The sequence below is a fragment of the Clostridium magnum DSM 2767 genome, assembly GCF_001623875.1.
Taxonomy (GTDB): Bacteria; Bacillota; Clostridia; order Clostridiales; family Clostridiaceae; genus Clostridium_AM; species Clostridium_AM magnum.
The window spans coordinates 863723-1094408 of the sequence record NZ_LWAE01000002.1; the positions used below are offsets into that span (position 1 = coordinate 863723).

223 protein-coding genes, 8 pseudogenes and 3 riboswitches (2 of these 234 cut by a window edge) are annotated in these 230686 nt (G+C 31.8%); of the genes and pseudogenes, 172 read left to right on the forward strand and 59 right to left on the reverse strand.

Annotation, left to right across the window (positions count from 1 at the left end; all coding sequences use genetic code 11):
- Nucleotides 1-818: the 5' portion of a BMP family lipoprotein gene (locus CLMAG_RS11410; RefSeq protein ID WP_066622137.1), read on the reverse strand. 247 nt of this gene lie to the left of the window's left edge; only the first 818 of its 1065 coding nucleotides appear in the window; it begins with the start codon at nt 816-818; its stop codon lies beyond the left edge, outside the window.
- 371 nt (nt 819-1189) lie between these two features.
- Here CLMAG_RS11410 and CLMAG_RS11415 point away from each other — a divergent pair, with 371 nt between their 5' ends.
- A complete protein-coding gene (locus CLMAG_RS11415) occupies nt 1190-2194 on the forward strand; it encodes a sporulation peptidase YabG (protein WP_066622139.1) in 1005 nt (334 codons plus the stop codon).
- Between the two features lie 58 nt (nt 2195-2252).
- Here CLMAG_RS11415 and CLMAG_RS11420 read toward each other — a convergent pair whose 3' ends face one another.
- A complete protein-coding gene (locus CLMAG_RS11420) occupies nt 2253-3296 on the reverse strand; it encodes a glutamate cyclase domain-containing protein (protein WP_066622141.1) in 1044 nt (347 codons plus the stop codon).
- A 286-nt stretch (nt 3297-3582) separates the two neighbouring features.
- On the opposite strand from CLMAG_RS11420, the gene CLMAG_RS11425 reads away from it, so the two are divergent.
- Nucleotides 3583-4557, forward strand: a complete 975-nt coding sequence (locus CLMAG_RS11425; protein WP_066622143.1) for a YbgA family protein — start codon at nt 3583-3585, stop codon at nt 4555-4557.
- A gap of 184 nt (nt 4558-4741) precedes the next feature.
- On the opposite strand, the gene CLMAG_RS11430 is transcribed toward CLMAG_RS11425, so the two are convergent.
- Nucleotides 4742-6127: an ATP-binding protein gene (locus CLMAG_RS11430; RefSeq protein ID WP_066622145.1), complete on the reverse strand. Its 1386-nt coding sequence runs from the start codon at nt 6125-6127 to the stop codon at nt 4742-4744.
- A 1-nt stretch (nt 6128) separates the two neighbouring features.
- On the reverse strand, nt 6129-6827 hold the full coding sequence (locus CLMAG_RS11435) for a response regulator transcription factor (RefSeq protein ID WP_066622147.1): 699 nt from the start codon (nt 6825-6827) through the stop codon (nt 6129-6131).
- 220 nt (nt 6828-7047) lie between these two features.
- Between CLMAG_RS11435 and CLMAG_RS11440 the strand changes: the two genes are divergently transcribed.
- Entirely contained in the window at nt 7048-8376 is a 1329-nt protein-coding gene (locus CLMAG_RS11440) for an IS701 family transposase (protein ID WP_082831782.1), read from the forward strand.
- A gap of 105 nt (nt 8377-8481) precedes the next feature.
- On the opposite strand, the gene CLMAG_RS33685 is transcribed toward CLMAG_RS11440, so the two are convergent.
- Nucleotides 8482-9492 carry an FAD:protein FMN transferase gene (locus CLMAG_RS33685; RefSeq protein ID WP_066622149.1) on the reverse strand — a complete coding sequence of 337 codons (1011 nt, stop codon included), beginning with the start codon at nt 9490-9492 and terminating at the stop codon, nt 8482-8484.
- A 207-nt stretch (nt 9493-9699) separates the two neighbouring features.
- Here CLMAG_RS33685 and CLMAG_RS11450 point away from each other — a divergent pair, with 207 nt between their 5' ends.
- The 3 genes from CLMAG_RS11450 to CLMAG_RS11460 all read left to right on the forward strand — a co-directional run bounded on the left by CLMAG_RS11450 (nt 9700) and on the right by CLMAG_RS11460 (nt 13163).
- On the forward strand, nt 9700-10770 hold the full coding sequence (locus CLMAG_RS11450; protein ID WP_066622152.1) for a Fe(3+) ABC transporter substrate-binding protein: 1071 nt from the start codon (nt 9700-9702) through the stop codon (nt 10768-10770).
- A gap of 75 nt (nt 10771-10845) precedes the next feature.
- Nucleotides 10846-12486, forward strand: coding sequence for an ABC transporter permease (locus CLMAG_RS11455; protein WP_139264290.1), 1641 nt, complete (start codon nt 10846-10848; stop codon nt 12484-12486).
- The gene (locus CLMAG_RS11460; RefSeq protein WP_066622154.1) at nt 12486-13163 is read left to right on the forward strand and encodes an ABC transporter ATP-binding protein; all 678 of its coding nucleotides are present in this window, start codon (nt 12486-12488) and stop codon (nt 13161-13163) included. The genes CLMAG_RS11455 and CLMAG_RS11460 overlap by 1 nt, the downstream gene beginning before the upstream one ends.
- Nucleotides 13164-13336: 173 nt before the next feature.
- Here CLMAG_RS11460 and CLMAG_RS11465 read toward each other — a convergent pair whose 3' ends face one another.
- The gene (locus CLMAG_RS11465) at nt 13337-14230 is read right to left on the reverse strand and encodes a metallophosphoesterase (RefSeq protein ID WP_066622156.1); all 894 of its coding nucleotides are present in this window, start codon (nt 14228-14230) and stop codon (nt 13337-13339) included.
- Nucleotides 14231-14355: 125 nt separating this feature from the next.
- The gene (locus CLMAG_RS11470) at nt 14356-15237 is read right to left on the reverse strand and encodes a DUF4474 domain-containing protein (RefSeq protein WP_066622159.1); all 882 of its coding nucleotides are present in this window, start codon (nt 15235-15237) and stop codon (nt 14356-14358) included.
- Between the two features lie 241 nt (nt 15238-15478).
- On the opposite strand from CLMAG_RS11470, the pseudogene CLMAG_RS11475 reads away from it, so the two are divergent.
- Together CLMAG_RS11475 and CLMAG_RS11480 are read left to right on the forward strand one after the other, a co-directional pair.
- Nucleotides 15479-16002, forward strand: a pseudogene (locus CLMAG_RS11475) (nitroreductase family protein).
- A 57-nt stretch (nt 16003-16059) separates the two neighbouring features.
- Nucleotides 16060-16422: a VOC family protein gene (locus tag CLMAG_RS11480; RefSeq protein WP_066622160.1), complete on the forward strand. Its 363-nt coding sequence runs from the start codon at nt 16060-16062 to the stop codon at nt 16420-16422.
- A 101-nt stretch (nt 16423-16523) separates the two neighbouring features.
- On the opposite strand, the gene CLMAG_RS11485 is transcribed toward CLMAG_RS11480, so the two are convergent.
- Nucleotides 16524-16922, reverse strand: coding sequence for a (deoxy)nucleoside triphosphate pyrophosphohydrolase (locus tag CLMAG_RS11485; RefSeq protein WP_066622161.1), 399 nt, complete (start codon nt 16920-16922; stop codon nt 16524-16526).
- A 264-nt stretch (nt 16923-17186) separates the two neighbouring features.
- On the opposite strand from CLMAG_RS11485, the gene CLMAG_RS11490 reads away from it, so the two are divergent.
- The 3 genes from CLMAG_RS11490 (at nt 17187) to CLMAG_RS11500 (ending at nt 21751) form a co-directional block, all read left to right on the forward strand.
- Nucleotides 17187-18401 carry an LL-diaminopimelate aminotransferase gene (locus tag CLMAG_RS11490; protein WP_066622162.1) on the forward strand — a complete coding sequence of 405 codons (1215 nt, stop codon included), beginning with the start codon at nt 17187-17189 and terminating at the stop codon, nt 18399-18401.
- A gap of 145 nt (nt 18402-18546) precedes the next feature.
- A riboswitch (FMN riboswitch) is annotated at nt 18547-18660 on the forward strand.
- Nucleotides 18661-18867: 207 nt separating this feature from the next.
- On the forward strand, nt 18868-20385 hold the full coding sequence (locus tag CLMAG_RS11495) for an FGGY-family carbohydrate kinase (RefSeq protein ID WP_175562219.1): 1518 nt from the start codon (nt 18868-18870) through the stop codon (nt 20383-20385).
- 139 nt (nt 20386-20524) lie between these two features.
- A complete protein-coding gene (locus tag CLMAG_RS11500) occupies nt 20525-21751 on the forward strand; it encodes an SGNH/GDSL hydrolase family protein (RefSeq protein ID WP_066622164.1) in 1227 nt (408 codons plus the stop codon).
- Nucleotides 21752-21864: 113 nt separating this feature from the next.
- On the opposite strand, the gene CLMAG_RS11505 is transcribed toward CLMAG_RS11500, so the two are convergent.
- Entirely contained in the window at nt 21865-22410 is a 546-nt protein-coding gene (locus tag CLMAG_RS11505) for an MORN repeat-containing protein (protein ID WP_066622166.1), read from the reverse strand.
- Nucleotides 22411-22630: 220 nt separating this feature from the next.
- On the opposite strand from CLMAG_RS11505, the gene CLMAG_RS11510 reads away from it, so the two are divergent.
- From CLMAG_RS11510 to CLMAG_RS11520, 3 genes are all read left to right on the forward strand, one after another.
- On the forward strand, nt 22631-23236 hold the full coding sequence (locus CLMAG_RS11510; RefSeq protein ID WP_066622167.1) for an FMN-dependent NADH-azoreductase: 606 nt from the start codon (nt 22631-22633) through the stop codon (nt 23234-23236).
- Between the two features lie 244 nt (nt 23237-23480).
- The gene (locus CLMAG_RS11515; RefSeq protein ID WP_066622168.1) at nt 23481-24095 is read left to right on the forward strand and encodes a LysE family transporter; all 615 of its coding nucleotides are present in this window, start codon (nt 23481-23483) and stop codon (nt 24093-24095) included.
- Between the two features lie 31 nt (nt 24096-24126).
- A complete protein-coding gene (locus CLMAG_RS11520; RefSeq protein ID WP_066622169.1) occupies nt 24127-25119 on the forward strand; it encodes a D-cysteine desulfhydrase family protein in 993 nt (330 codons plus the stop codon).
- A gap of 155 nt (nt 25120-25274) precedes the next feature.
- Here CLMAG_RS11520 and CLMAG_RS11525 read toward each other — a convergent pair whose 3' ends face one another.
- The 3 genes from CLMAG_RS11525 to CLMAG_RS11535 form a co-directional block, all read right to left on the reverse strand.
- Nucleotides 25275-26303 carry a 3-deoxy-7-phosphoheptulonate synthase gene (locus CLMAG_RS11525; RefSeq protein WP_066622171.1) on the reverse strand — a complete coding sequence of 343 codons (1029 nt, stop codon included), beginning with the start codon at nt 26301-26303 and terminating at the stop codon, nt 25275-25277.
- 426 nt (nt 26304-26729) lie between these two features.
- On the reverse strand, nt 26730-26972 hold the full coding sequence (locus CLMAG_RS11530) for a hypothetical protein (RefSeq protein ID WP_066622173.1): 243 nt from the start codon (nt 26970-26972) through the stop codon (nt 26730-26732).
- 191 nt (nt 26973-27163) lie between these two features.
- On the reverse strand, nt 27164-28777 hold the full coding sequence (locus tag CLMAG_RS11535) for an NHL repeat-containing protein (RefSeq protein ID WP_066622174.1): 1614 nt from the start codon (nt 28775-28777) through the stop codon (nt 27164-27166).
- 471 nt (nt 28778-29248) lie between these two features.
- On the opposite strand from CLMAG_RS11535, the gene CLMAG_RS11540 reads away from it, so the two are divergent.
- The 3 genes from CLMAG_RS11540 to sstT all read left to right on the forward strand — a co-directional run bounded on the left by CLMAG_RS11540 (nt 29249) and on the right by sstT (nt 35044).
- Nucleotides 29249-30619 (forward strand): hypothetical protein, encoded by a 1371-nt coding sequence (locus CLMAG_RS11540; protein ID WP_066622178.1) that lies wholly within the window; start codon nt 29249-29251, stop codon nt 30617-30619.
- Between the two features lie 100 nt (nt 30620-30719).
- The gene (locus CLMAG_RS11545) at nt 30720-33275 is read left to right on the forward strand and encodes a SpoIID/LytB domain-containing protein (protein ID WP_066622180.1); all 2556 of its coding nucleotides are present in this window, start codon (nt 30720-30722) and stop codon (nt 33273-33275) included.
- Between the two features lie 536 nt (nt 33276-33811).
- Nucleotides 33812-35044 (forward strand): serine/threonine transporter SstT, encoded by a 1233-nt coding sequence (sstT, locus tag CLMAG_RS11550; protein WP_066622182.1) that lies wholly within the window; start codon nt 33812-33814, stop codon nt 35042-35044.
- Between the two features lie 99 nt (nt 35045-35143).
- Here the strand turns inward: sstT and CLMAG_RS11555 are convergent, their stop codons facing one another.
- From CLMAG_RS11555 to CLMAG_RS11565, 3 genes are all read right to left on the reverse strand, one after another.
- On the reverse strand, nt 35144-36181 hold the full coding sequence (locus CLMAG_RS11555; protein WP_278330531.1) for a 3-deoxy-7-phosphoheptulonate synthase: 1038 nt from the start codon (nt 36179-36181) through the stop codon (nt 35144-35146).
- Between the two features lie 129 nt (nt 36182-36310).
- Nucleotides 36311-36814: a shikimate kinase gene (locus CLMAG_RS11560; RefSeq protein WP_066622187.1), complete on the reverse strand. Its 504-nt coding sequence runs from the start codon at nt 36812-36814 to the stop codon at nt 36311-36313.
- A 616-nt stretch (nt 36815-37430) separates the two neighbouring features.
- Nucleotides 37431-38162 (reverse strand): phosphatase, encoded by a 732-nt coding sequence (locus tag CLMAG_RS11565; protein ID WP_066622188.1) that lies wholly within the window; start codon nt 38160-38162, stop codon nt 37431-37433.
- 398 nt (nt 38163-38560) lie between these two features.
- Here CLMAG_RS11565 and CLMAG_RS11570 point away from each other — a divergent pair, with 398 nt between their 5' ends.
- The 11 genes from CLMAG_RS11570 (at nt 38561) to CLMAG_RS11620 (ending at nt 49508) form a co-directional block, all read left to right on the forward strand.
- Complete coding sequence (locus CLMAG_RS11570) at nt 38561-39220, forward strand: serine/threonine-protein kinase (protein WP_066622189.1); 660 nt, start codon at nt 38561-38563, stop codon at nt 39218-39220.
- Between the two features lie 22 nt (nt 39221-39242).
- The gene (locus CLMAG_RS11575) at nt 39243-40169 is read left to right on the forward strand and encodes an AEC family transporter (protein WP_066622190.1); all 927 of its coding nucleotides are present in this window, start codon (nt 39243-39245) and stop codon (nt 40167-40169) included.
- A 146-nt stretch (nt 40170-40315) separates the two neighbouring features.
- Nucleotides 40316-40693 carry an HIT family protein gene (locus CLMAG_RS11580; protein WP_066622191.1) on the forward strand — a complete coding sequence of 126 codons (378 nt, stop codon included), beginning with the start codon at nt 40316-40318 and terminating at the stop codon, nt 40691-40693.
- Nucleotides 40694-41432: 739 nt separating this feature from the next.
- A complete protein-coding gene (locus CLMAG_RS11585; protein ID WP_242873005.1) occupies nt 41433-42212 on the forward strand; it encodes an SIMPL domain-containing protein in 780 nt (259 codons plus the stop codon).
- 627 nt (nt 42213-42839) lie between these two features.
- Nucleotides 42840-43532: a GGDEF domain-containing protein gene (locus CLMAG_RS11590; RefSeq protein ID WP_066622194.1), complete on the forward strand. Its 693-nt coding sequence runs from the start codon at nt 42840-42842 to the stop codon at nt 43530-43532.
- Between the two features lie 235 nt (nt 43533-43767).
- Nucleotides 43768-44715 (forward strand): AEC family transporter, encoded by a 948-nt coding sequence (locus CLMAG_RS11595; RefSeq protein WP_066622196.1) that lies wholly within the window; start codon nt 43768-43770, stop codon nt 44713-44715.
- A 237-nt stretch (nt 44716-44952) separates the two neighbouring features.
- On the forward strand, nt 44953-45429 hold the full coding sequence (locus CLMAG_RS11600) for a MarR family winged helix-turn-helix transcriptional regulator (RefSeq protein WP_066622198.1): 477 nt from the start codon (nt 44953-44955) through the stop codon (nt 45427-45429).
- The gene (locus CLMAG_RS11605) at nt 45410-46882 is read left to right on the forward strand and encodes an MFS transporter (RefSeq protein WP_066622200.1); all 1473 of its coding nucleotides are present in this window, start codon (nt 45410-45412) and stop codon (nt 46880-46882) included. The genes CLMAG_RS11600 and CLMAG_RS11605 overlap by 20 nt, the downstream gene beginning before the upstream one ends.
- Before the next feature lie 331 nt (nt 46883-47213).
- Nucleotides 47214-47999, forward strand: a complete 786-nt coding sequence (locus CLMAG_RS11610) for a transporter substrate-binding domain-containing protein (protein WP_066622202.1) — start codon at nt 47214-47216, stop codon at nt 47997-47999.
- Nucleotides 48000-48138: 139 nt separating this feature from the next.
- Nucleotides 48139-48789 carry an amino acid ABC transporter permease gene (locus CLMAG_RS11615; RefSeq protein WP_242873006.1) on the forward strand — a complete coding sequence of 217 codons (651 nt, stop codon included), beginning with the start codon at nt 48139-48141 and terminating at the stop codon, nt 48787-48789.
- A complete protein-coding gene (locus tag CLMAG_RS11620) occupies nt 48786-49508 on the forward strand; it encodes an amino acid ABC transporter ATP-binding protein (protein ID WP_066622204.1) in 723 nt (240 codons plus the stop codon). Before CLMAG_RS11615 ends, CLMAG_RS11620 begins: the two co-directional genes overlap by 4 nt.
- A gap of 56 nt (nt 49509-49564) precedes the next feature.
- Here CLMAG_RS11620 and CLMAG_RS11625 read toward each other — a convergent pair whose 3' ends face one another.
- A complete protein-coding gene (locus CLMAG_RS11625) occupies nt 49565-50488 on the reverse strand; it encodes a DMT family transporter (RefSeq protein WP_066622206.1) in 924 nt (307 codons plus the stop codon).
- A gap of 107 nt (nt 50489-50595) precedes the next feature.
- Nucleotides 50596-52596: a methyl-accepting chemotaxis protein gene (locus CLMAG_RS11630; protein WP_066622210.1), complete on the reverse strand. Its 2001-nt coding sequence runs from the start codon at nt 52594-52596 to the stop codon at nt 50596-50598.
- A gap of 279 nt (nt 52597-52875) precedes the next feature.
- Here CLMAG_RS11630 and CLMAG_RS11635 point away from each other — a divergent pair, with 279 nt between their 5' ends.
- Nucleotides 52876-53934 (forward strand): glycosyl hydrolase family 18 protein, encoded by a 1059-nt coding sequence (locus CLMAG_RS11635; RefSeq protein WP_066622211.1) that lies wholly within the window; start codon nt 52876-52878, stop codon nt 53932-53934.
- Nucleotides 53935-53991: 57 nt separating this feature from the next.
- Here CLMAG_RS11635 and CLMAG_RS11640 read toward each other — a convergent pair whose 3' ends face one another.
- From CLMAG_RS11640 to CLMAG_RS11660, 5 genes are read right to left on the reverse strand one after another with little or no spacing between them, the layout of a single operon-like run.
- On the reverse strand, nt 53992-54807 hold the full coding sequence (locus CLMAG_RS11640) for an energy-coupling factor ABC transporter ATP-binding protein (RefSeq protein WP_066622213.1): 816 nt from the start codon (nt 54805-54807) through the stop codon (nt 53992-53994).
- Complete coding sequence (locus tag CLMAG_RS11645) at nt 54800-55645, reverse strand: energy-coupling factor ABC transporter ATP-binding protein (RefSeq protein ID WP_066622214.1); 846 nt, start codon at nt 55643-55645, stop codon at nt 54800-54802. The genes CLMAG_RS11640 and CLMAG_RS11645 overlap by 8 nt, the downstream gene beginning before the upstream one ends.
- A complete protein-coding gene (locus CLMAG_RS11650) occupies nt 55642-56409 on the reverse strand; it encodes an energy-coupling factor transporter transmembrane component T family protein (protein ID WP_066622215.1) in 768 nt (255 codons plus the stop codon). The genes CLMAG_RS11645 and CLMAG_RS11650 overlap by 4 nt, the downstream gene beginning before the upstream one ends.
- 51 nt (nt 56410-56460) lie before the next feature.
- Nucleotides 56461-57063 (reverse strand): ECF transporter S component, encoded by a 603-nt coding sequence (locus CLMAG_RS11655; RefSeq protein WP_066622216.1) that lies wholly within the window; start codon nt 57061-57063, stop codon nt 56461-56463.
- A 24-nt stretch (nt 57064-57087) separates the two neighbouring features.
- Complete coding sequence (locus tag CLMAG_RS11660) at nt 57088-57882, reverse strand: nucleoside phosphorylase (RefSeq protein WP_341420318.1); 795 nt, start codon at nt 57880-57882, stop codon at nt 57088-57090.
- Nucleotides 57883-58058: 176 nt separating this feature from the next.
- Between CLMAG_RS11660 and CLMAG_RS11665 the strand changes: the two genes are divergently transcribed.
- Entirely contained in the window at nt 58059-58553 is a 495-nt protein-coding gene (locus CLMAG_RS11665) for a cysteine hydrolase family protein (RefSeq protein ID WP_066622220.1), read from the forward strand.
- Nucleotides 58554-58821: 268 nt separating this feature from the next.
- On the opposite strand, the gene CLMAG_RS11670 is transcribed toward CLMAG_RS11665, so the two are convergent.
- Nucleotides 58822-60096, reverse strand: a complete 1275-nt coding sequence (locus CLMAG_RS11670; RefSeq protein WP_066616512.1) for an IS110 family RNA-guided transposase — start codon at nt 60094-60096, stop codon at nt 58822-58824.
- Between the two features lie 451 nt (nt 60097-60547).
- On the opposite strand from CLMAG_RS11670, the gene CLMAG_RS11675 reads away from it, so the two are divergent.
- The 13 genes and pseudogenes from CLMAG_RS11675 to CLMAG_RS11725 all read left to right on the forward strand — a co-directional run bounded on the left by CLMAG_RS11675 (nt 60548) and on the right by CLMAG_RS11725 (nt 69778).
- Complete coding sequence (locus CLMAG_RS11675) at nt 60548-61285, forward strand: ABC transporter permease (RefSeq protein WP_066622221.1); 738 nt, start codon at nt 60548-60550, stop codon at nt 61283-61285.
- A 128-nt stretch (nt 61286-61413) separates the two neighbouring features.
- Nucleotides 61414-62037 carry a phosphatase PAP2 family protein gene (locus CLMAG_RS11680; RefSeq protein WP_139264229.1) on the forward strand — a complete coding sequence of 208 codons (624 nt, stop codon included), beginning with the start codon at nt 61414-61416 and terminating at the stop codon, nt 62035-62037.
- A 62-nt stretch (nt 62038-62099) separates the two neighbouring features.
- Nucleotides 62100-62573, forward strand: coding sequence for an MGDG synthase family glycosyltransferase (locus CLMAG_RS11685; protein ID WP_242873007.1), 474 nt, complete (start codon nt 62100-62102; stop codon nt 62571-62573).
- Between the two features lie 319 nt (nt 62574-62892).
- Entirely contained in the window at nt 62893-64089 is a 1197-nt protein-coding gene (locus CLMAG_RS11690; RefSeq protein WP_242873008.1) for an MFS transporter, read from the forward strand.
- Between the two features lie 855 nt (nt 64090-64944).
- Nucleotides 64945-65238 carry an ArsR/SmtB family transcription factor gene (locus CLMAG_RS11695; protein WP_066622224.1) on the forward strand — a complete coding sequence of 98 codons (294 nt, stop codon included), beginning with the start codon at nt 64945-64947 and terminating at the stop codon, nt 65236-65238.
- Nucleotides 65239-65271: 33 nt separating this feature from the next.
- Entirely contained in the window at nt 65272-65511 is a 240-nt protein-coding gene (locus tag CLMAG_RS11700; RefSeq protein WP_066622225.1) for a thioredoxin family protein, read from the forward strand.
- A 115-nt stretch (nt 65512-65626) separates the two neighbouring features.
- A complete protein-coding gene (locus CLMAG_RS11705; RefSeq protein ID WP_066622227.1) occupies nt 65627-66595 on the forward strand; it encodes a permease in 969 nt (322 codons plus the stop codon).
- Between the two features lie 424 nt (nt 66596-67019).
- Nucleotides 67020-67157, forward strand: a complete 138-nt coding sequence (locus CLMAG_RS33690; protein ID WP_242873009.1) for a hypothetical protein — start codon at nt 67020-67022, stop codon at nt 67155-67157.
- A 152-nt stretch (nt 67158-67309) separates the two neighbouring features.
- Nucleotides 67310-67378 (forward strand): annotated as a pseudogene (locus tag CLMAG_RS34715) (class I SAM-dependent methyltransferase); the annotation flags it as partial.
- Nucleotides 67379-67393: 15 nt separating this feature from the next.
- Nucleotides 67394-67645, forward strand: coding sequence for a hypothetical protein (locus tag CLMAG_RS33700; RefSeq protein ID WP_242873010.1), 252 nt, complete (start codon nt 67394-67396; stop codon nt 67643-67645).
- Between the two features lie 22 nt (nt 67646-67667).
- Nucleotides 67668-68150 carry a flavodoxin family protein gene (locus tag CLMAG_RS11715; RefSeq protein ID WP_066622229.1) on the forward strand — a complete coding sequence of 161 codons (483 nt, stop codon included), beginning with the start codon at nt 67668-67670 and terminating at the stop codon, nt 68148-68150.
- Nucleotides 68151-68237: 87 nt separating this feature from the next.
- Complete coding sequence (locus tag CLMAG_RS11720; protein WP_066622231.1) at nt 68238-68789, forward strand: CD3072 family TudS-related putative desulfidase; 552 nt, start codon at nt 68238-68240, stop codon at nt 68787-68789.
- A gap of 176 nt (nt 68790-68965) precedes the next feature.
- Nucleotides 68966-69778 (forward strand): EFR1 family ferrodoxin, encoded by an 813-nt coding sequence (locus tag CLMAG_RS11725; RefSeq protein ID WP_066622233.1) that lies wholly within the window; start codon nt 68966-68968, stop codon nt 69776-69778.
- 153 nt (nt 69779-69931) lie between these two features.
- On the opposite strand, the gene CLMAG_RS11730 is transcribed toward CLMAG_RS11725, so the two are convergent.
- Nucleotides 69932-70270 carry a rhodanese-like domain-containing protein gene (locus CLMAG_RS11730; protein WP_066622235.1) on the reverse strand — a complete coding sequence of 113 codons (339 nt, stop codon included), beginning with the start codon at nt 70268-70270 and terminating at the stop codon, nt 69932-69934.
- Between the two features lie 49 nt (nt 70271-70319).
- Nucleotides 70320-72050: a CoA-disulfide reductase gene (locus CLMAG_RS11735; RefSeq protein WP_066622238.1), complete on the reverse strand. Its 1731-nt coding sequence runs from the start codon at nt 72048-72050 to the stop codon at nt 70320-70322.
- A 139-nt stretch (nt 72051-72189) separates the two neighbouring features.
- Between CLMAG_RS11735 and CLMAG_RS11740 the strand changes: the two genes are divergently transcribed.
- The 4 genes from CLMAG_RS11740 to CLMAG_RS11755 all read left to right on the forward strand — a co-directional run bounded on the left by CLMAG_RS11740 (nt 72190) and on the right by CLMAG_RS11755 (nt 75014).
- Nucleotides 72190-73368 (forward strand): ROK family transcriptional regulator, encoded by a 1179-nt coding sequence (locus tag CLMAG_RS11740; RefSeq protein WP_066622239.1) that lies wholly within the window; start codon nt 72190-72192, stop codon nt 73366-73368.
- Between the two features lie 13 nt (nt 73369-73381).
- Nucleotides 73382-73744: a sulfite exporter TauE/SafE family protein gene (locus tag CLMAG_RS11745; protein WP_066622241.1), complete on the forward strand. Its 363-nt coding sequence runs from the start codon at nt 73382-73384 to the stop codon at nt 73742-73744.
- Between the two features lie 25 nt (nt 73745-73769).
- Nucleotides 73770-74546 carry a prolipoprotein diacylglyceryl transferase gene (locus CLMAG_RS11750; RefSeq protein ID WP_066622243.1) on the forward strand — a complete coding sequence of 259 codons (777 nt, stop codon included), beginning with the start codon at nt 73770-73772 and terminating at the stop codon, nt 74544-74546.
- A gap of 150 nt (nt 74547-74696) precedes the next feature.
- Complete coding sequence (locus tag CLMAG_RS11755; protein WP_066622244.1) at nt 74697-75014, forward strand: thioredoxin family protein; 318 nt, start codon at nt 74697-74699, stop codon at nt 75012-75014.
- Nucleotides 75015-75391: 377 nt separating this feature from the next.
- Here CLMAG_RS11755 and CLMAG_RS11760 read toward each other — a convergent pair whose 3' ends face one another.
- The gene (locus CLMAG_RS11760) at nt 75392-75790 is read right to left on the reverse strand and encodes a hypothetical protein (RefSeq protein ID WP_066622246.1); all 399 of its coding nucleotides are present in this window, start codon (nt 75788-75790) and stop codon (nt 75392-75394) included.
- Nucleotides 75791-76267: 477 nt separating this feature from the next.
- Between CLMAG_RS11760 and CLMAG_RS11765 the strand changes: the two genes are divergently transcribed.
- The 4 genes and pseudogenes from CLMAG_RS11765 to CLMAG_RS11780 all read left to right on the forward strand — a co-directional run bounded on the left by CLMAG_RS11765 (nt 76268) and on the right by CLMAG_RS11780 (nt 79712).
- On the forward strand, nt 76268-76561 hold the full coding sequence (locus CLMAG_RS11765) for an ArsR/SmtB family transcription factor (protein ID WP_066622248.1): 294 nt from the start codon (nt 76268-76270) through the stop codon (nt 76559-76561).
- Between the two features lie 34 nt (nt 76562-76595).
- The gene (locus CLMAG_RS11770) at nt 76596-76835 is read left to right on the forward strand and encodes a thioredoxin family protein (RefSeq protein WP_066622250.1); all 240 of its coding nucleotides are present in this window, start codon (nt 76596-76598) and stop codon (nt 76833-76835) included.
- A gap of 115 nt (nt 76836-76950) precedes the next feature.
- Nucleotides 76951-77918: pseudogene (locus CLMAG_RS11775) on the forward strand (permease).
- 444 nt (nt 77919-78362) lie between these two features.
- Nucleotides 78363-79712: an amino acid permease gene (locus CLMAG_RS11780; protein ID WP_082831895.1), complete on the forward strand. Its 1350-nt coding sequence runs from the start codon at nt 78363-78365 to the stop codon at nt 79710-79712.
- 254 nt (nt 79713-79966) lie between these two features.
- Here CLMAG_RS11780 and CLMAG_RS11785 read toward each other — a convergent pair whose 3' ends face one another.
- The gene (locus tag CLMAG_RS11785; protein WP_066622252.1) at nt 79967-80596 is read right to left on the reverse strand and encodes a 4Fe-4S binding protein; all 630 of its coding nucleotides are present in this window, start codon (nt 80594-80596) and stop codon (nt 79967-79969) included.
- Between the two features lie 422 nt (nt 80597-81018).
- Here CLMAG_RS11785 and CLMAG_RS34310 point away from each other — a divergent pair.
- The 14 genes and pseudogenes from CLMAG_RS34310 to CLMAG_RS11845 all read left to right on the forward strand — a co-directional run.
- A pseudogene (locus CLMAG_RS34310) lies at nt 81019-81129 on the forward strand (helix-turn-helix transcriptional regulator); the annotation flags it as partial.
- A 36-nt stretch (nt 81130-81165) separates the two neighbouring features.
- A pseudogene (locus CLMAG_RS11790) lies at nt 81166-81474 on the forward strand (MFS transporter); the annotation flags it as partial.
- Between the two features lie 306 nt (nt 81475-81780).
- A complete protein-coding gene (locus CLMAG_RS32400; RefSeq protein WP_161486958.1) occupies nt 81781-81939 on the forward strand; it encodes a hypothetical protein in 159 nt (52 codons plus the stop codon).
- A gap of 340 nt (nt 81940-82279) precedes the next feature.
- Complete coding sequence (locus CLMAG_RS11795) at nt 82280-82978, forward strand: L,D-transpeptidase family protein (RefSeq protein WP_066622254.1); 699 nt, start codon at nt 82280-82282, stop codon at nt 82976-82978.
- A gap of 133 nt (nt 82979-83111) precedes the next feature.
- Nucleotides 83112-83771 (forward strand): N-acetylmuramoyl-L-alanine amidase CwlD, encoded by a 660-nt coding sequence (gene cwlD, locus CLMAG_RS11800; RefSeq protein WP_139264236.1) that lies wholly within the window; start codon nt 83112-83114, stop codon nt 83769-83771.
- A gap of 316 nt (nt 83772-84087) precedes the next feature.
- Nucleotides 84088-84582 carry a hypothetical protein gene (locus CLMAG_RS11805; RefSeq protein ID WP_066622257.1) on the forward strand — a complete coding sequence of 165 codons (495 nt, stop codon included), beginning with the start codon at nt 84088-84090 and terminating at the stop codon, nt 84580-84582.
- Nucleotides 84583-84673: 91 nt separating this feature from the next.
- Entirely contained in the window at nt 84674-84940 is a 267-nt protein-coding gene (locus CLMAG_RS11810; protein WP_082831896.1) for an SHOCT domain-containing protein, read from the forward strand.
- Between the two features lie 196 nt (nt 84941-85136).
- Nucleotides 85137-85826: a DUF421 domain-containing protein gene (locus CLMAG_RS11815; RefSeq protein WP_066622259.1), complete on the forward strand. Its 690-nt coding sequence runs from the start codon at nt 85137-85139 to the stop codon at nt 85824-85826.
- Nucleotides 85827-86231: 405 nt separating this feature from the next.
- On the forward strand, nt 86232-86888 hold the full coding sequence (locus CLMAG_RS11820) for a 4Fe-4S binding protein (protein ID WP_066622261.1): 657 nt from the start codon (nt 86232-86234) through the stop codon (nt 86886-86888).
- A 34-nt stretch (nt 86889-86922) separates the two neighbouring features.
- Nucleotides 86923-87237, forward strand: coding sequence for a thioredoxin (gene trxA, locus CLMAG_RS11825; RefSeq protein ID WP_066622267.1), 315 nt, complete (start codon nt 86923-86925; stop codon nt 87235-87237).
- Between the two features lie 22 nt (nt 87238-87259).
- Entirely contained in the window at nt 87260-88147 is an 888-nt protein-coding gene (locus CLMAG_RS11830) for an NAD(P)/FAD-dependent oxidoreductase (RefSeq protein WP_066622269.1), read from the forward strand.
- 18 nt (nt 88148-88165) lie between these two features.
- Nucleotides 88166-89686: a hypothetical protein gene (locus CLMAG_RS11835; protein WP_066622274.1), complete on the forward strand. Its 1521-nt coding sequence runs from the start codon at nt 88166-88168 to the stop codon at nt 89684-89686.
- Nucleotides 89687-90106: 420 nt separating this feature from the next.
- The gene (locus tag CLMAG_RS11840) at nt 90107-92902 is read left to right on the forward strand and encodes an APC family permease (protein WP_066622277.1); all 2796 of its coding nucleotides are present in this window, start codon (nt 90107-90109) and stop codon (nt 92900-92902) included.
- An 85-nt stretch (nt 92903-92987) separates the two neighbouring features.
- Nucleotides 92988-93302, forward strand: coding sequence for a cupin domain-containing protein (locus CLMAG_RS11845; protein WP_066622279.1), 315 nt, complete (start codon nt 92988-92990; stop codon nt 93300-93302).
- A gap of 85 nt (nt 93303-93387) precedes the next feature.
- Here CLMAG_RS11845 and CLMAG_RS11850 read toward each other — a convergent pair whose 3' ends face one another.
- The gene (locus CLMAG_RS11850; RefSeq protein ID WP_066622281.1) at nt 93388-93576 is read right to left on the reverse strand and encodes a hypothetical protein; all 189 of its coding nucleotides are present in this window, start codon (nt 93574-93576) and stop codon (nt 93388-93390) included.
- A gap of 88 nt (nt 93577-93664) precedes the next feature.
- On the reverse strand, nt 93665-93946 hold the full coding sequence (locus tag CLMAG_RS11855) for a cytochrome b5 domain-containing protein (RefSeq protein ID WP_066622285.1): 282 nt from the start codon (nt 93944-93946) through the stop codon (nt 93665-93667).
- Between the two features lie 143 nt (nt 93947-94089).
- Between CLMAG_RS11855 and CLMAG_RS11860 the strand changes: the two genes are divergently transcribed.
- Nucleotides 94090-94824 carry a ferritin-like domain-containing protein gene (locus CLMAG_RS11860; protein ID WP_242873011.1) on the forward strand — a complete coding sequence of 245 codons (735 nt, stop codon included), beginning with the start codon at nt 94090-94092 and terminating at the stop codon, nt 94822-94824.
- 1435 nt (nt 94825-96259) lie between these two features.
- Here the strand turns inward: CLMAG_RS11860 and CLMAG_RS11865 are convergent.
- On the reverse strand, nt 96260-96739 hold the full coding sequence (locus CLMAG_RS11865) for a hypothetical protein (RefSeq protein WP_066622286.1): 480 nt from the start codon (nt 96737-96739) through the stop codon (nt 96260-96262).
- 211 nt (nt 96740-96950) lie between these two features.
- On the opposite strand from CLMAG_RS11865, the gene CLMAG_RS11870 reads away from it, so the two are divergent.
- From CLMAG_RS11870 to CLMAG_RS11885, 4 genes are all read left to right on the forward strand, one after another.
- Nucleotides 96951-99296, forward strand: a complete 2346-nt coding sequence (locus CLMAG_RS11870) for a xanthine dehydrogenase family protein molybdopterin-binding subunit (protein ID WP_066622289.1) — start codon at nt 96951-96953, stop codon at nt 99294-99296.
- The gene (locus CLMAG_RS11875) at nt 99283-100113 is read left to right on the forward strand and encodes an FAD binding domain-containing protein (RefSeq protein ID WP_066622292.1); all 831 of its coding nucleotides are present in this window, start codon (nt 99283-99285) and stop codon (nt 100111-100113) included. Before CLMAG_RS11870 ends, CLMAG_RS11875 begins: the two co-directional genes overlap by 14 nt.
- A 4-nt stretch (nt 100114-100117) precedes the next feature.
- Complete coding sequence (locus CLMAG_RS11880) at nt 100118-100585, forward strand: (2Fe-2S)-binding protein (RefSeq protein ID WP_066622297.1); 468 nt, start codon at nt 100118-100120, stop codon at nt 100583-100585.
- A 92-nt stretch (nt 100586-100677) separates the two neighbouring features.
- Entirely contained in the window at nt 100678-101103 is a 426-nt protein-coding gene (locus tag CLMAG_RS11885; RefSeq protein WP_139264231.1) for a CBO0543 family protein, read from the forward strand.
- A gap of 67 nt (nt 101104-101170) precedes the next feature.
- Here the strand turns inward: CLMAG_RS11885 and CLMAG_RS11890 are convergent, their stop codons facing one another.
- Nucleotides 101171-102400: a LysM peptidoglycan-binding domain-containing protein gene (locus CLMAG_RS11890; protein WP_066622301.1), complete on the reverse strand. Its 1230-nt coding sequence runs from the start codon at nt 102398-102400 to the stop codon at nt 101171-101173.
- A 254-nt stretch (nt 102401-102654) separates the two neighbouring features.
- A riboswitch (cobalamin riboswitch) is annotated at nt 102655-102834 on the forward strand.
- Between the two features lie 142 nt (nt 102835-102976).
- Nucleotides 102977-103172, forward strand: a riboswitch (cobalamin riboswitch).
- 149 nt (nt 103173-103321) lie between these two features.
- Here CLMAG_RS11890 and cobK point away from each other — a divergent pair.
- The 14 genes from cobK to CLMAG_RS11960 all read left to right on the forward strand — a co-directional run bounded on the left by cobK (nt 103322) and on the right by CLMAG_RS11960 (nt 115588).
- Nucleotides 103322-104101, forward strand: a complete 780-nt coding sequence (cobK, locus tag CLMAG_RS11895) for a precorrin-6A reductase (RefSeq protein WP_066622303.1) — start codon at nt 103322-103324, stop codon at nt 104099-104101.
- Nucleotides 104088-104897 (forward strand): cobalt ECF transporter T component CbiQ, encoded by an 810-nt coding sequence (gene cbiQ, locus CLMAG_RS11900; RefSeq protein WP_066622305.1) that lies wholly within the window; start codon nt 104088-104090, stop codon nt 104895-104897. The genes cobK and cbiQ (CLMAG_RS11900) overlap by 14 nt, the downstream gene beginning before the upstream one ends.
- A 12-nt stretch (nt 104898-104909) precedes the next feature.
- Complete coding sequence (locus tag CLMAG_RS11905) at nt 104910-105764, forward strand: energy-coupling factor ABC transporter ATP-binding protein (protein ID WP_066622307.1); 855 nt, start codon at nt 104910-104912, stop codon at nt 105762-105764.
- A 50-nt stretch (nt 105765-105814) separates the two neighbouring features.
- Complete coding sequence (locus CLMAG_RS11910; protein ID WP_066622309.1) at nt 105815-106567, forward strand: energy-coupling factor ABC transporter permease; 753 nt, start codon at nt 105815-105817, stop codon at nt 106565-106567.
- Nucleotides 106567-106890 carry an energy-coupling factor ABC transporter substrate-binding protein gene (locus tag CLMAG_RS11915; RefSeq protein WP_066622311.1) on the forward strand — a complete coding sequence of 108 codons (324 nt, stop codon included), beginning with the start codon at nt 106567-106569 and terminating at the stop codon, nt 106888-106890. Before CLMAG_RS11910 ends, CLMAG_RS11915 begins: the two co-directional genes overlap by 1 nt.
- A gap of 622 nt (nt 106891-107512) precedes the next feature.
- Nucleotides 107513-108580 (forward strand): energy-coupling factor ABC transporter permease, encoded by a 1068-nt coding sequence (locus CLMAG_RS11920; RefSeq protein ID WP_066622313.1) that lies wholly within the window; start codon nt 107513-107515, stop codon nt 108578-108580.
- Nucleotides 108581-108640: 60 nt separating this feature from the next.
- Nucleotides 108641-109450: a cobalt ECF transporter T component CbiQ gene (cbiQ, locus tag CLMAG_RS11925; protein WP_066622315.1), complete on the forward strand. Its 810-nt coding sequence runs from the start codon at nt 108641-108643 to the stop codon at nt 109448-109450.
- Nucleotides 109451-110209 (forward strand): energy-coupling factor ABC transporter ATP-binding protein, encoded by a 759-nt coding sequence (locus CLMAG_RS11930; protein ID WP_066622316.1) that lies wholly within the window; start codon nt 109451-109453, stop codon nt 110207-110209.
- Between the two features lie 545 nt (nt 110210-110754).
- On the forward strand, nt 110755-111114 hold the full coding sequence (locus CLMAG_RS11935) for a DUF8180 domain-containing protein (RefSeq protein ID WP_066622317.1): 360 nt from the start codon (nt 110755-110757) through the stop codon (nt 111112-111114).
- Between the two features lie 26 nt (nt 111115-111140).
- Nucleotides 111141-111665 (forward strand): FmdE family protein, encoded by a 525-nt coding sequence (locus CLMAG_RS11940; RefSeq protein WP_066622318.1) that lies wholly within the window; start codon nt 111141-111143, stop codon nt 111663-111665.
- A 2-nt stretch (nt 111666-111667) separates the two neighbouring features.
- Complete coding sequence (locus tag CLMAG_RS11945; RefSeq protein ID WP_066622319.1) at nt 111668-112486, forward strand: class I SAM-dependent methyltransferase; 819 nt, start codon at nt 111668-111670, stop codon at nt 112484-112486.
- A gap of 104 nt (nt 112487-112590) precedes the next feature.
- Nucleotides 112591-113652: a FecCD family ABC transporter permease gene (locus CLMAG_RS11950; protein ID WP_066622320.1), complete on the forward strand. Its 1062-nt coding sequence runs from the start codon at nt 112591-112593 to the stop codon at nt 113650-113652.
- On the forward strand, nt 113649-114401 hold the full coding sequence (locus CLMAG_RS11955; protein WP_066622323.1) for an ABC transporter ATP-binding protein: 753 nt from the start codon (nt 113649-113651) through the stop codon (nt 114399-114401). The genes CLMAG_RS11950 and CLMAG_RS11955 overlap by 4 nt, the downstream gene beginning before the upstream one ends.
- 77 nt (nt 114402-114478) lie before the next feature.
- A complete protein-coding gene (locus tag CLMAG_RS11960; protein WP_066622329.1) occupies nt 114479-115588 on the forward strand; it encodes an iron ABC transporter substrate-binding protein in 1110 nt (369 codons plus the stop codon).
- A 274-nt stretch (nt 115589-115862) separates the two neighbouring features.
- Here CLMAG_RS11960 and CLMAG_RS11965 read toward each other — a convergent pair whose 3' ends face one another.
- Complete coding sequence (locus tag CLMAG_RS11965) at nt 115863-116510, reverse strand: 4Fe-4S binding protein (protein WP_066622331.1); 648 nt, start codon at nt 116508-116510, stop codon at nt 115863-115865.
- 299 nt (nt 116511-116809) lie between these two features.
- On the opposite strand from CLMAG_RS11965, the gene CLMAG_RS11970 reads away from it, so the two are divergent.
- Both CLMAG_RS11970 and CLMAG_RS11975 read left to right on the forward strand, forming a co-directional pair.
- Entirely contained in the window at nt 116810-117154 is a 345-nt protein-coding gene (locus CLMAG_RS11970; protein ID WP_066622333.1) for a PadR family transcriptional regulator, read from the forward strand.
- Between the two features lie 15 nt (nt 117155-117169).
- The gene (locus tag CLMAG_RS11975) at nt 117170-118360 is read left to right on the forward strand and encodes an MFS transporter (protein WP_066622339.1); all 1191 of its coding nucleotides are present in this window, start codon (nt 117170-117172) and stop codon (nt 118358-118360) included.
- Nucleotides 118361-118405: 45 nt separating this feature from the next.
- Here the strand turns inward: CLMAG_RS11975 and CLMAG_RS11980 are convergent, their stop codons facing one another.
- From CLMAG_RS11980 to CLMAG_RS12005, 6 genes are all read right to left on the reverse strand, one after another.
- Complete coding sequence (locus tag CLMAG_RS11980; protein WP_066622341.1) at nt 118406-118627, reverse strand: hypothetical protein; 222 nt, start codon at nt 118625-118627, stop codon at nt 118406-118408.
- A gap of 196 nt (nt 118628-118823) precedes the next feature.
- Nucleotides 118824-119948 (reverse strand): 4Fe-4S binding protein, encoded by a 1125-nt coding sequence (locus tag CLMAG_RS11985; protein WP_066622343.1) that lies wholly within the window; start codon nt 119946-119948, stop codon nt 118824-118826.
- A 26-nt stretch (nt 119949-119974) separates the two neighbouring features.
- Complete coding sequence (locus CLMAG_RS11990; RefSeq protein ID WP_066622344.1) at nt 119975-121345, reverse strand: 4Fe-4S binding protein; 1371 nt, start codon at nt 121343-121345, stop codon at nt 119975-119977.
- Between the two features lie 2 nt (nt 121346-121347).
- Nucleotides 121348-121722 (reverse strand): SHOCT domain-containing protein, encoded by a 375-nt coding sequence (locus tag CLMAG_RS11995; RefSeq protein WP_066622345.1) that lies wholly within the window; start codon nt 121720-121722, stop codon nt 121348-121350.
- A 125-nt stretch (nt 121723-121847) separates the two neighbouring features.
- A complete protein-coding gene (locus tag CLMAG_RS12000) occupies nt 121848-123635 on the reverse strand; it encodes an ATP-binding protein (protein WP_066622347.1) in 1788 nt (595 codons plus the stop codon).
- Nucleotides 123628-124320 (reverse strand): response regulator transcription factor, encoded by a 693-nt coding sequence (locus CLMAG_RS12005; protein WP_066622350.1) that lies wholly within the window; start codon nt 124318-124320, stop codon nt 123628-123630. Before CLMAG_RS12005 ends, CLMAG_RS12000 begins: the two co-directional genes overlap by 8 nt.
- Nucleotides 124321-124563: 243 nt before the next feature.
- Here CLMAG_RS12005 and CLMAG_RS12010 point away from each other — a divergent pair, with 243 nt between their 5' ends.
- The 7 genes from CLMAG_RS12010 to CLMAG_RS12035 all read left to right on the forward strand — a co-directional run bounded on the left by CLMAG_RS12010 (nt 124564) and on the right by CLMAG_RS12035 (nt 129841).
- Nucleotides 124564-125076, forward strand: a complete 513-nt coding sequence (locus CLMAG_RS12010) for a hypothetical protein (protein ID WP_066622352.1) — start codon at nt 124564-124566, stop codon at nt 125074-125076.
- Nucleotides 125077-125333: 257 nt separating this feature from the next.
- Entirely contained in the window at nt 125334-125654 is a 321-nt protein-coding gene (trxA, locus tag CLMAG_RS12015; RefSeq protein WP_066622354.1) for a thioredoxin, read from the forward strand.
- 11 nt (nt 125655-125665) lie between these two features.
- Nucleotides 125666-125965, forward strand: coding sequence for an iron-sulfur cluster assembly accessory protein (locus CLMAG_RS34720; RefSeq protein ID WP_341420319.1), 300 nt, complete (start codon nt 125666-125668; stop codon nt 125963-125965).
- Nucleotides 125966-126188: 223 nt separating this feature from the next.
- Nucleotides 126189-126509 (forward strand): rhodanese-like domain-containing protein, encoded by a 321-nt coding sequence (locus CLMAG_RS12020; RefSeq protein ID WP_066622356.1) that lies wholly within the window; start codon nt 126189-126191, stop codon nt 126507-126509.
- A 52-nt stretch (nt 126510-126561) separates the two neighbouring features.
- On the forward strand, nt 126562-126918 hold the full coding sequence (locus tag CLMAG_RS12025; protein WP_066622358.1) for a C-GCAxxG-C-C family (seleno)protein: 357 nt from the start codon (nt 126562-126564) through the stop codon (nt 126916-126918).
- Nucleotides 126919-126999: 81 nt separating this feature from the next.
- The gene (locus CLMAG_RS12030) at nt 127000-127287 is read left to right on the forward strand and encodes an ArsR/SmtB family transcription factor (RefSeq protein ID WP_066622360.1); all 288 of its coding nucleotides are present in this window, start codon (nt 127000-127002) and stop codon (nt 127285-127287) included.
- 34 nt (nt 127288-127321) lie between these two features.
- The gene (locus CLMAG_RS12035; RefSeq protein ID WP_066622366.1) at nt 127322-129841 is read left to right on the forward strand and encodes an FAD-dependent oxidoreductase; all 2520 of its coding nucleotides are present in this window, start codon (nt 127322-127324) and stop codon (nt 129839-129841) included.
- A gap of 226 nt (nt 129842-130067) precedes the next feature.
- Here the strand turns inward: CLMAG_RS12035 and CLMAG_RS12040 are convergent, their stop codons facing one another.
- Nucleotides 130068-130994: a tyrosine-type recombinase/integrase gene (locus tag CLMAG_RS12040; protein ID WP_066622367.1), complete on the reverse strand. Its 927-nt coding sequence runs from the start codon at nt 130992-130994 to the stop codon at nt 130068-130070.
- A gap of 5 nt (nt 130995-130999) precedes the next feature.
- Entirely contained in the window at nt 131000-131461 is a 462-nt protein-coding gene (locus tag CLMAG_RS12045) for a DUF488 family protein, N3 subclade (protein ID WP_066622368.1), read from the reverse strand.
- Nucleotides 131462-131858: 397 nt separating this feature from the next.
- On the opposite strand from CLMAG_RS12045, the gene CLMAG_RS12050 reads away from it, so the two are divergent.
- The 3 genes from CLMAG_RS12050 to CLMAG_RS12060 all read left to right on the forward strand — a co-directional run bounded on the left by CLMAG_RS12050 (nt 131859) and on the right by CLMAG_RS12060 (nt 133956).
- Entirely contained in the window at nt 131859-133082 is a 1224-nt protein-coding gene (locus CLMAG_RS12050) for an acetate and sugar kinases/Hsc70/actin family protein (RefSeq protein WP_066622372.1), read from the forward strand.
- Nucleotides 133083-133084: 2 nt separating this feature from the next.
- Nucleotides 133085-133276, forward strand: a complete 192-nt coding sequence (locus tag CLMAG_RS12055; protein WP_066622374.1) for a hypothetical protein — start codon at nt 133085-133087, stop codon at nt 133274-133276.
- A 68-nt stretch (nt 133277-133344) separates the two neighbouring features.
- A complete protein-coding gene (locus tag CLMAG_RS12060; protein ID WP_139264232.1) occupies nt 133345-133956 on the forward strand; it encodes a hypothetical protein in 612 nt (203 codons plus the stop codon).
- Nucleotides 133957-134454: 498 nt separating this feature from the next.
- Here CLMAG_RS12060 and CLMAG_RS12065 read toward each other — a convergent pair whose 3' ends face one another.
- The 6 genes from CLMAG_RS12065 to CLMAG_RS12090 all read right to left on the reverse strand — a co-directional run bounded on the left by CLMAG_RS12065 (nt 134455) and on the right by CLMAG_RS12090 (nt 139496).
- The gene (locus tag CLMAG_RS12065) at nt 134455-135201 is read right to left on the reverse strand and encodes a DUF169 domain-containing protein (RefSeq protein WP_066622378.1); all 747 of its coding nucleotides are present in this window, start codon (nt 135199-135201) and stop codon (nt 134455-134457) included.
- 128 nt (nt 135202-135329) lie between these two features.
- A complete protein-coding gene (locus CLMAG_RS12070) occupies nt 135330-135698 on the reverse strand; it encodes a VOC family protein (RefSeq protein WP_066622380.1) in 369 nt (122 codons plus the stop codon).
- Between the two features lie 76 nt (nt 135699-135774).
- Nucleotides 135775-136272 (reverse strand): flavodoxin family protein, encoded by a 498-nt coding sequence (locus tag CLMAG_RS12075; RefSeq protein WP_082831898.1) that lies wholly within the window; start codon nt 136270-136272, stop codon nt 135775-135777.
- A 168-nt stretch (nt 136273-136440) separates the two neighbouring features.
- Nucleotides 136441-137307: an SDR family oxidoreductase gene (locus CLMAG_RS12080; protein WP_066622381.1), complete on the reverse strand. Its 867-nt coding sequence runs from the start codon at nt 137305-137307 to the stop codon at nt 136441-136443.
- Between the two features lie 22 nt (nt 137308-137329).
- On the reverse strand, nt 137330-137836 hold the full coding sequence (locus CLMAG_RS12085) for a MarR family winged helix-turn-helix transcriptional regulator (RefSeq protein ID WP_066622382.1): 507 nt from the start codon (nt 137834-137836) through the stop codon (nt 137330-137332).
- 331 nt (nt 137837-138167) lie between these two features.
- Nucleotides 138168-139496 carry an IS701 family transposase gene (locus tag CLMAG_RS12090; protein WP_082831899.1) on the reverse strand — a complete coding sequence of 443 codons (1329 nt, stop codon included), beginning with the start codon at nt 139494-139496 and terminating at the stop codon, nt 138168-138170.
- A gap of 628 nt (nt 139497-140124) precedes the next feature.
- Here CLMAG_RS12090 and CLMAG_RS12095 point away from each other — a divergent pair.
- The 4 genes from CLMAG_RS12095 to CLMAG_RS12110 all read left to right on the forward strand — a co-directional run bounded on the left by CLMAG_RS12095 (nt 140125) and on the right by CLMAG_RS12110 (nt 142726).
- Nucleotides 140125-140703, forward strand: coding sequence for a hypothetical protein (locus CLMAG_RS12095; RefSeq protein ID WP_066622383.1), 579 nt, complete (start codon nt 140125-140127; stop codon nt 140701-140703).
- Nucleotides 140704-140726: 23 nt separating this feature from the next.
- Entirely contained in the window at nt 140727-141128 is a 402-nt protein-coding gene (locus tag CLMAG_RS12100) for a hypothetical protein (RefSeq protein WP_066622385.1), read from the forward strand.
- 128 nt (nt 141129-141256) lie between these two features.
- Nucleotides 141257-141580 carry a hypothetical protein gene (locus tag CLMAG_RS12105; protein ID WP_066622387.1) on the forward strand — a complete coding sequence of 108 codons (324 nt, stop codon included), beginning with the start codon at nt 141257-141259 and terminating at the stop codon, nt 141578-141580.
- Nucleotides 141581-142726: a TraC-like domain-containing protein gene (locus CLMAG_RS12110; RefSeq protein ID WP_066622388.1), complete on the forward strand. Its 1146-nt coding sequence runs from the start codon at nt 141581-141583 to the stop codon at nt 142724-142726.
- 25 nt (nt 142727-142751) lie between these two features.
- On the opposite strand, the gene tnpB is transcribed toward CLMAG_RS12110, so the two are convergent.
- Complete coding sequence (gene tnpB, locus CLMAG_RS12115) at nt 142752-143846, reverse strand: IS200/IS605 family element RNA-guided endonuclease TnpB (RefSeq protein ID WP_066622391.1); 1095 nt, start codon at nt 143844-143846, stop codon at nt 142752-142754.
- A gap of 157 nt (nt 143847-144003) precedes the next feature.
- Here tnpB and CLMAG_RS12120 point away from each other — a divergent pair, with 157 nt between their 5' ends.
- The 5 genes from CLMAG_RS12120 to CLMAG_RS12140 all read left to right on the forward strand — a co-directional run bounded on the left by CLMAG_RS12120 (nt 144004) and on the right by CLMAG_RS12140 (nt 151744).
- Entirely contained in the window at nt 144004-145416 is a 1413-nt protein-coding gene (locus CLMAG_RS12120; RefSeq protein ID WP_066622393.1) for a VirB4 family type IV secretion system protein, read from the forward strand.
- Entirely contained in the window at nt 145362-146039 is a 678-nt protein-coding gene (locus CLMAG_RS12125) for a TraG/VirB4 family ATPase (RefSeq protein WP_066622395.1), read from the forward strand. Before CLMAG_RS12120 ends, CLMAG_RS12125 begins: the two co-directional genes overlap by 55 nt.
- A 1-nt stretch (nt 146040) precedes the next feature.
- Entirely contained in the window at nt 146041-148491 is a 2451-nt protein-coding gene (locus CLMAG_RS12130; protein ID WP_066622396.1) for a hypothetical protein, read from the forward strand.
- 76 nt (nt 148492-148567) lie between these two features.
- On the forward strand, nt 148568-151048 hold the full coding sequence (locus CLMAG_RS33220; protein ID WP_066622397.1) for a C39 family peptidase: 2481 nt from the start codon (nt 148568-148570) through the stop codon (nt 151046-151048).
- Between the two features lie 75 nt (nt 151049-151123).
- Nucleotides 151124-151744, forward strand: a complete 621-nt coding sequence (locus CLMAG_RS12140; protein WP_066622398.1) for a hypothetical protein — start codon at nt 151124-151126, stop codon at nt 151742-151744.
- 50 nt (nt 151745-151794) lie between these two features.
- Here CLMAG_RS12140 and CLMAG_RS30750 read toward each other — a convergent pair whose 3' ends face one another.
- On the reverse strand, nt 151795-151953 hold the full coding sequence (locus tag CLMAG_RS30750) for a ribbon-helix-helix domain-containing protein (RefSeq protein ID WP_073393264.1): 159 nt from the start codon (nt 151951-151953) through the stop codon (nt 151795-151797).
- A 90-nt stretch (nt 151954-152043) separates the two neighbouring features.
- Here CLMAG_RS30750 and CLMAG_RS12145 point away from each other — a divergent pair, with 90 nt between their 5' ends.
- Both CLMAG_RS12145 and CLMAG_RS12150 read left to right on the forward strand, forming a co-directional pair.
- Complete coding sequence (locus tag CLMAG_RS12145) at nt 152044-153180, forward strand: RNA-guided endonuclease InsQ/TnpB family protein (RefSeq protein ID WP_066622399.1); 1137 nt, start codon at nt 152044-152046, stop codon at nt 153178-153180.
- A gap of 182 nt (nt 153181-153362) precedes the next feature.
- Nucleotides 153363-154235, forward strand: a complete 873-nt coding sequence (locus tag CLMAG_RS12150) for a hypothetical protein (RefSeq protein ID WP_066622400.1) — start codon at nt 153363-153365, stop codon at nt 154233-154235.
- Nucleotides 154236-154954: 719 nt separating this feature from the next.
- Here the strand turns inward: CLMAG_RS12150 and CLMAG_RS12155 are convergent.
- On the reverse strand, nt 154955-155668 hold the full coding sequence (locus tag CLMAG_RS12155) for a Crp/Fnr family transcriptional regulator (RefSeq protein ID WP_066622401.1): 714 nt from the start codon (nt 155666-155668) through the stop codon (nt 154955-154957).
- A 237-nt stretch (nt 155669-155905) separates the two neighbouring features.
- On the opposite strand from CLMAG_RS12155, the gene CLMAG_RS33710 reads away from it, so the two are divergent.
- The 15 genes from CLMAG_RS33710 to CLMAG_RS12230 all read left to right on the forward strand — a co-directional run bounded on the left by CLMAG_RS33710 (nt 155906) and on the right by CLMAG_RS12230 (nt 166880).
- Nucleotides 155906-156235 (forward strand): hemerythrin domain-containing protein, encoded by a 330-nt coding sequence (locus CLMAG_RS33710; protein ID WP_341420328.1) that lies wholly within the window; start codon nt 155906-155908, stop codon nt 156233-156235.
- Between the two features lie 78 nt (nt 156236-156313).
- Complete coding sequence (gene ric, locus CLMAG_RS12165; RefSeq protein WP_066622403.1) at nt 156314-157009, forward strand: iron-sulfur cluster repair di-iron protein; 696 nt, start codon at nt 156314-156316, stop codon at nt 157007-157009.
- Between the two features lie 17 nt (nt 157010-157026).
- The gene (locus CLMAG_RS12170) at nt 157027-158214 is read left to right on the forward strand and encodes an anaerobic nitric oxide reductase flavorubredoxin (RefSeq protein ID WP_066622405.1); all 1188 of its coding nucleotides are present in this window, start codon (nt 157027-157029) and stop codon (nt 158212-158214) included.
- A gap of 21 nt (nt 158215-158235) precedes the next feature.
- Nucleotides 158236-158397 (forward strand): rubredoxin, encoded by a 162-nt coding sequence (gene rd / locus CLMAG_RS12175; protein WP_066622407.1) that lies wholly within the window; start codon nt 158236-158238, stop codon nt 158395-158397.
- Nucleotides 158398-158610: 213 nt separating this feature from the next.
- Nucleotides 158611-159237 carry a hypothetical protein gene (locus tag CLMAG_RS12180; RefSeq protein ID WP_066622408.1) on the forward strand — a complete coding sequence of 209 codons (627 nt, stop codon included), beginning with the start codon at nt 158611-158613 and terminating at the stop codon, nt 159235-159237.
- 4 nt (nt 159238-159241) lie between these two features.
- A complete protein-coding gene (locus CLMAG_RS12185) occupies nt 159242-159796 on the forward strand; it encodes a hemerythrin domain-containing protein (protein WP_066622409.1) in 555 nt (184 codons plus the stop codon).
- Nucleotides 159797-159885: 89 nt separating this feature from the next.
- Nucleotides 159886-160587, forward strand: coding sequence for a SagB/ThcOx family dehydrogenase (locus tag CLMAG_RS12190; protein WP_242873034.1), 702 nt, complete (start codon nt 159886-159888; stop codon nt 160585-160587).
- Nucleotides 160588-160701: 114 nt separating this feature from the next.
- A complete protein-coding gene (locus CLMAG_RS12195; RefSeq protein WP_066622410.1) occupies nt 160702-161406 on the forward strand; it encodes a response regulator transcription factor in 705 nt (234 codons plus the stop codon).
- Nucleotides 161387-162862: an ATP-binding protein gene (locus CLMAG_RS12200; RefSeq protein ID WP_066622412.1), complete on the forward strand. Its 1476-nt coding sequence runs from the start codon at nt 161387-161389 to the stop codon at nt 162860-162862. The genes CLMAG_RS12195 and CLMAG_RS12200 overlap by 20 nt, the downstream gene beginning before the upstream one ends.
- Before the next feature lie 109 nt (nt 162863-162971).
- The gene (locus CLMAG_RS12205) at nt 162972-163751 is read left to right on the forward strand and encodes a DUF6448 family protein (protein WP_066622418.1); all 780 of its coding nucleotides are present in this window, start codon (nt 162972-162974) and stop codon (nt 163749-163751) included.
- A 131-nt stretch (nt 163752-163882) separates the two neighbouring features.
- A complete protein-coding gene (gene srtB / locus CLMAG_RS12210) occupies nt 163883-164626 on the forward strand; it encodes a class B sortase (protein WP_066622420.1) in 744 nt (247 codons plus the stop codon).
- Nucleotides 164627-164725: 99 nt separating this feature from the next.
- The gene (locus CLMAG_RS12215; RefSeq protein ID WP_242873035.1) at nt 164726-164974 is read left to right on the forward strand and encodes a hypothetical protein; all 249 of its coding nucleotides are present in this window, start codon (nt 164726-164728) and stop codon (nt 164972-164974) included.
- 356 nt (nt 164975-165330) lie between these two features.
- Entirely contained in the window at nt 165331-165831 is a 501-nt protein-coding gene (locus CLMAG_RS12220) for a methyltransferase family protein (RefSeq protein ID WP_066622422.1), read from the forward strand.
- Nucleotides 165832-166004: 173 nt separating this feature from the next.
- Nucleotides 166005-166340: a cupin domain-containing protein gene (locus tag CLMAG_RS12225; protein ID WP_066622424.1), complete on the forward strand. Its 336-nt coding sequence runs from the start codon at nt 166005-166007 to the stop codon at nt 166338-166340.
- A gap of 240 nt (nt 166341-166580) precedes the next feature.
- A complete protein-coding gene (locus tag CLMAG_RS12230) occupies nt 166581-166880 on the forward strand; it encodes a nitrous oxide-stimulated promoter family protein (protein ID WP_066622425.1) in 300 nt (99 codons plus the stop codon).
- Between the two features lie 260 nt (nt 166881-167140).
- Here the strand turns inward: CLMAG_RS12230 and CLMAG_RS34315 are convergent, their stop codons facing one another.
- Nucleotides 167141-167269, reverse strand: coding sequence for a hypothetical protein (locus tag CLMAG_RS34315; RefSeq protein ID WP_278330372.1), 129 nt, complete (start codon nt 167267-167269; stop codon nt 167141-167143).
- Nucleotides 167270-167306: 37 nt separating this feature from the next.
- Between CLMAG_RS34315 and CLMAG_RS12235 the strand changes: the two genes are divergently transcribed.
- Entirely contained in the window at nt 167307-167528 is a 222-nt protein-coding gene (locus tag CLMAG_RS12235) for a histidine kinase dimerization/phospho-acceptor domain-containing protein (RefSeq protein ID WP_066622428.1), read from the forward strand.
- Between the two features lie 192 nt (nt 167529-167720).
- Nucleotides 167721-168428 carry a Crp/Fnr family transcriptional regulator gene (locus tag CLMAG_RS12240; protein ID WP_066622430.1) on the forward strand — a complete coding sequence of 236 codons (708 nt, stop codon included), beginning with the start codon at nt 167721-167723 and terminating at the stop codon, nt 168426-168428.
- 157 nt (nt 168429-168585) lie between these two features.
- On the opposite strand, the gene CLMAG_RS33225 is transcribed toward CLMAG_RS12240, so the two are convergent.
- Nucleotides 168586-170010, reverse strand: coding sequence for a hypothetical protein (locus CLMAG_RS33225; protein WP_242873013.1), 1425 nt, complete (start codon nt 170008-170010; stop codon nt 168586-168588).
- Nucleotides 170011-170432: 422 nt separating this feature from the next.
- On the opposite strand from CLMAG_RS33225, the gene CLMAG_RS12250 reads away from it, so the two are divergent.
- A complete protein-coding gene (locus CLMAG_RS12250) occupies nt 170433-174725 on the forward strand; it encodes a 2-hydroxyacyl-CoA dehydratase (protein WP_066622432.1) in 4293 nt (1430 codons plus the stop codon).
- A 252-nt stretch (nt 174726-174977) separates the two neighbouring features.
- On the opposite strand, the gene CLMAG_RS12255 is transcribed toward CLMAG_RS12250, so the two are convergent.
- The 3 genes from CLMAG_RS12255 to CLMAG_RS12265 all read right to left on the reverse strand — a co-directional run bounded on the left by CLMAG_RS12255 (nt 174978) and on the right by CLMAG_RS12265 (nt 177135).
- Nucleotides 174978-176135, reverse strand: a complete 1158-nt coding sequence (locus tag CLMAG_RS12255; protein ID WP_066622434.1) for a TDT family transporter — start codon at nt 176133-176135, stop codon at nt 174978-174980.
- A gap of 95 nt (nt 176136-176230) precedes the next feature.
- Nucleotides 176231-176800, reverse strand: coding sequence for a TetR/AcrR family transcriptional regulator (locus CLMAG_RS12260; RefSeq protein ID WP_066622436.1), 570 nt, complete (start codon nt 176798-176800; stop codon nt 176231-176233).
- A gap of 5 nt (nt 176801-176805) precedes the next feature.
- Nucleotides 176806-177135 carry a cupin domain-containing protein gene (locus CLMAG_RS12265; protein ID WP_066622438.1) on the reverse strand — a complete coding sequence of 110 codons (330 nt, stop codon included), beginning with the start codon at nt 177133-177135 and terminating at the stop codon, nt 176806-176808.
- 451 nt (nt 177136-177586) lie between these two features.
- Here CLMAG_RS12265 and CLMAG_RS12270 point away from each other — a divergent pair, with 451 nt between their 5' ends.
- From CLMAG_RS12270 to CLMAG_RS30755, 9 genes are all read left to right on the forward strand, one after another.
- A complete protein-coding gene (locus CLMAG_RS12270) occupies nt 177587-178861 on the forward strand; it encodes an IS110 family RNA-guided transposase (protein WP_066616512.1) in 1275 nt (424 codons plus the stop codon).
- Between the two features lie 782 nt (nt 178862-179643).
- Nucleotides 179644-181293, forward strand: a complete 1650-nt coding sequence (gene hcp, locus CLMAG_RS12275) for a hydroxylamine reductase (RefSeq protein ID WP_066622440.1) — start codon at nt 179644-179646, stop codon at nt 181291-181293.
- Between the two features lie 363 nt (nt 181294-181656).
- Nucleotides 181657-182118, forward strand: a complete 462-nt coding sequence (locus tag CLMAG_RS12280; protein ID WP_066622446.1) for an MFS transporter — start codon at nt 181657-181659, stop codon at nt 182116-182118.
- A 215-nt stretch (nt 182119-182333) separates the two neighbouring features.
- Nucleotides 182334-183137 carry a formate/nitrite transporter family protein gene (locus CLMAG_RS12285; RefSeq protein ID WP_278330539.1) on the forward strand — a complete coding sequence of 268 codons (804 nt, stop codon included), beginning with the start codon at nt 182334-182336 and terminating at the stop codon, nt 183135-183137.
- A 43-nt stretch (nt 183138-183180) separates the two neighbouring features.
- Nucleotides 183181-184182, forward strand: coding sequence for an anaerobic sulfite reductase subunit AsrA (gene asrA, locus CLMAG_RS12290; protein ID WP_066622450.1), 1002 nt, complete (start codon nt 183181-183183; stop codon nt 184180-184182).
- Nucleotides 184183-184974: an anaerobic sulfite reductase subunit AsrB gene (asrB, locus tag CLMAG_RS12295; protein WP_066622452.1), complete on the forward strand. Its 792-nt coding sequence runs from the start codon at nt 184183-184185 to the stop codon at nt 184972-184974.
- 21 nt (nt 184975-184995) lie between these two features.
- Nucleotides 184996-185943 carry a sulfite reductase subunit C gene (gene asrC / locus CLMAG_RS12300; RefSeq protein WP_201787650.1) on the forward strand — a complete coding sequence of 316 codons (948 nt, stop codon included), beginning with the start codon at nt 184996-184998 and terminating at the stop codon, nt 185941-185943.
- A gap of 85 nt (nt 185944-186028) precedes the next feature.
- On the forward strand, nt 186029-186241 hold the full coding sequence (locus tag CLMAG_RS12305) for a 5-formyltetrahydrofolate cyclo-ligase (RefSeq protein ID WP_139264325.1): 213 nt from the start codon (nt 186029-186031) through the stop codon (nt 186239-186241).
- Nucleotides 186210-186425, forward strand: coding sequence for a 5-formyltetrahydrofolate cyclo-ligase (locus CLMAG_RS30755; RefSeq protein WP_082831902.1), 216 nt, complete (start codon nt 186210-186212; stop codon nt 186423-186425). Before CLMAG_RS12305 ends, CLMAG_RS30755 begins: the two co-directional genes overlap by 32 nt.
- 58 nt (nt 186426-186483) lie before the next feature.
- Here CLMAG_RS30755 and CLMAG_RS12310 read toward each other — a convergent pair whose 3' ends face one another.
- Both CLMAG_RS12310 and CLMAG_RS12315 read right to left on the reverse strand, forming a co-directional pair.
- The gene (locus CLMAG_RS12310) at nt 186484-186717 is read right to left on the reverse strand and encodes a DUF2249 domain-containing protein (protein WP_066622462.1); all 234 of its coding nucleotides are present in this window, start codon (nt 186715-186717) and stop codon (nt 186484-186486) included.
- A gap of 44 nt (nt 186718-186761) precedes the next feature.
- A complete protein-coding gene (locus CLMAG_RS12315; protein ID WP_066622464.1) occupies nt 186762-187523 on the reverse strand; it encodes a DUF438 domain-containing protein in 762 nt (253 codons plus the stop codon).
- Between the two features lie 179 nt (nt 187524-187702).
- Here CLMAG_RS12315 and CLMAG_RS12320 point away from each other — a divergent pair, with 179 nt between their 5' ends.
- From CLMAG_RS12320 to CLMAG_RS12390, 16 genes and pseudogenes are all read left to right on the forward strand, one after another.
- Nucleotides 187703-188308 carry an FMN-dependent NADH-azoreductase gene (locus tag CLMAG_RS12320; RefSeq protein ID WP_066622466.1) on the forward strand — a complete coding sequence of 202 codons (606 nt, stop codon included), beginning with the start codon at nt 187703-187705 and terminating at the stop codon, nt 188306-188308.
- 302 nt (nt 188309-188610) lie between these two features.
- On the forward strand, nt 188611-189831 hold the full coding sequence (locus CLMAG_RS12325) for an NAD(P)/FAD-dependent oxidoreductase (RefSeq protein WP_423231074.1): 1221 nt from the start codon (nt 188611-188613) through the stop codon (nt 189829-189831).
- Between the two features lie 24 nt (nt 189832-189855).
- Complete coding sequence (locus CLMAG_RS12330; RefSeq protein WP_066622470.1) at nt 189856-190071, forward strand: YuzB family protein; 216 nt, start codon at nt 189856-189858, stop codon at nt 190069-190071.
- Nucleotides 190072-190148: 77 nt separating this feature from the next.
- Nucleotides 190149-191801: a hydroxylamine reductase gene (hcp, locus tag CLMAG_RS12335; protein ID WP_066622472.1), complete on the forward strand. Its 1653-nt coding sequence runs from the start codon at nt 190149-190151 to the stop codon at nt 191799-191801.
- 601 nt (nt 191802-192402) lie between these two features.
- The gene (locus CLMAG_RS12340) at nt 192403-193890 is read left to right on the forward strand and encodes a spore germination protein (RefSeq protein ID WP_242873014.1); all 1488 of its coding nucleotides are present in this window, start codon (nt 192403-192405) and stop codon (nt 193888-193890) included.
- Between the two features lie 43 nt (nt 193891-193933).
- The gene (locus CLMAG_RS12345; protein ID WP_066622473.1) at nt 193934-195028 is read left to right on the forward strand and encodes a GerAB/ArcD/ProY family transporter; all 1095 of its coding nucleotides are present in this window, start codon (nt 193934-193936) and stop codon (nt 195026-195028) included.
- Entirely contained in the window at nt 195015-196124 is a 1110-nt protein-coding gene (locus CLMAG_RS12350) for a Ger(x)C family spore germination C-terminal domain-containing protein (protein WP_066622475.1), read from the forward strand. The genes CLMAG_RS12345 and CLMAG_RS12350 overlap by 14 nt, the downstream gene beginning before the upstream one ends.
- Nucleotides 196125-196504: 380 nt before the next feature.
- The gene (locus CLMAG_RS12355; RefSeq protein WP_066622477.1) at nt 196505-196702 is read left to right on the forward strand and encodes a hypothetical protein; all 198 of its coding nucleotides are present in this window, start codon (nt 196505-196507) and stop codon (nt 196700-196702) included.
- A gap of 592 nt (nt 196703-197294) precedes the next feature.
- On the forward strand, nt 197295-197447 hold the full coding sequence (locus tag CLMAG_RS34320; protein ID WP_423231075.1) for a hypothetical protein: 153 nt from the start codon (nt 197295-197297) through the stop codon (nt 197445-197447).
- A pseudogene (locus CLMAG_RS12360) lies at nt 197448-198035 on the forward strand (anaerobic carbon-monoxide dehydrogenase catalytic subunit); the annotation flags it as partial.
- 791 nt (nt 198036-198826) lie between these two features.
- Nucleotides 198827-200122, forward strand: a complete 1296-nt coding sequence (gene hcp, locus CLMAG_RS12365; protein WP_082831921.1) for a hydroxylamine reductase — start codon at nt 198827-198829, stop codon at nt 200120-200122.
- A 127-nt stretch (nt 200123-200249) separates the two neighbouring features.
- A complete protein-coding gene (gene asrA / locus CLMAG_RS12370; RefSeq protein WP_066622485.1) occupies nt 200250-201251 on the forward strand; it encodes an anaerobic sulfite reductase subunit AsrA in 1002 nt (333 codons plus the stop codon).
- A complete protein-coding gene (gene asrB / locus CLMAG_RS12375) occupies nt 201252-202043 on the forward strand; it encodes an anaerobic sulfite reductase subunit AsrB (RefSeq protein WP_066622487.1) in 792 nt (263 codons plus the stop codon). It abuts the gene before it with no gap.
- A gap of 19 nt (nt 202044-202062) precedes the next feature.
- Nucleotides 202063-203010 carry a sulfite reductase subunit C gene (gene asrC, locus CLMAG_RS12380; RefSeq protein WP_201787651.1) on the forward strand — a complete coding sequence of 316 codons (948 nt, stop codon included), beginning with the start codon at nt 202063-202065 and terminating at the stop codon, nt 203008-203010.
- Between the two features lie 593 nt (nt 203011-203603).
- On the forward strand, nt 203604-203810 hold the full coding sequence (locus tag CLMAG_RS12385; RefSeq protein WP_066622491.1) for a hypothetical protein: 207 nt from the start codon (nt 203604-203606) through the stop codon (nt 203808-203810).
- A 245-nt stretch (nt 203811-204055) separates the two neighbouring features.
- Complete coding sequence (locus CLMAG_RS12390; RefSeq protein WP_278330415.1) at nt 204056-205603, forward strand: ASKHA domain-containing protein; 1548 nt, start codon at nt 204056-204058, stop codon at nt 205601-205603.
- 207 nt (nt 205604-205810) lie between these two features.
- On the opposite strand, the gene CLMAG_RS12395 is transcribed toward CLMAG_RS12390, so the two are convergent.
- Nucleotides 205811-206404: a flavin reductase family protein gene (locus CLMAG_RS12395; RefSeq protein ID WP_242873015.1), complete on the reverse strand. Its 594-nt coding sequence runs from the start codon at nt 206402-206404 to the stop codon at nt 205811-205813.
- A gap of 30 nt (nt 206405-206434) precedes the next feature.
- Nucleotides 206435-207634 carry an aminotransferase class V-fold PLP-dependent enzyme gene (locus CLMAG_RS12400; RefSeq protein WP_066622495.1) on the reverse strand — a complete coding sequence of 400 codons (1200 nt, stop codon included), beginning with the start codon at nt 207632-207634 and terminating at the stop codon, nt 206435-206437.
- A 152-nt stretch (nt 207635-207786) separates the two neighbouring features.
- Between CLMAG_RS12400 and CLMAG_RS12405 the strand changes: the two genes are divergently transcribed.
- The 14 genes and pseudogenes from CLMAG_RS12405 (at nt 207787) to CLMAG_RS31720 (ending at nt 223393) form a co-directional block, all read left to right on the forward strand.
- Nucleotides 207787-208662, forward strand: a complete 876-nt coding sequence (locus tag CLMAG_RS12405; protein ID WP_066622497.1) for a LysR family transcriptional regulator — start codon at nt 207787-207789, stop codon at nt 208660-208662.
- Between the two features lie 258 nt (nt 208663-208920).
- Nucleotides 208921-209880 (forward strand): methyl-accepting chemotaxis protein, encoded by a 960-nt coding sequence (locus CLMAG_RS12410; RefSeq protein WP_066622498.1) that lies wholly within the window; start codon nt 208921-208923, stop codon nt 209878-209880.
- A gap of 65 nt (nt 209881-209945) precedes the next feature.
- Nucleotides 209946-212507: a RyR domain-containing protein gene (locus CLMAG_RS12415; protein ID WP_066622501.1), complete on the forward strand. Its 2562-nt coding sequence runs from the start codon at nt 209946-209948 to the stop codon at nt 212505-212507.
- A 98-nt stretch (nt 212508-212605) separates the two neighbouring features.
- The gene (locus CLMAG_RS12420; RefSeq protein WP_066622503.1) at nt 212606-212833 is read left to right on the forward strand and encodes a DUF1858 domain-containing protein; all 228 of its coding nucleotides are present in this window, start codon (nt 212606-212608) and stop codon (nt 212831-212833) included.
- A 139-nt stretch (nt 212834-212972) separates the two neighbouring features.
- A complete protein-coding gene (locus CLMAG_RS12425) occupies nt 212973-213548 on the forward strand; it encodes a 5-formyltetrahydrofolate cyclo-ligase (RefSeq protein WP_066622504.1) in 576 nt (191 codons plus the stop codon).
- Between the two features lie 194 nt (nt 213549-213742).
- Nucleotides 213743-215347 (forward strand): nitrite/sulfite reductase, encoded by a 1605-nt coding sequence (locus tag CLMAG_RS12430; RefSeq protein WP_066622506.1) that lies wholly within the window; start codon nt 213743-213745, stop codon nt 215345-215347.
- A 17-nt stretch (nt 215348-215364) separates the two neighbouring features.
- Nucleotides 215365-215502, forward strand: a pseudogene (locus tag CLMAG_RS12435) (FMN-binding protein); the annotation flags it as partial.
- Between the two features lie 325 nt (nt 215503-215827).
- Nucleotides 215828-217399 carry a sensor histidine kinase gene (locus tag CLMAG_RS12440; protein WP_278330543.1) on the forward strand — a complete coding sequence of 524 codons (1572 nt, stop codon included), beginning with the start codon at nt 215828-215830 and terminating at the stop codon, nt 217397-217399.
- A gap of 4 nt (nt 217400-217403) precedes the next feature.
- Complete coding sequence (locus CLMAG_RS12445) at nt 217404-218126, forward strand: LytR/AlgR family response regulator transcription factor (protein ID WP_066622510.1); 723 nt, start codon at nt 217404-217406, stop codon at nt 218124-218126.
- 376 nt (nt 218127-218502) lie between these two features.
- A complete protein-coding gene (locus CLMAG_RS12450) occupies nt 218503-219732 on the forward strand; it encodes an L-lactate MFS transporter (protein ID WP_066622511.1) in 1230 nt (409 codons plus the stop codon).
- A gap of 152 nt (nt 219733-219884) precedes the next feature.
- A complete protein-coding gene (pflB, locus tag CLMAG_RS12455) occupies nt 219885-222128 on the forward strand; it encodes a formate C-acetyltransferase (protein ID WP_066622513.1) in 2244 nt (747 codons plus the stop codon).
- A 214-nt stretch (nt 222129-222342) separates the two neighbouring features.
- Nucleotides 222343-222744 carry a helix-turn-helix domain-containing protein gene (locus CLMAG_RS31715; RefSeq protein WP_066622515.1) on the forward strand — a complete coding sequence of 134 codons (402 nt, stop codon included), beginning with the start codon at nt 222343-222345 and terminating at the stop codon, nt 222742-222744.
- Between the two features lie 25 nt (nt 222745-222769).
- On the forward strand, nt 222770-222943 hold the full coding sequence (locus tag CLMAG_RS32410; RefSeq protein WP_207647054.1) for a hypothetical protein: 174 nt from the start codon (nt 222770-222772) through the stop codon (nt 222941-222943).
- Nucleotides 222944-223171: 228 nt separating this feature from the next.
- Complete coding sequence (locus CLMAG_RS31720) at nt 223172-223393, forward strand: hypothetical protein (RefSeq protein WP_153040990.1); 222 nt, start codon at nt 223172-223174, stop codon at nt 223391-223393.
- Between the two features lie 124 nt (nt 223394-223517).
- Here the strand turns inward: CLMAG_RS31720 and CLMAG_RS12465 are convergent, their stop codons facing one another.
- A complete protein-coding gene (locus CLMAG_RS12465; RefSeq protein ID WP_066622516.1) occupies nt 223518-224327 on the reverse strand; it encodes a tetratricopeptide repeat-containing protein in 810 nt (269 codons plus the stop codon).
- Nucleotides 224328-224596: 269 nt separating this feature from the next.
- Here CLMAG_RS12465 and CLMAG_RS12470 point away from each other — a divergent pair, with 269 nt between their 5' ends.
- From CLMAG_RS12470 to CLMAG_RS12495, 8 genes and pseudogenes are all read left to right on the forward strand, one after another.
- Complete coding sequence (locus CLMAG_RS12470) at nt 224597-225025, forward strand: hypothetical protein (RefSeq protein WP_066622517.1); 429 nt, start codon at nt 224597-224599, stop codon at nt 225023-225025.
- Nucleotides 225026-225030: 5 nt separating this feature from the next.
- A complete protein-coding gene (locus CLMAG_RS12475; RefSeq protein ID WP_066622519.1) occupies nt 225031-225738 on the forward strand; it encodes a hypothetical protein in 708 nt (235 codons plus the stop codon).
- A gap of 27 nt (nt 225739-225765) precedes the next feature.
- Complete coding sequence (locus tag CLMAG_RS31725) at nt 225766-227625, forward strand: P-loop NTPase family protein (protein ID WP_066622521.1); 1860 nt, start codon at nt 225766-225768, stop codon at nt 227623-227625.
- Nucleotides 227626-227647: 22 nt separating this feature from the next.
- Nucleotides 227648-227800, forward strand: coding sequence for a hypothetical protein (locus CLMAG_RS32415; protein ID WP_161486961.1), 153 nt, complete (start codon nt 227648-227650; stop codon nt 227798-227800).
- Nucleotides 227801-227826: 26 nt separating this feature from the next.
- Nucleotides 227827-227877: pseudogene (locus CLMAG_RS34945) on the forward strand (hypothetical protein); the annotation flags it as partial.
- Between the two features lie 90 nt (nt 227878-227967).
- Nucleotides 227968-228408 (forward strand): hypothetical protein, encoded by a 441-nt coding sequence (locus tag CLMAG_RS12485; RefSeq protein WP_066622523.1) that lies wholly within the window; start codon nt 227968-227970, stop codon nt 228406-228408.
- An 8-nt stretch (nt 228409-228416) separates the two neighbouring features.
- Entirely contained in the window at nt 228417-229367 is a 951-nt protein-coding gene (locus CLMAG_RS12490) for a CpaE/TadZ family protein (RefSeq protein ID WP_066622525.1), read from the forward strand.
- Nucleotides 229368-229390: 23 nt separating this feature from the next.
- Nucleotides 229391-230686: the 5' portion of an ATPase, T2SS/T4P/T4SS family gene (locus CLMAG_RS12495; protein ID WP_066622527.1), read on the forward strand. The gene runs 201 nt beyond the window's last position; only the first 1296 of its 1497 coding nucleotides appear in the window; the start codon lies at nt 229391-229393; its stop codon lies off the right edge, out of view.

Genomic DNA, 230686 nt, shown 5'->3' on the forward strand with positions numbered 1-230686 from the left:
ACCATACTAGTAAGAATAACATCTGCATATTTTGGAACAGTAACTGCTTGGTCTTGGTCAACGCCTATAGCCCAAAGTTTCTTATCTGCTTTAGTCATAGCTTTTGCTACTTTAAATAAACCAAGTCCAGTACCGCCTGCTGCATGATATATTACATCACAACCACCGTTGTACATGCTAGTAGCAAGCTCTTCTCCCTTAGTTGGATTAGCAAAGTCAGCAGCATATCTTATATCAAATTGAACGTTTGGATTAACAGTTTTAGCTCCAGCAATATATCCTGCTGCAAATCTATTTATTAATTCAAAGTCTTTTCCACCAATAAATCCAATTTTATTGCTTTTAGTCATTTTGCCAGCTATAACTCCAGTTAAAAACGAGCCTTCTTGTTCTTTAAAGTTAAGTGAAACTACATTTTTCTCCTTAACTTCTGAGTCTATTATGGCAAATTTTTTATCAGGATATTTTTTTGCTATAGCTGTCATAGCATCTCCCATTTGGAATCCAACACCAAATACGATATCGGAACCATTATCAACTAAGGCCTGAAGATTTGGTTGATATTCATCCTTCTTTTTTGATTCAATTGGTTTATAGTCTATGTTCTTTAATTCTTCCATAGCTTTCTTTATGCCTTGGTCTGCTGCCTGATTAAAGGATTTATCATTTAAACCACCTTCATCCGTTGCAAGACCTACTTTTATTTTTTTAGTCTGATTCGTGTCACCTGTTTCTTGTTTCTGACCTCCGCATCCTGCAAATAATGATACTGTCATTATAGCTGCGGCAGCTAATGCTAATAGTCTTTTTTTGTTCATTAGAAACTCCCTCCTAAAAAAGATATTATTATAGTATTTATATTTACTTAATAGATTATTCTACAACACCTTCGTCATTCCTTCCTGTTTTTTAATAGTTTTACATTTAATTGTAGTGTTGTTTTAACTTGGTATAGTGAGTAGTTTCTCATAAAGCTAGCCATCTCTGGGTTTATGATACACACTAATGCTTTATAATTTCTATTAGTAGTATATGTAGCAAATACTTTAATTAGAAGATTTGCTATTAAAGAATAATATATACAGAATTTACAGTAAAACTTAGACTTTTTTGGTCTGAATAGCATAGTAACAGTTTTTTATCTTTTCCATAATATAATATGTATTATCAAATGGAAGGAAGGAATATAATGAAGCTCCAGTTAGGTGATACTGTTATTGTAAATAAGGATAAAAAAGGAGACCTTTGGAAAATTGAAAAATTCTATCGAACTAATCCAAGGATTGTTAGGTTAAAAGGAATGACTAACCGTTCCATTATAGATATTTATGAAGACCAAATAATAAAGATTGATGAAGGAACTATTGGAAAACTTTCAGAAAGGAATAACCGTCACTGTATAGGTTTTCTTTCTGATATGAGAGAAATGCTAAGAAATGGAGATACTGCTGCTGAACCTAACAAAAATGTTGAGTCTATAAAGAATGATGAGGAAGATAAAAAAAACTGGATTTTTAACATGCCTGGTACTATACTTCATCTAGATAGCTATAAGCCTTTTATGGAAAAGTGTATTAAGCTATATAGGCAGCTTGGAATTCCTGCTGTTGGATATTATATGGATGCTTCTGAGTTTCCTAATAAAATTACAGAATTGTTAGAGAAAGAGCGGCCTGATGTTTTAGTTATTACCGGTCATGATAGTTTAAGGGATAATAAAAAACCCTTTTTAATGGAATCTTATCTAAACTCAAAATACTTTGTGGAAGCAGTTACAGAAGCTAGAAAATTTGATAGAAATAAGAATAGTCTTGTTATCATTGCTGGGGCTTGTAGATCCTTCTTTGAAGCTATAATGGAGGCAGGAGCAAACTTTGCAAGCTCTCCAATGAGGGTAAGAGTTTCTGATGTTGACCCAGCAATAATTGCAATGATAGCGTCTCTAACTCCAACTTTAAACTCCATAGACATTTTAAAGGCAATAAATCGTACCAGGGCAGGTACTGATGGCATTGGAGGTATTGAGACAGAAGGAACGCTAAGAAAGGCAATTCCAAATAAGAAATATGTCCCACCTGCCGATGAAGAGCCTCCTAAAAATGAAGCTATAGATACTCCTACTAATATTAGTAGAGGCCATCTTGATTTATACTGTCCTTTTAACAGTTGCCCATATAATTTTAAAAGCTTCTAAATTAAATAGAAAAGCTGTAACTTATATTATACTAAGCTACAGCTTTTCTATTTAATATCTACTCCCAGGCTGACGTAGATTCTTTAACTATAAATTGCATTAAGGAAAATTCAGCTTGTGATAAATTCATAGGCACTCTATCTTCTGAATACTCTGGACGATTAGTGTTACCATCTAATCCACCTGTATCTACACAACTTCGTATTATTCGTTCGATATCTAATTTTTGCAATACCTCTGGCTTTTTTTCAAGGGCTGTGATAGCTGCAGAAGTTCCATAAGCACCCCAATTTGATACAGAAGCCACTAAGGTAATATCTGCTGGAACTACGCAGGCTATAAGACTTCCTTTTGATATGGTTTTAGCTGTTATAGAAGCTAAGCTTCCCATTCCAAGTTCGTTTCCACCATCACCAAAGCCTACAGTAAGTATTCCTTTTGATTTTGCAGCAGCAAATAGTGCTTCACCATGAATAAATAGGTGAGAAGGAATTTCCCTTCCTTTAAAGGTATAGCTCTTACCATCCTTTGCTGGCCCTGGAAGCTCTATGGAGATGACAGCAGAAGGATTAATTTTTGATATTAGATCTTTTGCGGCCTCAGCTGCTATTTTTATATCTGTGGTGAAAGGATATATTCCAGCAACAGGAGCGTTATCATCACTAGTTTTTGAATGAAGTGCTGTGGTAATATCTGTTGGTACTAAACCAGCAGCATTTATGCATGCGCTTGCATAAGGTATATACTGTTTTGCAGTTATTATAATAGGGATTGCACCAAAAACCTCTTCTAATACTCTTGCAAGTACAGCAGCTCCCACTGGTCCATCAGTTTCACTTAGGCCTTCTGTAAGCCAGGTCAGTGAAGGAAATCCCGTTAAAATTAGGACAGGACTTCTTAGCTTAATAACTTTCTTTAACGCAATAGCACAATAGGTTGTAAGGGGATAGTGTTGCAACTTTCTAGCTGCATCATATAAGTATAAAATATTTCCTCTTCCGCTTAAATCATAACTAATCATCCTGTCCAGGCTTTCACCAAGCTTGTGTAATTGAAAATGATTAATGGTAGTTAATTTATTTAACGATATATCTCTACCCATTGCAAATTACCAGATGCCAAGCATCCAGTCCTCCTATCTGAAACAACATATTTATACCAGTGTATTCAGTTAGCAATTAAGTGTTACATTTAGTAGTTTACTAGAAATTATTGTAGTTATTAACGAAAAAAGGATTGAATAAAGATAAGCTATGGGTGAGCAAAATAACAGTAGAGTATCTTTTTTTATTAGAAATATAATCGTTAAGGAGTGGAAATCCTTAGGATCTAATATGAGATTTGTGTCAGTAGTTGATATTAATTATTTAAATTGAGGGGGAGGTAACATGGGCAATTTTGAAAGACCAAATGTGTTTTTTAGCAGATGTCTAGGTTTTGAGGGCTGTAGATATAACGGTCAAATGATAACTAATTCCTTTATTGAAAGTTTAAAACCTTATGTAAATGCTATCGATGCTTGTCCGGAAACTTCTATAGGACTAAGTACTCCAAGAGATTCCATAAGAATAGTATATGACAAAGATCAACTAAAATTATATCAGCCAAAGACCGGGAAAGAATTTACGAGGGAAATGAGTGATTTTGCAAAGAGTTACTTGGAGAATTTGAAGAATATAGATGGTTTTGTCTTAAAGAGCGCTTCTCCCTCCTGTAGCCATAAAAATGTAAAAATCTATAATGGAACTTCTGGAGTAACAAGGAATTCTAGAGGCTCAGGTTTCTTTGGTGGTAAGGTAGTTGAATTGTTTCCTCATGCTGCTATAGAGGATGAAGGAAGATTACATAATTATAGAATAAGAGATCATTTTCTAGGAAAACTTTTTGTAAATGCGGATTTTAGAAGGGTAAAGGAATCTAATTCATTGTCTGAGCTTGTAAGATTTCATAATAAAAATAAACTATTGATTATGGCAAATAGCCAAAAATACTTAAAAATATTAGGCAAACTTATACTAAATAATGAAGATAAGCCTATTGAAGTAATACTAGAAGAGTATGAAAAAAACTTAAAATTGGCCTTTAAAAAAGTTTCCAGATATACAAATAATATAAATGTTTTAATGTATGCATTAGGTTACTTTTCAGATAACATAACGAAAGGGGAAACAGAACTAATACTAGATTCTTTAGAAAAGTATAGAGAAGGAAAGCTTACAGTAAATACACCTATGCTGCTCATAAAATCTTATGCAGTGAGATTTAATATCAATTATCTTTTAGAACAAACTTACTTTAATCCATATCCTGAGGAGTTAATTTCTCTAGAGGATTCGGGAAAGGTAAATGACTTACACCTATAAAAATGTATTAAAGTTAAAAAAAGTTTATTTTTGCTACAAAAATTAGGCCATACTATATATACCAAAACTCAAAAGGAGATATAGTATGGCTTATTTATGTAGCAAGAAATAACTACTCTTTAACTTTATTAGAGAAATAAATTAACAGTTGTATTAGATGAAAATAGATAAGAGTAATATCATATTATTTGGGTATTTTTACTGTAAAGTTAGTACCCTCATTAATTTTACTTTCTACAGTTATAATTCCTTTATGGGCTTTAATAATGGATTTTGCTATTGCAAGTCCTATGCCAGAACCACCGGTTTGTTTATTCCTTGATTCATCTGCCCTATAAAATCTTTCAAATACATGAGGGATATTTTCATTTGATATGCCTATACCTGTATCTTTTACATTTACTATTGCAAACTGACCTTCTTCCCATAGGTTGACTTCTACTTTACCGCCTTTTTCAGTATATTTTAATGCGTTGGATACTAGATTCACTATTACTTGAGTTATCTTATCCTTATCTGCATTTACAAAAATACTATCTTCTTTAAAAGCTAAAGCTACTTTCTTATTTAAGAATTGTTTTTCAAAATTTAGGGCTATGTTATTAATTACTTCTCCTAAATTAAACTTAGTGATGACTAAGGATAGATTTTCACCCTCATACCTAGCAAGCTTTTCTAGATCTCCTACTAGGCGTTTTAGTCTTAATATTTCTTCATGGCAGCTTTTTAATCTGTCACTTGTTGGTTCCCATACTCCATCAATTAAAGCCTCCATATGGCTTTGAAGTGTTGAAAGGGGAGTCCTCAGTTCATGTGAGATATCCTTTGTAAGTCTTTTTCTTAGCTTTTCCTGTCCATTAAGAGAGGTTCCAAGGTTATTAATGGTAGTAGTAAGGTTATGTATTTCTTCTATATCGGTTTTAGTTTCTATTTTTTCATCATAGTTTCCTCTTGAAATCATTTCTGCTGCATCTATAACCTTTAATATTGGTCGGCTTAATCTTTCAGCCATAAGAAATCCGAATATAAAAGCGATAAGTAAAGAAAAGACACCAACTAGTAGCAACATTTTATTTAGTGTTTTTATATATGAAATATCATTGCTGCCATAGAAAAAAGGACCATAGTAGCCTATTTCAATAGTTCCTATCTTACTAGAGTTGTTTATTAAAGGATACTGATTTTTAGTATATACTCCTTCCCAGCTTGGAAAGTATTTTTCCATTGAATTAGTAACCTTATTTTTTACCTCTTCGCATTTTTTTATATTATAGGTTTCTGCATCCCATATTATTTTGCCAGATATGTCTTTAACACTAATAAATAGTCCATTTTCTATTGAAATTTCACCAATGTTTTTAATACCATCAATGTTCCAATTTCCGTTAAATAAATATTGTTCACCTATAGTTTTAACAATAAGATTATTCCTTGTCTTATGCTGCTCAATAACATAATTTCTAAATAATCTTTGAAGAAAAAAGTTTGAAAGCAAACTAATGATTAGTACGCAGATTACTATTATAAACATATATGAAAATGAAAGTTTCTTCCTAAGTTTTTTTCTCATATTATTCTCCTTCAAATCTGTATCCTGTTCCATGTACAGTAACTATATACTGGGGTTCCTTAGGATTAGTCTCTATTTTTTGTCTTAAGTTTTTTATATGAGTGTCTATTACGCGGTCATAGCCATCATAGTCTTCGCCAAGAACTGCACTTATAAGTTCTTCTCTTGTAAAAGTTTTTTGAGGGTAGGTTAAAAATGTTAATAATACCTTATATTCTGTTATAGTTAAGTCTATAATTTCTCCTTTTTTTCTTACTTCCTGTTTAAGAATATTAATCATTAGATCATCATTATTTAGTGAGACTACATTTGATAAGGGGATAGCTTCCTCACTCACTCTCCTTAGTAATGCAGAAATTCTTGCCATAAGTTCTCTTGGGCTAAAGGGTTTAGTAACATAGTCATCTGCACCCATATGAAGTCCAGAAATTACATCAGTCTCTTCAATTTTGGCAGTAAGCATTATTATTGGAACCCTAGATCTTTTTCTTATGCACTTACATATGTCCTCGCCGGTTATATCCGGAAGCATAAGATCTAACACCACTAAATCAGGGTTAACCTTTTCGAACAGGTCTAAAGCATCTTTTCCACGAAGAGCTTCAAATACTTCACAGCCTTCTCGTTCTAAGTAGGATTTTATTACTTCAACAATTTTATCTTCATCGTCTACTATAAGAATTTTTTTCGTATTCAACATAATTTTACTCCTATCTAGTTATAAAATATAATTAAAACTAACTATATTAACTTTAGAAAAAATTTAGTAAGGATCTAATTGTAGAGTATTAATTGTTATATTTATCTTACACCACTTTACAAGTAATTTAAGTTACCAAAAAATACAACGTACCAAATACCTCTTAATTATCAATACTAATATTGAGCAAACCAGCACTGATTAGGAGGTATCTAGTACTATGATTAGTATTGACGAAAAATCAACAATTAAAACAATAGAAAATTATTTAAGTAAATATCGCTCCATCTTCAATAAGCGGAGCTTTCATATATTTATTTTACTTGTTACTGCTATGCTTTCAACTCAAGAAGTTCGTTCTATAAAATTTTTATATGACAATTTTATCAAAAAGTATTGGAATAAAGTTCTTAATAGCTTTTATTATTTTTTATCCTATACAAACTTCTCGATAGAGAGCTTAATGTTTGCAACAGTAAAAATAGCAATCTCACTTATTCCCGAAGAGCTTAAGTCTACTATAACTATATTCTTAATTATAGATGACACACTTCAAGCTAAATTTGGAGATAAGTTTGATTGTTACGGTAAGCTTTTTGACCATACAAAGCATGATGGCACCTCTTTCTTAAATGGACATTGCTTTGTATCATTGGTTATAAGCATCCCTATACTCTTTTGTGGTAAAATCAAATACCTTACATTGCCAGTTGGATATAAACTCTATGATAAGAGTGAAACCAAACTTGAAATAGCTGGTAAGATGATACAAAACATTATGCTGTTACTATTAGATTACCAAGTTATAGTGTTATGCGATAGTTGGTACACTAAAAGACCTTTTCTAAATATGTTCAGAAATTATACCAATCTTTCTATCATAGGGGCAGTCCGTTCTGATACCAGCATATATGATTTATGTCCAGAACCTACTGGAAAAAGAGGACGCCCAAGAAAGAAAGGTTTAAAACTTAATATTAGAGATTTTGACTACACTAAAGAGGATGACTACTATATTGCAACTAAAAAGGTTTTAACAAATTTGTTTAATGAACCTGTTATAGTAACAGTAACAACTACAGATGTAGATAAATTCTCATCTGTAAGAGTTTATATTTGCTCCATAGAGCCATCAGATATACAAATTTTTAAAAACTATACTGTAGATGAATGTAAAGCTGATAAAGAAAGACCAACTCTTATTCCATTTTTTGCATATAAATTCAGATGGAATATAGAAGTGTTTTTCTATCAACATAAATTCTTTTGGTCTTTTGGTAACTACATGGTACGAAATAAAAAGGCAATAGAAAATTATACTAATTTACTGGCTATCGCCTATAGCTTTGTAGTAATATTGCCTTTTATTCATAAGTCTTTTTCTAAATATAAATTTCAAAGTCCTCAAGAAATTAAAAATGCTATCTCTTACCAAATATCAAAAGAATTAATATTAAGCACTTTCGTGCAAAAGATACAAAAGAGCAATATTAATCAAGAAGCTTTAGAGGCAATTAATTCCTTAATATATTTAGATGAGGTTAGTTAATTTTCTTGTAAAGTGGTGTTTATCTTATATAAATATGCTGAAAAGTTAGGAGGTTTAGTTTTAAACTTCCTAACTCATGCTAATAGCAGCATTGCTATAATGTTATTATTTTTTGGACTCGTTTAGTGCATTATTTACAGCTTCCATAACTCCCTTGCTTGATAGAGTAGCTCCTGAAACAGCATCTACCTTAGTTGACTGGTTGTCAATAATTTCTTTAGGAACTACATCAAAAACTTGCTTTCCCTTTGATTCATTGGCAGATAAAATTTCTATGTTAGATATTTTACCACCCTTTACTGTAACAGAAACTTTTATATCAGAATTTTTTCCATGTGCGCTTCCAGTGTAGGTACCATCTTTATATTCATTTTGTTGAGGTTTATTATTATTTACAGAAATGGCACTACTATTTTGCACAGATCCGTCTGTATTATTTCTGCTTATAGTGCTGCCTATAGAGTTTAATCCCGTGAAGGCAGCTATTGCTACTGCGCTTAGAAGTAGAGGATTGACCTTCTCATTAAATATAGTTGCCTGCGTGTTCTTTCTAGGGCAAGTGTCTATACACTTAAAACAATTTATACATTTATCAATTTTTTGGCCCTTACTTTTTAGTTTTACTGTATAATCTTTTTCATTAAGGATTATGTCTTTATAGTTAACTAGTTTTAGTGCAGAATTAATTAGAGTTTTATCTGGAATTTTAACATTAGCCGTTCCAATTGCCCACAGTGATGTTATTGGTCCAATAGTTGGATCAAAGGTTCCTTCTGAAAGCTTGCTGTATTTTACAGCCTTTTTTATAACAAAATAAGTATCTTTACTAACTTTACAGCTAGAAATTCCTGCATTTTCATTTATATTAGATACTTCACTGTTCTTTTTAAATAGGGACATCTTATCATCTATCATATTTAACCTATGTGTTGCTTCTTCGATAGCCTTATTACTTTTACTTCCATAAGCTTTTAGCTGTATAACAGTACCAAGTGCATAAAATTGCCTTAGAGTAGGGGGCTTATTATTATAAGTTTTAAAGTACAATGTTAAAACGAATATAAAAACTAGTATAAAGGGAACTACAAATTCCGGTTGCTGCAAGAGTCTAATCAATTTTTATCACCTCCATAGAGTGGGCTTTTATTATGGACATATTGTAACACTTATTTGTGTGGATTTTATGTGGTTAATAATTTAAGTGTATTTTTAAATTAAATTTAATAGTTGACAAAAATGTTATAATTGGATAACATAATGTTATAATTGATAATGAGAATCATTAATAAATGATAAAATATCAATAAAGGAGAGATTATACTAATGAAAAAAAGATCTTTAATTCTATCAATAACAACATCACTTTTAACAGTATCAATGTTAGCAGGTTGTGAAAGTAAGCCAGCTACTACCAGTACTGCTAAAGAGGCGACTAAGACATCTGGTGTAGTTAATGTCTATACTGAAAGAAATTATGATGTAGACAAGCAACTTTATGCAGATTTTGAAAAGAAGACAGGTATTAAGGTTAATTTAATAGAGGGAAAAGGTGATGAATTACTGGAGAGACTTGTAAGAGAAGGTAAGGATTCAGAGGCAGACATGTTTATTACAGCAGATGCAGGAAAATTACATGTAGCTAAAGAAAAAGGAGTTCTTCAGCCATCCTTATCTGATACTATAGCTAAAAATGTTCCTGAGAACTTAAGAGATAAGGATAGTAACTGGATTGGATTAACAATGAGAGCTAGAGTTATTGTCTATGCTAAAGACAGAGTGGAGCCAGAGCAGTTATCTACATATGAAGACTTAACAAGTGATAAGTGGAAAGGAAAAGTATTAGTTAGATCCTCAAGTGTTATTTATAATCAATCATTACTTGCTTCATTTATAGATATAAACGGAGAACAAAAAACAACTGAGTGGGCAAAAGGTATCGTAGCAAATCTTGCAAGAGAACCTAAAGGAAATGATAGAGATCAAGCTAAGGCAGTTGTAGCAGGTGTAGGTGATGTTGCAATCATGAATACATATTATGTTGGACTACTAGCTAATTCTTCTGACCCTGAAGAAGTTAAGGTTGCAGAAAAGATAGGAGTATTTTTCCCTAACCAATCAACTAGTGGAACTCATATTAATGTAAGTGGGGCTGGAGTTACTAAGAGTTCTAAGAATAAAGAAAATGCTATTAAGTTAATTGAATTCTTATCAAGTACAGAGGCTCAAAAGTCTTATGCTTCAGTTAACTATGAGTACCCTGTAAACAAAGCTGTAGAGCCTTCAGAGCTTCTTAAGTCTTGGGGAGAGTTTAAAACTCAAAATATAAACTTAACTAAGCTTGGAGAGAACAATAAGAAAGCTGTTGAAATAATGAATGCAGTAGGTTGGAAATAATTTAAAGGCAGTCTTTGTAGACTGTCTTTTCTCTCTAGATAAGACATCATGAAGAAAAGGATGTGAAAATCATTAATGAAATATGAAATCATAAAACAGAAGGTAAATTCTTGGGAGGGCTTAAGCTTTATATTTGTACTCTTTGTAACTTTACCTTGCATGTATATATTACTTCATTTATTAGATAAGCCTAATGAGAACTGGTACCATATAAAGACTTTTCTCTTGAAAGATTATATTATAAACACTTTGAAAATAGCAGTTTTTACTGGAATCTTTACTATGATAACTGGAACTACGCTGGCATGGTTAATTGCCGCTTATGACTTTCCTTTTAGGAAATTTTTTAAATGGTCATTAATTTTACCACTGACAGTGCCACCATATATAGCTGCCTACACATATAGTGGAATATTTAATTATACTGGCGTAGTTCAAAGGTTTCTTAGAGATACTATGAAAATGACTCTAGATCCTAATGCTTTTGACATAATGTCTATAAAGGGAACTATATTTATATTTACAGTTTTTTTATTTCCTTATGTATATATGATAACTAGATCATTTCTTGAAAAACAATCTGCTGCTCTTATTGAAAATGCACGACTTCTTGGGAAAAGTTCTATTAGTATTTTTATTCATGTAATTTTACCTATATCTCGTGGAGCTATTGTCGGTGGAACTTCGCTAGCAATACTTGAGGTACTTAATGATTTTGGTGTTGTATCTTATTTTGGAGTTCAAACTTTTAGTACAGCAATATTTAAAACTTGGTTTTCTATGGGAGATACGAGCACTGCAGTAAAACTGGCTTCTATGTTGATGTTTACAGTGCTTATAGTATTAGTTATAGAAAAGTGGCTTCGAGGAAGAAAGAGATATAGCTATACTACAGCTAAAGTGAGGTCCATTGTTCTAGTAGAATTAAAGGGTATAAAAGCTATAGGGGCATTTCTCTATTGTTTTATTATTTTAAGCTTAGGATTTATTATACCTTTGCTGCAGCTAAGTTCTTGGGGCTTTTTAACTTATAAAAAAGTACTTAATCTTAAGTTTATAGAAATGATGTTTAACTCAATATGGCTAGCAGTTGTTGCAGCGATTTTTATAATAGTCATGTCTGTAGTTATAGCTAATTTTTCTAGAATGAATAGTCATTGGATTTCTAAAGCCTTTTCTAAAATATCTATTTTTGGATATTCTATTCCCGGTGCGGTTATTGCAATCGGAGTAATACTTTTAATGGTAAGCATAGATCGCAGCATGGTGGGGCTTTATAAAGCTATTAATCCTAATTCAAAGACTCTTATTTTAAGTACAAGCGTCTTTATGCTGATATTTGCTTATATTATAAGATTCCTGGCTATAGGTTATCAGGCTGTTGAAGCTGGATTTGATAAAATAGGAATGAAATTTTTTGAAGCTTCAAGGACACTAGGATATACTGTTACTAAAACTTTTTTCAAAGTAGATTTACCTATGATAAGACCAGCACTAATTAGCGGCTTGGCTTTAGTATTTGTTGATATAATTAAGGAATTGCCACTAACACTAATACTTCGACCTTTTAATTTTAATACTCTAGCTACCAAGACCTATGAATATGCTGGTGATGAAAAGATACATGAAGCAGCAATTCCAGCACTTATAATAATTCTAGTTAGTATTGTTTCAGTTTATTTAATAAATAAAATAGGGAATAAGGAGAAGAAATAATGTTTATAGAGATAGAAAATCTGAACTTTAAGTATAAAAATTCCAAAATAGACACGCTTAAAAATATTAGTTTTAGCATGGAGAAGGGCGAAATACTATCTATCTTGGGAGAAAGCGGGGGTGGAAAGAGTACAGTTCTTAGATTAATAGCAGGACTTGAGACACCTTCAGCTGGAAGACTTGTTATAGATAACAAAACTATATTTGACAGTAATACCTTCATCTTACCTGAAAAGAGAGGTGTAGGAATGATATTTCAAGACTATGCACTTTTTCCCCATATGACAGTGGCTGAGAATATTAATTTTGGGCTTAATAATTTTAGCAAGAAGGAAAAGGAGGAAAGGGTTGTAGAAATGCTTGAACTTGTTAACCTTCAGGGTTTGGGGAAAAGATATCCTCATGAATTAAGTGGCGGACAGCAGCAAAGGATTGCTATTGCAAGAGCCTTGGCGCCAAAACTAACCGTACTGCTTCTCGATGAACCCTTTAGTAATTTAGATGCTCATTTAAAGGCGAAAATCAGGGAAGAGCTTAAAGTAATACTTAATAAAACCAGTATAACAGCTATCTTTGTAACCCATGATAGGGAGGATGTGAAAAGTATAGCTGATAAGGTAGTGGTTTTGAAGGAAGGGGTAGTTGTTAAATCAGGAAAAGTAGAAAATGTAATTTAGAGGACATCCTATATTTTATCTTATAATCATTTCTGAGTCATCCTTTGTGATATTTTTATGTTTTCAGTAAAAACATTGTACCACAAAGTGATGACCAGTTTGTTTTAATCCAGGACTATCCGCTCTAATACTAGTATCTGAATTCACATTTCACTTATATAAGTCAAATGTGTCTATCTCTTAAAGTAATTTTTTAACGGTCTAGGTCCTGCTATTATATCTCTGCCAATGAACAGTGTGCCATCAGCCTTGGTTTTAGTATTCCATTCCACAAGTACTATATTACCATCTGCAATTTCAATTGCCGTTATGCAACGGGGATGGATACAGCTTCCAGTATTGAAATAAGGAGGTTTACCATCTTCAGGAAACATAGGTCTGTGGGTATGTCCAGCAATAAGCATATGTTTTTCTTTTCTTACCCATTGGGTGAGGCTTTTTTCTATGAGATCCTTTTTTTCATAATTTTTGGCTGTACTTGTTGGGTCATTTACTCCAAATAATTCAAGTGGTCTCCACAGGTATCTAACCAAAAATCTACTTAATATCCACATTTGATCATTTAAACAATCTACCTGATGTCCGTGTAAGAGCAAAATTTTGTTATTTGTGGCTTTATACTTCAACACTAATCCTTCATGGATCTTTATATTTTCAAATAAAGAAACATATTTTTTCTCACGTTCATCAAAATACTGATATAAATAGTTTTTTATGAATTTATCATTTTTCTTTACCATGTCGTGGTTTCCAAAAATCATATAAAGCCTATTTTCTTTGAAAAACTTTCTCAGAAGCTTAAAAAGATCCTTATGGGTTTGAATTATATTAGAAAATTTATTATTTTCCCAAAGTTCGTCTCCATCGCCAATTTCGATATAAGTATAATTTTTATTATAATAATGGGTTAAGGCGGCAAAGTAAGGGTTCTGGTTTTTAGAAAAATTATCTGCCCAACTTCCATCGCCTCTGTGGCAATCGCTCATTAGAACAATCCTTGAAAAATCATCGAAAGAGATTTGCTCTGCTGACTGGAAAACTTGAGATACACGCTTTAATTTATTCATCTTCCCTCCATACTAAAGCAATAAATTCATTATCATATAAAATATACTTTACAATTTATTAATAAAGAACTGTTATGGACTGGTGATCAAGTGGAAACAGTATTTTCTATAGAAATATTATTAATTTAAATATTTTTTAAACTTTTACGTTTTGCAAATAATTTTTTGGTTTTACCTATATTTAAGATACTTTCATATAGCTTAGGGTCTTCTTTCTTAATTGCTTTTATTTTATCTGACATGTTATCATATGGGCCTGTGATTTTCTGATACCTATAACATAATAGTTGATTTTGCATCTGTATAATCCAATCTGTTTTTGCTGTTCGTGTAGTAGGTTGTGGTGTAAATGGTCTATTAAACTCTAATCCCACTGTATTTTCATTTATAGTAATTTCTTTATCAGAATATCCTACCTTATTTAGCTCTTTTGCAAATGCATTAAGCATCCTTTTATCTTTTAATGTTAAGGTCAAGCTTACTACTAACTCTGAAGGCTCCGAAAATTCACCAAGTTTAAAACATGCTAGCCACCAGTGTTTATACTCTCTTGTTAAAAGTACTTTATTATTCTTTTTTAAAGAATAAGACATCTGTAGATAATCTTTACTAGATACACAGTTATAAAAAGGTCCCTTAAAAACACCTGGAATATCCAGATCAGGTTCATCTGTTACATATACTCCTATCTCACAACCAGTAGCTAAACCATATTGACCCTTCCAAAATTCAATAAGCCATCTTTTTCCATTGTATATAAAATAAATAGGCTCGCAATCTATAATCATCCCTAGAGGTGCTGCAGCCTCATCATATAACCGACAATACCCCATATTTTTCTGCCATGCATCTATATTAGAATAAAATATATCGTCTATTGAATCATAAGAATAGCCAGCAGCTTTTACTGCTTCATCAAATTCATCATCACCAGTCCCATTTCTTGTTCTAACAATATTAGACATTGATCTTAAAATAGCCAGCCTTTTAGAGATAAATGAAAACATAATAACTCACTCACATATATTATTCTTTATAAAATATTATTCTTTATAGAATATCATTATGTTATAAATATTACACTTTAAACTTTATATTTTGAAGATATTAGGCTAAATTTGGAATTTGGCATAAAGAAAATAATAGTAATTTTATCTAAATAAGTGAAGTATTAAAATAAATTTAATGATAGTATAGATAGTATATAAGTTGTTTATAACCATTAACAAATTAGGAGGTAAGTCAATTATGAATGAAACAATGAAAACCTTATTAAACAGAAGAAGTATACGAAAGTATAAATCTGAACAGATCAAAGATGAGGAATTAAATGCTGTTTTAGAGGCAGGTAAATATGCTCCAAGTGGAGCAAACCAGCAGTCTGCATTGTTTATAGTGGTTCAAAACAAGAATGTTATTGAAAAATTATCAAAAATGAATGCGGCTGTTATGGGAAAAGAGAACATAGACCCATATTATGGGCACCTACAATAATTCTTGTACTTGCAGATGAAAGTAAAGCAACACCTATTGAAGATGCAAGTCTTGCTTTAGGCAATATGTACAGTGCTGCATATTCACTTGGAATTGGTTCCTGCTGGATTCATCGAACAAAAGAGATGTTTGAAAGTGAAGAGGGCAAAGCCTTACTGAAAGAATGGGGAATCAAAGGCGATTATATAGGCGTAGGGTCATGCATTTTAGGATATCCAGATTGTGACCATCCTAAGGCTGCCCCAAGAAAAGATAATTTTGTTGTAATGGTAAAATAAGAAAATACCTTCTATAGTATAGGGTATAAATCTCTCAAAAATAAGGAGGGACAAATTATGAAATTTAACTGGTGTACATTAATGGTTAAAAATATGGAAGAATCCTTAAAATTCTATAAGGATATAGTTGGCCTTCAGGTAGATAGAAGATTCAATGCAGGACCAGGAAAGGAAATTACATTTTTAGGAGATGGAGAAACAAAGATTGAACTGGTATGTGATGAATCCCTAAAAGAAGTAAACCTTGGACATGATATTTCCCTAGGATTTGAAGTGAATTCAGTAGAAGAAATGATGACTTTTGTTAAAGAAAGAGGCATAGCTATTCATAGCGGACCATTTCAGCCAAATCCTCATATAAGATTTTTCTACGTATTAGATCCAAACGGATTAAAAATTCAGTTCTCGGAAAACATTTAATATGGAGACCACTTTCTTCCTCAGGTAACTAAACATTGACGAAGAATGTGGTTTTTCTAACTATGTAGCCCAGTATAAGTTAACTATAGCAGTTTTTTATGCTATACTTTTTCCAATGATAACTGCTCAGCAGCAGGGATATCTGCAGGAGCCCATTTTAAAGAAAGCAAATCCTTTCTTTTCAGCCATATCAGTTTAGAATGTTCAGTAGCTGTAGGAGTACCAGATATCAATTTACAATTTACAGTAATTAAGTTTACTATAAAAGAATCATATTCATGAGTATTGTCATTAAATACATGGTCATATTCAACAGTACACCCCAGTTCCTCTTGTATTTCTCTTTCTATAGCTTCTTTCAAGTTTTCATCTTTTTCAACTTTTCCACCTGGGAATTCCCACATATTTGGTAAAGACATCCTTGGAGAGCGAAGAGCGCATAGTATTTCTTTATTCTCATTTTCTATAATAGCTCCAACCACTTTTATTAGTTTTTTCATTTATAATAACACCTCTCTTCTAGACAACTTTATCATAGATACATATTGAAATGCAATTTTATGCTTAATGGATAGAAAATGAAATACAGGATATTAATGTGTAATCTTTAGAGGGTTTTACATACAATAATTATTATAACTATTAAAATCATTGCATAATCCATACAGTCAATAATATTAGTTAAATACCTGATACTTAAAATGTTTAGTGTACCCCTAGAGCATTCCTTTGAATAAGAAGAAATAGATAATAAGGAGGCTATTATGTACAAAATTAATGATAATTATTTGAAGCTCCAAGGAAGCTATTTATTTTCAACTATAGCTAAGAAGGTGAATAACTTTAAGAAGAATAATCCTGATAACAAAATTATTTCTTTAGGAATTGGTGATGTAACTCAACCATTAGTACCAACTATTATTAATAAATTACACCACGCAGTGGATGAAATGGGACAGGTGGATACTTTCAAAGGGTATGCACCAGATTTGGGTTACGAATTTTTAAGGAATGCCATTGCAGAAGGTGATTATAGAACACGTGGTATTGATATTTCAATAGATGAAATATTCGTAAGTGATGGTGTAAAATGTGATGCAGGTAATATCCAGGAACTATTTAGCGTAGATAATAAAATTGCAGTCTGTGACCCTGTATATCCTGTATATATAGATACAAATGTAATGGCTGGAAGAACAGGAGCTTATAATACTATCAATCAAAGGTGGAGTGATGTTATCTATATGCCATGTACTACAGATAATAATTTTGCACCAGAGCTTCCAAAGAAAACACCAGATATTATTTATCTATGTTTCCCTAATAATCCAACTGGGACAGCAATTACAAAAGATCAACTTCAGGGCTGGGTTGATTATGCAAATAGGGTAAAAGCAGTTATTATATATGATGGAGCATATGAGGCCTACATTTCAGAGGATGAGGTACCTCATACAATCTATGAATGTGAAGGTGCAAAAAACTGTGCCATTGAGCTAAAGAGCTTTTCAAAGAATGCTGGTTTTACAGGAGTAAGACTTGGATATACAGTTGTTCCAAAGGAATTAAAATGTGATAATGTTTCATTGAATACACTTTGGGCTAGGCGTCACGGAACAAAATATAATGGTGCACCTTATATAATTCAAAGGGCAGGGGAAGCTGTTTACTCTGAAACTGGAAGAGAACAGCTAAAAAGACAAGTGGATTATTATATGAATAATGCAAAGGCAATCCTTGAAGGACTAAGATCAGCAGGTTATTCTGTGTATGGTGGTATAAATGCACCATATATTTGGTGTAAAACACCAAATAATATAACTTCATGGGAGTTTTTTGATTATTTATTGGAAGAAGCAAATGTTGTAGGTACACCAGGAATCGGATTTGGTCCTCAGGGAGAAGGATATTTTCGACTGACAGCATTTAGTACTTATGAAAATACCATAGAGGCCATTGAGAGAATTAAGAAGCTATAGGAGTAAGAAAGTTCAACTTTAACAGGAACGTATTTATATTTATTAACGATAAAATCTAATATGGTAGGATATAAAATGGATATATATTCATATTAAGGTTGACAAAGGCAAATGACAGTGCTATATTAGTAATAAAGTTATATAAAGTATCCTTCGGGGTTGGGTGAAATTCCCTATCGGCGGTACAGCCCGCAAGCCATAAGGCAGATTCGGTTAGATTCCGAAGCCGACAGTATAGTCTGGATGAAAGAAGGTGAATAAACAATGTGGATATCTTTAGATTTGTCAATATGTTTATTCTGTTTACAATCCCCTGGGAAAACCTAGGGGTTATTTTATTTTCTGGAAAAGTATTTATATTAAATTATAGTAGTAAAGTACAAGGGATTAAATATGATATAGAAAAGAGGTGAATTTTAGTGAGGGGGGTGACACTAATTATATACACTCTCACTAAATGTAGATTATGGAGCATTATTATCTTGGTTTTGATGCAGGAACTCAAAGCGTGAAAGTAGCCATATACGATAAAAATATGAAATGTATAGCAAAATCATCTAATCAGACAATCTTGAAATATCCTCATATCGGATGGGTTGAGATGGATGCTGATGAATATCTTTCGCTTACAAAGCTTGGTATGAAACAGTGTATAGAGCAGTTAAGAAAACAGGGATTCGACCCTAGTTTAATTAGATCAATTATGGGTGATGGAATTATTTGCGGAATAGTTGGTATAGACGACAACGGTAAGGCAATCACACCCTATATAAACTATTTAGATTCAAGAACACACAGTGATGCTGAAATACTTAAAAATTTGGATCTTGATATTTGGGGAAAAGAGACAGGTAATGCTGACCCAAGCTGTATCTTTCCAGCATTACATGCAAGATGGCTCTTAGCGAATAATAAAGATTTTCAGGAAAGAGGTAAAAAATTTGTTCACAATGCCCCATATATTTTAATGAATCTTGCAGGTTTAAAGAGCAGAGATGCTTTTATTGATTGGGGAGCAATGTCTGGCTGGGGCCTTGGATATCGCATATATGAAAAAGAGTGGTCTGATGAACAGCTGGACATACTAGGGATAGATAGAAGCTATATGCCTAAAATTGTAAAGCCCTGGGATATTATTGGTACTTTATCAGAAGAAGTGGCAAAGGAAACAGGATGTCCCGTTGGTATTCCAATTTGTGCTGGTGCAGGTGATACAATGCAGTCCATGCTTGGAAGCGGGATCCTTGAAGCAAATAAAGCTGTAGATGTTGCCGGCACATGCGCCATGTTCTGTGTTTCTACAAATGGAATTATTCCGGAGCTGAGCAAAAAAGGAAGTGGATTGATTTTTAACAGTGGTACTTTGGAAAATACATATTTTTATTGGGGATTTGTTAGGACTGGAGGTTTAGCACTTCGTTGGTTTAAGGATAGCATTTGTAAGAAATCTGATGATGATACCTATTATCAGTTGTTAAGCAAAGAAGCAGAAAAAGTTCCAACCGGATGCAATGGTGTAATGTTCCTACCTTACTTAACTGGTGGGTATGGTGAATTTTCCAAAGTTAAAGGCGCATTTTTAAACATGACTTTGGATACAGATCAGTTTGTTTTATGGAGAGCTGTTCTGGAAGCAATTGCTTATGATTACATGGAAATCACAGATGCTTATCGAAATGCTGGTATCGAAATAAATAGAATTACCATCACTGAAGGTGGAAGTAGAGATGATCTATGGAATCAAATTAAAGCAGATGTTATGGAGAGTGAAGCAATTACATTAGAAACTTCAGGTGGTGCTGTATTGACAAATTGTATTATTGCAGCATATGCAGCTAGTGATATAGAGGATTTAAAAACCGCACTTATTAGCAATTTGAAAGTTACTAATACATATAGTCCAAATAGTAATAATTCAAAAATATATAAAGATCAATATAAACTTCAAAAAGATATGTTGAAAAAATTGGCTGCTAGCACCTAACTAAATAAACCATTTTTTGCAATGTATCTAATGTAAACTTTTACGCATATTAAACTGTATGGAGACTAGGGAATACAATTTAATATTGGAGACTTATTTTGAGTTAGTAAGGTAAAAAAATCTACAGAGGGGTATGAATATGCGAGAGAAATTATTAGGTGTTATTTCTGCTGTAGCTGTATCTTGCGCGATGATTTTGGTAGGTTGCTCGTCAAGAAAAATTAATTCATCAAATAATGTTAAACCACCAGTAAAAACGAAGCAAGAGGAATCACCCTATAAAGAGTATGGATATAATATAGAGGCGAGTTTATCAAAGTATAAAAATGCATTGCAAAATTCAGATACCAAAAAAGTAAAAATATATTGCATAGGTGAGTCTAATACAAGAGGAGAGTATTCCAGTGACGAAGTAAATAAATCTTGGGTTGGCATAATGAAATCATACCTACAAAATAAATATGGTAATGGAGGGGAAGGTTTTATTAGTATCTATGAAGGCGCCTTACCGGCCGGTACTAAAGGTAGATGGACACTAGGGAAGGGATGGAGTGTCTCTGGTGCTTCTAGAGAGTTCATTTCCAATGTTGGTGGCTTTGGTGGTTGTTTCGGAATTTCTAATAAAAATACCTCATCAGCAACTCTAATCTTTACTGGAACAAATTTGGATTTATTGTATGCTAAGGCAAAAGATGGTGGTACAGCCACGGTAACAATAGATGGCAAGGAAGTAGGTACTATAAATTGTTTGGATGAATCACTAAGTTTCTCAAATAAAGTTTCTTATTCAGGTTTAGATAGCATTACTCATACACTAGTAATAACTCCTAATAGAGCTGCAAATATTTTTATAGAAGGAGCAATTGCTTCCTCTAGTAAGGCAGGAATTGAGGTAGATAAAATAGCAATTTCTAGTAAAGTGGCAAGTTATTTTAATACACCTTTAACAAAAAAAATATGGGATGTCTTACCAGAACCGGATTTAGTGCTTATATCTTTTGGTATTAACGAATCAGGACGGGGGAATTCTGTTGAAGACTATAAATCAAATATGATAGGTTTAGTAACCTATTGGCAGGGGAGAGGCAGTAATGTATGTTTAGTGGCAAATCAAAAACCTGCGGATTCATGGACAACAAATTGGCCGGCATATGTAGCATCAATGTATGAAATAGCAGATACTTATAATACTGGGATTATAGATATTTATAAAGCTTTTTATAAGGATTATACTGCAGCACAAAAAGCAGGATTCTTTGGAATGACAGCTAATGATTATTCGGGAGGCAGTGGAACAAATACTGCTCATCCTAGTGATAAAGGATATAAATATATCGGAGAAGTTATTTATGGCAATTTACAATGAACTGAGATATACTTGTATATCTAGTAGAATTCTCTTCTATTAAGTTGAAGAACCCTTATTTGATAAATGCACCAAATAAGGGATCTATTTGCTTTTGTTGTAATTTTTCTTGTTTACTCTACAAATTCATCATCCTTAAACTCGCCTGTAAGAACTCGTCCATCAGCATATACATACATGCCCTTTCCAGATCTTCTATCATCTTTCCACTGACCAATGTATTTTTCACCATCTGGATGTGTATGGACGCCTTCACCATGTCTTGAATCATTTTTCCATTCACCAGTGTAAATATCTCCGTCTGACCAAATATAAACGCCATGGCCGCACTTCTCTCCGTTTTCCCAATGGCCTATGTACTTTTCTCCATCTGGCCAAGTATATACGCCATAGCCGTACTTTTCATCATTCTTCCATTCACCAATATATTTTTCACCATCTGGCCAGGTATGTGTACCTTGACCGCTCATTTGATCATTTTTCCACTGACCTATATATTTACTACCATCTTTGTAGAGATAAGTTCCCTCTCCATCCATCTTATCATCTTTTCGCTCTCCTATATAAGTTCCTCCGTGGATATGGCCAGTTGAAGGGCTTTTTATAGTATCTATTTTTATCTTATCTAAGTTAGCATTACTTAATTTTAAGTTTTTCATATTCGACTATCTCCTATCTCTTTATATTTTAATTGGTTAATAAGGTTATAATGATAGTATTATATCATAGAAAGTATTTTAGTAATATAAATACAGGGATTGATAGCATGTATTAGTACTGTTTAAATAATTAATGGTAAGTTTATTTATGTGAATAAAAAAAATAAATATCACGAAAGATATTAAGTGTAAAATTAAATTTAAAGTGAGGTAAAATAATATGAGCAAGGTATTGTATATTAAAGCAAATGCAAAACCAGAAGGAGCATCAAGAACTTTTAAAATTTCAGATAACTTTGTTGAACAGTATAGAAAACAAAATCCTAATGATGAAATAGTAACTTTAGATCTATACAAGGAAGGAATAAGCTTTTTAAAAGAAGAAGATATCAATAGTGTTTTTGGACCAAAAACTGATGACAGTAGAAATCACCCAATCTTAAAATATGCATATCAGTTTGCTGAAGCTGATAAGTATATAATTGCAGCACCAATGTGGAACTTGAGTTTTCCAGCAGTACTAAAAGCATATATTGACTATATATGTGTCACAGGAATTACATTCAAGTATACTGAAGAGGGACCAGTTGGTCTATGTCAAGGGAAGAAAGTAGTCCATATTGTTTCAAGGGGTGGAGGATACTCAGAGGAACCATTTGCAACCTATGAAATGGGAGATAGATATTTAAGAACAATCCTTGGATTCCTTGGGATAACTGACTTTACTACAATAGTAGCAGACAATCTAGATGTTATTGGTCAAGATATAGAAGCAATTGTAAAAAATACAATTGAAAAAGCCGTAGAAAAGGCAAAAGATTTTTAGTTCATATCATGGTGTTTAATTATAAAAAAGAATGGATGGTTAAATCTGAGCTATTTATTCTTAGATAAGTATTTACACAAAAGATAAATATGAAAAATATTGTCATGGAAAAGATTATTTTAATGAATAATATTCCATATAATTTAATATTTACTTGAAAATAGAAATACACATATTGTACAATATATATTATACAATATGTGTATTTTGTATTTTTAATTTTTTATAATAAGGGGGAAAGCTAATGTTTAGCATTACTGCATTTTTATCTTATGTATTTGTTTCAACTTTTACACCAGGACCCAATAACATTATGTCTATGTCTTTTGGCAGTTATTTTGGCTACAAAAAAACTTTTAATTTTATTTTAGGGATTACTGCTGGTTTTGAAGTAATTATGCTAGTGGCCAGTTATCTTAATATGTTTCTGCTTAATTTCATCCCAAAAATTAGAGTCTTTATGGACATACTTGTATTTATATATATGATCTACTTAGCTATCAGAATTCTAAGAAGCAAGCCAAAGACAGGAGAAGATGGAACTGACAATTTTAACAATTTTTTTGCAGGTATGACTTTACAATTTATTAATCCCAAAGTACTACTTTTTGGAATAACTGTAACCTCAAGTTTTGTAGTACCATACTACAACTCAAATACAGCACTAATTTTATTTTCTGTGATTCTTGCCTTTTCGGGATTTTTATCAAATTCTTGTTGGGCACTTTTCGGTGCTTTATTTCAAAAGTTTTTAAATAAATACAGAAAACCTGTCAATATATTTATGGCAATGCTTCTAGTATATTGTGCAGTATCTATTCCTGAATTAAGATCTTACTTCAATGGAATTCATATGTGAATACTCAATAAATGGAGGGGGAATATAGAAAATGATTAAGATTCCAGAGAAAATAAATATTGCAAATTTGCCAACCAGAATAGAAAAACTGGAGAAGCTATCAGAAAAATTAGGAGGACCAAATATATATATTAAAAGAGATGACCAGACTGGGATGGAAACATCTGGAAACAAAGTAAGAAAGTTAGAATTCTCTGTAAAAGAAGCTATTGATAGGGGTTGTGATACTTTAATTACATGTGGAGGAATTCAATCAAATCATTGTAGAGCTACAGCAGCAATCGCTGCAAAACTTTCACTTAAATCATGTCTGGTTCTAAAAGGAAGTAGTGACGAGGAAGTTGATGGGAATTTATTTTTAGATAAGCTTCTCGGAGCTGAAATTCACTTTATAACTCCAGAAGAATATAAAAATAGAAGAATGGAAATCATGAAAGAAATTAAGAGCTCTATGGAAGAGAAGGGATTTAAACCATATATTATTCCAGAGGGTGCCTCAAATGGAATTGGTGGTTTTGGATATTATAAAACAATGGAAGAAATTATAGATCAAGAGAAAGAACTTGGAGTGCATTTTGATGGAATTGTTGTTGCAACAGGATCTGGAGGAACTTACTCTGGACTCTTGCTAGCTAGTAAAATATTGAATCACTCTGGAAGGATTTATGGAGTTAATGTATGCGATGATGAAGAATATTTTAAGAGTAAAATCCATGAAATATTAAATGAGAGTATTAACTATCTTAATATAGATTTAAGTTTTTCAAAGGATGAAATTCACATTATGGATGGATACGTTGGAAAAGGATATGCATTAAGCAGAAAAGAAGAATTGGAGTTCATTTCTGATTTTGCAAAAATGGAGGGTATAGTAGTAGATCCTGTTTATACAGGAAAAGCCATGTATGGATTAACTGAAGAAATTAAAAAAGGAAGCTTTAGTGAATGCAAAAACCTATTATTCATTCATACAGGTGGGATATTTGGAATTTTTCCGGGAAAGAAATTATTTGAAAACCTTTAGGTTATAGATTCGTTATAATTAGTCAGATACTGATAATTGAATAGATTCTAATAAAAGAAATTGAAAATCATTAAATTTGGGAAAAGAAGCAGAAGTCTTAAGGAAATTTATAATAATACTTCTGCTTTCTTTTCGGCTGCTTGTCTGTTGTAATTTTATAAATTCTCAGCAATATGATAAATTAGTTTTTCTGTATCCTCCCAGCCAAGACATGGATCTGTTATTGATTTTCCATAAGTACCATCCTCTACCTCTTGTCTGCCTTCTACAAGATAGCTTTCAATCATAAGTCCTTTAATCATTTTCTTCAGTGTAGAATTGTATTTCCTACTCATCAACACTTCTCTTGCAATTCTCGGCTGTTCTTTATAAAGCTTCATTGAGTTTGCATGATTTGTATCTACAATAATAGAAGGATTTAGCAGCTGTTGTTTTTCATATTCCTTAGCTAGGTAAGTTAAATCTTCATAATGATAATTTGGAATATTTTTTCCGGAAGCGTCTACTGCTCCTCTTAGAACAGCATGTGCAAGAGGGTTTCCACCTGTTTTAATCTCCCAACCACTATATATAAAAGAATGTGCAAGCTGTGCTGACTTAATAGAATTTAACATTACATTAATATCTCCGCTGGTAGGATTCTTCATTCCTACAGGCATATCAAGGCCACTTGCAGTAAATCTATGATGTTGATTTTCTACTGAGCGAGCTCCAACTGCATGATAGCTCAGCATATCTGCAAGATATGCATAATTTTCAGGATATAGCATTTCATCAGCAGCAGGCATATGATATTCACTTAAAGCTTTCAGATGCATCCTTCTAATTGCTTTTATTCCTTCAACTAAATCTGGATCTTTATTTAAATCTGGTTGATGAGCCATTCCTTTGTATCCCTCTCCAGTGGTTCTTGGTTTATTTGTATATATTCTAGGTATAATGATAATTGAATCTTTTACTTTTTCTTGAACTTTTGCAAGGTTTCCAATATATTCACAAACAGAATCCTCATTATCAGCAGAACAAGGTCCTATTATAAGAACAAATTTATCATCTTCATTCTGAAAAACTTTTCTTATTTCAATATCTCTTTCTTCTTTAATTTCTCTAATATGGTTTGGTAGAGGCATTTCGCCTATAATCTCCTGTGCAGTAGGTATTTTTTTTACAAATTCCATATTCATATTCTTAATTCCTTTCTCTAATAAATTTATTATTTTAATTTTCACTTTTAGACTATTTACTGGATAAAAATAAATAAAAAAATAAGGCCCTAATGAGCCTTATTGCATAAACCAAATTTATAATGTTATACCTGTAGAATCTTCCTACAGGAGATAAAATTCGATTTGTTAAACTCATTGAAAATTGGAATAAATATTTTTTTGCAGAAAAAGTAACCAGCGCTATAATAAAAGTAGCCCCAGCTAAAATAAAGATAAAGTTTTCCGCTTATTCCCTTTCCAATGATATTTTTCATGATTTTATCCTCCACATCCTTTCAATCATAGATAATTTTTATCGATTGAAAAGATAAATTTTATATATGTAATTATACCAGTTAGGTTTTATATGTCAATATAGAATTCTCTATAAATTACTTAGATAGATTAGCTATCCAAGTAATTTATATACTTCCACGTAATAAAGTCTCTTAAAGATTTTTTCTTACTTTTCACTTCTTCAAGTTCTAAAAGGACAGTGTTATTTAATATATATTCTTCAAATGCAGTAGCCTCCTTTTCTTCTGAATTATTTGTTAGAAGCCATTGATAACCCTTATTTGCCAACACCACTAGTAAGGGATCCATTGATTTTTCTTTAAAGTCTTTCTTAATATCATTAATATGCATGCTGTCACAATCCTTTCTATAAAAGAGAAACTTGAATTAGATAGGGGCTTTGATCAGTGAACATTGCCCCTTAAATGCTATTTAGGAATTTAACACCAATCTGATTCTTAGCTGAACGAATTAATTAATTTTTTTATTCAATTATAACATATAAGAAATCACAGCAATGCTAAATTAAAATAAAAGAGGACTTATTCCATATCCTCATTAATATTCAAGCGTCTTATTAAATGATAGTTATCCTCAATATAAGATATAGCACGAGCAGAATGATATACTCCATCGTATTCATTTAATAATGTTGATTCATATAAAATATAGTTCCCGTAGCCATCTCTATCTTGATATATCATTATGTGGCCTGCACTATTCCATGCATCGCCGAATTTAGCTTGTAGTACAGGTATTCTATAGGATATTCTTGGATCATCTAACATAATAGTATTGCGTTTAGAGTCATTTAGCCCCCAACATCTTTGTACATATCCAGAACAATCCACCCCGGCTATTACAGAATATACTTTCTTTGTATTAATATTTCCAGCAGTTTTACCTTGTGAAATTTTAACCCCAAAGCTATCAAGTGAATCCCAACCTCCCCAGTTGTAAGGAACACGTTGATAGTATAAGTTAGAAGCATAAATATATCTTGGACGGACTGATTTTCTATAAGTTGAATAATTATTTAATGAACAATGCCAGCTACAGGTATAGTAATCATCAGCCATCTGCTGAATAAATGAACGATTAATTGAATTAAGTGACAATAGCAGTAAGTTATTTGGTATTGATGTGTCGTAAGGGTCTAAAGATTCTAAGCTTTGTTTTTCTAATGAAGACTTAAAAATATTAGGAGATGAGAACTCTAATTTTTCCATTCCCCAATGGGTTTTCTGGCAATTTAAATGATATATAGAAGTGCCTTTTATTTTTACATCATTTTGAATATATTTGTGTTTCTTTGGTAATGTTAAAATGCCAACAACATTATTATTTATATCTATCTTTTTTATTAATTCTGCAAAGACAAGATTATTGTTTTTATCAACTTCAATTTCATGGGTTTTCACAATGAAGTACCCATCTATTTCACTAAGGTAAACTGCGCCTTCAATCCAGTGATTTGATTCTAGTGTTAATTCTCTCTCAACACCACCTAGCTGATCAAAAATAGTAATAACGCAGGAATGTCCTAAATCCAAACCTTTATCTTTTACTAAAGTGGTCCTATAGTTCTTTCCATCCTCAGAAAAACGTCCATTTTTAACGGAAATAAACTCAGCCTTATTTTTTGATAATTTTACTTCATAGGTTTTACCACCATTCTCATCTGCTACAACAATAAATGGATTACCATTATTGCTTACACCAAAATCAATTAAAGTATCAATATTAAGCTCATCGATAAAATATTTTTCTATATTATTTAAGCTATCTATTTTGCCAATAATTCCGTTTGCAGTATCTATAACAAACAATATATCATTTTTATTTGATGTTATTTTTGATACCGAAAGGTCTCCATAAGTAAAGAAATGATTTTTCTTCCCACTAGCATCAAATGATAAAATTGTTTTTTTGGCAGTATCGAGCAAATAATAACCTCCATCATCCTTTAAACTAAAGCACTCAGGACCTGTTAAATAACCAGTGCCTAAATCCTGTAAATATATTAAATATTCATTATTGGAAGTTGCATTAGTGGCATCTATTTCGATATTTTCTTTATTAGGATTGGCATAGTCTATTAACTCTAAAATTGGTGCAAAGACATTTTTCTTTATTTTGTCTAAAAACTTTAACATAGAAAGTCTCCTCCTTAATAAAGTTTATCCGATGACTACCTGCTCTAATACTCCCATCTTCTTCAAAGTGGGAGTAAAGAGCGGCTACATCCCTGGATTCGTTCAACTAAGAATCAGGTGGAGTTGAAACTCCATCTGATTCAAGTTTCACTTCATGATTAAATTACTTATTGATTTGCTTTTACTTATGTGTATGTTTCTTTCGTCAGAGACTCCTCATAGTAGTCTTATCACTGAGATGGCGAGTTATCTAATACAGTTTATGCGAATTTCATCAATATGTGTATTTAAGGAGTAGGACTGAATTAAAGTGAAGAATCAATTAAGCATTAATTTACAGTTAATCCTTGGAGTAGTGAAATTAATAGAATTAAAAGGAGGAAATTGAAAAGAATTGAAGAATATGGAATTATATAAATGGAAATTATACTGATATTAATGTTTATATCTATGAATTGGGGGAGATTTGATATGTTAGGAGATGAACAAATTAAATTTGTTAGCGTAACAGATGGTTATTTATTATCCTTTATTAAAGATGCAAAAGAAAGGATAATTATTGCTAAACCAGCATATAAACAGGAAGAAGTTAAAACTATACTTAATATAGTAAAAAATAAGGATGTAAAATGTAGGCTATACTTGGAGTCCGGTGAAGAATCTATAAGAAAGGGGCTAGGTGATGTAGAATCCTTAAATTTAATTCTGAAGAACTATGATATTTTAAAAGTTCAATTAATTGACAAAATTAGAATAGGGATTATCATTGTAGATAACAATTGCTTGATATACACCACTAATATTTCATTGCTTGAAGAAAATTATATTGAGGAAATGGTTCCTAATGGATTACTGGGAAACTCAGCTATAACTAAACAAATTGATGTAGAGTTGTTTAACAATGAAAAACAACTATTAATAAATAGAGAAATGATAAGTAGAGAAAAGTTATTTTCATCATTGAATTCAGAGTTAGGTAGAGATAGATACATTAATATTCAACAAAATATAGGTAAAACAATTAAAAATTTAAGCTTTAATCCTCCAATTGGTCTTAACAGACTGAGAAAGGTAAATTACTATAGAAGTAATTATAAAATAGTTAAGATACAATCTATTGGCATTAAAATTAAGAATAAGAAGATTAGTTTACGACCATTTACACTAATGTTAGATAACCGTGATGAGAGAGAGGCTAGGAGTTGGAATATATTTTCTGCAGAGGATTTAAAAAAACTTGGAGATACCAAGCTATTTTATTCAGAGCTTAAGAAAATCATTGAACATTATCTCTTAGATGCTGGAAGATTTGGGTATATTGTAAATACATATAAAAAGCAAGAGTTTGATAAGGAGATTAAAGAGCTAAAAAATGAATTTGTTGAATTCATAAAAGGAGAAAATAGAGAAAATAAAAATAATAGATTTTATAAGTTGATCCAATTTGGCAGTAGCAAAACAGAAGATAATCTTCAGTCAATTCTAGATAACAGCAGAGAGCTTCTAATTGAATATTTACTTAAGGTTTCAGAAAATGATAGAAAACTCTTAACTGAAATTTATAAGAAAGATAGATTGCTCCTGTTAGACAGTAATCAAAACGGGCTATCTGAAGAAGAGGCTAGAAGACTATTTATAAAAAGATATATAGTAACCACTCTTAAATTCCCAACACCTAAGGATATTATTGATAGAATAGACGTAAAAGTGGATTATTTTGATATATCTGATGAACTTATAAATGATAATATTGATTTTAAGAAAGTAATATATAAATACAATATTCACCATATTAAGCAGCTGGAAATAATAGAAACTTCCGAAATTCGTAAAGTGGAGTAAATACAATATATTCCTGAACTTCCTCTAGATTTCATTGGATTTAGTGAATATTCTACCGATATTTTACTAAAGGACCAATTATCTAGAGGAGGGGTGGTTTATGTTTAAACGATATGTTGCAAGTTTTACAATGTTTATTTTCTTGGTTGCAATTCTTCCAATTACCTTTGTACAAAAGACTTATGCTTATCAAAACAATGGTTACTTTAATAATGTAAAGGTAGGACTTCTAAGTATGTCTTCTACTAATATAACAGTTACATTAAATGGAGACTATACTTTAAATGGACAAGTGTATCCGTCGGGATCTATTTTAAATATTGGGGTGAGTGGAACAAGTGTTACCTTAAATGGAACAGTACAAAGTCAGATTATTTTAATACCCAACAATAGTTCTAATTTAGTAACACTTACCTCTGGTTTAGTAACCAATAAGTATTTAGGTTCTTTTCTTATAAAGTATTATAATGGAAAATTATTACCTATTAATGCCATTGATATTGAAAGCTACCTAAAGGGTGTGGTTGGCTATGAAATGGCTAATAATTATCCAATGGAAGCCTTGAAGGCACAAGCAGTAGGGGCAAGAAATTATGCCATATCAAGAATTGGCTATGGTGCAGCTAATGGCTATGATTTTGATGATACTCCAGCTTACCAAACCTATAAAGGTTATGATGCAAGTCTTATCAATGTGATCAGTGCTGTAGAGCAGACTAAGGGACAAGTACTTCTGTACAATGACAAACTTGTTGAGACGTTGTACTCTGCTTGGCATGGGGGAGTTTCAGAAAATAGTGAAAATGTATGGGGGAATAATGTGCCATATTTAAGATCAGTACAAGACTCCTTCGAAAATTTAGCTTGGCCTAAGGGCAATGTAGTATTGACTAATGCACAGATACAAGCAACTTTAGTAAGTAAAAAATATTTAGCTTCTACAGATACCTTTGTAAGCTTAGATTTAAATTCTATAACTAAATTTACAAGTGGTAGAGTGTCAAAGATTAATATTATTTATAAGGATTCAACAGGAGCCCAGCAAACAAAATCTGTGATAAATGATTATACAAGGAGTTTCCTTGGCTTACCAAGCAATCTTTATACTGTAACCTATGATGGAGTAAGTGGAACTTATACTTTTTCAGGAAAAGGAAATGGACATGGCCTTGGAATGAGCCAGATTGGAGCTAAAAATCGAGCTGGTGCAGGACAGACTTATGATCAGATTTTAAAATTTTATTATCAAAATGTATATTTACAGAATCTTATTTTAACCCCTATATTAACTAACTTTACTCAGAGTACAAATAGTCAACTTATTGGAAATACTATTTCTTTTAATGCAACTTCAACATCTGGCAGTGGAGCTTATTTATATAAGTATGTGATAAAGAATGGAGCTAATGTTGTATACACTAGAGATTATAGCAGTATTTCATCTTTAGATTATGTACCAAGCTCTGAGGGTGATTATACTATACAAGTTTATGTAAAAGATGAAAATTCAATAGCAGAGTATGGGGATACAAAAATCTCTTTCTTTAAAGTATACCAAGGACCTAGTATAAATAGTTTTACTACTAATAAAACTCAGTATTTAGTTGGACAAACTGTTAACCTAAACTCAACAGCTACTTTAGGTTCTGGCAGCTATCTTTATAAGTATGTAATTTCTTTAGGTGGAGTAACTCTGTTAACTACAGATTACAGTAGTAAATCAAATTTACTTTATACAGTTAACAATGGTGGAACTTATAATATAACAGTATATATGAAGGATTCACTGTCTACAAAGGATTATGACGATATAAAAACCCTGACTATTACAGCGTATAATCAACCTACTATGACCTATACTAGTACAAAAAATTCTATTCTGCTTGGAAACACTGTGAATTATAATATAAATGAAGTAAATGGGTCCGGTAATGCTCAATATAGGTTTGTGATGATGAATGGAAGTAGCATAGTAGTGGACAGTGGGTATTCAAACTTAAACACATTTAGTTTTAAGCCTACAACAGCGGGATACTATCAAGTAGTTGGATATCTAAAGGATTCGCTATCGGAAAAAGCTTATGATGTTAAAAGTGCCTTAAACTTAAATGTATATAAACCTCAAATTAAAACTGTAAATGTCAGTGGGTACTTATTTGAAGGAACTGCAATAAGTTTTTATGCTAGCAGCGTAGGGGCAAGTCCTTCTGGATTAAGCTATAGACATGAGGTATATAGCAATGGAAAGATGGTGGCATCTAATACTTTTAGCAACTCAAGCAGTTTCTCCTTTACACCAGCTACAGCAGGGACTTACACAGTTAAAGTCTATGGAAAAGATGGGTTAAGCACAAATGCCTACGACAGCATGAAGCAGTTTAATGTCACTGTGAATAGTAAACCACTATATCTTGCTACATTACCATTAAGTACTGGCATGACAGGTAATGATGTATTGGCTTTACAGAATGCTCTAATAAAGCTAGGATATAGTCTTAGCGCTACAGGCTATTTTGGAAGTCAAACTACTAGTGCAGTAAGTACATTTCAAACAAATGCTGGCATCCCGGTATCTGGTATTGTAGGAAGTTGGACTTATAGTTCACTAAATACAGCCCTTATAACAAAATCAGGAGTTAAAAACTTAAGCTTTTAGTAAAAAACAGAAGCTTTGATATTTTTCAAAGTTTCTGTTTTTTGATTTTAGGTATATATGAGCTAAAGATGAGGGATGAACTTTTAAAGTCAGATAAAGATTAGGAATTTGTAGTACACCTTGCTGTCATTAAAAAAATAGGAATAATAAGATTCGATAAATGAAAATTCTTGCAAGAGACTTAAGAAGTAAAGGAGGGTATGTGGTACTAAATACTTTGAGAAATGGAGCTACTAAATATGAAATAGTCTAATTGTACAAAAATATAAGAGATAAGTGTAATTGAAATGCTATTAAATGCAAGAATATAATATTTTTATTAGATGAGTTAACTGTTATAAAAAATAAAAACTGCAATAAACTTTTCTTTTAAAATGAGTATATTTGAAGAAAAAATCAATTTTTCCTTCAAATATACTGGGATTTGTGATAAAATTACTATTGTGTCACAGCTGTTAGGGATAGATAGGTCGATATGTCTCTAAATTAGTAGTGTGGTATTTTGTTTTTATTATAATTAGGGGGGAAAAAAGATTATGAAAAATCTAATGAACAAGTGGAATCAAATGAGCTTGGTAAAACGAATAATTGTAGGTTTGATTATTGGTATTATCTTAGCTATAACGATTCCAGAGCAAGCAAAATCAGTCATTATTTTAGGTTCTTTATTTGTTGGTGCTTTGAAGGCAGTTGCACCTATATTGGTCTTTTTCTTGGTTATGTCCGCTATTTCTCAACACAAGAGTGGTCATGAAACCAATATGAAATCCATTATTGTCCTTTATCTTGTAGGAACATTTTTAGCTGGACTTATAGCAGTTGTTGCAAGCTTTATGTTCCCGGTAAGCTTAAAACTTGCAGCAGGTGCTGAGAATGTAACACCTCCTGGAGGTGTAGTAGAAGTTCTCAAAGCATTATTAATGAACATTGTTGATAATCCAGTAAAAGCACTTTATAATGCTAACTATATTGGAATATTGTCTTGGGCAGTACTTCTTGGTTTTGCATTAAGAAATGCAGCTGATTCTACAAAAACAATGATTTCTAATTTTTCAGATGCAGTGTCTAAAGTAGTTAGATGGGTTATAAACTTTGCACCATTAGGAATAATGGGACTAGTATTTGAATCTATTGCTACAAACGGAATCAAAACATTATTAAGTTATGGACAATTACTTGTGGTTCTGATTGGATGTATGTTCTTTGTGGCACTTGTTATAAATCCAATTATTGTGTTCTTAAATATTCGTAAAAATCCATTTCCTCTTGTGCTTAAGTGCTTAAAGGAAAGTGGTATTACAGCATTCTTTACACGTAGCTCTGCTGCAAATATTCCTGTAAATATGAGTTTATGTGAAAAACTTGGTTTAGATAAGGATACTTATTCTGTATCTATTCCATTAGGGGCTACAATAAATATGGCTGGGGCAGCTGTTACTATTTCTGTATTGACCCTTGCAGCGGTTAATACTCTTGGAATTCAAGTAGATATAGCTACTGCATTAATCCTTAGCGTACTTTCTGCTGTATGTGCTTGTGGTGCATCAGGTGTAGCAGGTGGTTCTTTATTACTAATACCTCTAGCTTGTAGCTTATTCGGAATTCCAAATGACGTTGCTATGAAGGTAGTTGGTGTAGGCTTTATTGTAGGGGTTTTACAAGATTCTTGCGAAACAGCACTTAACTCATCAACAGACGTACTTTTCACTGCAGCAGCTGAATTTGCTAAGTGGCGTAAAGAAGGAAAAGAAATTACTATAAATGAATAGTAATTAAATTATTTTATACCTATTAAAGCCCTCTATTGGCAGTTTATTCTCTGCTATAGAGGGCTCTCTTTACCTAAAGTTTCTTTTTATATTTTAGATTTACAGATTTTCAGCAATATAGTAAATTAAATTTTCAGTATCTTCCCAACCTAAACATGGATCTGTTATGGATTTTCCATAAACACCATCTTCTACGTCTTGTCTACCTTCTACAAGATAGCTTTCAATCATAAGTCCCTTAATCATTTTCTTCAGTGTAGAATTATATTTTCTACTGGCTAATACTTCTCTTGCAATTCTTGGTTGTTCTTTATAGAGTTTCATTGAGTTTGCATGATTTGTATCTACAATAATAGAAGGATTTAATAACTGGTGCTTCTCATATTCTTTAACTAGGCAAGTCAAATTTTCATAATGATAATTTGGAATATTTCTTCCATAAGAGTCTACAGCGCCTCTTAAAACAGCATGTGAAAGAGGGTTTCCACTTGTTTTAATCTCCCAACCGCCATATATAAAAGAATGCTCGAGCTGCGCTGCTTTGATGGAGTTTAACATTACATTGATATCTCCGCTGGTAGGGTTCTTCATTCCTACTGGCATATCAACACCGCTCACAGTAAACCTATGGTGTTGATTTTCAACTGAGCGGGCTCCAACAGCAATATAACCTAACATATCTGCAAGGTAGTCAAAGTTTTCAGGATATAGCATTTCATCAGCTGCAGGCATATGATACTCACTTAATGCCTTCAAATGCAGTCTTCTAATTGCTTTTATTCCTTCAACTAAATCTGGATCTTTATGTAGATCAGGTTGATGTGCCATTCCTTTATATCCCTCACCAGTGGTTCTTGGCTTATTAGTATATATTCTAGGTATAATAATAATAGAATCTTTTACTTTTTCTTGAACTTTTGCAAGCCTTCCGATATACTCGCAGACAGAATCTTCATTATCGGCAGAACATGGTCCTATTATAAGAACAAATTTATCACTTTCATTTTGAAAAACCTTTCTTATCTCCATATCTTTCTGTTCTTTAATTTCCTTAATATGGTCTGACAAAGGCATTTCTCCTATAATCTCCTGTGCTGTAGGTATTTTTTTTATGAATTTCATACTCATATTATTAATTCCTTTCGTTAATACATTTAATTAGTTAAGCTACTGATTGAACTTATTAATATTTTTATCTGATGACTACTTGTTCTAATACTTAGTCTTATATGAAGCTCCTTCTCTAGAGTTTAAATATACTAGAAATTAGGAGTAAATAGAAGAAATGTAGTATACAATATCATCAATGTTATTGTCGTTAACTAAATGCAAATCACAGCATTTTCTATAAATTTCATATTTTTCACTAAGATGTTCATGAACTTTAAGTGCTTTATCTTTTAAGAGATTTGTATTACTAGTCAATTTCTGATTTTCAGTGATTCCTTCTGAAGGTTTATCTATAAAAATTATAATACCATTTTCTCTTAACTCTTTTATATTTGAATCATTCTTTAGCACTTCTATTTCAGTAGAAATTATTGTGTGTTTTAATCTGCTTAGTTTATCAACTACGTTTCTTTCTGTATTATCCAAATGGTCTTCTCCATCATTGAGTAGGTCTGGCATAGACTTTCCACAGTTTTCTTCTATATATTGACTTGCATTAACAAATTTTAATCCTAACTTTTCAGATAAAAGTTTACCTATAGTAGTTTTTCCGGAGTCGGGCATACCTATTAAAATTATATTTTTACTCATTTCTCCCATTATTCCATCTCCTTAATTTTTAAATAAATTTAATTTATTTTATTAGCTTTATGCAATACTTAAGGGTCTCCAATACTGTAAGTTGTATATGAGCCACATCTGATTTAAGTTTAATTTTATGTAATTAATAACTCTTTTGCGCGCTATAAGGGTTTTAATACAAATGTAATCATCAGGATATACCTCGTAAAATTAAATAAAAAAATAAGGCCCTAATGAGCCTTATTGTGTAAACCAAATTTATAGTGTTATACGTATAGAATTTTTCTACACGAGATAAAATTCGATTTATTAAACTCATTGAAAATTGGAATAAATATTTTTTTGCAGAAAAAGTAACTAGCGCTAAAATAAAAATAGCCCCAGCTAAAATAAAAATAGAATTTTTCGCTTATTCCCTTTCCAATGATATTTTTCATAATTTTATCCTCCAAACACCTTTCATTATAGAAAATTTTTATTAATTTATAAGATAAATTTTATATATGTAATTATATCACCTAGTTTTTTTATGTCAATAGAGAATTTTCTTTTTAACGTAAATTTTCAATATATTCTATGCAAATGAGCTAAATAGGAAATATAAAATTAAAATAGATGGAGTGGGAATCTCCATCTATTTTAATTTTATATTCTTCCCTTTAGTTTTTAGAAAATCTAAAAAATCTTCCTTACTTCTATTTATAATTAGTTCTTCAGGCATATCGATCTCCTTAAGCATACTTAAGGCAGCATGAAAATTACCTATGTTTAGATAAAAATGTGCATCACTATTTAATATTATTTTTACACCATATTCTTTACATAGATGAGCTATTCTAGCACAGTTTTTTTCACTTCCAATTCTTGAACTTACAAAGGAACTATTATTTATTTCGATAAGTATATTTTTTTCTTTTGCTTTTTTTACTAGCTCCTCTTCATGGATTGGGAATCTAGGGTTGCCTGAATGACCTATAATGTGTACATTAGGATTATCCATAACCTTTAAAAAAGCAGAGGTATTTAGATCAGCATCTTCATTTGATTCCATTACTGGTTCATGCATACTTGCTATTAATATATCCATTTTTTCTTGAAGAAACATTGGTAAGTCTAAGTTTCCTTCATAATCTATTATATTGGCTTCACAGCCATAAAGCATAGTAACACCAAAAAGTTCCCTCGGAAGTACCTTGAGATTAGCAAAATACCATTCATGAGGAGCGCCAGGCATGGAAGATCCGTGATCTGTTGTGCCTAAAAGTTGAATTCCTTTCTCACTGGCATGTTTTGCATTTTCTGATAAAGTTGAGTAAGCATGACCACTGACTATAGTATGAGTGTGCATATCAAGAAAACATTTCATATATATTAACTCCTTTCAAGTTGTAATTAAAATTAATGTCATTATTTATTATATATTATAATTTATCCGATGACTACCCGATCTAATACTCCATCTTCTCAAAGAGTACGTTGCGAGCGGCTATATCCCTCGTTCAACTAAGAATCAGGTGGGGGTTAAATGCCTAAATGCCATTTAACGGGCAAAGCCCCGGGTCGTAGACGAAACCCCATCTGATTCAAGTTTCCACTTCATATTTATGTCAGTTAATTGATTGTTTTTTAATAAGCTCATTAGAAGAGAAAGGGTAAAAATCAAATAAATACAAAATTATATTCATTATTTAGGTTATTTTTGATAAAATGTTAAATAAGTGATATATTTTAACATTTTATCATTAAAGGAGAAAAGAATCTTAAATGAATGAGGTTGAAAAATTTATATCTATAATTGATAAAAAGCTTAGGACTAATATAGTTATTGAAAGTATAGATTCAGGAGATCCAGTAGTAGTAAAGCACATACCAGATTCTTGGATCTTATTAGGATGTGGCAACTATGCTGCAGTATTTACTCATCAAGATTTTCAAGATTATGTAGTAAAAATATATGCTGCAGGAAGAATAGGGTTAAAAGAAGAAATAGAGGTATATAAAGCCATTGGAAGACATCCGGCTTATTCATATTTAGTCTATTATACAGAGGAATATCTAATACTTAACAGAATTAGGGGGATTACACTATACAACTGTTTTAGGCGTGGAATAAAGATTCCTCCAAAAATAATACAGGATATTGAAGAAGCTCTTAAATATGCAAGAAAAAGGGGACTTTATCCTCATGATGTCCATGTGAAAAACATAATGATGATGGGAAATAGGGGAGTTGTAGTTGATATTTCAGATTTTAAACATAAGGAATATTGTTCTTTATGGGATGATTTTAAAAAAGCTTATTATAGATATTATGTGCCTTTTTTATATAGATTTACAATACCTATTCCAGAATTTTTGCTTAATTTAATAAGAAAAAGTTATAGATATTATAAAAAACTTAAGAAGATAACTAAAGAAATATAAATACTAGAGAGGATTTTTTTATATGATAGAGACAGTTTTATCTACTTTATTTCAAGTTATTATGCCCCTTTCTATACCTGTAATTGCTGGAGCGCTTCTTGTGAGATTTAAAGACCTTGAAACAAAACCTTTGTTAACGCTAGTTTTATACTATTTAACGCCAGGAATGATTTTTCAGACATTGACTACAGCTCAAATTTCTTTGGGAGAAGTGTACAGTACCCTGGCATTTTGTATAGTTAATCTTGTGTTTTTATGGGCTACTGCTAATATACTAGGGAAAACCTTAAAGTTATCTCCCCCAGAAACTGCAGGTCTTACTTTAATATCTACATTAACAAACAGTGTTAACTACGGCCTTCCACTTGTTTTGCTGTCTTTTGGAAAGTTGGGATTGGACAAAGCTTCTGTTTATGTGGTTGCTCAAATGATTATAGTAAATACAATTGGTGTTTATTTTGCAGCACGTTCTAGATTTTCTGGAAAAGATGCAGTGAAATCAGTGTTTACATTGCCTGCTATTTATGCAACAATATTGGCTATTTTAATGAGAACTTTTAATCTTCACTTTCCTGGCGGTATTGAAAAGGGCATTTCTATGATTAGTGAAGCATATTCACCTGTAGTTTTGACTATATTAGGAGCTCAAATGGCAAGGGTGAAAAATTCAGAGTTGGAGCAGGGAGTTCAGAGAGCTTTTTCCTCAGGCATGACAATACGTTTACTTTTATCACCGCTTATAGCATATTTTGTGTTATATATATTAGGAATAACAGGAACACTGCACTCCGTTCTATTTATTTTGGCATCCATGCCAGTAGCAGTAAATTCAGTTATACTAGCGGAAAAATTCGATGCATCTCCTAAAATTGTTTCTAAATGTATTTTATGGACAACACTTGCTTCTTTTATAATTTTACCTATTCTTATTGTTATGGTAAAATTATAATCTCAATTAACTATAAAAGATAGATATAAGATTATGAAGTGAAAACTTGAATCAGATGGGAGTATTAGAGCAGGTAGTCATCGGATAAATTCATAAGTAAGTTCTAAAGATCATTAAAAATGAAATTACAGTAGGAGGATATAAGAATGGATGAATGTATATTTTGTAACTGCAATTCATCGGAAATAATTGCGGAAAATAAATTAGCTTTTGCTATAATGGATAAGTTTCCAGTGAATGAAGGTCATGTATTAATAATACCAAAAAGACATTTTCCTTTTTTCTTTGAAGCTACAGAAGAAGAAATAAAATCTATATATAGTTTACTTCATGAAGTAAAGGAAATGTTAGATATTCAGTATGAACCAGCAGGATATAATATTGGAGTTAACGTAGGTTACTATGCTGGACAGACAATAAAGCATTTACATGTACACCTTATTCCAAGATATAAAGGGGATGTTGAAAACCCTAGAGGTGGAATCAGAAATCTAAAAGAGCCTCTAGTTGAATATGATGGGTAGGAAAGATAATTAAATAAAAAAAGGAAACGGAATCATTGTAATAAATTACTAAAATGATTCCGTTTCCTTCCCTTAGAATGAAACCTATTCCTAGATTCCAAGTTCAAGTAAAAGAATATAACGATCTATGTTGCACAATTATAGATAGCTTATCATCCCATTATAATCTTTCGACTATAATAAAACAAATCACAACCTATAATCATGGTTCCTTCAACCATTCAACATATCTACTCAACCCTATACAACCTTTTGGCTGTATAGAATCAACAGGAATTAATCCATCAACACCCTGAACGATCTTAACTCGACCTTAAAGAATAAGTTGGAATCTTATTATAATCAATATAACATCGACTACAATAAAACTTTTCCCCACCCTATAAAATCTTACCTCTGACTATAAAATAGCCACTTTTAATGACCACTTTATAATCGTTGGTCGAACTATATATACCACATTTAATAGCATATATAGCTCTTTGCTCAACCGTCATGTTCCTTATGATATTAATATGTGTAGTTTTATAAATAACATGCAGAATATTAGTATGTTATTTTTGGAAAAGTGTAATAAATATATTGGTATTAAAAAAAATTAATTTTTTGAAGCGAAAGAGAAGGTTTACTCGTCTAAATATATGATCGAGGAAGTTAAATTTAGGGTATCCAAGTATAAAGAGGAAAAGGAGGTATTAAATAATATACTTATTATTAAGAAAATATAAGAATAAAAGGAGTGGTAAATTTGAAAAAAATTAATTTATTAAAAGTAAAAGGGACATTTGTACTTATGACTGCGGCTATATCTCTTTTTCTAATGGGAGTAGCTCCAACTGTAAATCATAAGGTGTTGGCAGCAGAAGTTCAAACTAGTGTATCTACAGCAAGAGAACTAAATGTTAATGGGGATGGAGAGATAAGTGTAACACCGGATATGGCATATGTATCCTTTGGAGTAACTACAGAAAAGAGTAGTGTAAGCGAAGCTCAAAAAATTAATTTAACTACGATGAATAGTATTATTGCAGCAATTAAAAAATCAGGAGTAGCAAGCGAGGACATTAAGACTACTAACTATTCTATTAGTCCAAAATACAATTATGAAGAAAAAACAGGAAATAGCCCAATTGTTGGCTATACGGTTACAAGTACTTTAAGTGTTACAGCTAAAAATATAAATTCTCTTGGAAATATAATTGATACAGCTATAATAAATGGAGCAAATAACTCAAATGGCATAACTTTTGGTGTTAGTGATTATGAAAAGTACTATAATTTAGCTTTAAAAAATGCTATAGCCAATGCAAAAAACAAGGCGCAAGTAATGGCTAATTGTATAGATGTAAAACTAACAACTCCTTCAAAAATAACAGAAAACTCCAATGGCATTCCTATCCAATATCCAGTTTTCTATAATGCTTCAGAAAAAGCTAGTTCCGTTATGGATCAAGGTATGATCGTTGAACCAGGGGTTTATAAAATAAAGGCAAATGTTAGCTTAGTTTATGAGTATTAATGGAATTTTTTATAATGGGTAAAAATTAGACAAGCTTAATTTTGGGTATAAAAGGGTTTTAATATAAAAACACCAATAATCTTTAGTAGAGATATTGGTGTTTTTTGTTAAAACATTAAGAATATTAAAAAAATTAACGAAAAATTTATTGACAGAAATCAATAATGGGTATAAAGTATATGGTATACTCAAATGAAAGAAGGTGAAATTATGGATAAGGAACTAGTAATAATAACTGCTGATATTATCGAAGAATGTCTATGTGAATCACTTGATTGATAATTTTGAAAAGAGCAATTCTGTTCCTAAAGAGAATATTACATGTCATAAAAAATGAAAAGACCCTAGAGGTTGTAGCCTCTCGGAGGTCCTTTTTATTTTTTGATAAAGTTATTGGTTGTTAAGTGAGAAGAGCAGAGAATAAATTTTGAAGTTAAATATAATATTATGGTATAAATATGAGTTTTATCTGATGACTACCCGCTCTAATACTCCCATCTGATTCAAGTTGCCACTTCATACTGTTTTTTATAGAGTAATAAAAATTATGAAAAAGTTTGTAAAAATTACTTCTATATCCCCTCATATTTTGTAGATTCTTCGTACATATTATTGGAGGTGGTACTAATGAATAGACTTTTTATTAATCTTTTTCCAATTATAGCATCAGTGGTTATACTTTTTTTACATATATTGGGATACGCAGCTACGTTATATTTATCAAATTATTTAGTCTTTCTAATCTGGTTATTATCAGCATGTATTCATATTATCCTTATACTTAAGCTTGGAAAGGTAACACGCTTTTTTCACAAATCTATGTACATAGATACCTTAACTCAATTAAACAACAGAAACTTTTTTAATATGAATATAACTAATGCGATGGAAAGTTTGCAAAAAAAACAGACATATGTTTCTCTGCTGATAATAGATTTAGATAACTTCAAGGACATTAATGATACATATGGTCATATTGCAGGTGATGAAATTCTAAAACAGCTATCTCATATTTTAAAGAATAATATCAGAACCACTGATATAGCTGCTAGATGGGGTGGTGATGAATTTGTAATAACTCTTCATGGAGTTAATGGGAAAGATGCATTCAATGTTGCAGATAGAATTAGAAGAATAATACATAATCATTATTTTTATTATAATGGTACTAGTTTTAAAGTTACGGCTAGTATAGGAATTGCCTCAATTGGAGACAAAATGGATATAAATACTTTCATAGATTTAGCTGATAAAGCATTATATAAGGCAAAAATCAATAAGAATTCAGTGGCTTTTTTAGATGTCTGCTTTGATTTATAGTTTAAGTAAAAAGGAATTGTTAGTTCTTATTACCGTGATAAGAACTAACAATTCCTTTTTTATAATAGGTTATGTTTAAAAACAAATAAGAAGCTTATAGAATAACTTTATAGAAGCAGCTAGTACATTTAATAAAAATATATGTTATAATTATTCTACTGTCAAGGACAAGTTTAGACAAAAAATTAACTAATGAAAAAATGGCTATAGGTTGCAGAAGGGTGAGGACTAGAGAATGGAAAGTTTAATATACAGTGTAAATGCCACATTTCCGGTATTTTCTGTTATTGTGATAGGTTATATTCTAAAACAGATAGGAATGTTAAATGATAACTTTATAGATGTAGCTAATAAATTTAATTTTAAGGTAACTTTACCTATACTATTATTTATGGATATAGGATCAACTAATATAATTAAGGATTTTGATGGTAAGTTTGTATTGTTTTGTGCAGTGGTTACAACTATTTGTTTTTGGACAATCTGGTATGTTACTAAAAAAATTATGAAAGACAGCTCAATGACAGGAGCTTTTGTTCAGGCAGCTTTTCGTGGAAGTGCAGCAGTTCTGGGAATTGCTTTTGTCCAAAATATATATGGAGATGCGGGAATGGCACCACTAATGATTATAGGAGCAGTTCCTCTTTATAACATATACTCTGTTATTGTACTTACATTTGAAGGTGAGAATAAGGAAAAAGGAAGAAACAATATAAAAAAGGCATGCATTAATATTATAAAGAACCCTATTATTATTGGGATTTTACTGGGGATATTAGAGTCCTTATTAAATATTAAACTCCCAAAAATGATTGATAAGACACTGGAGAATTTTGCGGTTATGGCTTCTCCACTAGCATTAGTAGCAATTGGAGCTGGTTTTGAAGGAAGAAAAGCCTTGGCAAAAATAAAACCGACTTTAACAGCTAGCTTGGTTAAATTAGTAGCTCAAGCAGCTCTATTTTTACCTCTGGCAGCATATTTTGGGTTTAGAGATCAAAAGCTTATTGCTTTGATTGTTATGCTGGGATCTCCAACTACAGCAAGTTGTTACATTATGGCAAAAAATATGAATAATGATGGAGTTTTGACTTCAAGTATTGTTGTAGCAACTACTTTATTATCAGCGGTTACATTAACTATGTGGATTTTTATCTTAAAAAGATTGGGATTCGTGGTGTAAGAATTGTTCTTTTCGAATTGGAAGATTAACTATACTGCACTTTAAATAAAGTAAAACTTGAATCAGATGGTAGTATTAGAGTGGGTAGTCATGAGATAAATAATTTTTATAAAACCGACACAATATAGTTGACTAATCAACGATATTGTGTTATTTTAGTTTTAGCTAGATGTTTTGATGTTTTATGGGATACTAACTAAGAAAACAGAAAAATAAAAATATAGAATAGGAGAACTTATGGATAATAACGTGAGAATTTTACTTAAATTAACTAATGGTATATATAGATGCACACAGGTTTATATCGATAAAAAGCTTGGAAAATTTGATCTCAGCATAGGAACATACCCTTATTTACTTGTGTTGAATAAAAATCAAGGCATAAGTCAAAATGAAATAAGCAGAGAACTTAGCGTAGACAAAGCAATGTCTGCAAGAACTATTAAAAAGTTAATAGAGCTTGGATATATAAGAAAAGAAGAAAATGAAGAGGATATACGAGCTTATAAACTTTATATAACCGATAAAGCAAAGAGTATAATGCCGGAACTTATTGAGATTCTTAATGAATGGACTGATATTTTAGTACAGGGCAATGATAAAGAAAGAATAGAAAGTTCCTTGGAGTTTTTAGAAAATGTTTTAGAAAATGGAAAGAAATATAAAAGAGAATGTTGTGAAAGGATGAAGAGTATTGAACAAGAAAGAAAATGAAATATATGAAAAAAGATGGATAATTTTGTTTACAGTTTTATCTGCAACATTCATGGCTACTTTAGATGGTAGTATTGTTAATGTGGCACTGCCAGATATGTCAGATAAATTAAATGTTAGTATGGCAGCTATTGAATGGGTAGTTACTAGTTTCTTAATAACTATTGCAGCTACAATTTTAATATTTGGAAGACTTGGAGATATAAAAGGAAAGACGAAGATATTTAGATTCGGTGTAGTTTTATTTACGTTAGGTTCCTTATTGTGTGGATTTACAAATTCACTGCCAGTACTTGTGGCAGCAAGAGTTATACAGGCAGTAGGTGCAGCTGCTACTATGGCTACTAATCAAGGAATTATAACTCAGGTTTTTCCTCAAAACGAGAGGGGAAGAGCCCTTGGAGTTCTTGGAACCTTTGTTGCATTAGGTGCTATGGCAGGCCCTCCACTTGGCGGCATAATAGTTTCAGCTATAAGCTGGAAGTATATATTCTTAATAAATGTACCGATAGGAATAATTGTTTTTATACTTACTATTAAGGTATTTCCAGAATCTAATACAGTTTTAAATGAAAAACTTGATATAAAAGGAGCTTGTTTATTCACAATTGCTGTTGTGCTGTTATTTGGAGCATTAGTTCAGGGGCAAAGTATTGGATACGATAATCCGATTATGGTTTCTGCTTTTGCTATTGCGATTATTGCTTTTATAGTGTTCATTATGGTGGAAAGAAAAATGGAGGTACCTCTACTCCAATTAAAAATCTTCAACAATAGTTTATTTTCCATAAGTATAATATGTGCCTTTATTTCCTTTGTTGCAATTAGTGCATCAAATATAATATTACCTTTTTACTTTCAAGATGTATTAAAACTTTCTCCAGCGACAACCGGATTCTTTATGATGGTATCTCCAATTGTTTTAGCTGTGGTAGCCCCTTTTAGCGGTTACTTATCAGATAAGATTGGATCAGAGATTCTTACACTGATTGGTCTTATATTGACAAGCATGGGATTACTATTGGTATCTACCTTAAATGAAAAATCAACGGTTACAATGCTAATGTTATATATAGTAATTATGACCATAGGAAATGGAGCATTCCAATCACCTAACAATTCTTTAATAATGTCTACAGTTCCAAAAGACAAGCTTGGTATTGCAGGTAGCGTGAATGCACTTATTAGAAATCTTGGGTTCGTTGTTGGTACCTCTCTAGCCACCCTTTTACTATACAACAGAATGAGCTACAAGGCTGGATATAGAGTAATTGACTATATAAATGGCAGGGATGATGTGTTTATTTATGGGATGAAGTGTGTATATTTATCTGCAGGAATCCTGTGTACAATTGGAGTTGTAATTACTGCATTGAGATTGTATAATATCAAAAAAATAAAGAAGGCTAAAGTTGAAACATCACAGTTAGAAGAAAAAACAGTTTTAAATTAATTTTTACAAGGGATATTTTCTGTTAAGGAGAATATCCTTATTGCTTTACATTGCCAATTTCGGAAAGTTAATTATTTGGGAAAAGTATTTGTAAGAAAATTAAGAATATTGGATTGAAGTAAAGAAAACTTATAATAATTTATAAAAGTGCTATGAATTATACAGATATATGACATATCATTAATAAAAGTGAAATATATTTGAAAAATTGATTTAAGCTTTGAAGAATTTTTATTGACACTTAAAAAATATTTTGATATTATTTATTCGTAAAATGAATAATTGTAAATACTAATTTGCAATATAGATATAATTGAGGGGGAAACACAAAATGAAGAAAATTATAGTAAAAGCTTTAGCAATGATGATGGTTGCTGCAAGTTTAGTTGGTTGTGGAACTACTAAAACAGAGACAAGCACTAGCTCAAGTAAGAAATTCACTAAAAAATATGTAATAGCAACGGATGCAACTTATGCTCCATTTGAGTTCCAAAAAGACGGAAAATATGTAGGTATAGATATAGATTTGCTTGAAGCTATTGCAAAAATAGAAGGATTCGAATATGAATTGAAGCCAATGGATTTTAAAGGTATAATTCCAGCATTACAATCTAATCAAATTGATGGGGCTATAGCTGGTATGGGTATAACAGATGAAAGAAAAAAAGTTTTAGATATATCAGAGGGATATTATGAGTCTGGCCTTTCAGCTGTAGTAAAAAAGGACAATGATAAGATAAACTCTCCAGAGGACTTTAAAGGAAAAACACTTGCAGTTAAAAAGGGAACTATGGGAGCAAAATATGCAGAAGAAAATAAAGACAAGCTAAATTTAACAATCAAATATTTCAATGATACTCCATCAATGATGCAGGAAGTAAAAAATGGAAATGCAGATATTACTTTTGAAGATTATCCTGTAATTGCTTATATGATTTCCGTAGATCCTAATTCAGGTTTAAAAATTGCTGGAGATAAACTAAGCAAACAGATGTATGGATTTGCAGTTAAAAAAGGAAGTAACAAAGAATTATTAGATGCATTTAATGACGGATTTAAGAAGCTAAAAGAAAATGGAGAATACGATAAAATAGTTGCAAAATATATTAAAAAGTAATATAGAGTAAACATAATCTAAAAGTAAAATGGTGGTATACAAATTCATAATGCTTAGAATTTGTATACCACCATTAAAGGTTAAAGAAAAAGTTTAGAAATTTGTTATTATAGTAAAAATATAGAAGGAGCTGAATTACTTGGAGATGATGTCTTTATTTAAAGAAAGTTTACCTGATCTTTTATCAGGTTTATCAATGACTTTGCAAATTACTGTAGTTGCCTTAATTCTTGCAAGTTTATTAGGATTAGTTTTTGGATTGATGTCTATAAGTACAAATAAAATATTAAAAGCTTTAGCAAGAATATATGTAGATGTAATAAGAGGTACGCCACTTATAGTACAAGCATTTTTTATTTATTTTGGTATTCCAGGAGCTTTAAGCATAAAAATACCTGCGTTTACTGCTGGAGTAATTGCCATAAGTTTAAATGCAGGAGCCTATATGGTAGAAATATTTAGAGCCGGAATAATGGCTGTGGATAAAGGACAGATGGAAGCGGCAAGGAGTTTAGGTCTTCCTTATGGAAAGACAATGAGACTTGTTATTTTGCCACAGGCTGTAAGAAAAATGATACCCGCATTTATTAATCAATTCATTATATCACTTAAAGATACTTCATTATTATCTGTAATTGGTATTAGAGAACTGACACAAAGCGGTGAAATTATAATGGCATCAAATTATAGAGCTTTTGAAACTTGGACTTTTGTAGCAATATTTTATTTTGTATTGATTATGGCGTTAACTTATATATCTCGTTGTATAGAAAGGAAATTTAAAGTATGATAGAAGTTAAAGGACTTAAAAAGGTATTTAATAAAAATACAGTTTTGAAAGACATAAGTTTTAAAGTAAATGAAAGTGAAGTTGTTTGTTTAATCGGACCTTCAGGTTCAGGAAAGAGTACAGTACTTAGATGTTTAAATAAACTTGAAGAAATAGATGGTGGACATGTTTATATTGATGAACAGGATATTGCACTAAAGGAAACAGATGTAAATAAACTTAGAGAAAAACTAGGAATGGTTTTTCAAGCTTTTAATTTATTTCCTCATCTTACAGTGCTTCAAAACATAACATTAGCACCTGTTCAATTAAACAAGATGAATAAAAGTGATGCAGAAGCAAAGGCATTCAAGTTATTAGAAAAAGTTGGCTTGAGAGATAAAGCTAACGAATATCCAGATAAGTTATCAGGAGGCCAAAAGCAAAGAGTTGCTATTGCTAGAGCTTTAGCAATGGAACCTGAAATTATGCTATTTGATGAACCAACCTCAGCACTAGACCCTGAAATGGTAGGGGAAGTACTTCAGGTTATGAAAGATTTAGCTAAGGAAGGTATGACTATGATAGTTGTAACTCATGAAATGGGCTTTGCTCGAGAAGTAGCGGACAGAGTTATTTTTATGGCTGATGGATATATTGTAGAAGAGGATACTCCAGAGAATATTTTTACTAATCCTAAAAATGATAGAACAAAAGATTTCTTAGGAAAAGTATTATAATAAAAGTATGAGTTTAGGCTCATACTTTTATTTTTGACACAAATTATCTAATTATGTTATTTGCATGCTAGTGTGTCATCTTCTGTTTCTATGGTAGTATTCTCTTTTGAACTTTTTAGTTGAGCTAGGAGCATTCCAGCAAGCATAAGTAAACAGCCTAAAATTCCTTTAATTCCAAAGCTTTCTCCCAAAATTAAGATGCCACCAATAGTTCCAAATACTGATTCCATACTCATTATAATAGCTGCTTGAGAGGGCTCAGCATTTTTTTGCCCTACAATCTGCAAGGTGTAAGCTACCCCTGAAGAAAGAATACCTCCATAAAGAATAGGTACAGCTGCTTGATAAATAGAATCTAGAGTTGTCTTCTCGAATAGCAATGCGGCTATAAAACTAAGTATTGAGCATGTGAGAAACTGAAAAAAAGCTAATTTCACCGTATCAACTTTTCCGGAAAAACGATCTATTAATAGGATATGAGCTGCAAAGAAGAAAGCGCAAATAAGTTCAAGAAAGTCTCCATGGGATATGGAAAATTTATCTGTTACGCACAAAAAGTATAGCCCTATAACAGCAATTATAGCGCCTAACCAGGAATTAATACTAATATATTGTTTTAGGAATATACCTAAGATAGGCACAATTACAATATAGAGTCCTGTTATAAATGCAGCCTTTCCAGCACCAGTATACACTAATCCCATCTGTTGAAATGAGGAACCTAAAAATATAATAATTCCAGCAATAGACCCAATGGTAATAATTTTTCCTAAACCTTCGATTTCGCTACCTTCTTTGTTAGATTTATTTTGAAAAAGAATAATTGGAAGTAGTGACATACTTCCAAGAGCGAATCTCACAGCATTAAAGGTAAATGCCCCTATATATTGGCCACCAACTCTTTGTGCGACGAATGCAAAGCCCCATATAGCGGCAGTAAGTAATAATATTAAGTTAGATCTAACTGTCTGTTTGTTCATGTATCTTCTCCTTGTTTGATTTTTATTAAAGATATAGGTGTAAAAGTTCACTTGCCTTTACATCTATATCTTCTCATTTATATGCTTTTTTTTCAATGATATTCTTACTATTCTACTTTAAATTTGGTAATAGTAGATGAAAGGTTTTCCGTACTTTCTCTATTTTCATTAACTTTACTGGATATACTCATATTCTTTTCATTTACTATAATTATAGCTCGTGCGATACCTTCTGAGGATTTATTAACTTCTGAAACCATAGCAGAAACATTTTCTATTCCATTAGTTATATTATTCATATCTTCAGATATTTTAATTAGAGTATCAGTATATCTCTTAACGATGTTTTCAAAGATATCTTGATTTTTCTTATGTTCATCACTTAAGGAGGTAACTCTATCAAAAACTTCCTCTACTTTTTGGCCCATCCCGTGCATAACTTCATCAGCAGATTCTGAAAGTTCATCAACAGACAAAAGCACCTTTTGTACTATCATCTGTATATCTTCAACTTTACGTGAAGATTCCTCTGCAAGTCTTCTTACCTCATCTGCTACAACAGCAAACCCTTTTCCTTGCTCACCTGCTCTAGCAGCTTCTATTGCAGCATTTAGAGCTAAAAGATTTGTCTGTTTAGAAATATCTGATATTTTTTGAGTCATATCAGAGATTGTTTTTACATTCTTAGATTTCTCAATTGCAGCTTGAAGTTTTTTATTTGAATTTGTATACTCCTCAATGCTCTTGTCCTTATATTTTTCGTTTTCCATTTTTACTTCATCAGCTTTATTTTTCATTTGTTTTACAGTTTCTAATGTTTTAATAGATTCACTTGTAAGACTATCTGATTCTTTTCTTATATCTCTACTCTTTTCAGTAATTTCTTTTAGTGAAGTTGATGATTGGTCCATGCTTGCTGATATTTCTTCACTAGATGCAGTTATTTCCTGCAGCCTTTCGTTTACATCATTAAACATTTCCTCTGTAGACTTAGTGGATGTAGCTACCGTTTCTACTTCAGTTCTTACCTTTGAAACAACATCCCTTAAATGCTCTGATGCACTATTTATTGATCTAATTACTTGTGCAAATTCATCTTGTCCCATAATTTCTATTCTGTGACTCAAGTCCTTTTCTTCAAGTCTTTTAGCATATTTATTTATCTTTTTCAGAGGCATCTTTATTTTAGTACTTATCATATACCCAACTATTATACCGATAATCACAAAAAGGCCTGTAATCATTATAATTTTCTTTTCCAGTTCTCTTACAGAGCTTAAAACCTTATCTTTACTTTCCACCATAGCAAAACTCCATCTTTGAGATGATATTGGTGCATATGCAATAAAGTTAGCTTCACCTTTATACACATAAGTTGAACAGTCATTCTTGCCAGCAATCATATTTTTTTCTATGTCAACAAGTTCTTTAAGATTAGAATCTTTAGATAAATTTTTTATATCATTATCTGCATTTTTAACAAGATCATAATTCTTATGAGCCATTTTTGTACCATCACTGCTTATTATAAATGTATAGCCATCGTTATTAACTTTTATATCTTCTAATATTTTATTCATTTTTGTAGCATCAGAAACTCCCGAAAGTACACCGATAACGTTACCATCGTTATCCTTTATTGGTGCAGATATTACGATAACCATTTTCTTATCTATTCTTGCAAACAAGACATCTGCAGCATTTGATTTACCTTGAAGAGCTTGTTTATAAAATTCTCTATCTTTAGCATTAGCTTTATCACCAGTAGTACTTACAACATCTCCATTTAAATCTCCAACTTGAAATCTTTCAAAACCTAATCTTTTCGCTTCTTTAATAAGTATTTCCCTCTGTATATCCCAATTCATAGTTTTTATATCTGGTCTTTCTGCTACATCTTCCACTCTATAAATGTAATTATTAATTTCTTTATTTATCAACTTAGCTCCATCATTAGCTCCGTTTATTAATTTGTCATTTATAGAATTAGTTAACATTGTTGATGCATAAAAGAAGGAACTTGTCCCTATAACTGCAGAGACTAGTAGTATAAGTATTGTGATTTGAATCATAATCTTAGTGCTTATACTATTAATTTCTTTTAACATAGTACTATCTCCCCTTTTTTTCTTGTTTATTTTTGTAGATATGACTAATTTTTACACATGTACATTATACAACATTTTATATACATTTTATACATAATTTTCGTTATTATCTATATTATTAATATATTAGTGAAAAAGAGGGCGTAATATGGTATATGAAATGACAGTAGATAAAATCTTATTTAACCAACTATGTTAAAAGTTACATTTGAAATTACTCATAATATTATACATAATGGTTATATCCTTTTAAGTCTAAAATTCTAGGAGGACAACCTTATGTTCACTAAAAAAAGATTATTGGCAACTACTTTAGTTGGAGTTATTATAATTGCTATTACATCTATGGTTTTTATTAAATCAAGTAAGGAAAATGTAGTAGTAACAACAGCTTCTAATAAAACTGTCTTAGCATTTACAACCTACTATTACCCAGAAGATAAATCTTCTTATAATCAAATGGTAGAGAACACTAGCTCAATAAATAATATAGCAACAGATACTTATACCATAGATACTAAAGGTAACTTATCAGGTAATGTTCCGAAAGAACAAATAGAGTACGCTAATGACAACAAAATTAAGCCCTTGGCTATGATAACTAATAAGTTTAATGCGGATTTAGCAAAAGCATTGCTTGAAAGCCCTAATAATAGAAAACTATTAATACAAAATATCTTAAATACATTAAAAACAAATAACTATAAAGGTGTAAATATAGATTTTGAAAATATCTACTATTATGACAGGGATTCCTATACAAGCTTTTTAAAGGAGCTTTATGGGGAACTTAATCCTGAAGGTTTTACCGTTACAGCTTCCGTACCGGCAAAAACCAGTGAAAATCTTAAAGATTCTTGGAGTGGCGCCTATGACTATAAAGAAATCGCAAAGTATGCAGATCAAGTTGTAATAATGACCTATGATGAACATTCTCCAAGTGGTACGTCCGGTGCTATTGCTTCTATTAATTGGGTAAAAACTGTTGTTAAATATGCTTCGTCTGTTGTACCTGCCTCTAAAATAGTTTTAGGGGTGGGGAGCTATGGATATGATTGGTCTTCAAAGGGTGTAAAGGCTTATGGTATTGATGCAATATATAAATTAGCAGAGACCAATAATGCAGAAATTCAATGGGATGATCTTTCTAAAAGTCCATTTTTTAAGTATAAGGATGATTCAGGGATTAACCATACTGTATGGTTTGAAAATAGTACAAGTCTTTCTTACAAATTAGATATTGTTAATGACAATAATTTAGCTGGTATAGCTATATGGAGGCTCGGTCTTGAAAATGCAGATTATTGGTCAACTATTAAAGCAAAATTAAGCAAGTAATAAAAAGTCATGAAGTATTGATTAAGCACTTCATGACCTTTCTATTCCTAAATATATTTACTTACAATTTTTGTTGTGAGAATTTTTATATTTAATAAATTCCTCAACTGTAAAGAAAATTTCTTTAAAACCAAGTTTTTGACAGAGTTGAGTTACGTGAGGTAGTTCGAGGAAAGCTTTTTCTAATATTTCAGAGTGGGAGAAGACTTGTCTTGTATTTCCATCTAAAAGAACATTTCCATTATTAAATACTATAGTCCTTTCAAAGGTTTCTGCCACAAAATCCATGTCGTGTAGGATTGCTATAACCAATTTTCCTTTTGATCTTAGATTTTTAATTATACCTTTAATTCTTTCCTTTCCTGAATAGTCTTGGGCAATTGTTGGTTCATCAAATATTATTATATCTGTATCCATAGCTAAAATGGAGGCTATACTTATAAGTTTTCTATCAGACAGGCTTAAATCATAAGGGTTTTCATTGATTTTTTCATAAAGTCCTACTGCCCTTAAAGCTTCTTCAGAATTTGATCTTGCGTTATCCGTATTCATGCCGATATTAATAGGGCCAAACATTACTTCATCAATGACTTTGTTTTTAAATATTTGATCGTTAGGATTCTGAAAAACTAGACCTATGTCCTTTGATAACTTTGCAGCGGTTGTATTCTTTGTGTTAGTTGAATTTACAAGAATGTATCCGGATATAGGTTTTAAAAGTCCCTTTAAAAGCTTAACAAAAGTAGTCTTACCTGCGCCATTTTGACCTATTATAGCAGTACTCCTTTTATCAAATTCTAAAGTTATGCCCTTAAGGATTTTTTCGCTTTCTTCGTATGAAAAATGCAGATCCTTAACCGTTATTCTACTCATTTTGATTCACCACCAAATCATAAGCTTCATCTATTGTTATTGGATAAAGTCCTGTATCTCTATTTTTAATTTGGAGTCCTCTACATATTAATGTAAAGGCAGGGGCTGTCACACCGTACTCCTTCAAGTCATCTCTTGAAAATATCTTGCTTGGAACATCAAAATCCATGAGCTGCCCATTATTTAACAGCATGACTCTATCTGAGTATTTTGCGATTTTTTCCATTTTATGTTCTACCATGACTATTGTTATTTTTTCACTACATAAATTTTGAATTGCTTTAAATACTTCTTCTGAGCCTTGAGGGTCAAGTTGGGAGGTAGGCTCATCAAGGACAATAATCTCAGGCTTCATTGCAATAACACTAGCTAAGGCCATCCTCTGCATCTGGCCTCCAGATAAGTCAAAGGGATTTCTGTCCTTAAATTTATATATATCTAAAAGCTTTAAGGCGTAATCTATTCTATTTCTCATTTCATCTTGAGGAAGACCAAAGTTTTCAAGTCCAAAGGCTATTTCCTCATAAACGGTAAGCTTGGAGCCAGTAACCTGAGTAAAGGGATTTTGAAAAACTATCCCCACCTTTTTAGAGAGGATAGTTACATCACTTTTATAAACTTCAATGTTGTCTACTAGTATCTTTCCGCCGTAAGCACCTTTATAGAAATGGGGGACAAGTCCTACTAAAGCTTGACAAAGGGTAGACTTTCCAGCACCATTTTCACCAATTACTCCAATAAATTCACCTTCCTCTATTTGGAAGGATATATCTTTAAGAGCTAGGTCTTTAGTAAGAGGGTATTTATACTTTAAGTTTTCAACGACTATCTTTTTCATGCTATAATCCTCCAAATTACCGCTAAAGCTAATAGAAATATAATAGTTATTTTAATAGCTGTGCTGTATTTATAACTAAACGCTTTATTTAAAAAACTCTTTTTAGTTTTTGAATTAAAGCCTCTAACCTCAAGGGCCATGGCTCTTTCTCTAGTAGAAATGAGAGAATTCATAACAACGGGCCCGATTAGAGGAATAAAGGCTTTGATTCTCACTAATAGGCTGCCATCTGTTTCCATACCTCTTGATCTTTGAGCATCCTTTATAGTATCCATAGTAGATACCATCTGTGGAATAATCTGAAGCACTGAGCTTAGTACATATCCGATTCTAGGGGAGAGACCATTTCTAACTAATATTTCTATAATATCAGATGGTTTTGAAGTAAGAACCAGAATTGAGAAGGCACAAATAATATTTATAACTCTCATACATATTTTAAATGCATAGATAAGACCTTCCTTATAAAAAGTTAGTGAACCTATACTTATAAAGATTGTATTATTTGTTTTGTTAAATAACCCCTGAATGATAATTATAGATAAAAGAACAATGAAGCTAAAGCTTACAAGGGGTATTACTTTTTTGAAAACTTTACCTACTATAAGAAGAATAATACTTGCTAACATACAAGTAAATGCAATATTTACTGTAGGTAAAATAATAGGGATGACAACAGCAGCACCTATATAATAGAGCTTGCTTATAGGATCAATCTTATGTATTATAGAATCTCTATGTTGGTAAAGGCTAAGTGCTTTCATATTTTTTCCTCCTATAACAAAGCTCAGGATTATTAGCCCTGAGCTTGAAATTTACAGTTTTTCTATTTCGCTATTATTGTTATATAGAAGGGTGAGCTTCTTAGGAAGTCCCTTAAATATTAAGAAGGCTATTACAATAGTTGCTACTTTGTCAGGAAGATCAACAACTAACTCGTCCAAGAAGGATGCTAAAGCTAGTGGAGAACCGCTTTTAGTTAGATAAGCAAAAAGTGCATCTCCCCATAGGTTTCCTGTCTGTCCTCCCCAAAAACCAATATTTATAGGAGTAGATACTATTGCTGATACGAGAGCAACTAGTAATCCTGTAATGATGGCTTTACCGATACTGTCCATCCAACCTTTATAGGCCATAATTCCAACAGTAATACCTATAGCAATACTTGAAACGGCATAAACAAAGGATACAGGGTCTGCGGTAAGACCATAAATAATGTTATTAACAGCTCCTGAAATTGCACCAATTATTGGCCCTGCTAATATGCTAGCAAGGGTTGTACCGATTGCATCCAGCCAAAGGGGAAGCTTTAAGGATGCTGCAATAAGCTTTCCGATATAGTTAATACCAACAGCTGCAGGGATAAGTACCAGAGAAGCTGTAGTGAATTTGAATGACCACATATTTTTCTTTTCCATAGAATTACTCCTTTCAAAATTTTATTATTTGTTTTTTAGAGAATCCAGTTTAACTATAGACTCTAAGGCTAAAATAATTTCCTTTTCCTCTCCTTTAGAAGTTTCATCTTCTCCGTCAACGTAGCTATTAATACCATCCTCTAAAGCATAGTTGTTTTCTACCACAACATTTAATATAGAGGCTGTTTTGAGTCCTCTAAGGCTTCCAATTACCATGAGAGAAGCGGACTCCATATCAGAGGCTAAGACTCCATTATTAGTCCAAAAGCTGTCAATAGCTTGTTCATTATCGGTATAGAAGCTGTCGTGGCTTCTTATGATTCCACAGTGATATTGGTACCTTAATTCAGAAGCGGTATTTATTATACTGGTTAAAACATTTATGTTAGGTACTGCAGGGTAACTACTTTCTATGTAGCTTTTGGAAGATCCATCATTTCGTACTGCACCTGTAGCTAAAATTAAATCACCTAGCTTAATGTTGCTTTGAAGAGCACCACAGCTTCCTATTCTTATAAGGGTATTAACACCTATGTTTTTTAATTCCTCAACTGCAATTGCTGTAGAAGGGCCTCCTATTCCTGTAGAGGTTACTAAAATCTTAATACCTTTATAAAAGCCCAGTATACTTTTAAATTCCCTATTAAAAGCAACTTCTACGGGCTTTTCAAGAAAAGTTTTTACTCTATCCACCCTTTGAAGATCTCCAGGAAGTAGGGCATATGAGGCAGAGTGTTCTTCACCTAGTCTTATATGAGGTTGTAGAGTCAAATTCATCATATCCCTTCTTATATCTATTTTATGAGTTGTAATTATCATATTATAAGTAGTAAAATAAAACTATGTATATACACATGTATATATTATATAGTGCATTATAAATATTGACAAGTATATGATTATTTGTATAACGCTCAATAAAATGTAATTGCTGTTATAATGTAGTTATATGTAACCAATTTATTAAATATAACTTGTGAAGGGAAGAATATTCTATGAAAGAAATAGTTAAAGAAGAGTTTATTAAAAAAAGTTCAGAAACTCTATCTAATATATTAGATAGTTTTAAAAATCTAGAGAGCTTGAAGGTTGACGATTTAGCAGGCGAAGCAGCTCTCATCATTGTAGATATGAATAATGGTTTTGCTAGAAAAGGGGCACTGTATAGCCCAAGAATTGAAGCTTTAATCCCAGAGGTATCAAGAATTGCCCATATCTTCGCTAATGAAAAAAGCATACCGCTTATTATTGTAAATGAAGATCACCCAGAAGATTGTAGAGAGTTTGGTTCCTATCCTCCTCACTGTGTAAGGGGTACTGAGGAAGCGCAAATTATTTCAGAACTAGATGATATAGAAAATAAAATAATTATAGGCAAGAATTGTACTAACGCCTTTGCAGTAGATGAATTTAAGGAAACCTTCATGGATCTATACGAGAGAGATATTAAAAAGTTTGTAGTTGTAGGGGATTGTACTGACATTATATAATGGATTATGTAATTAATTACTTGTTCAATCTATTATTATGATAGAATATAGTAAAATAAAGGTATACAATTTATTACAAAGTGAATAATATTGTAATAAATTAATTTAAGAGGAACTTTTATAAGTTAGAGAATAAATGATTATTTAAAGCAATTTGGTAATATGTCAAGAACAAAATGAAAAGAAAATCAAATGATTTCTTTAAAAATGGGTAACCTTAATAAACATACAGTCCAATGAGAAAGTATGTTCGTATAATTTATATAGATTAATCTACTCTATTTGAAGAGTAGAGCTGATTTTTAGCCAGCAATCCAAAAATCATACGAATAAGTTTACGAGATGTTAGCGCGAGTGCTCGTTTGTGCTGATGTGTAGTTACTTCAGCAAATTTCTTCTGATAGAACTCTTGATATTCAGGAATATGGCAAACAACACTTCCTGCAGCTTCTATGAGATAATAGCGTAAATAACGGTTACCAGCTTTGTTCATAGGTGTATTTTCAGCTTTAAAACCTCCAGATTGATTTTCTTTCCACACGATGCCAGCGTATTTAGCAATAGCATCATTACTAGGAAATGCATGCACACTTCCTAATTCAGCAAGAATGCCACTGGAGTAAACAGGGCCAAAACCAGGAATAGACATTAATATTTTGTATTCCACAGGATTCATTCCCATAACAGCTTTTTCAATGGCTTTGTTAATACCTTTAAGTTCTTTATCAAAAGCCTGAATACAGTTGAAAGAACAAGCAATAGAGGTTGTTAATGGCTCATACAAACATTTATCAAGACGGTATGAATTACGTGCAGCTTGCTGCAAAATTTCAGCAGTCATCTGAGGATTAGAAATCCTTTTCCGACTTTTTCTATTGACGAAGTCAACAAGTTCTTCAATTGATGTATTTGCAATATCTTCGGAAGATAGAAATTCAGTAAGTATTGAAGATGCGGTAGCACCGTATTTATTAGAAAAAGGATGATCTTCTCCCTGTAATAATGCAAATTCGCTGAACTTAAGAAATACATTGGATAACATGTAAGTTTTTTCTCTAGTTAAGCATTCAACAATATGAAGTCTGTGCCTTGTAAGTCTTTGCAGAGCAAGATATTGAGAACCACGCCAAGGTTCAATATGAATTCTGCCAACTCTTGCAAAGTCAGCAATAACAAAAGAGTCAATGCCATCATTTTTATCAAGAGAATTAAAGGATTCTTTGTAGTTAGCAACTTCCTTAGGATTCAAGCAGTAAACATAAGGTTTGTAAGTCATAAGTTTTTCACTAGCAGATAAAAAATTGGCTATATGTACTCCATAAAAGGAAGTAGATTCTAAGCCGATTATAACAGCTTTAAAAGTATTGTTTTCTAAAACCTTAACAAGCATGGATTCAAGTTGCTCTGCACCAAATTGCGTATTAGGAACAGGTTTCATCTTAATCAAGAATTCCTGTTCAAAATTAATAGCAGAGACAACATTTTGTCTCGCACCAATATCGATACCAACAAATAGAGTTGATAAGTAATCTAATTTCTTCATGAAATCACCACCTTTCAAAAATAATGAGGAAATTAGAAAGGATTATCCTAATCCAAAGTACTAACTGCAACCTCGCGTAATTAGCATTCATCCAGACGCAAAACCTTGCTGGTGGCTGCGAAAGGAGATGCAACATTTGTGTAAGCAGAATATGATACTTTGGTCAGGCTGCAAGCTTTACAGGCAATAACACAATGTGTTTTGCAGGAGGAATACAGCAGTAACCTTCGCTAAAGTTCCGTTATGACTATTTTAGCATTAGAAAATCCTTTAATAAATAGTAGGTTAAAACAGTATAGATCGGAAAGTATAAGAATCAGCAATACTGAATTGGGAGAATCCCCACTAGAAAAATTGAGATGCTTTCTTAATCTATACAAAATATAAAAAATAAATAAGTTTATAGGCAGTAAATAACTGCTATAAACTTATTATACGAGGAGGAATCTCTGTGGAAATAATCAAAGCAGGTGCTCGAAACGAAATAGTTAAACTATTAAGTCTAAAAAAATATCAAGTTTTACTTGTATTAACAGGTCTTATCGGTATTTCAACCGCTCTGTTAGGAAGAGCAGCAAAAGGATTGATTGGACTTTTATCTAGCAATATGCCAAATACAGTTCTATCTATTTCTACTGGATTTATACTTCCACTTATGATTGCTATGGCAGCAGCAGATTTGTTTACAGCAGAACAGGAAAATGGGACCATTAAGGCAATCATTACAAGACCCATAAGCCGAATCAGTATTTTTACTACGAAAATATTGGCAATCATTCTATATATTATTTTAGCCTTGCTGGTTTGCTTAATGACAAGTATGATTTCTAGTATACTTTTTAGTGGCATAGGGTCATTAAATATCATAGAAACCTTTTTAGCCTATGTAGTATCCATTGTTCCGATGCTGCCGATTATTCTTTTTGCTGCTACTGTTTCACAACTCTGTAAGAGCAGCTCAAGTACGGTTATGCTGTCTGTATTTGGATATATTATTGTTGTTGCAGTTAGCACTGTTTTTCCAAGTATTAATCCAATGGTATTTACTTCTTATACAGGCTGGTACAAATTGTTTATAGGAGCAACAATGCCTATTACTAACATTTTAAATGTTTTGGTCTTACTGGTGGCATATACATTGATTCTATTTGGGGTAGGTTCGTGGGCTTTTGAGAAAAAAGAATATTAAAGGTTTAATATGTAGTAAAATTTTAATATGTATTTTTAATAAAATTAGGTTGTCATAATTGCAACCTAACTTTTTTTGTTGCGTGTAATATACGTAAGAAATGAAACAGAAATCATAGGAGGAAATATATGAATATTAATGAACTATTATTTAAATCAATAAACGGGTTAGCACATCAAAGTGTTTTATTAGATAATATAATGATTATTTTATCTAAATATGTTCCAGGTATTTTTATGGCATCACTTGCTATATTTTACACTTTAGGAGTACTTAACAAAAATAAAAAGATTCGAGGGATTACTGTAGACACTTTTGTTATTACAGTTATTAATTTAGCTTTAAGCTTTATTATAGGCATAATTTATTATGTTCCTAGACCATTTGTACAGCAAAAGGTAAATTTATTATTTCCACATGTAATAGATGCATCTTTTCCAAGTGACCATGCAATAGGAACAATGAGTATAGCAATAGGAATTAATAAGTATCAAAAGCTTTCAGGAAGGATTTTAATTATTTTATCTGTGTTAGTAGGTATATCAAGAGTTTATGTAGGACATCATTTTCCAATAGATGTTATAGGTGGGTATGTAATTGTATTAGCAACAAACTACCTATATCATCAATTAATTAAAGACAGAGTTCAAAATATATATTTTAAGGTTGAAGAAATGTTAGTAGGATATATACCAACTAAAGTTAAGGAGAAATTGAGTAAGCAAAGTAATTCAATTGAACAAAGAGAATAATTATAGATCTATAAATGGTATAAATGCTGTTTAAAAGATCAAAATTAACATGATTTTAATGAATGAAGTTTATAATATTAATTAAAGTAATGGAAGAGATGAATATTATGACTAAAAATATACTTACTATTTCCGCTGAGTTTACTGGACATGGACATAAAAGTATAACGGAGTCTTTATGTGAAAAACTTCAAGATCATGATGGTGTTAAAATTCATATTATAGATGGATTTTCACTTGGAGGAAAGCTTTTGCAGAGTATTGGTAAATCATATAGCCCAACTACTAGAAATGCTGAAGACTTATGGGGAATAATATGGCATTTATCAGCTATTAAACCATCATTGGTTGATAAATTATTTGAACTAAAAATAAAATATAATTTCATACAGTTATTAAAAAAAGTAAATCCTGATTTAATTTTATCTGTACATCCTAATTTTAATGGATTTATTATAAATATATTAGAAGAATATAAAATGAAAATACCGTTTATAACGCTAATTGCAGATTTAGTAAGTATATATCCACTATAGGCAGACCCAAGAGCTGATTATATTATAAGTCCAACACAGGAAGCAAAAGATAAGTGTATTGAATTTGGTGTCCAAGAAGAAAATGTACAAGTATTAGGATTTCCAGTCCGTTCAAGATTTTATGAGCATATAGAAAATTCGCTGGTAGGTAAGTATTATCATGCTGATAAGCCTCTATAAATGAGGGGATATATTTAATTCTTCTCAAAGAAATTATGCAGAAGAAAAGTTAGAAGAGATTAAGAAAGCTTTTGGGAACTATAGTGATATGGTTTATAGCCCTGATAATAAAAAATAGAATAGTGAGGACGTGACGAGAGTGTACATCAATGATGAAAAAGAGAAAAAAGTTTTAGGCATTGAAAGGAATATATTTTTTACTGGAATAACTAGCCTTTTAACTGATACAACTACAAAAATGATATATGCCATTATGCCGTTATTTTTAATGTCTATAGGTGCATCGAAGACAGAGGTATCACTTATTGAAGGAATTGCAGAGAGTACAGCATCAGTTCTCAAAGCTTTATCAGGGTGGTGGAGCGATAAAATTGGCAAAAATAAACCTTTCATGGTTATAGGCTACGGGTTTACAGCCATTTTATCCCCATTATTCTCAATGGTAACATCACCCTTGCAGGTACTAGTTATTAGATTTAGTGAAAGAATTGGAAAGGGAATAAGAACTGCCCCAAGAGATAGTCTTGTAGCTGGTTCATCAAGTGATAGTGAGAAAGGAAAAAGTTTTGGGTTTCATAAAGCTATGGACAATAGTGGAGCAGTATTAGGACCATTACTTGCTTTTACAATTTTATCAGTATTCCCTGGTGATTATCGTAAAGTATTTATGTTTTCAATTTTACCTGGGTTACTTGGACTGCTTACTATAATTTTCTTTGTGAAAGAGGCTAAAAAGAGTAAAGCTGCCATTCCTAAGACAATTGCTTTTAAGGACTTTTCCACTAAGTATTATATATTTTTATGGATTGCTTTCATTTTTACTTTGGGCAATTCAACTGATGCTTTGTTATTAATAAAGGCTAATGACATTGGTATAAAATCTTTGTTTATACCGCTAGTATACTTGATATTTAACTCCGTGTCTGTGGTATTTGCTGTTCCTATGGGAGTTTTATCTGATAAGTTTGGTAGAGAAAGGCTTATTATCTTTGGATATATGCTTTATTCTATAATATATCTTGGTTTTGGAAGAACAAATAATAAAATACTAGTAATTTTGCTATTTGTCTTATATGGACTTTACAGTGCAGCAACAGATGGGATACAAAAGGCATTAGTCTCTGATCTTATAGATAAAAATAAGAGGGGGACAGGATTAGGAATATATAATTCATTAATAGGGATAACCTTACTTCCAGCAAGTCTTATAGCTGGCATATTATATGATAAGGTTAATAATAGTGCTCCGTTTTACTTTGGTTCAGTAATGGCGTTAATTGCTGCAATACTAATGTGTGTATTTTATAAGAAATGGGGTAAAATGAGTGAAATATAGTTTGATGAGTAAATTAATTAGAAGATAATTTTATTTTTAAATTAGAGTAGTGTACTAAAAAAGGATCAGTGAGAGTTATAGAAGAGAACAGAGCAGCTTGAGTTAAAAGCTGCTCATAGCAATATTATGAGTATTAGGAAATTGGTATGGTTATTATTCTGTAGAAAAGTGAGGCTAATTGTTATTCACTATTATTATATTGAACAAAGGAATAATAGTGTGTAAAAAGTTTTCTTTTACCATAACATAAGAATAGCCTGCATCAATTCAGATACAGGCTTTAGGGAATAAATTTAATAATTATAATGTATAAGGTAATTATAGTTTATGCAACTTCAAAACAGCTATACTATATAAATTTATTTATAGTAACACTATAGCCAGTTAGAAATATAATAAAATTATACAGGAGTTGTACTAGTGATATTCCCTTGTTAGCTAAGTACTGGTCGAAGTATCGGTTCTTATTTCCTTGTAAAATTTAAGCTTATTTTATAAGATTATTCTTACATTATCACCTACCTTATATGATTTTAATACTAGCACAACATTCCTTGTACCCACTTTCTACCGTAACTATGGCATTTTATGCTGCAGTTTAATTTTTATAATACTTCACTACATCTAAGATACTAGAATATTCAATAAAAACTTATCTTAAATTGATCATATTTGTGATTAACTAAAGGTTAAAAAGTATAAATAGATTTATTCAGTTATTGTTTGAATAATAAATACAAAGAAAAGATTTTTATATTTAGATTTTTTATTAATATTGACAAAATAAAGTATTAAGGAATATACTAATTATATAAGAATTTAATTATATAGTTATATTTCTACGGAGGATAATTTATGAGTCAACAAGAAATAAGTGTTAGAATTTTTAAAGCATTAGGACATCCTATAAGGTATAAAATAGTTAAGTTTTTATATGATGGACCAAAGTGTGTATGTAAATTAAATGAAGATATAGAGTTTAGTCAAGCTAATTTATCTCAGCATTTAAAAATACTTAAGGAAGCTGGTATATTATCATCCGAAAAGATGGGTATGAACATTCATTATAGAATTAGTAGTGAAGAAATAAAAAAAATTATTGATAGTGTAGATAAATTTGTTATGAGTTACTCTGATAACTCTAAATAAAATATATTATGAATAAATTAGGAGGGTTAAGTTATGGAAATAAAAATCTTAGGAACAGGATGTGCAAATTGCAAGAAGCTTGAAGTAAATGCAAAGGAAGCCGTTAAAGAGCTTAATGTAGAAGCTAAAATTACAAAAGTAGAGGACATTAAAGATATTATGAAATATGGAGTTATGAGAACACCTGCTATAGTTATTAATGAAAAAGTTAAGATGTTCGGGAAAGTTTCCAGTGTTGATGAAATTAAGAAATATATTAATGATGAAAAATAAGAGTAATCTATATTAAAAGAGGACTTAATCTTATATTAATAGGATTAAAGTCCATTATTTTAGAATAGTATATAAGTATTTAATTATAAGGTTATAATTTGAATGGAGGGGTAGTATGTTTACACCTGTACAGATTTTTGCTGACTGGCTTATTTATAATGTTTTTGGGATTGCTAAAGAAAGTAGACTTGGAAGTGCTGTTAACTTCTTTGTATTTGATACTATAAAGATATTTATTTTATTACTAATTATAATCTATGTAATCACTTTTATAAGGAGTTTCTTTCCACCTGAAAAGACAAGAAAAATTCTTGCAAAGAGTAAAGGAAGCACATTCATAGGGCATATTCTCGCAGCCTTACTTGGTATTGTTACTCCATTTTGTTCATGCTCAGCAGTTCCACTCTTTATTGGTTTTGTTGAAGCAGGAGTACCACTTGGAGTTACATTTTCTTTCTTAGTGGCCGCACCAATGGTAAATGAAGTTGCATTAGGACTTCTTTATGGTTTGTTTGGAATAAAAATAGCCTTGATTTATGTAGTTTCTGGTGAAGTAATTGCAATAGTAAGTGGTATTATAATTGGAAAATTAAAAATGGAAAAGCACGTAGAAGAGTACGTTTATGAAATGCAAATGAATTCGGATGTAGAATTACCTGACCCTAATACAAAGGAAAGATTAATAGATTCTTGGAACTTTACAAAAGATTTAATAAAGAAAATATGGATATATGTAATAATTGGTATTGCTATAGGCGGTTTTATACACGGATGGATTCCAGCAGGAGCATTAGCAAAATATGCTGGAAAGAGTAATCCGTTTGCAGTATTTGTAGCTGTACTAATTGGAGTTCCATTATATTCTAATGCCGCTGGGGTAATACCATTAGTTAGTGAACTTACGAGAGCTGGAGTTGCAATGGGAACATCTTTAGCATTTATGATGGCTGTTACAGCACTTAGTTTACCAGAAGCAATTCTTTTAAGAAGAGTTTTAAAGCCTAAACTATTAGCAGTATTCTTTGGGGTAGCAGCATTGGGTATAGTATTTATTGGTTACTTATTTAATTTTATAATAGGGTAAAGTTTTACACTTGGTAAAGGTTATTTTGCTTTCTTTCAAGTGAAGGAAGTTTTATAGTAAGTAGTTATTTTAGGAGGTTGTGTTGAAGGTTGTAGAGGTTGTCAGAATTTATGCCCTTCTGGAGCAATACAGGATGTTGGAGATGCTGAACAAAAGGGTGATTGTAATTGTGGATGCTGAAGTTAAAGTATAGTATTTATAAAAATTATTGAGTATATAGTTATATAATAAAATGAATTATTAAAAAACCTTTTTTAGTTATAAATTTTGCTTAACTAAGGAGGTTTTTTTGAATTTGTAAATTCAAAAGTACTAAAATGATTATTAATCTATTATTAATGGAAGCTTTATGTAATTGAGTGTATAATAATGGATATGATATTTAAATTAAACTCAATAATAACAATTAGGCTAGGTGAATACGATGGATAAAACACAAAGAAGAATTAGTGCATATAATAAGTATTCACAGCAATATGCAAATAAATTTATGGATTTAGAACTATATTCAGAAAGAGTTACGGATTTTTTTGAATTACTTAATGAAAAGATAGCATTTTAGATTTCGGTTATCGTCCTGGAAATGTTTCAAAACAACTTTTATCTTATGGTAAAGAGTTTAAAATTAAAGGAATAGACTTAACAGCAGAAATGGTAAGGTTACCGTAACAAAATGTTCCTAATGATGATTTCAATTGTAATGATATAAAAAATATTACTTTTAGGGAAGAATCATTTGATGCAATAACAATGTCCTTTTGTATAGTACACCTTACAGGTGCCGAAATGATACTACTGTTGAAAAAAGTATCCAAGTATTTAAAGAAAAACGGGAAGATATTTTTAAGCTTTATGGAAGATGATAAGGAGATTTTTGAAACAACAAGTTTTTCAAAAAAAGAAATATATTTTAATTTTTACATATCAAGTGAGATCGAAAAAATATTAAAAAGTAATGGGATAAGTCCTTTAAAAACAGTAAAACAAGATTATCCAGAGCCAGATGGAACTTTAACAACTGATGTATTTATTTTTGGGGAGAAACAATAAAAATATTTGTGGAGGTAATGTGATGAAGGTTGCGGTTATATATCATAGTAAATCGGGAAACACTCAAAAAGTTGCTGAAATAATTGGAGAAGGACTAAAAGAAGTAGAAAATATAGAAGTAAAATTAATGAGAATTGATGAAATTGACTATGAATTTGTAAAAGAATCAAAAGCAGTTATTTTTGGAACATCTACTTATTATGCTAATATTTCTTGGCAAATAAAAAAATGGTTTGATGAATCTTGGGGATGTAATCTTGAAGGGAAAATAGGTGCAGTATTTGCCACAGAAGATTATTTAGGCGGAGGAGCTGATACAGCACTAATAACTTTAATAGGTCATATGATGGTAAAAGGTATGTTATTGTATTCTGGTGGTTCTGCATTAGGACAACCATATATACATATGGGTATCGTAACAATAAAAGATGGGGATGAAAATCAAAAAGAAAGAGCCAAGATATTTGGAGAAAGAATAGGCAAAAAGGTATCAGAGCTTTTTTGACATATGCTGTAATTGGGAGATATGATTTATCAGCAAGTTATTTTGTATTAAAGTTTAACCAATAGTCTGGGATGGAGGAGAAATTTTATGTTTTCTGATGTTAGGAGTAAAAAAATCGTATTAGTCTCACATTGTATTCTAAACCAAAACTCAATTTCAGATGGTACTGCCGACTATCCTGGAACAAACGAAAGCATTTTAAATCTACTTATTGAATCTAAAGTAGGTATAATACAAATGCCGTGCCCTGAGATCTTATGTTTAGGATTAGATCGAGGAGATACTCATGGTGGAGAAAGAGAAGTTGTCGTAGAGAATACAAGAATCAGACATAGTTTAGAGAAACCGGCTTCAATTGAAGTAATTAGCAACTTTGTAAATCAAATTGTATTTCAAATAGAAGAATATATTAGAAATGGATTTACTATATTAGGGATTATAGGAATAAATCGTTCTCCAAGCTGTGGAGTTAATACAACTTCAAAAAATAATCAAGAGGTTGAGGGGGAAGGGGTTTTTATTGAAACACTTAGAAAAGCCTTAGAAGAGAAAAGTATTAGTATAGATATGATTGGTATAAAAGCATTAGAAACAGAGAAAGCATTAATAGACATAAAAAGATTGTTGAATATGAAATAATTTATGTTGGATGAATGGAGAAATAGGAATAGCTGATAAGGCGCTAGAAGTAGGTTTTGATGATTAAAGATATATGATTAAACATTTTTAAAAATAGTGTAGGAATAGCACCAAGTCAGTATTTTAAGAAAATGAAAAAATAATAATAGTTTTAGGACTTTGGAGGACAAGGGGATATGGATTATAAGGGATTAACACTCATTTATTTTTCGCCGACTAATACAACAAAAACAATCATTGAAGAAATTGCTAGTGGAATAGGAGAAAGCATAGTTGAAGTAATAGATTTAACTAAAATTAAAAATCGTAATAAAATCAAAGAAGTATCAGGAGATATCGTACTTATTGGAGTTCCAGTATATGAGGAAAAGGTTCCAGTAATAGTATTTCAGTGTTTAGAGAATATAAATGGAAAAGGTAAAGTAGCAATTATCGTTGCAGTATACGGGCTTATCGGAGAAGGAATAACATTAAATCAACTTAAAGAATTGTGTGAAAAGCAAGGGTTTACTGTTATCGCAGGGGCATCATTTATAGGGGAACATTCATTTTCTACAAAAGAAATACCTATTGCACAAGGTAGACCTGATAAAAAAGATATTAGTATAGCAAAAGATTTTGGAGGAAAAGTTTCTAAAAAACTTAAAGATATAAGTAATTATGAGAATAAACAATTGATTATTCCAAAAGGTAAGCTGCCAATGATGGCAAAGGTATTGCCAGAAAATAGTGCAAGAATGTTTACAAAAACTCCAGAAATAATTAAGGATTTATGTATAAATTGTAATATCTGTCTTAACCAATGTCCAAATGAAGCAATTGAAGCTATTTCCTATAAAATTGATGAAAGTAAGTGTATTAGGTGTTTTTCTTGCGTAAGAAAATGTCCAAGAAAAGCAAGAAAAATTGAGTTTAAGAAAAGTTTTATTACTACTAAGTTTTTAAAAATGAAAAGTAGAAAACAAGCAAACCCCAAACTATACATATAGGTATTAAGTTATTAGAGTAATTGCATGAAAAAGTATCCTTTTATAAAGACGACATCTAGACATAAAACTGACAAATTTAAAATGGAGACAAATAGGAGTAAATTTAAAATTTAAGTAGCCTCTTTAGTGAGACTACTTTTAATATAAGAGAGATCAACGTTTTAATCCATAACTCCAATTACCAATTCCACCAAGATTATAAGTTTCTTTAAAACCTAACTTATTAAGTATTTTAGTAGCCTCAGAAGCTCTCATACCACTTTGACAGTATACTACGACAGGAGAGTCTAATTCTAATCCCATTTTTTTAATAGAAACTTCAAAATTTTGAACAGGAATGTTTTTGCTTTTTGGTATATGTCCTCCAGAATATTCTTGTGGTGTTCTAACGTCAATTAAAAGTGGAGGATTTGAACTTTCCAGCATTTCTTTTAATTGTTTATCAGAAATTTTACTAGAAGATTTTCGTATAAATAAATCTAAAAAACTCATTTGCTACCTCCATATACATTTGATAAGATAATGTCTTTATTTAGTTATCTTAATCTACTTCTCGTTTTACAACCTGTGTATCTTGGTCCACAATTACCTTTTCAGAATTATGATTATTTTCTTCAGATTTTTTAGGTACAAAGTTTAAGTTTGATGTGCTTTTGTAGCCACCAGTTATATTTTTAACCTTAAATCCATTTTGTGAAAGTATTCTTGATGCAACATATCCTCTTAGGCCAACTTGGCAGTATTCGATTATTTCTTTATTTTTATCTAATTCTTCAAGTCTTTCTCTTAAATTATCTACTGGAATATTTAAAGCGCCTTTGATATGGCCATTACTAAATTCTATATCTGAACGAACATCTAAAAGGATAGTATCGCCTTTATTATAATTCAAATATTCTTCCGGAGTGATAACTTCAGTTTTTCCAGTAAGAACATTTTCAGCTACAAAACCTGCCATATTTACTGGATCTTTTGCTGAAGAAAATGGTGGTGCATAACACAATTCAAGTTCTGTTAAATCTGATACTGAGCCGCCAAATCTTATTGCTGCAGCAATGACATCAACTCGTTTATCCACACCATCATAACCTATAGCTTGAGCACCTAAAATTTTACCTTCATCATTAAAGATAAGTTTTAATGTTAAGGGAAGTGCACCAGGATAATAGGATGCATGAGAAACAGGATGAATAGTTATAACCTTATAAGGTATATTGAGTCTTTTTAGAGTTCTTTCATTATTTCCTGTACTTGCAGCGGTCAAATCAAAAATTTTGATTATTGAAGTTCCTTGAGTACCTTTATAAATTGAATTTAATCCTGATATATTATCTGCAGCTATTCTCCCTTGTTTATTTGCTGGACCAGCTAAAGGTATTGCAGTATTTTGTTTGTTAACAAAATCAACTACTTCAATTGCATCTCCAACAGCATAAATATTTTCTATATTTGTTTCCATCTTGTTGTTAACTAGTATATGTCCTCTAGCCCCAAGTTTTATTCCGCTATCTTTTATGAAATTAGTATCTGGTGTTACGCCAATAGCTAATATAACTAAGTCAGCATTTATTTTAGTATTGCTGTTTAAAAAAACTTCAATGTTATGATCAGTATCCTTAAAAGATTTTACTCCATCACCTAGTATTAAATCTATGCCATTTTTTATTAATTCTTTTTCAGCTGTAATTACAATGTCTGTATCAAAGGGTGCAAGAATATGAGGTGCAGCCTCAACCAAAGTAACCTTTAGTCCTCTTTCTTTTAGATTTTCAGCCATTTCAACACCCACATAGCCACCTCCGATGACAACGGCACTATTTACATCTTCCTTATCAACCAATGATTTTATACTATCTGTATCGGGTATATTTCTTAAAGTAAAAATTCTATTACTGTTTATGCCTTCGATATTCGGTTTAATAGCTTTTGCACCAGGAGATAATACTAAATAGTCATAATTTTCTTCGTAATTTCCTTTGTCTTTACTTTTTACTTTAACTATTTTTTTGCTAACATCAATACTTATAACTTCACTATTAATTCTTACATCTATGTTGAATCTATGATGCATACTTTCTGGCGTTTGAACAAGAAGATTCTCTCTTTCTTTAATTGTTTCACCTATGTAATAGGGTAGACCACAATTTGCAAAAGATATATATTCATCTCTTTCAAATAGTATAATTTCAGAATTTTCATCTAATCTTCTGAGTCTTGCAACTGTGGATGCTCCGCCAGCAACTCCACCAACAACTAATATTTTTTTACCCATTAAAATACCTCCCTTTCTTTATATAATGATATTATTAGTTAATCCTTGAAAAATTATTTTCTAATCAAAGGATAACTTATTGCCAAAATGGTTAAAAGTTATATAATGATACTATAGATAATTTAGAAAGGAGTTTTATATGCGAGAAACCTTAAGACAATTATCAGAGAGAGAGTTAGAAATATTAAATATAATTCATAAAAAGGGTATGATTACAAAAAAAAATCTACAAGCAATAACAGGTATGACATTGACTACTTTAAATAGGGTAATGAAAAGTCTTGAAGATAAGAAATTAATAATAGAAGTAGGTATATCAGAATCAACTGGAGGTAGAAAGGCGATAGAATATGGTGTAGCACAAACAGGAGCATATGTTATAGGAGTTGATATATCAAGAACATATGTAAAGCTTATTATAGTAAACTTGAGGATGGCCATTCTAAAGAAAGAAGAGTTTTATATGAATGATAGCTTTTCACCAAAAAAAACTATTGATAAAATTACTGATTTAATAGAGCAAAAGCTATTAGAGTTATCAATAGATAAAAGTGAAGTATTAGGCATAGGGGTAGGTACTGTAGGACCTTTGGATAGAGAGAAAGGTATTATGATAAATCCTAAAAATTTCTTTAATGAGAACTGGAGCAACGTTCCTTTAAAGGAGATGATTGAGCGAAAAACTTCGATTCCATGCGTTATAGATAATGGAGCTAATACTGCTGTTTTGGCTGAATATCTATTTGGTAAAGGTAAAGATTTAAAGAGTATTGTATACATACATTGTGGAATCGGAATAAGATCAGCAGTTATAACAGATGGAATTATTATTAGAGCAATGAATGATTCAGAAGATGCTTTTGCACATATGATTATTGATTCAAATGGTGAAAGGTGTATATGTGGTAACAAAGGATGCATAGAAAGTTATTCATCCATTGAAGCAATGATAAAAAGGTTTAATTTAAAAGTAAAAGAGACTAATAATAATGAAGAAATAAAAGAGGAAGACTATAAGAAAATATTAGATTTAGCAATGCAGAATAATGAGTCTGCTGCAGAAATTATTAATAAGGGTGCTGAGATTTTAGGTATTGGACTTGCTAATCTTGTGAGAATAATAAATCCCCAATTAGTAATTTTATGTGGACCATTAATTAAAAATTATAAGCTTTACTATGATATGTGTATTGACACATTTGAAAAAATTAATTATTTAAATAATGGAGTTATATTTAGTAAAGGTGGGAAATTTAAAGAAGATGCTATTGCAATAGGTGCAGCTGCAATGGTAGTAGAACAGTATATAGCAAAATAAGGAGGCAAACATAATGAGTAATATTATTTTATTTATTGTTATAGGTTGTATTGCAGGTATTTTGAGTGGATTATTTGGTATAGGTGGTGGAGTTATAATAGTACCCGCACTAATTTATCTATGCGGATTTAGTCAGTTAAAAGCCCAAGGTACATCACTTGCTATTTTATTACCACCAGTAGGTATACTTGCTTTTATAGATTACTATAAAAAAGGTCATGTTGATGTCTTAGCTGGAATATTAATATGTATTTTTTTAGTGATAGGATCAGTTTTCGGAGCTAAGTTATCTCATGTTATACCGATAGATATGATGAGAAAATTATTTGGAATTTTAATGGCATTAATATCTATTAAATTAATTTTTGGTAAATAAAGATTATTATAAAGGAGAAATTAAGATGCATCCAATATTATTTAAATTCGGTTTAATTACTTTATATAGCTATGGTTTTATGATAGCAATAGGAATAATATCAGCATTAGCCTTATCATTACATAGGGCAAAAAGATTAAATTTTGATACAGACGCAATTACAGATCTAGGCATATATGGAGTGGTAGGAGGTTTCATTGGAGCTAAACTTCTATTTTGGATAGTAGAGTTCCCAAGTATAATTCATAATCCTAATTTCATTGTTGAAACATTAAGTAATGGCTTTGTAGTGTACGGAGGCATTATGGGAGGCGTTGTAACTGGTTATGTTTACTGCAAAATAAAGGGCTTAGATTTTTTAGCTTATTTAGATTTAATTGTACCAGCAATTGCACTTGCTCAAGGTTTTGGAAGAATTGGCTGCTTTGAAACAGGATGCTGCTATGGAAGGGAAACAGATAGTGTTTTAGGTATAGCATTTCAAAACTCGTTGTATGCTCCAAATGGAGTTTCATTGATACCTACACAGCTTTTTTCAAGTGCTGGAGATTTTATAATAGCAGGAATACTCTTGTACTATTCATCAAAATCACAAAGAAAAGGACAAGTAGCAGGGCTTTATATGATTTTGTATAGTGCAGGTAGATTCATTATTGAAATATTCAGAGGGGATCCAAGAGGAAGTGTAGGCATTTTATCAACCTCCCAATTTATTTGTATTTTCATGTTTTTTGTAGGAATTTATGTTTTTGGTTTTCTTAACAAAAAGCGAAGCCATTCCAAGTATGTAGAAAGAATGTAGATGTTTTAGTATATTTCATTGGTATGTGAATAAGATTCATATTAATCTAAAGTATACTAAGCGATTCAAATAAATGATAACTTTATTAGGATAAAAATAGAGTTATTATAAATAATAGATGTATAGTTTAAAAGGGAGGTGTAATAATCAATGAAGGAAATAAATGATAACATATTTGATAAGGAAGTCATTGAAAATGAAAAGCCAGTAGTAGTGGATTTTTGGTCTACATCATGGTCTAGTCCTAGTGAAATTATTGATCCTGTTATAGAAGAGTTAGATAAAGAATATTCAGGGAAAGTAGAATTTGCTAAAATAAATGTGGAAGAAAACCCAATAGCGTCAAAGCATCTTAGGGTATCAAGTATTCCAACTATAATGATATTTAAAGATGGTAAAGCTGTAGAAAGTATTGTTGATTTTAGGCCTAAATCTGATTATGAACAGGTATTAAATAGATATATTTAATGAAAAGTAACACTAAAAAAAGTTAAGAATATGTTAGTATAAAGGCATTGTACTAGCACTCCTTTAGTTAAGCACTGGTAGGGATACTGGTGCTTAATTATTTGTGAAATTGGAGACTATTCTATAGTATTATTGCTAATACAATGACATTGTTTATATAGCGGTCAAGGTATAGATATCTTATTAAGCGCCATATTAGTAAGTTTAATTCTTAAGAAGTTCGAATGTGTAAGGATTCTTTTGGAAGCTGTAAATGAAAGGAACCTGAAAGGTTCCTTTTAACAATGTCATAAATTCAATACTATTTAAAGCATATATTAGGACTAAAAGCAATTTGAAAAAGAATAATACTTTTTAGATTTCAAGCATATTTCAGTCTATTCGGTAGGCTCATAACAGGCAACACCTTGAATATTTTCGATGTCCATTGTAAGAGGAACCCAATTAGTAGCATTCCATCTCCAACCGTAAACATTATTTCCAACAATATTATTTACCCAAGACCAGAATTCTAAACCATTATTTAGATACATATAAACATATTGAAATATACATGTAGGAAGAATATCTGATACATCAAAAAATGTACTAGGAGAACCGTCGATTGATCCATATAAAGCCTCTTCCTTATTTGGAACAAAATGTGGAGGAGGTCCAGGTGGTACAGTAGATGCTTGAGATGTTGAAGGCGTTCCAATAGGCATACGCATTAATGGTAGTGGATAAAATTGATTAGAATAAAAACAAAAATTACATCCAAAGTTGCAAAAACACATTATTATACTCCTTAAAAATAGTACGTTATATTATATGCAGCAAGAAAACAAAAGGTTACGCAGTATTTCTGCTCTTTTTGCTCTTAATCTTAAGTATAGTATTAGGAAAAATAGTATATAATGTATTACAAATGACACCTTTTGAATAAACAAAAATAGACACTTGTTACAATAAATCTATCATGTTTAAAACTACAACAATATTGCATTTATGAAGAAAACTGATATCAAGGATAACATTTTTTGATTTTATAATTGAAATTACCTAAAATGCACTAATCATGATGAGCAATGGGTTAAGGAACAACTTACGAGTTATAATATTAGCGGTGTAAAAGATGTCTTTTATGCTAGTTTAAATTCTATAGGAATTTTATATTTAAATTTTTTATTAATATTGACAAAATAAAGTATTAAGGAATATACTAACTATATAAGAATTTAATTATATAGTTATATTTCTACGGAGGATAATTTATGAGTCAACAAGAAATAAGTGTTAGAATTTTTAAAGCATTAGGACACCCTATAAGGTATAAAATAGTTAAGTTTTTATATGATGGACCAAAGTGTGTATGTAAATTAAATGAAGATATAGAGTTAAGTCAAGCTAATTTATCTCAGCATTTAAAAATACTTAAGGAAGCTGGTATATTATCATCCGAAAAGATGGGTATGAACATTCATTATAGAATTAGTAGTGAAGAAATAAAAAAAATTATTGATAGTGTAGATAAATTTGTTATGAGTTACTCTGATAACTCTAAATAAAATATATTATAAATAAATTTAGGAGGGTTAAATTATGGAAATAAAAATATTAGGAACAGGATGTGCAAATTGCAAGAAGCTTGAAGCAAATGCAAAGGAAGCCGTTAAAGAGCTTAATGTAGAAGCTAAAATTACAAAAGTAGAGGACATTAAAGATATTATGAAATATGGAGTTATGAGAACACCTGCTATAGTTATTAATGAAAAAGTTAAGATGTTCGGGAAAGTTTCCAGTGTTGATGAAATTAAGAAATATATTAATGATGAAAAATAAGAGTAATCTATATTAAAAGAGGACTTAATCTTATATTAATAGGATTAAAGTCCATTATTTTAGAATAGTATATAAGTATTTAATTATAAGGTTATAATTTGAATGGAGGGGTAGTATGTTTACACCTGTACAGATTTTTGCTGACTGGCTTATTTATAATGTTTTTGGGATTGCTAAAGAAAGTAGACTTGGAAGTGCTGTTAACTTCTTTGTATTTGATACTATAAAGATATTTATTTTATTACTAATTATAATCTATGTAATCACTTTTATAAGGAGTTTCTTTCCACCTGAAAAGACAAGAAAAATTCTTGCAAAGAGTAAAGGAAGCACATTCATAGGGCATATTCTCGCAGCCTTACTTGGTATTGTTACTCCATTTTGTTCATGCTCAGCAGTTCCACTCTTTATTGGTTTTGTTGAAGCAGGAGTACCACTTGGAGTTACATTTTCTTTCTTAGTGGCCGCACCAATGGTAAATGAAGTTGCATTAGGGCTTCTTTATGGTTTGTTTGGAATAAAAATAGCCTTGATTTATGTAGTTTCTGGTGAAGTAATTGCAATAGTAAGTGGTATTATAATTGGAAAATTAAAAATGGAAAAGCACGTAGAAGAGTACGTTTATGAAATGCAAATGAATTCGGATGTAGAATTACCTGACCCTAATACAAAGGAAAGATTAATAGATTCTTGGAACTTTACAAAAGATTTAATAAAGAAAATATGGATATATGTAATAATTGGTATTGCTATAGGGGGGTTATACATGGATGGATTCCAGCAGGAGCATTAGCAAAATATGCTGGAAAGAGTAATCCGTTTGCAGTATTTGTGGCTGTACTAATTGGGGTTCCATTATATTCAAATGCCGCTGGGGTAATACCATTAGTTAGTGAACTTACAAGAGCTGGAGTTGCAATGGGAACATCTTTAGCATTTATGATGGCTGTTACAGCACTTAGTTTACCAGAAGCAATTCTTTTAAGAAGGGTTTTAAAGCCTAAACTATTAGCAGTATTCTTTGGGGTAGCAGCATTGGGTATAGTATTTATTGGCTATTTATTTAATTTCATAATAGGGTAAGGTCATACACCTGGTAAAAATTATTTTACTTTTTTCAGGATTCTTCTATTTTAGATAGTAGAGTTTCCAAGTATTATTCATAATCCAAATTTCATTGTTGAAACATTAAATAATGGATTTGTAGTGTATGGAGGTATTATAGCAGGCTTTATAACTAGTTATGTTTATTGCAAAATAAAGGGGTTAGAGAAAAGTAACATTATAAAAAGTTAAGAATATTTTAGTATAAAGGCATTGTATTAGCACTCTTTTAGTTTAGCACTGGTAGGAATACCAGTGCTTACTTATTTTGAAAAAAAGTTTGTATATTGTTTGGAGTATTTTAAATAAAAGAATGCAGATATGTTTATGAGAAATAGATCAAAAGTTAAATGATAGAATAGGGTGTTTGATATAGCTTAAAAGTGGAATAATAAATGCAGATTATATTTAGGAGTGGTAGATTTGAAACAAAAAGATTGTATAAATGATAATAATAATACATCAGAAAATGAATTAAACGCATATAGTTTAGCAGGTATAGGTATAGGTGGAATAATCGGAGCTGGATTTTTCCTTGGTTCAAGTTTGGCAATAAATCAAGCAGGGCCTTCGGTTATATTAGCATTTCTATTTGGTGGAGTAATTATGTCCCAGGTACTTGGAGCGATGACAAGTATAAGCATAAATAGACCTGTCCAAGGCTCTTTTAGGGTATACACAGAGGAGTTTTTAGGTAGATTTACGGGCTTCCTATTAGGATGGATAATATTTATTTCAGGCATCTTATCGTTAGGTTCTGAAGCAATTGCAACAGGTGTATTTTTAAAATACTGGATACCAAATGTTTCAGCATCTGTATTTGCTGTTATTGCATTAATTGTAGTAATAGGAATAAATAGGCTTGGAACTAAGTATTTCGGATATATAGAATCTATAATGGCTATTGTAAAAATTGCTATTTTAATTATTTTTATCTTTTTAGGAGTTTCTATAATTATTAAAAATGGCATTGATATAAAGCAGAATCCATTTAGTACTTTCAATTCATTTTTTCCAAATAGGATATCAGGATTTTTGAAGTCAATGTTAATAGTGGTATTTACATATAGTGGTATTAGCACAGTTGCTATGGCAACTTCTGAAGTAAGAAAGCCGTGTATTGAGATACCTAAAGCAACAGTAATTTTAACCTTAGGAATTGTATTACTATATGTCATTTCTATGTTTGTTATTGTCTCCACAGTTGAATGGGGTGCAATCAATACAGATATATCACCCTTTGTACAGAGTTTTAACAATATGGGGTATAGATGGGCATCAACTTTGATAAACGGAGTTATACTAATAGCAACATTTTCTGTAATGATAGGAACATATTATGGATGTGTGCAAATACTTGTTTCATTGTCAGGAGCTAAAGAAGCACCTGAAATTTTAAAAACTTCGTCAGAAAAAGGAATTTATAAATATTCATGGATTACAACAGGTTTTATTTCAGTATTAGTTGTGCTCACTGCATTTGTCTTGGGAACAAAACTTTTTAATTATTTGATATCCTCATCATCCTATTTTTCTTTCTTTAATTGGATTATTAATTTGATAACTTATATTATATGGCTAAGGAAAAGAAAAGAAAATGAGATATATGATTCTCCATTAATTAAGGGGAGTTTGGGAGCAATTATAACAATTATTGTTATATTAATTCTACTTGTTATTAGTTTAGGTGTAAGTGATTTCAGAATTGGGTTTTATGTGGCTCTTAGTATAGCAATTATAATCTCTATTTTATATAAACTAATAAAATTTTGACAGTTAATCACGTTAACTACGAGAAAGAAGCACTTAAAAATTTGCTTTGAAAGAGTAAAAGGACGCCTGATGTTAAATAAGGCATCCTTTTAAATATTGGGGAATCCTCTGACTCAACTGTAGGATTTGTTGCTTCATCCACTTCACTATCAAGTCCTAGATAAAGCATGGCAGGTATCACCTATTCTATTGGTATCATTCTGCCAAATGAAGTGATATATGAAACGATAACCTTATCTAAGTCAAATTTCAATTCATTTTTTATGTCCATAGGACATTGTATTAATAGGGCATGTTGTTTTACACTGAAAACATAGTAAACAATGGGTTGCAGTAACCGTCGCACTTTTCTTCTTTTCAAAAGTAATAGCATCAGCAGGGCAATTTTTTGCACAAGTGCTGCAGCTTGAGCACTTAGAAGGGCTTATACCAAACTTAGAAAATCGTGCTGTTAAGCTAAATAATACTCCCCATGGACATAAATATCTATGCCATGCATTTTCGCTTATAAAAAAAGTTGTAAATAGACCCAGAGGTATTATAATTAAGGGTAATGGAAATTTCCTTCCTTGGGTTATGGTGTAAATAGTATATCCAAGTCCTATTAAAAAGAATATGAAAGCTGCCCATCTTGGTTTTTCAGATTTTAAAATACCAGGTACAGGTTTATTCTTTATTTTTAATTTCTTTTTTATCCAGTTTACAGATCTTATCAGGGTATTTATAGGGCATGCCCATCCACAATAAATTCTACCAAAGAAAAAATCAAGTATGACAGAAACAAATATAAATCCCATCCACAATTGTGCCTTGTTTATAAACATAAGCAAAATAAAAATTCCAAAAAAAAGTATTTGTACTAATAGTCTGATCTTTTGAATCATTTAGAACCCCCCTCATTTGTATTTAATTATTCTAATACTTAATAGGTTTTTTAGGACATTTATAAAAACACATCGGCTGCATTGGATACAGTCATGGTGGGTTATTCTATAAATTGCAAGGCCCATACCATAAAGGTTACCCCAGTTTTTCACCATATTAGTTGTAAACATAATAAGAATTAAACCAATAATTAAAAAAAATTTCATAAAAAAACTACATAATATAATTGATACGTATGCCCCATGGGGGTATGTTATTATTATATTATAGTACTTTTTATGTGTCAATTTGAAAGAGTTCATATATTGCTATTTATAAGGGGTTTTCTCAATATAGATTCACATATCTCACTATAAATCCTTATATTTCAATATTACGATGTAAGGATCTGTAAAAGTACCCTTGACTATTGGAACATGCAATGATTTATCGCAGTTTAAAAGATATGGAAAGCGATGGATTGGTAGAAACAACTTGGGAAATAAAAGAAACCGGTAAGCCTCCCAAGTGGAATAACATTACAAAAAAAGGTTTAGAAAAGGTGGATGAGTTTGCGGAGGATATCCGAAAGCGTTGGTTGGCTTATATTGGTACTCTGTGGATGGCAACCATGTTAAGTTTAACAGGACTTGTACACAATTATTCATTACTTGTTGTACTTGCGTCTTTAGCTGGGCTTGGTACCGCAGTCTTTCATCCTCAAGCCTCTACAATGGTAAATGTTTTAAGCAGGGATCGTAAAGCAGTATTGCTTTCTGTTTTTGTTGCTTTCGGAAATTTTGGCTTTGCATTAAGTCCCCTTTTATTAGTTCCTTTGTTGCAAGCTTACGGATTAAAAGTGACTGTTGTTATGGTTATTCCAGGCATAATTGTATCATGATTATTCATATTGCCAATAATAGCTGGTTTAACCGGTATTTTTATGAAAAGTCGACCGGCTGCGCGATTGCAACGACAAGCACAACAAATTTAGTAAGTATATAATATTTTACATTAATTTTCTCATCATAATGAACAAAAAAGGATGAAGTAATACTTCCAGTGGAGTAATTATGTCACAGGTACTCGGAGCGGTGACAAGTATAATTACATAAAAATATATAAAAAATAAAAAGATAAATAGACCTACATATGTTTTTAGAGATAGTGTAGTGATATTTACAATAAGGAGGGATGATTTAATATGCCTAATAAAAATAAGCATAAAACAAGGCGTGATGATGGTTGTAAGAATTCTGCAGTAAACCAAATTGATAATAGTTTGGGAGGTGGTTTTGCTGAGCATAACGATGTAGTAGTTGGTAAAGCAACATGTTTTAAATCTGATTATGATTCTAAATAAAACGAACTTTTGTAGTCCGCGTCCCTAGGTTGACCACTTAGATGATTAACCTGAATAAATAATTAAGTAAGTTTCTTATGTTTCTTTTGTATAAAACAAAGAAGAGCAGTATTTCTGCTCTTTTTGCTCTTAATCTTAAGTATAGTATTAGGAAAAATATTATACTTAAGAAATAATAAGCACTGGATTTTAGCCATCAGGGGATTATTAAAGGGCAACACCCTTATAATTCTATTATATTTTTAGATTCTTAATAATGTTACTGATAATACTTAAAATTCGTTTACAATTCTTTTTGAAAATACATTTAAGACTATTGTTAAAGAAAAGGAGTACTAGTATGAAAGTACATAGAGATTTTTTTGGAGCAATATTCCTTGCATTCATATTGTTTTTTAGTAATGGAACAAAGGTGTATGCAATAAGCAGTGAAAAAAAAGTAGAAATCAAACATAAATATAATATTTTAGTAGATGTCTCTGAATTTGATCTATATTTAATAGATAAGAACACTAATAAAGTTGTAAAAGTTTATCCTATAGCAGGGGGCAAACCATCAACTCCCTCACCATATGGAACATGGAAAATTATTTCTAAGGCTGCAAATTGGGGAACGGGATTTGGAACAAGATGGATGCAGCTAGGCATTCCATGGGGCAAATATGGCATCCATGGTACTAATAAACCGTTAACTATTAATAATCCTGATTCACTTGGATGTATTAGGATGTTTAATTCTGATATAGAAGAATTATATGGACTCGTTGATTGTGGTACAGAAGTAGTAGTTTATGGAGGTCCCTATGGGCTCAGTAGCAACGTTTTTAGAATGTTGTTACCAGGAGATAGAGGGGCTGATGTATTTGAAGTTCAGAGAAGATTGAAGGGTAGGGGATATTATTCTGGAACACTTGATGGAATTTATGAAAATGAGCTAAAACAAGCAGTAATTAAATTTAGAATAGATAATAAGTTGAAATTTACACATAACATTGACAAAGAATTTTATAATGCATTAGAAATGATACCTTTTGAATAAATAAAATATAGATATTTGTTATCTAAATAGTATTTCTAAAGCATAAAATATAATAAAGTTTATTTTGGAGAGGGTATAATTGTGTTATAAAAATAGAAAACTAGTAGTAATTACATTAGTTATAATTATTGGAATGGCTTCTGTGCTTTATGCTAATATAAAGTTTTCAATAACTGCAGCTAAGAATAAATTTCGTATTAACGATAGTAAATATAAAATTATACTTATAGATCCAGGACATGGTGGAATTGATGGGGGAGCCACATCTAAAAGTGGTATTTTGGAAAAGGATATTAACTTAAAAATCAGTTTAAAACTAAGGGACAAGTTAATAAAAGAAGGATATAAAGTAATAATGACTAGGGAAGAGGACAAGGGCTTATATGAGGATGAAGGAAGAATAAGAAAGAAGAAAATAGAAGACTTAAATAATAGATGCAGAATGAAAGAACAATCTAATTGTGATATGTTTATTAGTATACACCTAAATGCATTTCCTGAATCTAAGTATTATGGAGCACAAGTTTGGTATTCTAGGAATAGAGATAGCCAAAAACTAGCTAAAATAATTCAGGAAAATTTGAAAAGTGATTTAGAGCCCAGCAATAATAGGCAAGAGAAGGCAGCGCTTGATTCATATAAGGTATTACGAAATAATGATAATATGCCTAGTGTGTTAGTTGAATGTGGTTTTTTATCCAATCTAATTGAAGCTGAAAAATTAAATGGTGATGAATATCAGGACAAGATAACTGAGTCTATAACAAAATCTATAAAATCATATTATAATTAATCTTAATCTATCCTGTTTAAAACTATAAGAATAATGCATTTATGAAGAAGTGGATAATATTAAAATATTTTATCATGTTAAAAATCGAGAGAAATCGCTAAACTCTCGGTTTTACTATTTTTAAATGCTTCAAGGATATAGATCTAAGGTGTGAAATAATTGTGGAGTATATTTGTCATGATTGTGATTTAATTGTAAACATACATAAGTGAATTTTAATAAATATAACACAATTAGGACACTTTTTTATATTAAAATTCATTTATTATCATAGTATAGCAAATAGATGAGAAAGTAATTTGAGGAGGAATAAAAAATGAAAGCAAAAAAATTATTGGTGGCATTAGCATTGACGTTTGTAGTAGGGGCAAGTGCAACAGTTTACGCAGAAACAACAACTAATTATACAAATCAGGGATTAGGGCTTGGAAGAATAACATCCATGAGAGGTTATGATTATGTTTCATCCGTATTAAAGAGTAAACTTGGAATGACGGATAAGGAGATAAATGATGGTTTAAACTCAGGAAAGACAATGTATCAATTAGCAGAAGATAAAGGGATGACTAATGATGAGTTTAAAGCAGCATTAACTGAAGAAAAATCAAAATCAATTGATACTGCAGTTTCAAATGGAACAATTACAAAAGAGCAGGGTGATTCTTTAAAAGAAGACATAAAAAATAATATAAACAACTGTACTGGTAATATTGGTCATATGCAGGGAAATGGTATGAGAGGAAACGGTAAAGTGGTAGGCAATAGGCAAAATAGTAGGGTAAATTGTTATGTTAACACCAATTCTAATTAAAAAAAATTTCAAATAACCTGGGTAGTTTGGTCTTCATAATTTCTACACAATCTAGTAATAAAATAAAAGAAAAAGTATGGAGGTGTTTTGAATGTATTGTAATAGATTTGGAATTGGGGGTTATGGCTTTGGAGGCTCATATGCATATGGAGGATTTAACTTTTTTATCATGATTCCAACGCTTATAATATTATTTTTGATAGCATATTTTATATATAAAGCAATTAATAGTAAAAACTTAAATTTTACTGTTGATACAACTTCATCAAAAGCTATGTCTATATTGAATGAGAGATTTGCTACAGGTGAAATCAATGATGAAGAGTACGAAACTAAAAAGAACCAGTTACTTAAATAGTTTAAATTAATAATTAAGGTTTACTTATAATATCTAGTAGAAGTTCGTAGGAAAATATATTTCTACGAATTTTTTACATATGTCATGTATAGCAATTTTAAAATCTAGATTTAGAGAATGTTCAAAGAAATAATGAATATTTTTTTAGTCAAAAGTTAATATATAAATATAAAAATATTTATATAAGGAGTACACTATGACAGGAAAAGTTATACAAACAGTCTTTAGAAGCATTTCTACTTATATTATTTTATTAATCTTAGGAAGAATAATTGGAAGAAAACTGATATCTAGGATAACATTTTTTGATTTTATAGTTGGAATTACACTGGGGTCTATTGCAGTAAGAATAGCATTGGGTTCGCAAGAATCACCACTATTAGCTTCAATTTCAGCAATTGTTATTACTACAATGGTTGTGATTTCAGATAATTTGGATATTAAAAGTATTAAGTTTAGAAAATTAGTAGATGGTGAGCCAATTATACTAATAAGTAATGGTAAACTTTTAGATTATAATTTGAAAAAAGTAAAGATTACTATAAATAAGTTAATGATGCAATTAAGAGAGAAAGATATATTTAATGTAGATGATGTAGCACTTGCAGTCATAGAGAGTGATGGAGAATTGACTGTACTACCAAAAGAGAATAAACAACCAATAACAACTGGTGACTTAAATATTTCAAAAAATTATACTGGATTGATGAGTGACATAATTATTGATGGGAAGATAATGTATAATAATTTGAATTACACTAATTATGATGAGCAATGGGTTAGGGAACAACTTAGGACTTATAATATTCGTGATATAGAAGATGTCTTTTATGCTGGTTTAAATGCTGCAGGAATTTTATATATTTCTGCAAAAACAAAGAAATAGAAAAGAAATATTATTATCAGCAACAATTTCATATTAGTAATTTATAAAATGTTTTGAGCCAAGCTATAAATTTATTTGTATAGCTTGGCTTAATATTTTTAGTTTATCTGTAAACTCCATTTGCTACCTCGATATACATTTGATAAGATGATATCTTTATTTAATTATCTTAATCTACTTCTCGCTTTGTAACCTGTGTATCTTGGGCTACAATTAGTTTTTTAGGATGATGATTACTTTACTCAGCCTTTTTAGGAGCAAAATCTAAATTCGATATACTTTTATATTGCTTTAAATTATTGGCATATACCTAAAATTCATATTAACCTTAAGTAATATTACAATATATTGACATAATAATACTAATTGATTCAAATGTTAAATAATTAATTTGGAGGGAGTTCATTGGATAGGTTTTTAAATTGGTGGAAAAAGTATTCTTTTATACTACTAATAGCTTTTGTATTAATAGGCTTGATTGATTTAAGATTTGCAGTAGTAGCAGTGGTTTGTATGGTAGCTCCTATAATTGTATCTGTGTTTAGGGGGAGATTTTGGTGTGGAAATCTATGTCCAAGAGGAAACTTTTATGATAATGTAGTTTCAAAGTTTAGTAGAAAAAGAAAAGTGCCTAAATTACTAAAATCTAATTACTTTAGAATCGCACTAATAATATTTATGTTATCAATGTTTACATTGGGAGTTAAGCAAAATTGGGGAAATCTTTATGGTATTGGTATGGTCTTTTATAGGATGATTGTTGTTACTACTATAATCGGAATAGTACTATCTCTATTTTATAATGAAAGAACCTGGTGTAATTTTTGCCCTATAGGAAGCATAGCAGTCTTTATATCAAAGTTTAGAAAAAATAAAAAAGTATTACAGGTTTCATCTAACTGTGTATCATGTAAATTATGTGAGAAAAAGTGTTCATTGGGAATAGTTCCTTATGAATATAAAGGTGATTTACTAAGTCATCCTGATTGTATACAGTGTGGCAAATGTGTTGTGGCATGTCCTAAAAAATCAATAGGATATGATAAAACAAATAAGGAATAATAAATTTATAGTTTAAAAAGGGAGGTAATAATTCATGAAGGAAATAAGCGATAACACATTTAATAAGGAAATTACTGAAAATAATGTACCAGTAGTAGTTGATTTTTGGGCTCCATGGTGCGGTCCATGTAAAATGATTACTCCTGTTATGGAAGAGTTAGATAAACAATATTCAGGAAAAGCGAAATTTGTTAAAGTGAACGTAGATGAAAACCCAACAACTTCACAGCAATTTAGGATATCAAGTATACCTACTATAATGGTATTCAAAGATGGTAAGCCTGTAGAGAATATGGTGGGTTTTAGACCTAAATCCGATATCGAGCAGATATTAAATAGACATATTTAATATTGAGAAAGGAAATTTGTTTATGAGCGAAAGATATGATATTGCTATAGTAGGCAGTGGGCCAGCAGGCTTATCTGCCTCTATAAATGCAAAGATAAGAAATAAAAATATTATAATTTTTGGCAGCAAAGACTTAAGTAATAAGGTAACTAAAGCACCTAAGATTAATAATTATTTAGGTTTACCTAATATTACTGGGGAACAACTTAAAGAAAGCTTTGTCAAGCATATTCAAGCAATGGATATAGACATAACTGTGGAAAGAATTAATAATATTTATGCCATGGGAGAGTATTTTGCATTAATGGCAAATGAAAAAACTTATGAAGCAACATCTGTTATATTAGCAACAGGAGTAGAATTCACAAGACCTTTACCAGGAGAATTAGAGTATTTAGGTAGAGGTGTAGGATATTGTGCAACCTGTGATGCACCATTATATAAGGGAAAGGTTGTAACTGTAATAGGTTATAATAAAGAGTCCGTTGAGGAGACAAATTTTATAAGTGAGCTTGTAGGTAAGGTTTATTTTATTCCTATGTATAAAGGCGAATATAAACTAAACCCTAGCATAGAAATAATAAAGGCAGTGCCAAAAGAGATTAAGGGAACAGATAAAGTTGATAGGCTTATTCTTAATAATAGTGAAATTTCTACAGATGCAATTTTTATTTTGAAAGATAGTATTAGTCCAGGACAACTTGTCCCGGGTTTGGAAATGGAAGAAATGCATATTAAGGTTAATAGAAAAATGGAGACAAATTTACCGGGGCTTTATGCTTGTGGGGATATTACAGGAAAGCCTTATCAGTATATAAAAGCTGCTGGGGAAGGTCTGGTGTCAGCACTTAATGCAGTTAGCTTTATTGATAACAAGGTAAATAAAGAGCTTAGTGATTGTAAATTATAATAAAAAGAGGATAAGTATATGGCTTTCATTAATGAAGAAATAGTTTTAAATTATTATATTGAACAACTAGATAAAGATAATATTGTATTTCTTAAAAATAGAGTACATTATAAGGAAAAAATAAAAAAGCAAATTGAAGAAATGAAGAAGGCAGAAGGAATTCATGACAAGATTGAGTCAGCAAAAGTATTGTGGAAAAGTCTTTTTGATGCTTCAATGAGTTTTATAGATTCTGATAAAAGAGGCTATGATACCATATTTAAGTATTTCGATAAATATGTTAATTTTGAAGAGTTAATTTTTGCTTCTGATTCTTTCTATAGAGACCATACTCTTCACTCACTTTGGGTGTATTTTTTAGGGGAATATATATATAGAAAGCAGGAATTTAGCAATTTATTTGATCACAAGGATTTAATGCTAAAGGAATTTTTAAACATAAGAAATGATATTAAAGAAATAAACAGCTGGGGCTTTTTTGATGATATAGAAAAGAAATATGATGACATAATGGAGTATATTGAAAATGAAGAGGCAGTTAGATGTGTTTCGGCACTTTGTCATGATCTAGGATATCCTATTAAGAAGATTGAAAAGATAAGTGAGTCAATTATGGATATGCTGCCTTACTTTTCAATTAAAAGAGCTGAGGAATTTTCTTTTAGTTATTCTGTATTAGAGCAAATTCATATACAAAGTTTTATTGAATTTTTAAGTTTCTCTATAAGTTTTTCTAATTTAGATGAATATGATGAAAAAATATTTGAATTAATTGAAACAAAATGTGACGGAATGAATATTTGCGGAATTAAAAAAGATAGGGTTAAAGCTTTAAATGAAGAAAATCTATATAGGTTAAAGAAGGCTTTAACTTTAGGAGTAAGTGTTGAAAAGAATTTGAGCAAGTATTGGTCTTATGCAAGAAATTTTGAAGAATATGCCCATGGAATAATGAGCGCATTTCTACTTTCTAAAAATATAAGAGCATTTGAGAATATAAATGTCTGGGTAGATAAAGATAAGGATTATTTAAAGGATATAAAATTTTCAGATATAGTATCAAAACAGGAAATTCTTAAAGCTATAACAGAACATACTAATGACAGCTTTAGAATAACAAAAATTTCTTCATATGTAGAGATGCTAGTACTTATAGATGAAATTGAAGAGTTTTCTAGAATTTCAAGGGCAAACAAAAATAGAGAATTTGTAGATGATTATTGTAAAACTCAAATCAGCTCTGATGGAGAATGGTTTAACATAGATTTTACCTTTAACAATACAGCCAATTTTATTAATCCAGAAATAAGTTTTATTCATAGAAGTAAAAGGTTTTTAATGCTATTTGATATTAAAAATCTTGATAAAAATATAAAAATTCGAATGAGGTGTATTGTAAAAAGGAAGGATGAATCTATATATACATTAGAAATAGGTAAAAACTATGCGAAAATTATGGTGAATGATAAGAAGGTTAATATACCAGAATACCTAAAATCTGAACAGTTTTACACTTCAGAAGAATATAGTTTTATATAATTTAACTGAGATCTCTAATTTTACAGTAACGCTGTAAAAAGTTAAGAATATATTAGAATTATAAGGGATTTGTTCTGATATCGGTTTTTTCTTACTCTAAGCACTGGTAGATATACTGGTGCTTACTATTTTGTCAAGTAGTACGCTGTTTTATAACATTATTTTTATATCATTTATTAACTAGGGTGAAATACCTTAGTTTTTTTGTAAGCACTTATATTTAGAATACAAAATATCCGGTTGTACTTTCATTACAATGGTTATACTAAGTTAAAAAAGAATTGGAGGAATCTTTGTAGATGATAAGTAAAATTGTTACTGGAATAACACTCGGTTTATTTTTTATAGTAATTGCTTATGTTTTTTATAATTTTTATAAACGTAGAAAGAGTAAATAGGCTTGAAAGGAGTGTATATGATATGGCAATTTCAAAAAATGATCCCTTATTGCCCGGATCTAGCAAAGGAAGTAAGGGGAACATTGGAAAAATGACTGCATTACTCCTTACATCAGCAATGATGGTTGGTACTGGCATATTCACAACATTGGGTGCAGCAACAGAAAAGGCTCACAGTGGCATTTTGATTGCAATGATCATTGGTGCAGTAATAGCATTATTAACTGGTATCAATGCAGCACAGCTAGGGATAAATTACCCGCAGGAAGGTGGAGCATTCATCTGGATGCGTATTTTTGGTTATCCTACAATTAGTTTTATTGCGGGAATTTCATATTTTATGAAGGGAATTGTAACAATTGGAATTGAATCTCTTGGCTTTGCTAAATATTCAGAACAAGTTTTTCATGGAGTGCCTATAACTATTGTGGCCAGTATTGCTCTATTGGTAGTTGCTACAATAAATTTTTTCGGCATAGCACCAACTTCAAAAGTATTGATAAGTATATTTTTCACTAATCTAATTTTACTAGGGTTATATGTTGGGTTTACTATTCCAAAGGTAAAAATGAGTAATTTTACACCAGTATTTGGACCTGGAATTGCAGCTGTTCTAGGCGGAGCAGGAACTTTCTTCTGGGCGTGGGATGGTTTTCAACGTGTAGCAATTATGGCTAATGAAATTAAAAATCCACGGAAGACAATTCCCTTTGCAATTATCGGAGGAATTTCAATAGCTGCTGTTATTTATCTAATTGTTGCAGGTACTACATTAGGAGTTCTTGGTGCAAGTGCTATAGGAAAAAGTGATGAACCTCTTTTTCTTGGTGGTAAGAAGGCAATTGGAGGGTTTATTCCCATAGTTATCTTATCATCTGCTTGGATATTAGCCTTCAGCGATTTGCTTGGTGATTTGATGACCACCTCAAAACTAGGCCATTCAATGGCTAATGAACATGAATTGCCTTATTTGCTGGGTATTGTACATAAACGTTTAAAAACTCCACAATACATGGTTTTACTGTTGACTGTGGTAATTATTGTACTGGTGAATTTAGTTCCATTGAGAAAACTTTTGCCTGTAGCAAGTACTTGTACACTCATATGGTATGTAATAACTAACATTGCTACCTTAAAGATAAACAAAGAAAAACGGTTTGCTTGGCCAGTCACTGCATGGTTTGGTATTATTGCATGTTTAGCTCTGCTCTTTTCTTTGCCCTTATGGAGTACCCTTGGAGCTGTAGGTTTTGTTATTATTCTCACTGGAATTCGTTGGTTGATAATTCGAGTGGTTGAAAAATCAGTTGTAGATGCTGGTGGGAATTGGACAGTATCTGGTTTAACGCTAGCTCAGGGAGATATCATTTCTGTAACTGCCCAGTATGCTGGTGAAAAAGAGAGTACTGCAGTAATAACAATAGTAGCTGCGGCTGCAATACAAACAACAGCACCAGTAATCCCTGGAACGGTAACAGCAGTAGATACAACTATATCAGGGAAAGCACCTACTGGTGCAAATGTAGTGTTAAGTGTTAATGGAGTAGCTCAATCAGCAGTTACAGCTAATGGAGGAAACTGGATAGTACCTTGTTTAGTTTTAACAGAAGGCGATATTGTTTCCGTAACTGCACAATCTGTTGGTGAAAGAATAAGTATGGCGGCAACAACTATAGTAACTCCAGCACCATCCCATATTCGAGAATCAGTAATTAGAAAAATAGAAATACCACAATCTGTTGATGAAACAGTAAAAGTGCCATCAAAGTCTACAGTAAATCCAGAACCATTTCAAACTGAAAAACCAGTAATTGAGGAAGTGGAGATAGCACAACCTGATTGTGATATAATAAGTACAGTAGTAATGACATTGGGCCCCTCAGTACCACTTAAAACTGTAGTTCCAGAGATTAATGGAACAGTGACAGCAGCAGATACAATCGTGTCCGGAAAAGCTCCATCAGGTGCAAATGTGGTGCTTAGTGTTAATGGAAAAGCTCAACCAGTAGTTGAAGCTACTGGCGGAAAATGGGCAGTAATGGGTTTAGTCTTAACAGAAGGTGATGTTATCTCTATAACTGCAAAATACGGTGTCAAAACATTGGGGACAGCATCAACAATAGTGGCTTCGGCACCATCGCAGACAATAATACCATCAATCTTTGGAATAGTTACAGAGGCAGATAAAACTATATCTGGAAAAGCACCATCAGGTACAAATGTAGTGCTTAATATTAACGGAGAAGCTCAGCCAGCAGTCATAGCCAATGGTGGAATATGGACAGTTTCTGGATTGAATCTTGCCCAAGGCGATTCTATTTCAGTAACTGCACAATTTGGAGATGAAACAGTAAATACTTCATCGATAATGACAGTAGCGCCTGCACCACTTCAAACTGGGGAACCAGTAATTTCTGGAATAATAACAGCTGCAGATTCAACAGTGTCAGGTACAGCTCCTTCCGGTGCAAATGTAGTGCTTAGCATTAACGGAAAGTCCAAAGCAGCAGTTGTAGCTACCAGTGGCAAAATAATAAGTACGGGCGTAACCACTAAGGTAGCTCCAGCACCAGTTCAAACTGCAGAACCAGTGATTTCTGGAATAGTAAAAACAGCAGATACGACTGTATCAGGAACTGCCCCATGTGGAGCAAATGTAATGCTTAGCGTTAACGAAGTGCCTCAATCGGAAGTTGCAGCAATCGGTGGAAACTGGATCGTATCTAGTTTAATCCTAAAACAAGGAGATGTTATATCCGTAACGGCACAGTCCGCTGGAGAAACAGTAAGTAATAAAGCAACAACTGTTGTGATATAAATTCATACTCGTAACATAGGTTACAGAAATTAAATATTTTATGTGATATTATAATACAAAATAAGTCAATTAAGGAGATTAAAAAATGGTTGAAAAAGTTTATAATATGACATATGGTAATACTAAAATAGTTGAGATGTTGATTTCAGATGAAAATGTGAATTTTATACACATGATTTTTAATAAAGGGGAAGGTCTTCCAGAGCATCTTTCAAATTCTAACGTGTATATGACTGTAATTAGGGGAACATTATCTATAGGATTAGATGAGCAGGAAATTCATGAGTATAAACAGGGAAGTGTATTAAAAATTCCATTTAAAACTAAGATGAATGTTGGTAATAAGCATGATGAAATTTTAGAATTAATTGTTGTAAAAGCACCAGCTCCAGTTAAATAAATATGTATTCAAAAGGTTGAAATATTAAAAAATATCCTCTTTAACTTAGTATTGAATTAAGGAGGATATTTTTTAATATTTCAATCTACTTTTTTAAATCTTCTTTTAGTCTTTCTTCTGAATAATTTTCTTCATTTACATTGTTTAATCCTAAATTAACAGAACCATAAGCTAACATGTTATTTATCTGCTTAGCTATTTCGGCTTGCTGCTCATTAGGTTGTCTTATGGGTTTCCCCAACTCTCTATTTAACTCTGTCTCTTTATCCACCATAAGTAATACCTCACATAAAGTTGTTGTATTTAAATTTTACATATAATTTACCCTATTAGATGCTTAAAGATGCATATAGATTTTAATACTATGATTTTAAAATACCAACTTTAGGGAGACTATCTAAAATAGATTTTTTGTCATGGCAGGTTTTAAATTGTTCAGTTAAATCTTTTCCAGCACTAAGTCCGTAATGTGTCCCGCCTAGCCACATAGGGTTTGAACTTACATCATACACAATACCATCAATGGCTACATAAGCAGGTTTTCCATTAACTCCAGTATAATTGGCAAGTTCTTGTAAGGTAAATTCTTTTTGCTGTCTATAAATACAATTAGCACATATAAAAGGACAATATACCATACACATTATGCTTACTCCTTAAAAATTTTAATCGTATTTATATAGTATTACTTCAACGTTATTATTGTGAATAAATAAGGAAGTAACTCTTTAATCATTTATGAATAGTATAGTATCGAGTGACAAATTTAATAGGAGGAAATGATACTGTGCCATATATAAATTATTCAATGATGTATAACAATGCCTTGCAAAACTCCTTAAATTTAGTTAAAGAAGCAGTGTCTGGAGAAAGAGAAGATGAATTATTTTATGATTACTTAATTAGTGTAGCACCATCTAAAGAAGAGAAGGATATTATAGCAAGTATTAGGGATGATGAACGTAAGCACAATGTAATGTTTAGAAGGATATACAAAGCATTTACTGGTATGGATATTCCATCTGGGGGAGAGGAGACATTTCAAAAGCCAAGCTCATACTTAGATGGTATAAAAAGAGCTTTATTTGGAGAATTAAAAGCAGTAGAAAAATACAGGGAAATAAGAAAAGGACTTCCAATGGGACCATATAGAGATGTATTATTTGAGATAATAACAGATGAATTAAAACATGCTTCCAAATATAATTATTTATATACTAACAATGCTATGACTATGAATATTATGACTATGAATATGGTAAGACAAACAGCTGCATTACAACCTGATTTAAGTAAATATTCTCCTGATGAATTAGTAAAATATATTACTCCTTTAGTAAATCGTGCTTTAGCCGAATCAAAAGCAGGTATTAATTTAGAACATTTGCTTCAAGAATTTATTTTATCAGGTGTATTAGTTGGATTGGGTAAAAAACCAATGGATGCTATAGATGAGGTTGAAAAATGGGAAAAGACAGGAGAATCTAAGATTCTAGAAGCTAGTAAAAAGAATAGATTTTAAAGATAATGTGTTTACTTACATTAATGCTATAAGAAGTTAAGAATATAATAGAATTACAAACGAGTTGTACTGGTGACTATTGTCCTGTAGAGATTTAGGCTATTCTATAGGATTATTCCTAAATTATGACATAACCTTTGTATATATTAGCCTTTTACTGGTACAACTCAATATTATATTATTTATTAACTAGAGTTAAATACCTTAGCTTTTTTCTTGAAAGCAACAGCAGTTAGAATACAGAATAATACGATTATGCTGCAGCTACATTGGTTATAATAAGTAAAAAAGGATTAGAGAATTAATGTGGACTACATATAGAATTTTTACTGGAATAACTATAGGTGTATTTCTTATAGTCATGTTTATCTTTTGCTACAAAGGGCTTAAGGAGAAATAGTGTAAAATCTTCTTAATTTGCATATACATATTTATAAAGTGAAAAAAGCTTACGGATTCTTACAAAGCTAAGAGTTACGAAATAATACAATTAAAATAGTAATATAGAAATACGCCATTAGCAAGAATAGAAATACTAGTGTTTATTATTTTACAAGTTATTAATAAAGATGCAATAATAGTTTAACAGTTATGTAATAATGTTGTAACAATTGCTATTTATAATAATAATTGTCCTAAGGAATTAAACCTTAGAGGAAAATAGAATTAAAAATATAATTAAGTTCCCCTCTTAATTATATATAGAAAATAAGCATTGGTAGAAACTGATGTTTATTTTGTTTTAAAAAGTGTTTCATAAATATCAATGATAGTCTAAAGGATGTACAAATTATGAAGAAACTTCTCTATATAAACAAGTGGGATACTTCTTGAATTAGTGTGATACACTAAGTGAGAAATAGTGAGGGCTATAGAAAAGCCAAGAGCAGATTGAAGATGAAACTGCCCTTGGTAGTGTAAGGAAATTTGTACAGTTATTATTATATAGAAGAGTGAGGCTAACTATAATGCTATCTTCTCTTATTATATTTAAGGAAAGAAAGTAATGTGTAAGATTTAGAAGATAAAATAATTAATTTTTTTGATAGATACATAAAAATTTGGCAATTTTGCTATACTACAAATGTAGTTTAAAATAAAGATGAAAGTTAAAGTTCTCCTCTTTAAGAAAAAAGCTCTTACAACCATAGTAGGGGCTTTTTTCTTGGAGGGGATAGAGTATATCATTATAAGAAAGGTTACAGATAAATTCTAAAGATATTGCAGTAACCTTAAAAGAAGTTAAGAATATAATAGAATTAGAAATGATTTTCTAACAATATCCCTTGTTTTATAAGCACTGGTAGATGTACTAGTGCTTATTGTTTTTAAAATTATATTTTACTTGATAACTATCTACTGCTAAGTTTTAAACCTGTTTAACTATAAATCAGATACCAGTAAATTGTTAGACTCCAATTGAAGTTTTACTTCATTAATAGCATATAAAACTATCTATTTCTGTTAAGTCAATTCCAAAGTATACCCAGTTACGTCCTGTCCATCGAAAACCGGAAGCAGATCTCATTCCAATATAAGTCAGCCAAGCCCAGAATGGGTTTCCTCTTCTTGGCCAGATATAAACATATCTTAAGAGGCATGGTTTTAAAGAATTAGGATCTACTGCATATACATCATGGGCAGAATGTACCATAGGACTTTGTTTAGATGGAGTAATAGATGGTGGTGGTCCAGCAGGTGGAATAGATTGCTCACTTGATTGTTGTCCAGGTGGTGGACTAAAAGGTGGACCTCCGCCTGGCTGTCTATTCATAAAGTCCATAGATGAGGTGAAGAAAAATTGCCGATAATATGGACAACAGAATGGAAAGTCTATTGGTTTAGTCTCATACATGCTGTTTAAGTTATCAAATCCTTGAAGATCTTCAGATCTAAAGTAGTCGCAATAGTACATGTAAACACTCCTGTTTTTTTGATTGCATTATATTCTATGCAAAATGCGGAAATATAGTTACTATGAAAAATAAGAAGTCCTTTGGAGATTCTTTGTATAAGTTTTTAGTATAAACACTGAATAGTCTAGAAAGAGTAGGAAAAAATAAATTTATCTTTGAAATTACGGGGAATATTTTGTGGATATATTTTCCTAGAAGGAGGTAGAGTACTTGAGCAATATAAATGGAATTGGCGTAAGTATACCAAGAAAAGAAGCTTTTGACAAGGTTACAGGAGCAGCAAAATATACTGATGATACCCTTCTTCCAGGTACTTTACACGCTAAAATGCTCACAAGCCGTTACGCACATGCAAGGATTAAATCCATTGATGTGTCTGAAGCTGAGAAATCACTAGGTGTTCAAGCGGTAATAATAGGAGATTATTTTCCTACACTCTCTGGATCAGTAATACAGGATAGATCTCCAATAGCAAGGGATAAAGTTCGTTACTATGGTGAACCTGTTGCAGTGGTTGTCGCAAATAGCGAGCAGGAAGCAATGAAGGCTTTAAAGCTAATAAAAATAGAGTATGAGCCTCTATCCGTTGTTAACTCAATAGCTGATGCTTTGAAACAAAATGCAGTTCTTGTACATGAGAATTTGAGACAGTACGAACATACAGTACATGATGTGTATCCTGAAGAAAATACCAATATTTCAGACCGAATTCAAATAAGAAAAGGTGATGTGGTAAAGGGGTGGGCAGAAAGCGAAGTTATAGTATCAGGAAGTTTTTCACTTCCGCAGTCAGATCATATTGCTATGGAAACTCGAAATGTAAGAGCTCAAATTATGCCTGACGGCAGGGTAATAATTTATACTTCTTCGCAAGCTCCCTATTCTGTTAAAAGGCGTCTAAGTAAGGTTTATAATATACCAGAAGGAAATATAATTGTTAGATCACCTTTTGTAGGAGGAGGATTTGGCGGAAAGGCAGCTGTGCAGCTGGAATTTATCGCATACCTTGCTTCGAAGGCTGTTAATGGTAGATTGGTCAGAATAGCCAACTCAAGAGAAGAGGATATTAAAACCTCACCGTGCAGAATTGGGGTTGAAGCAAATTTAAAAATTGGTGCCACCAAGGATGGAATTATTAAGGTTCTTGAAGCTAGATATATGGTTGACAATGGGGCTTATGCAGATACTGGTCCGCGTATGGCTAAGGCTATAGCAGTAGATTGCTCGGGACCATATAATATTGAAAATATATGGTGTGACTCAATAAGCGTTTACACTAATCATACTTATGTTACTTCCTATCGTGGATTTGGTCATACTGAATATACCTTCTGTATGGAGAGAATGATGGATAAATTGGCAGCAAAGCTTGGTATTGATGTCTTGGAATTAAGAATTAAAAATGCTATAAAACCTGGTCAGTATACGCCAACACAAGTAAAAACAACTATTAGCAATATAGGAAAACTACCAGGTTGTCTCTCCAAGTTAAAAGAACTAATAAAATGGGATGAAGGTCAAGTAATAAAAACAGAGGAAGGTATGATAAGGGCAAAAGGAATAGGATGCCTTTGGAAAACCTCTGATTCACCTACTGATGCTGTTTCAGGAGTTTTTCTTACTTTTAATTCAGATGGAAGCATAAACATCAATTCTGGTGCAGTTGAAATTGGACCGAGTACAAAAACCACTTTAGCTCAGATACTTGCTGAAAAATTAAAAATGGATGTAGGCAGAATTCATGTATTAATGGGAGTTGACACGCAGGTTTCACCGGAACACTGGAAAACCGTTGCAAGCATGACTACCTTTATGGCTGGAAGAGCAATTCTTAGAGCTTCCGAGGATCTTATAAAGCAGATTAAAAGTTCAGCTGCTGATATGATGAAATCTCCACCAGAAGAATTAGAAATTGCAGAAGAAAAAGTTTACTTAAAACAAGATCCAGAAATATATGTTTCATTTAAGGATTTAGTTAGAGGTCATAAAGAGCCAAATGGTCTTGCAGTTGAAGGACCAATACTTGGTCGCGGAAGCTTCATAATGAGTCATATTACAGATATTGATGAAGCAACGGGAAAAGGCAAACCAGGGCCAGCATGGACTGTAGGCGCTCAAGGAGTTGAAATTGAATACGACCCAGCAAATTTTACATATAGGTTTTTAAAAGCTGTTACTGTTATAGATGCAGGTAAAGTAATTAATCCAAAGACTTCGAGAGGCTTGGTAATGGGAGGAATAAATATGGGTTTTGGAATAGCTACAAGAGAAGCTCTTGAATACGATAATGATGCTAGGCTGCAATCTACTACACTGCGAACCTACAAACCCATGAGATTTGGAGAGAATCCAGAATATGTAGTTGAATTTATTGAAACGCCTCAGATTGATGCACCCTTTGGGGCACGGGCTCTTGCAGAACACGGCATAATAGCTATTCCTGCTGCCTTTGCAAATGCTATATCCCATGCCGCGGATTGTGAATTTGATAAGCTTCCTATTACACCTGAGGTAATTTGGAAGGCTAAGACTGGAGGAAAATATGATACCCTTTGATTTTGAATACTATAAACCTGAAAATGTTGAAGAGGCTGCCCAGCTATATTTTGATTTAAATAACAAAGGGAGAAAGCCTCTGTATTACGGCGGTGGAACTGAGATCATAAGTATGGCAAGAGCTTATAATGTATATACTGAAGCGGTAATTGATATAAAGGGAATTCCTGAATGTAATGCTCAGGAACTGAGAGATAACAAACTCATCATCGGTTCTGCTGTTACACTTACACAAATCGCTGAAGAAAATTTATTTCCTTTACTTGGCTTAACAGTACAGAGAATTGCAGATCATACTATACAAGATAAAATCACGCTTGGAGGAAACCTTTGCGGAACAATTATATATCGGGAAGCTGTGCTGCCTCTTCTAATATCAAACAGTGAAGTGGTTATAGCAAGTTCAAAGGGGAGAAAACAAGTTTTATTGAAGGATATATTCAATGAAAGAATAAAGCTTAGCGATGGAGAATTTATAGTAAATGTAACAGTAGACAGTCCCTTTCTATCTTTACCATATTTACATGTAAAAAGGACTAAAAGTGATAAGATAGATTATCCCTTAATTACTCTTGCGGCACTTAGGTGTAATGATAGAATAAATATAGCTTTTAGTGGAGTTTGCAGCTATCCTTTTAGGTCTTCTTTAATTGAAGATTATTTAAATGATAGCAGCTTGCAAAATAATATAAAAATTAACAATATAATAAATAACATACCAGGCTTAATATTAAGCGATTTAGCTGGATCAGCTGACTATAGAAAATTTGTACTGCAAAAAATGCTTGCAGAAGTTTTAGAGAAATTGGAGGGGTAGGTAAATGCTCAAGATCTCTGGAAAAACAATAATAACCTTAGATGTTAATGGAGAAAATAGAGAAGTTGTGGTAAAACCATCAGACATTTTATTGAATACCCTTCGAAATGAACTAGGACTTACAGGAGCTAAACCAGGTTGTGAAAATGGAGACTGTGGGTCATGTACCATTCTTATAGATGGATGGCCAGTAAAATCTTGCTTAATGCTAACCGTTGAAGCAATAGGGAAGAAAATAGTTACTGTTGAAGGCTTGCAAAATGCGCCAATACAAAAGGCTTTTGTGGATAATTGGAGCTTTCAATGCGGATACTGTACTTCGGGATTTTTGATGGTTTGTCATGCTTTAGCGAATATTCATCCTGATGCAAATGATCATGTAATAGAACAATGGCTGCAGTCTAACATTTGCCGATGTACAGGATATGAGGAAATAAAAGATGCAATTAAGTCAGTTTTATCAGGTAATTAAAATATAAAACTAAAAAGTTTCTTAGTGAAAAGAATAATGAAAAAAGGAAGTTTGTTATGGGAGTTGTTTCATTTTGGGTTTTGTTTATTATTATGCTGATAGTTGATATAGTGTTTATTTTTAATAAAAAGTTAGGAGTCCCAGATTTTATAGTAGTATTGACTCTAATGGCATTAGTAGGTATAGTACATTCATTATTGGTAAGTCAGCTTCATCTTTATTATTATGTTTCTAAAGAGGCTACTCATGTATATTTTATATTTTATGATATAGTTGTATATCCTGCACTTGCAATATTATTTATACGATTTCTATTTATAAAAAGGACAGTAAGATATATGATTATATACAATATATTTTGGATATGTTTTATGACTTTGTTTGAACTATTAGTTGTAAAACCTGCAGGTATTATTGTTTATACTGGTTGGAGGATAATTCCACAATCTATTTATTTCTATAGCCTAGCATATCCATTATTTGCGGTATATTACATAAAGTTAAAAAAGTTATGCTGATTTTCAAAAATTCTATTATAATAACAAAGTGTCGACAAAGTCGACACTCGGACAGATATAAATCTGCTTATTTATTTTGTCCAGAAGATATAAGAATATTGTTATAGTGCTGCTGAACATAAGCTTGTGATGTACTAGTATCATGAGGTATACTGTTTTTCAAATATAAATCAAAGTGCCCTACAACACTATTATTAGGAGTGCTATCAAAGCTGTGAGGCATTCCTGACAGGGAACCTGCTATATTCATACCGTCTTTAAATATTATTACTGGTCTTGGTGTCCAATTCCAGCTGCCGAATATGCTTTTCATAACAGAAGTATCAGAAGTTGTAAGAGGTTCTATATCACAATGATTATATCCGCCTAGTACCTTCACTGTAAACTGTTTTCTTGTTGCAAAATCAACAATTGTAAAAACATCATTTCTTTTTAATAAATATTGTCCATCTTTGAACCAATCTACTAAATGACCATATTGAGTAGGAGCTTTATCCATTCCAGGAGTTACAGCGTAATCCCTTGGAGCATAGCCGTTTATAGCAATCTTTTGGCCTTCGCTAAACCAATCATTATTAGTCATATAGTTATATTTTAAAATATCAGAAGCAGATACATTAAATTTTTTGGCTATTGATTCTGCGGTGTCACCTGCTTGTACAATATAGGTTACTGAAGGAAAAGCTTTTACTGGTTGTGGTGTAGAGACAATCACCGAACCTGAAGCTGTAGCTGTCGCAGGATTAGATACTGCTGCTGAAATATTCTCTTTTATCTGTTGAGACTTATATGGTATTAGTAACTTTTGGTTTAATATTAAGTTGGATGATGCTAAATGATTAACATATTTAATATCATCAACTGTAGTTCCATAGTTTCTAGCTAGTAGATACAGTGTATCGCCCTGTTGTACAGTATGTGTTATTGTGTCAGGCAATAATTTAATCACCTGTCCAACATATAAATTCTCTGTATTTAAATTATTTAATGTTTTAAGGTAGCTAATTGTTGTGCTATTGTTAGTAGCTACTTTCCATAAGCTATCACCGCTCTTTACAGTATAGTTATGCTTATCTGGTATTAGCTTTAAAACTTGACCTTGCATAAGAGTGTCTTTATTTAAATCGTTTACGGTTTTTAAATAATCTATGGATACTCCTAATTTTGAAGATATATTCCATAGACTATCCCCCTTCTGAACTGTATACATTGAGCTATCTAAGGCAAATACCTTTGTTGGCATAAGCAGCATAGGAACAATCATAGCTGATAATAGAATTTTGGTTATGTTTTTCATTTACATCGACCTTTCTTTTAAAAGTTGTAATGTTACTCTTTAATTATCGAATAATTTTAAAAGATATTGTTAGTGTTTTCATGGATCTGTTGTAAATAAAAGGATGTATATTTAAATTCTAAAATATAAGGGGGTTCCTTTTACTAATCAAATCTTGATGTAAAATAATGTAATAGTTTCGGAAAATATCCAAGAAGAATATTGACAAATATACATTTAGTATATAGAATGTAAGTATAACAAAAAACGTTAATTTAATATCAATGTTTTAAGGTGCTTCTAAATGAAGAGAATAGGGAAAAAGGTTTAAAACCTTTACAGCCACCGCTACTGTGAGTAGGGATGAAATCTAGTGAACACTGGCGTATTGCTGGGAAGTTTAGAGAGTAAGTTAATCTATTAGTCAGGAGACCTGCCTTAAAATAATTAACAACAACTTCGGTGGGAAGTGAGTGGTTATATATGTTTACATAAAAGTCAATTTTGTATAAATTGTACTAGTTAACTTTGTGTAAGCTCATTATGTACTATCTTAACCTGCAGTTGCTGCAGGTTTTTATTTGTATAGTTATAAAAAATTTAATAGTTCAGATAGGTGTCGGTTGTAATCAAAGGTATTATAAACCGGTGAAAAGGAAAGATGGGTGAAAATCCCACACGGTCCCGCCGCTGTAAGAGAGGAGTCCCTCTGAGAATGCCACTGAATAATCGGGAAGGCAAGAGGTGATTATGATGCTTGAGTCAGAAGACCTGCCTGTTTTAATACCAGTTACTCTACGAGAGATAGAGGAGGTTTAATACAGTGCGCCTATTTTTAGTATTAACTCATTATCTTTTTAGAGATAATGAGTTTTTTTAAATTCATGTGATTTATTTTTATATTCATTTATATAATATTTTTAATATTCTTGGAGGTAAGTAATGTCAAATGTATTAGTTATTGCGGGAACAATGGATGCTAAACAAATAATAGACAAGCTTTATAAAATGGATGAAAAGGTTACCGTAATGGTCACCACAAAGTTAGGTAGTGAGCTTATAGATCACGATGATAGTATTGATATTTATCAGGGAAAGATTAATAAGGTCAGCATCGTTGATATTATAGATAAAGTACAGCCAAAATGTATTATTGATGCGTCTAATCCTTTTGCGGTAGACATATCTCGAAATGTAATAAGTGCTTGTAAATCGATTGAAATACCCTATATTAGGTTTTTAAGAGAAAAAGTAACGTATGAGGGCCCTGATATTGTAAGGGTAAAAAATTATGAAGAAGCATTTAAATGCATTCAGGAATATGAAGGTAATATCATACTAACAGTGGGAAGTAAAAAAATTGAAACCTTCACTAAGATACCTGACTATCGAAACAGAGTATACCTTAGAGTGCTTCCAGATTCGATGGTTTTACAGAAGTGTGAAAAGCTGGGATTCAATTCGAGAAACATAATAGCAATGAAAGGCCCCTTCAATGAAGAGTTAAATGTGGAGATATTTAAATATTGTAATGCTTCTGTTTTAGTGACAAAAGATAGTGGTAATACCGGAGGCGTTATAGAAAAAATAAATGCAGCCAGAAAATTAGGAATTAAAATAATTATGATTGAAAGGTCTGATGAAAATTATGAAAACAAAACGACTTCAATTGAAGAAATAATTGATTTTGTAAAGGAGATAAGTATCTATGGATCATCATAAACATAGAATCGGACATAGACACGGCGAAGGGTTTTCAATTGATTTTTATGCTTATACTTCTAAAATAAGACATTGGAATCCTACTTTTAAAGTATCTCTTTCTGTTTTAATACTGATGCTTTGCATTGTATTGAACAACCCATATGTATCTATTGTAGTCATTATTGCAATGGCATATCTGACCATTGTAAAAGGAGGGCTTCCAATACATGAATACCTGTCAATACTAATGATTCCAATTGCCTTTATACTCCTTGGTACTTTTACCATTGCTATTGATTTTTCAAGGGAGCCTATAGGACAGTATAACCTGTACCTTGGTTTCTGCTATGTGTTTACTTCAGGGGAAAAGATTAAGGAAGCAATCTTTTTAATTTTGAAGGTTTTTGCAGCTATCAGTGCTCTACAGATGATGATACTATCCACTCCATCTTCTGAGATTATCTGTGTACTTCGAAAAGCACATGTGCCAAAGCTTATTATAGAACTTATGAATATGATTTACCGTTATATTTTTATTCTAATGGATGTCTATACTAAAATGAAAAACTCCGCAGAATCCCGTCAGGGCTACTGTGATTTAAAAACTTCATGCTATACCTTTGGAAGTATTGCAAGTAACATGTTGGTTGTTTCATTGAAAAAGGCAAACTCTTATTATGATGCTATGGAAGCCAGGTGCTATGATGGAGATCTTATATTTTGGGAGGAAGATAAAAAGATAGAAAAAATACAAATCGTGACAGCAGCAGCATTCATAATTTTCTTGATTCTGCTCTGGAGCTTTACAAGATAGAAAGGAGATATTATGAGAAAACCAATATTAAAGGTTGAAGATTTGTACTATGTATATGGAAATGGAAATCCTGCATTGAAGGGAGTAAGTGTGGATATCTATGAAGGGGAGAAAATCGCTGTTATTGGTTCCAATGGATCTGGAAAGTCCACGTTTTTCTTGAATATCAATGGGGTATTTACACCGGAACAGGGAAAAATCATTTACCGTGATACAGTCATTAATAAAAAGAATTTAAAAGAACTTAGAAAAAATATTGGAATTGTATTTCAAGATGCGGATAATCAAATTATCGCATCCACAGTTATGGCAGAGGTTGCATTTGGACCGATGAATTTAAAACTTCCAAAAGAGGAAGTAAAGGAAAGGGTTGAGGAGGCACTGGCATACATGAATATATCCGATTTCAAGGATCGTCCGCCCCACTATTTGAGCGGCGGTGAAAAGAAACGTGTCAGTATTGCGGATATCATTGCTATGAAGTCAGAAATCGTTGTCTTTGATGAACCGACAGCAGCACTGGATCCTTTAAATGCACAGATGTTAGAAGAAGTTTTGGATAAGCTAAGTTCAGAGGGCAAGACAATGCTTATTTCTACCCATGATGTGGATTTTGTATATAGATGGGCTGAAAGAGCCATTGTATTCTGTCAGGGTAAAATTATTGCAGATGGAACACCACTGGAAATTTTTAAGAACAGTGAGATTTTAAAACAGGCAAATTTGAAACAGCCGACTATGCTTCAGGTCTACGAATCTCTTGTAGAAAAGCATCTTTTGCAAGATACAAAGACTTATCCAAGAAGCGCTGAGGAGTTGAAGGAGTTGCTTGAAAAACAAGAGGTTTTTCTAGGTGCTTTAGCTTAAATTAATATAAATAAAAATTAGTAATAATATTACATAAGGAGGAAAATAAAATGAATCAAAAGGAAAAGAAAATTGTTGCAATGGCGGCAGCTTTTGCATTAGCTTTCGGAGTAACCCCGGTAGTAAATGCAATGCACATCATGGAAGGATATCTTCCACCAAAATTCTGTATTATGTGGGGAGTTATCTGCCTACCATTCTTAGTGGCTGGTTATTTATCAATTAAGAAAACACTGGAAGAGAACCGTAAAGCCATCACCATTCTTGCTATGACAGGAGCATTCGTTTTTGTACTTTCATCTTTAAAAATCCCATCAGTAACAGGAAGTTGTTCCCATATGACTGGTACTGGACTTGGTGCAATTTTATTTGGACCAGCCGCAGTTAGTATTTTAGGTATCATTGTGCTGATTTTTCAGGCAATTCTTCTTGCTCATGGCGGATTGACATCTCTTGGTGCTAATACCTTTTCTATGTCTATTGCAGGTCCTATAGTTTCTTATGGAATCTATAAATTATGCCAGAAGATGAATGTAAATAGAAGTGTAGGTGTTTTTTTAGCAGCAGCAATTGGTGACTTATTTACCTATTGTGTAACTAGTATTCAGCTTGCACTTGCATATCCCTCTGCAAATGGTGGTGTTGCAGCATCTGCAGCTAAGTTCCTTGCAGTATTTGCACCTACACAGCTTCCACTTGCAATTATAGAAGGTATTTTAACTGTTGTTATCGTTATAGGTCTTGAAACTTATGCGAAATCCGAATTAGCTGGTATTGGATTTTTAAAGAGAGGTGAAAATTAATGACAAAGACAAAAAAGAAAGTTACTACTTTATTAATCATTGCTGCATTAATTGCTATTATTCCAATATTCACATTAAAGGGTGCTGAATTTGGCGGATCCGATGATGCAGGAAGTAAAGTAGTTGCCGAGATAACAGGTACTGATTATCAGCCTTGGGCCACACCTATTATGGAAAAATGGATTGGTGGAGAATTACCAGGGGAAATCGAGACGTTGATCTTCTGTGTACAAACAGGTATTGGAGTAGGTGTACTAGCATTCTTCATGGGAAGATTTGTAGAAAGAAACAAGAAAGAAAATCAGCAGAATAAAATTGCGTAATGTTTTTCATATTTATAAAACTATAAGTGTTTGTTAAATTAATAAACATAAATGTTTCGTTTTTTAGGGAACCTCCAATGGTTCTCTTTTTGCGTACTCCTCAATATTGCTAATTAATAATATCTCTTATGTCGTAGAAATTATTTTTATAAATATTGAAAAAGGCGTCCTTCAAAATTTTAAAAATATAAGATGAAAATATGTATATAGAAAAAGAAAAGTTTCATAAAGATACTAAAAATATAAAACAAGAAACAATTGTATCAAAATGATAAATAAAGAAAATAATTTATCAAAATGAGATGAAAGTATTTTCATTTTGAAACTAAATTGATTATTAGCAGCATTTTTTTCAATGTTATTAATTGGCATGATAATTGCTATATTATAGATATGAGTGTAGTAATGTGGAAATAAATAATGCATTTAACAACACTAGAAGGCTAATAAAAAAATAATGGACGATGTTGTAGAAAAAACAATAAAAAGTTTGATGGGGGGTGCATTAAAGAATTTACATAGAATATATTGTAGTGTTTATTCTTCACAATAATTTAATGTAAATTATAAATATAACAACTTAATGTTTTTAGTTATTTTATTTTGTAAAGGAGACGATATTATGCATATGGCTGACGCTTTGATTTCACCGGTAGTGGGTGGAACTATGCTGGCTGCTACTGCTGGAGTTGCAGCTTATTCAATTAAAAAAATTCAGGATGATATGGATGAAAAGAAAATTCCGCTAATGGGGGTAATGGGAGCATTTGTTTTTACAGCACAGATGATTAATTTTACAATACCAGGTACAGGCTCCAGTGGACACCTTGGCGGAGGAATGCTTCTTGCGATATTACTAGGTCCTTATGCAGGATTCTTAACAATGGCTTCTATATTGTTGATTCAGGCATTGTTCTTTGGAGATGGAGGTTTGCTTGCTTATGGCTGTAACGTATTCAATATGGGCTTTTATACTTGTTTTGTAGCATACCCTTTAATTTATAAATGGTTTACACGCAAAGGCATTAATTCCAAGAGTATTCTTGGAGGTTCAATGATTTCAGCAGTTATTGGTCTTCAGATGGGAGCTTTTAGCGTTGTTCTAGAGACTCTTTTATCAGGAAAGACTGAACTGCCTTTTGAAACCTTTGTATTACTGATGCAGCCAATACACTTAGCAATAGGAGTGGTTGAAGGCTTTGTAGTAACAGCAATTGTTGCTTTTATATGGAGAACCAGACCAGAAATTATAGAAAAGGCAGCTATAGGAGAAGCTCTTGGAAGTATATCCATCAGGAAAGTAATGACAAGTCTTTTAATTGCAGTAGCTGTAGTCGGTGGTGGTCTTTCATGGTTTGCCTCTGCAAATCCTGATGGTTTAGAGTGGTCTATGGAAAGAACTGCAGGGACAACAGAATTGGAAGCTTCAGATGGAATTCATAAAACATTAGCCCAAATACAGAGTAAGACAGTATTTTTACCTGATTACAGCTTTAAGGTAAATGAAAGTGAAAATAAAGAACAACCAGCTGCAGAAGCTGAAGCTGCATGGCCTGCGGTTAGTGCAGGGACAAGCGTTTCAGGTATAGTAGGGGGAGCAATGACACTTGCATTGGCAGCAGTCACAGGATTTGCTATCAGTGCAGCTAAAAAGAAGAAAAGAAAAGTTACAAATAAAATTACAACTTAAGTAATTCAGGGTGGGGCAGAAAACCCTGCCCTAAATTTTATTATAAGGATTTGATTTTACATGACAAACGTAATAAATTCCATATTTAATATGAGGCTTCTAGATGACCTGGCACAGAAAGAAACCTCAATACATAGTATTCATCCTCTTGTAAAACTACTAACTACAATCGTATATTTAATTGTAGTTATATCATTTGGAAAATATGAAATTGGCAGTCTTTTGCCTTTTGTTTTTTATCCTGTGCTTATTTTTGCCTTAGCAGAACTGCCAGTAGCTCCAATTCTCAAAAGAATATTGATAGTTGAACCTCTTATTATTGGAATTGGGATATTAAATCCATTGTTTGATCATCATACAATGGTTCTTGGTGGAATTGTTATTTCAAGAGGATGGGTTACATTTTTATCTATTTTTATAAAATGCGGCTTAACGGTGACAGTGAGTATTTTACTAATTGCAACCACAGGAATGGATAGGCTAGGTGCAGCACTGCGTATGTTAAAAGTACCTAAAATTTTTGTTTTACAATTATTGTTAACGTACCGTTATATCGCCGTGCTTATGGAAGAGGTTGCTAGGATGCAAAGATCTTACTTGCTAAGGGCACCAGGACAAAAGGGAGTACACTGGAGAGTTTGGGGACCTTTTGCAGGACAGTTGCTGCTAAGGACATTTGACAGAGCGCAGCGAGTGTATCAAGCAATGAACCTGAGAGGTTTTACAGGTGAGTATAATACGGGAAATGTTGCAAAAGTAAGAGGTAAAGATTTTGCCTATTTGGCAGTATGGAGTTTTGTTTTTATTATTTTCAGAATTTATAATATACCTATGCTAATAGGTTCATTGTTAACAGGAGTGATTAAATAAATGAGTCATCATAAACTTGAAGTAAGGAATTTACATTTTTCTTATCCAGATGGGCATGAAGCAGTAAAAGATATGTCTTTTACAATCCACCATGGTGAAGCTGTAGGGATTATCGGTGCGAATGGTGCTGGAAAGTCTACTCTGCTTATGCTGTTAATGGGGGTGATTTTTCCAGATCGTGGAGAAGTCCTCATAGGAGATGTACATGTAACAAAAAAGACATTGCCGGTAATACGTCAGAGGTTAGGAATGGTTTTTCAGGATACTGATGATCAGTTGTTCATGACAACTGTTTATGATGACGTAGCCTTTGGACCGCGAAATTACAAGCTTGATGAAAAAGAAGTTGAAAGCCGAGTAACAAAGGCTTTGGAATTAGTGGGAATACCCCACTTGAAAGACAGAGCACCATTTAAACTATCCGGTGGAGAAAAGCGTGCTGCTGCAATTGCATCTGTTTTATCAATGGAACCGGATGTGTTGATAATGGACGAACCGACATCTGCTTTGGATACTAAATCAAGACGGAGATTAATAGGTTTATTAAAAAGCTTTGAACATACAAAGATAGTCACTAGTCACGATTTAGATATGGTGCTTGAAACCTGTAAAAGGATTATTGTGATTAAAGGCGGTGAAATTGTCGCAGATGGAATAACAGAGGAGATTTTATCCAATGCGGAATTGTTAGATAGTTGTGGATTGGAAATACCTCTTTCGCTTCAGAATTGTCCAGTCTGTGGAGCTTCAAAAGTTTAATAGTACCTTAAATTTAAAAAATTACTTAAGTGTAGTTCATTCTTCACTTAAGTAATTTTTTTCGATTTTTGGTGTGACATAGAAGTTGATTGATTAATCGTTAGTGATATTATTTGTATCAAAATGAGTTGAGTTAGAATGTGTTTATCACTTTGAAACTGATTCGGTTTTCAAATTGATAAAGTTTATCGTTCTTATCATGCAATATCAACGCTTCTGATGCTGGCACGAAAGTTGCTGTATATAATTATAGTTTGAGATAAATTTAAAAACCTAAACCCTAAAATGAAAATTACTTAAGCGCAGCCCTCCTGTACTTAAGTGATTTTTATTTTTTATATAGAGAGCTTAAAGTTATAAGATGATATAGTTTCATAATGATAATATAATTCATTAATTATCATTATGAAACTATATGAATTATCATTGTGATACAAGAGTGCAAAATAACAAGTATTTTTCAAGTTTTTGTAATTGGCATGAAAAATGCTTATATCTAAATTAAGAGATTTTATTATAACAAAGAAAAAAACGGAGGAGTTTTTATGATTTACAATGAAAAAAATGAATACAAATATTATCACGGACATGATCATAATCATGATGGCTGCGAACATTCGCATGAACATAGTGGACATAATCATGTTCATCGTGGTCATAGTCATGCACATGAAGTATCAGCAGATTGTGATTGCAAATCAGATCTAAGTAAAGATGAGGAAACTTTAAGAATTCTATTAGATCATTGGGTTGAACATAATGAGTCTCATGAGGATGGATTTAAAGAATGGGTTAAAAAAGCAATATCAATGGGAAAATTAGAAACTGCAGAATTTATACAAAAAGCTGTAGAATTTATGCAAGAAGCAGATAAAATGCTTATGGAAGCAAAGGAAAATATGTAACATAAAAAGCTTGAGGAGGAAATATTATGAATAAAGAATTATGGAAAAAATGTGTGGAGTTTCACGGACATGAATGTCCAGGGTTAGCAATAGGCTTTAAGGCTAGTGAGGCAGCTAGAGAAAAGATGGGATTATCTTTTTCTAAAGATGAAGAAGTTGCTTGTGTAACTGAAAACGATGCTTGTGGTGTTGATGCAGTACAGGTTATAACAGGTTGTTCTATGGGTAAAGGTAATTTGATATATAAAGATGCTGGTAAGATGGCTTTTACATTTTTTAGTAGAAAAAGCGGTGAAGCTTTAAGAATAGTTTTAAAGCCATGGAATAGAAGTGGTGATAGACAAAAGGATATGGAATATATGCTTGATGCACCCTATGAAGAATTATTTGATTTTAAAAAGCCAAACTTTACTGTGCCGGAGAATGCTAGATTGTTTAATAGTATAGCTTGCGAATCTTGTGGAGAAAGTACTGCTGAGTGCAAGATAAGAATAATGGATGGCAAAAATGTATGTGGAGATTGTTTTAAGGAATATTCAAGGGGTTTCTAATTATGGATATGAAATATTTTTCTGATTTATGGAGAAATTCAACAAAGTATTATAGTGTAGAAGAGAAATTTTGGAATGAAAGAGCTGAGGAGTTTAATAGAAGGGATATAGAAGAAAAAGAAAACAGGGATTTTTTCTCTATATTAGATTTTATTGAAGTAGAACAAGATGCAAAATTTAAGAATGTATTAGATATAGGATGCGGCACAGGCTTCTATTCTATACAATTTTCAGGAATAGCTGATTATGTTGCCGGTACAGATATTTCTAAAAACATGCTGGAATATGCAGAAAAAAACGCAGAAGCTAAAAATAGAGGTAATATAACTTTTGTAAAAAAACCTTGGTCAGAATTAAATTTAAAAGAATTTCAATGGAAAGAAAAGTTTGATTTAGTTTTTGCATCTATGACACCAGCTGTAGATAGCTATGAAGATCTTATGAAAATGATAGCTTGTGGAACAAACTTATATTTTCTAAGTGGGTTTGTAGAAAGAAAGGACAGTTTAAAGGATGAACTTTCAGAAATAATTTTAGATTCCCATAGTAATAATCCTCATGGAAACAAAATATATAATGCTTTTAATATATTATGGAACATGGGTTACTATCCAAAGATAAGCTATAAAGATTCTAACTGGGAGAGATATAAGTCTGTAGATAAATTTTATCAAGAATTTGTAATTCATTTTGAAAGAAAAAAACTTTTAACAAGAGAAGATAAAGCTGCTATTAAAAATTACTTAGAAAATAAAGCGGTAAATGGTATGGTACAGGAAAAAATAACTTCTAAAGTAGCATGGCTTTTCTGGAAAAAATAGCATATATATGGAGCGATACTTAAATCTAATGGAGTTCTTATTCCTAGATTTAAGTATTAGTACCAGTAGTTATTGTATAAAACAAGTAAAGGAATTGATGAAAATTGAACTTAGAGATAAATCAAAGTTATAAGGAATATACAGGGAGAAAAAAGATTGTAATTTCTTTGGTTATATTGTTAATTATAGTTTTTTCTATATTTTCAATATGTGCTGGCTCTTCAAATATAAAACCTTATCAAGTAATAATGGCTATTTTGGGGAAAGGAACTGAGCTATCAAATTTAGTAATATGGAATATACGTCTTCCGAGAGTTATGGCTGCGATTATAGCAGGGGCAGGTTTATCTGTTGCGGGTTGTGTAATGCAAAGCAATTTAAGAAATCCTCTGGCATCACCATCAACCTTGGGAATATCCAGTGCGGCGGCTTTTGGTGCAAATCTTGCTATTATAGTGTTTGGAGCAGGAAGTATAAAAAGCAGTAGTGCAGATGCAGTTCTTATAAATAATCCATATATAGTTACTATTTGTGCCTTTGGCTTTTCAATGGTAGCAACTTTTATTATTTTAATGATTGCAACGCTTAGATCCCTTTCATCAGAGGCTGTGCTTCTTGCCGGTGTAGCTATAGGATCCCTTTTTTCAGCAGGTAGTACACTTGTTCAATACTTTGCTCAAGACGTGCAGGTAGCTGCCGTTGTTTTCTGGGCCTTTGGAGATCTTGGACGTGCTTCCTGGAGAGAAGTAACTATAATGGCAATTCTGATTATAGCTTCAACTGTTTATTTCATAATAAGACAGTGGGATTACAATGCTATGGACAGTGGAGAAGAAGCAGCAAAAAGTCTTGGTGTAAATGTACAGCAAGTAAGGTTTGGGGGATTATTTGTTTCTTCTTTAATTACTGCGGCTGCAGTTTCATTTCTTGGTATTATTGGATTTATAGGATTGATAGGTCCTCAGATAATGAGAAGAATTATTGGTGGTGATCATCGTTTCTTAATTCCGTCCTCTGCACTTATGGGATCATTGCTGCTTCTTATTTCTGATACCTTTGCAAGAACTGTAATATCACCTGTAATACTTCCAGTAGGAGCTATTACATCATTCCTTGGTGCACCGATGTTTTTATATTTGCTGATGAGGGGGTATAAGAGAAAATGATTTTATCAGTAAAGGGATTAAGCTTTAAATATCCAAGCAGATCTATTCTAAGAGATATTAATTTTTCCATAGAAAAGGGAGAATGCGTTGCAATTTTAGGTACAAATGGAGCGGGAAAATCTACTCTTCTTAAATGTATAAATAAAATATTAAAAGTACAAGCTGGTACTGTGGTAGTTGGAAAGGATGAAGTTTTCAAGCTTAATCCTGTAAAGCTTGCTCAAAGGATAGGTTATGTTGCACAACAACAGATGAGTATAAGAACTACTGTTTTTGATTCGGTGCTTCTGGGAAGAAAACCTTATATTAAATGGAATATTACAGAAGAGGATATTGAAATAGCTAATAATGCTATTAAAATGCTTGAACTTGAAAAGTACTCTCTAAGATATTTAGACGAGTTAAGTGGAGGAGAATTACAGAAGGTTGTAATCGCAAGAGCTCTTGCACAGGAACCAGATGTACTTCTTTTAGATGAGCCTACAAGTAATTTAGACTTAAAAAATCAACTTGAAGTAATAAGAATTATAAGGGAGATAGTTAAGAAGCAGCAAATTGCTGCTGTAATGATAGTGCACGATTTGAACCTTGCTATAAGATTTGCTGATAAGTTTGTTCTTTTGAAGGATGAAAATATTTTTGCCGTTGGCGGACAAGAGGTTATGACTTCTGAAAATATTGAAAGTGTTTATTCTGTTCCTGTAGCAATTGAGAGATGTAGGGATAACCTAGTGGTTGTACCACTATAGATATAAATTATAGAAAGTAATAGTATATAGAATCTAATGCGTTGAAAGAAAATTTATTAAATTAGGGGGAAATAATTGTGCGTAGAAAGTTTTCAAGCTTATTGCTTGTAATAATGTTTACAATGACATTTTTATTTGGAGGTTGTTCCTCTAAAACTACTGAAACGACCGCTTCAAAATCTGAAAAGATAACTGTAAAAGACTTAGTGGGAAGGGAAGTTACCTTAAATTCAAAGGCAAGTAAAGTAGTAGCAATTGGACCTGGAGCATTGAGACTTTATTGCTATGTAAATGGCTCAAAATATTTAGCAGGTGTAGAGCAGACGGAAAAAGGTAGTCTTATAGGTAAACCATATATGATGACAAATCCAGATATTGCAAAGCTTACAGCTATTGGTCCTGGAGGTCCTAATAATGCACCTGACCCTGAAAAAATACTTTCTGTTAAGCCAGATGTAATTTTTACTACTTATTCTACAGATAAGGCTTCTGCTGATGAGTTACAATCAAAAACTAATATACCGGTTGTAGTATTAAGTTATGGAAAAGAATCTACCTTTGACCCTAATGTAGATAATTCTCTGGAAATGATAGGTGAAGTAACCGGCAGCGAAAGCAGGGTGCAGGAAGTAGTTAATTATATAAAAAGTTGTAAAAATGATCTAGATAAGAGAACTAAAGATATTGCTGAAAATGAAAAACCAAGTACATATGCTGGAGCACTCAGTGCGAAAGGCTCCCATGGTATTGAAAGTACTCAGGGGAATTATTCTCTGTTTAAGGCTGTACATGGAAAGAATGTAGTGGATGAGACAGGAAAGACAGGTTCTATTATGATAGATAAGGAAAAGTTACTTAAATGGAATCCAGATAAGATTTTTATAGATGAGGGAGGCTTACAGGTAGTACAGGAGGATTATAAAAAGAATCCAAATTATTATAATAATCTTTCTGCAGTTAAAAATGGAGAGTTATATTCACAAATGCCATATAATTTTTATACTACCAACATTGAGACTGCTATAGCAGATGCTTACTATCTTGGAAAGGTTCTTTATCCTGAAAAGTTTAAGGATATTGAGCCAGAGAAAAAGGCTGATGAGATTTATAAAGCTTTTCTTGGAAAGGATCTTTACTCAGAAATGGCAAAGAACTTTGGGGGATTTAAAAAGATAACACTGAGGTAATTTTAAAATGTATTCTATATGACAGAAAAAAAGCATGTCATATAGGGTGTTTAACTAATTTGGATGTGGAAAATGAAAATATATCAGAATATTAAGAAATATAAAAAGTGTTTGATGAGTAATGATTATTATATAACAGTAAATATAAAGGTGGTGGCGATTAAATGTAAAAACCTATGATAAATTATAATCACAACTGCACCTAGTCTACTTGGTAGGATGCAGTTTTAAATTATAATCATCATAGGTTTTTGTTATATTAAAATACTATATTCTAATACTTTATAGATTTCTTAGGACACTTATAAACACATCTGCTGCACTGGATACAGTCGTGGTGATTTATTGAATCATCCTTATATTCATAAGGAGTAATGCCCATTGGACAGCTCTTTTCGCATATCTTACAGGATACACAACTTGTATTAACCTTTAATAATGAATCACCATTTTTCTTATTGTTAAATCGTGAAATAAAAGCGGCTATACTTCCCATAGGACAGAAATTACACCAAGTTCTTTCGTTGTAAAATAAGGATAATGTTATTCCAATTATAGTAGTTACAACTATTAATCTATAAATTATAAAGCCCATTGCATAAAGGTTACCCCAGTTTTTCACCATACCAGTTGTAAACATAGTAAGCATTAGAATTACAATAAAAACTCTAAAATAAGATGATTTAAGGAATTTAGGTACTTTTTTCTTTTTGCTAAATTTAGATACTATATTATCATAAAAGCTCCCTCTTGGACATAGATTTCCACACCAGAATCTTCCCTTAAAGAATGAAACAACAATGGGAGCAAACATACACAGTGTTGCAATTAATCCAATCCTAAAATCAAAAAGCCCTATGATGATAAAAGTAATTAAAAGTATATAAGAATATTTCTTCCAATAATTCAAAATAGATTTCATAAAAAAACCTCCATAATATAATTAACATGTACCCCGTGGGGGTATGTCATTATTATATTATAGTACTTTTTATGTGTCAATTTGAAAGAGGACCTTTATTGCTATTTATAAGGGTTTTTCTTAATATAGATTCTTATATCTCACTATAAATCCTTATATCGCAATATTACGATATAAGGATTTTAAAAAATACCTTTGACTATTGAAACATGTAAGATATAATGGAATTATAATACTGTTATAAACAGTATAGTGTATATAACAGTATTGGTAAACTAAAAAGAAAGAAGGTATTTCTAATGGCTAAGCGATATGGTCGTCACACACCTGCTTTTTTACTGCTTCAATTAGCATATGCTCCCGCCTACGGTGGAATGCTTATGAAAAGATTAGAAAATGAGCTCCCTTATTGTTTTTCTGACAGTGCAATGATTTATCGTAGTTTAAAAGATATGGAAAGCGATGGATTGCTAGAAACAACTTGGGAAACAAAAGAAACCGGTAAGCCTGTCAAGTGGTATAACATTACGAAAAAAGGTTTAGAAATGCTGGATGAGTTTGCGGAAGATATCCGAAAGCGTCATGCTAATTTTGAATATTTTCTCTCAAAGTATCATTCGGCAAAACTTGATTCCAATAAGTAAAAAAGGAGATTTCATATGGAAAGTAAACCTAAAATACAATATTCTAAAATAGCTGTAATCTCTCTGGCACATTTACTGAATGACCTCTATAGTAATTATTTGCCTCAAATGCTACCATTTTTAGTCGTTTTATATCCCGGTTTCACTGCGACAAGAGGGGCGATTATTGTTTCAGCTTTTTCAATTACATCCTCACTTACTCAACCATTGTTTGGATATTTTATGGATAGGCAAGGAAAGCGTTGGTTGGCTTATATTGGTACTCTGTGGATGGCAACCATGTTAAGCTTAACAGGACTTGTACACAATTATTTACTACTTGTTGTACTTGCGGCTTTAGCTGGGCTTGGTACTGCAGTCTTCCATCCTCAAGCCTCCACAATGGTCAATGTTTTAAGCAGGGATCGTAAAGCAGTATTGCTTTCTGTTTTTGTTGCTTTCGGAAATTTTGGCTTTGCATTAAGTCCACTTTTATTAGTTCCTTTGTTCCAAGCTTACGGATTAAAAGCGACTGTTGTTACCATTATTCCAGGCATAATTGTATCATTTTTATTATTCCTTTTTTCACCAAGAGATCAAGTATTAAAGGGTGCCCCTCCAACACTCAGTGCTGTTTTTAAAAGCCTTAAAGAATCTGCAAAAGAACTTATTGCCATTGTTAGTGTAATTGCTATTCGTTCCTTAGCATATACTGGGTTGTTGACGATACTTCCTCTCTATTTTAAATATAAAAATTTGTCAAACATTCAAGCAAGTTATCTCGTTACTATTATGCTTGCAGCTGGTGCGTTTGGCGGTATCATCGGTGGGTTTATATCAGATTACTTTGGGCGAAAGCAACTTATTATTGGTTCACTTGTGTTTTCAACACCACTATTTTTTGCTTTTCTACTAACAAAGGGCATACTGAGTACAATATTTTTGGCACTAGCCGGGTCAGCACTCTTAGCAAGTTTTTCTGTAACTGTCGTAGCAGCACAAGAAGCCATACCAGAAAATAAAGCATTAGCCGCAGGATTAACAATGGGGTTTGCTAACGGATTAGGAGGACTAGCTGTCATTGTAATAGGCCATATTGGAGATGTTTTCGGACTGACTGCTGCAGTAAGGATATTATTCATATTGCCAATAATCGCTGGTTTAACCGGTATTTTCATGAAAAGTCGACCGGCTGCTCGATTGCAACGACAATCACAACAAATGTAATAATTATAAAGGAGAATGGATTAAGTAGTCCATTCTCCTTTATAATTATATAGTACGTTTTTTTTGCAACAATTCTTCTAACTCATTGATAGATTCGGTTATTTCACCTATTTCAATTTCGAATTTTTTTACTGTAACACCAGGAAGATGAATGCCTGTTTGGCTTAGTACAATTGATCTTTCCTGCTCTATATCTTCAAGGGAGTCCTTAAGTTTTACAAGTCTTTTTTCTAACTCTTCAATACTCATTTTCTCAAAATCAATCATTGATAACGCACGCTCCTCTTAGGTTTAGTATTACTAAACTATTAATTTTCAAAAGTTAAATTAATAACAGAGTTTGTTTAAAGTAAGTCGTATTCATTTGTTGCAATATTTTATACTTGAATTATACTATAAGCATGAAAAATCTACAATAATTCGAGTTTGGTAGTGAGTACTCCCTGATCTTCTTTAATATCTATCATTTATCAAAAGTGATGGATTTTGTAGGACAGGCATTAATGCAGGTTCCACAGGAGAAGCAATCTGGTTTAATTTTATCTTTACTTAATATACTTTTCATAGCATTAGTAGGACATGCTACTGTACATTCTTTGCAGTTTATACATGTGGTAGAGTCCACTTTAATTCTAAACTTGCTAAATTTTTCAACAATCCATCCTAAAAGACCAAAAGGACAGAACAGGTGGCACCAAGGTCTGTAAATGAAAAGACTGCTTATTAGAAGGATAGATATAAAAACAATACCTATTGCTGTTAACGCTGCTGGTTTAAATATAGTAAAAGGATTAATTACTTCAATAATGTCAAAGGACCATATGAAAGCAACTAAAGTAAACAGAATGAAAAATACAATTCGAATTGTGTTAGAAATATAAAATGGAATTTTATATTGTTTAAATATTCCTTCTCTGTCTTTTGAATCTCTATTTAGGCGAAAAATGAAATCCTGAAGAGTACCAAGCTGACATGCCCATCCGCAAATAAACTTGTTTGCAGCAACTACAATTCCTAAAAAAACAAGAAGAGCAATGATTCTAGGTGGAAATAAAATTCCCTTTATTGCAAAATTACTTACCATATCTTTAACTGTTGACATTGAATTTGGTTCAGGTCCCAGTATTACTCCAAATATTAAGGTGGAAGATAGAAGTATGTATTTACTTAAAGAAGGTGACATCTTGTTTTTTCTCAATAAAAGAAAAGCAACTGTCATAAATACTGCCCATAGGATAAACTTTGCTACAATTAATACTACATTTTTGGAAGCTTCCTCTGCCTTAAAGTTTAAAGCCTTTTGTATCTTTGAACTTGCGTCCGTTTCACTGATACCAAGTTCCTTCAAGGTTTTTTCGTTACTACTGCTGTCCTTTATTTTTAAAGCATTTTGAATTAGTTCCTCTTGCTGACTGTTTTTACTAGCGATAGTGGCTATTGTCATATCTTCACTTACTATGATTTGTTTTGGGACATACAGTTTTTCTGTATGTCCTCCAAAACGTTGTGAAATAAAGAAGGAAAGAGCAACAATTATTGTAATGGTACTAAAAAATAATAGAATGACACTTAATTTTGAATTCTTCATAGCACATAATTCCTTTCAAAAATCTTCTACTTCTTTAAACTTTCTCTAGCTGTTTCAACTTCAAAATCTGGTACAAAGTTTTTAACATCTTTTAATTTGGTATCCTTTGGTACTGTAGTAGGTATATTTAACTTTTTATATAATTCACTTATATCTATTTTTAAAGCTGTGGAAACCTCTTGGATGGTCATAGAACCTTTGATTTCCTCTGAATTAAGAGTTGTGGAGGAAGTAACTGGTGCTGGAGTTGTTTGAGGTACATTAGTTGTTTGAGGTACATTAGTAGTCTCTAAATTTTCTTTTGCGTCTTCAAATTCAAAGTCTGGTACAAAGTTTTTAACCTCTTTTAATTTAGTATCCTTTGGTACTGTGGTAGGTATATTTAACTTTTTATATAATTCATTTATATCCATTTTTAAAGCTGTAGCAGCATCTTGGATAGTCATATAACCTTTAATTTCTTCTGGAGTAAGAGTTGTAGAAGAAGTTATAGGTGCTGGAGTTGTCTGATATACATTGGTTATCTTAGTAATTGCAATGCCACCAAAGAATATTGAAACTACAATAATTATAACCGCTAAAGGTGTTATTCCTTTACCAAAGAATTTAAATTTAAGTGTATCCTTCATTGGACAAGATAGTATACAGCTTTGGCAATTTAGGCATTCAGCAGATTTAATTGTTTTGCTTTCAGAAACCTTAATGTTAGCAGGACAATTTTTGTTACATAATCCACAGTTTACACAGGTATTTTCATCTCTAGTAATTTTACCAGGACTTACTTTTGATAATATTCCATAAAAGGCACCCATAGGACAAAGATATTTACAGAAGAATCTATCATATAATATTGAACCAATAATAGTAACTATTAATAATATAGAGCCAATTGGGAATTCTTCTATAAGGGAAGTTATGCCTTCACCTGCATGTCCATAAGCAGCCCATGGATCATAAGGAGACATCCATAATCCTGCAGTTTTCCATCCATAGTATACAGTTACAAAGAGAATAACATACTTTAAATATCTTAGAGGGTTGTCTATTTTTTTAGGTAACTCAAATCTTTTCTTAAAAAGCTTTTTACCAAGCGTGCCAAAAATTTCTTGAATAGTTCCAAAGGGACAAATTAGACCGCAGAAACTTCTTCTAAATATAAGAGCAAGGATTAATGTTAGTCCGAGCAGAATGAAGGTACCAGAGAAAATCTTTTTAATAAAGGTACCGCTGAAGATTAGACTATACAAGGATTCTAGTGCACCGTAGGGACATAATGCATGGATTGAGGCGTAGTCTTTGCCGCCAATAGTAGCATGTAAGTAGGATTGTATAGTAACAAAAATAAGAACAGCAGCTAATATAACATAACGAAGGTTTTTAACTAATTTATTTTTCATAATTACTTATTCACTCCTTTTGATAAATTTTCACGAGTTTGAGCATCAGTATTTTCATCTTCAATAATTTCTTTAATATTGAATAATTCGGTAGTATCTATTTCACATTTTGCATATCTTTCAAGAAGAATTAAGGAATATGGAGATTGAAAGTCGCATTCTTCAATAATAACTTTACGTTTAACATATTCATCATAAGTAATAAGTCCTTCAGCATACTTTCCCTTTAGGATATCTAAAAGTTTAATAAAATATTTGGTAGGGGGAACTGGTTTGTGTTTTGATGCTAAATAAACAATTAAGGCAATTAGAATAACTGTTATAGTCATAATATAGGGACTATAAAGACCTAATCCTAAATGGTAACCGTATCTCATAATTTCACTCCTTTATATTTTTGTAATTTGAATCATACTGCATATTAACTTCTTCCTCGTTTACAAGTTCATTATAGCAACTCTATTATCCGAAGTTGTGAAATAATTGTGGACTTTTATATTTTTTAATTTTCCATAATTGGTAGATGAATTTTTATAGTTGTGCCTTTGCTTAATTCACTATCAATAGAAAAATCACCCTGCAAAAGTTCAATTAGCTTTTTAGCGATGGAAATCCCAAGACCAGTACCGTTGTTTGCTGAACTCCTTGAACTATCAGCTTTATAAAACCTTTCACCTAAATGTTCAATATTGCAGGAATCTATACCGACACCTTTATCACTGATAAGGAGGAGGATAGAGTCATTATCTAAAGTGGATTTAATTTTGATTTCACTGTTAAAAGCTGAAAATTTAATAGCATTATCTAAAAATATGAGAAATAGCTGCTTTAATTTATCGTAGTCACTAAGTAAGGGCGGTAAGTTACTGCCTAAATCAAGAATTAATTCTATATTTTTATTCATAATTAGAGGTTTTACAGTTCTAGACATATCTTTAATAAAGGAGTTTATATCAACTTTATCAAAATTGGCCTGAACTTTACCAGATTCTAATTTACTAAGCTCTAGTAAATCTCTAACCATTCTTTCCAATCTATTTGTTTCTTTGAGCAGCGTTGAGCAGCTTTCAGGAACATCCGAAGGCGAAATCATACCATCAACTATAGACTCTAGATTGCCTTTCATTATAGTAAGCGGTGTTCTAAATTCATGAGATACATTTGACACAAAATCTTTTCGCATCTGTTCTAGAGCTTCTTTTTCACTTATATCTTGTATGAGGATTACCATACCAATAGCCTTATCTGAATCTAGGCTAATTGGCGATAAGGAAAAGTTAAGTGTTTTATTAAGAAATTTCCTTGAAATAGCTTCCTTCCTATTATTAGTCATGGAGTCTTCTATAAAGCTTTCTAGATCTAAATCTCTTAGTGCTGTTTTAATATCAATATCTAATTTGCTTACGTTACAGTATAAAAGTCTTGCAGCGGAAGCATTAATATTTATTACCTCAAGATTAGTATCTAAGGCAATGATACCATCACTCATGCTGGTTATAATGTTACTAAGCTTTGTTTTTTCTTCAGTCACCTTACTAATTGTATGCTTTAGCTTTAGTGACATTAAATCAAAGGTAGAGGCTAGCTCACCAACTTCATCATCTGAATAAACTTCTGTTTTAATTCCATAGTTGCCTCTTGCCATTTCAAGTGCAGTGGAGTTTATCTTTTTAATTGGTTTTGATATACTTTTAGAAAAATAGTAACCCATAAAACCAGCAATAAATACTTCACCGATAAGAGCTAAAATTAAATATAAAAAGAAGCTATCCATAGAACTTGAAAGATCAGCAATAGAGGAATGTAAAAGTACAACTCCAATTACATTGCCAGTGCTGTCCTTAATAGGTACCGATATTGTCATCATTTCTTCTTGATAATATGGATTTAACAATTCATCGGAGCTTTCAATGCCTTTTAGTCCACTTATTATAAGTGAATTGTAGGCAGCTTTTACAGCTGAAGTATCGATAGAAGTAAAGATATTATTTTCATTTTTAGATATAACTAAGAAATTTTTTTCAGTGTTAACTATCCATGTCTTTGTATTTGGAAAGGATCCTACAATGTTTGCAATGTTTTTGGTATCATCTGAAGCAACATTTTTTTGAAGTAGGGGAGATACAATCTCGGAAATCTCATGAGCATGTTTTTTCATATTATTTCTCTTAACTTCATATATGTTATTTTTAAATATGCTCAAAGCAATAATCCCAATTAAAAGTGTAGAGATCACAACTATAGTTAAAAAACCAAAAGTGAGTTTTAAAGTAATACTTTTCTTAAACATCTTTCACCTCAAATTTATAGCCCAATCCCCAAATGGTTTTAATATCCCAATAGTATTGACCATCTAATTTAAGTTTTGACCTTATTCTTTTAATGTGGGTATCAACGGTTCTGGGATCTCCAAAATAGTCTACTCCCCAAATGCTGTCTAATAGAGAATCCCTTGAAAAAACTGTATTTGGAGAGCTTGCAAGGAGCCATAGTACTTCTATTTCTTTTTTAGTTAAATTAATAAATTGGTTTTCCAGCTTAACGGAGTAATTATTTATATCTATTTCAATAGGAGGATATTTAATTATAGTAGGTAAAGCTTTTTCTGAAGGCTGTATTCTGCGAAGAACTGCTTTTATTCTTGCAACCACTTCGCCAGGGCTAAAAGGCTTTACAATATAGTCATCAGCCCCGTTATCCAGAGATAATATTTTATCAGCATCCTCACTCTTAGCGGTAATCATTATTATTGGAGTATTGGATTGATTTCTAATTAATTTACATACTTCCATCCCATTTAGTATTGGCATCATAATATCTAATAAAACAAGTTGAGGTTTATAGAATTCAAATTTATCAATTGCATCTTTTCCATTTAATGCTGTAATGATGCTAAAACCTTCTTTTTCAATATAGGGTTTAAGAATTTTTATAATTTCAATATTGTCATCTGCTATCAAAATATTTTTATTCACAGTATCACCTTCCTTTTGACAAGATCATTATAGCATTCTTAACCTTTGTAAATGTGAAATAATTGTGGACTCCATATAGTTTTTAAATAAAGCAAATCAAAATAAATTGTGATAAAAGTGTGATTGAATTATAAACATCATTTTTACAAACATGACACAATTAGGACACTTTTTTATTCTAAATTTATTTTATTATTGTATTGTACCCAACAGGTACAAATTAAATATATCGGAGGAATTAAAATGAAAAACAAAAATTTAATCATAGCTTTAACAATGACTATCGCAGTAGGTATAGGAGCAACAGCATATGCAAGTACAGGATCAACTAATGGAACTAACAACACTATTAGCACTCACCAAAGGGTTGGACTTGCAAGGGTTACAGGTACAAGAGGATATGATTACGTACAGTCAATTTTGAAAAATAATCTTGGAATGACAGATAAAGAAATAACAGATGGACTTAACTCAGGAAAGACCATGTATGATTTAGCAAAGGAAAAAGGCATGACAGAAGAACAATTTAAAGCAGCATTGCTTGAGGAAAGAAATAAAGCTGTAGATAAGGCTGTTGCAGATGGAAAAGTAACTAAAGAAGAAGGAGTCGCAATGAAAGAAACATTGAAGAATAATCTAGAAAGTTGCACTGGAATTCCAGGTGAAAGAATGGGTAATGGAGGAAGAGGAAAAGGCCAAATGGGTCATGGAGCTAGGGGAACAGGAAACTGCTATACAAATAATAATGTAGAGTAATAAGAATAAAGGAGAATGGAATTTAGTAGTCCATTCTTCTTTGCTTGGCGTAATAATTTGGTAATTAAAAAGCTTGACATTTACAATTGAATTGATATAATTATATCAAAGATATACCCATGGGGGGTAGGGGTAAAATATTCCTACTGTAGTTATCTTAAAATTTTTATATTAGTTAGGTAGTAAAATATTATCATTTTAATTTAAAAACAATAATGAAATAAATATACAATTAAATATAAAAATAGGAGGGAATTATGAGTAAAGTAATAAATAGTAATGAATTTCAAGAGAATGTCTTAAATAGTGGTGAACCAGTGTTAGTAGATTTCTTTGCACAGTGGTGTGGCCCATGTAAAATGGTTGCTCCAGTTTTGGAGGAATTAAGCATTGAAATGGAGGGAAAAACTAAAGTATTTAAGGTTGATATAGATACAAGCAGCGATTTATCTCAAAAATATGGCGTTATGGCTGTACCAACATTAATGATTTTTAAAAATGGTGAAGCCGTTGACAAAATGGTAGGTTTTCAACCTAAAGAAGTATTAAAGTCAAAATTAGATCAATATTCAAGGTAGGTGAAATTTAAATGATCAATATCACTAAGAAGGCAACTGAAAAATTAAATGAAGCTGTACAAAAAGCTAATAGTCCTGAAAAAATAATGTTAAGGGTAACCTTTGCAGGTTATGGCTGAGGAGGCCCTAAATTAGGAGTAACTCTGGATGAGTTAAAGAATGATGACGATGTAGTTGTACAAGTAGGAGATATAAAAGTTGTTTATGATTCCATGCTTGAACCATATGTAAATGGTATAGTTATTGATTATTCAAATAACTTCTTTAATCGAGGATTTTCTGTAAGTGGAGGAAGTTCTTCATCTTGTTAATAGATGAAAAAGTAAAGTGCAACATCAATAAACAGTGAAGAATGTAGATTGATTATCTATTTGTTTTGGTAATAATGCTAAGCATAGAGGTTTTAATATTTTAATGGTAAATACAAAAAACTATTGACTTGAATATCTATATATCGTAATATATAGATATAGTGATTAAGAGTTATATTGTAACTAATTCTAAAGATTATAAATAAAAAGGATGATGATTTATATGTTTTCATTTTTCACTAGAAGTAAAGTAAATTCAATAAATGTTAATGAGTTAAAGGATTTATTAGGGAGAATAAATTTAATAGATATAAGGGAAACTTATGAATATAAGAATGGTCATTTACCAAAAGCTAAGAATATTCCTATGAGTAAAATACTATCAGAACCAGATAAGTATTTAAATAAGGATAAGGAATATTATATAATTTGCCAGTCTGGTGGAAGAAGCACAAGTACCTCTAGAAAGTTAAAAGCCATGGGTTTTAATATAGTAAATGTATCTGGAGGAACTGGCAGTTATACAGGAGCACTAGCAAGATAATAATTATAAAGATATTTAATAAATTTAAAATGTAATTTGAGGAGTTGTTAATATGACAAAAGCATCAGAATATCATAAACAAGGATATACATGTGGTGAGGCTATAATAAAAAGCTACAATGAAGAGCATAATACTAATATACCAGTAGGTCTCGGAAGCAGTATGGGGACTGGGTATACGGTAGGAAGTTTATGCGGAGCGGTAGGAGCAGCAGCAGTAATAGTAGGCTCATTAAAGGGAAGAGAAAGCAATGATGAAACAAATGAGGCTAGAAAGTATACAAAAGAGTTAATGATGAACATAAAAGAAAAATATGGAACAGAACTTTGCAGGGATTTAAAGAAAAATGGTGTTAGTTGTGCTGAAATTATAGATTACACATATGAAACTTTAAATAAGATACTTTAAAGGATAGTTTTCTTTTAGTTATTATATCGCTATATATAGATATTACGATTATACAAAGCTTCTAAAGAGGAGGAAAAAACTATGGATAAGGATATTAGTAAATATATTCAAACGGCAGAAACACTTAAAGTACTAGCACATCCAGTAAGAATCTGTATAGTAAAGGGTTTGTTAGATAATGGAGAATGTAATGTTAGTCATATGCAAAACTGTTTAAATGCTCCTCAGTCAACTATTTCTCAGAATCTACAAAAACTTAGAACTGCGGGAATAATTGAAGGTAGAAGAAGTGGTCTTGAGATATATTATAGAGTTTGTAATGAAAAAGCAGCTGAACTAATCAATATGCTTTTAAGCGGAGAAGAATAGATTATTATAATATTTAGATTTGGAGGGAATGTATATGAAAAAAGTATTAATTGTTGGTGGAGTAGCCGGAGGGGCATCTGCTGCAGCAAGACTTAGAAGACTTGATGAAAATGCAGAGATAGTGTTGTTTGAAAAAGGTGAATATATATCCTTTGCTAACTGTGGATTACCTTACTATATAGGAGAAACTATAAAGGAAAGAGAAAAACTATTAGTACAAACTCCTGAGGCTATGAATGCAAGCTTTAATATTGATGTTAGAGTGAATAGTGAAGTTGTAGCAGTAGATACTAAAAATAAAAAAGTAAAGGTTAATAGCAAAGATAAGGGTGAGTATGAAGAGAGCTATGACTATTTAATTTTATCACCAGGGGCATCTCCTGTTAAGCCTCCTATACCAGGAATACAAAGTGACAAGATATTTACACTAAGAAATGTACCTGATACTGATAGAATAAAAGCTTATGTAGATAAGGAAAATATAAAAAATGCTGTTGTTATTGGTGGAGGATTCATCGGAGTTGAAATGGCAGAAAACCTTAAAGAGAGAGGTTTAAATGTTGCTCTAGTTGAAGGAGCGCCGCATATATTAGCACCTTTTGATTCAGAGATGGTAACTTTTGCAGAGAAGGAATTAGAAGACAACGGTGTTGGAATTGTACTAAATGATGGAGTTAAGGAATTTAAGGAAGAAGGAACTGGCTTAAATGTAGTTCTAAACAGTGGCAAAGCTTTATATGCAGATATAGTTATACTTGCTATAGGAGTAAAACCAGATACAGCATTCTTAAAAGAGACAGGAATAGAATTTGGTCCTAGAGGTCATATAATAGTAAATAATAAAATGGAGACTGGTGTAGAAGGTGTATATGCTGTAGGAGATGCTATTGAAGTAGTGGATTTTGTAAATGGAAGTAAAACTGCCATTGCACTTGCCGGACCAGCAAATAAACAGGGAAGAATTGCAGCAGATAATGTATCAGGTCTAAATTCAGTTTATAAAGGAACTATGGGAACATCTATAATAAAAGTATTTGGATTAACAGGTTCAAGTACAGGAAATAACGAGAGAACATTAAAAGCAAAGAATATACCTTATAAGGCTATATACCTTCACCCTAATTCAAGTGCTGGGTACTATCCAGGTGCAGCACCAATGACAATAAAGCTTCTTTTCAATAATGAAGGAAAAATATTAGGAGCACAAGCCTTTGGATATGTTGGAGTAGATAAGAGAATAGATGATATAGCAGTAACTATGAGGCTTGGAGGCACAATTTATGATTTGTCAGAGCTAGAGCTTGCATATGCACCACCTTATTCTTCAGCTAAAGATCCTGTAAATATGGCTGGATTCATCGCCGAAAATATTCTAACAGGTAAAGAGGAAGTAATACTTCCAGAAGATATAGATAATAGAGATAAAAACAATACTCAGGTTGTAGATGTAAGAACTGAATTAGAAGCTAGTAATGGTGTTATAGAAGGCTCTATAAATATACCTTCAACTAATATAAGAGCTAGAATGAATGAGTTAGACAAAACTAAAGAAATATTAGTTTACTGTCAGGTAGGACTTAGAGGATATATAGCTGCAAGAATTTTAAGAGCAAATGGATTTAAAGTGAAGAACTTAACTGGTGGATATAAGACTTACACTATGAGTAAGTTTAAACCAAAGGATGTTGTAATGAATAAGAATGATGAGGGCGGTTCTATGGATTTAAAAGGCAAATCTTCTAATGTAAGTTTGGAAAGTAATTTAAATGAATATAAAGAAGCTGCTGAAGCATACAAAAAAGGAGAATTTGACAAACACCTCGATGCTTGTGGACTATGCTGCCCTGGACCTTTAATGCGTGTTAATTCCACTGTACAAGAAATGAAGGAAGGGGAAGTGTTAAAGGCTACAGCGTCAGATCAAGGTTTCTATGAGGATATAAGATCTTGGTGTGAAAGAACTAATAATGAGTTATTAAGTAGAGAAAAGGATAAAGGTACTATAGTAGCTTATATAAGAAAAGGTAATAAAAAACAAGTGGTTCAAAATAGTGATTCAGTTAACGCTGGAACTATTGCACAGAAAGACAATAAGACCTTAGTTGTATTCAGCGGAGATTTGGATAAAGCTTTAGCATCCTTTATAATAGCCAATGGAGCAGCTGCTATGGGCAAAAAGGTTACAATGTTCTTCACCTTCTGGGGACTTAATATTCTAAGAAAGCATGAAAAAGTTAGTGTTACAAAGGGCTTTATGGATAACATGTTTGGATTTATGATGCCTAGGGGAGCTAAAAGATTAAAGCTTTCTAAAATGAATATGCTTGGAATGGGAACAAAAATGATGCAAATGGTAATGAAGAACAAAAACGTTTCTTCACTAGATGAACTAATTCAAGCAGCTATTGACAGTGGAATAGAAATAGTTGCATGTCAGATGAGTATGGACGTAATGGGACTTAAACAGGAAGAGTTGATAGATGGAGTTAAAGTAGGCGGAGTAGGATATTACCTAGGAGAAGCAGAAGATTCTAATGTTAACTTATTTATATAAAGTAAAATATATTTGGTAGTTTGTTCTAGGATGATGATAAAAATATTTTATCATCAGTGAGAAATTATTAATTCTATTATACTGATTTAGAAACATAATCCAAGAAGATATCGCTAAAAAGTGATAACCTCTTGGATTATATTTTATCATGTTTAAGTAGATATTAAAGAATTAGCGATTAAAACAGATTGAGGGATAAACTGGTTAGAAAGTTTTAGCTGTTGTTTCACTCCCTTATAATGGGGTTAGAAGTTATGTCTTCAACGTAATAATGTTTTACTTTATTTTGACCTAATAATATTTTTAAATTATCCTCTTCTATATTTTCAGCCATGCGGTAGGCAAAGGTAGCCCTAACGTTCCGAGGAGTAAAAGGCTCCTTAAAATCCGCTTCGATAACAGTTAACTTAAATTTTCTCTGATATTCTCTAATAGGGTAGGGATTCCCGGTGCTTGACAGAAATAACGAATTGCAAGAATCTGAATTAGCCAATTTACTTCTAATCATTATATACTCTTTTAAGTCAGAATAGAGCACATCAGGAATGCGGTAAGTAATATAACCGATATCCCTTTTGATATACAACTCTTTTTCCTTCATATTAACCGAAGTAATTGAAAGGTCAAAAATCTCATTCAGCCTAAGTCCTAAGTAGGCAAGCAGTTTTGTTATACATACCTCTCGCAAACCAAAGTTTTGCTGTAGTAGCCCAAGAATAATTCTAAGATTGCTATTAGGCACATGGAGAGGATGTTTTGCTTCATCCACAGGAAAGTAAGGAACATCCAGTGCAACATTCTCTTTTATAAGATGTTTTACATTCTTTAAAAAAGCTAAAAAATAACGGATAGCTCTTATTTTTATATTAATGGTTTTATTATTATTGCCAAAGGATTCTTTACAGAAGTTCTTATAATACTCAATGTGAGCAGGCTTAATATCAGCTAAGCATTTTAACTTAGGATATGCTGCTAATAAAAACCTATCAAATTTATGTAATTCAAGTAATGTTTCTGTATTTGTTTTCTTACTGCGGACCAATGGGCAATCTTTATCAAATAAATACCTTTTAAAATCACCAATAAATTTTTCTAAAATAAAACCTTCATTGGTGAGTTTATCAAATTCCATCCTTATATCTACAAAAGACATTGCTGTTACCACCTAATATGAGAAAGGGGATCATCAGTTGTAGATTTCTTTTTTATATCTTCAACTTTATATCCTTCTTTATTAAGCTCTTCTTTTAAAATATTTAGATGGCAAAGTTCACCCAAGTTACAATTGTCAAACAATACAATTTTCTTTCCTTCTCTAGCAAGCTCCATAATTCTATTCATAGCCTTCTGGTAGTCTGATCTATTATATATTTCTTCTAAATACATTTCTCTAAATTTATCGAATTTCTCTTCAAAAATCCCTTTATCCAGCCAAGCTTTTTTTTGTATCAGCAAGTCAAGAGAAGGTGCAAGTTGCTCTACAAGTAAAGTTCCATCTGGAATGGTATTGCTGTGAGTAGTAGCGAAAATATAAAGCTGCGCATCTACTTCAAAATAATTTTCAAAAGTTCCAAAATAAAATTTGCCTCTCTTCACGTTAAAATCTATGATGTTGCTCATGATTTGCCTCCTAACTTACATTTGTCGAAATCCTAGTGCGTATTATCACTTTATATAGCATTATACCATATTTGTGCAAGAAAGATATACGAAGTTGTAGAAAAAGGTTATTATTATTCCAATAATTAAAGTTTACTTGACACAATAATTTTGTTTAATATATAATTATAATAAGAGGAAAAAATTAAATATATGAAATTCTTATCCAATAAATTTTATTAAAAAAAATGTCTTAAAACCTTGATTTTAAAGGCTTTTAAAAATGGAAGCTTTGAGATAAGAATTAAATATATGAAATTTTTAGGACAAGTTAGAATAAAGTATTACATACGTTTAATATACCACAAATTACCAGTGTATGTGAAATAAAAAATACTAAAGGGAGTGTAGTGATAAGATGAATTACAAAGTTGCAGTCGATGGAGGGAATAGCGGAATTAAAGTAGTCGTAGAAGGTGTACTTGAAATGCTATTACCAAATATAAACGCTTCTAGTACAGTAGATTATAGATTAAATGATGCCTATTCTACATCAAGAAACAAAGGTAAAGATCTTCTTCATGTTCAAATTACGAAGAATTTTGATAAAGGACATAAAGGAACTAAAACTACTATATTTGGAGCCATGGCTGAAAAAATGCAGGGAGATAAAGAAAACAGACAAAGCACTAATAAGTGTAATGATGAAAGACTAATCGAAAACATAATAATCTCTGTTGCATATTCAATCATTGCTTTAAAGATGGAAAATAAAGAGAAGTTGTCACCAGAAATGACTTTCAATGTTGACCTATCTACAGGACTTCCATACCAAGAGTGGTCCGAGGAGTTAAATGGAGAAAAGAAGTTTGATATTTTCAGAAATAATTTATTAGGTAATCACAGAGTATCCTTCTTAAGCCCATACTTTAAGGAACTAGGTGTTGAAAATATTGAAGTTGTTATAAAGCACGTAGATGTTGGGGTAGAGGGTAGTGCTGCTCTAAATGCAATAAGAGCTTTTGCAGAAGATGATATAGATGAGATGACAGATGAAGATTTAATAGAAAAGGCTGTTATAGTAGCAGATATAGGAGCGTTTACAACAGAATTTATAGGTGCTCAATGGGTGCAAGTCAGTGGCGATGATGAAGAGTTAGAATGTGAGTTAAAGGTATTCCCTCATATTTCAAAAGGCATTGATGAGGGTGTAGGTTTGACTATGGACAAGGCTATAGAGAAAATTAAGATAGAATGTGATGATCTAAGAGATAACCTTATAAGAAGGGATATTGAAAGAGCTTACACTACACCAGCTGGAAAGAAAAAAGGACAGGTAGGTTGGATTCCAGGCAAGGATATCAATGTAAATCAGTGGGTATACCCTATGATGGATACTCTTGGTGATTCTATAGCTAGAAAATTCTACGGATTTTATAATACTAGAAGTATCAGAAAAAATATCATCAGAATATATATATGCGGTGGCGGTAGTCAGTTTGAAATATTGGCAAACAAGTTTAAAGAAACTCTTGTAAATGATGGATACTCTGCTGATATGATAGTTACAGTGTCTATGCCAAGTCCTATATATGCTAATTGCTATGGCTACTATGCAGAATTAGTAGATGATGAGGAATAATTATGGCTAGACCAAGATCAAAGCCTTTTAAAGGAGGGGACAAATTTGTTGTCTACCTCCCTTTAGATATAGATGAGGCTACACTTAAACTTATAAATGCGCCTAAATATATATCTCCAGTAGTGGTGGAACTGTTACAGGAAAAAGCTAAAGAAGTTTATAGTGAAAAAAATAGTGAAGATAAAAAGGAATAGTGGTGATTAAAATGGCTGATAACTATGCAAACAGTTCCAAAAGGAAAACATATATTAGGGGCAAAAAAATGAAAATAGAATTATCTATTACTAATTATGTTGATGATGTAATGCTTCAATGGCTTAATTCAAGGGCAGTTGTAACATCATCAATTTGGGAACTTGTTAAAAAAGAAGCCTATAGGGAAGCTGCTATGAATAGTCAAGGTTTAGGTGTATTTAATAATCATATACAGGAAGTGCCAAAAGTAAATACAATAAGTCAAATTGAACAACCCGCATATCAAGATAATCAACCACTGCAAATCAATGCAAGTGAAAGTGCAGATATAAGTAAAACTAATATGGATTCTGATAAAATAAGCAAGAATAGTGAGATTAACTCAGGAGCTGCTGAAGATAAAGATAATGTTCAAACTGAAGATAAAGCTGAACAAGTTGAACATGCAGAACAACAAATAGTAGAAAATAAAGTTACAGAAAATAATAATAGTGAAGAGATAGCTTTTACGGATTCAAAGATCCTAGATGAAGGCAGTAATAAAAAAACAGATGATTCTAATTCAGGAAAACTAGATTTAACTAATAAGTTCAAGAAAAAGAAGAAAGTGTCTACCTTAATAGGTAGCGAAAGACCTTTAAGTGCTATGGAAAAATTGACATTAGGAATAAAAGATTAGTAGAAATCACAGAGTATCAAAGTTAATTTGGTACTCTTTTTTTTCATGCAATTGTAGTTTTGTAAAAAATCCATCCCTTTTAAAATCGTTTAATCAAAGATATTTTAATATTTACTAGCTATCATTATATTTGAATATACGATGGCTAGTACTTATTTTTGAAATGCGACGCAAAACACCGCATAATTCATCTTGAATCATACGGTGCTTAGGTAGATTTTTCGTTTTTTTCAATTGTTGTGTTAAATAAGAAAAATGTGAATCAACTATTGGATATTTCGTCAAAGTTTTAGATTTTTCAAAATTAGTTATAGTTGAGCTTACACATTTTTTCTTGATTGAATCACATCAAATGATAAAAAAGTAAGCTAAAGTAACAGGCAATTGTCTTCTGTAGACAATCTAAGGATTCAATCCACTACGTAAGGACTAGACTTTTTTAAATAGATTATTATGATTTGTGACGACTTCCTCTTATAAGATTATATTTTTTAAAAGCTATACTTTATTTACTTTTTCCATTTTCGTCACTACTCTATGCCACAAGTGTTTCTCCAAGAAACTTCCCTCTACATTTTCTTCCATGTACAGAAACATTTTGTATGGAACAGAAAATGATAGCATATCAGCTTCGAGCATGGGGCGCACTGTAATATCAGTCAAACCCACTACCGCTCTCGGATTTTCCTTCTGTGCTTCGGCGTAGGGAAGAAGAAAAATAGACTGGCACCCTGAGCCAAACGGTATCATCACATTTTCATTTCCTGGTCTATAATAGTTTGCAAGTGTCGTAAGTGCCGATAACTGATTAGTATTAACATAAAACACAATTAACTCAGGTTTTTCCTTGGTAGTATCAATCTGTGATAAAGGTTTAAATATTACATATTGGTAGGGAATATCAGTTATTGGTAAGCAATTAACAAATTCTCCTCCTAGCTCTGGGTTTTTTTTATATCCTTCCCCTTCAAATAGGTCGCTTTTGCCAACTGACAAAAAATATTCAATTCCATCTGGATAATTAGGATATTGCCCAAACCCTAATCCTACTTTACCGCCAGGACATTCTGTCGTTTTGCGTTCAAAAACTGATATTTTCCCTTTTGCTGCCGCAATAAATAACGGAATTATACAGCTCCACTTTCCTTCTTTACTCTGAAGTGCCCCTTCAGGTTTTTCATTGCTAAGCAAAACAGCTACTGGTTCATAATGCAAACTTAATTTTTTAACTAAACAGCTTTCCATATTATTTCCCCCACTTTCCCATTTATTGAATTACAGTTCCTAAATTAAGTAAAGACTATAACTTATGTCAATTTATAATTTTAATTGTCATGACAACCAAAATCATAAAAAATAGCTACCTAAGACTATCATATATTTGATTGAACTATTTGAACTTCTATGCCATCTGGATCATCTACAAAGAAAAATGTAGATGATGGTAATGGTGAAATTGGTCCTCTTTTTATTGGAATATTATTATTTTTTAAAAGTTCCATGGCCTCATCAAGTGATTTAACTTCGAAACCAATAGAAAGTCTTTCAGCTCGAGCAGGAATATTTTGTTTTTTATTATATATCAATTCTACTTTGGTGCCATCATTTTCTCCAAGCATTACAATTTCAGTATCTTCTCCAACCTTGAATTGTTCTGAAATTTTTAATCCAATTATCTCATGATAGAATTTCAGAGATTTCTCCATGTTACTCACATTTAATGTTATCCAGCAAAAATTCATAATCTTATCTCCTCCTCTAAATTATCTTATATTATTTCTTTGTTATAGAATTCTAATTAATAGTTATTATATTTTTTTATCTATCCACTTTTGCAGCTGCATTTTTAGCATATTTGCGGACCTTGCTTAAGTCGGTTTCGTTTGGGTGCTTTCGATTGATGAATACCCAAGACTGCCCTTTACAAGTAAATGGATCATCAACAACCCTTATTCCTTTATTCTGTATCATCTCTTTTATGTCCGTACCAATTTTAGATTCCCCTCCATATGTGGCAAAGATAGCTACGTTTTTTATCATTTTCGCATCTAGTCGGTCAATGAAAGAGCGTGTCCTTTTATTTGCTTTTCCAAAATATATTCCATCTCCAATGAAAAGTAAGTCGACAGGCTCAGAAAAAGAAATAGGGTCTTCTCCTAACTGTTTAGCTTGGATATTTAGCGTATCAGCTATTGCACGTGCAAGTTTTTCTGTATTACCTGTTGACGAGTGATAAAATACTTTGATATTCATAGTTTCTATATTAACCTCCATTTTATCAAGTGAAACTTGATTCAGGTGGGGTTTAATCCCCATCTAAATCTTAATTGAACTTATACCCTCAAGGGCGACAGTGGCTAGACATCAGATAAACTCTGGATTTCTTGTTTCAAAGAAGTGAAAATTCATCCTTTTGCTCTGTGCTGCGTTCAAGTATTCCGCTAAATGCAACACCTATCCGATTTATTTAATTATAATGGACAACTAAGATATTTTGCTTTGTATTGCTCTAAGAATAAAGGATGAAAAATCACTTGGCTTTCGACCTAATATCCATGTTAAAACATTGGGATTACCCACAAATCCATGTTCATTATAATGTTTAAACATTTTTAATAGTGAATTTACTTTATACTCTCCCACTCCAAATTTTTTTAATTGTGCCTCAAGCACTTCGTCTTCAGTCGTTTGAACTTTAATTTCATGCCCAAAATGTTGTTCCATAGCTGCTACCATATCAGATAAAGATAAATTTTCAGGTCCACAAAGTTCATATGTAACACCTGTATGACCTGGGGTTGTAAGAATTATAGCTGCAGCTTCAGCTACTTCATCTAAGTCAACCATATTCATACGAGTTTCTTTAGTAAAAAACTTTTGTTGGAATACGCCTTTTTCAGTAAGTGATTTCCAAGACTCAAATATATTCTGCATTATTACTGCAGGCTGAATAATAGTATATGGAATTCCTGAATCTACCAAAACCGCTTCAACCATAAGCTTTTTCTGATGATGCGGCATATCTTGAAGTACAGAATGCAATACTGAATGGAATACGAAATGCTCTACTTTGGCTGATTGAGCAGCTTTTATCATCATTTTTCCTATCTCAACTTCAAGTGGATTTAAAGCAGAACAAATGTGGTATACAGCATTAACTCCTATAAATGCTTCATCTACAACCTTTTGATCCATCATATCTCCTGCAATTACTTCCATCTCACCTAAAGCTTTAATTTCCTGAATTTGTTCAGTTTTATAAACGAAAGCCCTAATTTTCTCTCCTTTAGATAATAAAGCCTTAATTATTGCGCGACCAGTTTGCCCATTTGCTCCAGTTATAAGTATCATACTAATATCTCACCTTTCTATATCATAGTAAATTCTTTGATAACAAATTAAGTAAAGAGGTTAATTCCTTCAATTGATCATTCCCAAGTCCAGACATTAACTTAGCAATTATGGTGTAGTGTATAGGCAAAATTTCCTCCAACATACATAATCCTTTTGAGCTTAGACGAACTAAATAACCTCTTTGATCACAAGGATTTGGTATTTTCTCAATGAAACCTTGATTTTCAAGACCAGCTATTAATCCTGTCATAGTACCCTTAGTAACTTCAGCTTTTTTACTAAGTTCTATTGGAGATAACTGATAATCACTCTGTCGATACAGCAGCATTAAAACTGTAAATTTTCCTTCTGAAATCCCATACTTAGAAAAATGTTCGTCAAGTATTTTTGAAATATCAGAAGCTGTCCTGAGAAGTGCTATACAACTTTCGACTGCCTCTACATTTATACCCGAAAATCGACTAGAATATTCATTTAAAATCTCTCGTTTTGGTATATCTCTAAGACTAAATTTAAAATCCTCCACAATAAAACCTCCTTATTTATATAGTAAGCCACCTTACTACATTTGTAAAGATATATTTTGAAAAAAAATTATATAACAATAACTTATAAATTTTGAATACGTATTTTGAACTAATAGGGATAATTATAATTGTAACTATATTTTGGAGTAATACAATTTGATTTATACTATTATGAAATTCAACTTTAGTTGAAATGTTCTTTGCTTTGAAGAAAGCTAAAGACCGCATGCATATAACGGCCTTATTTCTGATAAATTAAACTAACTCTATTTCATTTACAGTTATTATTAAAAAACGATCTAATCATTCTAACACCACTTTACAAGAAAATTAACTAACTTCATCTAAATAGATTAAGGAATTAATTGCCTCTAAGGTTTCTTCATTAATTTTTCTCTTTTGAAGCTTTTGCACGAAAGTGCTTAATATTAATTCTTTTGATATTTGGTAAGAGATAGCATTTTTAATTTCTTGAGGACTTTGAAATTTATATTTAGAAAAAGACTTATGAATAAAAGGCAATACGATTACAAAGCTATAAGCGATAGCCAGTAAATTAGTATAATTTTCTATTGCCTTCTTATTTCTTACCATGTAGTTACCAAAAGACCAAAAAAACTTATGTTGATAGAAAAACACTTCAATATTCCATCTAAATTTGTATGTAAAAAATGGAATGAGTGTTGGCTTTTCTTTATCAGCTTCACTTTCATCTACAGTATAGTTTTTAAAAGTTTGTATATCTGATGGCTCTATCGAGCAAATATAAACTCTTACAGATGAGAATTTATCTACATCTGTAGTTGTTACTGTTGCTATAACAGGTTCATTAAACAAATTTGTTAAAACCTTTTTAGTTGCAATATAGTAGTCATTCTCTTTAGTGTAGTCAAAATCTCTAATATTGAGTTTTAAACCTTTCTTTCTTGGGCGTCCTCTTTTTCCAGTAGGTTCTGGACATAAATCATACATACTTGTATCAGAACGTACTGTCCCTATGATAGAAAGATTGGTATATTCTTTCAATATGTTTAAAAAAGGTCTTTTAGTGTACCAACTATCGCATAACACTATAACTTGACAGTCTAATAGTAATGGCATTATGTTTTGTATCATCTTAGCTGCTATTTCAAGTTTGGTTTCACTTTTGTCATAAAGCTTATACCCAACTGGCAATGTAAGATATTTGATTTTACCACAAAAGCGTATAGGGATACTTATAACCAATGATACAAAGCAGTGGCCATTTAAGAAAGAGGTACCATCATGTTTTGTATGGTCAAAAAGTTTACCGTAACAATCAAACTTATCTCCAAACTTAGCTTGAAGGGTGTCATCTGTAATTAAGAAGATAGTTATAGTAGACTTAAGCTCTTCGGGAATAAGTGAGATTGCTATTTTTACTGTTCCAAACATTAAGCTCTCTATCGAGGAGCTTGTATAGGATAAAAAATAATAAAAGCTATTAAGAACCTTATGCCAATACTTTTTGATAAAATTGTCATATAAAAATTTTATAGAGCGAACTTCTTGAGTTGAAAGCATAGCAGTAATCAGTAAAATAAATATATGAAAGCTCCGCTTATTAAAAATGGAGCGATATTCACTTAAATAATTTTCTGTTGTTTTAATTATTGATTTTTCGTCAATACTAATCATAGTACCAGATACCTCCTATCAGTGCTGGATTGCTCAAGATTAGTATTGATAATTATGAGGTATTTGGTACGTTGTATTTTTTGGTAATTCTAAATTACTTGTAAAGTGGTGTCATTCTAAAATAAGCTGTAGTAAATTACTTATATGCTTTATATAAGAATATAAATTTTTCTATTTTTAAACATCGAATTATTTAATTTTCAAAGAACAACATTCGTATTTTCAAAATAAAAAGTTACGTCGTCTAATTTTCATATTTTGAACTAACTTTTTTATAAAAGTAATAGATTATTATCTAATCAAATACTTTAGTTTTGTTCAAAATGTAGCTTTGAAAAAAAGTTAAACTTTTTGTAAAAAAGTCGTGCCCTCTATAAGAAAGTTAAACCATTTAGAAATAAAGTTCGATCAATTTTTTTACAAAGCTACACAAATATATAAAATTATTAATGAAACAGAGCTGGAGTGCTAAAAGTGTTATTTACAATACAATCGTAAAAATGTGTTTGATTAAATAAATTTGTTGTGTTATAATAATTTATATAATAGAACTATTAATTATTGTTCTAGAGATTTTTGCAAATGCTTCATAGTTGGGATTTTAACAAATACAAAGGAGTGAAAGGCTATGACTTTAAACACAATTCTTACTCTCTTTGTGCCATTTTCAATTCTGTTATTAATATCTAAGCTTGCAAAGGGGAGTGTTATTAGGGAAAGGAAAATAGAACCTGATAATGCTGTTCAAGAAGCTGATACTGTTACTAACTTATCTAATGAAGGAATGACTGAATACACCAGAGCTATGAGCTATGATTTAGGCTTTAATAGAGTGGGTGTAAAGTTTAGTAGGCAGCAAGAATTAAAGCGAAAGGGATTACCTGCAGATGAGGAAATTTACTTAGAGAAATGTAAGATGTTAGACGAAAAGTTCTCAGAGGCTATGAAAAACTTAATACCACTTAGGCTGCTCAAGAGCGAGCAAACACTAAAAAATAAGACTATTAGGGTATTCATAGACACTATGAACGATACAAAAGTCTTAGCCAGAGACGATTCTGCAATGCTAGAACTAGATTTGAACACAGTGTATAGCAAAATAGCAGGAGAATTTGTATTGATCAATCTCGACAAGGAGGGTGAGGATTTAAAAATAAACTATGTACTAGCTGATAGTAGTAAAAATAGCAGTAAAAAAACAATTTAAATTAACAGGAGGAAAAAAAGTATATGAAGCATTTAAAAAACGTAGTTGGAGCATTTCTTGTAGCATTATTTCTATCAATTGGTGTTGGTACAACAGTAGCACCAGTTCAAGTACATGCAACAGACTTAAATCAAACGGTAAATAGTATAAAAAGTTCTGGTGGTGGAGTATTAGGTAGTGATACTAAAAACAAGGTAACAGGTCTTTCAAAAGATGCTACTGATATCGTTGGAATTATAGTTATGGCAGTAGTAACAATCTCTGGTTTATGGTGTGCTGTGAAGTTCGCTGGGGCTGGGGACAACCCTTCTGCTAAATCAGTGTTAAAGGGAGCTATCATAATGCACGTTCTAGGACTTGTGTTCCTAGCATCATATTTCGGATTCGTAAGCTTCTCATTCAAGAATCTTAACCTATTTAAATAATCAAAAGTGTTTTAAAGGATATAGTTTGGGCTATGTCCTTTAAAAAAACAAAATTACGCCTAAAATATTGAAAATACAATCGTACAGTTAGATTTTAATATATAAATTTATTGTTAAGAGGTGAAAAGATGGCACATCCTATTCCAAAGGAATTAAAAGGAGAGGAAAGAATTTTATCCATTCCAATTATCAATGTTCATTTAAATAGAAAAGGATTGATTTATAACGGAGCAGTTACACTTTTATCAGTTATTTTAGGAAAGCTGATTAGCTTTTGGCTGTTCTTAGCATTATTCATAATTTTGAATCTTATAGCTTATCCACTGGCGCATATGAAAACACCTAAAACACGATTTGAGGGTGGCAATGTATCATTGGATAAATACCTGTTAAGAAAATTTAAGTACAACAAATTTAAGCAAAACATTTATATAAGAAAGAGAGGAAGGTAAATGGGCCTTTTATCAATAGTTAAGGGAATAGTTTTCTTCTTAGTTTTTGCAGCAATAGTTTTTTCTGTAGTATTGCTAGTGTTTGATGGGAAAATACCTGCTTTAAATAAAGCAAAGAACAATAATAACAAGAAAAATGATAGTAAAGGGGCTAAAGGAACTTCTAATAAATCAAAGGATGATTCTAAAAAAGGAGAAGTAAAGATAGCCACAACTCAGGAGTTTTTGGATTTTGAAGACATTCAAATATTCAATAAAGATAACCCAATGGGGATTATAGTAAGAAATAACAAAACTGAGTTTATAGGAATTGTTGAGGTTTTTGGAATTAACTACAATCTGCTATCAGTTGAAGAAAGAGAAATCTTAGAAGTATCCTTTGGTAAATTACTTAACGGTATAGATTATCCAATACAGATTTATGTTCAATCTAGAAAATTAGATATCGACAAGTATGAGAACAGATATGAGGCTAGACTAGGAGAGATAAAGAAGAATATAGATAGTTTAACCAGCAGATACAATTTTGCTACTGAAAATAATGAAAATGGTGAGAACAATGCTGTAATTGTGGAGCTTGCAGATAAGATTAATAAACTTACTAATCAGTATAACTACGGTGAGGAAATTAAAGAATACATGATGGCTAGAAGTAAACAGAAAAATATTCTGGAGAGAAAATACTACCTAGTTATAACTCACAAACATAATAACAAGATGTTTGAAGAAGCACTTACCTACGAAGAACTTTTGAAAAATGCTTTCTTTGATATAGCAAATAAAGCTAATTCTATAATAAGTTCCTTGCAAAGATCTAAGCTTGGAGGAAAGATGTTAAATGCAGTTGAACTAGCGGAGGTACTATATTCTGCTTATAACAAATCCGAAAGCAGTATCTATAAAATCAGCAATGCTCTTAAGTCCCAATTCTCACATCTATATACAACTGCAACACCTGTAGAGCTAAAGACAATAGCAAGACAGATTGATGAAGTTGAAAGAATGAAGGATGAGGAATTAAGAAAGCTTAGAGAGTTACAGGAAAAGGAACAGGAAGAGGCTGAAGGGTATTATGACTTGGATGTGAACTACTCACCGCTTACAGAAGCGGGAGCTTCCTATAGGCTTAAAAAGCCACAAGGGTAACGGTTGTCCCAACCGCTTTTGATTTTTATGTTAAGGACAATCTTAATCCTTCATTATTTATATTTACACTAGCGTTAAAGTCCCTTTGATGAGTAGTTTCACACTTACTGCAAGTCCAATCTCTAACAGAAAGGGATTTAACTTCTTTATTTATTGCACCACAAACAGAGCATAGCTGACTACTTGGAAAATAGGTATCGACCTTCTTAAAGGTACGCCCATACCACTTAGCTTTATACTCAATCATGGTAAAAAACTTACTCCAAGAAACGTCACTTATACTTTGAGATAAATCATTACCTTGTATCATTGATTTTATGTTAAGCCCTTCTACACTTATAGTTTGGTTTTCACATATAAGTTTAGTTGAAAGCTTTTGCAAAAAGTCAAATCTACAGTTAGCAACCTTTTCATGTAATTTTGCTAGTTTTATTCTTATTTTATGATAGTTAATACTACCCTTAGTCTTATAGGATAACTGTCTTTGTAGTTCCTTAATTCTATTAAGGTATTTGGTTAGAAACTTAGGATTAGGAACTTCTTCACCACTTGAAAGGGTTGCGAAGCACTTTACCCCCACATCTATGCCAACTGATTTAGTAAGCTTTGGCATGGGTTCAGTATTTACATTACAGCAAATACTAACAAAGTATTTACCTGTATTGGTTTTGCTTATAGTAGCATTAACTATTTTTCCTTGAATTTCTCTATGGTTAATAAACTTCACTAAACCAACTTTAGGAAGTTTTATGTGATTACCTTTTATTTCAATATTATTATGACTGTAGGTGGTTTTATAACTTTGAAAGTAGTTATGTTTACTTTTAAACTTTGGGAAACCACTACCTTTAAAAAAGTTTTTATAGCTAGTCTCAAGTTTTTTAAGAGTTTGTTGTACTGCTACAGCGTCAGCTTCTTTAAGCCAAGGATACTGTTCTTTAAGGTTAGGAAGCATAGATGAACATTCTTTATAGCTTAACTGTTGTTTGTATGTATTATAATGTTCTTTTTTTAAGGCTAAGAAATAATTATAAATAAATCTAGTACATCCAAACATTTTATTTAAGAATATTTCTTGTTCTTTATTAGGTTTTAACCTAAACTTAAAGCCTTTTTCCATAGTATCACCACCTATGATAATTATACCATTTTTTTATTTCAAAAAACAGTTGTAAGTATTGGAAATATAGGGTTTAACGCAATTCACCACCCACTTTAGAAGATAGGTGTACTTTTACCGGTTTTAGATAAAATTGGATATATGAAAGGAGTAATTTATGGGCTTATTCAGTAAGAAGAAAGATAAGAAGCAGCAATCAGTGAAAGAAAATAATAAGGGTTCCAAGAAAGATACAAAAGGTAAAGCTAATGAAGATATATCAGAGAAAATAGAACTTAATGATGAAAATTCAAATGTATTCCTTAAGAATAAAAGGTCACTTAAAGACCTTATAGCTCCAGAAAGTATAGATTTTACGGTAGATCACAGATATGCAGAAATTGGAGATAAGAACTACATGAAGAACTTTTATGTTGGACTTCTCCCTAATAGCGTTAATTTCGCAAGTTTTCTACATGGTCTTTACAATTTTGGAACAGTAGATACTTCAATCTTTATCAGACCAATAGATAATGAAACTGCAAAAGCTGATTTATCAAAGCTTAGAACTAATCTTGAAATGGAGTACCTGGACAACGGAGGTAGTACAAACAGAGCGGATGATATGGCTTCAAAGGTTGCAGAAGCTAGAAGACTTAGGGAAGAAGTACGTGATGGTTTAAACAAAATATATGAAGTAAGTATTCAAGGTACTTTATATGAAGATGATTTAAGAACTTTGAAAAACAGTACTGACCAATTAAAGGAGATGCTTTCCCAACAGGATATAGGACTTAAATCCGCTACTTACTGTCAAGAAGAAGCTTTCACTTCAAATAAGCCTCTAAATGACAATAAACTTGGTGAGTGGCACACATTTGATAAGCGTTCCTTAGCTTGTGTGTTTCCTTTTACATCAAATAATATAAATCATCCTAATGGTGTGCCAATCGGCTTCAACATGGACAACGGTTTACCAATTTTCTATGATACATTTCATAGGGGCTTAGACAATTACAATATGGTTATATTCGCTAAGTCAGGGGGAGGAAAGAGTACCTTTATCAAAATGCTTGCTGCTAGAAGCTCAACCTTAGACAATGTGCAGAATATAGCACTCGATATCGAACCAGAATATCGAGACATAGCAGATACTCTTGGGGGGGTCAATATAGATGTGGGCTCAATGTCAACAACTATAATTAATCCTTTTGATATAGTAGTGGACATTGTAAAAGATAAGCTCACAGGAAAGCTAGTAGAGAAAATATTACTTTCTGATAAAATCAACGGAGTTACATCCATACTTATGACCATGGCAAAGGGGCAGACAGAAAACAATCTTTACTATGGTGACATGACAAGAATGATAATCAAGCAGATAGTTAAAAAGTGTTATGACGATTTAGCAATTACAGAAGATCCTGCAAGTCTTTATAGGAGGGCAGATGACCAATTAGTAGGGGATAAGATAGTTGGAGGTTTAGTTAAAAAGGAAATGCCAACTATCAGTAAGTGGTACCAGACACTAGAAAAATGTCCAATGAGAATACTAATTCAACATATGAGCCTTACTTTGATTACTTACTAATGGTAATGAGAGATTACTGTAGATATACCAATGGTGGATTCACCTGTTTTGATGGCCAAAGCACAGTAACTTTAAACTATGAAATACCATTTATAAATTTTGATTTATCTACTTTAAATGAGAAGTCTGAGTTACCACTAGCTCAACACATACTATGTGACTTTATATGGGAGCAGTTAGTAAAACGTAACAATTCCTCTCATAAAATAAGAGTCCTAATAGATGAAGCCTGGAGACTTGTAAAAATACCAGAAGCACTAGAGTTTTTAGATAAGATGTTTAGAAGAGCTAGAAAGAAAAATACTTCAACTGTTGTTATTTCACAGCAGTTTCATGAATTCTACAGTGAAGGAACAAAATCTATTATTAAAAATGCTGATACTAAACTATTCCTACCACCAGATGCAACTTCTGTAAAAGATATTCAAGAGGTATTCCAGCTAACAGAAGGAGAAGCGGAGTTCTTAAGAACTTGCCGAAGAGGGGAAGGATTGCTAAAAGTAAATAATATATCAGCAAAATTGGAGATTGAAATTCCTCCAGTAGAAATGGAATTCGTTGAAACTAATCAAAATAACAAACATGAAAGGCAAATGGAGAAGCAAAAGGTAGGTGTTGCTTAGTATGAAGCAATTTGCAAAGTATCTTTTAGATAAATATAAAAAAATAAATAAGAAACAATTTGTTATTACTTTTGGATTAGCTTTATTAATAACAGTAGTATTCTCACCACATGCTTTAGCTTCAGCAGATAAGCCCAATATAGGAGAAAGAATTCTAGCCGGAATGGTTAATGCTATGGCAGAGGGGTTAAATGCAATAGTATCAGGCTTAGGCACTATTGATAAATTATTATTCAATGTAGGTAATGAAAAGACAATGGGATTAACTTTGCTAGCAAATGATAAACTATCAACTTATATTTTTAGAGTATATCAGGATATTTTGTCATTAGCAGCTTTGGCTTTTGTCCCTATGGGGTTGGTAATAGGAGTTGATTTTGTAAGAAGTCAAGATAATGCTCAGCATAAAGCAATATTAAAAGAAAAGCTTCTTAGATTCGTATTAACATTCATTTTATTAACTTCAATGCCTGTAATTATGGACATGCTTTTTACTGTTAACAATGAATTGGTTAAGTTATTTAATGCTATGGGGCAGACAGTATTACAGGGAAGTGGAGTAGAAATAAAGAAAGGCTTCTTAGTTGAAGCATTCCAAAAGAAAGCATTAGATGGAAGTTTACTTGATGCATGTATTTATATGATGACTGTTGTTCTAAATGGATGGCTAGTTTTCTACTACATGATAAGGGATTTGACAATAAGTTTCTTATTCTTGTTATTCCCTATAATTGCAATTTTTTATCCTTTCCAGAAGGGAAAAGTTGTTGGTTGGTTTAAGGAAATGTGCTCAAATATCTACTCTCAAGTAATTCAAGCGGGAATCATGGCAATTATACTTGGGATGTGTGCTACAATGAGTGACTTTGGAAAAGTAGATCAGCCTACAACTATGTATCAATCTTTATTTGCCTTAGTTGCATTTGCTTCAATCATACCAATGACATCCGTTTTAAAAAGAATGGTTGGACTAGAAGGAAATGTTGGTGCAGCTTCTAGTATGGCTGGAGTGGGTGCATTGATGGGTGCTATGGCACTAGCAAAAGGTGCTACTACATCAATAAAACAAGGTGTAGGTAACATTAGAGAAGGTAGAGCAGAGTTAAAAGATTTAAATGCTCAGGAACAAATGCTTAAAAATAATGTATCTACTGAAAGTTCAGTAGACAATAAGGAGTTATCTCCAATACATGCACAACCTCAATTAAACATGGAGCAGATTCAAAGCAAAAGGGCTGAAGCTAGAAGAAAAATAACACAAGGTGCAGTAAATCTAGGTGGGTCAGCTTGGGTAGGTAGCACGTGGGGAATTGGAGGAAGTGTGTTAGGTGGTAAAGGTGCAGCTGCAGGTGTAGCAGCAGGTGTTATGGCTGGTGGATATGTTGGAGATAAGGCAGGTAAAAAGGCTTATGATGTAGGAGCTAACCTTAAAGAAAAAGGTCAAGATATCGCATTTGGAGTTGGAGTAAGACCAGACTTAAACGGAATCACTGAAGGCAATGAGCAGATATTTAAAGGTGGGTTAGCACATTCAATAGCAACAGGAAATTTTAAAGAGGACTTTGGTAACTCTATTTCAACGATAAAAGGTAACTTATCTAATATGAAGGAAAATGTGAATGGTAACTATATAAAGACAAAAACATTAAAAGATCTTCAGGGTATTAGAACTAAAGAAGATAAAGAATTGATTGCTAATAGATATGCGGGAGTAGATAACGAAATATTTGACAAAGATCCTGAGTTCCAAAAACAGGAGCAAGTAGCAATGGCAACTAAAAAGAGGTATGAAAGGTTAGGACAACATGACAAGGCATTTAGAGCTTATGCAAAGCATACTCCAACGAGAAATTCACCAGAAGAATTAGAAAAGATAGAAGGTTTAATGATGTATAGAGATAAGGATATGTCTGTAGCCTATACCCAAAAGGAAGTTGAAGTAGATGTGAATGGTAAAAAGGAAAAGCAAATTCAAAGGGAAGTTCACTGGACAGGCACAGGAGATCCAAGTATTGTTTATCCTCAAGTTCAGCCAATAACATTCAATGATGGTAGTACAGATTTAACATCCGATAGAATTAGAGAAATATATGATGTATCTCAAAGCTATGCCGATAGCGTGGTTCCTATAACTGAAAACTCAAGTAAAGAAGATAAGGCTTTGAACTCTCAAATGCAAAAACAATATTACAATCAAGCTATTAAATCTGAACAAGAGAGAATTGTTAAGGTAAGAGTTGAATTAGGGTCAAATAGAGCCTATATTCCAACTGCACCAGAAACATATAAGCCAATACCAAATGCAAATCGTGCCCCGTTGGAGGAGTCGGCTAGTAAAGTGGAAGAATTAGATTTTATCTCTCAAAAGTTAATGGAACAAGCAAGTAGATTAGCTTCAGTGCATGGAGAAAAGGTACAGGACCCTAACGTATATGTAACAGGAAATATATAGAACAATTATAAAGCATAAGGAATAACCACCTTATGCTTTATAAAAAGGTACACAAGATGGGCGGTGAGTAAAATAATTGGAGTTTCTAGTTGGAGTAATTAATGCAGTTAGAAAAGGGAGTAAAGCTATTAACTTAGGGGCAAGAGCTGTTGGTGGAACAAAAAAAAGCATGGGAATCTTATTAGAATTTTTTAAAGGCTATTTAAAAGGATTAGCAGCCTATATTATCATAATAGTTCTTGTTATTGCAATGGTAATTGGAGGAGTAAGAAGTGTTTTTGAGTATAGTGTAAGTAAGGGTGGAGATAATTATAGTCTTTCAAAAATAGCAGCTTCTATTTCTTCTAAGGAAGCAGAGGAACTAATAAAAGATGGAAGCTCACTGAATCCACAAAAATTAACTCAATACGGTAAAACAGAAGATAGCAGTTATCCTAAAAGTGCAACAGTAAAAATGCACACAATTGATGATGGGAGAGATACTGTATCTGATTATAATTTAGACTTAACTAAGACAAGCTATCAATTCCGAACTCCTTGGCAATTAGTAGCTGGAATAGATGTTGCAAAGGACATATTTACAGATGCAAGTGACTTGTCTGTAGTAAATTCAGCAAGCACTTCTCTGATTCCTCAATTTCAATGGGGATACGATAAATATACTAAAGATGTAACTGATTCAAGAAAAGAATATGTTATTGAAACTACTCAAGATAAAAATAAAGATGGGGCATTAATAGGGAAGCCTACAGAAATTAAAAATACGAAAGATCAAGCGAGGCAGATAGATGTTACTAAGAAATTTCCGCTTCCTTTTCCAGATACAGTATCAACACCGTTAAAAAAATATACTTATCATTTTGCTTTAGATAAAACAACGAAGGATGACCCTTGGAGTTCTCCTATAGTAGTGGGTACTCCAAGACATTGGGATGAAACAGTGCAAGATGGAATGGAAGATGATTTATCAAAGCCTATATATGGCAATGATTATAGTTCACCTATATATGGTAATGATTATAGCTCCCCAATTACATCATCTGTAGAATATAATACATTTAGAATTTTAAACATGAGTGGTAATGGAGGGACTTTTGATGTTGAGGCCACAACAAATGGATTCTATAGTTTCACAGGGAATGAGTGGTATCAATATGCCTATTCTGATGGAGATTACTATATTTTTGATGATTACTCATCTGGAGGAAACTCAATTAGAATACCTCAATACTATGTAAGTCCAAGTGATACAGTTGTCTTTGAAGGGAATACAACTCACCGCCAAAACACAGGTGGTTATGCACAAAAGGTAACTGGTTATGGTCAAAAGGTAATAGGATATGAGCAGAAGGCAAAATACAAAACGGTGCATCACGTAGAAACAAACTATAAGATAGTAAAACAAAAGATAGTTGAAGATCAGATTTCCTATGTTGATGAAGAAATAAGTCCTCAACCAATAATTAGCTTCGTTGACCAAATAGGAATAAGTAGAACAGACTTAGCATTAGTGCATGATTTACTTGAAAATATGCCTAATGCTGCGGATATAACTGACGATCTTCAAAAAGTTATTGATGGAAACTACTTAAATAGTGGAATGTACTCAGGAGCAGTAGGAGGGGCACTTAGCGGGGCAGACCTATCCTCTGAAATTCCGTTATTTATTCAGTGGGATGAACGTTGGGGAAACATAGCATATGGAGGTTCTGGAACTATTGCTACATCAGGATGTGGTCCAACAAGTGCTGCAATGGTTATAACAGGACTATCAGGTAATTTAACTGGATTAGATAGAAATGGTGATGGTATATTAGATCCTTCTGAATCTGCAGCATATTCCGTAGCCAATGGATTTAGAGTTGACAATCAAGGAACTTCATGGGGCTTCTTCTCTAGCATAGGTGCAAAAGCAGGGCTTAAGGTAAGACAGTATACACCGTCTGATTATCAAACAGTATTACAAGAACTACAAGCTGGCCATCCTGTAATTGCATCAATGACACCTGGAGTATTTACGCGAGGGGGGCACTTTATTGTTTTAACAGGGGTTACACCTGATGGAAAAATAACAGTTAATGACCCTAATAGTCCTGATAAAAGTAAACAAACATGGGATTTTAATAGCATAATTGTAGCACAGGCAGCTCAATTTTGGGCATTTGAAAATCCTAATATGGTTTCCGAAGCCTTCCAAATGACAGTTTACGGTGGTCAGAGAGATGCTATGGAAGGAATTTTAGGAATAACTGCTGATGGAACAGATGTAAGGGGATACAGAGATTTTACCCCTAGAATTATAGCAACTGATCCTAAAGTAATTCCAACAGGAAGTATTGTATATATTCAATTCCCGGCAGATGTAAGGTATCAAAAGACAGCAGACGGGAAGGATTGGGACATGAATGGGTGGTATACTGCAAGGGACACTGGCGGAGCCATTAAAGGTACTCACATTGACCTATTTATGGGATATGGAGATTACGCTAAGGCAATGATAAATAAAATAGGTACAAGACAGGTTAAAATAATGAAGAGGCAAAAAGCTGGCAACTAATAATTGATTACCGCTGCCTGTAGGTAGCGGTAGTCCAAAAGAACTGAAATGTATTTGGAGGTGAGTGGTGACTAAATGAAGAAGAAAGGTATATTGATTATAAGTTTAATCTTTATTGTCTGCATAACTGTTTTTGGAATATATAAATATACCCATAGGGTTAAACCTCATGAATTTAAAACTGATGTAGAAAGACAAGAATATATACAGAAGTTCTCACAAGTACAGGGAGAAAATAAGGAGAAAGCAATAACTGAAAATGCGGGAGGTTTAACAGAAGTTAGATTAAGCAATAAAGGAGCGTTAATGAAATACAATAACGTTGATATTATGCTTTCTACCGACCAGAAGATAGCAGATTCAATAAAGCTAATCCCTGCATTATATAAAGATACTAATGGTATAAAAGATGATGAGATTCAGCGTTATTTTGAGAAGAATAAATCAACTATTATAACTGTATTAGGAATAGATACTCTTCCTAAGTTAAAGGATTTTATCAAGACTTTAGATTTTCTAAAAAATGATACTATAAAAGAAGCTAAGATTGATGAAAATTCTATGAAAAAGGAAGGGAACATCCTAAACTTTGATTTAATTATTACTACTCAAAATAATAAAACTGCTACTTACCCAATAAAGGTTATAGCAACAGAGCAGAACGGAAAAATAAATTGCTTAGTTTATTGGAGATAGAAGGGGGAGGGAACAGTTGAAAAATTTTTATAAAAGTTTATAAAAGTTTACTATTTTTTAGCAGACTTTAAAAATAACTCTATGGCTTTATCTAATAATTTTGATAAAGGTATTCCAGTTTCTTTTGAATACTCTTTAAGTTTATTGTATAACACTTTATCTACTGCACTATTTGGAACAACTCTATTTTTTAAATTTGGATTTGGCATAATATCACCTCAAACTTATTATATTATTTCAGAAAGTGACGGTCAAGTGATTGTCACTTATGGTATAATAATTATAGGAGGTGAAAAGTATTGATAAAAGCGTTAAAGATTAGATTATACCCAACAGATGAACAAATAACTTTAATGAACAAACACATTGGTTGTATGAGATTTATTTATAATTGGGCTTTAGATAAACAGATTAAGAATTATGAATCTACTAAGAAAAAGCTATCAGTTTCAGAGCTAGGTAAAGAACTAACTTTACTTAAAAATACAGAAGGTTACGAATGGCTTTATGAAGTAAGTAATGCAACTCTTAAAGAAAGTATAAGGGATTTAGATAAAGCTTATAAGAATTTCTTTAATGGAAGTGGTTTCCCTAGATTCAAAAGTAAAAAGAAATCTGACCCCAAATTCTACAGTAGATATGAAAAAATTTATTTTAAAAATGGATTCGTTAACCTTGAAAAGATAGGAAAGGTTAGTTATAAATCAGACTATGATATAGATTTAACTACTATAACTAAGTTTAGTAATCCGAGAGTAAGTTTCAATGGTAGGGTATGGGTGCTTTCAGTAGGTATAGAAACACAGGTAGAAAGAGAGCAATTAAATGACACTAGTATTGGTGTGGATTTAGGCATCAAAGACTTAGCAATAACAAATATTGATGAACTAGATACTACAAATATTAATAAAACCAGTAAGGTTAAAAAGTTAAAGAAGAAATTAAAAAGATTACAAACACAATGTTCACGAAAATATGAAATGAATAAAAAAGGAGGGAGTTACCGAAAGACTGCGAACATTGGAAAACTTGAAAAGAAGATTAAAAAACTTCATAGTAAACTCAAAAATATTAGATTAAATCATATACATCAAGCTACTTCTAAGATAGTGAAAGCCAAACCTTTTAGAGTAGTTATGGAAACATTAAAAGTATCCAATATGATGAAAAATAAACACTTATCAAAGGCAATACAAGAACAAGGTTTTTATACATTTATAGATCAAATGAAATATAAATGTGAAAACTATGGTATAGAATTTATTCAGGTACCGACGTTTTACCCTTCAAGTAAAACTTGTAGCCATTGTGGTTCTATTAAAAAAGACTTAAAACTTTCTGATAGAGTTTATAAATGCGAGTGCGGTTTTAGTGCTGACAGGGATAAAAACGCTAGTTGTAACCTTGCGAATTATGGTTTAGAAATATCAGCTTAAAAGATATTCTAAATTGGGGAATCGTTACACCCCACTATTGAAAAATAGTAAAGCCTATGGAGTGTTATACAAACCAAAGTAGCTTAGGCAAAATGGGATATTATGAAGTAGGAAAGAAACAAAATTGTAGACTTTTATAATCTTCTTATAAAGTTTTATAGACTTTTGGTAACGGAGGGGAATTGACTAAGAATCAAAAACTTGGATTAATTATACTAACTTCCTCTTTAATAGTTTTAGTACTATTATTAATACCTTCTACTATTAAGGATAAGGCAGTAGAAGCGAAAAGAAATGAGATTAGCCAAAAGGCTAAAGAAATAGAAAGTAAAAAAGCCGAAGTTAAAAAGGGTGTAAGTTCAGCAGATGATGTTGTAATAAATCAAATTCTAGGGGATTTTACAGCTGCAATAAATAAAAAAGACTTTGATAAAGCCTATTCTATGCTAGATCAAGCATATACAAAAGACTTTGATTTATCTAAAGATACCTTTAAGGACAGATACAACTTTGCAAATGAGAAGAAGTTAGTTATTGAGAATACTGACAGCAAACACTCTGATAGATGGGTGGTGGAATTAGTTTTCCAAGATACCAATGCACCTAAAGATAAAGGAATGGTTAGAAAAACCTTCACCATATATAAAAAGGGAGAAGGTAAATATGTCTTAGCTGATGTAGGTATATTGGTAGAAAACACAGTTAATAAAAAGCAACAGGTTGCACCGGGAGTTACATTTACCTTAGAAAAAATGTACGTTCAGCCAAATGGATCAATAGCTATCATAACTGTTGAAAATAAGACGAAAGTATATTTTACCATGCAGAATGGAAGATTTGCTTTCTATGCTAAAGAGGGTACAGATACTTACGAACATAGATTGGTAGGGAATCTATCAGAGGATTATATAATTACACCAGGAATCCCAAAGAAGTTTATAGTTCAATTTAAACAAGTAAAGGTGCCAGATATAATAGGTATCTACTATAAAGGCAGAGATAATACCAATACGGAATCAGATGGAATAAAATCAGATATATTTAATCTCAAATAAAGAAAATACCTCAACAGTTGGGGTATTTCTTTTTTTAGTATTTACTTTTGGGTTTATTAATTCTGGTGATGTAAACTCTATATAAGGAATTTATATAGATAAGTCCCTGTATTCAGTATAAGCAATATTAGAAATGTTATACGTAAGATTAAGAGCAGAAATACTGCTCTTTTTAATTATGGGCTTTAGCCTGTTGAGCGATAGCGAAATATTAAACCACCTGCTTTGCGGGTGGAGGATAAAGGGTTATACCACCAAAAAAACATAGCAAGAAATTAACTTAAGTTTAGATATTACATTGAGTTTTTGAAAAAATACAAAAGTTACCTGTAAACATAAAAGTAGTAAAATTCAATACTGTAGTTCAGAACTTAATGCTATCTAAACCAGATTTTTGAATTTACATCAAGAGTTTGATTAAAGCATATGCACCAAGGCTTGAACAAAGTGAAAGCCAGCGCCTTTAGACGATAGCTAGGGAAACAAGATTTTCAGACTTAGAACAAGCCACCCGTTTCACGGTGGTTCTGACTGTTTTCAATTCTTGCTAAAAAGTGTCTGTATGTTATCGTAGAAGAACAAGTTAAGAGTAGAACATACAAATACCCAAACAATTGAAGTAACTAAGAACAAGACATTATCTGTATTAGTTATGGAACATATTGCTAGAGGAATCAGCATTCTTATAAAACAGGTATTGATAAATAAGTCTCTCCTTTTTAAATTTGGCTTAGTTCTTTAAGTATAGCAATATCTTTTATTAGAATTATTCTATTCTCAAAGAGTTCAACTATATTTTGACTTTGGAAATAAGATAATTTTCTGCTGATAGTTTCCCTGGTTACCCCTATGAAATTTGCCATGTCCTCACGGGTTAAGGTAAGAGTTATTTCAATTCCTTTATCCGTTTTAAAACCAAAAGTTTTAGAAAGATTCAAAAGAAGAGAGGCAAGTCTCACTTCAACATCTTTAGTTGTAAGTGTTTGAACTAAATTTTCAAGTGAGGCTATTCTGTCATGGGCATATTCTAAAACTTTTATACTGATTTCAGGATTGCTTTTAATAAGTATATCAAAATCATCTTTATGGATAATGCACATATTTGTGGATTCAAGAGCCGCTGCATTAAATTTAAATACATCCTTCTTTAGTAAGTTTAAATCACCTAAGAAATCTCCTTCTTTTAAGATATAAAGGATTTGCTCTTTTCCATCTTTAGTATATTTATAAACTTTAATACTTCCATTGTTTATTATAAACAATTTATCAAATATTTCTCCTTCAGAAAATATGATATCGCCCTTTTCAAAGGATTTTTTTGTAACTAAATTTACCACCTTATTAAGGTCTTTATCTGAAAGCGATGTAAACAAGGAAACTTTTTTAGCACAATATTTATGATTACAGGAACAGTAGTCAGCGCATGAGTTCATATTATACCTACCTACATAATTTTTTTAATAAAATTATACACTAATTATCATGTGTTTTAAATCACATACTATAAGTTTAATATCTTTATAATTAAAGTATAGATGAAAATAAAGCATTAATAGCATTTTAAATACAGGAGGGAAAGTAATATGGCAAATATAAGTAATTTAGAACGACAACATGTAGAAATAAAGGATTTATTTTTAAAAATCAAGCAAGGTACTAATTAAAATGACATAAAAGTAAATCTAGATACATTAGTAAGAGATATAAATACACTTGCAGGTAAATTAAATATCCACATGAACTCAGAGGATAAGTTTTTATATCCAGAATTGATTAATAGTAGAGACGAACAGTTAAAACAAATTGCTAAACAATACAGCGAGGAAATGGGTAATATTCACCAAGAATTTAGCAACTATAAAAATAAGTTTAACACAAAAACTAAGATTTTAAGTGATGTGGATGGATTTTTAAAAGAGAGTAAGGAGATAATAAAATTATTGGAAAATCGAATTTCTAAAGAAGATATATATTTATATCCAAAAATGAAATCTCTATAACAAATAAATGAGATTACAGTCCAAAACACATAAATTTTTTTACAAATTAAAAATAAAAGAACTATTAGGAGGATCGTTATGGTTAATAATTTTAAGGTATCAGATAAAATCGGAGATATTGTTACTGTTTTTCCAGGAGCAAGTAATTTGTTCTTAGAGTATAGAATAGATTTTTGTTGTGGAGGAAATAGACCACTAACGGAAGCCATAAAAGAGCAAAATCTCGATGAAAATAAAATATTAACTTTGTTAAATGAGAGATATAAAGAGTTTCAAGAAAAAAATGAGGAATTTACAGATTGGGCGAAGGAAAAACCAAGCAAACTTGTAGATTATATTGAAGGCACACACCATGCATATCTAAAAGAAGAACTACCTAAAATAAGTGAACTTGCCTTTAAGATATTAAAAGTACATGGTAAAAACCATGAAGAACTTTTTAAGGTTCATAAACTATTTAACACTCTAAGAACAGAACTTGAGGAACATTTAGTAAAAGAAGAAGAATTGATATTTCCAGTTATAAAAGAATATGCAGTAGATAAAAATAATCATAATAAAGAAAAGGTTCTAAATCTTTTAAATGAGTTGGAAAAGGAGCATACAGGTGCAGGAGATATAATTAAAGAATTAAGGGAAGTAACAGAACATTATATTGCCCCAAAAGATGCTTGTAAAACCTTTGAGCTAACCTATAGAAAACTAAGAGAATTAGAGCAAGATACCTTTGAGCATATTCATCTTGAAAATAATATCTTATTCAAAAATATATAATGGAAAGGATGATGACCATGCCATTTAAGATTAGTGATACAGTTACTTGGGTTGGAAAAATAGATTGGGAATTAAGAACTTTCCATGGAGAGGAATACTCTACACATAAAGGTTCTTCATATAATTCATATTTGATTAAAGATGAAAAAACTGTGCTTATAGATACAGTTTGGCAACCGTTCTCTAAAGAATTTGTAACTAATCTAAAAAAGGAAATTGATTTAAACAAAATTGATTATATAATCATGAACCACTCTGAAAGCGATCATAGTGGTGCACTTGTAGATTTAATGAAAGAGATACCTAATACTCCAATTTATTGCACAAAAGGTGGTGTTAAAATATTAAAGGGACATTACCATAAGGATTGGAACTTTGTAGAGGTAAAAACTGGGGATACATTAGATATAGGTAGAAATAAACTAACCTTTGTAGAAGCGAAGATGCTTCATTGGCCGGATACTATGTTTACATATTTATCTGGTGAAAATATTCTATTTAGTAATGATGCCTTTGGACAGCATTATGCTTCAGAGTTAATGTATAATGACAAAGTTGATCAGGCAGAATTATTTCAGGAGGCAATAAAATATTATGCAAATATTTTAACTCCATTTAGTAAATTCGTTGTAAAGAAGATAGAAGAGGTATTGAGTTTTAATTTACCGGTTAATATGATCTGTCCTAGTCACGGTATAATATGGAGGGATAACCCATTGCAAATAGTTAATAAGTATATGGAATGGGCAAAGGATTATCAGGAAAATCAGATCACAATAATTTATGATACAATGTGGAACGGTACAAGAAGGATGGCTGAAGCAATAACAGAAGGTATAAAAAGTTTAAATAAAGATATTACAATAAAGATTTTTAATTCATCTAAAAGTGATAAAAATGATATTATTACGGAAGTATTTAAATCAAAAATAGTGCTTGTTGGTTCATCAACAATAAATAAAGGAATATTATCTTCAACAGCAGCAACATTAGAAATGATTAAAGGACTTGAATTTAAGGGAAAGAAAGCAGTGGCCTTTGGTAGTTATGGATGGAGTGGCGAATCTATAAAAATTATTAGGGAAGAATTAATTAAGGCTGGTTTTGAGATAATAAATGAAGGAATAAGAGAATTGTGGAATCCAGATGAAGATGGATTAAACAGGTGCAGAGATTTGGGAAAGGATGTTTTAGAAAAAATCTAATTATATTTTAGGAGGTTTATTATGGAAAAATATGTTTGTACAGTATGTGGTTATATTTATGATCCAACAGTTGGTGATAGTGATAATGGTGTTGATCCTGGAACGAAATTTGAGGATATTCCTGATGATTGGGTATGTCCATTATGTGGAGTACCAAAATCGGATTTTGAAAAAGTAGAATAATAAATTATAAGGATTGAATACAAGAAACTAATTATTACCTTGTATTCAAAATTTTTTAATTAAGGGACAAATGCTAAGTATATATTAATAGATAAAGGTTGTAACGTTAGTTACAGAATTAATTTAGAAAGATTGGTATACTTTAATTAGAGAAATAATGAGTTTGTAAAATTATTGATGATTTAGTGAACATAAAATAGGGAGGTAGACTATATGAGTGCATTTTTAGGAAAAATTCATTATTGGTTATACGATAAAATTAAATTACATGAAAAATTAATAGAAAATATAGTGGAGCTAGCTGAAAGGAATGGCTATAATAATGAAATTCTGTTGAGCGAAAGTTATTCGAAATATGGAGCACCTGTAAAAGGTTTACTAGAAAATGAAATAGAGCATAGTAATATTCATGGCTGGCTTCAGGAAAGAATAATAAGTGTAGAAAGCCGATTAGCATATGTTGTAACTGAATTATTAAAGAATAACATTGTTAAAAAAGAGGATATTAGCCATGTTTTTTATGAAAATGCAGTAAATATAATGAAGGAACTTAGAATCAATGAAGGTTCGCCGGAAGATTTCTTTAAGCTAATTTTTGATTATATGCTTGAAGGAATGCCATGTGATAGGGGAAATCAAATAAATGAAAGTAACGAAACTATGATTACATGGGAAACTACAAGAGATCTTCATAAAGTTTACTGGGATGAAGTTGGAGGTAATATTAGCAATTATTATTATTTTAGAGATTCATGGATTAACGGATTCTTAAGTGCAAGTGGTACAGGATATGAATACACTAGAACAGAAAATGGAACAAATGCAATAAGAAAGGTGTGAGTTTATGGATGGAATTGTTTTAATGATTGAGGAGCATAAAAATATAAAAAGGATGTTAGAAGTTATAAGAAAAGCATGCTTGGGTATAATGAATGGAAAGGAAATTGATTATACGGATTTTGAAATGATGGTTGACTTTGTAAGAAATTATGCAGATAAGCATCATCATGGAAAGGAAGAGAACTTTTTATTTAATAGAATGGTGGACGAACTTGGAGGTGCAGCTGAAAAATTAGTTAAGTTTGGGATGCTTGTGGAGCATGACTTTGGAAGATTATATATGAAGGAGCTTGAAGAAGCACTTGCTAAAGTTAAGGCTGGTGATGATGAGGCAAAACTTGATGTAATAGCCAATGCAGTATCTTATACACATCTATTAAATAGGCATATAGATAAAGAGGACAATGTTGTATATTCCTTTGCAAAGAGATCTCTTAGTGAAGAAATATTAAATAAATTTAATATGGAATGCAATACATTTGAAGAGGAAACGAATAGAGCTGGTGTTCAGAATAAGTATATTAAAATATTAGAATTGCTTGAACAAAAGTATAAGTGATTTATTTTCATTGCAATGGAGGACACGTTATGGCTAGATATGAACAACAGAGACGGTTTTAGAAGTCTAACTTTAATGAATTTAGAAATATAAAAACTGATAAGATGAAGGGAGTGCCACAACCACCGAGTATTAAATCTTACGACCCATCTTCTAAGATTATTAATCTTCCAAAGGTAAGTGAAGAGGTTGTGAAAAAACAGAATATCTATGAATGTATAAAGGAAAGAAGAAGCACAAGATTTTATAAAGATGAATCAATGAGCCTTGAGGAATTATCATATCTATTATGGACTACTCAAGTTATTACTGGTACCAATAAGGCTGGACTTACACTTAGAACAGTTCCCTGTAGTGGTGCAACACATTCATTTGAAACATATTTATTCATTATGCAGATGCAAGGAATACAAAATGGTGTCTACAGATATCTTCCAGTAGAGCACAAGTTATTATTTATGTTTGAACTAGATGGAATAGACCAAAAAATAGATGAAATTACTCTAGAACAACCTTTTGTACCTAATTTTATTAAAAAAGCTGCAGTGATATTTGCATGGAGCACTATTCCTTATCGCTCTGAGTGGAAGTTTGATATTACAGCTCATAAGAAAATTCTAATAGATATTGGACATGTATGTCAAAATCTTTATTTAGCTAGCGAATCTGTTGGAGCAGGAACCTGCGCTATAGGAATATATGACCAAAGAATGATAGACGAGCTTTTAGGATTAGATGGAGATGAAGAATTTGTAATATACCTTGCTGCCGTTGGAAAGAAACGAGATTAAAATTTTAATGTAGTGTTTTTATTAAAGGCATCTTGAAAGAAATAACTAGTCAGTATACAAGGATATTTGACTTGTTATTTCTTTTTATATGCCTAAACTTGGAGGCTTTTAATTATGGAAAATAAAAAAATTCTTGTTGTAGACGATGAAGAAAATGTATCAGAACTTCTTAAATTATATTTAGAAGCAGAGGGATTTGTAGTAGATGTAGCAGATAATGGATTAGAAGCTCTGGAGTTAGCTGTGAAATTTAAACCGGATTTAATCATATTAGATATTATGCTTCCCTATAAGGATGGATGGCAGGTAGCTAAGGAATTGAGAAAAGATATGGATACGCCTATAATTATGCTTTCTGCAAAGTCAGAAGAATCAGATAAAATTCTTGGGCTTAATTTAGGTGGAGATGATTATGTAACCAAGCCTTTTTCCCCAGGAGAAGTAGCAGCAAGAGTTAAGGCTATTTTAAGAAGGGTGAAGAATGAGGAGCAGGAAAAAGATATTTTGAAATTTCCATATCTCATCATTGACTTTTCTAAATATGAAATTATTGTTGATGGGGAACAAATAGTAAGTACCCCAAAAGAAGTTGAAATGTTATGGCTATTGGCAAGTAATGCTGGCAGGGTATTTACTAGAGACCAGCTTTTAAATAAAATTTGGGGATATGATTATTTGGGTGATTCAAGAACTGTTGATACTCATGTAAAAAGATTGCGTCGAAAAACTGAAAAAGGTCATCCTTATACCTATATACAAACAGTTTGGGGAGTAGGGTATAAATTTGAGGTGATAAAAAATGAAGAAGAATCTATTTAGCAAACTTTTTTCAACTTATCTTCTTTTGATATTACTTGCTATTGGATTAGTAAGCTCATTATTTTATGTTTTTTTTAACAACTATTATTATGGAATCAGAGAACAACAGCTTCTTATCCAAGGAAAAGAAATAGCCCAAATTGTAAGTCCTAACATAAAAAATAAGGATTTTTCTCAAATGGATGAGACAATAAATATTTATAATAAGACGAATATTTCACGTATGTGGATTGTTAATAAAGAGGGAAATATAGTTAGTGGACCAGGTGAGTTTGATAACCATGATAGTGAATGTCCGGAAAGGGAACAGATTAAAAGAGCACTTAAAGGAGAAACAGTTACAAGTCGTGGTAATATAAAATATTCAGATGATCCTGTTCTTTCTGTGGCTTTACCAATATATGTTGATGGTAATATAGAAGGAGCAGTTTTTGCCTGTAATCCACTTTCAGATATTAATCAGAGCATTGTTCAAGCTTTAAAAATTGTAATTTTTGCTGGTGTTATAGCTATAGTTATTTTAGCCTTTGTAAGCTTTTTTATATCAAGAAATATTACAAAGCCTATTAAGAAAATAACAGAAATATCTTTGGAAATGGCTAAAGGTAATTTTACTGAAAGAGTTAAAGTTCCTTCTAATGATGAAATAGGAAAATTAGCTGAAACCTTTAATTATATGACAGTAAAGCTAGATAAAACTTTAAGAGACTTAGAGTATGAAAGAGATAAGATGACAGAAATGGAAAGAATGCAAAGGGAATTTGTAGCTAATGCATCCCATGAACTTCGTACTCCTCTCACTTCAGTTAGAGGATATATTGAGGCAATTCTTGATGGAGTCATAAATGAAAAAGAACAGGAAAAGAAATATCTCAGAATAATTCTTAAGGAAACATTAAGATTGCATAGGGTGGTAAATAGTCTTTTAGATTTATCTAGAATGGAAGCAGGGCATGTTAAGATAAATAAAAAAGAGTTGTGTATTGATGAGATTATTAAAAGAACAGTTACTAGATTGAAACCCCTAGCGGAAGAAAAGGAGCTTGTTTTAGAAATAGATGAATTAAGGTCGCTGCCTAAAGTTGTAGGGGATGAAGATTTGATAGAGCAAGTAATTATTAACTATATTACTAATGCTGTAAGATTCACTCCTAAGGGAGGAAGAATATTGGTTAGAGTAGATAAAGGTGATAATAAAGTAAGTGTACATGTTATAGATACAGGTATAGGAATTTCTTTACAAGACTTACCTAATGTGTGGAAAAGGTTTTATAAGATTAATGATGCAAGACCCTTATCTAAAGAAGGATCAGGTTTAGGATTGTCTTTAGTGAAAGAGATAATGGAACTTTTAGAAGGTAGAGCATGGGTAGAGAGTACCTTAGGTAAAGGTTCTACCTTTAGTTTTAGCCTGCCTGCTAAAAAAAAGATAGTGGACGAAAAAGTTCACAAATAGTCCCTATGAAGTTCAAAAAGCCTCTATAAAATATAAATATACTCAATGAAGTAATGAAGTTAACAAGTTGAGTTTAATAATACGGTATATTTTAAGGAGGCAATTTTTTATGAAAAAAGTAACAAAATCAGCTAAATTTATTGGAAGGTCTTTGATGGCACTTTCTATCGTTGCAGCATTGCCACTAATGGCAAGTGCTCATTGCGATACTATGGAGGGACCTACTGTTTCAGATGCAAAAAAGGCATTGGAGAGCAATAACGTTAATTATGCATTAAAATGGGTTCAACCGGAAAATGAAAAAGCAATAACACAGGTGTTTGAAGAAGCTATGAAAGCTGAGAAAGTAAGTCCTGAAGCAAAGAATCTTGCTGATAAGAAGTTCTTTGAAGAGCTAGTGAAAGTTCACAGAGCAGGAGAAGGTGCACCTTTCACAGGTGTTAAACCTGTAGGAACGCCTATTGATGAAAAAATAGCAGCAGCAGATAAGAGTATTGAAGTTGGAAATTTATCTCCATTGGAGGGCATGGTACCTGCAGAAAAAATGCCTGAATTAAAAGAGAGATTTGAAAAAGTAATGGCTTTAAAGAATTTTGATGTAAATAATGTTGATGCTGGAAGAGAATATATCGAAGCTTATGTAAGTTTCTTTAAATTTGCTGAAGGTGAAGAAGAAGGACATGCTGCACAGGGAGAAGCTCAAGAGAGTCAGCATGCTGTACATACTGCAGCTAAAGAAAGTGAACACGCTACAAATACTGAGGCTAAAGAAAACAAAGAAATTAGTAATCCAAAAACTGCAGATATGGGAACAATACCATTTGCTGTTACATCTGCAATAACAGGCCTTGCAGCTCTTGCTTTAGGATTAAAAAGAAAATTTCAATAAAGATAAATATATCAATTGCAGAACTTATTCTAATAGGACTTTTAAAAATATAGGCCTAATGAGTAGTACTACATCTTCCTTCCTTGATACTTATTCGAGGAAGGTAATTTTTTTATATAAGAGGTAAAATTATGAAGTTAAAACTAAAAGTTTTTAAAAAGATTCTTTTTATCATGCTGCTTGTAGTATTTACTTATTCCACTATTATGACAGGTTATAGGTTTATAGATAAATACCGTAATGATAAATTAAATAAAAATATAACTACTATTCATAATGAGATGAAAGAAGAAAGTCAGGAATATAAAAGAGAACAGTTTATGGAGCCTCTCTTAAAAATAAACCAAGATGCTGTAGGATGGATTAATATAGGAAACACTAGAATTAATTACCCTGTAGTTCAAGGCAAGGACAATGAGTATTACCTTAATCATAACATTAAAAAGGAAGCAAGTGAGTACGGAAGTATTTTTATGGATTATCGTAACCAGAATCTTAAAAATTTCTTTGACACTGAAAAAAATATAATTATATATGGTCATCATATGAAGGATGGAACTATGTTTGGTGATTTAAAGCTTTATAAGGATGAAAAATTTTTTAATGACAATCAGATTATAAGCTTTAATATATTAGGTCAAGAATATAAGTGGCAGATATTTTCTGCTTATGTAACAAGTACAGACTTTAATTATATAAGAACTGATTTTAAAAATGATGTCCAGTTTAATGAATTTATTAAAAGTATAAGGGAAAAGTCTTTGTATTTAAATGATACAGTTCCAAATTCAAAGGATGTAATTCTTACACTATCAACTTGTAGCTATGAGTTCGAAGATGCTAGATTTGTAGTACACTTTAAATTGATTAAATAATGCACGTTTTTGCATAGTTTGGAGAGTTAATACTTACCTTTATACCACGATACAATAAAACATTATTTAGGACAATCAAATACGCTAGTATACACAACTATTTCAGCATCTATAGGTAGCAGTACTTTAATACCGGCCTTTGTTGCTTTTCCATTGGTTGGTTCACTTATAGATGCAGGTGCAAGCATAGTTCCTATAGTAGCATTCCTAACTACGCTTACTATGGTTGGAATAGTTACTTTTCCTCTTGAAAAAAGAGAATTTGGACTTAAATTTGCAGTAACTAGAAACTTGTTAAGTTTTGGATTTGCTATTATTATTGCACTTTTAATGGGGGTGGTAATGTGAGGTTAGTTGCTAAAAAGGTAAAAAACTGGTCATGCTGAAGAAAGTAAAGCTGTCCACGCTCAAGTAAGTCATAACGAAACAGAATCTTTACCACTGATTTCATGGAGCCTAGCAGGTGTATTTGCTGCCACAAGTTTAATATTAGGGAGTGCTTATCATAAAAAGATATGTAATAAAATATAATTTCAATGAGAATTACTACATTACCCTTCGATAGTTTTTATCCGAGGAAGAATTTTAACAGATTTCAAATAAAAAGGTTAAAATTCTGGATTCAGACGGACTGCAATTGATTTAGTTAGCTAGTGGTCCTCAAAAGTTAGTTATTTAAAAAAGAATGGAAGGTATTGAGAGACATGTATAAGATTTACAATAGAAATAGGATGTCCTACTTTGGCGTTGGACCTTGCTATGTTACAATCATTACTTTATTAACAGCTGTTGGTGTTCATATTTCAAAGATGGGGAATTTATCAGGTGGTTATTTTGAATCTTTAAGAATGCAAATGTCTATTATTGGTACCAGTGTGCTTGTTTTAGGAGCTTTTTTATGCATAAAGGCTGTGAAAACCAGCAAATTATTTAAACATATAAGGAACAATAAATTAATTACAACCGGTGTTTTTGCTTGGGTGAGGAATCCCCTATATACAGGAATCACCCTTATTATTATCGGATTTATCTTTTGGGAAAATAATCTTTTTCTTCTTCCGCTAATTATTATTTACTGGGGAGTTATGACATTATTGGTGAAAAAAGAAGAGGAAGTTATGGAGAAAATATTTGGAGAGGAATATCTGGCTTATAAGTCGAGAGTAAACAGATGTATTCCTTGGTTCCCAAAACATGAAAAATAAAAATTTTTCAATAATGTCCAAAATTTATAAAACTTCTGATAAATTGATTTGCATCAAGGAAATCATGTAATACTAATGCTATAATAAAGGCATCATTCATATAGCCTTATGTATTTTCTGCATATTAGGTTAGTTGTTGTATAAGTAGTTTTACAATATTGGAGGTACGTGTAATGAAAGTGATTAAAGTAAATGAACTACCATTCGTGAATACCGGATGGGGTATAAAGGGTAAGCCTATTATAGACATGCCGGAAATAGGTATTGTTAATTTGTTTATGGAACCAGGGGAAAAGGTTACTTCCCATATGACATCAGTGGATGTTCTTTTCCAGGTAGCAGAGGGAAAAGGAGCGATTACAATTGGAGGTGAGACACAAATAGTTGAAGCAGGGGATATTGTGGTTAGCCCGCTCCAAATTCCACATGCGTTGGAAGCCAACCAGAATTGCGTATTTTCTGTTTATGTGATAAAAACACCTAACCCTCAAAAAAGTGCTGTGAAATAGACAAATATGATTAAAAATTCAAGTGGGAGCGTTCGATCGTAGGATCCACTTAACCAACGGATACATCCTGCCTTTCCTGTTAATGTAAGTTTTATAGCATTACTGAGTGAATTAAATATAATTAGGGATTCTTACTGTCTATTTTATTGAAGCAAGGTTAATCAGTACAAATATCAATATTAATACAATAAATGGCTAATAGCTATCAATAGTTTCTTTATTATGAAAGGAGAACTACCTATGAAAAAAAGTCGAAGGGTACTTGAAAAAGAGATATTTGATAAAATAACCATTATTTATTGTAAAGGAAATAATCACTCAGTAATACCTTGCAGCAGATGCAAAGAAATCATGAACTATGCACATTTACGAATTAATTCGTGTACATTTGGAGATGATAAAAAATTCTGCTCCAAATGTACAGTGCATTGTTTTAAGCCGGATATGAGAGAAAATGTAAAGAAAATAATGAGGTATTCGGGTCCAAGAATAATATTCTATCATCCAATTATGGCTATGAAACATTTGCTTTCCAAGTAATCAAACCGAATGAATCGAATTGGAGTTTGCAGCTGAATGAAAGTATTCCAGAAGAAGGAAAAGTCAAAACCCATAATTATTTTATTGTGTAATATATGAATAAACAGTTACTATATTTACTTCAATTGTTATGATGTTTATGGTAATTTCGGGAGTATTTATGTATTTTAATTCGAAAAAGAAAATATTAATACTTTATCAAGGGACGTTGAGTTGATGCTTACCGTTTTCTCTTCAAGTAAAGATGCTTTTAACTGACCTTAAGTCATTCCCTTTTCAGATGCTAAATCATATGGTGTTTTTCTTGAGTTTATGGAATTTGTGATATCTGTATCTGATAGTCCTAGCTTGCTTTTAAGGATATTTGTTATATAATCATATCCTCTCATAGATGTTATTCTTCATGATTTTAAAACTCTCTTAAGTGTGATTAGAAGCTATAGTGAAGCAGTTTATGATGGACTGGTAGATGAAAAAGATACTAAAAAGTATGCTGGCGAGATTATTAAAGAAGTAGATAGATTAAATTCTCTAGTTATGGACTTGCTGCAGCTGTCAAAGCTTGAATATGGTGCAAAAAGCTCTGCTGCAGATGGAACTGAATTTTATTTTGTTATACCAAAAGATAATTTAAGCACCTTAAATTGACATTAAACAAAAAGCAAGCATCCTTCTAAATGCAATTTAACGCCGGAAGATAAGTGTTGGCAACAGTGATACTATTAAATTTGAACTACGCCCAATTTCTTTGTATAATGTAATTATATTGTCCTATTAAACCATCAACTTATGCTAATATATTATAATTATTTAGGTGGTTATTTTGAGGTGAATGACTTAATGAATAAAAGTGACTGCAAAGAAATGGAACATGTGTGTGCTAGTATAGTACCTATCTTTTCTACCCTTGACACTGATGAGCTTAGGAAGATTAACAGCTTGATACAGAAAAAAGAATATGCAAAAGGAACCATCCTTTTCGAACAAGAAGATCCAGCTAACTATCTTTACATTATTCGTCATGGCAAGGTAAAACTATATAAGATGTCTAAAAATGGACGAAAACAAATTATTCGTATTCTAGAACAAGGCGACTTTTTAGGCGTACTGAGCTTGTTCAGTGACGAGCACCATTCACTAAGTGCTGAAGCTCTAGTAGATACCGGAACATGCCTTATTTCAAGGGAAGACTTTAAAAATCTTATCAGACAAAATCCTGAAATGTCGCTAGGTGTTATACATGCTCTAAGTAAAAGATTGTCTTACACTGAAAAATTTATTACAGATTTAATGCTAAAAAGCATTGAAGAGAGACTTGTCACCTGGCTGATGCTATTGGCGGAGAAAGAGGGTAAGGTTACCCCGCAGGGCATACTGATTTCTATTAATTTATCACGAAATGAAATTGCTAATTTGCTTGGCACCACTACGGAAACAGTTAGCCGAAAATTAACAAAGCTACAGTCTGAGGAGATTATCTCCATTAAGGGTTCAAAAACCATTACTATACTTAACAAGGAAAAATTGGAAGCATTAATTAATGATTAGAGTAAGCTCGGAAACTAATTTCCAGCGGACTCAAAAATATTGATTATATTATTTTTGTGCATAGAACTCTAATAGAAAGCTATTATTCCTAAAAAAGAGTATAGCAAAGCTAACTCATCCAAGGATAAGTTTTTGAAAAATTTAATAATTATTTAGATTAGCTCACTTTGTTTGCAGCTGATTCTAAAATGTCCAATATATTAGTTTTTGAAATAGATAGTTGAGCATCTAAATGAATATTGATGCTATGGATTAATGTCCACCAAGACCAACGTTTTTTACCACGGCAGTGGGCTTCTTCCATATTATAATCTTCGAGTAGTCTTTTATTTACTCGTTCTGAAGATGTTCTCTTTTTCATTATTTGTTTCCATAAGTCTGTGTTTCTAGGTATAGGAGTAAACAACCGTAGGTCATCACTAGGTTTGACATATATTACTCTGCCGTAGGCACTTGGAGAACATACTTCCCTATGAGTACAATTGCTAATTTTACCTTTAACTAAAGGACAGCGATATTTGATTCTACTTCTGTCTTTATCATACCAATCATATATCATAGGTTGATTGCATTTACAGATAGGAGCACCATCCTTAGTATAGCCAATGGGAGGCTCATATTTATTTTTGCCTTTACCCTTTGGATTAAGGGATATCACAGCTTTTATGTTCCATTTGTTAAGAAGCTTGTATGTAGGATAGTTATCATGAGCAGCGTCAGCAATAAATTTATCAAAGTTAAACAATGGATACATTTTCTTAACTTCTGAAAGTGTAAATATTGCAGTAACACCATCATAACGCTGGGCTTGAACCATCCTAAAATATATTGGAAGATCCTTTTTAAGTTTAGGATTATAAACACTAAGAAAATATAGGCAATGACCATAATACCATTTTTCATGATAGCTATCCCAACCGCGCCTAGCGTCAGGGTCAGAAAATCGTCTATTACATTTGCAGTTATAGATACCTTTTTTAATGCAATCACAGGTCTTAGTGCCTAGTGAGCTACCGCCTGTTTCAATACAGGTTCCATCTCCTGATATATCAAGCTTTTTGGTATCACCAAGGAGGCCGAGTTTTACGGATGGCTCAACAGCTAACTTAGCAAAAATTTGTTGAAACAGCTTTTCAGGACGGGTTTCGATGGTTCGTCCTTTGAGAGCCTGTTCAACTAAATTTTTAATAACACCAGGATGTTTTGGTGGCAGTTTTTCATTCTTCCCAAGTTTTTTGCGGGGCTTGGAAACAAAAGGATGAAGTGAGTTCCTAGCTGATTTTTCAGTCTCAGGGCTCACGCCCCAAAATCTTGATATGAAGTCATAATGAGTACCTAATCCTGGTACATCTGACTTTGAAACACCAACGATAGAACAAAGTATATCATGTGCACGTAAGTGCCTAAGCCACTTTGGTAGACTATGAAATCCTAAATCAGACATTAATATAAATGATCTAAAAAGTTCAGGTTGTTGGTTTGAAGGTTTACCAGTTAGAGAATATGTTTCACTAATTAATGGCTTTATGACATCGAAATCTAAATTATAGAGCTTTTCAATACTTGATGAGTAGTACTCCACGATAGTGGGATTAAGTTTGTAAAATCCCTTAATATTTGATAGAAGAAAATTTTGATAATTAGAATGGCTACGCCAGCTACCTAACATAAAAACACCTCACAATTGTTTTGTAAATAGATTCCATATTGCGAGGCTCCAAATTTTATTGATTTTGTCAAGTGTTTTTGGAAAAAGTAAATGAATTTTTTAATATTTTGTTTGAAATTCTGGGGGGAAGAATAAAAAAGAACCCTCCGGGATTAAGATAAATGGAGGCCTAAGGGTTTCCGAATACATTTGATTAATTAAGGGAGGAAATATTTTCTCTCTTTTTTTGATTTATATCAATGCTTTGTTGTATTTTTTGATATACGATGAATATATAAAGTTAACTAGAAATTTCGCATACAATGATTATGGGATAATAGGGGGTAATCGTAATTATGAAGGAAATTCTACATTGTGGATTAGATGTTGGCTCTACAACTATTAAGTTATTAGTTCTAAATAGAGCTGATAAAATTATATTTAGTAAATATAAAAGACACCTTTCGGATATGAAAGGCACTCTTCTTGAAGTGTTGCGGGAGGCCTCTGAAAAATTTAGTGATAATCTAATTAAGATTAAGGTTACAGGTTCTGGCGGACTTGCGGTTTCTAAATGGCTTAAAATTTCTTTTATTCAGGAAGTAATTGCATCGACAAAAGCTGTAGAAGATATAATTCCAGATACAGATGTTGCAATTGAACTTGGCGGTGAAGATGCTAAAATCACATATTTTGACGGAACAGTTGACCAGAGAATGAATGGAACTTGTGCAGGCGGAACTGGTGCTTTTATTGACCAAATGGCAACTCTTCTTAGAACTGATGCTACAGGATTAAATGACCTTGCCCAAAATTATAAAACAATATATCCTATAGCCTCAAGATGCGGAGTTTTTGCAAAGACGGATGTTCAGCCGCTTTTAAACGAGGGTGTTGCTCAGGAAGATATTGCAGTATCTATATTTCAGGCTGTTGTAAATCAAACAATAAGCGGGTTAGCTTGCGGAAAACCTATTAAAGGGAACATTGCTTTTTTAGGCGGTCCTTTATACTTCTTATCAGAACTTAGAAGTAGATTTATTGAAACATTAAACTTAAAAGAAAACCAGATAATATTTCCAGAAAATTCTCAGCTTTTTGTTGCGTTAGGAGCCGCTAGATCAAGTATAGATGAAAAGGAAACGACATTTAAAAAGCTCCTTGAAAAGATTTTAAATTCAAAGAATATCATAGATCATGAAATCAATACATTAAGACCTTTATTCATAGATGGAGAAGAATATAAAAATTTTAAAGACAGGCATGATTTACATAGGGTTGCCAGAAAAGACTTATCGTTACACGGCGGAAGAACATTTTTAGGTATAGATGCAGGATCTACGACAATAAAATTAGCTTTAATTGATGATAACGGTAATCTATTATATTCATATTATGGCAGCAACGGCGGAAAGCCTATAGAGTTAACAATAAATGCATTAAAAGATTTATATTCTAAAATGCCTGAACCTTGTTATATTGCAAACTCCGTAGTAACTGGATATGGAGAACATCTTTTAAAAGCCGCTTTACATGTTGATATTGGAGAAATTGAAACTGTGGCACATTATAAAGGCGCAGATTTCTTCTTAAAAAATGTAGACTTCGTGTTAGACATTGGCGGGCAAGATATGAAATGCTTAACTATTAAAGGTGGTGTTATTGAAAGTATCTTGTTAAATGAAGCTTGTTCAGCTGGATGTGGTTCTTTTATTGAGAGCTTTGCTAAATCTTTAAATATGGAAGTGCCGGAATTTGCAAAAAAAGGACTTTTTGCAAAAAAGCCTGTTGATTTAGGCAGTCGATGCACTGTATTTATGAATTCAAAGGTGAAACAAGCTCAAAAAGAAGGTGCAGAAATTGGAGATATATCTGCAGGACTCGCTTATTCCGTTATTAAAAATACACTCTATAAAGTTATTAAAATTAGAGACCCTAAAGAACTTGGAGAGAGAATTATTGTTCAAGGCGGCACCTTTTATAATGATGCAGTACTCAGAAGTTTTGAACTTATTTCTGGGAGAAAAGTTGTAAGACCTGATATTTCTGGAATTATGGGAGCTTTTGGAGCTGCCCTGATTGCTAGGGAAAGATATGTGCAAAGTCACATTTCCACAATACTATCACTGGAGGAACTATCTGCTTTTAATTATGAAACAGAAGTCAGAAGATGTAAATTTTGTACAAATAACTGCCTTTTAACCGTTAATAAATTTAAAGATAATAAATCTTTTATTTCAGGTAATAGGTGTGAAAAAGGTTCTGGTAATTTTGAAAGAAGAGAAGATATTCCTAATTTATATGAATACAAATTGAAAAAGCTGCTTAGCTATAAGTATTTAAACAAAGAAAAATCTAAAAGAGGAATAGTAGGAATTCCAATGGTTCTCAATATGTATGAAAACTATCCGTTCTGGCATACATTTTTTACAAAGTTAGGCTTTAGAGTAGAGATATCAGGCATATCTTCAAAGAGGATATTTGAACTTGGTATTGAAACTATTCCTTCTGAATCTGTATGTTATCCTGCAAAGCTTGTTCATGGACATATAGCTGTCCTTATAAATAAAAATGTTGATTTTATATTTTACCCTTCTATTTCATATGAAGAAAAAGAGCATGAAGATGCTGACAACAACTATAATTGTCCTATTGTTACATCATATCCTGAAGTTATAAAAAATAATATGGATATATTGAAAGAAACTAATATTAAACTTATAAATCCATTTTTATCACTAAACGATAAAGATAAGCTCATAAAAAGGCTTTCCGATGTATTTGAGTTCTTATGTATACCTTATAACGAAATTAGGGATGCTGTTTATAGTGCTTGGGCTGAAAAGGAAAGGTTTAAACAGGATATTAAGTGCAAGGGTGAAGAAATTATCAAAACCCTTGCAGAAGCTGGCAGAAAAGGAATAGTTTTATCTGGCCGTCCATATCATTTGGATCCTGAAATTAATCACGGAATAGACAAACTCATTACGTCCTTTGGGTTTGCGGTTTTAACCGAAGATTCTATTTCTCATCTTAGCAAAATAGAAAGACCTCTTAGAGTTGTTGACCAATGGGTTTATCATTCAAGGCTCTATTCCGCTGCAAGTTTTGTAGCTTCTCATGATAATCTTGAACTTATTCAGCTTAACTCCTTTGGCTGTGGTCTTGATGCTGTAACAACAGACCAGGTTAAAGAAATTTTGGAAGCTCGCGGAAAAATATATACACAAATAAAAATAGATGAAATTAGTAACTTAGGTGCTATAAAAATAAGAGTAAGATCTTTAAAAGCAGCTATTGATGAAAGAGAAAAAAGGGGATTTGTTCCTGATAGAAATAGATTAAATAATAATCCTAAAATTGTTTTTACAAAAAAAATGAAAAAAAACCATACTATTTTAGCACCGCAAATGTCCCCTATTCATTTTCAATTTATAGAGGAAGCTTTCAAAGCATCTGGCTATAATGTTGAGGTGTTGCCCTCTGTAGATAGAGCTGCTGTTGATGAGGGGCTTAAGTCTGTTAATAATGATGCATGCTATCCTTCAATAATAGTTGTCGGTCAAATAATAAATGCATTAAAGTCAGGAAGGTATGATTTAAATAATACGTCTGTCATTATTACACAAACAGGGGGCGGATGCAGAGCCACCAATTATATAGGATTTTTAAGAAAAGCCCTAAAGGATGCTAATCTTGAGAATATACCTGTAATTTCATTAAGTTCGCAGGGAATTGAAAAAAATCCTGGGTTTAAAATAACTCCAGCGTTATTCCATAAATCTATTATAGGGCTTTTGTACGGAGACTTGTTTATCAGGGTTTTATATAAGATAAGGCCATATGAAAAAATTCCAGGTTCTGCAAATCTGCTTTATGAAAAATGGGTAGATAAATGTAAAGAAACTGTAAGAAGCGGCAGTATTACTAGGTTTAGAAAAGATGTAAACAATATTGTCAACGATTTTGATAATATAGAAATTAAAAATATTAAAAAACCCAAGGTAGGTGTTGTTGGAGAAATACTTGTAAAGTTTCATCCAACCGCTAACAACGACATTGTAAAAATCATTGAAGAAGAAGGCGGAGAGGCTGTTGTTCCAGACCTTATTGATTTTTTCTTATACAGTGCTTTAGATGAAGATTTTAAATATAAATATTTATCCGGAAGTAAAAAAGCACAGATTTTAGGCAATACTTTAGTAAAAATAATTGAAATGTATAGAAATGTTATAAGAAAAGAACTCGTAAAGAGTAAAAGATTTAATTCACCTGTAACCATCAGCCGTCTGGCTGAACTTGCTCAAGAAATTATTTCTCTTGGAAATCAAACTGGTGAGGGCTGGCTTTTAACTGCTGAAATGATTGAACTTATTGAATCTGGAACTCCAAATATTATTTGTGCGCAGCCTTTTGCCTGCCTTCCTAATCATGTTACTGGCAAGGGTGTAATAAAAGCTTTAAAAGAAAAATATAAAGAGGCTAATATTGCAGCTATAGATTATGATCCGGGTGCCAGTCAAGTTAATCAATTAAATAGAATAAAGCTTATGATGTCTGTTGCTCACAAAAATATTGATTTTGTTGCTACATCTGCAATAACAGGACTTGCAGCTCTTGCTTTAGGATTAAAAAGAAAATTTAAATAAAAATATAACTACAATTTATAATGAAAGCAAAGTAGAAAAAGAGGAGGATAAAAGGCAACAGTATTTTTATAATTGATATACTACAATTTTATAATATAATCAAATTAGCAAAAATAACGTTGCGTACACAACGTTATTTTTGCTAGAAATGATGAAGATAAAAACTTTGCTCCTGTAATTGAAAAAGTATTGAAACTAGGTGGTGTGGTAACATATATTGTTATGAGTAGAAATTTTATTATTAAGCTTTTATTAGATATCGAATGAATTGACAGGTTCTCCTAAGTTATTTGGAGTATTGCCAACCATTTTGTTATCTTTTTCTGATGATTGATGTAAGCTATGTGTATTGGGTCTCAATAGACTCCCATTTAAGGTACATTTAACAGTACGAACAAATGTTATGGTCCATAAGGCAACTAGAATGAGTATAAGAATAATAGTATAATAATACACCAATTTAGAATGAAAATAATCTGCCATTTTTAGACTGGACATCGCATAAGCTCCTAGCGGAAAAATAAACGCCCACCAGGAAAGAGAAAATGGAATTCCTTCTTTCATAAAATTACGACAAGAAATCAGTAAGGCTACGCCAAGAAACCAAATGCCCATTCCCCAGATAATTGCCGCTGTAAAATAAATAAGAGATTCTGAAGTGATAATGCCAAGTGCTTTTGATGTATCTGCTAACCCTAATAGTGATACAACTGCAACACTAACTGGACCTAATGGTATCCAGAATGTAGGAGTTAATGATGTCGATGGTATTGAGTGAATGGCTAGACGTGTAAAAACAACTCCACCTATAAACAAAAACAAAAAAAATCCTATCCCGAAAAATGCTAAATTTATCAAAAGAACGTCTCTTGCTAAACCTGGATCATTAACCAAAAGCATCTTAACAAGGGGGTTTCCGATAAGGGGTACCGCCATATTTCCAACGGGAGGAATAAGCCATGAAAAATTTATTACCCCGGGTAGATTTTTTTCTGAACGTATCAGATTATATCCTGCATATATCCCAAATATGGCTGCGCCGATTACCCCAATCATCCAGGCTGAAAAACAAAGATATACCAATGATTCACCTAAAAAAGGTTTGCCCATAAGGGCAAAATTTGAGCCCAGAATTATTGTTGCTAATGGCATAGTAACGAAGAAATTACCGGTGATTGGATGATTAAGATCTTTTTTCAATAGGTCAAAATGATTAAACCATCGGGTAACCCAAGGGTAAAGGAATAGAATGAATAAAATTGCATTGAGTAAAGCAAGAATAATACCAAGATTATGTCCTATGTGCCAGTTATTTGCCAATAAATAAAGAATATTAGCAAGGCTGCCTGTCCCCATAATAATTGTAAACCAAGCAGGAGAAAAATATTTAATTATATCGACTCTTTTCATTTACAGTCCTCCTAGTTTTTAAACTATATTTCTGTCAAAAGTTATAAAAAGGAGCTATGAAGTGGAGAATGTTTATAGATCCTTTTTATAACTTTTTAGAATAACTTTTCTAAAATTAATAATACTTTCTCTGTTAAAGGAAAGTTATAGCCGTTGATTCGCCACTTCATAGTTAATCTTCTAAGCAAGCCAAGTATAAGATCTGCAAGTTCTTCACAAGTAAATTTTGTAGAAATTTCTCCAAAAGTCTGTGCTCTTTCAACTAAATGTACTATGTAATTTGAACGCATTTTAAAAATATCTTTCATTTCAGTAGCTACAATATCATTGTCTCGAAATATTTCCTCAGAAAATACTATAGATGTAACTGAGGGATATTCCTCAAAAAATTCCGTATGAGATTGAATGAAAAATACTATCGATTCTTTAGGGTTTAGTTTTTTTTCATTAATCGAATGTATTACATTCTGAACGAAATCGCTAAATATCTTCAATACAGATATCACTATATCTTGTTTACTTTCAAAATGCCTATATATAGCCGCTTCTTTTATTCCTTGTCGTTTAGCTAATTCACGAATAGAAAAACCCTGGATCCCTAGTTCATCGATAATTTCAATAGCAGATAGTGTGATACTCTCTCTACGGTTTAAACCTTGATTCAAAAGAATCAGCTCCTTTTTACTGGATTGGGTGTCTTAACAACTAAAATTTCAAAATTCTCTCCTTCAGATGCATAGACAGCATGAGGAATATTTTTTGGACTAATAACAATATCTGTTTCACTTACGACCCCTGATTCTTCTCCAACTTCTATCTTTCCTTTACCACTTACTACATAAAAGAAGACATCTACAGGAGTTACATGGGTGTCTACCTTTTCTCCAGGTTTCAAAAGTAAGTTCATAATGTTTACTGCTTCAGATTCAAAGACTTTTCGGGCTGTTACTCCTCTAGGATTTAAACCCTTCGCGAGATTTTCTAATTTAATAATTTCCATTACATTTCCTCCTCGTATAATAAGTTTATAGCAGTTATTTACTGCCTATAAACTTATTTATTTTTTATATTTTGTATAGATTAAGAAAGCATCTCAATTTTTCTAGTGGGGATTCTCCCAATTCAGTATTGCTGATTCTTATACTTTCCGATCTATACTGTTTTAACCTACTATTTATTAAAGGATTTTCTAATGCTAAAATAGTCATAACGGAACTTTAGCGAAGGTTACTGCTGTATTCCTCCTGCAAAACACATTGTGTTATTGCCTGTAAAGCTTGCAGCCTGACCAAAGTATCATATTCTGCTTACACAAATGTTGCATCTCCTTTCGCAGCCACCAGCAAGGTTTTGCGTCTGGATGAATGCTAATTACGCGAGGTTGCAGTTAGTACTTTGGATTAGGATAATCCTTTCTAATTTCCTCATTATTTTTGAAAGGTGGTGATTTCATGAAGAAATTAGATTACTTATCAACTCTATTTGTTGGTATCGATATTGGTGCGAGACAAAATGTTGTCTCTGCTATTAATTTTGAACAGGAATTCTTGATTAAGATGAAACCTGTTCCTAATACGCAATTTGGTGCAGAGCAACTTGAATCCATGCTTGTTAAGGTTTTAGAAAACAATACTTTTAAAGCTGTTATAATCGGCTTAGAATCTACTTCCTTTTATGGAGTACATATAGCCAATTTTTTATCTGCTAGTGAAAAACTTATGACTTACAAACCTTATGTTTACTGCTTGAATCCTAAGGAAGTTGCTAACTACAAAGAATCCTTTAATTCTCTTGATAAAAATGATGGCATTGACTCTTTTGTTATTGCTGACTTTGCAAGAGTTGGCAGAATTCATATTGAACCTTGGCGTGGTTCTCAATATCTTGCTCTGCAAAGACTTACAAGGCACAGACTTCATATTGTTGAATGCTTAACTAGAGAAAAAACTTACATGTTATCCAATGTATTTCTTAAGTTCAGCGAATTTGCATTATTACAGGGAGAAGATCATCCTTTTTCTAATAAATACGGTGCTACCGCATCTTCAATACTTACTGAATTTCTATCTTCCGAAGATATTGCAAATACATCAATTGAAGAACTTGTTGACTTCGTCAATAGAAAAAGTCGGAAAAGGATTTCTAATCCTCAGATGACTGCTGAAATTTTGCAGCAAGCTGCACGTAATTCATACCGTCTTGATAAATGTTTGTATGAGCCATTAACAACCTCTATTGCTTGTTCTTTCAACTGTATTCAGGCTTTTGATAAAGAACTTAAAGGTATTAACAAAGCCATTGAAAAAGCTGTTATGGGAATGAATCCTGTGGAATACAAAATATTAATGTCTATTCCTGGTTTTGGCCCTGTTTACTCCAGTGGCATTCTTGCTGAATTAGGAAGTGTGCATGCATTTCCTAGTAATGATGCTATTGCTAAATACGCTGGCATCGTGTGGAAAGAAAATCAATCTGGAGGTTTTAAAGCTGAAAATACACCTATGAACAAAGCTGGTAACCGTTATTTACGCTATTATCTCATAGAAGCTGCAGGAAGTGTTGTTTGCCATATTCCTGAATATCAAGAGTTCTATCAGAAGAAATTTGCTGAAGTAACTACACATCAGCACAAACGAGCACTCGCGCTAACATCTCGTAAACTTATTCGTATGATTTTTGGATTGCTGGCTAAAAATCAGCTCTACTCTTCAAATAGAGTAGATTAATCTATATAAATTATACGAACATACTTTCTCATTGGACTGTATGTTTATTAAGGTTACCCATTTTTAAAGAAATCATTTGATTTTCTTTTCATTTTGTTCTTGACATATTACCAAATTGCTTCAATAATATAATTAATTACAATAAACGCCGCATACTCTGTGAAGATAAGGGGCATACTGTCGTGAAAAAGTTCCTATAAGTCTACCCTCGATAAATTTTAGATCTCTTTACACATTGGTCAAAATTCATCCCTTCATTTTTTAGTTAACGTTCACTAACATAAGAATAACAAAGATACTATATAGTGTCAATAAGGAATTTAAAGGGGGTACTTTTAGGTAAAACAACAATTAAAATAGTCAGTTGAAAGGGAAAAATAGTTTTAGACCAATTATAATAGTACCCTTTTCTCACTAGATAAGAGAGAAGGTATAAGTAGCGAAGTGGCCTGTGGAGATACTATGTTTCGGATATTAGATGGTACAGGCGAGCTTATGATAGGTAATAATGCTTTTACTGTTGAAAAAATGAATCCCTTAGTTTTATAGATCATTATCTTTTAATAGTCTCAAAAGTTCTTCAATGTATTAATATACTTTATTTTGAACATAGACAAGTGAAAATCACTATGCTTTTGATACAGAAAATATTAAACCAGCAGGAAAAAATTATTAAATATTTAATGACAGTAACATATGATACCGAATTTATATGAAAAAATATATATAATATATATATATTGGAAATTTAAAATAACTACATTATACAGGGAGGAATTTAAATGAGTATGTTTTGTTATCAATGTCAGGAAACTGCTAAAGGGACAGGCTGTACAATAAAAGGGGTTTGTGGGAAAATAGATAAAGTTGCAAATCTGCAAGATTTAATGATTTACACATTAAAAGGTATTGCAATACTTCAAAAGAAAGGATTAGAGGATGGTATTAAATTTACTAAAGCTAATCATTTCATGTTAAATAGTTTATTTATGACTATTACTAATGCTAATTTTGATGATGCAGCTTTTATTCAAATAATAAAAGAAGGTATAGAACTTAGAGAAGAAATAAAAAAAGAATTAGTAGGTAAAGGAATAGATTTAGGAGAATTACATGATGCAGCTACTTTTGTTGTAGAAAGTGATTCAGAGCTTTTAGCAAAATCAGAGTCTATTGAAGTAGGAATATTAGCTACAGAAAATGAAGATGTACGTTCATTAAGAGAATTAATCATTTATGGAATTAAAGGTATAGCTGCTTATGCTGAACATGCATTTAATTTAGGAAAAGAAAATGAAGCAATATATGATTTTATTGTAAAAGCATTAGTAGCTACATTAGATAATACATTAAGTGCAGATGATTTGGTAGCGCTTACATTAGAAACAGGAAAATTTGGTGTAGATGTTATGGCTCTGCTTGATGCAGCTAATACAGGTGCTTATGGAAATCCTGAAATAACAGAAGTTAATATTGGGGTAAGAAATAATCCTGCAATATTGATATCAGGACATGATTTAAAAGATCTAGAGGAACTTTTAGAACAAACAAAAGATTCAGGAGTAGATGTTTATACACATGGTGAAATGTTACCAGCTCATTATTATCCTTTCTTTAAAAAATATTCAAACTTTGTAGGTAATTATGGTAATGCTTGGTGGAAACAAAATGAAGAATTTGAAGCTTTTAATGGACCGATATTATTTACAACCAATTGTATTATACCACCAAGAGATAGTTATAAGGACAGAGTTTATACTACAGGAGCTACAGGATATCCAGGCTTTATACATATAAAAGAAAGAGAAGATGGTAAAGCAAAAGACTTTAGTGAAATTATAGCTCATGCTAAGAACCTACCAGCACCAAAAGAAATTGAAACTGGAAAAATTGTTGGAGGCTTTGCGCATGCACAAGTATTTGCTTTAGCTGATAAGGTAATAGAAGCAGTTAAATCTGGAGCTATCAGAAAATTCTTTGTTATGGCTGGCTGTGATGGAAGAATGAAGTCAAGAAACTATTATGCTGAATTTGCTGAAAAACTACCAAAAGATACAGTAATTTTAACAGCAGGTTGTGCTAAATATAAATATAACAAATTAAATTTAGGTGATATAGGTGGAATTCCAAGAGTTCTAGATGCAGGACAATGTAATGATTCCTATTCATTAGCTGTAATAGCTTTAAAATTAAAAGAAGTATTCGGATTAAATGATGTAAATGAACTTCCAATTGCTTATAATATAGCATGGTATGAGCAAAAGGCTGTAATAGTACTTCTAGCATTACTTCATCTAGGAGTAAAAAATATTCATTTAGGACCAACTCTTCCAGGCTTCTTATCACCAAATGTGGCTAAAGTGTTAGTAGAGAATTTTGGAATAGCAGGAATTGGAACTGTTGATGAAGATTTAAAAGTGTTTTTAGGATAATTATATTTATTTTCAAATTGACTTAAAAAGAACTAAACGTAGATTTAGTTCTTTTTTTAGTTTTAGAAATAATAGAAAAGTATTTCAGCTTCTATGAATGTCTGCTTTATTTGTACTATCCACTATTTTTACAAGTTAATTAGATAAACGTAGTATAAGTTACCGAAAATAATAATATTAAATCCTATAATATAGTCAGGGGAAGGATACTGGCACATTTCTAATACTAAGTTCAGATACCTGCTCAAAAATATTAATATAATTTTTAAAAAATTTGAGTTGAATAATTAACAATTATTTCAAAGCAAGTACTAACGAGATCAACTACTGGTTTTTTCGTAGGATTTGCTGCGGTAGCACTTTATGGAACTACAATTGCTGAAGTCAATTAGTACATCAGTTACTAGAGTATATGGTGGAAAATTCGCTGATAGACTGGGTGGAGAAATCGTTTCCGTAACATCCCTTTCTATAATGCTTTTAGAAACAATATGTATGGTAATAGCTAATTTATTACCATTAGCTATAGTTGGAATTTTATTATTAGCTGCTGGAATGGGAGTAACTAATGCCGCTGTATTCAAGATACTTTCAAAGGAAGCTCCACATACAATAGGAGGAGCTGCAGATGGGTTGGAGGATAGGTGCCTTGGAGGCTTTGTAACACCACCTGTAATGGCATCCTTTATAGATAAAACTCGTGCAAATTTAAGTGGATTTTCAAAAGGCTTTTTAGTATTTTCAGCATTGGCTATAATGTCATTAATAATTTTGGGCATATTTAGGATGGGTTCAAAGAACTCTGCTGCTACTAGCAAAGCATAAAAAGTTAGTAAACGTGATGGGCATCACAGAGTTAAAAAAGAAGTTGTGGTATACCTATCATTGTGATACATTTATCATATAGTGGGAAGCAAAATTAATATATAAAAATTGATCCTTCCTCATATAAAAGGATAAAACTTTATATCATACTTTAAACCTGAGCAGTAGTCTGAAGTAAGACCACAATTTATAGAAGCTGACAATATAGATATGTAATACAATATAAAAAATTTGAAAGGGTAGTAAATTCGTTTGCCGAGGAAATTAACAAACTTAGTGGAGCTGCAGTAAAAAAGGCAATGTTTTTAAAAGAGAGTAAAAGTAGTGATACAATTGCATCGGCGTTAGCAGGTATGTTTGTAGGTTTTGGTATTATACTTATATTTACGGTAGGAGGTCTGCTATCATCTGTAAATGCACCAGCTACTAAAATGCCAATGGGATTTTCTTTTGAAATCGCATTAAGCTTAGTATTAGCTGCTGGTTCAGAACTATTTACAGGTAATAACATGATTATGCCGATAGGTGCCATAGAGAAAAAGGTTTCTTGGAGTTCAGTTTGGGATATATGGATTTTCAGCTACATTGGAAACGTTTTAGGTTCCGTAGTGTTAGCTGCATTGTATGTACAATCTGGACTTTGGAGAGGTACTACAGCAGAATTTATTTTAAAAACATCAGCTGCAAAAATGACAGCACCGTATATGGAGCTGTTTGTAAGAGGAATTTTATGTAACATTTTAGTGTGTTTAGTAGTATGGTGCTTTTTTAAATTAAAAGATGAAGCTGCAAAGCTTATCATGGTATTTTGGTGTCTGTTTGCATTTATAACTTCAGGTTTTGAACATAGTGTAGCAAATATGACATTGCTTTCAATAGCTTTAATGATTCCACATAATGTGCCAGTATCTCTTAATGGATTTATGTATAACTTAACAGCGGTGTCATTAGGTAATATTGTTGGTGGAATGCTTTTTGTAGGTATAGCATATTGGTATATATCTAATAAGAAAGTCTGAAGAATTCAGATAAATAAAATAAAGTAGCATAGGGAGGATTAAGATGGGATATAAGTTAAACTCAGAAAAGTTTAATAATTTTTTAGCCGCAATAGGGGATGAATATAAGGTTTATGCTCCTATACTTTTAAAAGGTAAGGGTACCTTCTCAGATACAGATACTGTTAGGTATGGTCAAGTTAATAAAGTTGAGGAAATAGAATTTAATAAGAAGTCTAATTTCTCGCCAAAGGAAGTCATACTTCCAATTACACAAACTATATTTTACTTTACAGAAGATAGTGTAACAGAACCTAAAGCAGATGATAAAAAAGCATTAATATTCCTAAGAAGCTGTGATATACATGCTGTTAAGAGACTAGATCAAATCTATTTAAAGAATGGTGCAGAAGATCCATATTACAAGAGATTAAGAGAAAAAGTTAAATTTGTACTTATGGAGTGTGAAAACAGCTTTGAAAACTGTTTCTGTGTAAGTATGGGAAGTAACAAAACAGAGGAATATGATCTATTTGTAAAAGTAGTAGATGGACAAGTTTTTGTTGAATGTAAAGATGAAAGCTTTAAAGCATATTTTCAGGCTTATGAACAGTCTGAAGTAAGTCCCCAATTTGTAGAAACTAACGAAAAAGAAGTAAAAGTTCCTGAGAACTTAGACACAAGCGTATTTGGTTGGAGTGGATGGAGAGAGTATTCACAGAGATGTATAGCTTGTGGCAGATGTAATACAGTCTGTGGAACCTGTGCTTGCTTTACAATGCAGGATATATTCTACAAGGATAACGAAAAGACTGGAGAAAGAAGAAGAGTCTGGGCTTCCTGTCAAGTGGATGGATTTACAGATATGGCTGGCGGACATAGCTTTAGAAAAGATCAAGGTGAAAGAATGAGATTTAAAGTTATGCATAAGATTTATGACTTTAAAAAGAGATTTGGTTATCACATGTGTGTAGGTTGTGGAAGATGTGACGATGCCTGTCCAGAGTATATCTCACTTTCAAATTGTATAAATAAATTAAACAACGCTATGGAAGAGGTGAAGTAAATGGAGAATATATATTTACCAAAGGCTAGTAAGATAATTAGTATTACTCCACATACAGATATTGATTATACATTTAGAATGGAATTTACAGGTGATGTTAAACCTGGTCAATTCTTTGAGGTTTCTATACCTAAATACGGAGAAGCTCCAATATCTGTCTGTGAAATAGGAGAAGGATATATAGATTTAACAATCAGACGTGTTGGGGTAGTTACAGATGTTATCCATACTTTCTTCCCAGGAGATACACTTTTCATGAGAGGACCTTATGGAAATGGATTTGATGTAAATATATATAAGGGAAAAGAAGTTATTGTAGCAGCAGGTGGAACTGGACTAGCTCCAGTAAAGGGAATTGTAGATTATTTTTCAGCGCACAGAGATGAAGTTAAGAACTTAGATCTTTTAGTTGGATTTAAATCACCAGATGATATACTGTTCAAAGAATCCCTAAAAAAATGGAGTGACAATGTAAATGTTACAGTGACTGTAGATAAAGCTGAAGAAGGATATACTGGTAATGTTGGCTTGATTACTACTTATATTAAAGATTTAAAAATCGAAAATATAGAAGAAGCACAAGTGGTGGCTGTTGGACCTCCAATAATGATAAAGTTTACTATAGCTGAGTTTCTTAAAAGAGGAATCAAAGAAGAAAATATTTGGGTTTCCTATGAAAGAAAAATGTGCTGCGGCGTAGGTAAGTGTGGACACTGTAAAATGGATGATACTTATATCTGTTTAGAAGGACCAGTGTTTAACTATACTAAAGCTAAAAATTTAATGGATTAAAGGGGGGGAAGAAGTATGTCTATAGATATTAATACAAAAAAGTTGAAAAAGAACGCATTTAGAGTAACAAAGGAAAGAGGAAAAACTGCAATAAGAATAAGGGTTCCAGGCGGACGTATGGAAGCAAAACATTTTGAAATACTACAAAAAGTTGCTGAAGAGTACGGTAATGGAACTGTTCATATAACTATTAGACAAGGATTTGAAATACCTGGGATAGATATGAGAAACATCCCTAAGATAAATGAACTTATTCAACCTGTAATAGAAGGTTTAGAAATAAATCAAGTGGATCCAAATACAGGGTATGCTTCATCTGGTACAAGAAATGTATCTGCTTGCATAGGAAATAATGTTTGTCCTTTTGGTAATTATAATACAGCTGCATTTGCAAAGAAAATGGAAAAAGCAATTTTCCCTAATGATCGTCATGTAAAAATTGCTTTTACAGGATGTTCTAATGATTGCATAAAAGCTAGAATGCAGGATTTTGGGATTATAGGAATGACTGAACCGCAGTATGATAGCTACAGATGTATAAGCTGTCAAGCTTGTGTTAAGAATTGTAAGAAAAGATCCACAGGAGCATTATCTTTTGAAAACTTTAAGGTTGTAAGAGATCATGACAAGTGTATTGGCTGTGGAGAATGCGTTGGAAAATGTCCAACAGGTGCATGGACAAGAAGTGATGAAAAATACTTTAAGCTAGTTATAATGGGAAGAACAGGAAAGAAAAACCCAAGACTAGCTCAAGACTTTGCTAAGTGGATAGATGAAGAGAGTATAATAAAAATTGTATTAAACACTTATGATTTTATAGAAGAGTATATTGATAAAGATGCACCGTTAGGTAAAGAGCATATTGGATACATTATAGACAGAACTGGATATCAAGAATACAAGAAATGGGCATTAAAAGATGTAAGCCTAGGAAATAAAGTTGAGATAAAAGATAATATTTATTGGTAATAGCCGATTTAAGGAACGGGCGTTAGTGTTATTTATATCTATAATTAACACTAACGCCCGTTTTTTAATTATGGGCTTTAGCCTGTTGAGTGATAGCGAAACATTAAACTACCTGCTTTGCAGGTGGAGGACAAAGGGTTATACCACAACAAAAGAAAAGGGTATAGAGATATTTAGAATTAACAGTTTGTCTGATTTAAAAACTGGTTGTTTTGGCATATTAGAACCATCGGAAAATTGTTCTGCAGCAGATAGTAGTGATATAGATCTTATACTCATGCCCGGCGTTAGCTTTTGATAGGCAGGGTGGACGACTAGGATATGGAGCAGGATTTTATGACCGTTTTCTTACGAAAATGAGCAAAAGGGTTGAAAAAATTGCTTTAGCATATCAGCTTCAAGTAGTAGACAGTGTTCCTATGGAAAGCTCTGATGTAAGAATAGATGGAATCATTACAAATGATTCATTTATTCATCTATAAATTCTAATTTTCCTAAAAGTAAAACAAAAGGCCGATCTAAGAAACGGCCTTTTAATTCTTATTTCTTTCTAATAGCTACTCTCCAAATTTCTGGTCCTTGCTCAATATACTGCCAATCAAATTTATCTTCACGCTCTATTAAAAATTGATAATGTAGAGGTCTTGGATCATGATCATTAGTAAGTTCCATAACCTCTCCAGAATTAAGTTTATCGAAGGTGTCAAATATAATAGTATGTTTATCTCTAGGTTCGTATTTTCTTGCATCTACCTTTGCAGCAAATTGTATCATTTAAAATCATCCTTTCATATTATACTTGTTTTTATATATTTTCTCTATTTTCCAGGAGTAAAAGGACAGTAACCTATCTTATCACTCTTGTTTTTCATTTCTATCCATAATTCCTTATCCTTTATTGCATCTATAGCTGTAGGATATAGGATGTAGTTTTCCTTATAAATGTGATCTCTGAGGTGAAAAACGATATACTTTGCTAGCTCGTCTACTTTTATCTTGCACTCACTAAAGTCCATGGCTTGAGCATTATGCGCTGTTTCTTTAAGTAATCTTTTTCTCTTTCTCAAATCATCATGTTCCATTCTCATAATTCTTGTGGGACCAGTGATATTCCTTTTTTCAAGTTCTGGGAACAGTACATCTTCTTCTCGTTTATGATGTTTTTCAGCATCTATAATATTACTTGCTAAATGTTCTAACTTTACAAATAAGTTTGGATTTTCACTGTAACTATTTAGAATTTGAATATCTAGATTCAGCGCTTCCAGCTCTGTCAAAAACTCTTTTATCTTTTCATGTTCAATTATAAGAGTATCTAACATGTGTCCGGGCTCAATCTTCTTTTTTAGCTTTACCAATTCATCACTTAGAACTTCCATATGAATGTCACAAAGGTTTCTCAAATCCTGTGGATCCATGCCCTGCTCAATAAGGCGTTGCTCTGCAACAGATAACTCTATAGGGTCTATATTTGCTACTATAGTCAAGGCTTCTTTTCTTGATTCTTCTGTTACTCCTGCATTAAGCTTTTTGAGAACAGCCGTAAGCTTTTCGATTCGAGCTTCATTTACCAAATTCATATATAATACCTCCTACATATTCTCTTAATTCATTTAACTTATGAGCTAATTTTACTACTGAAAATTATTATTTTATGTGATTCAAATCAAATTTTGTTGATTAATTTTTTACAGGTATAGAAAATTAGTAATTATCAAGAATATTAAATGTGAAAATAAATTTAAAGTGAGGTAAATAGATGAGTAAAGTATTATATATTAAAGCAAATGTAAAACCAGAAGGAGCATCAAGAACTTTTAGAATTTCAGATAATTTTGTTGGACAGTACAAAGAACTAAATCCTAGCGATGAAATTATAACTTTAGATTTATACAAAGAAGGTATAGGGTTTCTAACAGAAGAGGGTATTACTCTTCATGCACCAGCACCTGGTGAAGGTAAGGATCATCCAATATTAAAATACGCATATCAGTTTGCCGAAGCAGATAAGTATATAATTGCAGCGCCACTTTGGAATTTAAGTTTTCCGGCAATATTAAAGGCATACATTGATTATATATGTGTTACAGGAATTACATTTAAGTATACAGCAGAGGGACCAGTTGGCTTATGTCAAGGGAAAAAAGCAGTCCATATTGTTGCAAGGGGCGGCGGTGGATACTCTGAAGGACCACTTGCAGCTTATGAGATGGGAGATAGATATTTAAGAACAATATTGGGTTTCCTTGGAATAACTGATTTTACCACAATATCAGCAGAGAAGTTGGATGTTATTGGTGAAGATGTAGAAGTAATTGTAAAAAATGCGATTGAAACAGCAAAAGAAAAGGCAAAAAATTTTTAGTTTTTTAAAAGAGCGGCTGTTGCACTAAGGCACCCATAACCATAACCTTGGCTTATCCCTAGTGTAAGTCAAGGTTATGGTTTAGATATCTACTTAGTGCAACAGCCCCAATTTATTGTATATATCCATTGCTGATGAAGAAAGAGGTTACTATATCTATAAGTATATAAGGTTATGAAAAAATACAAAGGTTCTTAGTTTGCTAACTTTCTGTATTCTGAATGAAATGTATAACTTCAACAAGTTATTAAAATAATATTAATATATTTGAGTTAGGTTAATTACAAGAATTAATTATGGTGGTGAACGTATTGAATAATAGGATAATTATAATTGGTGGGGGCATCGCTGGAATTAGTGCTATAAAGGCAATAAGAGAAGTTGATAGTGAAATTGAAATACACATGATTTCAAATGAGAAGTTTTATCCCTACAATCGATTAAGACTAACTAAGGGCTTATTTGGAAATTTATCAGAGGAAGCTATATTACTTCAAAAGAGAGAGTGGTATGAAGCAAATAGCGTCAAATTATATATAAATAAAGAAGTAACTAGGATAGATGTAGAGGAGCATGAAGTAATTTTAGACGATGACAGTAGACTAAAGTTTAGTAAGTTATTATTAGCATCTGGTGCTCACAATTTTACTCCACCTATTGAGGGGATAGATAAGCAGAATGTTTACACAATTAGGCACCTAGAAGATGCGTGGGTTGTAAAAGATATAGTTCTTGAAAAAAAGAAGCCATTAACAATAGGAGGTGGGATTCAGGGATTAGAAACTGCATGGGAGTTAAATCAACATGGTGCGGAAGTTGCCATTGCTGAAATTCAATCTAGGCTTATGCCTATGCAGCTTGATATAAAGGCATCGCAAATACTTCACAGTATAATAGAAAGTTATAATATAAAAGTATATTTGGAAACGCAGGTACATAAAATACTTGGAGAAAATAGTGTTACAGGAGTAAGTAGAGAGGATGGATTACAGATAAGCTGTGATATGGTAGTTTATAATGCCGGAGTACGTCCAAATATTAAGTATATAAAAGATACTCCTATCAATTTTAATAAGGGAGTAATAGTAAATAATAAGATGGAGACCAGTGTTCAGGATATTTATGCTGCTGGTGATGTAGCTGAGTTTAAGAGCAGAATTTCTGGACTTTGGAATATAGCTATAGAACAAGGGAAGCTTGCAGGGTACAACATGATAGGCATGGATAAAGTCTATAAGGATATTGTTCCGGTAACAACTCTAAATGCATTTGGAATTTCACTATTTTCTATGGGAAATGTAGACGAAGGTAAATGTGATTATTCTTTAATTGAAGAAAGTTCGGAAAATAAGGTCTACAAAAGGATATTTATTCATGAAAATAAAATAGCTGGAGCAATCGTTATTGGGGATACAAAAAAATCGCCTATTTTAAAATCAGCTATAGAAAATCAAATTTTAGTAGATGAATTTGACTTATCTAAGATTTTTATAGAAAGTGAAATTATAACTAGAAAAGAATAAAGTACAGTACTAGGAGGAAAAGAAATGGAAGTTAAATTTTGTGAGAATAATTTTAGTTTTGGTACTGAAAAAGTAGTTAAAGCATTGCAGGAAAATCACCAGAACATCGAAGTTTCGGTGGAGGGATGCTTGGGGTATTGCGGTGACTGTGCAGTAGGACCTTATGCATTGGTTGATGATGAAATGATTCAAGCTGATACAGCAGATGAGCTGTTGAAAAAAATAGAAAATATGATGTGAGTGACTCGTCAATAGTTAATCTAAACTGTAAGTTTTAAAATTATCAAAATAAAAATATTAAAAAAGGAGATATTTATATGGAAAATTCAATGTTTTGCTATCAGTGTGAACAAACAGCTGGAGGAAAGGGATGCACAAAGAGTGGTGTGTGTGGGAAAACACCAGAAATCGCAAATTTACAGGATTTGTTAATATATCAATTAAAGGGTATTTCTTGCTATGCAAAGCCTCTAATTGAACAAGGTAAAATTATAGATAAAGAAATAGTGAAATTTGTAGAGAATGGTTTATTTACAACATTAACAAATGTAAACTTTGATGCAGAAGTCCATGTAAGATTCTTGAAGGAATCACAAAAGATAAAGGAAATATTAAGAGATCAAGCACCAGAAGGCAACTATCCAGATGCAGCTACATACAATTTAAGCGATACAAAGGAAGAGATGTTAAAGGATTCAGTAAAGGCAGGAATTATGTATGATCAAGAACTTGATGCTGATATAAGATCCTTGAGATCAACAATATTATATGGATTAAAAGGGTTAGCTGCTTATGGACATCAAGCTAGGTTTATTAATTACAATAATGACCAAGTAGATAATATATATTTCTTAGGGTTAGAAGCTACTACAAATGATAGCTTGAGCTTGGATGATATGATACGTATGACTATGAGAGTAGGAGATATGAGCGTACAGGTAATGCAGCTTTTAGATGAAGCTAATACTACTAGATACAAAAATCCTTCACCTCATAAAGTAAATGTTAATATTAAAAAAGGACCATTTATTATAGTATCTGGTCACGATTTAAGAGACTTAGAAATGCTCCTTGAGCAAACAGAAGGTAAAGGAATCAATATTTATACCCATGGTGAAATGTTACCATCACATGGATATCCAGAACTTAAAAAATATAAACATTTAGTAGGCAACTTCGGTTCTGCATGGCAAAACCAACAAAAAGAATTCGATGGAATTCCAGGTTGTATTTTAATGACTACTAATTGCTTAATGAGGCCAAGAGAAACATATAAAGATAGGATATTTTCAACAAGTGTCGTAGGTTGGGATGGAATAAAGCATATAGATGTTTCAGAAGACGGAACTAAGGATTTTAGTGAAATAATAAATAAAGCATTAGAATTAGGTGGCTTTAAAGAAGATGAAGAAGAAAAAGAAATACTAGTGGGATTTGGACATCATGCTACACTATCCCATGCAGAAGCTATAGTAAATGCAGTTAAGGAAGGAAAGCTAAGACATTTCTTCTTAATAGGAGGTTGTGACGGAGCTAGACCAGGAAGAAGTTATTATACTGATTTTGCTAAAATGGTTCCAGAGGATTGTGTTATTCTTACTTTAGCTTGTGGAAAGTACAGATTTAATAAATTAGACTTTGGAACAGTAGCTGGATTACCAAGACTATTAGACGTAGGTCAATGTAATGATGCCTATTCAGCAGTTAGAATAGCTACTGCACTTGCAGATGCCTTTGAAACTGATGTAAATTCACTACCACTAACAATTGTACTTTCATGGTATGAACAAAAAGCTGTTGCTGACTTATTGGCATTGTTATCACTTGGAATAAAAGGAATATACTTAGGACCAACTTTACCAGCCTTTATATCTCCAAATGTATTACAGTATCTAGTAGATACCTTTGATATAAAACCAATAAGTACACCAGAGGATGATTTAAAGAGTTCACTTAAACAAACAAACTAAAGTGAAGGTTACTTCAATTTAGTTAGGGCAACTAGTCATGATATAAAATTATTGATGATAAAGAAGAGTTTGCAGCAAATTTTTAACTGTAAACTCTTTTTGTTCTAAGCTTGTTTGATTATTACATTGTGTAAACAGCATTTTAACACTTAAGCAGTTATTATTTATTATCACCTATAAAATATATGGTTTAGCTTAAATATAATAATGGAATAGTACTAATATTATCTAAAAATCCATACTAAAATAAATTGTTGACATTTATATTTGTTTTTACCCACTTTAAGAAGTTGTAGTTTTAAGATATATAATCTTACATAGATATAGCATATGACGTAATCTTCTTTTACGTAGTGACAGTTATAAGATATGTAAATGGTAAATAATGTATTATGACTGTTTTTGCACGAATGTTGGCGCTACCCCTATAACAAGATCTGTTCTTTTTGTGGTGAAAATAATTATTTATATTGAACTGTTGGCTAGATTCATAATATAGGAGCTCCTTAAAGGAATACTATAAAAAATAATGTGAAATAATATAATATAACGAATTTTTTCATTCCATAAACAAAATACTACATGCAAGGATGTGTATAATGTGGAAACCTCAAATCTTCAAGAAAATGTAAACATAATTAAAAATGGCATTGGCCCCAAAAACCCTATAGTAGTAAAAAATATTTTAATTGGAAGTGAACAACCTTTAGAGGCTGTCATTATATATATTAGCGGATTGGTTGATAACAAAATTATTAATGATGACCTTTTACAGCCTTTAATGTTTCAAATACATGAAAATCTAAATAATCATTCAAACTTAGCAGACTACATATGCAAAAGATATATTTCTGTAACTAATACAGAATTAGAGTCTGATATTAATAACATTGTATGTGCATTGCCAAGAGGAAAAACAGCTCTTTTAATAAATGGACTTTCAGACGCAATATTATTAGATACAGCTAAGCTACCTCAGCGTGCAGTAGAAGAACCTAGAAATGAAGTTACAATTAGAGGCTCTAGAGAGGGCTTTATAGAAGATATTGAGGTAAATATAAGTATACTGCGAAGAAGAATACCAGATAAGAACTTGGCAATCGAAAAATTTAGAACTGGAGTACGTTCGCAGACAGATGGGGCAATTTTATATATTCAGGATATAGCAGATCCTGATATAGTTAATCAATTAAAAGATAGAATTAATTCTATAAATGTAGATGAAGTAATATCTATTGGTATGCTACAGCAATATATTGAAAAACATGCCTATTCTATGTTTCCTCAGGTCTATACTACAGAAAGACCGGACGTGATTGAAGCACATCTTATGGCGGGTAAAGTTGCTGTTACTATTGAAGGGACTCCTACCTTAATAACCGTTCCTACTGGATTAATGGAATTTTTTCAAGCAGTAGGAGATTACTATGAAAGAACTATAGTATCCTCCTTTATAAGGATTCTTAGATTTCTTGCTGCCTGTATTGTATTATTTCTACCATCATTATATTTAATTTTATTGAAGTTTAATGCAGAACTTATACCAATAAAATTTCTAACACCCATAATTGAATCAAGAACAGGGATAGCTTTTACACCCTTTGCTGAAATAGTTTCAATGCAAATAATAGGAGAGTTTTTGAGAGAAGGTGGATTAAGGCTTCCAGGGAAGATAGGTCAGACTATAAGTGTTATAGGTGGAATTATTATAGGTGATGCTGCACTTAAAGCAAAAATAGTAAGTCCCTCTACTCTTTTCGTTATAGGAGTAGCAATAGTGTCCAGCTTTTTGATACCAAATTATGATATGGCCTCTGCAATAAGAATTTTACAGTATCCAATGCTGATAAGTGCAAACATTTTGGGTATATATGGTGTATCCATGGTATTGTTTGCACTGATGATTCATCTATTTTCATTAGATAGCTTTGGAGCACCTTATCTAGAATTTAAAAAGAATTATATGAAAGATATTTTTATACGGGCTCCTCTATGGAAATTCAATAAAAGACCTGAAAATACTCCCAATATTAATCCAATAAGACAAACAGATTTTAGAAGTTCATGGAATAAAGAATCAAAAAAGTAATTAAACACCTTTTAAATAAGTTATACAAGAAAGAGTGAAGCATATGAATAAAAATGTAATGGATTTATTAACTCCTAATCAAGTAATGTGTGTATTGATTGGATATACTATGGGAGTAGGTATTTTATCTTTACCAAACTCTCTTGTAAAGGATGCCTATCAAGATGCATGGATATCTGCTGCATTAGGCGGAATATATCCTCTATATATGTCTTTAATAGCAATTTATATAAGCAATAAATTTCCAAAGGATAACATATTAATTTTAAGTAAAAGATTTTATGGGAATTTTATTGGAAGTATATTTAATTTTATATTTTTAACATTCTTTGCAACCAATTTTATTTTCATTGCTTCAGGTTTTAGCAGTTTAAGCAGAGTTTATGCTATTGACTTTTTAGCTCCTGAAAAAGTTGCCTTTTGCACAGTTTTTATTGCTTCATATGCTTCCTATAAAGGCTTAAAGACTTTGGGAAAAATAAATGAGTTTTTATTTTACATACAAATACTTTTAATTTTATCTTCCATAGGAGCAATACATAAAGGAAGCATTTTAAATATTCGCCCTATGTTTCAAAGTAGTTTATGGAATATACTGAAAAGTGTAAAGGAATCAATATTTTCCTATGGCGGTGTTGAAGCTATTTTTTTAATATATCCTTCCATAAATGATTCCAATAAAGTAAATGTTGCCGTTTTAAAATATACAATGATCATAATTATTACGTATGTCTATGTAACCTTTATAACTATATTTTATTATGGTGTAGATATAATTCCAAAAAACTTATGGTCCTTTACCGCAGTCACCGAAAGCTTTAGTATAAGTCCTATAATTAATTTTAGATTTGTATTTATATTTATGTGGATTTTAATGTCTTTAAAACTAGCATCTAACTATTGTTATGCATCACTTATCGTACTAACTGATTTTTTTAAAAAGGTTCCTAAAATACGATTAATTGCCATAATTTATTGTGTTATAGTTTATTTTATTATAAAACTACCAAATGAGACAATAAGGAGACACTATATAGAAATCATTTTTCCTAAATATATAATTTTCACATTTACATACATATCTTTAATAGCTCTACTAATATTCTTTAAGAAAGGTGAAAAAAATGAAAAAAACTAATCTTTTTGCTCTAATAGTTATTTTTTTTACATTTATTTTTTTAGGGTTAGACTTAAATCGTGTTCCTATAGAGGATCTAAGTGTTAAAGCTGGTGGCGGTTTTGATATAGAAAAAACCTCAGGAGGAAATGTCATATATAGAATACCTAATGTCGTGTATATTTTTGAAGAAAATAAACCAGTCTCTAATAAGATACTAATTGGAACAGCCAGCACTGTTGGAGAAACTAGAGAAGATAGAGCAAATAGATTAGATAAAAAAGAAGTTAGTGGTCATGAAAAATGTTATATACTAAGTGACAAAGTGGCCTCTTATGGAATTAAGCCTATATTAAATCTTCTCTATAAAGATAGTCAATTAAATGATATTTGTATATTTGTTGTATGCAAAGGTGAAACCCTTCCATACTTACAATATAACGCTCAAGGATATTCTACTTCCTTGGAGTACATAGAAGCACTAATTAATTCTTCAAAATACTATAATTTTTTTTCAGTGGATTATGACGCAACAAATGTATTTGTACGAGTAGGGGCAGAAGGAAGAAATCTAATATTGCCATACATTGAGCTTAAAGAATCTGGACCGGAAATTGCTGGTTCTGTTATATTTAATAAAGATAAATTAGCAGCTAAGCTTGATATGAAAAATACAAAAATAGCAAATTTACTAAGGTATGATGATGTAAAAGGTTTGCTTACAATACAAAAAAGCCCAAAGGAATATGTAAACTTTTATGCAACCTCCATGCGAAAAGTAAGATGTAAAGTAATAGATGGTAAATATAATTTCTTTATTGATCTAAATATAAAAGGAGAGCCCATTTCAAATGAAATGTATAAAGATATGATAACGGATTTACCTCAAATGGAAAAATTTGAAAAAGATATGGCTCTTGAAGTTGAAAAAATGTGCAATGATTTTATAGAAAAAATGAAGTATGGATATAAGGTTGACTGTCTGGAACTAGGAAGGGTGGCTGCAGCTACAACTGGCAGAAGAACTGGAGAGGATTGGAATAAAGTGATAGTAAATTCTAATATAACGGTAAATGTGTCGATGCATGTTAATCTTCATGGTAGAGGGGATTATTAGGTTATATAAAAACACCAATATAAATGTATCGATGATTTAAACATAATACTCCTATGGTATATTAATCATGAATCTACGATATTTGCATATTGGTAAATAAGAACGAGATTTCAAGAGCAGAAATTTCTGCTCTTTTTTACTTTGATTGGTGATCTTACATATAGGATTGTTTCTATTATGACTTAATAATCGTATCTACGTGTTATCGAATGATTAAGATTATTATTTAGAAAAAGAATTCATTAATCAGCTTTACAATATTAACAAAGTATCCATAAAGATGACATTAAACTGTAATACTTCATATTTAGCATTTATATATAAACTTAGTTAATTATTTATTGTACATATAAAGGATTAAATTTAGGAGGTAATTGAAAATGTTAAAAAGAAGTGTTAAATTAATTGCATCTTTAGCTATTGTAGTATCATCATTAGGTGCAATAGGGGTACAGCCGAGATACGCGGTGCGTCCCGACAGGGCGCATATTCTAGCAGGTGGAACTCCTGTCAAGGTAAGGTTTACCAAATCGCCTTGTATCGAGTCTTGGAGGTGTTGCGGTAACGTAACATTTTAAGCGTAGACAGAAAGCTAGCGAGGTAGAATTGACTGGGTGGTAACCTAGCAGTGAATGGTATTGAGCTTCGAAAATCGGTTGGATGATGTGGCAGAAACGTTCACGTACGTGGAAAGCAACAGTTATTTGTGCGTTAATGCGAGTGCAAATAAACACATCCGGGTTCAGATATCCTACCTAGCTAAATATTGAGAATATGAGGAAACTCTAGGAGGTCCTGACTGGTCTTTTCAAATGAAAAGTATGCAGTACAAACTCAAGAAGTAAGGAAGGTAAAAGCCAGCAAGAAGTCGAATACTCTTATAGTACTTTTGCTCCTTATAGTTTGAAATAAATGGGTAATATTTAGGAAAAGTTAAAAGGTAAAATGGCTAAATAACATGGTTTTGAGGTGTTTTAAAATTATTTAAAATCATATAAGACGAACCAGTTGTTTGTAGGTTTGAAGTCGTTACTACAATATATGTCAATACAATGATTCGTTAAAATCAGGATGATTATATTAGTAGTATACATTAAAGTTTCAACTCATGAGCTGTTAACTATATTCTGTGAAAGATGTTTTTTGAATAATGAACAAAATCTAAGGAGAATGATAATAATGCAACCAATATGTAAAAAAGAATACCTTGAATTGAAACCACCCGAGGTTGGCGATACAGTGGCTGATAAGGATAAAATTGTGAAGGCATTAAAACCCAAATACGGGAATGTATATATTTCTATTTCTACATTAAAATCTTAAGACTTAGGCGGATTTAAAGAAGATGAAGAAGAGAAAGAAATTCTAGTTGGCTTTGGTCATCACGCAACTTTATCTCATGCTGAAGCTATTGGAAATAGAGTTAAGGAAGGAAAGCTAAGACATTTCTTCTTAATAGGAGGTTGTGACGGAGCTAGACCAGGAAGAAGTTATTATACTGATTTTGCTAAAATGGTTCCAGAGGATTGTGTTATTCTTACTTTAGCTTGTGGAAAGTACAGATTTAATAAATTAGACTTTGGAACAGTAGCTGGATTACCAAGACTATTAGACGTAGGTCAATGTAATGATGCCTATTCAGCAGTTAGAATTGCTACAGCACTAGTAGATGCCTTTAATACAGATGTTAATTCTTTATCACTTACCATTGTACTTTTTTGGTATGAGCAGAAGGCTGTTGCTGATTTATTACCACTCTTATCACTTGGAATAAAAGGAATGTACTTAGGACCAACTTTACCAGCCTTTATATCTCCAAATGTATTACAGTATCTAGTAGATACCTTTGATATAAAACCAATAAGTACACCAGAGGATGATTTAAAGAGTTCACTTAAACAAACAAAGTAAAGTGAAGTTTACTTCACTTTAGTTAGGGCAACTAGTCATGATATAAAATTATTGATGATAAAGAAGAGTTTGCAGCAAATTTTTAACTGTAAACTCTTTTTGTTCTAAGCTTGTTTGATTATTACATTGTGTAAATAGCATTTTAATACTTAAGCAGTTATTATTTATTATCACCTATAAAATATATGGTTTAGCTTAAATATAATAATGGAATAGTACTAATATTATCTAAAAATCCATACTAAAATAAATTGTTGACATTTATATTTGTTTTTACCCACTTTAAGAAGTTGTGGTTTTAAGATATATAATCTTACATACATATAGCATATGACGTAATCTTCTTTTACGGAGCAACAGTTATAAGACATATAAATGGTAGATAATGTAGCATGACTGTTTTTACACGTGTAAATCGTTGCTGTACCCCATATTCAATAAATCTAAGTTTAGTGATATTAAACCTTATTAGTGAGTGTTATAAATAATTGCTGTTATATATATTATTAAATATAATAGAATTTTTTTACAGATATAAAGGAAATTTGTAGTCACTTGTAGAATATAATACTTAACTTAGTAATAATGTCATATAACAAATGTTACCAAATCAATTCAATTATTTATGATATTATGTAGCTATATTTAATGTACTAAGACTACGTAGTAAAAGGAACGAAAAGTAAATCCAGAATCTTGATTACATGGAAATAGTACTAATTTAAAAGGAGAGATGATGTATGTTTGGATTATCAAAAAACAATGAAGTAAATGCTTGTGAACCAAATGCAATGTTTTGTTACCAATGCGAGCAAACCCCAATTACAGGTTGTACTAAGTTTGGAGTATGTGGTAAAAATCCTGATATAGCAAGTTTACAAGATATCATGATATTAGGGCTTAAAGGTGTAGCTGCTTATGCAGTTCATGCAAAAGAGCTTGGGGTTTCTGATGAGGAAGTAAACAGCATTACTCAAGAAGCTTTATACACAACACTTACAAATTCAAACTTTAGTTTAGAAGAAAATATAGGAATGGCTTTAAAAGTTGGTACTGCAGCAGTTAAAATAATGGACGTGCTTGATAGAGCTCATACTGCAAAATTAGGTGTTCCAACTCCAGTTACAATATCCCAAGATAAAGTAGAAGGACATTGTATATTAGTAACAGGACATAATCTTTATGCTTTAGAAGAATTATTAAAGCAAACAGAAGGTAAAGGAATTAACATATATACTCACTCAGAAATGCTTCCAGCTCACGGATACCCAGAACTTAAGAAATACACTCACTTAAAGGGTAATGTAGGTAAAGCATGGTATGATCAAAGAAAGTTATTTGAAGAGTTCCCAGGAGCAATACTTGGAACAACAAACTGCTTAATGCCAATAACTACAGGAACTTATGGAGATAGATTCTGGACTTATGGAACTGCAGGTCTTCAAGGTGTTCCAAAGATAATTAACGATGACTTTAGCCCAATCATAGAAAAAGCATTGTCATTAAAGGTTGTTAACAAAGATTCAGATAAAACGCTTACAACAGGTTTCCATCACAGTACAGTTCTAAACATAGCGCCAGAAATAATAGAAGCAGTTAAATCTGGAAAAATAAAGAGATTCTTTCTTATAGCTGGTTGTGATGCTCCAACAAAGGGAAGAGAATACTTCAGAGATTTAGCTCTAGCACTTCCAAAGGAAGCAGTACTTTTAACAACATCTTGTGGAAAGTTCAGATTTAATGATGTTGATTACGGAACAGTACCTGGAACAGATATTCCAAGATTTATCGACCTTGGACAATGTAACAATTCAGGTTCAGCAGTTAAGATAGCTTTAGCTTTAGCAGAAGCTTTCGGATGCACAGTAAATGAACTACCACTTAGCATAGTTTTATCATGGTTCGAGCAAAAGGCCGTTGCAATCCTTCTTGGACTATTTAGCCTGGGAGTTAAGAACATCCATGTAGGACCAAGTGCACCTAAATTTATAACCCCTGGAGTATTAAAGGTATTACAAGATAACTTTAACCTTCAATTAATAAGTGGTGATGCCAAGGCTGACCTTGCTAAATTCATGAACCAATAATAATACTGGTAATGTTCATCAACTACTAATGAACTAAGAAAGAGCCACATAATGGATATTGATTCCAGAATGTGGCCTGTTTTCGTATTAATGATAATGAAAATAAAGTAGCATAAGGAGGATTAAGATGGGATATAAGTTAAACTCAGAAAAGTTTAATGATTTTTTAACCGCAATAGGAGATGAGTATAAGGTTTATGCTCCTATACTTTTAAAAGGTAAGGGTACCTTCTCAGATACAGATACTGTTAGGTATGGACAAGTTAATAAGGTTGAGGAAATAGAATTTAATAAGAAGTCTAATTTTTCACTAAAGGAAGTCATACTTCCAATTACACAAACTATATTCTACTTTACAGAAGATAGTGTAACAGAATCTAAAGTAGATGATAAAAAAGCATTAATATTCTTAAGAAGTTGTGATATACATGCTGTTAAGAGATTGGATCAAATATATTTAAAGAATGGTGCTGAAGATCCATATTACAAGAGATTAAGAGAAAGAGTTAAATTTGTACTTATGGAGTGCGAAAACAGCTTTGAAAACTGTTTCTGTGTAAGTATGGAAAGTAACAAAACAGAAGAATATGATCTATTTGTAAAAGTAGTAGATGGACAAGTTTTTGTTGAATGTAAAGATGAAAGCTTTAAAGGATATTTTGAGGCTTCTGAAAAGTCTGAAGTAAGTCCAAAATTCGTAGAAACTAACGAAAAAGAAGTGAAAGTTCCTGAAAATCTAGATACAAGTGTATTTAATTGGAGTGGATGGAAAGAGTATTCACAAAGATGTATAGCTTGTGGTAGATGTAACACAGTCTGTGGAACCTGTGCTTGCTTTACAATGCAGGATATATTCTACAAGGATAACGAAAAGACTGGAGAAAGAAGAAGAGTCTGGGCTTCATGTCAAGTGGATGGATTTACAGATATGGCTGGCGGACATAGCTTTAGAAAAGATCAAGGTGAAAGAATGAGATTTAAAGTTATGCATAAGATTTATGACTTTAAAAAGAGATTTGGATATCACATGTGTGTAGGTTGTGGAAGATGTGATGATGCCTGTCCAGAGTATATCTCACTTTCAAATTGTATAAATAAATTAAACAACGATATAGAAGAGGTGAAGTAAATGGAGAATATATATTTACCAAAGGCTAGTAAGATAATTAGTATTACGACCCATACAGATATTGATTATACCTTCAGAATGGAATTCACAGGTGATGTAAAGCCTGGCCAATTCTTTGAGGTTTCTATACCTAAATACGGAGAAGCTCCAATATCTGTCTGTGAAATAGGAGAAGGATATATAGATTTAACAATCAGACGTGTCGGGGTAGTTACAGATGTTATTCATACTTTCTTCCCAGGAGATACACTTTTCATGAGAGGACCTTATGGAAATGGATTTGATGTAAATATATATAAGGGAAAAGAAGTTATTGTAGCCGCAGGTGGAACTGGACTAGCTCCAGTTAAAGGAATTGTAGATTATTTTTCAGCTCACAGAGATGAAGTTAAGAACTTAGATCTTTTAGTTGGATTTAAATCACCAGATGATATACTGTTCAAAGAATCCCTAAAAAAATGGAGTGACAATGTAAATGTTACAGTAACTGTAGATAAAGCTGAAGAAGGATATACTGGTAATGTTGGCTTGATTACTACTTATATTAAAGATTTAAAAATTGAAAATATAGAAGAAGCACAAGTGGTAGCTGTTGGTCCTCCAATAATGATAAAATTCACTATAGCTGAGTTTCTTAAAAGAGGAATCAAGGAAGAAAATATTTGGGTTTCCTATGAGAGAAAAATGTGCTGCGGCGTAGGTAAGTGTGGACACTGTAAAATGGATGATACTTATATCTGTTTAGAAGGACCAGTGTTTAACTATACTAAGGCTAAACATTTAATGGATTAAAGGGGGGAAAAGTATGTCTATAGATATTAATACAAAAAAGTTGAAAAAGAATGCATTTAGAGTGACAAAGGAAAGAGGAAAAACTGCAATAAGAATAAGAGTTCCTGGTGGCCATATGGAAGCAAAGCACTTTGAAGTATTACAAAAGGTTGCTGAAGAATATGGAAATGGAACTGTTCATATAACTACCAGACAGGGCTTTGAAATACCAGGAATAGATATGAGAAATATTCCTAAGATAAATGAATTAATACAATCTGTAGTAGAAGGTTTAGAAATAAACCAAGTAGATCCAAATACAGGTTATCCTGCATCTGGTACAAGAAATGTGTCAGCTTGTATAGGAAATAATGTCTGTCCTTTTGCCAATTATAATACATCTGCTTTTGCAAAGAAAATGGAAAAAGCAATTTTTCCTAATGATCGTCATGTGAAAATTGCTTTTACAGGATGTCCAAATGATTGTATAAAAACTAGAATGCAAGACTTTGGAATTATAGGAATGACTGAACCGCAATATGACAGTTACAGATGTATAGGGTGTCAAGCCTGTGTTAAGAACTGTAAGAAGAGATCTACAGGAGCATTATCTTTTGAAAATTTTAAGGTTGTAAGAGACCATGATAAGTGTATTGGCTGTGGAGAATGCGTTGGAAAATGCCCAACAGGCGCATGGACAAGAAGTGATGAAAAATACTTTAAGCTAGTTATGATGGGAAGAACAGGAAAGAAAAACCCAAGACTAGCTCAAGACTTTGCTAAGTGGATAGATGAAGAGAGTATAATAAAAATTGTATTAAACACTTATGATTTTATAGAAGAGTATATTGATAAAGATGCGCCGTTAGGTAAAGAGCATATTGGATACATTATAGACAGAACTGGATATCAAGAATACAAGAAATGGGCATTAAAAGATGTAAGCCTAGGAAATAAAGTTGAGATAAAAGATAATATTTATTGGTAATAGCCGATTTAAGGAACGGCCACTAACGCCCGTTTTTTAATTATGGGCTTTAGCCTGTTGAGCGATAGCGAAACATTAAACCACCTGCTTTGCGGGTGGAGGACAAAGGGTTATACCATCAAAAAAACATAGCAAGAAAATAGCTTAAGTTTAGATATTACATTCAGCTTTTGAAAAAATACGAAAGTTACCTGTAAACATAAAAGTAGTAAAATTCAATACTGCAGTTCAGAACTTAATGCTATCTAAATCAGATTTTTGAATTTACATCAAGAGTTTGATTAAAGCATATGCACCAAGGCTTGAACAAAGTGAAAGCCAGCGCCTTTAGACGCTAGCTAGAGAAACAAGACTTGCTGCCTCAGAACAAGCCACCCATTTCATGGGTGGTTCTGACTGAAAAAAAGTGAGTGGGGAATTTTAAGATTTAAAGCTTGGATTTATTGATTTTTATATTGGACATACAAACCTCTATGTTTTTTGGAATTAGAGGTTTGCACAAATGGCGATAGTAAATTAATATTTAAAACAAAAAATCTTTGATATATGGACTTATAATAACAGAAGCCACCATAAAGAGAGAGGATGTTAGTTTGAAGTTTAGTCTTTATGGTATAAGTGAAGAATTACTTGATAAATTAAACTTTGAAAGTCAGCTTGGTAAAGGCGTAAAGAATACTCTAAAAAAATTTGAGAAAGATGATTTAGTTAATGAAATAATTGACTTAAAAGAATTTTATGAAAGTACTGATTTACTAAAAGGTATGAATTTTGTTTATAGGGTAAAATGTATACAATAACGTTTGCCAAAATATTACAAATACAATCCGCATATAAGGCGACAATTCTAGTAAATTGAACGATTTATTTTGAAATGGGAATATGTTTCCTAACACGACATATGTTGTGTGAGTAATGTTTGATAGAGAGGAAAACCCAGGAACTCTGAATTTAATACTAGTTTTTTATTAAATTTTCAACTCATGAGCTGTCACCTGTATTCTGTGAAAGATGTTTTTTGAATAATGAACAAAATCTAAGGAGAATGATAATAATGAAACCAATATGTAAAAAAGAATACCTTGAATTGAAACCACCAGAGGTTGGCGATACAGTGGCTGATAAGGATAGAATTGTGAAGGCATTAAAACCCAAATACGGGAATGTATATATTTCTATTTCTACATTAAAATCTTATTACAAGCTGTTAAGAAATTTTGACTGGAAACTAACTGTCACAATGGTTCAAAATGGTTATTGTTGGGAAATTATTATAATAGAAACTGGAAATACTACAGATAAGAATTTTGCCTATGCGGCGGATCTTGGAAGCACAACTGTTGTCATGCAATTAGTTGATCTAAACTCTGGAAATGTACTATGTGAAGAAAGCATATTAAATCATCAAGCCACCTATGGCGCAGATATACTCAGCAGAATCTTTTATGTGAAGGATAACGAAGAGCATTTAAAGGAAATCCAGCAAGCTACACTGAATAATTTTAGGGAACTTATGGATAAGATTCATTCCTTTACAGGAATTTCCCCATCAGAATGTGGAGCTTTGATCATTGGGGGAAATACAACAATGATCCATTTTCTGTTTGGTATTGATCCATGGTTTATATTCTATACACCATATACTCCTTCTTTCAACAGATGCGACTTTATTTCAGGGAGAGATATTGGACTGCCTTTTAGGGGATTGGTTTATTGCTTTCCTTCTGTAGCTAATTATCTTGGGGGAGATATCATCAGCGGATTGTTAACTACTCAGATTCATAAAGAAAGTGAATTGTCTTTGTACATGGATATTGGGACAAATGGTGAAATGATTTTGGGGAATAATGAATTTATGATTGGAGTAGCAGGAGCCGCGGGACCAGCTCTTGAAGGCGGTATAAGCAAACAAGGCATGAGAGCTAGTAGGGGAGCTGTAGATTCCGTTAGAATTGTTAACAATGAGATGATCATTACCACTATAGAGAATGCAAAACCAATAGGTATATGCGGTTCAGGAATTGTTGATCTTCTAGCTGAGATGCTTCTTGAGGGTTGGATTGATCACTCAGGTAGATTTGTTCCTGGCAAATCAGACCGTATCCTTTTAAGAGAAGGAGAATATGTAGTAATATATGCATGGGAAAATGAGTCCGGTTCCGGTGAAGAGCTTTTATTCAGCCAAACAGATATTTTAAGTTTCATGGATACAAAAGCTGCGGCAAACACCATGGTAGAATTTTTATTAGATGAACTAGGAATTGGACCTCAAGAGATAAATCGGATATATATGGCAGGAGCTTTTGGTACTTATATTAATCTAGAATCTGCAATTACTATTGGTCTATATCCGGACCTACCTAGAGAACGATTTATTCAAGTAGGCAATGGTTCACTGAAAGGAGCTTGCATGCTACTCAAAGATGCCGAAGAATTATTAGCAGTCGAAAGTATAGTTAATAATATAGTTTACCTGCAGCTGGGAGAAGCTAAAGATTTCATATCAAAAATGTCTGCAGCTAAATTCTTACCACATACTGATTTTACATTATACCCAACTGTTATGGAAAATATAAAACGCAGGAGATGTTAACGCTGACCTTGCTAAATTTATAGGCTAACAATTCATCTTGTTTATAAGCTGCAATAAGTTAGAAGTCAAAAAATAAATTATTAGTAGTGAAGAGCCAAGGATAATTTTTTATTCCTGGCTCTTCATTTGTTTAATCTTTATAACCAATTAGGTAGCTTTCTCAGAATTCATTTGTCATTAAATTATTTGTAAATATATTTTAGTATTTTATAAGAAAGATTGTGCATCATCTGATACCTTGCTTTGAGTATATCTGTATACCTTCTTTTTATCATCTCCAACATATAAAACATTATCAACTGCTGAGTATTTTAGCTGACCATCAGCATCTAAATATTCTTTTGAAATACATCTGCCCTTAATATTAGCTAAGATGTTAGTAATACCTCTATAGTAATCTCTTTCTATCACATCTGTTAAAGTACACTCAATGGCAATAGGACATTCTTCAATAATCGGCGCATTCACTAGTTTTGATTTAACAGGTGTTAAATTAACCATATCAAATTTTTTGCACTCATATCCAGAATTAGCACCACAAAAATCTATTTCTTTCATGAGTGAATTGTCCGGTATATTAATTACAAAATCTTTAACTTCTTTAATCTGATTAATTGCATATCCTTTTCGGCTAAAGCCCAAAACAACCATATCCATAAGTGTGAATGATGATGAAAGTGTAGTTACATTTGGATTTCCATCCTTATCATAAAAGCTTATAAGAATAACAGGGAATCCATAATACAATTTGCTATAGTCAACATTTATCTTTTTGATTTTACATTCCTCCTTAGGTTCCAATTACATATTTTATTTAGTCAAAGTTTAAAATTATTTTACTAACAAATCTAAGGCTTGTTTTAAATCATCTATTATATCTTCCACATCTTCAAGACCTATAGCTAGTCTTACTAATCCATCCTTAATTCCAGCAGCTAATCTTTCTTCTTTTGAACATACTGAATGACTCATAGAAGCGGGGTGTTGGATTAAGGTCTCTGTATCTCCTAAGCTTACAGCTAATCTGCAGAGTTTTAAGTTATTCATTAAAGCTCGTCCGCTGTCTACTCCTCCAATAAGCTCAAAAGCAATTATTGCGCCTGGTAAGTTCATTTGGCTTTTATAAAGTTCATATTGTTCAAAACTCTCAAGGCCAGGATAATATACTTTATCTATTGCTGGATGTTTTTCTAAAAATTCAGCAACCGCTATTGCATTAGAGCAGTGTTTTTCCATTCTTATGGGTAATGTCTTTAAGCCTCTTATTAATAGATATGAATCAAAGGGACTTAAAATTGCACCAGTTAATTTTTGAAGTCCAAGTTTAGCTTCATTTATAAATTCCCTTGAACCAAGAATAAAACCAGCAACTACATCTCCATGGCCATTCAAAAATTTTGTTCCGGAATGTAAAACAACATCAGCTGCTAATTCAAGTGGCCTTTGTATATAAGGGGTGCAAAAAGTATTGTCAACCATAACAATACAACCTTTATTTTTATGAGCAATTTTAGATATAGCTTTGATATCACTAATCTTCAAGGTTGGATTAGCTGGTGTTTCAATATAAACAACTCTTGTATTTTCTTTCATAGCTTTTCGTACATTCTCTGGGTTAGCCATGTCCACAAAATCAATTTCTACGCCATATTTTTTTAATCCATTATTTAATAAAGCAGAAGTATCTCCATAAATTGTTTCACCTGATATTACATGATCTCCAGCCTTTAAAGTTGTCCATAATGCAGTGGAGATAGCTCCTAGGCCAGAAGCTGCTGAAATGCATGCCTCTGCACCTTCAAGTAATGCAAGCTTTTCTTCTAGCACTGCATTTGTTGGGTTTCCAAATCTAGTGTATCTATATCCGACTTCATCACCTGAAAAAATTCTTCCACCTTGCTCTGCAGTGTCAAATATAAATGTAGATGTTTGATAAATCGGTGTTGCAGCAGAACCTACATCATTTTTCTTATTGCCACCATGTATTGCTTTTGTTGAAAAGCCTAAGTTATTTAAAATATTCTCATCCAAATTTCAATTCACTCCTTAACAATCAATATAAAATGAAAAACCCCTTGAATTTTTATTGATTTTATAATAGCATAACATTATATATTAGTAAAATTGAATTATTTGAAGTATTAATTCAATATTATTGAAGTGTGAAAACAAGGAGTTTTAATATGGAACTTAGGCAGCTAATAACATTTTATAAAATTACTCAATTTAAAAGTTTTATAAAGGCAGCAGAGAGTCTTGGATATGCTCAATCTACAATTACGACACAAATTCAACTTTTGGAAAAAGAACTCGGAATAAAATTATTTGAAAAGATTGGACGGAATATGGAACTAACCTCGAAGGGTTTAATTTTTCTTGAATATGCTGAAAAAATAGTAAATCTTGCATATGAAGCTAAAGAGGCAGTAGTTGATAAAGACACTCTAAAAGGAACACTAAAAATTGGTGTTGTTGAATCACTTTGTACAATTAAGCTTCCAGAATTACTTAAGGATTTTCATATGAAGTATCCAGAGGTAGAAGTAATTATAAAAATAGGCACTTGCACTGACCTACAAAACATGTTAAAAAATAATGCTGTTGATTTGATTTTTACCTTAGGTGAGGTGATAAAAGATTCAGATTTAATTTCATGTATGTGCTATAAAGAAAATATGGCAATTTTAGCATCTCCATTAAATAGACTAAAAGGCAAATTGAAACTTACATTAAGAGATATATCAGAGGAATCATTAATTCTTACTGAAAAAGGATGCAGCTACAGAAGTGTTTTTGAATTAATGTTCCATAAAGAAGGTTTGCAGCCTCATTTAGCTTTGGAGATAGGAAGTATTGAAACTATTAAAAATTTTGTTATGAATAACCTAGGAATTACTTTATTGCCTATTATGACTGTAGAAGATGAACTATCTAAAGGAAATTTAGTAAAATTAGATTTGGTTGGCTGCGACTTTAATATGATGACACAAGTTTTGTATCATAAAAACAAATGGCTGACACCTGCAATGGATGCATTTATAGAGGAATTAATAAAATAATCTGAGGCATCCTTTTTGTTTTGCCTTTAAGTTAATCTCGAATAATTGAAGGTTTGGAGGAATGTGATTTGAATCACATTCCTTTTAAGCGTAATAATTTAAAATATGGTAGCAAACATTTTTTAAGTATCATTATTATAACTTTGCTATTAGAACAGGTTAACAGTGAGCAAAACAAGTATTAAAACGATATAAGGTATAATTCTTAAGAAAATTTTAAAAATATTTAATATATGGAATAATTTGGGGGAAAAATGAATGAACTTATTTAAAAATAAGAAACTTAAAAATTTAGATGATAAGCAAGTAAGAGATAATGAAGAAAGAAAAAAGAAGACAAAACAATTACAGTATGAAACTAATGATTTTATTCAAAAGATGAGCAAGTTGTTAGCTGGGACTGTAAAACAGCACCATATGGTAGACGATCAACATGATGTCTTAGAAAAGCTTGCTGATGAAGTAAAAGTACATATGAGTGAAATTTCTAGTTTAACAGAAAATACTAATGACTTAACAGATAAATTATATTCAGAGGGGAATAACCTTATAGAAATTACAAAAGATACAGTTAAGAAATCATATGAAGGTAAAAATGCTATTGAAGAAATTGTAGAAATAGTAAGATCCTTAGAAAATGAGAATAGGAATAATGCTAAAAACATAAATGAATTGGCAAGAGGATTTTCCAAAGTGAATGAAGTTATACAGCTAATAACAAATATAGCAAATCGAACAAATATACTAGCTTTAAATGCATCGATAGAAGCAGCTAGAGCAGGAGAGCATGGAAAAGGTTTTGCTATAGTTGCAGGCGAAATAAGAAACCTAGCGGAAATGACCAAGCAAAGCACTAAGGATATTTCTGTATTAATAGGTGGTATAGAGAATGAAACAAAGGTTGTCTTAAATAATTCTGATAAATCAAAAGAAGTTATTGCTAAAGGAGTTAATACTTCAGGAAATGCAACAGAAAAGATAGAAGAAAGTTTATCTTCTATAGCAAAAGTTGAGCAGGAAGTAAGAGAAGTAATGAAGATTTTAATAAATCAAAAACGCCATATCGAAAACATGAGTAAAGAAATAATGAATGTTGATGAAATATTAAAAATAACCTCAAAAACTATAATAAATCATATAGAAGAGGCAAGCATTGTAGACAGGCAGTTGGAAGAAACAAAAGTACAATTAGAATCTTATAGTAAAAAGGTAATATAGTAAGATTAAATTTAGTACAATGCATATGTTACTTGTGCTAAATTTATTAAGATAGGAGCTTAAAGATGAAAAACAAAAATTTTAAAATTGTAGTGTCAGGTGATATCTGTATAAATGTACTGCAATGGGTAACATATCCTAATAGTAATAACGGTTTAAACTGGCAGACTCATTTAAATATGCATAATGCTTTAAAACCAGGAGGAGCACTACTTCTATCGAAGTTTGTAGAGTTGGCAACAGAAGCTTCAGTATTTTCACCGCAGATACGTGATATAGAATGGGTTTGGCAAAGAGAGTTTCTTAGTTCCACTGTAGAATTGGATAAATTTACTAAATACGATGATGAAACTAATAGTAGTAATGTGTATAGAATAAAGCGTTTGATGGGATTTACTGAAGCTATGTCAGGTATGCCGAGATTACTGCCTATAATGGACGACAATCCTAGTGCAGATATGGTTATATTGGATGACGAAGATAATGGCTTTAATTTCAGCAAGGATTTTTGGCCTTTGGCTTTACAATCTACTGAAACATCACCGATTATATTATATAAAATGAATAATCCTATTGGTTCTAGTGAGCTTTGGAAGCATTTGCAAAAGTCTCACAATGAAAAGACAATAGTTATTATAAATGGTGATGATTTGCGTTCAAAGGGTGTTAATATAAGTAAAAGCCTCTCATGGGAGAGAACAGCACAAGATTTTGTTTGGCAAATTAGTAACAATCCAAATCTTGCTTTCCTTGCAAGTTGTCGTCACCTTATAATACCTTTTGGACTTGAAGGTGCAATTTATTATAGAAATGAGGGTACACCTGAAACTAGATTATATTTTCTGCCATATGGATTTGAAGGAAGTTTTATTAAAGACACTCAAGGTAAAATGATTGGACTTACATCCTGTTTTGTAGCAGGACTTGCAAGTGCTATTGTTACGGGAAGTCAAGATAATGAAGAGTTATACGAATCAATAGGAACAGGAATACGGCAAGGAATCGTTTCAGCTCAGAAATACTTTATTGAAGGTTTTGGAGAAAATCTAGAAAAATATTCATTTCCTAATTCTTCAATATTTATTAAAAAGGAAGAAGATTTTGTACATAAGGATCATGTGCAAGATGTATTAGTGCCTGTGTCATCAAATTCTAATTGTCGTTCTTGTTGGTATATTTTAAAAGATAAAAGTTCTACTAACCTAGCTGAAATAGCGTATGATATAGTTAAAAATGGAGTTAAAAGTGCATTGAAATCTATTCCTATAGCACAATTTGGGAATTTAACAACAGTAGATAAGGCAGAAATAGAAAGTTATAGAAGTATCAAAAATCTTATGATGGAATACATATCCACTAAAAATACAGTTAGGCCTCTTTCAATTGCTGTATTTGGGACACCTGGTTCAGGGAAATCTTTTGGTATAGTAGAAGTGGCTAATAGTATTGCATCAAATTTAATTAAAAAACTAGATTTTAATTTATCCCAATTCCGTTCACCGTTAGATTTAGTGAATTCATTTCATAAAGTAAGAGACATTGTATTAGAAGGAAAAATTCCACTAGTATTTTTTGATGAATTTGACTCTGCACTTGAAGGAAAGCTTGGATGGTTAAAATATTTCTTGGCTCCAATGCAGGATGGTACATTTAGAGAGGGAGATTCTATCCATCCTATAGGAAAAGCCATTTTTGTATTTGCTGGAGGAACAAGTAATACTTTTAAAGAATTTTGTGGAGAAGATTTGAAAGATGAAAATGAACAAAAGAAGTTTTTACTTGAGTTTAAAGGTGCAAAAGGTCCAGATTTTATAAGTCGTTTAAGAGGTTATGTAAATATTCTTGGACCTAATCGAACTGATGAAAAATGGGATCATTTGTTTATAATCCGAAGAGCGATGCTGCTACGTTCACTATTGGAACGTAAAGTATCTCATCTTATAAATGATAATGGTGAAGCTCAAATTGATGATGGTGTACTAAGAGCCTTACTTAAAATTAGAAGATATAAACATGAATCAAGATCTATGGAAGCAATACTGGAAATGAGTATGCTGACAAATGCGAAAAAGTGGGAGCAATCAGATCTACCATCTAAAGAACAATTAAAACTACATGTAGATGAAGAGCAATTTTTACGTCATTTAATGCATGATGCATTTTATAGTGAGAGAATTGAGAGTCTTGCAATGGCTATTTACGAAAAAAATAAAAATATAGATTCAGATTATAGTATGCCATGGCAGGAGCTTAGTGAAGATACCAAAAACTCTATTAGGCATCAGGCAAAAAATATTCCTAATGCTTTACTTAAAATTAATTATGACGTTGTGTCTGTTAAAGAAAGTGAAGTCTTTATAGAGTTTACAGCTAGAGAATTAGAAGTTTTAGCTGAGAATGAACATAAGAGTTGGTATAACTATAGAAAAAAGGCAGGTTGGAAGTATAGTGAAGTTAAGGATAACACTAAAAAGACTGATCCAACGCTTGTAGCCTGGGATAATTTATCAAGTGATAAAAAAAATAAGATATATGAAATGGTTAAGGCTTGGCCAGAAATATTAGCAAAATCAAATTTTAAGATAGACCGATTGAAATTTATGTGTTATTGCGAAAATAAGATTTAACTAGTGATTTAAATCACATTATTTATAAAGAATATTTGATACAATTCTATCAGAATCTTAGTATTTGAAAGGGAGAATATAAAAAAGGAGGGGATTATTTGAGTAAGGTAATAGATTTGTCAAAGACAGTGTATCAATTATATAAGGAAGATCCGGAAGTAATTGAGATTATGAAGGAAATAGGTTTTGAAAGTATATCAGATCCTGCAAAGTTGAATACCGTAGGAAGATTTGTGACAATACCTAAAGGCGCGGAAATGAAGGGGATTGAAATAGAAAAGATTAAGGATGAATTTATTAAAAGAGGATATAGTGTAAAGATGTAATTAGGTTACATTTTCAGATTGATATAAAACTATTGCTGTTATGGATAATTACTATAGCAGTCAATAGCTTTTTTCAGTTAATTCATCTGCTCTGATAAAAGAAATAGCAGAGCAGACTAGAAGAGTGGAGGTTGATCATATGGATTTGCTTAGCAAGACAACATTTAGAAAGCTCGTTCTTGAAAAAAGGGATGCAGTAGCCATGGACACAAGAAAAAAGTGGGATGAAGAAGTATTTAAAAGAATAATACACAACGAATTTTATATAAACTCAAATATCATATTTACTTTTGTAAGTTTTGGCAGTGAAGTAAATACTCATCAAATAATAAATTTAGCGCTAAATGATAATAAAATTATTTATGTACCAAAAATCAAATCAAAAGAGAAGGGTATAGAGATATTTAGAATTAATAGTTTGTCTGATTTAAGACCTGGTTACTTTGACATATTAGAACCATCGGAGAATTGTTCTGCAGCAGATAGTCGTGATATAGATCTTATACTCATGCCAGGTGTAGCCTTTGATAGGCAGGGTGGACGACTAGGATATGGGGCGGGATTTTATGACCGTTTTCTTACGAAAATGAGCAAGAAAGTTTCAAAAATAGCTTTGGCATATCAGCTTCAAGTAGTAAACAGTGTTCCAATGGAAAGCTCTGATGTAAGAATAGATGGAATCATTACAAATGAAGAACTAATAACCATAAATTAAAGATATCTACAGAAGGCTAATGTGTGATTATAATCACGGCATAATTGGCAATTGAAAGCTATAATAAAATACAAAATACTTTTATAAAAACATATAAAATCAATAGATTTTATATGTTTTTATAAAGAAAAGAAGAATAGTATTTATTTTGAGTTTCGTTCTAGTAATTCTATGTAATTGAAGGAGGATTTTTGATGTCTTATGATGCAGCTTGGTCTAAAAATGAAAAGTTAAATGAAGTGGAAGTTATTAAAATTGAGAAAGATGGTTTGGATGTAATAGAAACCATAATTGAAAAGTATTCAAAGGAAGGTTATGATTCTATAACCGCTGAAGATATGAATAGATTTAAGTGGGCTGGAGTTTACGAACAAAAACCTAAAAATGGATACTTTATGATGAGAGTGCGTATAAACTCTGGAATAATGAGTTCAGAACAGGCAAATATTTTAGCACTTATTGCTAAGGATTATGGACGAGGTATTGCTAATGTTACTACAAGAGGAGCGGTACAATTTCACTGGATTAGAGTACAAGACCTACCTTATATTTTTGAAAGGCTTAAAGCTTGTGGGTTGAGTTCCTTTGAAGCTTGTGGTGATTGTCCAAGAACAATAGTAGGAAATCCTCTTGCAGGCATTGATAAAGACGAGCTTATGGATACAACAGAGATTGTAGAGGAAGTTAATCAATTATTTTTACGCAATAAAGATTTTTCTAATTTGCCAAGAAAATTTAAAATATCCATCTCTGCTAGTACCCGCAATGCAGCTCATGCTCAAATTAACGATATTGCCTTCACTCCGACAGTAAAAAATATTGGAGGAAAAGAGGTCATAGGCTTTCATGTGTGGGTTGGAGGGGGCCTTTCTGCTATCCCTTATTTGGCACAAAAGCTCAATATTTTTGTAAAACCAGAAGAAGTAGTTAAAGTTGCTAAGGGAGTATGTACTATTTTTAGAGATTATGGCTATAGAGAAAAGCGTACTCGTGCCCGTTTAAAATTTTTAGTAGCAGACTGGGGAATAGAAAAGTTTAAAAGCAAATTATTAGAGCTTATTGGAGAAATGCCAAATATGGGTGAAGATAAAAGATCCTCATGGAATGCTTCTTATTACTTTGGAGTGCATTCTCAAAGGCAAAAAGGCAAAAGTTATATTGGAATTAACTTGCCTCTAGGTGAGATTAGCTCTCACCAACTTCTTGAACTTGCTGATATTTCGGCAAAATATGGAGACGATAAACTGAGAACTACCCTATCTCAAAACTTGATTATTACAGGGATAAATGATGAAGATGTAGAGTTTTTATTAAGAATGGATATCTTTAAGAACTTATCTCCTAGCCCAGATGCATTCATGGGATATACAGTTTCTTGTACTGGAAAGGAGTTTTGTAATTTAGCCATTGTTGAAACAAAGGAATTAGCTAAAAAAGTTACTAAATATCTTGCTTCTAAAATTGAATTAGACACGCCAATTCGTATTCATTTTACGGGGTGCCCTAATTCCTGTGGACAAAAACATATAGCTGATATTAGTCTTCAAGGAGCAGTTATAAAAACTGAAAATGGTAATGAAGATGCTTTCACTTTATGGATAGGTGGAACATTAAGTGGAAATGGAAAATTTGCAGAAAATCTAAATTATCGTGTAAAAGCGGATGAGGTCCATATAGTCCTTGAAAAAATAATACTTTTCTTTAAGGATAATAAACTGGAAAATGAGACCTTTACTGATTTTATTGATCGAGTTGAAATTGGTGAAGTTAAAAATAATATTTTGAGCATAGAAAATTAGGTGGAGGAAATATATCAATGGGAACAGGTTTGTTAATTGAAGGAAGTGCTAAGTTTATTACTTCAGGTTCAGAATTTGATATGATGAAAAATAAGTTTCCATTTTTAAGTAGGGTTTTAGAGATAACAATTATATCAGCAAAACAAACATTATAATTTTTTTCAATAGTGTCTAATTAATGTAAGCGGTTAATAACAGCTATCTTGACTGTTATTAACCGCTTATGTTCATAATATGAATATAAGCAGTTCATAAACTCTTTTATAACATTAGACGATAAAAAGAACTTAGTGCCACTTATAACACCGCTTGTAGAAGTGGAGGGTATTAGTAGCAGTTAGTTATGGGATAAAACTAATATTATAATTTTTGTTATCTAAAGAAGGGAGAGGAATTACCTTGTATTACATATATAATATATTAGTGCAATTTGTAGATAGAGCTACATTACTTCTGATATGTTTATTTATTATAACTAGAATGCAAAGCTTTAGAGAAATATTTTTGAAGGAGAACTACCAAAGGAAAGATTATGCAATTATTTGCATAGTATTTTGTATATTTGCTATATTAGCAACTTATACAGGATTAAATGTAGAAGGGTCATTGGTAAACGTTAGAACAATTACTATAGTGTCTGGAGGAATAATATTTGGTCCACTTGTGGGAATAGTAACGGGAGTGGTATCGGGACTGCATAGATATTTAATAGATATAAATGGTATAACTTCAATACCATGTCTTATAAGTAGTATAATCGCAGGAGTTGTGTCTGGATATATCAATAAAAAGGTTAAGCGGAATTATAGATGGATAGCTGGTATAGTTGCAGGAATGCTAAGTGAACTGATTACAATGATACTTATACTTATATTAAGCAAACCTCATTCCTTAGGATTCGATATAGTATCCAAAATTGCGATTCCCATGATACTTGGACAAATTACTGTAGGATTTATTGTTTTATTAGTTCAAAGTGTAGAAGATGATAAAGAAAAGATAGCTGCCAAGCAGGCAAAATTGGCACTTGATATTGCAAACAAAACTCTTCCATACTTTAGAAATATAAATAGCGATTCTTTAAATAAAATATGTACTATAATAAAAGAAGACATACAAGCTGATGCAGTAGCCATAACTGATAAAAAAGATATATTAGCTTATGTTGGAGTTGGAGAAGAGTATTATAATATAGGCCATGAAATAATAACTGAAGTAACTAAAGAAGCAATAAAGAATGGCAAAATAATTATAAAAAATGATAATTTGGATGATAAAAGTGCAATGTTAAAATCAGCTATTGTAATACCACTTGAAGAAAAAAATGAAGTTATAGGAGCTTTAAAAATATACTATGGAAGAGAGCACAAAATAACTTACTCACTGCAAACTCTTGCAGTAGGGCTTTCACAGATTATTTCTACTTTAATGGAAGTGTCAAAGATTGAACAAATAAAAGAAATGGCGAATAAAGCAGAGATTAAAGCACTTCAAACTCAAATAAACCCACATTTTTTATTTAATGCATTAAATGCTATAACTTCTTCTATAAGAATAAACCCAGATAAAGCTAGAGAACTTATAATAAATTTAGCTAGCTATTTAAGGTATAATCTAGAGCTAAATGATGAATTTATAGATATAAAAAAAGAACTTAAACAAGTTAAAGATTATATAGAAATAGAAAAAGCTAGGTTTGGAAATAAATTAAATATGATTTATGATATAGATGATGTAGATGTTAAAATACCTAGTCTTTCAATACAACCTCTAGTTGAGAATGCTATAGTTCATGGTATTTTAAAAGATAAAGGTGTAGGAACTGTAAATATTAGTGTAAAAAAACATGATGAAAAGGTTAAAATATCTATAGTTGATAGCGGTGTTGGTATAAGTGAAGATATAATAGAAAGAGTTTACAACGATAACATACCTGAAAATAAAATTGGCCTTTACAACGTACATTTAAGACTTAAGCTTATTTATGGGGAAGGTCTTATAATAAAAAGGCTTGAAAAAGGAACTAAAATAGAATTCTATATAAAGAGGTGAGATTATGAGAGCTATAATAGTTGAAGACGAATTTTTAGCAAGAGAAGAACTTAAATATTTTATTAAAAATTATAGCAGCATAGAGATAGTAGATGAGTTCGAAGATGGAATAGACGTACTTAAATTTATTCAGAAAAATGAAGTTGATGTTATCTTTTTAGACATAAATATACCATCGCTTGATGGTGTACTACTTGCTAAGAATATAAGTAAATTTTCTAAAAAGCCGTATATAGTTTTTATAACAGCGTATAAAGAACATGCTGTAGAAGCTTTTGAGATAGAGGCTTTCGATTATATATTAAAACCCTACTATGAGTCTAGAATCATATCTATGTTAAAAAAGTTAGAAATGAGCTATAATCAGCAGAAAGATAATTCACATAAAAATAGTATAACTAACAAGATAAACCTATGGAAGAATGAAAAGATAAGAGTAGTAGATTTAGATGATATATACTATTGTATTGCTAGGGAAAGAGTAACTTATGTTTCTACTAAGGATGAGGAGTATTCAGTAAACGTTAGTATAACTGAATTTTATAATAGTTTACCAAAGGATAAGTTTTTTAAATGTCATAGATCTTACATTGTTAACATAACCAAAATAAAGGAAATAATCCCTTGGTTTAATAACACATATAATTTAAGACTTCAAGATATAGACTATGAAATACCAGTAAGTAGAAGCAACTTAAAGGAATTTAAGCAGCTTATGAATATATAAATTTAAGTAAAATCAGATAGGGGTTAAATGTCTGCAGTCAGAGGCGTTTAACTCCTATCTGATTTTTTATTCACCAAGAATCAGAAGGAATTGAAACTCCATATGATTCAAGTTTTACAATAGGATAACTACTGCCAATAACATCTCAGTTTGTGCAATCGGAGTATTAATGGTAGTTAAGTTATACTATTGGTGTATTTCATGTAGCTTTCTTTGCATATCATTCAATAATTAATAATTTTATAGTTTGCTGATATATAATTTAAAACAAGTAGAGGGACAAGACAGCAAAGGTTTACAGCAATATAAAAAGTTTTATTAAGTTATTAAAGTAGCAGAACTAAAATTGAAGAGTGGGTGAAAGGAGATTTTCAAAATGAAAAACACATCAGAACGTCGTTGGTTAATAGTATTAGGTACAATAATTGCTCAATTAGGACTCGGAACAATCTATACTTGGAGTTTATTCAATCAGCCTCTTGTGAATAAATTTGGCTGGCAATTAAGTAAAGTAGCTCTTACATTTTCGATTACAAGCTTTGCTTTAGCATTTGGCACATTATTCGCAGGTAGGCTTCAAGAAAAGCTAGGAATTAGAAAGCTTATATCAATCGCTGGAATAATAATGGGAACTGGTTTAATGTTAACATCTAAGGTAACCTCAATATCTATGTTGTATGTTATGGTTGGTTTAATTGTTGGAGCAGCAGATGGTGTTGCATATATTACGACCCTTTCTAATTGCATAAAGTGGTTTCCAGAGAAAAAGGGTCTTATATCAGGTATTTCAGTAGGAGCATATGGAACTGGAAGCTTAATCTTTAAATACATTAATGCAAGTTTAATAAGTTCAAAAGGGGTGACCGGAGCGTTCTTGTATTGGGGTATTATGGCAATGGTTTTAATACTTACTGGTGCTCAATTATTAAAAGATGCATCATCCAAAACAGTTAGTGTTAATAACAGTGAAAAAGGAAATAACTTTACAGTAAGACAAATGTTGAAAACTAGACAAGCTTATCTTTTATTTATAGTGTTTTTTACAGCATGTATGAGTGGTCTTTATTTAATAGGAATTGTCAAAGACATAGGTGTTCAATTAGCTGGACTTAAACCTGCTATAGCCGCAAATGCGGTAGCTATGGTAGCAATATTTAATACCTCTGGAAGAATTATATTAGGTGCCTTATCAGATAAAGTAGGTAGATTAAAAGTAGTATTGTTTACACTTACAGTTACTGCCATTGCAGTGTTCGTATTGAGCTTTGTACATTTAAATTTTGGGATTTTCTTTGCTTGTGTTGCTGGAATTGCATTTTGTTTTGGTGGAAACATTACAGTTTTCCCAGCTATAGTAGGTGACTTTTTCGGTTTGAAAAATCATAGTAGAAATTATGGAATTATATATCAAGGCTTCGGATTTGGTGCACTTTCAGGATCATTTATAGCTGCACTTGTAGGAGGATTTAAACCTACATTTATGGTTGTCGGAATGTTGTGTATAGTTTCGCTTATCATAGTAGCTACAATAAAATCTCCAATGGAGCTACCTGAAAATATTAAAGGAGACAACAATGGTTTAGAATTAAATATAAATGCTGCTTAAAAAATACATTAATTCGCTAAAAATTGTTATTAGTATTATAAAGAATAATGAAAATACAATAGAAACATCTGTATCGATTTAAAGATGTAATTCACTGCAAATCGATACAGACGAAAAAATATGTAACTTAATCATACTAAGGGGTGAAGCAAATGTTAAAACAATGGGAAGATTTTAAATTAGGAAAATGGACAGAAGAGATCGATGTAAGAGACTTTATTCAAAAGAATTATACAGTATATGAAGGAGATAAAAGCTTTTTAGCAAATCCAACAGTCAAAACTAAAAAATTATGGAATGAAGCAGAAGATCTTATTATAGAAGAAATTAAAAAAGGCGTTATGGATGTTGAAACTAACGAGTTTTCAGGTATAAACAATTTCAAACCAGGATATTTAGATAGAGAAAATGAAGTTATCGTAGGATTTCAGACCGACGCTCCATTAAAGAGAATAATGAACCCATTTGGTGGAATCAGAATGGTTGAACAATCTCTTGAGGCATATGGGTTTGAAATGAATGAAGATATAAACAAGAACTTCAAGAAATACAGAAAAACTCACAATGAAGGAGTTTTTGATGCTTATACAGATGGAGCAAGAAAAGCAAGAACAGTAGGTCTTTTAACAGGACTTCCTGATGCTTATGGAAGAGGAAGAATAATAGGCGATTACAGAAGAATAGCCCTTTATGGAATGGACTTCTTAGTAGCACAAAAGAAGAAAGATTTAAAGGAAATAAAAGGATCATGTGATGAAACTCTAAGAATTAGAGAAGAAGTATCAATGCAGATCCGTGCTATGCAAGAAATCAAAGATATGACTTTATCCTATGGAATAGACATATCCAAGCCAGCTTCAAATGCAAAAGAAGCAGTTCAATTCTTATACTTCGGATATTTAGCTGGAGTAAAAGAAAATAACGGAGCAGCAATGTCAATTGGAAGAAATACTACTTTCTTAGATATATATATAGAAAGAGATCTTCAAAATGGATTATTAACAGAAGAATTAGCTCAAGAAATAATTGACCAGTTTGTTGTAAAGCTAAGAATGGTAAGACATTTAAGAACTCCTGAATACAATGACTTATTTGCAGGAGATCCTAACTGGATAACCGAATCAATCGGAGGGGTTGGCGTTAACGGTAAGCCACTTGTTACTAAAACAGCTTACAGATTCTTGCATACACTAACTAATTTAACACCAGCACCAGAACCAAACATGACAGTACTATGGTCACAAAATTTACCAGAAAACTTCAAAAAGTACTGTGCAGAAATGTCAATAAAGACAGATGCTATTCAGTATGAAAATGATGATATAATGAGACCAATATACGGAGACGACTATGCTATAGCTTGCTGTGTATCTGCTATGGAAGTTGGTAAGAGAATGCAGTTCTTCGGAGCTAGAACAAACCTTGCTAAAGCATTACTTTACGCTATAAACGGTGGAGTAGATGAAAAGAAAATGGCTAAGGATGGCAGCTTAATAGAAGTTGTACCTGGCATAGAAAGAATAACTGACGAAGTTCTTGATTTTGACAAAGTAATGGAGAACTACAAGAAAGTTATGGCAAATGTAGCTGAATTGTATGTTGATACAATGAATACAATACACTATATGCACGATAAATATGCTTATGAAGCAGGGCAAATGGCTCTTCATGATACAAGAGTAAAGAGATTTATGGCATTTGGTATAGCAGGATTATCAGTTGTTGCAGACTCATTAAGTGCTATAAAATTTGCTAAAGTTAAACCAATAAGAAATGAAAAAGGTATTGCTGTTGACTTTGAAATCGAAGGAAACTTCCCTAAATTCGGAAATGATGATGATAGAGTTGATGATTTAGCAGTAGATATAACAAAGAGATTCTCAAAAGAGCTTAAGAAACATAGAACTTATAGGAATGCAGATCATTCACTATCAGTTTTAACTATAACATCAAACGTTGTTTACGGTAAGAAGACAGGATCAACTCCTGACGGAAGAAAAGTTGGAGAAGCTTTTGCACCAGGAGCAAATCCAATGCACGGAAGAGATGAGAATGGAGCACTTGCATCACTTAACTCAGTAGCTAAAATACCATACAGAGAGTATTGCCAAGATGGAGTTTCAAATACATTCTCAATAATACCAGATGCTCTTGGAAAAGATGAAGAAAGTAGAATCAACAATCTTGCAAATATGTTAGACGGATACTTTGGACAGAGTGCATTCCACTTAAATGTAAATGTACTTAGAAGAGAAACATTGATAGATGCTATGGAAAATCCAGAAAAATATCCAACTCTAACTATCAGAGTTTCAGGATACGCTGTTCACTTCAACAGATTAACTAAAGAACAACAAAAAGAAGTTATAAGCAGAACTTTCCACGAATTAATGTAGTAAAATCTAATATAAGACAAAAATATCTGAATAAAAAATTATAACATCTATATCTTATAATAAAACATAATAGCAAAAACCATGCAAATGGTAAAAGTAATATTTAGCTCAAAAATAATAAATCAAAATAACAATTACACGCTTAGAAGTGATATGCTCCCCTTAAGGTAGACAGATTAAAAAAAAATCTGTTACTTCAAGGAGGAGCATTTTTATGCCCAAAAGAACTAAATATACTGCAGAAGAAAAGTATAAAATTTTAATGGCATATGAGAACGGACTTGGATCAATGTTGAAGGTTGATTCTATGTATAAAATCAGAGAAGATAATCTTAGAAATTTGATATATAATTTTGAGAAATATGGTTTATATGTGCTAAGAGAATCGAGAACATGGAAGTCTTATTCAACGGAACTAAAGACACAGGCTGTAATGGACTATCTTTCAGGAGAATATTCACTGAGAGAAGTTGTGAATAAGTATGAACTATCAGATAAATCATTATTGAAACATTGGATAAACAAGTATAATAGTCATAGAGAAATAAGAACAACTTTGAAAGGAATGAGCCAATCTATGACAAAGGGAAGAATTACTTCTTTGAAAGAAAGATGAAGATGAACTTATATCTGAAGATAGAGTGAATTATGTAATGAAATGGATAGATAAAATGAGAGTAGATTGTAGAACTGTGTCAGAACATCCTATTAAAAGGCAACAGAGACTTTTAGAACTTTCATTTGGCAGTAGTTCAAGTAGCCTGACAGAGGAAGAAATTAAATCATTAAAAGACTTGATAGCATGTAAATGTTGACCTTTGTTTTAGTGTGATACAGAGATATTGTATTTGTCATCGAGGGCAAAGTAAGAAAGATAAGGAGCATAACGGCCCATAAAATTAGTATATAAAATTCTACTTTGACCATGTTTGTATAAATGCTACCATTATCTCTTAAAATAGTTAAGTCTTATTTGCGAAACAAAATTTGGAATAGAATTGATTTTTTATGTTATTATGATATAACATAGTAAAAATTGTAGTGTGCCAAGTGCTCAATTGAAAATCGTGGCAGGAATCATTATTTTAGCAGTAGATTCTTCTGTTGACAAATTGATAAAATTGCTTGTATTGTATGTAGTTATGTTTAGCATTGCTTGTATTTTAGGGGGAGGTGTTAATATGATTACATGTTTCATAGTTAACATTATAACTGACTCTATTGCGAATAATGAGGATTGGGCAAAGTACACATGTTTATCTTAAATCACAATTCAACATTCTTCATAACTTAAAGTAAAGCTATATTCTAGCTTTTTTTTATTTCATATAAAAAATAGCCACCTCATAAGTACATGAGGAATGGCTAACTTCTATTTAATACACTTTTTTAGTTAAAAATCTTCTGCTTTTCTAACTTTAATTGCTGTTTAACGAAATTAAAGTATTCAGCACTATACATTGAAAGCCCTTGTTTCTTTTTTTCTAAAGCATCTATTTGAGATTGAAGTTCCTTATTTTTGTTTGCATTTTTATTATTTGACTTAGATTGTGAACTATTTGTACTAGCCTTACTTTTTACGTTTTGAGAAGAATTAACATTAGCTTGATTTTTAGCTTGTTCAGCCTTTTCTGCTTCTGCATTTTTTTGTTCCTGTATAGCTGCAGCAAACTTATCTTTCAGCTTCCTAGATTCCTCATTATTAGGATCAATCTTTAATATTTCATCAAGATATATATTGCCCTCTTCATAATTACCTTTGCTTGCAGAATCATTTGCAAGTTTAATATTTTGCGATATGTATTGTGTTTTACATAGTTTTATTTTATCCTTCAAGTCTGGAAACTGAGTACTATTAGCATCAATTTTATTAAATTCAGCCAATGCTTCAGTATACTTTTTTTCATTTAATAGATTTACACCTTCTGTATGGTAGCTTTTATCAATTTTAAATCTTTCAGCTTTCTTAATATTTGATTGGGCATCATCACTTTTTTTATACTCCAATGATTGCTTAAATAGAGCTATTGCCTTATCATATTCACCGATCTGCATATATTGGTTTCCCTGTTTTACTAAATTATTATATTTTATCGTTTCACCAACCCTATACATACTGAAACCAGAAATAAAGGCTAAACAGAGAGTTACTACTGAAATTACTACATTTCTTACTATTCTTACTTTTTTTCCTTTCATTAATACCTCCAGTGCTCTAAATAATATAAGGATATTATACCATAATTAGAACACCAGTTCTATTTATTTCTAAAATTTGTCCTCCTACTTTAAGAATTAAAAATATGTGTAATTCATAAATTATTTTTAATAGTTAATTACTTTACAATAAACCAAACAATCATATTGTTAATTTTAATAAACAATTATATTGTTGCAAAACAAACAATTTAATGATATAATAATTAATATAGATAGAAAAGAAGAGACAAGGAAGCGAGGTAAGGTGAATGAACGCAATATTTTTAGGAATTGTTGTAGTTGGAATGGTTGCATTGGGGTATAAGTTCATCATAATGCCTGTGTTGCTAATGAATAAGCAGTTGGCTGCAAGAAGTAAAGTATGTGAGATTATGGCTAAAGATGGTCTTAGTTTTGAAGATGCAAAAGATAAGCTTTTAACTGAAAAGATAGCTAAAATTGTAGAAGTTGAAAATTACTGTTATGAATTAGAAGGTCGCAAAATGAAAATGGGAGACAGAATATCATTTTACAATTCAGATGAAAAGAACTATACAGTAGGAAATTTTGTAGGCACTAGAAACTCAGCTTCAGAAGGGTACACTGAACATATGTGCATAAAAACAGTTGATGGCAAAATCAAGTTCTTTCCAGTTGAGATAATTGATACAGACACATTAAAAATTTACGAGAGGTAGTCAGTATGAAGAAGAAGTTAGGTTTTATATATTTAGCCCTACTTCTAATTTTTTCAGTAGGGTTTATAAGAATAGTTTATGCATCTAGTACCCAATCTAATATTGATAAAAAAATAGAACAACAGAATAAGGATATTAAAAATAATATAAAAGATGCTCCTGACAATGGAGAGAAGTTAGATGGACTAATAAATCAATATAATAATGACAATAAAAATTCCTCTGGAGATTTTAATAAAAAGGAGTTAAAAGCAAAAATTGAAAATGGTTTAACTCAGACTACGATAACATTAAGAAAATATGCTATTCCGATTTATACAATATTCATGCTCATTATGACAGTGTTAATCAGTACAGTAGGTGCTAAAAGTTTAGAAAAGAGAAAGTCTTATATAGTGTGGTCTTTAAGCGTTACTATAGTGTTTCTATTCTTTTTAAATCTGCCTATACTTGTTATCTACTTTCAGAACAGAGCAGTTGAAGAAATACTCGGAAGTGGAGGCGTTTATCAAGCTCTATATGGGCTTATTAGATTCTTACAGGAAAATAGTCCAGTGATAGCAGCATTACTAATTGTATATGGAATAACTAATATAACATTAAGTAAAACTGATCTTCCAAGGCGGTTACAGGGAAGGTACATGATAAAACTAGCATTTATTGTTTTGATAGTGCTTCAAATATTCCCAGTGATAATAAATGTTATAGTCTAGGAATTATAGATAAGGAAGGATAAAGTTATGAAACACATATTGTTTGGTATTAATCAAAATCCAAATAAAGCTATAGAGAATAAAATTTTAGATAAATATGTTGCTACTAACAATGAAAATTTTACTTTTGATACTGAGTATTACTTAGAGGGAATAGAAAAAGCTTTAGGGGAAAAGCCTTATGATGTCCTTATACTTCGTGAGGACCTAGAGATTAACAAACAGGTATCATTTCAATTTCTAGATAGGATAACAGACAAACATCCAACACTAAATATAATTCTAATTGTTAATGATGAGCACCAAAGTGATAGATACATTATTGATATTTTTAAATTAGGAATTTACAACATCCTATATAAAGAAGATTTAACCTTACCTAATATAGTAAATCTTATAGACAATGTGAGAACTAAAATTGATGCAAAGATTTATTTGGAATTAGAAGACGCTAATGAAAGCCAACAAGAAGTCAAAGAAGAAGAAAGTATGCTTGAAATAGAAGATGAACAGCTCCTAACTATAATTGGTAATTTAAAAGGAGCTACAGAAGAAAATATATCTGAAATATTTGATGGCATAAGTCAGCAGTACAACGAAAAGCAGATGGTATTCTTAGTTTCACTATTAACTGATGATATAAGAAGATTACTAACCCAATCTGGAAATTCAAACTACACTACTTTTTACAATAAATTAAATAATGTTGTAGAAAAGGTTGCAAAAGCAGAAGTAGTTAATAAGAATACTGCTAAAAAGGAAAGTTTTAAAGAAAAAGTCAAAGTAGAAAAAGTTTATATAGAAAAAGAAAAAATAGTTGAAATTGAAAAAAAGGTAGTTGAAAAAGTCTTCATAGAGAAAGAAAAAGAAGTAAAAGTCTATGAAAGACCTAATGACTATAAAAAGAAAGTAGGCTTTGTAGGTTTCAGCGGAGCGGGAAAAACAACACTTGTAAGTTTGGCAGCAGATATGCTAAGCACCAGTAAGTTAAAGACCGCAGTGGTTGACCTAACGCTTACAAGAGATTTATATGATATACACATCTTTAATAACTTAGATGAAGATGAAGATGATAAAAAAGAAAAAGAAGGTAAAAATGCACTACTATCCTTAGTTGGAGGTTCTTTAAGACCATATAAGATTAATAAATATGTTGACCTATATACTGCAAGCTATGAAAGTAAAGTGGACTATGGAAACCCAATCTACTACTTACAACTATTAGAACAGGAATATGACGTTATTTTAATCGATATGGACTATAAGACACCAAGGGAAGTTTATCAAATAGTAAATAACGCTTATGTAGTACACACCCTTGATATAGCCAAATTAAAACATAATACAAATTATGAAGCAGAGTTAAAAGATCACATAAATATGAAGAAGATTAAATTCATAATAAATAAAGTTATACCATGTGGTATTACACCAAAAATGATAAATCATTGTTTAAAAACTAATACAAATTTAGAAACATCTCATAGAGCACCAATAATTGAAGATGAAGTACCTATGTTTACAGTGCCATACAGTGCTGAAATAAGCAAAATGGCATACGAGTATACCTATAGTTCTAAAAAGCTTGATACTGAAAGCTTTGAAGCAATTAAAAACATAGTACAAGACATATATCCTACAAATATAAAAACTGAGAAGGAAGGCTTATTTGGAAAGATAGGTAAGTTATTTAAAAAGGAAAAAGGAAAAGTTATTAAGCCGGAAGAACTGGCAAGGGAGCTGCAGAGTGAAGTTTCTAAAATAGAATCTCCGACAGAAGAAATTGCACCAAAAAAAGAAGTAAGTAATAAAGCAGAATCAAGTCAAGTTATAAAGACTAATGAGATACTTGAAGTTGATCCAGATGAATTAATTATGGAAGAGTAGATTTTGTAGGAGGTAGAAAAAGATGAATAAAACCGCAAGGTTAATTACTGCTTCCTTTTGCATAGTGTTAGCAGGCGTTATAGGATTTTATCAATTTAAGCTTTCCAATGTGAAGGGGAATAAGCAAGTAGTTGTAGTAGTAGCCAAAACAATATATTCAGGGGGGATGAAATAACTTCTGATAAGATAACTACAAAAAAAATCGATTCAGCTTCAGTAGTTGAAGGTGGATATTCTAGCCCAGGAGAGATAACAGGAAAAATTGCTACTGAAAACTTTAGAAGTAATGAGCAGATATTAGCTAGTAAAATCGCAACTAAAGAAAAGTGGGCAGAAGGTGAAATGAGGTTAGTATCTATAACCTGCAACCCTGATAAGGACACATTCACAGCAAATGAAGTAAGACCTCTTGATAAGGTTGATATATACTTTATCCCAAATCAGCCACAGATAAATCCAGCTCAAACTATACCTTTATACCCAATGGATTCAACATTATTAAACACCTTAAAGCCAATACTTGAAAAAGTAGAGATATTAGATGTAAAAAGTGCAGAAGGTATTAGTTATAAAGACAAAGTTCAAGGACAGGCATTTGTTCCAAAATCAGCTATATTCATGGCTCCTAAAGATATTGCAGATAAGATACAAACTTACAAAGCTTTAGGTGGATATTTCTCATTAAGCATTAGTGGTCAAAGACCTTCAATAGAAGGAAATAAGAAAGTTACAGGAACCACCACAACATCCAATAACAATGGTAGTTCTGTAATATTCAAGTAGGTGATTTTATGGGGATAGTTATTGGAATATGCGGAAAAGAAAAAAATGTAGGTAAAACAACATTGAGCTTATTTCTAGGACAGGCTATGTGTGAAGTAACAAACTCACCTTCCATTGTAATAGATTTAGATATAAATCATCCAGAAGCAAAGATTATATTAGAGAAGGATTCAACTAATAACTACAACGTAGATAACATAATGTCTTATGCTACAGTACCAGGAAGTAAATTAGACTCAGTAGTTAAAAGCAATACAACACCTTTTTTAAATAGCAAGTTAAGCGTAATATATGGAACAAATTTTAAGGGCAGAAAATATACAGATGTTCAAGTAACTAATCTTATACAGGGAGTAAAGGAAAATTATGAGTTTGTAATATTAGATTTAGGTGAAACAGAAGTTAATCAAAGCCTCTTAAATAATATAGACCTTATGTTAGTTATGGTTCCAGCCTCAGAAAAGTATATAGATACACTTTCAGAAAGAGGAGACTTTTTTAATAAGAAAGCAGAATACATTCTTAATTTTAATAACAGAGGATTAGGAATTGAAAAGATATTCTTAAAAACTTTCGGTAAAGAGTTTATAGCAGTATTCCCATTTTCAAGGGATGTGCCACAAAACATTAATAAAGGATACTTGGATCTTGAAGAAGGTAACTATAAAGGAGAATTATATAATCTTGTTTCAGTTATACTAAATAAATTTCAAATGGGCGAAAAGGTGTCTGCAAAGTTTTTATTTGCAAATGACATAGTAGCCAGAATGTCCAACAATCCAATTTTCAATAAGATATGGAAAAGTAAAAAGGAAGAGAAGCTCAAGGAAGAGAGAGTTAAGTCAGTATTCAAAGTTGAAAAGAGCCCAATGTTAGGAGAAATTTTAATTATAAAAGGATTTATAACTAGAGAACAGTTAAATGAAGCACTAAATCACCAGATGAAAGAAGATGATTAGAGAAAATCAGGAGGATGCCATAGATGTTAGATATAAGGTATGAATTAAAAGGTTTACTAGATAAATATAGAACAAAGATTGTAGATAGAATGAAGGACCCAAATGTATTATCTGATGAAGAAGCGGATATGCACACAGATTTTATACACCGCTGCGGTAAAGGAGATTTGGAAGCTAGAAGATATGTTATGACTAAAATTAAAGAACATCTGATGACATTAATAACCTCTGCTGACAGAACTACATTAAGGGCAATAATTATTGAACACTTCAATAGTATAAAAAATAAAGGATATAAAACTGTAGACCTAGATTCTATAGACTTTCAGAATGAAGAAGCATTTATAACTTATTATCAACTTATGGATGAGTATGGCAGTCCTCAACAACACGATATCTTAAATATTGAAGTTAATGCAGTTGATGAAATAGATTTTTTCGCAATGGAGATTTATAAAAGTGAATACGGATTATCTCTAATTGAAGAACTGATATACATGAAAATAAACAACATTGAGGTACATGGTACTAGAAAAATAAGAGTAGAAACTAACAAAGGTATTTGGTACACAATAAAAGACTACCATTTTTCAACGGATGAAGAAATAAAGTGTATTGCTGATAGACTATATTCTCAGGAGGGAAATGGTCAGATAACAGATGAAAATTGTGAAGTTACAGGAAGATTGCTAAATGGTGCGAGATTAACTATAACATTGAAACCAGGAGCAGCAGAGCATGGAATTTTCATTAAAAAGTTTGATAGTGTATCTGTTTCCGAAGAAGAAATGCTACAGAATGGTACAATCACTAAGCATATGCTTGATGATCTAAAGATTTTAGCAAAGGGTAGAGCCAATTCTGTATTCATCGGTGGTGTAAACACTGGTAAATCAACATTCTTAAAGATTTATGTAGGGCTATTCCCTAAACACTATAAGATAGGACTTGTGGATTCTGGTAAGGATACAGACCTTATGGACTTATATCCAGACAGAGATATAACAACACTTTATGAAACAGATAAGTATTCACTTCACGAGCAGTTCTCATATAAGTTAAGAATGGGAAGACACATTATTATCATTGGTGAGGCTAGATCCTATGAAATTTCTGAAATGATAAAGGGTATGACTAGAGGTAACAGTGGAAGCTGCTGTTCACTTCACATTACAAATCCTTATCACGTTGTAAATGCCATAGCAAGAATGGGAGCTGAAAGTGGTACTGGCGTAGACATTAATGTATTAAGAGAAGAGGCAGCGGAGGCAGTAGATATAATAATCAGGTTAAGACACTTTGAGGATCTTGGAAAGAGA

Coding starts and splice junctions, on each gene's coding strand:
- CLMAG_RS11415 (WP_066622139.1), top strand. CDS start 1,190: ATGAAGCTCCAGTTAGGTGATACTGTTATTGTAAATAAGGATAAAAAA.
- CLMAG_RS11420 (WP_066622141.1), bottom strand. CDS start 3,296: ATGGGTAGAGATATATCGTTAAATAAATTAACTACCATTAATCATTTT.
- CLMAG_RS11425 (WP_066622143.1), top strand. CDS start 3,583: ATGGGCAATTTTGAAAGACCAAATGTGTTTTTTAGCAGATGTCTAGGT.
- CLMAG_RS11430 (WP_066622145.1), bottom strand. CDS start 6,127: ATGAGAAAAAAACTTAGGAAGAAACTTTCATTTTCATATATGTTTATA.
- CLMAG_RS11435 (WP_066622147.1), bottom strand. CDS start 6,827: ATGTTGAATACGAAAAAAATTCTTATAGTAGACGATGAAGATAAAATT.
- CLMAG_RS11440 (WP_082831782.1), top strand. CDS start 7,048: ATGATTAGTATTGACGAAAAATCAACAATTAAAACAATAGAAAATTAT.
- CLMAG_RS11450 (WP_066622152.1), top strand. CDS start 9,700: ATGAAAAAAAGATCTTTAATTCTATCAATAACAACATCACTTTTAACA.
- CLMAG_RS11455 (WP_139264290.1), top strand. CDS start 10,846: ATGAAATATGAAATCATAAAACAGAAGGTAAATTCTTGGGAGGGCTTA.
- CLMAG_RS11460 (WP_066622154.1), top strand. CDS start 12,486: ATGTTTATAGAGATAGAAAATCTGAACTTTAAGTATAAAAATTCCAAA.
- CLMAG_RS11465 (WP_066622156.1), bottom strand. CDS start 14,230: ATGAATAAATTAAAGCGTGTATCTCAAGTTTTCCAGTCAGCAGAGCAA.
- CLMAG_RS11470 (WP_066622159.1), bottom strand. CDS start 15,237: ATGTTTTCATTTATCTCTAAAAGGCTGGCTATTTTAAGATCAATGTCT.
- CLMAG_RS11480 (WP_066622160.1), top strand. CDS start 16,060: ATGAAATTTAACTGGTGTACATTAATGGTTAAAAATATGGAAGAATCC.
- CLMAG_RS11485 (WP_066622161.1), bottom strand. CDS start 16,922: ATGAAAAAACTAATAAAAGTGGTTGGAGCTATTATAGAAAATGAGAAT.
- CLMAG_RS11490 (WP_066622162.1), top strand. CDS start 17,187: ATGTACAAAATTAATGATAATTATTTGAAGCTCCAAGGAAGCTATTTA.
- CLMAG_RS11495 (WP_175562219.1), top strand. CDS start 18,868: ATGGAGCATTATTATCTTGGTTTTGATGCAGGAACTCAAAGCGTGAAA.
- CLMAG_RS11500 (WP_066622164.1), top strand. CDS start 20,525: ATGCGAGAGAAATTATTAGGTGTTATTTCTGCTGTAGCTGTATCTTGC.
- CLMAG_RS11505 (WP_066622166.1), bottom strand. CDS start 22,410: ATGAAAAACTTAAAATTAAGTAATGCTAACTTAGATAAGATAAAAATA.
- CLMAG_RS11510 (WP_066622167.1), top strand. CDS start 22,631: ATGAGCAAGGTATTGTATATTAAAGCAAATGCAAAACCAGAAGGAGCA.
- CLMAG_RS11515 (WP_066622168.1), top strand. CDS start 23,481: ATGTTTAGCATTACTGCATTTTTATCTTATGTATTTGTTTCAACTTTT.
- CLMAG_RS11520 (WP_066622169.1), top strand. CDS start 24,127: ATGATTAAGATTCCAGAGAAAATAAATATTGCAAATTTGCCAACCAGA.
- CLMAG_RS11525 (WP_066622171.1), bottom strand. CDS start 26,303: ATGAATATGGAATTTGTAAAAAAAATACCTACTGCACAGGAGATTATA.
- CLMAG_RS11530 (WP_066622173.1), bottom strand. CDS start 26,972: ATGCATATTAATGATATTAAGAAAGACTTTAAAGAAAAATCAATGGAT.
- CLMAG_RS11535 (WP_066622174.1), bottom strand. CDS start 28,777: ATGTTAAAGTTTTTAGACAAAATAAAGAAAAATGTCTTTGCACCAATT.
- CLMAG_RS11540 (WP_066622178.1), top strand. CDS start 29,249: ATGTTAGGAGATGAACAAATTAAATTTGTTAGCGTAACAGATGGTTAT.
- CLMAG_RS11545 (WP_066622180.1), top strand. CDS start 30,720: ATGTTTAAACGATATGTTGCAAGTTTTACAATGTTTATTTTCTTGGTT.
- sstT (WP_066622182.1), top strand. CDS start 33,812: ATGAAAAATCTAATGAACAAGTGGAATCAAATGAGCTTGGTAAAACGA.
- CLMAG_RS11560 (WP_066622187.1), bottom strand. CDS start 36,814: ATGGGAGAAATGAGTAAAAATATAATTTTAATAGGTATGCCCGACTCC.
- CLMAG_RS11565 (WP_066622188.1), bottom strand. CDS start 38,162: ATGAAATGTTTTCTTGATATGCACACTCATACTATAGTCAGTGGTCAT.
- CLMAG_RS11570 (WP_066622189.1), top strand. CDS start 38,561: ATGAATGAGGTTGAAAAATTTATATCTATAATTGATAAAAAGCTTAGG.
- CLMAG_RS11575 (WP_066622190.1), top strand. CDS start 39,243: ATGATAGAGACAGTTTTATCTACTTTATTTCAAGTTATTATGCCCCTT.
- CLMAG_RS11580 (WP_066622191.1), top strand. CDS start 40,316: ATGGATGAATGTATATTTTGTAACTGCAATTCATCGGAAATAATTGCG.
- CLMAG_RS11590 (WP_066622194.1), top strand. CDS start 42,840: ATGAATAGACTTTTTATTAATCTTTTTCCAATTATAGCATCAGTGGTT.
- CLMAG_RS11595 (WP_066622196.1), top strand. CDS start 43,768: ATGGAAAGTTTAATATACAGTGTAAATGCCACATTTCCGGTATTTTCT.
- CLMAG_RS11600 (WP_066622198.1), top strand. CDS start 44,953: ATGGATAATAACGTGAGAATTTTACTTAAATTAACTAATGGTATATAT.
- CLMAG_RS11610 (WP_066622202.1), top strand. CDS start 47,214: ATGAAGAAAATTATAGTAAAAGCTTTAGCAATGATGATGGTTGCTGCA.
- CLMAG_RS11620 (WP_066622204.1), top strand. CDS start 48,786: ATGATAGAAGTTAAAGGACTTAAAAAGGTATTTAATAAAAATACAGTT.
- CLMAG_RS11625 (WP_066622206.1), bottom strand. CDS start 50,488: ATGAACAAACAGACAGTTAGATCTAACTTAATATTATTACTTACTGCC.
- CLMAG_RS11630 (WP_066622210.1), bottom strand. CDS start 52,596: ATGTTAAAAGAAATTAATAGTATAAGCACTAAGATTATGATTCAAATC.
- CLMAG_RS11635 (WP_066622211.1), top strand. CDS start 52,876: ATGTTCACTAAAAAAAGATTATTGGCAACTACTTTAGTTGGAGTTATT.
- CLMAG_RS11640 (WP_066622213.1), bottom strand. CDS start 54,807: ATGAGTAGAATAACGGTTAAGGATCTGCATTTTTCATACGAAGAAAGC.
- CLMAG_RS11645 (WP_066622214.1), bottom strand. CDS start 55,645: ATGAAAAAGATAGTCGTTGAAAACTTAAAGTATAAATACCCTCTTACT.
- CLMAG_RS11650 (WP_066622215.1), bottom strand. CDS start 56,409: ATGAAAGCACTTAGCCTTTACCAACATAGAGATTCTATAATACATAAG.
- CLMAG_RS11655 (WP_066622216.1), bottom strand. CDS start 57,063: ATGGAAAAGAAAAATATGTGGTCATTCAAATTCACTACAGCTTCTCTG.
- CLMAG_RS11660 (WP_341420318.1), bottom strand. CDS start 57,882: ATGATAATTACAACTCATAAAATAGATATAAGAAGGGATATGATGAAT.
- CLMAG_RS11665 (WP_066622220.1), top strand. CDS start 58,059: ATGAAAGAAATAGTTAAAGAAGAGTTTATTAAAAAAAGTTCAGAAACT.
- CLMAG_RS11670 (WP_066616512.1), bottom strand. CDS start 60,096: ATGAAGAAATTAGATTACTTATCAACTCTATTTGTTGGTATCGATATT.
- CLMAG_RS11680 (WP_139264229.1), top strand. CDS start 61,414: ATGAATATTAATGAACTATTATTTAAATCAATAAACGGGTTAGCACAT.
- CLMAG_RS11685 (WP_242873007.1), top strand. CDS start 62,100: ATGAAGTTTATAATATTAATTAAAGTAATGGAAGAGATGAATATTATG.
- CLMAG_RS11695 (WP_066622224.1), top strand. CDS start 64,945: ATGAGTCAACAAGAAATAAGTGTTAGAATTTTTAAAGCATTAGGACAT.
- CLMAG_RS11700 (WP_066622225.1), top strand. CDS start 65,272: ATGGAAATAAAAATCTTAGGAACAGGATGTGCAAATTGCAAGAAGCTT.
- CLMAG_RS11705 (WP_066622227.1), top strand. CDS start 65,627: ATGTTTACACCTGTACAGATTTTTGCTGACTGGCTTATTTATAATGTT.
- CLMAG_RS33690 (WP_242873009.1), top strand. CDS start 67,020: ATGGATAAAACACAAAGAAGAATTAGTGCATATAATAAGTATTCACAG.
- CLMAG_RS11715 (WP_066622229.1), top strand. CDS start 67,668: ATGAAGGTTGCGGTTATATATCATAGTAAATCGGGAAACACTCAAAAA.
- CLMAG_RS11720 (WP_066622231.1), top strand. CDS start 68,238: ATGTTTTCTGATGTTAGGAGTAAAAAAATCGTATTAGTCTCACATTGT.
- CLMAG_RS11725 (WP_066622233.1), top strand. CDS start 68,966: ATGGATTATAAGGGATTAACACTCATTTATTTTTCGCCGACTAATACA.
- CLMAG_RS11730 (WP_066622235.1), bottom strand. CDS start 70,270: ATGAGTTTTTTAGATTTATTTATACGAAAATCTTCTAGTAAAATTTCT.
- CLMAG_RS11735 (WP_066622238.1), bottom strand. CDS start 72,050: ATGGGTAAAAAAATATTAGTTGTTGGTGGAGTTGCTGGCGGAGCATCC.
- CLMAG_RS11740 (WP_066622239.1), top strand. CDS start 72,190: ATGCGAGAAACCTTAAGACAATTATCAGAGAGAGAGTTAGAAATATTA.
- CLMAG_RS11745 (WP_066622241.1), top strand. CDS start 73,382: ATGAGTAATATTATTTTATTTATTGTTATAGGTTGTATTGCAGGTATT.
- CLMAG_RS11750 (WP_066622243.1), top strand. CDS start 73,770: ATGCATCCAATATTATTTAAATTCGGTTTAATTACTTTATATAGCTAT.
- CLMAG_RS11755 (WP_066622244.1), top strand. CDS start 74,697: ATGAAGGAAATAAATGATAACATATTTGATAAGGAAGTCATTGAAAAT.
- CLMAG_RS11760 (WP_066622246.1), bottom strand. CDS start 75,790: ATGTGTTTTTGCAACTTTGGATGTAATTTTTGTTTTTATTCTAATCAA.
- CLMAG_RS11765 (WP_066622248.1), top strand. CDS start 76,268: ATGAGTCAACAAGAAATAAGTGTTAGAATTTTTAAAGCATTAGGACAC.
- CLMAG_RS11770 (WP_066622250.1), top strand. CDS start 76,596: ATGGAAATAAAAATATTAGGAACAGGATGTGCAAATTGCAAGAAGCTT.
- CLMAG_RS11785 (WP_066622252.1), bottom strand. CDS start 80,596: ATGATTCAAAAGATCAGACTATTAGTACAAATACTTTTTTTTGGAATT.
- CLMAG_RS32400 (WP_161486958.1), top strand. CDS start 81,781: ATGCCTAATAAAAATAAGCATAAAACAAGGCGTGATGATGGTTGTAAG.
- CLMAG_RS11795 (WP_066622254.1), top strand. CDS start 82,280: ATGAAAGTACATAGAGATTTTTTTGGAGCAATATTCCTTGCATTCATA.
- cwlD (WP_139264236.1), top strand. CDS start 83,112: ATGGCTTCTGTGCTTTATGCTAATATAAAGTTTTCAATAACTGCAGCT.
- CLMAG_RS11805 (WP_066622257.1), top strand. CDS start 84,088: ATGAAAGCAAAAAAATTATTGGTGGCATTAGCATTGACGTTTGTAGTA.
- CLMAG_RS11810 (WP_082831896.1), top strand. CDS start 84,674: ATGTATTGTAATAGATTTGGAATTGGGGGTTATGGCTTTGGAGGCTCA.
- CLMAG_RS11815 (WP_066622259.1), top strand. CDS start 85,137: ATGACAGGAAAAGTTATACAAACAGTCTTTAGAAGCATTTCTACTTAT.
- trxA (WP_066622267.1), top strand. CDS start 86,923: ATGAAGGAAATAAGCGATAACACATTTAATAAGGAAATTACTGAAAAT.
- CLMAG_RS11830 (WP_066622269.1), top strand. CDS start 87,260: ATGAGCGAAAGATATGATATTGCTATAGTAGGCAGTGGGCCAGCAGGC.
- CLMAG_RS11835 (WP_066622274.1), top strand. CDS start 88,166: ATGGCTTTCATTAATGAAGAAATAGTTTTAAATTATTATATTGAACAA.
- CLMAG_RS11840 (WP_066622277.1), top strand. CDS start 90,107: ATGGCAATTTCAAAAAATGATCCCTTATTGCCCGGATCTAGCAAAGGA.
- CLMAG_RS11845 (WP_066622279.1), top strand. CDS start 92,988: ATGGTTGAAAAAGTTTATAATATGACATATGGTAATACTAAAATAGTT.
- CLMAG_RS11850 (WP_066622281.1), bottom strand. CDS start 93,576: ATGGTGGATAAAGAGACAGAGTTAAATAGAGAGTTGGGGAAACCCATA.
- CLMAG_RS11855 (WP_066622285.1), bottom strand. CDS start 93,946: ATGTGTATGGTATATTGTCCTTTTATATGTGCTAATTGTATTTATAGA.
- CLMAG_RS11865 (WP_066622286.1), bottom strand. CDS start 96,739: ATGTACTATTGCGACTACTTTAGATCTGAAGATCTTCAAGGATTTGAT.
- CLMAG_RS11875 (WP_066622292.1), top strand. CDS start 99,283: ATGATACCCTTTGATTTTGAATACTATAAACCTGAAAATGTTGAAGAG.
- CLMAG_RS11880 (WP_066622297.1), top strand. CDS start 100,118: ATGCTCAAGATCTCTGGAAAAACAATAATAACCTTAGATGTTAATGGA.
- CLMAG_RS11885 (WP_139264231.1), top strand. CDS start 100,678: ATGCTGATAGTTGATATAGTGTTTATTTTTAATAAAAAGTTAGGAGTC.
- CLMAG_RS11890 (WP_066622301.1), bottom strand. CDS start 102,400: ATGAAAAACATAACCAAAATTCTATTATCAGCTATGATTGTTCCTATG.
- cobK (WP_066622303.1), top strand. CDS start 103,322: ATGTCAAATGTATTAGTTATTGCGGGAACAATGGATGCTAAACAAATA.
- cbiQ (WP_066622305.1), top strand. CDS start 104,088: ATGGATCATCATAAACATAGAATCGGACATAGACACGGCGAAGGGTTT.
- CLMAG_RS11905 (WP_066622307.1), top strand. CDS start 104,910: ATGAGAAAACCAATATTAAAGGTTGAAGATTTGTACTATGTATATGGA.
- CLMAG_RS11910 (WP_066622309.1), top strand. CDS start 105,815: ATGAATCAAAAGGAAAAGAAAATTGTTGCAATGGCGGCAGCTTTTGCA.
- CLMAG_RS11915 (WP_066622311.1), top strand. CDS start 106,567: ATGACAAAGACAAAAAAGAAAGTTACTACTTTATTAATCATTGCTGCA.
- CLMAG_RS11920 (WP_066622313.1), top strand. CDS start 107,513: ATGCATATGGCTGACGCTTTGATTTCACCGGTAGTGGGTGGAACTATG.
- cbiQ (WP_066622315.1), top strand. CDS start 108,641: ATGACAAACGTAATAAATTCCATATTTAATATGAGGCTTCTAGATGAC.
- CLMAG_RS11930 (WP_066622316.1), top strand. CDS start 109,451: ATGAGTCATCATAAACTTGAAGTAAGGAATTTACATTTTTCTTATCCA.
- CLMAG_RS11935 (WP_066622317.1), top strand. CDS start 110,755: ATGATTTACAATGAAAAAAATGAATACAAATATTATCACGGACATGAT.
- CLMAG_RS11940 (WP_066622318.1), top strand. CDS start 111,141: ATGAATAAAGAATTATGGAAAAAATGTGTGGAGTTTCACGGACATGAA.
- CLMAG_RS11945 (WP_066622319.1), top strand. CDS start 111,668: ATGGATATGAAATATTTTTCTGATTTATGGAGAAATTCAACAAAGTAT.
- CLMAG_RS11955 (WP_066622323.1), top strand. CDS start 113,649: ATGATTTTATCAGTAAAGGGATTAAGCTTTAAATATCCAAGCAGATCT.
- CLMAG_RS11965 (WP_066622331.1), bottom strand. CDS start 116,510: ATGAAATCTATTTTGAATTATTGGAAGAAATATTCTTATATACTTTTA.
- CLMAG_RS11970 (WP_066622333.1), top strand. CDS start 116,810: ATGGCTAAGCGATATGGTCGTCACACACCTGCTTTTTTACTGCTTCAA.
- CLMAG_RS11975 (WP_066622339.1), top strand. CDS start 117,170: ATGGAAAGTAAACCTAAAATACAATATTCTAAAATAGCTGTAATCTCT.
- CLMAG_RS11980 (WP_066622341.1), bottom strand. CDS start 118,627: ATGATTGATTTTGAGAAAATGAGTATTGAAGAGTTAGAAAAAAGACTT.
- CLMAG_RS11985 (WP_066622343.1), bottom strand. CDS start 119,948: ATGAAGAATTCAAAATTAAGTGTCATTCTATTATTTTTTAGTACCATT.
- CLMAG_RS11990 (WP_066622344.1), bottom strand. CDS start 121,345: ATGAAAAATAAATTAGTTAAAAACCTTCGTTATGTTATATTAGCTGCT.
- CLMAG_RS11995 (WP_066622345.1), bottom strand. CDS start 121,722: ATGAGATACGGTTACCATTTAGGATTAGGTCTTTATAGTCCCTATATT.
- CLMAG_RS12000 (WP_066622347.1), bottom strand. CDS start 123,635: ATGTTTAAGAAAAGTATTACTTTAAAACTCACTTTTGGTTTTTTAACT.
- CLMAG_RS12010 (WP_066622352.1), top strand. CDS start 124,564: ATGAAAAACAAAAATTTAATCATAGCTTTAACAATGACTATCGCAGTA.
- trxA (WP_066622354.1), top strand. CDS start 125,334: ATGAGTAAAGTAATAAATAGTAATGAATTTCAAGAGAATGTCTTAAAT.
- CLMAG_RS12020 (WP_066622356.1), top strand. CDS start 126,189: ATGTTTTCATTTTTCACTAGAAGTAAAGTAAATTCAATAAATGTTAAT.
- CLMAG_RS12025 (WP_066622358.1), top strand. CDS start 126,562: ATGACAAAAGCATCAGAATATCATAAACAAGGATATACATGTGGTGAG.
- CLMAG_RS12030 (WP_066622360.1), top strand. CDS start 127,000: ATGGATAAGGATATTAGTAAATATATTCAAACGGCAGAAACACTTAAA.
- CLMAG_RS12035 (WP_066622366.1), top strand. CDS start 127,322: ATGAAAAAAGTATTAATTGTTGGTGGAGTAGCCGGAGGGGCATCTGCT.
- CLMAG_RS12040 (WP_066622367.1), bottom strand. CDS start 130,994: ATGTCTTTTGTAGATATAAGGATGGAATTTGATAAACTCACCAATGAA.
- CLMAG_RS12045 (WP_066622368.1), bottom strand. CDS start 131,461: ATGAGCAACATCATAGATTTTAACGTGAAGAGAGGCAAATTTTATTTT.
- CLMAG_RS12050 (WP_066622372.1), top strand. CDS start 131,859: ATGAATTACAAAGTTGCAGTCGATGGAGGGAATAGCGGAATTAAAGTA.
- CLMAG_RS12055 (WP_066622374.1), top strand. CDS start 133,085: ATGGCTAGACCAAGATCAAAGCCTTTTAAAGGAGGGGACAAATTTGTT.
- CLMAG_RS12060 (WP_139264232.1), top strand. CDS start 133,345: ATGAAAATAGAATTATCTATTACTAATTATGTTGATGATGTAATGCTT.
- CLMAG_RS12065 (WP_066622378.1), bottom strand. CDS start 135,201: ATGGAAAGCTGTTTAGTTAAAAAATTAAGTTTGCATTATGAACCAGTA.
- CLMAG_RS12070 (WP_066622380.1), bottom strand. CDS start 135,698: ATGAATTTTTGCTGGATAACATTAAATGTGAGTAACATGGAGAAATCT.
- CLMAG_RS12075 (WP_082831898.1), bottom strand. CDS start 136,272: ATGGGGATTAAACCCCACCTGAATCAAGTTTCACTTGATAAAATGGAG.
- CLMAG_RS12080 (WP_066622381.1), bottom strand. CDS start 137,307: ATGATACTTATAACTGGAGCAAATGGGCAAACTGGTCGCGCAATAATT.
- CLMAG_RS12090 (WP_082831899.1), bottom strand. CDS start 139,496: ATGATTAGTATTGACGAAAAATCAATAATTAAAACAACAGAAAATTAT.
- CLMAG_RS12095 (WP_066622383.1), top strand. CDS start 140,125: ATGACTTTAAACACAATTCTTACTCTCTTTGTGCCATTTTCAATTCTG.
- CLMAG_RS12100 (WP_066622385.1), top strand. CDS start 140,727: ATGAAGCATTTAAAAAACGTAGTTGGAGCATTTCTTGTAGCATTATTT.
- CLMAG_RS12105 (WP_066622387.1), top strand. CDS start 141,257: ATGGCACATCCTATTCCAAAGGAATTAAAAGGAGAGGAAAGAATTTTA.
- CLMAG_RS12110 (WP_066622388.1), top strand. CDS start 141,581: ATGGGCCTTTTATCAATAGTTAAGGGAATAGTTTTCTTCTTAGTTTTT.
- tnpB (WP_066622391.1), bottom strand. CDS start 143,846: ATGGAAAAAGGCTTTAAGTTTAGGTTAAAACCTAATAAAGAACAAGAA.
- CLMAG_RS12120 (WP_066622393.1), top strand. CDS start 144,004: ATGGGCTTATTCAGTAAGAAGAAAGATAAGAAGCAGCAATCAGTGAAA.
- CLMAG_RS12125 (WP_066622395.1), top strand. CDS start 145,362: ATGTCCAATGAGAATACTAATTCAACATATGAGCCTTACTTTGATTAC.
- CLMAG_RS12130 (WP_066622396.1), top strand. CDS start 146,041: ATGAAGCAATTTGCAAAGTATCTTTTAGATAAATATAAAAAAATAAAT.
- CLMAG_RS12140 (WP_066622398.1), top strand. CDS start 151,124: ATGAAGAAGAAAGGTATATTGATTATAAGTTTAATCTTTATTGTCTGC.
- CLMAG_RS30750 (WP_073393264.1), bottom strand. CDS start 151,953: ATGCCAAATCCAAATTTAAAAAATAGAGTTGTTCCAAATAGTGCAGTA.
- CLMAG_RS12155 (WP_066622401.1), bottom strand. CDS start 155,668: ATGAACTCATGCGCTGACTACTGTTCCTGTAATCATAAATATTGTGCT.
- ric (WP_066622403.1), top strand. CDS start 156,314: ATGGTTAATAATTTTAAGGTATCAGATAAAATCGGAGATATTGTTACT.
- CLMAG_RS12170 (WP_066622405.1), top strand. CDS start 157,027: ATGCCATTTAAGATTAGTGATACAGTTACTTGGGTTGGAAAAATAGAT.
- rd (WP_066622407.1), top strand. CDS start 158,236: ATGGAAAAATATGTTTGTACAGTATGTGGTTATATTTATGATCCAACA.
- CLMAG_RS12180 (WP_066622408.1), top strand. CDS start 158,611: ATGAGTGCATTTTTAGGAAAAATTCATTATTGGTTATACGATAAAATT.
- CLMAG_RS12185 (WP_066622409.1), top strand. CDS start 159,242: ATGGATGGAATTGTTTTAATGATTGAGGAGCATAAAAATATAAAAAGG.
- CLMAG_RS12195 (WP_066622410.1), top strand. CDS start 160,702: ATGGAAAATAAAAAAATTCTTGTTGTAGACGATGAAGAAAATGTATCA.
- CLMAG_RS12200 (WP_066622412.1), top strand. CDS start 161,387: ATGAAGAAGAATCTATTTAGCAAACTTTTTTCAACTTATCTTCTTTTG.
- CLMAG_RS12205 (WP_066622418.1), top strand. CDS start 162,972: ATGAAAAAAGTAACAAAATCAGCTAAATTTATTGGAAGGTCTTTGATG.
- srtB (WP_066622420.1), top strand. CDS start 163,883: ATGAAGTTAAAACTAAAAGTTTTTAAAAAGATTCTTTTTATCATGCTG.
- CLMAG_RS12220 (WP_066622422.1), top strand. CDS start 165,331: ATGTATAAGATTTACAATAGAAATAGGATGTCCTACTTTGGCGTTGGA.
- CLMAG_RS12225 (WP_066622424.1), top strand. CDS start 166,005: ATGAAAGTGATTAAAGTAAATGAACTACCATTCGTGAATACCGGATGG.
- CLMAG_RS12230 (WP_066622425.1), top strand. CDS start 166,581: ATGAAAAAAAGTCGAAGGGTACTTGAAAAAGAGATATTTGATAAAATA.
- CLMAG_RS34315 (WP_278330372.1), bottom strand. CDS start 167,269: ATGAGAGGATATGATTATATAACAAATATCCTTAAAAGCAAGCTAGGA.
- CLMAG_RS12240 (WP_066622430.1), top strand. CDS start 167,721: ATGAATAAAAGTGACTGCAAAGAAATGGAACATGTGTGTGCTAGTATA.
- CLMAG_RS12250 (WP_066622432.1), top strand. CDS start 170,433: ATGAAGGAAATTCTACATTGTGGATTAGATGTTGGCTCTACAACTATT.
- CLMAG_RS12255 (WP_066622434.1), bottom strand. CDS start 176,135: ATGAAAAGAGTCGATATAATTAAATATTTTTCTCCTGCTTGGTTTACA.
- CLMAG_RS12265 (WP_066622438.1), bottom strand. CDS start 177,135: ATGGAAATTATTAAATTAGAAAATCTCGCGAAGGGTTTAAATCCTAGA.
- CLMAG_RS12270 (WP_066616512.1), top strand. CDS start 177,587: ATGAAGAAATTAGATTACTTATCAACTCTATTTGTTGGTATCGATATT.
- hcp (WP_066622440.1), top strand. CDS start 179,644: ATGAGTATGTTTTGTTATCAATGTCAGGAAACTGCTAAAGGGACAGGC.
- CLMAG_RS12280 (WP_066622446.1), top strand. CDS start 181,657: ATGGAACTACAATTGCTGAAGTCAATTAGTACATCAGTTACTAGAGTA.
- asrA (WP_066622450.1), top strand. CDS start 183,181: ATGGGATATAAGTTAAACTCAGAAAAGTTTAATAATTTTTTAGCCGCA.
- asrB (WP_066622452.1), top strand. CDS start 184,183: ATGGAGAATATATATTTACCAAAGGCTAGTAAGATAATTAGTATTACT.
- CLMAG_RS12310 (WP_066622462.1), bottom strand. CDS start 186,717: ATGATACAATTTGCTGCAAAGGTAGATGCAAGAAAATACGAACCTAGA.
- CLMAG_RS12315 (WP_066622464.1), bottom strand. CDS start 187,523: ATGAATTTGGTAAATGAAGCTCGAATCGAAAAGCTTACGGCTGTTCTC.
- CLMAG_RS12320 (WP_066622466.1), top strand. CDS start 187,703: ATGAGTAAAGTATTATATATTAAAGCAAATGTAAAACCAGAAGGAGCA.
- CLMAG_RS12330 (WP_066622470.1), top strand. CDS start 189,856: ATGGAAGTTAAATTTTGTGAGAATAATTTTAGTTTTGGTACTGAAAAA.
- hcp (WP_066622472.1), top strand. CDS start 190,149: ATGGAAAATTCAATGTTTTGCTATCAGTGTGAACAAACAGCTGGAGGA.
- CLMAG_RS12345 (WP_066622473.1), top strand. CDS start 193,934: ATGAATAAAAATGTAATGGATTTATTAACTCCTAATCAAGTAATGTGT.
- CLMAG_RS12350 (WP_066622475.1), top strand. CDS start 195,015: ATGAAAAAAACTAATCTTTTTGCTCTAATAGTTATTTTTTTTACATTT.
- CLMAG_RS12355 (WP_066622477.1), top strand. CDS start 196,505: ATGTTAAAAAGAAGTGTTAAATTAATTGCATCTTTAGCTATTGTAGTA.
- CLMAG_RS34320 (WP_423231075.1), top strand. CDS start 197,295: ATGATAATAATGCAACCAATATGTAAAAAAGAATACCTTGAATTGAAA.
- hcp (WP_082831921.1), top strand. CDS start 198,827: ATGTTTTGTTACCAATGCGAGCAAACCCCAATTACAGGTTGTACTAAG.
- asrA (WP_066622485.1), top strand. CDS start 200,250: ATGGGATATAAGTTAAACTCAGAAAAGTTTAATGATTTTTTAACCGCA.
- asrB (WP_066622487.1), top strand. CDS start 201,252: ATGGAGAATATATATTTACCAAAGGCTAGTAAGATAATTAGTATTACG.
- CLMAG_RS12390 (WP_278330415.1), top strand. CDS start 204,056: ATGATAATAATGAAACCAATATGTAAAAAAGAATACCTTGAATTGAAA.
- CLMAG_RS12405 (WP_066622497.1), top strand. CDS start 207,787: ATGGAACTTAGGCAGCTAATAACATTTTATAAAATTACTCAATTTAAA.
- CLMAG_RS12410 (WP_066622498.1), top strand. CDS start 208,921: ATGAACTTATTTAAAAATAAGAAACTTAAAAATTTAGATGATAAGCAA.
- CLMAG_RS12415 (WP_066622501.1), top strand. CDS start 209,946: ATGAAAAACAAAAATTTTAAAATTGTAGTGTCAGGTGATATCTGTATA.
- CLMAG_RS12425 (WP_066622504.1), top strand. CDS start 212,973: ATGGATTTGCTTAGCAAGACAACATTTAGAAAGCTCGTTCTTGAAAAA.
- CLMAG_RS12430 (WP_066622506.1), top strand. CDS start 213,743: ATGTCTTATGATGCAGCTTGGTCTAAAAATGAAAAGTTAAATGAAGTG.
- CLMAG_RS12440 (WP_278330543.1), top strand. CDS start 215,828: ATGCAAAGCTTTAGAGAAATATTTTTGAAGGAGAACTACCAAAGGAAA.
- CLMAG_RS12445 (WP_066622510.1), top strand. CDS start 217,404: ATGAGAGCTATAATAGTTGAAGACGAATTTTTAGCAAGAGAAGAACTT.
- CLMAG_RS12450 (WP_066622511.1), top strand. CDS start 218,503: ATGAAAAACACATCAGAACGTCGTTGGTTAATAGTATTAGGTACAATA.
- pflB (WP_066622513.1), top strand. CDS start 219,885: ATGTTAAAACAATGGGAAGATTTTAAATTAGGAAAATGGACAGAAGAG.
- CLMAG_RS31715 (WP_066622515.1), top strand. CDS start 222,343: ATGCCCAAAAGAACTAAATATACTGCAGAAGAAAAGTATAAAATTTTA.
- CLMAG_RS12465 (WP_066622516.1), bottom strand. CDS start 224,327: ATGAAAGGAAAAAAAGTAAGAATAGTAAGAAATGTAGTAATTTCAGTA.
- CLMAG_RS12470 (WP_066622517.1), top strand. CDS start 224,597: ATGAACGCAATATTTTTAGGAATTGTTGTAGTTGGAATGGTTGCATTG.
- CLMAG_RS12475 (WP_066622519.1), top strand. CDS start 225,031: ATGAAGAAGAAGTTAGGTTTTATATATTTAGCCCTACTTCTAATTTTT.
- CLMAG_RS31725 (WP_066622521.1), top strand. CDS start 225,766: ATGAAACACATATTGTTTGGTATTAATCAAAATCCAAATAAAGCTATA.
- CLMAG_RS32415 (WP_161486961.1), top strand. CDS start 227,648: ATGAATAAAACCGCAAGGTTAATTACTGCTTCCTTTTGCATAGTGTTA.
- CLMAG_RS12485 (WP_066622523.1), top strand. CDS start 227,968: ATGAGGTTAGTATCTATAACCTGCAACCCTGATAAGGACACATTCACA.
- CLMAG_RS12490 (WP_066622525.1), top strand. CDS start 228,417: ATGGGGATAGTTATTGGAATATGCGGAAAAGAAAAAAATGTAGGTAAA.